A 230686-nucleotide genomic window follows, 5' to 3' on the forward strand; every position below is an offset into this window, starting at 1 on the left:
GATTTCATTTTTCAATGTTCATTATGCATTTTCTCTAATTTTTTCTAAAACTATGGGAGGGTTTTGTCTATTTTTTGTCGAATAAGATGTCCGCCACCTGGAAAACCCCGTATTTTGTGCTGATTACAGTACATGGCCATTGCTCTGTCCTGGTCAGTATATCGATCTTTCCCTCCATCAGATATGTAGTCTCCTCGCACTTCGTGCCCTGTATCGTGGGGTTCCACGCATAAGCCTGTCCTTCCTTGATAACGCCTTCCGTAGACGGCGTAACCACGAATTCCCTGCATCCGTATCCCGTAGGGCCACCCTGATGGTGCATCTTCCACTCATCCGGATATCCTTCTTGCGCGTACAGGTTCTTTACTTCTTCAAAATATTCTTTATAAGACAAGCCTTCCCTCATCATATTCTGCATGGCAGCGAAAATACGCTGAGTCTTTCGCATTCTCTCCTGAATCTGATCTGGGATCTCCTGAAAATACACCATTCGCGTCATACTGATATTAAGCCCATATTTTTCTCCGCCCAGCACTACCATCAGGCTGTTCTCAATCTTCTTGTCCGTGGGAACAGGATGCCGATAATTCAGAATTCTTTCGTCGCTTCCAACCAGCACGCAGTCAGGACTGATCCCCTTTTCGACGCAGCGCGTTTTAAGAAGGGCCGCGACTTCCTTCTCCGTCTGCCCCGGCCTGGCTTCCATGGCAACCGACTCCACAATATGGGCGCACTCTTGTCCTATCTCATGGTAACGTGCCGCTTCCGCCTCATTCAGCATCATTCTTAAATTCACGAGTTCTCCCTGTACGCAGGATGTCCCCGGGATCGCCGTATCAGAAGCATAGCCTTTTCCATGACAGTACCATGCAAGGAATCCCTCCAGCGTCTCATACCATGGCACAAGAACGCAGTCCGCATGAAGCGCGTTCTGCTCTTCTTCCATGCGCGGGCAGTCGCTGCTGTCGGCGATCATCTCCACCTTCCCATTTCTTTGAATGATTAAAAATGCAATCCCGACTTCTGCATTCGTCACAACTGCATTTTCATTAAACTGCGTTACCCATTTAAAATTATCCCTTCGTCCAAGAACAACCCCTTCATAAGGGGTTGTCTTAAGCCACATTAATATTCTATTCAGATTGTCCATAAATTATTCCATCTCCATATTAACGCAAACCTTGCCTGTTTTTCCCGTTGCAAATACACGATACGCTTCTTCTGTCTCGCTAAGCGGATAGCGGTGGGTAATAATCTGGCTTGGATGGATTTTCTTGCGGTCCAGAAATTCCACCAGCTGCTCCATATTTCCTACTGATGTAACCCAGGATCCATGCAATGTCAGGTTCTTGTGCAGCAACAGCGGGCTTGGCTCAAACGTTACCGTTCCCTGCTCTCCAAGGAACACTACCTGCCCCCACATTCTGGCGGCTTCCAGACATCTGTGACGGCCAATGCTGCTACCCGAGCAGTCTACGGCAGCCTCTACGCCCTTTCCTCCGGTATAGTCCATTACGTTTTTAACCGCGTCATCGTCTCCCATGAATACCTGGTCAGCGCCGATCTTCTCCGCCATCTCCAGACGCTCTTCGGAAATATCAACGCCGATCGTCTCCGCGCCCATTGCCTTGGCCAGTATCAGAGCCGCCTGGCCTACCGGGCCAAGTCCCATCACGAGCACCCGGTCTCTTCCTGATACATTGGCTCTTAAGAGTCCCTGGTAAGCGGTTCCAAAACCGCATGCGATCATAGCCCCGTCTTCGTATGTAAGGAAATCCGGAAGATGAATGCATGTAGATACGTCCGCCACCATGTACTCAGCCAAAGCGCCGTCTCTCTGCCATCCATAGGCACGCCTCTCCGGCTGCTGGCAGTTGATATAGAATCCCTTCTTACACTCATCGCAGTATCCGCATCCCTGAATATGATATACGACAACCCGGTCTCCTTCTTTAAAGTCAAGCACGCCCTCGCCTACTGCTACAACCCGTCCGCTGGGCTCATGGCCTGCGATCACGTCATCATATCTGGCCCCGCCAGTCTTATCCGTGTGTTCAAAATAAATATACTTCAAATCACTGCCGCACAGGCTGGCTGCCTTCATCTTCAGCAGCACCTGTCCCGGACCGGGCTTTGGCACATCGCACTCCACCTTCTCAACTTTTGCTCCTCCCGGAAGCTTCATACCGATCATTTTCTCTGAAATCTTCTCGCTCATCGTCATATCCTCCTCTTTGCAATTGACTGATGCATGTAATATGCTGATGTTCTGTTCAACTCTTAATTGCAGTATAGCACTCTTTTGCGGCGGCTTGAATTTCATATGTTATCCTTTGATGGACTATATTACGCCTGGGGGGAGTTTGGATGGGATTGGCGACGCGTGGGATCTGGTAGGCGTTCGCCAATCCCATCAAAACCCACCCCTACTCGCAGTAGAAATAATCCCCATTCTTGTAATCTTTCGGCGACACGCCCACCACTTTCTTGAATATCCGGGAGAAGTAATACTGATCTTCGTACCCCAGCCTTGAACTTACTTCATAGATATACAGGTTGGTATTCTTCAGCAGCTTGCAGGCCTCCTGCATCTTCAGATGGATGAAGAACTCCACCGGAGAACGTCCGGTCTGGTTTTTGAATATGGTATTCAGATAACTGCGGGACAGCTGGACTTCTTCTGATATCTCTTCCAGAGTCAGGCTGCGGGTCAGATTCTCATACATGAAGCGTATGACCATGGTCACATGCCTGTCCTGAACGCTGCTTTCATCTACCTTCTCCCGGTAGTATACTTCCGAGAGGATCAGGGACAGCACCTGGGAGATATAGATGAAGTTCCCCAGGGTATAGTTGCGCCGCAGGACTCGGAACAGCAGATTAAAAAGCACCATCATGCGGTTGTCGCTGTGCCTGGAATTCATAGGTACGACGTGCGGCTCATCAATTGGAAAGTACGCCGTATTCTCCCCCTTGAAGTGCACCCACAAGATACTCCATGGGTCTTTGGCGTCTGCATAGTACCGGTGACCCTTTTTGCACGGAATGCAAAAGGCACCCGATTTCCTCATTTCAAATACTTCTCCCTCTACTTCTATGGTTCCTTTTCCTTCCGTACAATAGATCAGAATATACTGCTCGGCCCCTTCTTTTCTCTCCCGGTAATGATCACGGGCCTTCGGAAAGAAGCCCACATCCGTCGGATAGACCGTCCGCACCAGAGGATGCTCCGCATAATTCGCAAATGATTCTGTAGGAATAATAATATATTTTTCGTCTTTGAATCCATCTGCCTTGCCAATATTATTACTCATCCTTCCACCTGCCTGTCCCTTCTTATAATTTTGGGATAACTATAGCACCCATGTGGAATATTGTCCATCTTTTTATGGTATATGACATTTTAACACTACAGACCTTATGCTAATCTATACATACAGCAAATAACTGCAAAGAAACAGGAAATTCCATATTTGAAAGGAGACGAATGACTTATGTCAAACAAGGAAGTCCATGTATGGGAAGAAACCATAACCCTTCCTACTTATAAAGTATATCCCCCGGAAAAAAGTCCATTGTTCATAGAAAACCGGGCATATCAGGGAAGTTCCGGAAAGGTTTATCCCCTTCCTGTAACGGAAAAAATATCCGACGAGAAAGAAGACGTAGAGTACAAGTCTATTTACCTGGAAAATGATTATCTGCTTGTCATGGTCCTCCCGGAACTTGGTGGCCGTATCCAGCGTGCCTTTGACAAAACCAACAATTATGACTTCGTATATTATAATCACGTGATCAAGCCGGCGTTGGTAGGCCTTACCGGTCCATGGATCTCCGGCGGCATCGAGTTCAACTGGCCGCAGCATCACCGTCCATCCACTTATTCTCCGGTAGACTATCACTTCGAGGAGCATGAAGACGGCTCATCCACCGTATACGTCAGCGAGATTGATAAAATGTACGGCACCAAAGGAATGGCCTCCTTCACGCTCTATCCGAACAAGGCGTATATCGAAATCAAAGGCCGCCTTTACAACCGTACCGATACGCCGCAGACCTTCCTCTGGTGGGCGAATCCGGCCGTACCGGTCAATGAGCATACATATTCCGTATTCCCGCCGGACGTCCATGCAGTAATGGACCACGGAAAGCGCGCGGTATCCACCTTCCCCATCGCTACCGGCGAATATTACAAATATGACTATTCTGAAGGAATCGACATTTCCTGCTACCGCAACATCAAAGTGCCTACCTCCTATATGGCAGCCCACTCCGATTATGACTTTATCGGAAACTTTGATGAGAAGGCAGACGCCGGCCTGCTGCATGTGGCAGACCACCACATTTCCCCGGGCAAGAAGCAGTGGACATGGGGAAACAGCGACTTCGGCCAGGCATGGGACCGCAATCTGACAGAGACGGACGGCCCGTACATCGAGCTGATGACCGGCGTCTATGCCGACAATCAGCCGGACTTCACATGGCTGAAGCCTTATGAAGAGAAGACATTTACCCAGTACTTTATGCCTTATAAACATGTAGGAAGAGTAAAAAATGCCACCAAAGATGCCGCCATCGGAATGGAGCTTGCAAATGGCAAATGCATCATCAAGGCCTACACATCCGGCATCTTCGCTGGTTCAACAATCATCGTGAAGAACCAGGGCGGCACTATATTTACGGATCAGGCGGACCTTGTTCCGGAACAGTTCTATGAGGCTTCTTTTCATACGGAACTTGCAGACTTAAGCGGCGTAACCGCGACCATATATGACAGCGGCATGTTCCCGCTTGTAACCTACGAAGCAGTAACCGTGGAACTTGAGCCGATGCCGGATCCGGCAGATCCGCTGCTTTCGCCGCAGGAACTTAAGACCACCGAGGAGTTGTATCTGGGCGCCCAGCATCTGGAACAGTACCGTCATGCCACCCTCAACCCGGAGGACTATTATCTGGAAGGACTCAGACGCGACCCATCCGACATCCGCCTGAATAACGGCTACGGTCTTCTTCTGTACAGACGTGGAAACTTTAAAGAAAGCATCAGGCATTTCAACAAAGCCATCGAGAAGCAGACCTGGAAGAATCCGAACCCTTACTACGGCGAAAGTTACTTCAATCTCGGCCTAGCCCTCGTCATGACAGGGGATGACAAAGGCGCTTACGATGCCTTCTACAAGTCCACCTGGAGTTATGAGACGCAAGGCGCAGGCTACTACTGGCTGGCATGCCTATCCGTAAGGCGCGGTGATTACAGGGATGCCCTGGAATTCATCGACAATGCCCTGATCCGGGGATGGCACAACATGAAAGCCCGCACCTTAAAGGCGGCCATCCTTCGTATGCTTCACATAGATTCCCAGGAACTGCTGGATGATAGCCTTAAGATCGACCCGCTGGATATGGGCATCCGCTATGAAGGGGCTTTAAGATTAGGCAGTCTGGACGGCTGGAAGGACAAGATGCGCACGCCCGTGCATAATTACCTGGAACTTGCCCTGGATTATATCAAGGCGGGCTTATATGATGACGCGCTTAACATCCTGGCTTCCTGCACAGCGGACTCTCCGATGCTTGGCTATTACCAGGGTTACGTATATGAACGCAAGGGCGATGCTGCCAAGGCGGCTAAGATGTATCAGCAAGGCGAGGCCGCCTGCCCGGACTACTGCTTCCCGAACCGTGCGGAAGAAGTCGTTATATTAGAAAGTGCTGCCTCTCTGCTTGGCAAAGCGCCTTACGCCCACTATTATCTGGGCTGCCTGCTCTATGACAAGAAGCAGTATGAGAAAGCCGCCCTGCATTGGGAAAAAGCCGCCGAAGGCGCGCCGGACTTTGCCATGAACTGGCGCAATCTTGCCATCTACTATTACAATAAGAGAAAAGACATGGATCAGGCTCTGGAATGCATGAAGAAGGCCTTCGAACTGGATTCTGCCTACTCCCGCTTCCTGCTGGAATACGATCAGCTGCGCGCAAAGTCAGGCATCTCCGCAGAAGAACGCCTGGAACTGCTTTCCGCCCATCTGGATCTTGTGACTGGACGGGATGCGCTGTACGTAGAATACATCTCGCTTCTTAACTGCACCGGACAGTATGACAAGGCGCTGGAATGCCTGAATGGCCACCTGTTCCATCCATGGGAAGGCGGAGAAGGAAAAGTCAGCACCCAGTACCGCTATGCGCTGACGCAGAAAGCGCTGGGCCTTCTTGAAAGCGGCGGCTATGATGAAGCCATCAATCTTCTTGAGGCCACGAAGGTATATCCGAACAATCTGGGAGAGGGAAAACTTCCAAATGTCCAAGACAACATCGCCGACTATTATATCGGCAAGTCCTACCAGGCAAAGAATGACTCTGCCGCTGCCTCCGAGTACTTTGAAAAGGCCTCCACAGGACTGGAGGAGCCATCCGGCGTCCTCTACTACAACGACCAGCCCTCTGACATCATTTTCTATCAGGGTCTGGCCAATGAAGAACTGGGCAATACAGCTGCGGCGAAAAAATGCTATCATCAACTGCTGGCCTATGGAAAGAAACACATTTTCGACAAAGTGACCTATGACTATTTTGCCGTATCACTGCCGGAAATCGAAGTATTCCCTGACAACATCAAAGAGCGCAATGATATCTACTGCCGCTATTTGATGGCATTGGGCCACATCGGCCTGGGCGAAAAGGGCGAGGCAGACGCTCTGCTTAATAAGATCCTTCAGTTAAAAGCCGACTACCAGGGCGCGATCCGCCATCTTCCAATGGCTAAGTAAAGCAAGTCTTAGAACCTATATCAATCATCCAGGAAGGGGCACGGCGTATGATCGCCGTGCCCCTTCTTATTACCTACTCTTATGCTTTGTCTCTGCGGCTTACTTCCTGCCGCCTTTTTCGAATTCAAGTTCCAGCAGTTCCCCAAAAGATTGGATCGCAACATGCTCTTCTTCCACCTGTCCGAAGCCATATGCCGCGAATATCATAGGAATTCCCGCCTCTTTGCACGCATTGGCATCTCCCTGGGTATCGCCTACATAGACGGCTTCCTTAATCCCATTGCGCTCCATGATGATGCGGATATTCTCGCCTTTTAACTTTCCGGTGTCTCCCGGGCAGGTATAATCTGCAAAATACTGTCCAAGTCCGGTATTCTTAAGAAAGGCTTCAATATAGCCGGACTGGCAGTTGCTGACGATAAAGAGCTTATACTTTTTACTCAGTTCGCGAACCGTCTCTGCCATCTGGTCATAGACGATGCAGGGCGCCGTCTCCACCCATTTATTCTCATATTTGTAAAGATGGTCTGCCAGGCTCTCCTGCTCTATTTGTGCAAGTTCCGGGAACAGGTCGTCTATGATCTCCTCCAAAGGCTTGCCAAACTCACGCTTTAGCTGCTCAGCCGTCAGCGTCCTGTCCATATCCGTCTGTTCCTTGATTGCCTGGTTCCAGGAATATGCCACTTCTTCCGTGGGATCCCAGAGGGTTCCGTCTACGTCAAATATAATTCCTTCTATCATTGGGTCTGCTTTCTCCTCTATCTATTGTTTTCCCATATTATAATCTCTAACAAAAGATTCCGCAATATCTGAAGGACTTTTAGAAAACTACGATTCCCTTTTTCAGTACCTGCTTATTCATTGCCTTATCATAAGCCTCGATTACATCATCAAAAGAGAAGTAATCGGATATGTAGTCCTTCAGGTTGATCTTCCCTTCCCGAATCCACTGGATCACTTCGCTGTGCGCAGCTGCCTCCTCATCTTTGCGCGGAAACTGCTGAAAATTAAGCACCCAGTTATAGTCGGCCTTGCTGAAGTCAATGTGCATCTCTTCTTTTCTTGGGACTCCGTAACAGCAGATCTCTCCTCGGTCACAGATCAGGCCCATGGCGTCATTTACCACATCTTCAGAGCCCACCGCGTCGATCACGAAAGGCACTCCTTGCGGAATTTTGTAGTAGATGCCAATAAGGCGCTGGTACTTCCAGAAGAGATGTCCTGGGATCACGGCGCGATGATCGAGCCGCTGGCTGTCGCTGTCCACGCCGTACGCCGATATGCTGCTGACATGACAGGCAAAAAGGCTGTCGTGCTTGGCGGAGGACCGATCGGCAACCTTGTTGCACAGACCGCAAAAGCGTTGGGCGCAGAGGTCGTGCTTCTCTCGGAGCTCAGCGCCTATAGGCTTGATACCGCTAAAAAGTGTGGGATTGCCACGGTCAATCCATCCGAGAAAGATCTGCTTGAAGCCATCACCGAAGCCTGCGGGGAAGACCGGGCGGATGTCATCTTCGAATGTATTGGAATCAATCCAACCATGAAACAGGCGATCGCATATGCAAGAAAGGGAAGCCATATCGTAGTCGTAGGCGTATTCGCAGATCTGGCCACCGTAGATATGGCCGCCGTCCAGGATCATGAACTGACGCTTCTTGGAAGCGCAATGTACCGGGAAGAAGACTACATCAAGGCAATCGAACTGGTTGCCGCCGGAAAGATCGAATTCGAGACCTTGATCACCCACCGTTTTGGATTCCGGGAGTTCAAGAAAGGGTATGATACCATTGACCTGGAAAAGGACAAGGCTATGAAGGTCATGATCAACATGGAAGCATAATTCTAAGAATGCCGCGCGACAGGCTATGGAGCCTGCCACGCGGCATCTTTCGCCTATCACTTGGCATCTTTTACATATTCAAAGGATGCATGGTTATCTACGATATCAAATACCTGGTTTCCCTTCTCCCAAAGCTGGTATCTGATCCTGCATACAGGGCTTTCTCTTATGATCCTCGTCATGCTGCCCTGCCGCGGCGCGCTCAGCCCGTAAGACCGCTCTCCTAGCTTGGTCACCTTTAAGCAAAGTTTTCCTTGTCTTACCACCGCTTCGCTGGCGCTAAGCCTTCTTACTTTCGCCCCCAGATAGGTGGCAATCCGTAAGGTCCGCCCCGGAATCTCTATCTGGCAGATACATCCCCGGAAGCTCCACCTTCCAATCGGTACGTCTGCCACAGAAAGCATCAGGCTCCCTCTCTTCTTCTCCGTAAATATACATTGTGTCCAGAGATACTCCTTCGGGAAAGAACTTCCCCAGTCCGTCTCTATATACCCCAGCCCCTCGTTCAGATCCACTTCCCTTCCATTTACCATCAGCCCTCCTCTGGTTCTGTGCATCATGCTCAGAACGCCGTGATTGCATTCAAGAAATGGAACTCTTTTAAACGGCCCCATAATATCCTTTTTTAGCCTGGCAAACGGGCCATAAGAGATATTTCCATAGATGGATACGTCTTTGTTCTTCAGATTGACCCAGGTGCCTTTTTCCGTAAACAGGTTCTCCCCGATCATCACCCGGAAGCGTCTTCTCTCAATCGTGCACTGGGAGGCGGGATAGAAAAAGCACCAAGAGCCCTCTTCTGTTATCATTTGTATAGATGCCGTCCATTTTCCCTGCTCATCCGCGTGGATCGCGGGGATAAAGGCAATCATCCTGCCCTCTGCCTGGTGCTTCAGGTACCATCCTTCAAAATATGGATATTTTTTCTTTTTTCCATGGTAATATCTTGTCACCGTCTATCGCCTCCTTTACAGATTCCTTTTTGTGCAGGGCCAACCAGCAGATTTCCACGGGCGTCAAACCTTGAGCCATGGCAAGGGCAGTCATACGTCCCTTCTTCCGGATTCCAGGACAATTGGCATCCCATATGGGAGCAGCGGGTTGTCCTGATGTTTTCTTTTGCGTCTTCTGAAAGTTTTGACGTACCAGCAAGATTGGCCACCGCGTGGGCGCCTTCCAGGGCCATGTTTCCCATTCCCTTAAGGCCAGGCATTCTCAGGGGAGAGAAGACCTCTTCATAGGGGCTGATTCTTCCGCATATCTGCTCGGAAAGAACCATAGCAGCCACCATGGAGGAGGTCATTCCCCATTTCTTAAATCCAGTAGCCACGTACCAGTTTTTCCTGCCGCCGCTGTATCTCCCGATATATGGAATATCGTCCAGGGGCATGCAGTCTTGTGCTGACCATCGGTAGGCTTCTTTGCCTCCCGGCCAGTACTCGCCCGCCCTTTTTATAAGCTGCTCATACTGCCCGCCATTCGGATTCTCTCCGGTTCTGTGTCCTTCCCCGCCCACAAGCAGCAGGCCTCCTGCGCTTCGAACTGACAGGCTTCCCGGATCGATACCAAGATACACTCCTTCTGTCAAAGGCGCGTTCTCAAGGGCGATCACATAACTGCGTTCCTGATGCATCCGCATAAAATAATGTCCCGGGATAATCGGGAACGGATAGTGGCATGCAAACACGATATTGGAGGCCTTTACATTTCCGCGGTCTGTCTGCACCCCGTCAGGAGTAGCCTTTCGCACCTTCGTATGTTCAAATATAACCACATCCTCTGAGACGGCCTTTAAAAACTTAAGCGGATGGAACTTCCCCTGCCCGTCAAACCGGAGGGCTCCCTGAATCGGAAAAGGCAATTCTGTCTTTTCCGTCCATCTTGCCGCAATCCCAAGTCTTACAGCCGCCATGAATTCATTATGGAGCCTTTGCCCCTGTTCCTGTGTATACAGATACGAAGAGCAGTCCTCCCAGTCGCACTCGATATTCATCTTACGAATGACTGCTTTGTATTCCTCGATCGCTTTTTCATTTGCCTGCGCATATTGGCGAGCCTGCTTCTCTCCCTTGGTCCTGATCAGGTCCGCATAGATCAGATCATGCTGGGATGTAACTTTGGCCGTCGTGTTTCTGGTCTGTCCGCTTCCAATACGCCCAGCCTCCAGAACGATGCATTCCTTCCCTTTCTGCTTCAGGAAATATGCAGTCAGGATTCCCGCCATTCCTCCGCCAATGATCACCGTATCAATATTCATATCTCCCGGAAGGCAATGCCGTTCCCTGATCGCTGCCGTATCCTTCCAGTAGGACTTATTTGTCATAGTCTTCACCTCTCAGATAGGATGCGCAGCAGCTGGTAAATATATGCAGCCAAATAATATTTGATAGCAAAAGGGATGGCTTTGCCAATATCCTCGATCAGGAGGCATGTTCATGAAAAATCGCATTTTATTAAAAACACGGTAGTCCAATGGCATAAGGTCGTAGCGAGGGATACCTCGGGAGTTGAGCCGGCAATTCATCCTCACGGATTATGAATGGGCAAAGTAGAAAGCCAGAAAATGAGTATCCGCGAACTGCTTATTCAAGAATGTCCAGCGCCTTTTGATATTCCCGGGGCAACAGTACGCCCAAATTTGTACTTATTTTTCTGCACCTTGCTTTTAATTGCGAATCATCCCATGTCTCATCCATAGTCATCTTTAAGAACTCGTCTGCCTGAAAGGGAGGATAGATCGCCTTGATGGCTATTGCAATTGCATTAAGCGACTCATAATGATACTTTAGCCTCGGTTTTTCTTCTGCCAACGCACGGTATCTTTCAGCGTCTCGTACAGATCCCGGGGCTGGTATCCCAGATCCCTGACGGCCTTATCATGAGAAAATTTATCATTGCTTTTTAACGCATAGAGGGAGTAGTCTGTATAAAGCGGGCGTTCCTTCCTGCGCCTTGCGTGCCATTGCATCAGAGGGGCTGCAAGATGCGCCATCCAGAACGGGATGACCGGGATTCTTCTGCCTCCCGCAATTCTTCGCACCATCTTCAATACCTCCTGGATTTCATAATGGCGGTTTGATAGGATGTAGCATTCGCCGCTCTTCCCTTTTTCCGCGGCCATAAGGCAGCCATAAGCCACATCCCGGACATCGACTAGATCATATCCTCCCTTTACGCATACTGGAATCCTGCCGCTAAGATAATCGTTCACCAGCTGGACCAGATGGTTGCCCGAACGATCGTAAGGGCCAATAATCCCGGAAGGATGGACGATTACCGCATCCAGCCCGCCTTGTACCGCAGACAGCACTGCCTGCGTGGCTTCTGCCTTTGTTCTGGCGTATCCTCCCACTACTTTCTCTGGAGAAAATTCTTTGATCTCTTTTAGAACTGACATGCTGTCTGTATCCGGAATCGCATGGACGGAACTTACGTATACCAGCCGCCGTACGCCAAATTCCCGACACAGCGCAATTACGTTCTTGGTTCCATTTACATTCACCTCATAAAGAAGCGGCGAGACTTTTTCAGAAATGTCCACAATTCCCGCCGTATGGAAGACATATACTTCTTTCCCTTCCAGATCTTCAAATAGCGGCCGCAGAGACTCTATGTCGCGGACATCGCCTTCGACGTACCGGACCCGGCCATCGTTCTCTATCTCTTCTCCCGGCAAGATCAGGCCGCGGATATCTGCCTCCTGCTTTCTAAGCAGCCGGATCAAAGTATTTCCCAGATGTCCATTGGCCCCGGTAACAATATAGATTTTCTTCATATCAAACACTTCTTTCACTTTTTGAACACAGTATTGTTTATCCTCTATATCTGTATTATAATATTCCTAACAGTTGACTTCAATCGACAGTTTATATAGGGTTTGGATGACTTACCAAGATGCTGATCCGCCGGGAATTCTTGGAACTGCTGCGCACGAAGCCCATGCAGAGCATCTCCATCAAGGAACTATGCACCGCCGCGGGCATCAATAGGGGAACCTTCTATTCCCACTATACGGATATCTATACTTCATTTTCCATGCTTCGCACCCTTTCCTGTAGAACAATTTACCACTACGGGTAGGATGTTACCATAGATTTCTTCTATGTATCTTTCTTGGTGCCACCGCTCTTGTAAATCTCGGAAACACGAGATGCTCTATTCCCTGTGCTTCTGCTTTAGCCTTTGCCGTATAGCGATACCGAATCGGACCAAGCAGCATATAAGTAATCTTTTCCAGCCCGTCTCCGCGCATCGGCGTGGCAGTCACGCCATACACATAACGAGCATTTACCTGATTCAGGATATTCGCCATCGTATTAGAAGCCGCATGGTGACATTCATCCACCAGCACCATCCCATAATCATTCAACTTCTCATGGAACTCGCCTTTTTTGCAAAGCGATCCCACCATGGCAATATCAATAATTCCCGTCATGGAATCATGCGCTCCCTGGAGCTTTCCTATAATACTTTTTCTTCTTCTGATTCTTCCTGTTTTTGTCTGATACTCCGGCGTCTCTTCCTCTATTTTCAGGAAACTATTCAGTGCCTCTTCCCATTGTTCAATCAGTGACGAAGATTCCAACAGAATGAGTGTGTTTACTTTTCTCTCCGCGATCATAGCGCTGCACACAACCGTTTTTCCAAATGCTGTAGCGGCGTTTAGTATTCCGGTATCGTACCGCAGCATTTCTTCCAACGCCGGTTCCTGTTCCGGCCGGAGCCGCCCGGTAAATTCTGCTTTTATCCTTCTTCCCGGCTGCCTTTCGTCCGTAATCTCATACGTAATCCCGGCTTTCCTACACTGCTCGGTCAATTCGTCATACAATCCTCTCGGTATTTCTATATAACCGCTCAGATGTTCTTTCCCCATATAAATCCATCTTGCATTATCATAGTTTGAAAGCCCCATCGCCATATTTTTATAAAAAACCGGATTACTCACAGCGGCCATTCTCCGTATCTGATTCTGAACTGCCGGTTGTATATTCATCGTATCCACATAAATGCCGTCCGAAAGCGTAAGGCTTAGTTTCCCATCTACACCTGATTTCAAAAGCCTTGCTCTATTTTTCCATGGTTTTTCCCGTGTTTCTGCATCCTTCCCGCTGCTTTCAACATAAAAAATACTGGTTGAAGTCCACTCTTGAATTTTTGTCTCCATAAACTCAGCGGAAATCCCGGGCTTGCTCCACAGCACATTCCACTGATCCGGGTATGCATTCCAATCCTTATCCACAAAAGCGCTGTTTCCTGACAGCAATGCCCTCCCCTGAAGGGGCAATGCAATCAAATTTCCCAGACCGCCTCCCGGCAGGCTGTCCTGCGCCGGGAGCATACGGTCATAATATTGAAACGATTTCAGGTTTACTGTTTCCGCTCCTCTTTCTAATAAAGCATTCCCGAATTTTCTGGCTGTCGATGCGGAAACTGCTTTGTCGAAAAAAATCCATACATGGGCGCCTCTTCCCGAACGCGAACGTTCCACAAGAGGATCGATTCCGTTCAGTTCGCAGATTAGACGCATTGCTTCTACTTCTTCCATCCACGTCTCACCGTTATTCGCAAAATCATTTTTTTCTGCATCCTTCTCATGGTTATCAAAATCAAACGCCAAAAAACGACAGTTTCCGTTCGGAAGCAGTGGGTAAATGCCTATCACATCATTTCCGTAAGGATCTTTTCCTGCCAGATGGCTTTTAATCTGAGCGATCTTTAATTTTGTCCAGTCTCTGTCCGGACAGTCCGTACACCGTATCTTCTTTCCATACTTTCTTGGGCAGCATTCCTTCCAGAAATGATTACACTGCGGAAAATAGCCGACTTCTCCTGTGGATTTCTTTACGGTACGCTTACTGTACACATCCTGTCGTCCCCAGAACCTTCCGTAAAATTTATTCGCCATCTCATCCGTAATACAGGACGGATGAATAATTCTGCCGCCCTGATTTTCTTCCCACAGTCCTGTTTTCTCCTGATATTGATATTTTTTTAGTTCATTTATATAAGAAATTCCCGACCGCTCCAAAATTCCCTTTAATATCTGGTTTTCCAACTGAAGCTCATTCATACGCTTCTGCAATAAAGTAATATTCTCTAATGCGTCTCGCATAAATTTCACCTCCTCGCAGATAATTTATCACTGTGTTTTACCATAGAATACCATAAATCTGAGGCAAATGCACCCTTATTGTTTTTTGAGCTAAGGCACAAAAAAAGCAGCCTATTCCCATGGAATAAGCCACTTCACCTACATACAAAGCAATTACTTATCTTCAATCTCCATAATCATGTCTACCCTCGTCTGATGGCGTCCGCCCTCAAACTCTGCATCCAGCCATGCCTTCACAATATCCTTCGCCAGTTCCATCCCTACGATGCGGGCTCCAAACGCCAGGATATTCGTATTATTGTGCTGTCTGGAGAGCCTTGCCGTTGCCGGCTCGGAACATACAGCCGCACGGATGCCCTTCACCTTGTTGGCCGCCAGAGAGATCCCCACTCCGGTTCCGCAGATCAGGATGCCCAGATCTACTTCCTTCGACGCCACTGCCCTGGCAACCGCCTCACCGTATTCCGGATAGTTGCAGCTTTCCTTCTTATCCGTACCGTAATTTACAACTTCATAGCCCAGTTCCTTCAGATAATCTGCTATCTCAAACTTCATGTCCACCGCGGCATGGTCATTACCGATTCCTATCTTCATTGCTGTACCCTCTCTTCCATTTGTTATCTTTTTATATTATAATGTGAAAGTGTTAAATTAGCAACACGCCAACATCTAATTTGAAGGAGAATCTATATGATCAAATTAATCGCAAGCGATCTGGACGGTACCCTGCTTAAGAACGGGGCCCAGGAACTTCCCCCGGAAGTCTGCGGTCTGATTCTAAAGTTAAAGGAAAAGGGCATCCATTTTGCCGCCGCGAGCGGAAGGCAGCTTCACAGCATTAAGAATCTCTTTGCTCCCGTCAGGGATCAGATCTCTTATATCACCGAGAATGGGTCCTTATGCATATCCGAAGACGGAACCGTCCTTTCAAAAGGATTGATCCAAAGAGAACTGGGACTTGAGATTTTCCAGGCTGCGAAAGAATATGGCGACTGCCATTGTCTCCTGTCCTGCGAGTCCAAATGCTACACGGATTCTGCCGACAAGGCATTTCTTGATTATCTTATCAATGATATGCACAACGATATGGGAATCGTCGATGATCTAAGCAGTATAACGGAGCCCTTTTTGAAGGTTGCCGTCTGTGACTTCGAGGGCACCAAGAATCTTATGCCTTACTTCAAGGAACGGTTTGACGGAGAGATCAAGGTGGTCACTTCCGGCAATCTTTGGGTAGACTTTATCGCTCCTAACGCCAACAAAGGCACTGCCTTAAAAGATCTGGCAGAGTACATGCATATCAAGCCGGAGGAAATCATTGCTTTCGGCGATCAGTATAACGACACCGAGATGCTTCAGTTTGCAGGCATCAGTTATGCTATGTCCGGGGGCGCGCCGGGCATCTCCTACTACTCTACCTATGTGACGGACTCTGTGGAAGAGGTACTGGTTGATCTGGCTGCCTCGGTATAAATGGCTACCGGGCCACCGCTTCTCTTTTGGAGGCAGTTCCCGGAACTTGTTATGAGGCTCTTCCTGATACCAGTAGGGCTCCTCTTAAAATTATGGATTCACTTTATATTTACAGTCTCCTGTTGTCAGCACGTCAACCACGTTCTGCGCTGCCATCAGGCTCATCTTGCTGCTAGCTTCTTTCGTTGCCGCTCCTGCGTGGGGCGTAAGAATGCAGTTAGGAAGCGTCATAAGGGGACTGTCATATGGCGGCTCATCTACCGTCGCATCCAGTCCCGCTCCCCGGATGCTGCCGGACTTCAGCGCTTCGTACAATGCCTCTTCATTGATGATCCCGCCCCGGGCCGTATTGACGATCACCGCGTCATTCTTCATCATGTCAAATTCCCTGGCGCCGATCATATCTTTTGTCTCCGGCGTCAGTGGAGAATGGATGGTTATGAAATCGGATTCCCTAAGCAAGGTAGAAAGATCCACGTACTTGGCATTGCATTCTTTCTTAAATGCTTCATTCTCGTAGATATCATAACAGAGAATCTTCATATCGAATCCCTTGCACCTTCTGGCCACCCCTTGGCCAATCCTTCCGGTTCCGATCACGCCCAAGGTCTTCTGCCACATCTCGACTCCCTGGGGGCGCGCCTGGGCCCTGCCCTTCATAGCCGCGTCCATAGCCGCCACATTGCGGGCCGCGTCCAGCATCAAAGTCACCGCCAGGTCTGCCACAGAGTCTCCGTTGGCTCCCGGTGTAATGGTAACCAGGATCCCTTTCCTGTCTGCCGCCTCTACATCTACCTTGTCATATCCTACCCCGTAACGGGAGATGACCTTCAGTTTCCCGGCCAAGTCGATCAATTCCTTGGAATACTCATCCAGTCCCGCGATCACCGCATCTGCCGCCGCGATTTCTTCTTTTATCTGCTCGTCAAATGTGGCAACTCCTGCCACAAGCCTCACGACATCGCAGTCATGTTCCTCTAAAAGCCTCAACGCCTGATCGTCCGCCTTTGCGAACGACCTTGCTGTTACAATTACTTTATACTTGCCCATATTCTTCCTCCGCTATTACTTGCCTATTGTCTGCCAATCTGTATGGAAGTGCCCTTCCTTATCCTTCCGCATATACGTGTGGGCGCCGAAACAGTCCCGCAGCGCCTGGACGAATCTGACGGGCATATCCTTCCTACGGTAATAATCATAATAATGAAGCGCGGCCGCAAGCCCTGTCGGAGCCAATCCTGCGGCTTCCGCCTTCACCACTACATTTCGAAGCGATGGCTCCAGCTTCCGCAGGCTTTCAAATGCCTCAGATAAGATCAGAGGCGCGGCCGTTTCCTTTGCCGCTTCTTTGATATCTCCCAGCAGGCTGCTTCGGATGATGCACCCTGCCTTCCAAAGATCCGCGAGGGCGGCCAGATCGATTTCCCAGCCATTGTCATCGGATGCCTTGCGGATCAATTCCATCCCCTGGCTATATGACAGCGCTATGGCGAGAAGAAGCGCGTCTCCTAACGTCTCTTCTGCTTGATTAAGTTCCATCTTCCTGGCTGACGCATTCAGGATAGCCGCGCCGGCAAGGCGCTCTTCCTTCTTTGCCGAAAAACTGCGCGCAAGGACGGACTCATAGATGCCCGGCGTATATACGCCTCTTTCTATGGCCTCGCAAAGCGTCCACTTCCCGGTGCCTTTCTGTTCCGCTACATCCAGGATCCTGTCAATTAGCGGCACGCCGTCCTCTTCGTATTGTTCCATCACCTGAACGCTGATGTCGATCAGGTAAGACTCTAGCCGCGTCCGCTGCCAGCCTTTGAATACTGCAAGGACATCTTCGTGGGTCATGGAAAGCCCGCTTCGCATAAGCATGTAGGCCTCCGCAATCAGTTCCAGGATGGAGTACTCGATTCCGTTATGTACCATCTTCACATAATGGCCGCTTCCCCCCTGGCCGACATAGGCGCAGCAAGGCTTTCTATCGGCCTTTGCCGCGATTGCCGTCAGAATCTTCTCTCCTGACCGGTAGCCTTCATAACTTCCACCGGGCATAATGCTGGGGCCGTACAATGCGCCAAGCCTTCCTCCTGATATGCCGCATCCCACATAGCGAATCCCCTTCTCTTCCAAGGCGTGGCACCGTATGTCCGTGTCCTTATAATAGGAATTGCCTCCATCAAAGATCACATCCCCAGGCTCAAGCGCCGGAACCAGCGAAGAGAGCACGGCATCCACCGGGCCTCCGGCGGTGATCATCAGAAATATCTTTCTTGGCCGGGCAAGGGACTGAATCAGTTCCTCCTCCGTGTCGCATACCTTGCATGTTTCCACATAACCGTCCGTCTCGAACCTCTTGCGCTCTTCTTGGGACACGCTGTATACCGCGGTTTTGAATCCATGAACCAACATATTTTTCGCTATGCCAGCCCCCATGACGCCCAGCCCATATACGCCTATCTCACACTGCATTATCCTCTTCTCCTTATCTGACCAGGTATCCGCCGTCTACAGGAATGATGGCGCCATTCAAATAATCGGATGCCTCAGAAGCCAGGAATACGCATGGTCCTTTCATATCATCCCCGGTTCCCCATTTCTTAGCGGGAATTCGCTCTGTAATCGCTTGGTATCTTGGGTTGGCAGGATCCATCAGCGCCGTATTCATCTCGGTCGCCATATATCCCGGCGCCAGGGCATTGACGTTGATCCCTTTTTCCGCCCACTCGTTGCAGAATGCTTTCGTCAGCTGAGCCACAGCGCCCTTGGAAGCCGCATAGGCAGGCACTGTATAGCCGCCGAAGAAGGACAGCATGGACGCGATATTGATGATCTTTCCCTTGCTGTTCTGTGCCATGAACTGCTTAGCTGCCAGCTGGCACATGTAGAATACTGCGTTCAGGTTCACGTTCATTACAAAGTCCCAGTCCTCCTTGGGGAATTCCTCGCTCTTGTGCCTGCGCTGCACGCCCGCTCCGTTTACCAGGATATCCAGGCGGCCTCCCAGCATTTCTACAGCCTGACTGAATTTTACCTTCCTGTCCTCTTCCTCTGTGAGATTGGCAATCACCGCGTGGCAGGCATAGCCCTGGGCGCATTTCTCCTTTGCGACTTCTTCCGCCTTCGGATTGACGTCGATGATGCAGACCTTAGCTCCTGCCTCCATCAGCCCTTCTGCCATGCCAAGGCTTAAGCCCTGGGCCGCCCCTGTAACGATTGCCTTCTTGCCTGTCAGATCCGTATAATTCTTCATAATTGTTCTTCCTCTTTTCTGCTTATTTTACAAGTTTTACTGCCTCTTCGGTTAATTCCCTGATCTTGTCAAATTCCCCGGCATTGATGTAGGCGTCTTTTACCATCCAGCTGCCTCCGCATGCCACAATCTTGTCAAATCCAAGATACTCCTTAATATTGTCCGCATTGATTCCTCCGGTAGGCATAAAGCGCATGGACGGGAACGGCGCCGCAAGCGCTTTGATCGTGCCAAGGCCTCCATACCGCTTCGCCGGGAAGAACTTCACCACCGGAAGCTGGTATTCCATGGCCATCATGACTTCCGTCGGGGTGCAGGTACCGGGAAATACCGCAATGCCTTTCTCCAGGGCGTATTCGACCACCGTCCTGCTCATTCCGGGAGAGACTATGAACTGGGCTCCCGCCTCCACTGCGCGCGCAGCCTGGTCAAGATTCGTAACCGTCCCTGCCCCTACCAGCATCTCCGGGAATTCCTTCCTCATAATCCGGATGGATTCCTCGGCGGCGTCCGTCCTGAACGTAACTTCCGCTACCGGTAGCCCTCCGGCACACAGCGCCTCAGCCAGCGGCCTGGCATCCTCTGCCCGGTCCAGCTTCACAACAGGTACGATCTTTAATTCCTCTACTTTTTTCATTACATCCATGTTCATTCTCTCCTTCTTACTCTGTTACTCTATAAGTTACATAAACGCATTCGGTATCAGCATTGATATCGCCGGTATAAACGTGATCAGCATCAGGCAGATCAGCATGACTACCATGAATCTCATAATGCCGCTGGTAACCGTCTCAAGCGGCTCCCGCCCGACTCTGGCCGCCACGAACAGGTTGATTCCCAGAGGCGGCGTGATGAATCCGATCGCAAGGTTCACAACCATGATGACTCCGAAGTGGATCGGGTTCATTCCGATGCTAAGCGCGATCGGAAGCAGGATTGGCGACAGTACCATCATCGCCGGCGTGGTATCCATGAAGCAGCCCACAATCAGAAGCAGCAGGTTGATCAGCAGCAGGATCAGCACATAGTTGGTGGTCAGTCCGCTGATTCCCTTTGTGATCATGTCCGGAATCCGCTGGATGGTCAGAATCTTCGTAAATGCCGTGGCACATCCGATAATTACCATGGTCGTTCCGGTGGTAGAGCAGGATGCGGCGATCGGATCAAAGATATTCTTAATATTCAGTTCCCTATGGATGAATGTGCCGCATATAAACGCGTATACCGCCGCAACTGCCGCTGCCTCCGTGGGCGTGAAGATTCCTGCATAGATTCCTCCCAGGATGATGACCGGATTGATCAGCGCCCATTTGGCATCCCAGACTGCCGCCATTTTCTCCTTGACCGTATAGCGGCGGTCATCTCCCTTCCATCCTTGCTTCTTGCAGTAAAAGTAGCAGCAGATGATCAGGCCGATTCCTATCAGGATGCCCGGCAGGAAGCCTGCCATAAACATGCCGCTGATAGACGTGCTGGTAGACACGCCGTAGATGACCATCGGAATACTGGGCGGTATTACGACGCCAATGCTTCCCGCCGTTGCAATCAGCGCCAGCGTGAAACTCTTGCTGTATCCTTTTTCAAGCATCGTCGGCACTACCATGGAGCCTACCGCGGCTACGGTTGCCGGCCCGGAGCCGGACACCGCCGCAAAGAACATGCATACGATCACGGTTACGATGGCAAGGCCGCCCGTGATCCTTCCAAAGAACACATTGCAGACATTCAATATTCTCTTAGATACTCCTCCGGCGCTCATCAGCTCGCCTGCCAGAATAAACAGAGGAATTGCCATCAGCGGAAATGAATCTGCGCTGGTCACCAACTGCTGCACGATATAGGTGGAACTTAATCTTCCGTCTGCCAGCACCGCTGCCAGGGAAGATACTCCGATGGCAATTCCCACAGGGACATTCACCACCAGCGCAATGATTAACACGATAAAAAGTACTGCACATACCATCCTTACTCACCATCCTTTCCTAATTGCCCGACCCTGTAGAATATGGTCTGTATCTGCCTGATCGCCGCCAGGAAGAATCCTGCCACCGGTGCCGCGTTCACAAACTGAAGCGGCAGTCCAAGCGCGGGCGACGTCTTTCCAAGCTGCGCCTGGAACATGGTCAGCTCCCATCCGGTGATCACGATATACACGGCAAATGCCAGCACGCACAGATCCCCGAATATCACTACATATGGCCGCATCTTTTCCGGAAACAGTTTTAAGGCGGCATCAATTTTGATGTGCTTCATAATCTTGCATCCATAGCTGATCCCAAGATAGATCAGCCAGATAAAGCAGTATCTTGCAAATTCTTCCGACCAGGTCAGAGAATTATGGAAAACATATCGCATTACAACCTGCACGAATATTACAACCGTCATGACTGACATCAATGCCACGCACAGAGAAATCTCCAGGTATTCATCCAGCCAGTGAATTAATTTTTTCATTCTGCGTTCCCCCTATATTCTTCTAATTCTGTCTGCATCTCATCAAAGTACTCTGGATGAGTCATCTTGCTTTTCGCGAAATCAAATATCTCATTTTCTTCTACGATCTTCTGGAAAGCCTGCTTCTCCTCATCCGACAGCGTAATGATCTCGCAGCCGTATTCTTCCATATCCTTTAGCGCTTTCTCCTCGTCTTCCTGAGAGAGCTTGATCTGATACTCGGTGGCTTCTTTCATCGCTTTATCCACCGCCTTTTTCTGCTGGTCTGTCAGGGAATCATATTTCCTTGGGTTCATGACCACGCAGTACGGAGTATATACATGCTGCGTCAGGGAGATATATTTCTGTACTTCGTAGAACCGGTTGCTCTGGATAATACCGATCGGGTTCTCTTCTCCGTCTACGGTTCCCTGCTGCATTGCTGTAAACAGTTCAGAGAAGGCCATGGGCGTCGGATTGGCTCCGATCGCGGACCATGCCTTCAGATGGATGTCATTTTCCATGGTGCGGATCTTCTGCCCTTTTACATCTTCTGGCTTGCTTACGGGAATCTTGTCATTGGTATAATTGCGGAATCCATTCTCCCACATTGCCATTCCGCGCAGTCCTACGTCTTCCACGCCTTCCATGATCTTCTCTCCTGCCTCTCCTCCAAAGCCGATATCATAGACTTCGTCGGAATTCAGGAACAGGTATGGCGTATCAAACAGGTAATAATCCTTATACATTGTAGAAAGCGAACTGGTCGATGACACTGCAATATCAATGTCGCCTACCTGCACTCCTTCCACCGAGGTCTTGTCATCCCCCAACTGGTTATCCTGGAATACATCTACGGTTACCGTTCCGTCGGAATATTCCTCTACCAACTCTTTAAACTTCAGTCCCGCCTCTTTTGCGGAAGAGGATGTAACATTGGACAGGATAAGATTGACCTTTTCTTCCTGCTTGAATTTTCCCCCAACCGCAGTGAACGTCGCGCCCAATACTATTGCAGCCACAACCGCCGCCGAGGCGATGATTTTTTTCTTCTCCATTTTCTTCCTCCTATTCTTGCTCCATGCTTGTATACATCTGCAAATACCTCTCAAACTGCTTCCTATACCGTTCATTCCTTGCCATATCCGGCCTCACGGTAGCCTTTACGCTCGGCTCATAGTCGGAAATATCCTTAAGATCCCCTATGATTTCCCGTGCCAGTATGACCGCGCCCATCAGGGAACTTTGCTTGGATTGATCTATCTCCATCTCTTTTCCAAAGATATCGGCGCACATCTGCGTCCATACCCTGGAATGGAGAATCCCCCCTGATAGTTTTATCTTCTCAGGCTCCCCTGCCACTTCCGTAAGAAGCCTGTAGCAATGATAGAGATTAAATAAGATTCCCTGCTGTACGCCCCTGTACATATCCTTAATGTCATGGCCGGCCTTAAGTCCGGCAAATCCGCCGCCTCTTTTGTCATTCCATCCGGGACATCGCTCCCCAAAGAGGAACGGAAGGAATATGGGCGTATCCAGAATCTTGTCTTCCCCTTGCTCCAGCTGGCTATAGTCCGGCTTGCCAGCCGCCACGTGTTCCACAAACCAGTCAATACAGTTGCAGCACCCTGCCGTTGCGGCCCCGCTAAGCCAGCCCTTAGGCGACAGGTAGCACCAGGTGGATGGCGATTTGGGAATCATCGGCTTGGCGGTACTGTTCCGCATGGCTCCGCTGGTTCCCACGGAGAAGGTCATCACATTTTCCTTAATCGCGCCAACGCCGATCTGGTTCAGGCCTCCGTCAGAATTGGCCACAATCACCGGAATCCCCGGGCGTAGCCCCAGAATCCTCGCTCCTTCTTCGGATAATGGCTGCGTATGATTGCTTTCTGTAAGCCGGGACAGCTGGCTTCTGGCGATTCCCGCCATCTTAAGAATCTCATCATCGTATTCCCTGGTATGTATATTCATAAGCCCTGTCCCGGATATCATGCATCGAGAGGCCACCCGCTCTCCGGTCAGCCGGTAGGTGTTATAGGTTCCCTGCCCCATGATATAGTAGTCTTTCAGATCGTATCCTTGCTCCCTGAGAGAAAGAAGTTTGAAAAATGGATAGGTGGCATTCACCATGCAGCCTGTCTTCTGGTAATAGTCTTCTACAAAACCGGCATCTTCCCTAAGCCGGCCGCAAAGCGGGGCCGCACCGGTATAGGACCAGGGATAGACAGGTGTTGCCGGCCGCATCCTACGGTCGCAGAGCAGGACGCTGTGCCATGTCCCGCTTAATGAAATAATGGAAATCTCCCTGCCCCCGGCCAGCGCTCTTCCAATCTTCGCCATGCAGTCAAACACCTTGTCTGCATCGTGAAGCACTTCCTCATCATACATTTTCCCATATGCTTTTATCTTCTCTTCATACGTTCTGCTCTCCGTGTCGTAGAGCATGGCTTTCGCCGATGTCGTACTTGCCTCCAGGGCTAATATCCGCATAGCATTGTCTTCCTTCCGTCTTTCTATCTGTCCTGGCAGTCCACGATCACCTTGATCGTGCCGCACGCTCCATCCGCGATCATGTCGAATACCTTCTCGCTGTCTTTTAGCGGAACCACATGGGTTACTACCTGTTCCAGCTGTTCTTCCAGAAGCCCGGATAGTTCCACCGCCTCCTTGAATTCTTCTCTGGTGTAGACCCTGGTTCCTACAATATGCTGCTCCTTAAAGTTCACATCCCGAAGCATGACCTCATGAGGCGCCTTATGTACCGATACGATGCAGATATTACCGCTTACCCTTGTAATATCCGTCATCTGCATGGCAGCTGCGGCCGCGCCGCTGCATTCGAACAGGGTATCGCATCCTTCCCCGTCCGTGGCGTCTTTTACGACTTGTTCCAGGTCTTCCTTGACTGGGTTCACCGGAATCAGGCCGAACGCCCTTGCCTGATCCAGTCTTTTTGCAGCCACATCCGAGATAAATACCTTGGAAGCGCCTGCAAACTTCAGCACGATTCCCGTCAGCATGCCGATGGGACCCGCTCCGATCACGACGCAGGTGTCCATCGTCTTGAAGCCGGATTGGTGGATCGCTCTTACGATCACCGCTAAAGGCTCGATGACTGTCGCCGCCTTATCGCTTATCCCGTCTGGAACCTTGTACAGCACGTTCTCATCCACATAGATCCGTTCGCACACGCCGCCGTCCTTATCAATGCCGATCAGTCCCAGGGTATTGCATACATGCTCGTTCCCTGTCCTGCAGGCTCTGCATTGTCCGCAGGATAGCAGCGGAAACGGTACTACCCGGTCGCCTTTCTTGAACTTCTGTCCGTCTTCTGCCACAATCCCCAGAAACTCATGCCCGAAAACCAGCGGCGCCTTGGCTCTGGGATGCGTCCCAAGATAGATTCCAATGTCAGATCCGCATATTCCACAGTACTTTATATCCAGTTTTACCGTGCCTTCCCTCTTCTTCGGTTCTTCCACTTCCTCTAGCACGGCCTTTTTGGCGCCTTCATACACTAATGCTTTCATAATTCCCTCCGTAATCTTTAGATTTTTTTCTTTCTAAAAAAGATTTTTTCTGTATGTAATTATATATTTTATTGCCAATCGCGTCAATCTACCAATTTTCCTATAATTAGACAAGAAAATTTGTGCAATATTACAATAACTCTATCAAACAGCAGCAAAAAAACGGCGGAAAACGCAATTTGCTTCTTGCGTTTTCCGCCGGTTTTGTAATTTGCTATTACAGCATCTTATCAATCTTAATAATCATGCTGATCGCCTTTACCGCATTATTAATATGCTCTTTCAGGCATTCCCTGAGCCGCTCTTCATCCTCGTCAAAGATTGCCTGGATAATCTTCCTGTGTTCTTCTACTCCTGCAAAATCTTTCTCCTTAGACTGTTTCCGGAAAATATAATTGCTGTATATGAAAGGATTCACGCTATGGTATAATTCTACCAGTTTCCTGTTCCCCGAGCATTTCAGGTACAATTCATGGAATTTGGCATCATGGATATAATTCTCCATATATTTTTCTACCGTATTCTCATTCTCATACTTCTTCATGATCTCATAATGCTCATTCACATTATTCTCAAGCGCTTCCCTGAGCGTATTGTTCGTATGTACGGCCTCAATGATCTCCTTGGTATAATAAAGATCCATCATCAGCCTCAGGCTGAATATCTCCTTAGCCTCTTCCTCGTCTATCGACTTTATCTTCATTCCATGGCGGGGGAAATTCTCCACGATCTGCTCGGACAAAAGCCGGTTTAAGGCTATCTTTACCGGCGTCTCGCTGGTCCCATACCTGGCCGCCAGTTCTTTTACATTGATCTTCTGTCCTGGCCTTAACTCATGGGCAATAATATCCCTGCGTATATTTCGGCATATGGTATCAACCATGGTTTCTTTTGTCTCTTGCTCTTTCGACTTCTTCTCGCTCATAACACTCCTCCAGATCTTATGCCTCTTCCCTGTCATTCGTTAATTTTAATTTGTCAAGGATATAGAATACCAGGCTCAGCGCCATTCCTACCACACAGGCCAGCACCATGCCTGTCAGCTGAATATTTCCAAACTTTACCGAGATTCCAGACAGTCCGGTTACAAATACCACACTTGTCAGCGTCAGGTTCCTGGAACGTCCATAATCCACCTTGGAATCCACCAGGATACGGATGCCGGATGCGCCAATCATACCGTACAGGAGAAAGGATATGCCCCCGATGACTGGTCCCGGGATCGTCTGGATCAAAGTGGAAAGCTTCCCTACGAAGGAACAGATAATGGAAAGGACGGCAGCGCCTGCGATCACCCTTACGCTATATACCTTGGTGACAGCCATCACGCCAATGTTCTCGCCATAAGTCGTGGTCGGTACGGAGCCGATGCATCCGGATAGCATGGTAGAAAGGTTGTCCCCCAGTAAAGACCGGTGAAGCCCCGGGTTCTTCAAAAGATCACGCCCTACAATCTTGCTTGTTACTACCTGGTGTCCAATGTGTTCCGATGTAATCACCAGCAGTACCGGAAGGATGATCAGGATGGCCTCCATGCTGAACTTCGGCATCTGAAAATTCGGCATGGCAAAGATGGACGCCTTTGACACTTCCGTAAAATCAACGATGCCGCAGCAAAGCGCAGCCATATACCCTGCGATCACCGCAATCAATATCGGTACCACAGAAAGAAAGCCTCGGAAAAGGATGTTTCCGAAGATCGCCACTCCTAGCGTCACCACGAATACGATCACGTTCTTGGGGTCTACCGTCTTCTCCAGCAGTCCCGCATTGCCGGCTGCGCTCCCCGACAGTTCCAGCCCGATCAGCGCAACCACCGGTCCCATAGCGGCCGGAGGCAGCACCACATCAATCCAGTCTGACCCGAATTTATAGATGATCAGCGCAAGGACGCAGCCGCAGAATCCCACAGCGACGAATCCTCCCAGCGCATACGGATACCCCATCTCGCTGATAACGATTCCCGCCGGCGCAAGAAAGGCAAAACTGGAACCCAGATAAGCCGGCGCCCTTCCCTTGGTGATTAAGATAAACAGCAATGTCCCCACGCCATTCATGAACAGCACGATGGCAGGGCTGATTCCAAACAGGAACGGCACCAGCACGGATGCCCCGAACATGGCAAACATATGCTGGATGCTTAACGGAACCAGCAGCCGGAAAGGAACCTTGTCCTCTATCTGGATGATTTTTCGACTTTCCATTTTATTTCCTCCTCTTGTTCTTCACTCTCAAAACCTACATTCTTTTATATTTTATCATAAGGAAGTGGGGAATGGAATTAGGAATTTGGGGGAATTGAGGGAATTGGCGAACCGCCCGAGGGGAGGGGGCGTGGATTTCTCCGAGGCATTGGCGCCTCCATCTCCAAAATTCTCTTAATATAATTCCTTCACCGTAGGATATATCCTCCGGAACTTCTGATACCTTTCCTCGTATTTTGCCACCAGTTCCGAATCTGGTTCTACCGTATCTACTACTTTTACCAGTTTTTTGGCGATCGTCTCCACATCCGGGTAGGCTTTGCAGCCCACTGCCGCCAGCATGGCCGCGCCAAGCGCCGGTCCTTCCTCGCTCTCGATCACATCTACGTTCATGTTCATCACATTTGCGATGATCTTCTTCCACAGCGGGCTTTTGGCTCCGCCTCCGCAGATCTTCGTGCGCTCGATCTGGATGCCAATGCTTCTTGCCACTTCCAGGGAATCCCGAAGGCCGAATGTGACGCCTTCCAGCACGGCCTGGGTCATGTCCTCCCTTGTGGTATCCATGGACATTCCGATGAACATGGCGCGGGCATCCGGGTTATTATGCGGGGAACGCTCACCCATCAGGTACGGAAGATAAAATACATGATTCTCGCCAAGCCTGGTAATACCGGACTGCTCCGCGGCAAAGTCCTTGGACTTTAATATCTCCTCGCTCCACCATTTGTTGCAGGCGGCCGCGCTCAGCATACAGCCCATCAGATGATAATTGCCGTCCGCGTGGGCAAAGGAATGCAGGGCGTTATGCTCATCCACGCCGAACTTCTTGCTGGAAATGAAGATGGTTCCCGAGGTTCCAAGGGAAATATTGCATCTTCCCTCTCCTACCGTTCCGGTTCCGACTGCAGCCGCCGCATTGTCCCCCGCGCCTGCGATTACTTTTACCGACTTTGGCAGCCCCAATTCTTCGGCAATCCCGGGCCTTAGCGTGCCCACCACTTCGTAGCTTTCATGCAGCGCAGGCAGCTGCGCTTTTGTAATGCCGCAGATATCCAGCATTTCCTCTGACCAGCATCTGTTCTTTACATCCATCAGCAGCATCCCTGACGCGTCAGATACATCCGTGCAGAAAGAGCCGGACAGTTTGTAGGCCAGATAATCCTTGGGAAGCATGATTTTGCTGATTTTCCCAAAATTCTCCGGCTCATGCTTCTTCATCCAGAGAATCTTCGGCGCGGTAAATCCCGCAAATGCGATGTTCGCCGTATAAGCGGACAATCTTTCCTTGCCGATCACCCGATTCAGGTAATCCGTCTCTTCTCCTGTCCGTCCGTCATTCCACAGTATGGCCGGGCGGATAACATTGTCATCCTTATCCAGCGCCACCAGCCCATGCATCTGTCCGCCGAAGCTGATGCCTGCGACTTCTTCTTTGTCACACTCCTCGGTCAGTTCCCGGATGCCTTCCATGGACTGTTCGAACCAGTCCTGCGGCCTCTGCTCCGACCAGCCCGGGTGCGGAAAGAACAGGGGATATTCTTTGGAAACGATATTGCGTATTTTGCCTTCTTCATCCATCAGCAGCAGTTTTACCGCTGAAGTTCCCAGATCTACTCCTATATATAGCATCTTTTTTCCTCCTAGTATTCCATTTTAACTCTGTTCCTACTCATAATCTTGCACATACGACTTTCTATGCCTTTCCTTCCGTCTTATCGCCAGGGATTTTCCGTCGGATATCTGACGCCGGCAGGCTGATTATAGCCAATCTCTTCCACCGGCACGCCGATATACTTGAACACCTCGAACAAGGTCTTTCCGTGGTGGCCGAACGCAACAGCGCCATGGTGCGGATATCCGCCTTCGATCAATACATGGCGGTAGAACCTTCCCATCTCGGGAATCGCAAATACTCCAATGCCGCCAAAGGAGCGGGTTGCGACAGGCAGCACCTCTCCGTGGGCGATGTAGGCCCTCAGACGGCTATCCGCGGTACTTTGCAGCCGGAAGAAGGTAATGTCTCCCGGAATGATATCTCCTTCCAGAGTTCCCTGCGTCACCTCCTGGGGAAGCGCCCTTGCCATGATCTTCTGATACTTCATCTCACAGAATGCCAGTTTGGACGAGGCCGTATTGCCGCAGTGGAATCCCATGAACGTATCCTGTCTGGTATAATCGAATCTGCCCTTGATATCCTCTTCAAACATATCTTCGGGCACGGAATTGTTGATGTCAAGCAGGGTTACCGTATCGCCGCTCACTACAGTTCCGATGAATTCGCTCAGCGCCCCGTAGATATCCACCTCGCAGGATACCGGAATGCCCTGGGCAGTCAGGCGGCTGTTCACATAACAAGGCACGAAGCCAAACTGGGTCTGAAACGCTGGCCAGCACTTGCCAGCGATCGCTACGTATTTGCGGTATCCCTTATGTTCTTCCACCCAGTCTTTCAGCGTCAGCTCGTACTGTGCCAGTTTCGCAAGAATCTCCGGCTTCTTATTGCCCTCTCCCAGTTCCTCTTCCATCTCCCTGACAACGCCGGGAATCCGCTCATCCCCGTCATGCTTATGAAAGGCCTCGAACAGATCCAGTTCCGAATTCTCCTCGATCTCCACCCCCAGGTTATACAGCTGCTTGATGGGGGCATTGCAAGCAAGGAAATTCAGAGGCCTTGGCCCGAAGCTGATGATCTTCAGATTGCTCAATCCTATGATAGCCCGGGCAATGGGCAGAAATTCATGAATCATATCCGCGCATTCTCCTGCGTCCCCCACCGGATATTCCGGTATGTAAGCCTTTATGTTCCGCAGTTTCAGGTTATAGCTGGCATTGAGCATTCCGCAATAGGCATCTCCGCGGCCATCCAGCAAGCTGCCGCCCGTCTCCTCCGCTGCCGCCAGGAACATCTTTGGCCCGTCAAAATGCTTTGCAAGCAGGGTCTCCGCTATCTCCGGCCCGAAGTTGCCAAGATAAACCGCCAATGCATTGCACCCGGCTTTCCGTGTGTCCTCCAGTGCCTGCACCATATGGATCTCGCTCTCTACAATACAGATCGGACATTCATAGATTCCTTCCTCCCCGTATTTCTCTTGATAGGCCTTCATCAGATTCTCTCTTCTCGTCACGGACAGACTCTCCGGGAAGCAGTCGCGGCTGACAGCCACCACTGCAATCTTCACTTCTGGCATATTACTCATAATCATTGTACCTCCTTCTCCTATTTCGTCAAGTAATTATAGTGTAATATTTTCTCCTTTTAACCCGCAGAAAGCACCTTCGATCGCGGCCTCCTTATGGGCGATCAGCCATTTGTTCCTGGCCGCCAGAAGCCGATCCTCTCCATCCTTTCCAGGCTTAAAGTCCAGGTCTGTATTGGTTTCTTTCGGCAGTACGATGACGCATCTAAACCCATTTTCCTGTGCTGTACAAGGCGCATAGTGAAGCGTCGTCGCATATAGTTCCACCGCCGTCCCGGCCGGAACATAATATGCCTCTGCCCTTTCCGTATCATAGGTGTAATCCGCCTCTATATCCTGCTGCCGTCCCAGAAGCAGAATCAGATCGCTGGCCGCAATGTCTATCTCCGAGGAACGATGGTACTCCAGCGCATTCAGCTTATTATTATTGCCATTGCAATAGCCGATCTGGATGGGCAGGCCTCCATATGCCCGTTCTTTCAGTTTCGCCGCCACAGGCAGTCCTTCCAGTTCCTCCACGGACGCCACATAGATGACGCCGTCATCCGGTACCGGCGTGTGTCCCATCTCTTTCAGCAGCCGGTCAAAGCCATAACCTTTAAGCACCTTTCCGTATACGCCAAAAGACGGATCTGTTACCTTGCGAATCTCCATATTTTCTTCCTCCTTTTGCCTTCGTTTATTATAAGGTCATTATATCAACTTATTTTTTCTGTCACGACCAATTATTCACCCTGTTTATGGCAAATTCTTGTCTTTTTATTCAAAAGGGGACAGGGCAGATGCCAAGTGGTGACGTAACACTTTTGAAAAATGTTACGTCACCACTTGAGTCTCTGCCTGGCGCTTTCTATATTCGCTTGGCAGCATGCCATATTTTCTTTTGAATACCTTCGCAAAAGCCTTGCTGTTGGCAAATCCGTTATTACTGGCGATCTCGCCAATCGCATCCGATGTGTTCACCAAATCCTTGTATGCATATTCCAGCCTGATATGATCCAGATAGGTTTTATAATTGGTCCTGGCATACTTCTGAAACATCCTGGACAGATAGGTGGGCGAATAGCCGAAGATCTTCGCCAGGCTCTCCAGGGATAAGTCTTTGGTATAGTGATCCTCCATGTATGCCGTGATAGCGGAGAGCTTATTCAACTTCTTATTCTGGCGCACCAGATCCATGCTGACCTCCATCTCACGGTATTTGGTCACCAGAAGATACACCAGCAGGTAGAACTGGCCCAGAACTTTCAATTCATAGCCGCAGTCCCGGCGGGCATATGTTTCATACATATCTTCGATGAGGCGCATCACTTCCTCGTCCTGAAGTCTGGAACTATGGGAGAAATAGATGAAACGTTCCTCCGTATAGTAATTTTCGAACGTGACAAGCGGTATCTGAAGCACAATGGTCCGGTTGGCCTTTGGGGATTGGATGGAATGAATCTCATTGGAATTGACCAGCATGAATTCCCCGGGCTTAAGCGGGTATTCCTTCTCATTCAGGAAGAATCTTAATTCTCCCTCGAACAGCGCAAATATCTCTACCGACCGATGCCAGTGCTTCTCCCTGACGTAGTTGCCGTCCTTGCCTTCGAATACGAACATCTTAAATGGAATGTCGTCATTGGGCATGATGAACTCATGTGAATACTCCATGTCTGCTTATCCTCCATTTTCACAGGGTTTATCTGAAGCGCCAGCCTGTATCCACCCGGTCGCTCCCAATACCTGGACCGCCCTGGCCCCGCATGCATTTGCGTATTCGGCGCATTCCCGCAGCGTCCTGCCTTTCGATAATGCGTAGATAAACCCTGCGGCAAAACTGTCTCCGGCCCCGGTGGTATCGATGCATCTAACCCCCGGCTTTGCCAACACTCTGTAGCATTCCCTTCTGTTCCTTACCAGGCATCCTCTGGCCCCGCATTTGATGACGACATTCTTCACGCCTGCCTCAAGCAGGCGCTCTGCCGCTTCTTCGGCCGTGTCCTTCCCGGTCACCAGGCATGCCTCCTCCTCATTTGGCAGAATGTAATCTACACATTCCAGCGCCTCTTTGATATCCTCCACCGTCTCGCCGAGTTTCCTCTTGGTCATATCCGCGCACACCGTCATCCCCTGGCTCTTTGCCTGGGCAAATATCTTCTTAAGGCCCCTGCAGTCAATCTCAGGAAACACAAAGATGCTGGCAAAGCTAAGAATCTTTGCCCCTTCCGGGAATGGCATCCTGACATCTTCTATTTTAAGCCTTCTGAGGCTTCCATTGGCATTGGTGAGGAAACTGCGTTCCCCGTCTTCCTTGATCAGGACCACGTTGATTCCCGTAGGCATCTCAGGGCGTATCTGCCGGGGCTCTACCGCGATCCCCTCTTCTATGCACATCTCCCGGATCATCCGGCCTGCATGGTCATCCCCAAGTACCGTCTCCAGACGGACCTTTTTCCCCATTCTGGCCAAGATCACAGCCTCGTTCAATGCGTCTCCCCCGGTAGACATGCATATATCCTCCATGGGACTTGAGCCCGTACGAAACACTGCTTCGTCCGCCGGCCTCGCAAGCACGTCCATAATTGCCGCTCCTATCACCACTATTTCAGGCATCCCTGTCCCAACTGCTTTCTTGTTCTCCATCTGGCATCCCTTTCCACTCTTCATTATATCCCGGGTATTCCGCTATACTCCCTATTAGTGTACTACGCCGGGCCGATAACCGCAATTGGAATATAGCCATGTCACTTCGCCTTTCCATAGCACTGGGTAATGGTCACGGAACTGGTATCCTCATCTTTAATTTCAGCTTCGGCATACGTCCGTCCATCGACAGGATGCAGGATCGACTGGATCGCCAGGTCTTCCGGAACCAGTTTCCCTCGCCACGCTTCCAGGTCCTCTTCCTCCTGGTAGAACCTGATGCCTGTATTCCCGGTTCTCTTCCCGGTGCCGGATGGCATATTCTTAACCTTCAACCCTACGATCTTATAATCTTCTATCTGTTTCCCCACGTCTGCCCCATGCTCCTTTAGAAAATTACAGGTCCGGCCAAAGAATGGATAGATGGCGGCCCTCATATCTTTAGCGCTGACTTCTGATTCCAATTCTATGTAGCCGGCCGGAAGCGACTCCTTTAGTTCCGCAAGTTTCAGGCTATCAACATCCGCCTTATACGCAGCCAGAAAGTCTTTTTTCTCCTGGGCGGTCAGCCGAAGCGTCTGTTCAAGCACTCCGTCCGACCAGACCAGTCTTTCCTGATCCGCCTCCTTAATCTCAGTCAGCGGGTAGGCCTTCTCTTTGTATTCACCGCACTCATACACGCCGGCAAAGGCATCCAGGCTCTCTTCATCCACCGGGTAGGCCCGGTATTTCATTGCCCCGCTTTTCATCTCATAGCATACGGTAGCCGTCGTAACTCTGCCGGAGCCTTTTCCCTGTCGGCAAACCGTTCTTAGCCAGGCAAGCCCCTCCTCCATTCCGTTATCGTGCAAAGAATACTGCGCAAGCCTGCTGTCTATCAGATAATGATCCCTTCCCGCTTCAATCTCTTCATATTGGGCCTGGTCAATATCCACCCCATTCATGAAGATGGAAAGTCCCTTTATCTGGTCCGGCCGCGGGTAGAAGCCATCGAAGGAATCCCGGCCTTCGAGAAAGGCAAGCGCCGCCACGCATACGGCAATGCATTCCGCCGCCAACTGTCCCTTCCTGCGTGCTATCTTTCTTAGAGGAACCCTTACCAGCCCCTCCACCAGAAGATGGACTGCCAGCGTGCCGACAACTCCGGCTAGCGTCAGGCACAGCACGCCCTTTAAACCTCCTTCCTCCATTGTATGGAAGATCTTCAGGATCAGGGTACAGGCGCATAGGCCCGCAAGCACAGATAGCAGGAACTCTGTCACGCGTTCCGCCAGCCGGCTGGCAAAGTCCCTTCCTGTCATCTCCGTCTTTCTTCTTCCCAATACCAGCAGAATTGCTACACCCAGAAGCAATATCCATGCGAGTGCGGCGCATATCTGCCCTCCTTTTGGGAAGTACTCCAGTACCTCCCGCTTCTCATACAGGAACGTTCCTGCCAAAGTATCCGCAAGCCTTGCAGGTACCAGCAATCTGCCGGCCTCTTCCAAGAGCGGGATGCGGTAAAACGTATGAAAGATCTCTTGGGACATTCCAAGCAGGACGTACTGAGCCAGTATCTCGAAGTAAAACAGCAGAACGGCCAGCACCGCCACCGCAAAAGCCACTCTGCCCGATACAGCAGCCGCCATCAGCCCCATATGGTAGAACAGCAGAAAGACCAGAAAAAAAACGATCACGCTGCGCACGGTATACACACTGGCATAAGGAGCGAACAAGGTATCGTGGCCTGCCTGATACACGGCGCATACCGCCTGGGTGATAAGAAACGGAAAGGCAAAATGCAGCAGCCCATGGAAATAACGCGTCCAGAATATCGTGTTTCTCTTTACCGGAAGACTATAGTAGAAGTCCTGCTTCTTCGCCTGAAACAGGTAGCCGAATTCTGAAAACGCCAATAAAATACCAAGTCCCATACACAGATAAGAAAGTTCCGCGCTTCCAATTCCAAAAAATAAAAAGTCCGTATCTACAGAAAGCGACATGACTTTGAATATCAGATACAGCGCAAATCCTCCCCAGGCAAGAATCGCGCTGATATGCCCCCGCCCTGCTTCCTTCAGCCAATTACTGTAATACTTTGCGGATGTCATAACCATTTTCCTCCATCTCTGCCATAAATATCTCTTCCAGCAACATCGGCACCTCCCTGCAGAAGATGGGATTCCTCTGCCGGATATTCTCCAGGGCCTCCTCTTTCTTTCCTCTGACGATCACCGTAGTAAAGTAGCCGTCACGATGGCAGCGCACAATCGACGGATGCTCCGCCATCAGCGGCTCATCCTGCTCGAACACGCACTGAATCTTAGTCATCGTTCCTGCCTTCTCCCTCATATCCCCGGCCAGCAAAAGGCCTCCTTTGTGCAGGATTCCAATCTCATTGCAGAAGTCCTCCAGATCCTGTAATTTGTGGGCTGCCACCACAACAGTAAGAGCGCGCTCATGGATTTCTTTTCCAAACAGGTTCTTCATCGCCTCCGTCACCACCGGATCCAATCCGTCAAATACCTCGTCGCACAGCAGGTAGTCTGTATTGGCGCATAAGGCCATAATCAGAAACGCCTGCCTCTTCATTCCCTTGGAAAATGTACGGATCGGCCGCCGGATATCCAGTTCCAGCCGATCCGCCATATAACGCACGCCGTTTCGGTCCATGGCGGAATACTGCTTCTTATAGAATCTGGCCATATCCTCCATGGTGGCTGTAGGGAAGTAGTAAGGGTCGTCCGGCAGATAAAAGAATCGTTCTTTTGCCCCGGGATTTTCATAAGCGACCTCTCCATTGATCCTGACCGTCCCGGCGTCAGCCTTAAGAATTCCAGCCATTACTCTAAGAAGCGTGCTTTTTCCGGCCCCATTGGTTCCCAGCAGGCCAAATACTTTTCCTTCAGGTATTCGGAAGGAGACTTGGCTCAATGCAGCAGTGTCATCAAAATGCTTGCTTATGTTCTCAATCTCTATCATCTGACTCCTCTTTTCGCATAATACCTTTGTTTTATATGTTACAATTACTTAATAAATTGTAACATATCTGTAATATACTGGCAAGTTTTCAAGATTGCTGTACCTCTGCATACTTCTGCCATCCCGCTGACGTCCTTCACTCATTCCAAGAGAAAGACCCTCGGGAAATTTATTTCTATTCCCCGGGGGTCTTCTTTATTCAATATCTAATTCTGGCGGCACATCCAGTTCGTGCGGTACAGGCCTGCCGTTCTTCTTTCTCTGTCTTACACATTCCGTCAAGAGATATTCTATCTGACCGTTGACAGAACGGAAGTCGTCCTCTGCCCAGGCGGCGATTGCATCGTAGAGTTTGGCTGAGAGCCGAAGCGGAACCTGTTTTTTCCCTTTATCTGCCATATCAATAAAGTGTTCCTGAATTTACGATCGGCTGTGCATCATGATTTCCACAAAGCACTACCAGCAGATTGGATACCATTGCCGCCTTTCTCTCTTCATCCAATTCTACCACCTGATTCTCATTCAGCCGTTCCAAAGCCATCTCAACCATCCCCACTGCACCGTCTACGATCATTTTCCTGGCATCAATGATAGCAGATGCCTGCTGTCTCTGCAGCATGGCCGCTGCAATCTCAGGCGCATAAGCCAGATAGGTAATACGTGCCTCGACGATCTCAAGTCCTGCCTCTTCCACCTTTGTCTGGATCTCTTCCCGGATTCTGGAAGCCACCACCTCGCTGGAGCCTCTCAGGCTTCCGTCGTCAGCAATCCCATCTCCCGTGGTGTCCACGTTGGGAGCCACATCATAAGGATACAGTCGCACGATGTTCCTCAGAGCGCTGTCGCACTGTAGGGACAGATATTCCTTGTAGTTATCCACATTGAAAACTGCCTTTGCCGTGTCAACTACCCGCCATGTCACCGCAATTCCAATCTCAACGGGGTTGCCAAGACAGTCATTGATCTTCTGCCGGTTATTATTCAAAGTCATAATCTTTAAGGAGATCTTCTTATTTCCGGATTCCGCGCCTGCACTCTGGCCGGATTCCTTTCTCTTGCCTCCATCTACATCGCCGCTCTGGCTAAGTCTTGTCTTGGACGCCGGGTTGACGCTTGTGCAGAATGGATTCACATAATAGAACCCGTTATCTTTCAGCGTGCCGATATATTTGCCGAACAGCGTAAGCACCAGCGCCTCCTGCGGCCTTAAGACCTTCAGGCCCAGGAATGGGATCCAGCCGATACAAAGCCATATGCCTGCTATAATTCCTACTGCCACATGCTCCCCAGCCACTCCATAGATCAGGCCTGCTGTTGCCGCTCCATATAGGAGAAGAAGTACCAGAAGCATAGCCATGCCATACCGTTTGCCCTTAAAAACCTTTTCTTTCATAATTCATACCGCCCTTCTATCTTTTGATGTTTTAATGATATCATTTTGATATCAGTTTGTCAACAGTTACCTGCGCATGAATGTAAATTCTTTTTAGAATTATACGGAATATCCTGAAAAGCCAAAAAGGACCTTCCGATTTTTCGGAAAGTCCTTTTGAATTCAAATAATTCAATATTATTCGATGATTGTAGCATGGTTTTTGCAAGCACTTTTTGGAAAAAAATGCAAAATATTTTTGGAGAATGTTGCATCTCCAAATTGGAGAAAATTGCAAGGCCTCGGCTGGCAGCTATTCTGCCAGCTACATAGCCATTGCAGACCATATTTAGTTGTTATAGCGTGAGATATGGAAACGGAAGTTCCGAGTTTTCATCTTCATGTGCATGTTCCCTGAAATAGCGGAACTCCTCATCCAGCTCTTTATAATGGATAAAATCATTTAGATATCTCAGATCTTCTTCTGCGCATCGGTGATCTTCTATGAGATCAAGAAGATAATCATTCATCTCCTCATAGCGTTCCTGAAGATTTTGATATTTTTTCTGTTCTTTGATAACTTTTTTATTTTTAGCCATTGTTACCTGCCTCCTGACTGCTGATTCTTGAAAGAGTTGCATTGATGCTTGATTCACGTAACCGATTATTGATCCCCGGGAACAGAATCAGTTCCACATGGTGAGTGAGCCTGCCAATCAGTGCTGTTGTCATCCGTTGGTCATAAAGAACGTTCACCCACTGTGAGAATTCAAGATTCGTGTTTAAAATCACCGATTTCTGCTCGTGTATCTCAGAAAGATAATCAAACAGAAGCTGTGAACCGGTGCGGTCATACGGAACATATCCGAATTCATCCAGAATCAGTATCCGGGCACTGTTAAGCTTCTTTTTCAGTGCAGTAAGCTTTCCGCTGCTCTGACTCTCGGAAAAGAGATTGATAAGTCCGGCAGTGCGGTAGAATCTTACCGGAATTTCCTGATTACATGCAGACATTCCAATCAGAATGGAAAGCATTGTTTTACCGGTTCCTGTTCCTCCATACATGATGACATTTTTTCCTGTATGATAAAACTCCAGGTCTAACAGGCTTTGGAAGCTGACGTCTTCCGGGAAATCTATCTCATCTGCCCTGAATTCCTCCACACGGTATCTACGTGGGAAGTCGGTGGTATTGAGGAACTTGCTCTTCCTTCTTGCTGTACGGTATTCAATTTCGTTTGTCAGGAGGTTTAAAAGGTATTCCTGCGGTGTGTCTCCTTTCTGCTCGAAAGCCTGTCCTGCAAAGTTCGTGGGCAGCTTGAGCTGTTTGCAGCATGCTGCAATAGATTTTTCTATATCAGCCATTTGAGACACCTCCCTTCTTAAGGGCGGCATCCAGCATTTTCAGATCATTTCTGAACGGAATGACCTTCTGCTGTGGCAGTAAAACTTTGTTTTCAAGCGGAGGCAGAAGCGGTACATCTGCATAGGTTCGCCTGTAAAGGCTCTGCAGACTGTCCGGATCTGTGGCATTCAGCCGGACTGCTTCGTCAACTGTTCTGACAGCACTGGCAAATCCGGTTCTTTCCGTAAGTTCTGCAAGCACCTTCAGGACACGTCCGCGTTCCTTGCTTTCGCAGTTATCCATGTATATCTGCATGGTTTGTGGCATCATGTCATATATGCCGCTGTTTCGAAGAGAACGGGGTTTCCTGGCGATATATGTAAGGTATGGCAGCCAGTCCATTCTTTCATGTTCATTGCCGTAAAGGCGCTTATGACGCACCACTTCGTGCATATCTTTGTCCATGACAATCACATCAGAGGATGTAATCTTGAGATTTACAATGGACTCACAGAAAGCCGGTGAAGCAGAATAACGGTGCTTTCCTGCGTCAAGAGTAAACTTTCCATATTTATCCGTTGTTGCCGTTGTGTAAAGTGCCGTATCAAACGGAACGGAAGGAAGCGGCAGTAAACGAGCCTTATCTTCTTCAAACAGTTTACTGATAAAGCGGTCATCATCGTCATCATAGTGCTCACGCTGCATATCGATTTCACAACGATCCAGAAGATGCTTGTTTTCTTTCACAAGATCATCAAAGCGGGGTACCGGTACAAGTTCGTTGCGGCGCAGGTAGCCAACCTTGTTTTCCACGTTTCCTTTTTCCCATCCGGATTCAGGATTCATAAAAACCGGCTTAATGCGGTAGTGTTCACAAAAGCGTTGAAACCGCTCTGTTACATTACGCCCGCCACCTTTGATGATTTCGGTAACAATGGTTCTGGTATTGTCAAACCAGATTTCCGTGGGAACACCACCGATGTGCTCAAATATGGCAACCAGTCCTTTCAGAAGACATTCCATGTTTTCGCCATAATTAAGCTGGAGGAAACCTCCGTTACTGTAGGGAAAACTGAGCACAAGGTACTTAGCCTCGTGATGAAGCCTGTCATTTTCATAAAAATCGGCTGTTCCAAAGTCTGACTTAACTGCAGCCGAAACCATCTGCTTCATCCTTGAGGCGTTTAAATACTCTTTTGGCTGTATGCCGTTGCTTTCTTGGTGCAAGCTTGTCTGCCTGTAGCCATTCATCAATCAAAGGTTTGAATGGGTCAAGATTGGATTCGTGAACCTCTGATGATGCAGGTTTGGGAGACGGATTGTTAAAGTCCTCCATATCCACATATTTTTTGACCGTTTTCCAGTTAAGGCCGGTCTCAGATGCGATTTCAGAAATGTTCTTATCTTGCCGGTAGAACATATCTCTGATATGATGTATCTGATCCATTGTAGTTGACATTCTCCTTTCCTCCTTGTCTTTATTGTTTGGACTACAATAAAGATAAGGTTAATGGTTTTTGGATATACCTGCAATGGATCTTTTCATGGGAATGCTCATACTTGGTGGCTGCCACTCAAGCGCTACACCGTTCCTGAGAGTTTCTAGCGAATGCCTTGCAACTTTCTCCAATTTGGAGATGCAACATTCTCCAATTCCCGTTTGCAACTTTCGGTAATTCTATTTTACAATAAACAGTTTTGGAGAGTTTTGTTATCATAGTGTTATCACAACATTCATTACAAAACGCCATATGAAAACTATTCAGAAAAAAAGTAAAGGAAGAGAATAAATTACTATATTTCGTGACGACAAAGAGATTCCCCGCGAACCCTTTATCCACAAGGGTTGCGGGGATATTTTTTCTTTGCAAACTGTCAAAGACAAGAATATAATTGTGGAAATTTTTCAAATTCTTTTCTAAGTCTTACCTGCTGCTTATCATTACTTCTTAAATCAGATGGCAAGATCTCATTCTGTTTATTGTTATTATTAATAATTTCTTCTATTATCTTAGGAGCACTACACACAATAAATCATATCGGTACAAGAAAATCTTCTTTTAAACGTTCAACAACTCCGATAGTTCCTGTTAATTGTGTACCGTTAATAATAGTTATACCATGTACTTTTGTTATATTGTCATTGTCTATTTCATAATCATTTACTAGTGCCGTCAATCCATTGTTATATGCCCAGAATTTTTCCGGTTGTTCCTGTACCGTATCCATAATGCCTAAATTAATTTTATTTTTTCTTTTTCCTGCTCCCAAGTAATTTCTCGGATTGCCAGAAAAAAGATCATCTTTATACAACAAATAAAGCTTTCGTATCCAACTTCCTTTTCTGCCGTTACACAAGATTTCCACTTTACTCCCTTGACTTCAAAGGCTTTTCCATTTCCTTCCACATCGATCAACTTTTCGCTAGTAATTCTTTTACTAGAACTATTGTACCAACGCTCGATTGTATTATTTCCCACCTCTAGTGCAACTATTTTAACAGAATTATCACCGGCTAAATCATTTACTAATTTTTGTGCTGCAATTTGTACAGTGTTTAATTCCTCCTGAACTTCTGGATTGTTTTTTTCATTCATATTATGAACATACCAAAAATAAATTGTATTAATATCGCCTTCCTTGATCGCCTCTTACAACTCACTAACTGAATCTTTTATTCTATCTGGTATATCATTTATATCTCTTGCAAAAACCCACGATGCTGCTACGTTTAAATCACTTGCTTTATTTACTTTAGCTAAGTCTGTCTCCGTTGGATTTTTCTTCATATAAGCTTGAGCAACAACTGCAAATCCTGCATCTCTATCTATATAAATCAAATGGCACTTTTTATCGTCACTTCCATCTGTCAATGCTTCCTAAGCAACCGATAATATCTTCAATATCATATCTCAATTGTAGTGCATACAATAATAATGAATTGTCCCCGTATAAATCTACCAAATCAGTTCGTCCTTTATAATTTCTTACATAATTATACATCATCTACTCCTTATCTTATGCACGGTTACATTTTTTATACTTTTATTTACAATATCTTTACGCATCCATCGCTAAATACTTTAGGATAACTTAATGATATTATCTCATTTTGAAAAGCAACTACATATGCACGAATTGTACCTTCACCAAATCTTTCATGTAATATCGTCTTTCCATCAGCATATAAGCTAAGCTCATCTGAAATTCCGTTCAAATATGGGAATCTCTTACTCTTCGCTTTAGACTCTGGAAAACATACATCAATTGCAATTACTTGTCCTTCGCCGTATCCCGGATAATTTATCTTTGCCCCTGGTGGCACTATAGGCAACTCCTTATCCTTACTTGCCAGAATTCCTTTTTCCATTCTTTTTATTTCTTCATTAACTGCAATACATATATATGATTTCCATCCCGGTGCATTTAAAATATCTCTTCTCGTTTCACATAGCAAAATTAACTCACGTAATTTTTCTGGATTAGCGTGACCTGTTCTAAACATAGCCATAAAATATTCTCTGTACTGAGCCAATGTTAGTGGAACAATATCCAGCCTCTGTTTTAAATCTCCTTGTACATACCAAATTCCATGTCTAAATGTTTCTGCCGTATTCGTATCTATTTTCACTGCAATAAACATTCCGTATACTGGTTTGTCATATTTTAAAACTGCATCGGATACATGCCTTCTTACAGGTTCTCCCTCCATTGCTTCCTGACGTGATGATGTTGACATAGTAACTTCTGTTAAGATAGTAAAATCGTTAAATTCACAATATAAGTCACCTTTTCCACCGCCAGCTGCAGATACTGGAAGAAAATCAGAATCCAATTTAAATCCTCTCACCTCATAAGGTTTATTGACCATATGATCAATAGCTAAAGATGCTCTCCATAAAATCCATTCCAAATATGCAGGAGTTTCATCTTTTGGTACTTCAATAACATTATCATCATCGTATGTACGCTTTCCACCGCCCTTGATCAATAATTCCATATAGTCTGCTATTTCTTGCCATTGATTGCATTGCTCTTTTGCATACTGGATTTCATCCGTTTGAAATAATACATTTTCCAAACGTCGTCTGGCAATATTAATTTCTGTTGCTGTGTTCAACGGAAGATCATTAATATCAAATAAAATTTGTCTACTCTTCATCTGCTTTATCAAATCATTCAATAAAGCCTTAGCAGTATCCAAATTATCCGTTGGTAATTCTGCACCTTCACATAATCTCTTATATTGAACCGTTATTGGTTCTTCATTCGATGTAGACTTTGCCAACCTTTCAGCCAGAATATGTTTAGCCGGAACAATAACCATTCCTCTACCTTTTCGCTGTAACACTCCTGAAATACGTAAATATCGCATGTTCATATCACTATAGTCTAAAAAATTATCTGCTTTTTTATCATAGTGCTTTCCACGTTCTGCAACTTCTTTTTTATCAAAATTACGCTTTGATGGTGCTTGCTTTCTACGGATACGCAAATCCAAGATATTATTTACAACCTCTTCAATTGAATAACTCGGATTCGTCGTATGTCCCCACAACGCAAATTCTATCCTTGTAATTTCAGAACTTCCTGTCCGCTTCTCTAACTCCAACATAATTGCCAATATCCACCTCAATGGTGAAAAATAAGAATTCCCATCTGGCGTAGCAAATTGTTCAACACTCAATGCTCTTAAATAGCACTCTTGTACTGCTGGATATGTATCTGCTTTTAAGAAAGTTCGTCCAAATGGTGTTATATCGTCTAAATTTCCCAGTTCCTCTTGTTCTACATCTTTCTTCTTCACTTGTGGATAGATGAATCCATTTTTTGAAAACATCAAACGCCACTTCCGAGCATGACTACCAGATGTATCTTTACCAGCTTCATTTTGAATAATTCCTTGATCGTTAAGAAAATTCATGAAGCCAATTTCATTCTCTTTTCCACGAAGTTTTCCTACATACGGTGAATTTGCAAATACTTTAAAGCCTTCCTGTATTCTATTTGGATTTCGTAATCCAGTATTTCCCACCAACCAGATATCTATTTTTTCTTCCATACGTCTTCTCCATTAAATCCAACAAATAAATATTCCTGTACTTTATTTCGATTTGTCTTAGCATGTTTTTGATTTCCAAAAGAATATGTATAATCTATTGGCACTACTTCTACATGTTCTTTATACTTAGACATAAGCGCAACCATTTCATCTTGTGTTGGTTGACTATTTGAGGAATAAGATACAATCAAAATACTATCTGAAAACTTTTTGAACAGCTTATCAAATGCATCTGCAGCACCTTTTCTAGTTGAAAATGGTGTAGGATATGATTTAAATTTCTTTGTTACCGTATTTTCTTGTATTTCTACGCCTTTCCAATCTCGTGCCAAACCTTCAACAAAATGGTATCTACGCACATATTCATTGTCTGACAATGGAGAATAATACGGTGGATCAATGTACACCAAATCCGGATGCTTAATTTTTACTTCCATTGCATCTCCATGCTTAGATTTATTTTCGCATCCATTATCAAAAATTGCATTATTAATACTTTCTACTGCTTCCAGAAATTGTTGTTCTAAAGATTTCAGCAAATCATTTCGTCCGTCATTATAACGATCTCCAGTATATGTGAAAATTCCTCTTGGTCTTTTCTTTGTACAGGCTCTAATCAGAGCTGTCATTGCAATTGCTTTCTTGTATTGATCTCTAATTCCAGCGATGTTGGTTCGCAAAATATCTATCAACTTATTTTCTTCATCTTTATAATATAAGCCTTGAAATGTATTTTCTACAAAATGATCAGACTCTTTTTTCTCAATCAGTAATTTTTTTGCTTCCTCCAAAGGCAATATAACTCTATTATTTTCCACCATTGCTTTTGTAAAAGTTGCTGACATTGCCATATAATCATTACTAATCACAGTTTTTCCCTGAGCCTTAAACATATAACCAACAATTCCAGAACCAGAGAACAAATCCACTACTGCATCAAAATTAAACTGCGAAGCTACTGCCCAAATTTGTGGCAATAATTTACTTTTGGATCCCATGTATCTAGTTGCTGGGTATTTCATTACCTGCTCTGGCAAAGGTTTCGGTACTATTTTTAACATAGACTTCTGCTTAGGCAAGATATCAACAATAATATCTTCGCCTTTTCTTTTGTTCCCATTGCAAGAAATGTACCTTTTTGTTTGAATAACCTCAATCTTATAATCCGCATATAACTCATGAACCAGTGGATGATTAGAATTTGTCAATATTACATGACAACCTAATTCCTGCAATCTTTTGACTTCTTTAGCCAATTCCACATGATCCTCTTCATAAAATTGCTCCTTCGTATATCTCTTAAAATCTGAATATTCTGAAATTGGCAGATATGGGGGATCTAAAAAGATAAAATCTCCCGGTTCTACATATTCCTTCAATACTGATAAATAATCACCACATGTTATAGTCGCTTTTTTCAATACCTCTGAAGCAGCATATAAAGCCTCTTCATCGCAAAAATTCGGTGCTTTATACTTTCCAAATGGGACATTAAATTGCCCTTTCTTATTGACACGATACAAACCATTAAAACATGTTTTATTCAAATAAATAGTTCTTGCTGCTGCTTCTTCTTTTTTTAGTTTAAGCCAATCTAATGAACGTACTTCATAAAAATCTTCTTTAGTATTTTTATATTTTTTCAGATATGCTATAACATTCTCTACGTTATCAGCAACTTGTCGATACATATTAATCAACTCTGGATTACTGTCTGCAATTATTGCTTTATCCGGACTTAGTGCAAAAAATAATGCCCCTCCACCGATAAATGGCTCTATGTATTTTCCATATTTTTGAGGAATTTTAGGCATGATATCACCTAACATCTGAGTTTTTCCACCAGCCCATTTCATAATAGGCTTCGCCTGTATATGTTTTTCTTTCTTTAAAACTTGTTCCATCACGCCTTTTCCCCTTCAATCTCTATTATTTCCATGATATCGCTAATATCACATTTTAAAGCAGTGCAAATTTTCACCAAGACATCTGTAGTAACATTCTCGTTTTTTCCAAGTTTCGCCACTGAAGCATGACTAATGCCTGCAGCCACACATAAATCTTTCTTTTTCATATCTCTATCGATAAGCAATTTCCACAATTTTTTATAACTAACCGCCATATTTTACCCCCTAAACCATCTTTCATCTTTCATAGTAAATATTGCTATGTCGTTATTTTATCATGCAATTTCAGCAGTATCAACATTAATTTCAGCGATTGCAGACTTTTGCAAACACTTGTTCCCGATTATAAGACCTTACTTCACCTACTTCACATAACTACTTCACATAGAATTATAACAGTCCGTTTTTTCTAATATAAAGATATACTCATGTGCTAACATTAAAAATTTTCTTTCTCTTCCCTCCCAATAATAAGCTGATCGACAATTATGCTGTTCCTTTATAATGATTTCTTTAAGTTTAAATCCAGCCTCTACAAATTTCTGCATAGAGTTCATCCCCAAAGGCAACACATAACCTTTCCTTCGTATATCTCCAATCATAATTGCACATATTCCTTGCCTCTTTAATACCCTATATGATTCTCTTGCAACCTGTTCCAGTTCCTTCAAGAACTTCTCATATTTTAAATGCGAAATATCTCCCGGGATTTCCTTACTGTATCGTATAATATCTGCATATGGCGGATGCGTACAGATAAGATCTATACTTTCATCTTTTATAAATGATAAATTATTTGCATTTCCCTGTTTTGTGAATATTTTTGATCTTTCTTGACAAGTAAAATTTAGATTTGTGTTAGATAATTTGACAGCTTCAGAATTTATATCAACGCCGATTGCATTTCTTCCCAGCAACTTTGCCTCAATCAACGTTGTGCCACTGCCTAAGAATTGATCCAGTATCCAATCTTTTTTCTTTGAATATCGTAAAATAAGGTTTCTAGGAATGTATGGAGACCAGTTTCCTCTATATTTTCCTGAATGTGTAGCCCAGCTTCCTCTTTCCGGAAAAGACCATATTGTTGTATCTTCTAATTTAAATTTTTCTGGCGCTTCTCTTATAAAAATCTCCCCTTTCTTTTTCTGACCATTAAAATAGAAAAGTATTATGCCGAGTTCAGAAAGTAAAAACACAGATAAATCCTAAGTAAGAATACTGGACGTATCTCGGCATAACATCTGTCTCGGCATAATCCGCCCTGTGGTGTACCCACAATGGAATCCTCGTATTCATCATCAATCATGATTCCACTGACAAGATACTTTCTTATGATGGAAATAACAACTCCATCTTTGATTGTTCTACCAACAATGGTCATCAACTTATCATGGTTTACTGTGTCAAAGAATTGAAATATCGTTCCATTGGTGCGTTGTCATATGGACATCCAGCTTTGCTCATGCTTTGTGTTACGTGGACTGATTCACAATACTCAACGAATGCTTTCGATGTATACTGTGCCCCCTGATCACTATGAAGGAGTAATTCTCCTTTTCGCACCGGCTACGAATCCAATGCCTTCTGTAATGTCCGGATGGCAAGTTCTGAGTTGATATGACGGTCCGTAATATTCGCAATGATGCTGCGGTCATACGGATCAAGTATACTGCAGTTATAACGCACCTCTCCATTTTTCAGGAACAGATAGGTAAAATCTGTACACCATTTTTGATTCGTCCGCTCAGCAGTGAAGTCTTGGGCCAGCTTATTATCAAATACCTTATGTGGCTTCCCATGCATATACTCCGGCTTTTTCGGACGGACAATCGCATACAGCCCCATCTCTTTATTCATATACTTATGAATGGTCACAGGACTGTAACGAAACCCTTTGCGTGCCAGATAAACAGCCATGCTCCGGTATCCGTCCACGCCATTGTGCTTGTGGTAAATCTCACGGATCTGCGCCTGTACTTTAGATTTTTGAGTACAGAAATCAGCCTTCCGGTGTTTCGGGTAGTTATAGTAAGCATTGGGACAGATATTCAATGGCCGTAGCAGCCAGCGCAGCCCTAGATCTTTCTGATATTTTTCAATAAACCGATAAGCCTCTAATCGATTTCTTTTGCAAAGAATGCCGCCGCTTTTTTTAAGAAGAGGTTCTCCTTACGGAGTTCTTCATTCTCTTTGCGGAACTTAAGCATTTCTTTCATATAATCGTATTCTTCTTTTATTTCCGGGCTTGTCTGGCATTCTTCGCGTAATTGGCTGCACCACTTGGAGATACTGGCTTTTGAGACGCCATATTCAGATGTGATACTTTGGTAAGTGCGTCCTTCTTCTTCGTGGAGACGGACAATCTTCTTTTTAAACTCTGGTGTGTAATTCTGTGGCATGATAAGAACCTCTTTTCTCATCGTTTTTAGTATATCTTATTAGCCACCATCGTTACAACTTTATTATAGCACTTCAGTTAACACTTGTGCTATGGCTTGTTGTACATATCTGTCTGTTACTGTTGGTACTCCCAGGTTTCTGACACCGCCATCAGGCTTTGGTATCTCCACTCTCCGTACTGGTTGAGGTTTATTATACTTTCTTGACCTCAACTGCTCTTTGATAATTTTGCCGTTCTTTGCAAGATGGTGACTTCCTTCAGATTCCACCTCACGATGGACACCCTTGTCAATCGGCTATATACTTCCTCGTTGCCTAGGCGTATTTGGGACTTTCACCCTTTAGAGCGCGCCCATGGCGCGCAAACCAAACAGCCGTCATTATCATAGGATAATGACGGCTGTTATAAAAACCTGCTAAATATATGAACTTCTAACTGCACTTACAGTTTATGGCCTAAGCCCCATTCCGCCTTCCAGCGTAATAGTCTCACCACTCATGAACTTGAAGTCCGGAGATGCCAGCTGAACACAGACGCGTCCGATTTCCTTCTCCACATCTCCATAGTGGCCGGCCGGAGGCATCTTTACATTCGCTTTAAATGCATCTGGATATGCCTTCTCGAAATTCTCAAGCTGAACTGTCCATGCAAGAGGACACACAACATTAACGTTAATCCCGTCTTTGCCCCACTCCGTCGCAGCCACTCTTGTAAGACCGCGGATACCCTCTTTTGCTGCCGCGTAAGAACATTGTCCGTAATGCCCGAACAGCCCCGCGCCTGATGCAAAGTTAATAACGCTTCCCTTCGCCTCTGCCAGATACGGATAGCACGCCTGCATATAATAATAAGCCGCATACAGCCCGGAATAAATCGCCAGGTCAAACTGCTCTGTCGTGTGATCGGCAATTGAAACTCCTGAAGCAGATGCCTGTGCATTATTAATCAGCACGTCAATTCTTCCAAACTCCTCAACTGTCTGCTTAATAACCTGTTCGACAACCGCTTTATTATCAGCGCCTGCGCTTACGTCAGCCTGAACTGCAAGCACTTTAATCCCGTAGAGCCTCTCCAGTTCTTCTTTTGCATCTTCCAGTTTCTTCACATTACGTCCCGTCAAGGTCAGATTGGCCCCCTCTTTCGCGTATGCGGTCGCAATCCCATAGCCAATAGAACCACAGCTTCCGTCACTTAATGTCGCTCTTCCCCCGCCTGTGATAATGGCTGTCTTACCTGTTAAAAATCCCATATGAAATACCTCCCTTTTTATCTTTCCTGATCGTACTTCACGTACGCATCTACCTTTGGCTGAGAGGCACAGCCCGTCTCAAACTCATTTCCAAGGAACGCATCCACCAGAAGTTCCCTCACCTTATCCCCGGTCGTAAAAGCGCCCATACATGCAATATTCGCATCATTGCTCAATCTTGCGCGCTGGGCAGAGTATACGTCGGAAACCAGCGCCGCATAAGCGCCCTTGACTTTGTTTGCCGCGATAGAAACACCAATTCCAGTCCCACAGAGAAGAATCCCCCTGTCGTATTCTTTCGCTGCCACAGCCTCCGCTACTGCAAAAGCAGTATGCCCATAAATAGGATCCTCGCTTCCGAAATCCTTCACCTCGCCGTATCCCTTCGCTTCAATATACTTGATTAAAACTTCTTTGGCGGCCTGTGCATTTGGATCGCACCCAATTGCAATTTTCATTACCTTTTCCTCCTCACTTATTTCAATTTGTATTTTTATCTGACTTTATTTTTTCTCGATATCCATAATCATATTGACCCGCTCCTGGTGCCTTCCTCCCTCAAATTCCGCATTCAGCCATTCTTCAATAATCATCTTAGCCAATTCTATTCCAATAACTCCTGCGCCAAATGCGAGAATATTCGTATTATTATGTTGCCTCGAAAGCTTTGCAGAATATGGCTCGCTGCACACAACTGCCCGCACTCCCTTCACCTTATTGGCGGCAAGGGAGATTCCGACTCCGATCCCTATTTTCGTATTATATTCCTGCCTTTGCTAAAGCCTCCGCTTTCATTATAAATTCTCTGCATCAGAATAGCAAGGCATACTTTATAAATAATCAGACAATTATTTCTCCGAGGTGATTAATAATCCGGTCGGCCTGGGAAATATCCTGAGGGCCTGATGTCGGGTTCCTGTATCCGTAGCAGAATATCCCCGCCTGATGCGCCGATTCGACCCCGGCATGGGAATCTTCTACTGTCATGGCTTCCCCGGAAGACACTTCTGCCAGTTCCAGAACTTTTAGATAAATGTCAGGAGCAGGCTTCTTCTTTTCTGCCTCGTCACCAGAAACAGTATAGTCAAATAGATGTTCTATTTTCAGAAGTCTTAACGCGTCATTGACAAGCATACGGGTAGAAGACGATGCCAGCCCGATTTTCATTCCTTTGTCCCTGGCTTCCTGTATAATATCCAGAAGCCCTTCTGACGGCTGAACATGGTTCGTTTCAATCTGCTCTGCCACAAGCTGGTACTGCCTTGCCTCCAGCTCATACGGGGCTCCCTCCAGAGCGCAATTTTCAAGCACTTTTCTCCAGAATCCGCTTGACGATTTCCCGACAGGATCCGGCATTTTCTCACTCATATTAATCTTAAGTTCCCTAAACATTCTCTGCCGGGCATTCTCATGCAGCGGCTCACTGTCCAGAATCACGCCGTCCATGTCAAAAATTAATAATTTTCTTTCTTCCATTATCGAATCCTCGCAAGAGTTTTAAACTGTTCTCTCAAAGCCTGATAAGAGGCCAGGTAAACCTGATATAATTCTTCATACACGGGAACCCATTCTTTAACAGGCTCTATGTTTTTCTTAATCTTCAGCATCGCATCTGCGGCTTCTTCAGGAGTGTTATATTCTCCCATGTATGCGGCATTCATATAGGCCAGCCCTCCCGGGGCGCCTAAGTTTACTTCCGGTATTTTTATTTCTTTATTAATAACAGAAGCTTTTATGCTAAGCCAGATGTCACTTTTGCTGCAGCCTCCGCAGCAGATGATATCCTGGGCATGGATTCCCATGGCCGCCGCCTGATTCATATTATCCCGCAGCGCATAGCAGGCCCCCTCCATAATGCTTCTCATCATTTCCGCCCGGTTCGTATTAAGGTTCAGCCCTATAAACGTTCCCCTTGCGTCCGGATCCCAAATTGGCGCCCTCTCCCCTGCCATATAGGGAAGGAAAATAAGCCCGGTCGGCCCCTTAGCCAATCCTTCTATCTCTTCATTGATGCGGTCATAGGCGTCCTGTCGGGCAGTCTCGCCTCCGAAAAGAGCGTCCCGGAACCACCTTAGAGACCCTCCGGCAGTGTTCATAGCACCGTACAAAAGAGTGTTGTCTTTCTTCCTTCCCTTCAGATAAGAAAGTTTCTCTCCTGTAACAAGCCGGTCAAACCCGAACATAACTACCGAACTGGTCCCTGTCATCTCAGAAACGCGTCCTTCTGCATATACCCCCATTTCCAAAGCAGCCGCCACTGCATCCACGGTCCCGGCCAGGACTACTGTCCTTTCAGAAAGGGGCTATCGGGAAATAGATAGTTCCAAATAGGGGCAGATGTGACTCATACCAGGTCACATCTGCCCCTGAAATTTTTCCATAAAAGAGAAAAAGATGGCTAACGACAACCATCTCTTCTCCGTTACATGTTATAATGTAACTATGCTAAACAATAAGTATTATAACGAATTTTTTGAATTAGGGCAACAGAAAATTAACTTCAGTTTCTTCGAATTGTGTTTACCTGACGACGATCCAGTCTATACCCTGAAAAAAGTGATGGAGGAATTAGATTTTTCTGGCTTGTTGGCCAATTGTTCAGATAAGGGAAGAACCGGGTATAACCCAATTATGATGTATGCCGTAGTTACTTACGCAAACATGCGTGGGATTAGAGCTGTTGACCGTATTGTGGAATTATGCGAAAGAGACCTTGCATTTATCTGGCTTACCAAAGGTCAGAAACCAAAAAGGGATGCTTTTTATGAGTTCAAGAATAAAAGACTGACTGCAGATGTATTGGATGAGTTGAATTACCAGTTTCTCCGCCGCCTGCAAAAAGAAGGACTGATCACATTGAAATCCCTTTTTATTGATGGAACAAAAATAGAGGCCAATGCAAACCGCTATACATTTGTGTGGAGAGGGACGATCAATTATCATCTCGCAGGCTTACTCGATATGATTGATTCACTGTATCAGAAGTATAATGCATGGATAGATGAAAATGAGTATGGCATAAAATATGACATTCCCCATGCACATATGTTTGTGATCGAAGGAATGGATAAGGTAAGAGATGTCATTGAAAAGAACCGGAAGCGAAAACTGACAAAACATAAAAAGTTGTCCAATAATACGATCATCGAGATTGACAACTGTTCCCCATTGGAGATTTTGAAACTTCAGAAAAATCTGACTCAGATCGCAGAGAAGGAACAGATTGCGTTTGTTTACGGAAAAGGGAAGAGGAAATCGGAGCTCCAGCAGCTTTATGAGGAATTAGAAACCTGCGGCGAACGCCTTATGGGATACAAAGAATGTTTTGAGATCATGGGAAAGGACAGGAACAGCTATTCCAAAACAGATTTAGAAGCCACCTTTATGAGAATGAAAGAAGATCACATGCTGAACGGACAGTTAAAAGCCGCATATAATGTTCAGATCGCAGTAGAGAATTATTTCATTGTCCATGCTTATGTAAGCAATGACCGGACAGACTATAACACACTGATTCCGGTTTTAGAAAAGCATAAAAATGCATTTGGGGAGATTTTGGAAGAAGTAACCGCAGATAGCGGTTATTGTAGCGAGAAAAATCTTCTGTATTTAAAGAAAAATAAGATATCCAGTTACATCAAGCTGCAGGATCATGAAAAACGGAAAACACGCGCTTACAGAGAAGATATTGGAAAATATTACAACATGAAAACACAGATATTTGAGGATGAACGGTATTATGTTTGTCATGACGGAAGAGGATTGCATCATATCCGCACAGAGACCAAAAAACAGCCGGGTTATACCCAGACTTTTGAGGTATACGGATGTGCAGACTGTAGTGGTTGTGAACACAAAGCGAAATGCTTATATAAATATAACGCAGAAAAAGATGCTGAGAAAAACAAAGTTATGAAGATCAATGAACAATGGGAAACATTGAAAGAGGAATCCCATGCAAACATCCAAAGTGAGAAAGGGATTCTAAATCGTCAGATCCGTTCCATCCAGACAGAAGGACATTTTGGAGATATCAAGGAAAATGATAGTTTCCGAAGATTCAACTACCGAACGTCAGAGAAGGTGTATAAAGAATTCATGCTGTATGCCATTGGTCGGAACATGAATAAATATCATCGTTTTCTTCATGAAGAGATTAAAAAATTCGAAGGAAAAACCGAGGAAAAGACGGCTTAAAAAATGTGCATGTTCAAAAATGCAGTTATGGGTGTTTTGCGCCCTAAAATATATACAGAAAAAGAACAATAAGAATCTCCCAAAGAATATCAAGTATGAAAAACACTGATTTTTATGGGAGATTCTTATTTTAGGATTTAGAGTTTAAAAATCGGTATTAACCGACATCCCCTGTCTCTTTTGTTACATATCCTATAGGTTCCATACATTCATATATCTCGGGCATCAAATCGGTATCTGCGCCAATTGCCTCGAAGAGTTCCTCACTCCAGCACTCCTTGTGAACATCGTAAAGCTGGGTAAGAGAAACATGAGAATCATCAATCGTAAACTCCCCTGTCAGTTTATAATTAATATAACCATTGACCTGAAGCAGTTTATAGCACTTTTCCATTAACTCCGGCTTATTTCTTATAAACCACATTAATTCAGTCAGGGCGAAATAAGTGTCCAGCCTATTTCCTGTAATCTCGAATACTTTTTTTGCCCCTATCGTGCCTTTTATCATCTCGTATTCTTCTATACTTCTTCTATCCATCCAGATTAACGCATCATGAAGCAGGCCGCCATCTTTCGACATAGGAATCACTGCCGGAGCCTGGCTGCTGACAGAGATTACCTTGATGTCTTCGGGATTTACCCTACTCTTTGCAAGAATGGCTTGTATAGATTCCACTGCGCAGTTCCACCAGTCTTCAGGATTCTGCTGCGCCCATGAAGGCTTTGGAAGAAGTGTGCCATATTCCCTGCCTGCCTCTGCCACAACCTTTGCCCCTTCTCCGAAAAGAATGCATTTCACAGTTGTAGTTCCGATGTCAATCCCTATGGAATATTTCATACCTGACTCCCCTTTCTTCTTAAGCAAGCACTTCTGGGTTACATATAAATCTTGGCTTCCCGCCGTCTAGTATTCTCTTTACGTCAGCCAGCACGATATTTGTCTGATGTCCTACGATATCTCTAGCCGATCCTGCAAGATGAGGCGTCAGCACCACATTTCTAAGAGACAGGAATTTATTTCCTGCCGGAATTGGCTCAACCGGGTAGACATCTAAGCCTGCACCGGCAATTTTCTTCTCCGCCAATGCATCATACAGAGCATCATAATCCAGCACTTTTGCACGGGCCGTATTGACAAAATATGCCGTCGGCTTCATCAGAGCAATCTTCTCCCTGCTTACAAGCCCAACTGTCTCAGGGACTACATTACAGTTAACGCTAATAAAGTCAGACTCCTTCATAACCGTGTCTAAATCCACCTTCTTAGCGCCCAGATAGTCCATCTGTTCCTGAGATACATAAGGATCATAGACAAGCACATTCATATCCAGAGCATGTGCGCGCTTCGCAACTTCTTTTCCAATCATTCCAAAGCCAATCTGCCCGAATGTCTTTCCATACATCTCCGGGCCTCCCCCATACAGAGCAAAAGGAGCCGTGGGATCCATAGACCATTCCGACATAGTTTCAGCACGCTTTCCTCCTTCATCATCATACTGTACATTGGTCAGCTGATCCGTATATTTTAAAAGGTGATCCGTCAGGCTGATATTTTTAGAAACAGCCATAAGAAGTGCTATTGTATGCTCCGCTACGGCAATTGCATTTCTTCCTCCCGCCCTTAACACAGGGATATTCTTCTTTGTAGCGGCCTCTATGTCAATACTTGCAAACGCCTCATTCCTGCAGCATACGATAATCTTAAGTTTATCCGCCGCCTCAATGACCTCCTGGTTAATATCTTCAAATTCAGAAATAAGAAGTTCGATGCCCCGGATCTTTTCTTTCATTTCAGGAACCGGCATTTTCTCTCCGGTCACCCCATATCCGGCAAACTCGTAATCTTTTGTTATCGTCTCCAGCACATTTAGATAACTTTTGTCAAACCTTGCTGTAATCAGTGTTTTCATGCTCTGTCTCCCTTCCATTTCTGTCCGTATTTTGTCATGAAGAAATCGTGGAAAAATTCTACGTCCTCTCTTGATATTTCTGCCGGTCCTCCAATGCTCTGGGTATTAATGTAAATCAATGCTGTCTTTTCCAGAACCTGCGAGCCTGTAAATGCCTCTGCCAGATTACGCCCTATCGTAATTGCCCCATGGTTTGCGATTAATGCTCCTCCTCTGTCCTTTAAGGCCTTTACGACCTCATCCGCCATCTCTTTCGTTCCTGGCATCGTATATGCAGCAAGCCGCACATCCCCTCCCAGTATCTGAACCTGATCATCGCAGATTGGAGGAATGGGTTTTCTTGCTGTAGCCATAGTCAGCGCATATGTAGAATGGGTGTGTACGATTCCGTTCACTTCAGGCCTGCTCAGGTAAACAGCGGAGTGAACCGGAACTTCCACAGAAGGTTTCAGCCTTCCTTCATACTCAAATGTCTTCATATTTACCAAGACCATATCATCTGCACACAGTCTGTCATAATCCATTCCAGATGGCGTAATGACCATATACTCTTCGTCTACACGAGAGGAAATATTCCCCCATGTGCCTGCTACCAGGCCGCTGTGATACATCTTCTTCGCAGTCTCGCAAACCTCAATCTGTGCAATCTTCACCTTATCTCTGTTCATAGTTCTTCCTCCTTCGCCGTACTCATGCTTTTAATATTTGTACTGATATAATAAATGCTCTCCGTTTTGGAACCTCCTTATATCAGATACGATCTGCTTTGTGTGATTTACAAGAACGTCATCTGTAGCCCCTGCAATATGCGGCGTGATTACAACATTGTCCAGTTCCGTAATATACGGGTGGTTGCTTGCAATCGGCTCACTGGCGTAAACGTCAAATGCTGCTCCCGCAATCCGTTTCTCCCTAAGTGCATCAATCAGAGCCGCTTCATCTAAAATCGCTCCTCTGGAAGCATTGATAAAGTACGCGGTAGGCTTCATCATAGCAATTCTCTCTTTGCTTATAATACCGGAAGTTTCTGACGTCACCTTCATATGGCAAGTGATAAAATCCGATTCCCTCATCAGTTCTTCCACCGTATCCACCTTGCGGATACCAATCTCTTCAACATCTACTTCGCCCTGATATGGGTCGAAAATCAAAAGCTGCATTCCAAATGCCCTGGCAATCCTTCCCACTCTCTTCCCGATACTTCCGTATCCCAGTATTCCAAGGCTCTTCCCTTTCAGCTGTGTCCCCTTAAATACCATGTAGGGGGCATCCATTTTCATATCCCATATTACATCTGCCTTTAAGCCTTCTTTCGTCTCCTTATGCGCGTCGGGGCTGCCCGTATATGTCCCTTCCTTAAGCGCCTTATAAGCCATTGGGATTTTTCTGGCAACAGATAGCATCAGCCCGATTGTCATCTCCGCCGTAGAATCAGAATTTCTTCCCGGAGTAAAAAGCACAGGTATACCCCTTTCTTTCGCGGCCTCCATATCTACGTTCACGGGCGTTGCTCTTGTACATGCAATCAACTTCAGATTTGGCGCTGCCTCTATGACCTTTCTCGTGATATCATCATAACTTGTAATAATCATATCCGCATCTTTCACTTTCTCCGCCAATTCTTCTTCCGGGATCTTAGGTAGCCCTACCGCCCAGCCATCCAGCACTACTTCGCCCATATCGTACAATGGCTTCAGTTCCTCTTCATTATATTCTGCCGTAAAAAAAATCTTCATGTTCTAATCCTCCTTGATTGCCTGAATCTTTTTATTCATTTGGTGGCGGTAATCCCATATCTGCTGATTGTGAAGCCTTACCTGTCGGAACAGTTCATAAAGCAGGTCGTACTTTTTCGTCCTCTGTAAGTTAGGCTCATATGTCTGCCGGAACGTACAGGCCTTCTTGACCGCCTCCTCGTAAGAACCGTACAGGCCAAACTTCACTCCTGCAATTATGGCAACTCCTTTTGCCCCCAGTTCCTTACCCTGGGGAATCATAACCCTCCTGCCCATTACGTCCGCAATCATCTGCGCCCACACTGGGCTTTTGGCTCCGCCTCCGGCCAGATAAATGGTAGCATCTTTATCTATATTCTGCAGGCAGTCCCTGATAGAAAGACTAATGCCTTCATATACCGCCCGAATAAGCTGGTTCCTTGTCGTAACCTGGCTGATACCAAAGAAACTGGCTCTGGCATATGGGTGATAGAAAGGAGCCCTCTCCCCCGCCACGCTGATATAGGGATGGTAGACAACTCCTCCGCAGCCCACCGGCACACTCTCTACAATCCGGTCAATCTCATTGAAATCCTTTGTCTGCGCCATGTTTTCCAGCATCCAGTCTATATTGGGCGTTCCATTCAAGGTCGGCTGGAGTTCCACATATAAGTCCTCAATCGGGTGCTTCTCATAGCGGGAGTTCTCAGCGCCAAACTTACAGTCCGTCTTTTTCATTACAATCTCACTGGCACATGTAGTCCCCAGTATTACACAGGCATCCTTCTCATGTATGGCTCCAAGCCCCACAGCCGTAGCCGATGTGTCAAGAGCCCCTGCAATAACTGGCGTCCCGGCAGCCAGCCCCGACCACGCCGCAAATTCCTCAGATATTGTCCCCACGACACTATCAGAACTTACTGATGCCGGAATATAGTCCCGATATTCATAAATATCCATGGCTTTCATTAATTCATCCGCCACATTCCCCGTCTGTGCGTCCAGAAGAGACGTAAAACTATCCGTAATCTCTGTCGCTATCACTCCGGTCATCTTATAGCGCACCCAATCTTTACAGAACATAATCCGACTTGCTTTATCAAGAACCTCTTTCCGGTTTGTCTTCATCCATCTGATTAGAATCATCTGGTTTCCCAAAAGCGGCGGGGTTCCTGTAGTTTTATGATACAGTTTACCAATTTCAGGGTACTCCTCTGTAATCCTCTTTACCTCTGCCACTGCACGCCCGTCACACCAGAGGATTGCATTCTGTACAGGATTTCCTTCTTCATCAATAAGCCAACAGCCTTCTCCTTGTCCGGTCACTCCGATCCCTTTGATTTCCTCGCTCTTTACCGCCCCGGAGTCTATCAGTTCCTTTATGCAGGACTTGACCTTATCCCACACAAGCAGCATATCCTGTTCTTCCCAGTTCCCTCCGTCATTAATTGTTTCACTTTCCCGGCTTGCCACTTGCACTTCTGTTCCATTTCCATCAAATAGAACCGCTTTTACATTGGATGTTCCTACATCAATTCCCAGAATGCACTCCATCAATGTCTCCTCCTTTTAATCTCGCCATGCACGATATACCTCCTTTTAAGAGCAGCATATCATGATGCGCTCGCAAATATTACATTTCTTGCTGTCGTCTCATCCGTAATCAAAGTGTCAATACTTTTAGTACGAAGCGCCGCTTGTATAGCCTCCACCTTCTCATCTCCGCATGCTACCAGAATTACATTGCCAATCCCTCTTAGGTTCTCTACGCTGGCGTTTAGAAGCCTGTCTGTCAGCGGACAGTTATCCCACGAGCCATCTTTTCGTATCGGGTTCATTGCTATGTCGCCTACGAATCCTTCTTTCCGCAATATTTTAATGTCTTCTTTTGTTATATGTCCTCTTGTGCACATTGTTGATTTCTCTGTAAGTTCTCCTACTCCCAGCACGGCGATGTTGCATTTTGTCATCAGTTCAAATGATACCTGTATGCTTCTTTCCTTCATCAGCATCTGCTTTGTGTTTTCATGCTCTACCACCACCGGAGCATAGAGCATATAACTTGGGCAATCCAGTTTGTTCGCCAGATTCCTCGCAATCTCATCTGACTTTTCTACCTTTTGCTCGATATTCTGCGCGCCCATAAGCTGAACAACCCTGCACTCATTCCTTTTGTGATATACCATCTGATTCACGACCTCGGCCAGAGTCCTTCCCCATGAAACCCCGATGATATCGCCCTGCTGAATTTTGTCATTCAAGTACTGCGCTGCCACATTTGCCACTTTATAAATGACCGTGTCACGTTCTCCGTAATCACTTGCGACAATCGCCTGCCTAAGCCCAAATTTATTTTCCAATGTACACTCCAGCTCTATATTGTCCCTTTCATATCCCTGAATACTAATATTCACAATTCCTAAATCAGCAAGAGAATTTATAATCTGATTTACTTTCTGTCTCGTAAAAGAAAGCCTCTTTGCGATTTCATCCTGCGTCATTCCAAGAATGTGGTACCAATACGCAATTTTAATATAAATATCCTCTTTCATAGAACCCTCCATATTACATTTGTATTTTTTTATTACATTTGTATTTATAGTATAACACTTTTCTACCGTTTGTCAAACATTTCTTTCCATAATTTATAATACCCATCCGGACATCAAAAGCTTTCATTTCACTTATCCATTGGCAAATTACATAAGTACTGACATGAATCGCTCCGTCGCACAGGAAATTCCAATGAGCCTCCGATTACAAAAATCGTATAGAAAAGGAACAGTTGCTTCATATTATAAAAGTCAGGGAAAGGCCATGCCCTCCCCCGACTTTTCCATCTTTAAAGCAGCTCGCTAATTCCGTCCGCCATCGCTGTTAAAATAATACAGCATGATGTTGCACCTGCGTCCAGCACGCCTCTGGACCGCTCGCCCAGCCTGCTGGAGCGGCCAAATTTTGCAACCATATCTTTGGTAGAATCTCTTCCTGCCGCTGCCGCCCTTTTCATCTCTTCCAGAGCCTCTTTAAAGTCCTGCCCTGTCTCTCCGGCCTTTTTCATCACATCAGCCGCAGGAGCCAACGTATCTACAAGAGTTTTATCCCCCACCTTAGCATCTACAATTCCATAGAGACCGTTTAAACCTGCCTCAAGCATAGCGCCAAAGTCCGCCGGGGAAATTTCATCTAAATCTTCCCCGGCCTCCGCCATATCCATGAAAATCGTTCCATAGATTGGGCCCATAGAGCCGCCGATTTCATTTAACAGAATCATTCCCAGTTCATCCAGGCCTTCCGCAAAAGAGAAATCTTCATCTTTAAAGCGCTCCTCAAATACACTAAAGCCTTTATTCATATTCATTCCGTGGTCGCCGTCCCCAATCAGTCCGTCCACTTCTCCAAGATACGCCTTATTTTCCTGGATTCCTTTTACCATACGCATCAGGACAGGCTTCCCGGCTTCATTTTTAAATGTACTCATACCTCTTGCCTCCTACACTTGCTTAAGCCCCATAGAATTTGCCGGCATATCAATCAGTTCCTTCAATTCATCATCAAGTTTCATGATTGTGAGAGTTGCCCCCATCATTTCTAAAGACGTAAAATAGTTTCCTACATAAGCCTTATGCGTCTTTATGCCTTTTTCCTGAAGGAGACGGTCAATCTCGTCATAAAGAACATACAGTTCCATGATTGGCGTAGCCCCAAGGCCTGAAACAAGCACTACCACTTCATCGCCTTCTACGAACGGATAATCTGAAACTACAACATCTACCATACGTTTTGCCATCTTATCGGCGCTCTCTAACTCGCACACTTCAATTCCCGGCTCGCCATGATGACCAATTCCAACTTCCATTGTTCCGTCCTTGATCTCGAAGTTCGGATGTCCTACTGCGGGAAGCGTACAAGGTGTCAGTCCTATTCCAACAGAACGCGTATTATCAATAGCCTTCTGCGCTGCAGCGATTACTTCATCTAAATCACCGCCCTTTGCTGCTTTTGCGCCTCCGACTTTCCACATCAGCACTTCTCCGGCAACTCCACGCCTCTTCTCTCTCTGATCCTTCGGAGCCGATGCAACATCATCATTAGCCACAACTGTTTTCACCGTGATTCCTGCCTTTTTCGCCATCTTCACAGCCATCTTTACATTCATGTTATCACCGGAATAATTCCCGTACAGGCACGCAACACCTTTTCCCTGATCCGCTACTTTACAGGCATCAAGAAACGCTGCCGCTGTGGGAGAAGAACAGATTTCCCCAACTGCTGCTGCATCACACATATTCTCGCCTACATATCCGATAAATGCAGGCTTATGCCCGGAGCCTCCTCCTGTCACTACACCTACTTTATTTTCAGGAATGTTCTTTGCCTTTACAACTCTTCCATTGTCCGTAGTTTCCACGATATCAGAATGAGCCTTTAAGAAGCCTTTAAGCATCTCATCTACAATATTGTCCGGGTTGTTCATTATACGTTGCATATAATTTCTCCTTCCTTCTTTTACACGGTTATTCTATAACGCTTCTATTAATCCTCCATGTCTGGCACGAGAATAACTTTCAATGCTCCGTTCTCACCTGTCTTGGCAATATGGAAACCTTCTTCCCATTTCTCCAGCGGGAACTTATGAGTTACAACACCCTCTGTCGGAAGCTTGCCGTTTCCAATCCATTCAATTACTGTATCGTAACAGAATGGGCTTAAGTGTACGCCCAGAAGGTCTAACTCTTTCCTGTCGGAGATGATGCTCCAGTCTACTGTTACTGGCTGGCCGAAAACAGAGAACTCTACGAACCTTCCCATCTTACGGATACAATCCAGTCCCTGCTGTACGCTGGACGGGTGTCCGCTTGCTTCAATATAGATATCGCAGCCGTAACCTCCTGTCAGTTCTTTAATTCTGGCTACTACGTCTTCTTTGCTTGGATTCATAACCATATCTGCGCCAAATTCTTTTGCTTTCTTAAGACGTGCATCATTTACATCTAATACAATAAGCAGTTTTGGATTCGCCTGTTTAAGAGCGCCTACCATTCCAAGGCCAAGCGTCCCTACTCCAGACTGTACGACTACGTCCGTCGTCTTTACCTGCGCACGGTCTACACAATGGAAAGAACATGCGTAAGGCTCAATGAGGGCTGCCTGCTCAACTGGCATATCTGCCGGAACAAAATATGGCAATGCTTCTTTTGTCAGTTTTACATACTCTGCCATTCCGCCATTTACATTGTTCTGGAATCCGAACAAGTCATGCTTCTCGCACATCCAGTGACGTCCCGTCTTACAGAACATACACTCTCCACACGGAACAATCTGCTCCGGGCAGATGCGGTCGCCAATTTTCCAGTCGCCCTTTACATTTGGTCCGATTTCCACAACTTTTCCTACAAACTCATGTCCCGGAATCATAGGTTCTTTTATGTATTTTGGCTGTCCGTCAAATCCCCAGAAACTTGCCGCTCCTGCAAATGCTTTTGTATCGCCTGCACAGATTCCACAAGCCTCTACCTTCAGGATCATCTCCCCTTCTCCGGCTCTCGGAGTATCTACCATCTCAAAACGGTAATCTCCCGGCGCATATGCCACAATCGCTTTCATTTTATCTGGTAAATTTCTCATATTTTTTCCCTCCTGTTTTTAATTTTTTTATATGTCATTTTATTTCTCACGAATACGGTTTCCTGTCTCCAGGTCAAATAAATGCGTCTTCTCGCCGCGCACTTCCAGTTTAATAATGTCCCCGGCTTTATATCTGGTCTCATCGTCTGTAATAAGCATCAGAAGCGTATCCCCCACATGGATCCCAATATGTCTCTCATCGCCAAGGTTCTCAAAAGTAGCAACCTTTTCCGAAGTACCTGCAGAATCCGGGCCTCCAATTAAAACATCCATAGGACGCACGCCCATCTTACATTTGAATCCGTTGCTCACTACATTATTATATCGCTTTGGAACTGCTATCTTAAGGCCGCTGCCTTCGAATGTGAAGAAGAATTTCTCTCCCTCTCCTACAATTGTCGTCTCCAGAATGTTCATTGGCGGCTCGCCGATAAAGGAAGCAACGAACTCATTTACCGGATCGTCATATACCTCCGCCGGCGTCCCGAACTGCTGAAGCACTCCGAAGTTGATAATCGCAATCTTATCTGCCAGCGACATAGCCTCTAACTGGTCATGAGTTACATAGATTGTGGTACATTTAATTTCATTAATTAGACGCTTAATCTCTGTACGCATTGCCTGCCGGGCTTTTCCGTCAAGGTGAGACAAAGGCTCATCCATCAGGAGAAGTTCGGGGCGGCGGATAATGGCACGTGCGATATTAACACGCTGCTTCTGCCCTCCTGAAAGCTTAACCGGCATTTTATCAAGAAGATCATCGCACTGCATCAGCGGGGCAATCTCCCTGACACGCTTATCAATCTCTGCCTTGTCTACGCCTTTTGCCTTCAGGTTGAAGGCAATATTGTCATACACCGTAAGAGGCGGGTACATCGCATAATCTTCAAATGCCAGGCCGATATGTCTGTCCTTAGGATGTAGATTATTCACCAGTGTGTCGCCGATGTAGATTTCTCCTTTTGTAATTGTCTCCAGGCCGGCAGTCATACGCAGAGTCGTCGTCTTGCCACAGCCGGAAGGCCCCAGAAGCGCGATAAACTCACCCTGCTCGCACTCGAGGTTCAGATCATTTACAGCGTAATCATTGAGTTTTGCGCCCTTTTTCTTCTTACCGTCATTATCGTAACGCTTATAAAGATGTTTTATCGTTAATCCCGCCATCCTCTTATCCCTCCTGTTCCGCTGCGAGGGCTTTCACCGCCGCCTCATTATATCTGCTGATGTATTGCTTCGTCTCTGCATGGAAGAACATAGAGCGATTCATCTCCAGGTCAACGTAAATGTCCTGGTCAATCTTCACCGACAGTCCATTAGGAGCAATCATCCGAAGCTGCAGAGCGCCGCACTCTGTAATAATAACCGACTTATTACCAATGCTTTCATAACTGTATACACTGCATTTTATGTAACCGTCTTTTGGCTCGAAGGAATATTTCACGTTCTGCGGACGGATTCCCACCTCAATATCAGTAAGCCCTGTCTCCTCTAATTTTGCAAAGAGATCCTTATCCTCCGGAAGCTCATATGTCTTTTCAATATCATTAAAAGTAAAGGAGTATCCTCCGGAAGTCTTCGCCAGTTTTCCTGCTATAATATTGATTTCCGGGTCTCCCATAAGCTGAGATACAAATTCATTGCAAGGCATATAATAAATCTCATCACTTGTTCCGACCTGCACAATCTTACCTTCATTCACAATGGCAATCCTGTCTCCAAGTGACATGGCTTCCATGAAGTCATGGGTTACATAGATACTTGTCGTTCCAAAATTAGCCTGAATATCTTTCAGTTCTGTACGCATCGCATTACGGAGCTTTGCGTCAAGATGCGCCAAAGGTTCATCCATCAGGTACACTCTCGGAGAACGCACAAGCGCACGTCCCATCGCCACACGCTGCTTCTGCCCATTGGAGAGCTGGCTCGGCAGACGATCCAGAAGATTCTCCATCTTCATCATTGCGGCTACTTCGTGTACTTTCTTTTTAATATATTCCTCATCTTTTTTGTAAAGCTTGCTCCTCAGGGGTGAGGCCATATTATCATACACCGTCATCTGCGGATACAGAGCATAGTTCTCAAATACCATCGCCGTATCTCTGTGGGCGGCGTCTACCAGGTTAACTGTCTTTCCATCAAACTTTATCATGCCTTCTTCCGGGAGTTGGATTCCTGCAATGCAATTCAGAATTGTAGTTTTTCCTGCTCCAGCAGGACCAAACAGCACGAAAAATTCTTTGTCCTTTATATCAAGAGATATTCCATCGAGAGCCGTAACTTTTCCAAATTTTTTCGTAATATTTTCTAATTGTATTCTTGCCATATTCTCACACCTATCCCTTCACTGCACCGAAACTTAAGCCTCGTACTAAGTGCTTCTGTATACAAAGTGCAAAAATAATCGCCGGCAGAGCGGAAATGGTCGCGGCAACAGCCAACTGTCCATAATGTGCACTGTCTGTTCCAAGGAACTTCGTGATTGCAACCGTAATCGGCTGAACATTTGTGCCTCCCAGCATCAGCGGGAATGTAAAACAATTCCAAGCGAAGATAAATGCCAGCAGGGCTGCAGATACAAGACCAGGCTTAATAAGGGGAACAAGATTCTTGAAGAAAATCTGATACCAACTATATCCATCCACCTGCGCGGCATATTCAATTTCCACAGAAATATCCTCGAAATATCCCCGTACCACCCAGATAAGAAGCGGCATAGAAATCAGCTGATACACCCAAATCAGCCCAAAGTAGGAATCATAAATCCCAAACATCTGATAAACCATAAACAAAGGAAGAACTACCAGAATCTCAGGCGCAAACTTAAAGGAAAGAATCTGGAAAGCAATATCCTCTTTTTTCTTAAAATTATATCTCGCAAGAGCATATGCCGCAGGAACCCCGGCTATAACTGATACGATAACAGCGCCTCCTGCCACGATCAAGCTGTCCAGCATATACTGCAGGTAATCCGACTCCAGCAATACCGCTTTATAATTGTCCAAAGTCGGGCTGAACAAAAATGTTGTCGTGTACATCTCAGCATCTGACTTAATGGACAGAATAAGCATCCACAGAAGCGGGAACAAAGCAAATATTGAATATATAATCAACAGTCCGTTTTGGACAATACGTCCCAATCTTTTTGAAGCTGTATCCATGCTTAACATCCTTTCTATTATTTATTTTTCTTTACTCAGGCAAAGCACCTCTACTCTTCCAAGCCAGCAGCCTGTTTTTGAGCGGCGCGCTGCCTCTTAACAATTTGTTTGGCCACAATATTAATAAATACCCACAGTACCAGAATATATGGAAGTGCATATCCGAATTTCTGGAACTGGAATCCGGTCTGATAAGCCGTCAGCGACAAGTTCATAAGCGTATCGCCAGGTCCGCCCTTAGTAAGCGCAAAGATAATTGCATACTCCTGAAGAGCCGCCATAAGACGGAATAAAAGTGCTATGTACAAACTCGGCTTTAACATCGGCAGAGTCAGGTTGCGGAAATTAAACATTATGCTTCCTCCGTCAATCTTCGCTGATTCAAACGGAGATTTCGGAAGTGACTGCAGGCCTGCCAGCACAAGCAGCATACAAAAAGAAGTATTTACCCACACATCAATCATAACTGCTGTCAGCATCGCAGTAGACGGGCTGGCTGCCCACGGGAAGTTATAAACTCCAAAAATATTCAGGAACTTCTCCAAAATACCAACTGAGTTGTTCAGCATCAGCTGCCATACGATTGTCGCCGTAACCGGTGCGACCATCAATGGGAAAATCAATGCCACTCTCATAATCTTAGAGAATTTGTTATTCAGATTATTTAATAAGATCGCAATTCCCATTCCAAGTCCCATCTCAATTACGGTACTGAAAAATGCATATCTCAAAGTTACCCATACTGCTTTCCAGAATTGGCTGGACTGCAGAATATCAATCCAGTTTCTTAATCCCACGAAACTATATGTAGGCATTCTGAAAGAATAGTTGGTCAAAGAATAATATATTGCCATTACGAACGGAACCATAATCCCAATCGTAATGATAAGCGCAGGCGCTACAATCAAATACGGAAGTACCCGTGTCTTAAACGGCAGCACGTTCAGCTCGTTCACGGCAGCACCGGCTTTTTTCTGTTCTTTCATCCCGATTCCTCCAATCATATTTTTTACCTAAATCCTTCAATCTTCAAGGAATTTTTCCCCTGTCATGATAAAGAGCCAAGGAGGGTCAGGTAACCCCTCCTCGACTCTAACCCTTTCAGAAAGAATAAATCCATATAGGTTGATATACTCTTTCTAATTATTATTCCTCTATTTCCAGATCGGCTACAATCTTATCCAGTTCTCCCTTAAGTGTCTTCATCGCTTCCTCTGTGGATGAATACTTGTCACTTGTTACAAGGTCCTGAAGTGTTTCAGCCCATTTTGTCGTACACTCGAAGAAGTACGGCTGAGGTGTAAACTGAATAGATGCATTCTCTGTAAGTTCTGCGATAGATTCAAGATAATTATCTGCGGAACCAACGATTGCCCTGTATTCATCGCTCTCCATTACAGAAGTGCGCGGAGTATCTGGGCTTGCTCCCTCTGTTCCTGAATACAGCATATATTCTGGGCTTGTGAAGTACTGAATGAAATACCATGCAGCATCTTTATTCTTAGAGTCAGCATTCATTGCCAATGACCAGATCCAGATATTTGCTTTCATATCATCTGCTGTCTTTCCTTCCGGAAGCGGAATTGTAGACCATGCAATATTGCCGGATTCCTGAGAAGCGCCTTCAAAGTTCTGGAAGTATCCTGCGCTTGTAGCGTCAAACAGCATTGCTGCCTTTCCTGCTCCAAGGTCTGCACTTGCCTCATACCATGTGTAATTTGTCCATTGCGGAGCGCCTGCTTCTTTAATCATGTTTACCCAGTAATCTGTCATAGCAATTGCCTCTTCGGAATCAAGCTTACATACGAGCTTGCCATCTTCGATAGCGAAGTCCTGCCCGCCCCATGTTGAGAACAGTGACATATATCCCGGATGAATTGTTGCCCACTCACGTGTACCGCGCACTGCAATGCCATAAGAACCTGAGCCATTAAACTCTTTCAATGCTTTTGCAGTCTCCAGCAGTTCATCTGTAGTTGTAGGAACTGTCATTCCTTTTTCCTCAAATACTGCTTTGTTGTAAGCAAGGTTGTTTAATTCCCAGCCCATAGGAAGCGCCCACTGTGATCCTTCTCCTACTTTATGTCCCGGAACAAGATCCCATTTCAGTCCGTCTACAACGGCCGGGATAAAATCGTCAAAATTGTAATCCGGCGCAGTCTTAGCCGGGTCATTGATGTAGTTCTCCAACGGCTCCATATATCCAGCCGGAGCATACTCCCATACCTGGTAAGCACCTGTCATGTAAACATCCGGCGTACCAGAACGGCTGCTTAAGGAAGTATTAAGTTTATCAAAATAGTTAGATTCCGGTGTGGAAGAGTACTTAACTTTAATTCCCGTAAGTTCTTCAAACTCTGGAATTTTCTCAATTACTGCCTTTGAATAGTTATGCTCATTAAACATAACATTCAATGTTGTGCCTTCATAATTCTTCCAGTCAAAATCCTCGGCATTCCCTGCCTCGTAGTCTTCTGATTCACCAGCGTTGTTGCTAACAGTCTTGCCGCCGCAGCCAACAAGCATTGATGCAACCATCGCCGTGCACAGAAGAACACTTACAATTCGTTTTTTCATACCTTTCTTTCCTCCCTTATTGTGAAGTTTGTTTTGCATAAAATGTATCACTTCAGTTTACCTGCCTGAATTATTTTATGCATTTTGCCTAAAATCATGGTATCATTTTGCGCGACTTCTGTCAAGTATCTTTACACTTGTCACATTTCACAAAATTTCATCTACTTTTTGCACTATTTTTTTCTTTGTTTTGGTTAATTTTTTGTTTGTTTTTTATTTAACAATTCTTTTTGGCCTTGCAGTTCAGGGGTTTTTAGTGTATGATTACTTTTAGTTGATTAATAAGAACAGAATCCGGGAGGACAGAAGATGAAAGTTTTTGAATATGACCATGGATTTATGAGATACGCAACTCTTTTAAGCCGCCTCACACTTCTAAACCTACTCTGGCTTGCGCTGTGCATTCCGCTTGTTACAGCCGGCGCCGCCACTGCGGCCCTTTATCATTCTGCCTTCTGCCTCATGAACGGAGATGTTCATATTGCACGTAATTTTAAAGACGGGCTGAAACTTTACTGGAAGAAGGGTACAATTGTATGGATTTTCATGGCGATACTGACATCTGCCTTTGTTCTTGCATATTATCTTCTCAACACCGCTAAAATCCCCAATAATCTGGCACTAACTGTCGTTGCCGGAATTGCTTTTCTTACACTATTGTTAGTTATGCTTTGGATCTTTCCTGTAATGGTTAATTTTTCCGGGAAGTTATCTGAACTTGTATTTAATGCTTTTGTCTTCGCATTCATGTACGCTCCCGTCACATTGATTGCAGCAGCATTTTATGGAATCGGAGGGTTCTTATTTATCCGCTTCCTCTCCACGCGTCTTCTCGTAATCCTGTTTGGCCCGGCATTAATTGTGTATTGCACGCTTGTACTGTTTGAAAAAGTATTTCAGAAATACAAAGCAAAAAAAGAATAAGGCAGAGTGTGCTTGGCACACCCTGCCCTGTTCTTTTTATAAGTTTATCTGCTAGTCGAATTTAAATGCAACTTTAAAATCTCCGTGATTTCCAGTCGCGTAATCGAATGCTTTCTCCCACTCTTCAATCTTGAACATGCTGGATGCTACCCCATCTGTCTTCAGGTTCCCTTTCATCATGTTCTCAATTACAAATGGATATGCATACGGGCTTAAATGCGCGCCCAGAATACCCAGTTCTTTACGGTCTCCGATAATAGACCAGTCAACAGATGTCTCTGACCCGAATACGCTGAATTCTACGAACCTCCCCAGTTTACGCGTAACTGCCAGTCCCTGGATAACACTGGATGGATGTCCTGTAACCTCGATGTATACATCACACCCATAATCATTTGTCAACGCCTTAATTTCTTTATCTATATCGCATTTTCCAGGGTTAAACACAAGATCTGCCCCGAATTCTTTCGTCTTCTCCAGACGTCCATCCTGCATATCAAGTACAATAAGAAGTTTCGGGTTCTTCATTCTTGCATATGTAATCATTCCAAGTCCAAGAGTCCCCGCGCCAGAAATAACAACCACATCTTCATTGGTGATGCTCCCTCTGTCTACCGCATGTTTGGAACAGCCATACGGCTCTATGAGAAGCGCCTGTTCTCATGGCCCGGAATAAATGGGGGTTTTACCCACGACGGCTGTACATCGTCTCCCCAGAACATTGCCGCGCCATGGCTGCACTTAAGATCGCCGGCACAGACTCCACATGCCTCTGTTTTGATAATAATGTCATCTGGCCCGCATGTCGGCGCCGGATACTCCGCCTCAAAGCGATAATCGTCCTTAGCATAAGCCACTAGTGCCTTCATTGTTTTCGGAGTACTTCCCTTGTTCGCCATAATTCATTCCACTTTCTTTCATTAAATTTATACCTCAAACTGTCCCCAGACAGTATCAAGGGCCTTGCTTACCGCACGGTATTTTTTATATTTTTTATCATAAATATCCTGCATATCCGGGTTAGGCTCTACCCTCCCTGATACATGTACCATACACTTTGCCGCCTCTTTATAATCCTTGTACACACCTGCCGCTATCGTAGCCGCCATGCCACAGCCTAATGCCCCCAGTTCCTTAGCATCTACCGTCTCAATCGGAAGCCCCAGGACATCCGCGAACATCTGAACCCATACTTTTGAGTTGGCCGCGCCGCCTGCCATTCGTATTGCTTCCGGCTTCTCTCTGGAAGAAAGAAGTTTCTCAATATGCGTTTTGTGAGAATATACTACTCCTTCATAAATGGCGCGCAACATATGCGCCTTATTATGATAGGTTGTAAGCCCGATAAACGCCCCCTTCCCTAGAGGATGAGTATTGGATCCATAGAGAAATGGAAGGAAATACACATCGCACTCCTCTGCTTTTACAGACGCAACTTTATCATTTACAATACTGTAAATACTCTGTCCTTCTGGAATCAGTTCATTTTCCATGCAATTTTCCAGATACCACTCCAGATTTCCTGAAGATGTAGCGCTGCACTCTTCTACAAGGTAATATCCCGGCATCGCAAACAATGAGTTCATAGCAATGCTGCCATCCATAACCGGCTTCTCGGATATATACTCATTAATGCTCCACGTTCCTGCTATTGTGCACATCTTATCTGGCGAAGTCACATCTACCGCTACCGCACAGGCATCAATGTCAAACATTCCTCCCGCCACTGCCGTCCCTTCGGGAAGCCCGGTCAGTACAGATGCCTCCTCAGATATCGTACCGCACAGGTCATAAGAGTAACGGATTGGCGGAAGCATGTCATACGCTTCCCCGATTCCTAATTTTTCAAGAATATCCCTGTCAAATCTTGCATTTTTCACGTCCATAAGACCAGACCCAGAAATATCCGTAGCCTCACTATAAGCTTCACCGGTTAATCTGAAGCGCACATAATCTTTAACCGAGAACGCATATTGAATATTGTCATACACTTCTCTGTAATGATCCTTAAACCATGCAAGCAGGGACACTTGCTGACAGGCCATAAATTCCTGGCACAGTTGGCCGTGCACCTCATCGTACACACCTGTCTCATACCATTTCTCCGGGTACTTCCATGCCCGGCTGTCTGTAGAAATAATCCCGTTATACGCAGGTTTTCCATCTTTGCCCCACGGATAGAGGCCTTTACCGTGTCCGCACACTGCAATTCCCAGAACATCTTTCCCATCAATGCCTGCTTTCTTAATTGCCCCCTTAATGCAGTCACAGTTAGCAAGCCACAGTTCTTCCATATCTCGTTCTGTATAGCCTGACTTCGGAGTTATGACCTTTGTCTGCTTCCCCAAAGTCGCAATTTCCTTTCCCTGAAGGTCAAAAATCGCCGCTTTCGTTGATGTCCCCCCGTTATCAAGCCCGATTACATACTGTCCCATATTTCAAAGATTCCCTCCTTATCTACAGTCTTTTACAGCAAGGCTTCTGCCATTTTAAATTGCTCATCCAGAAATCTGCGGTTATACGCCACAATCTCTTTCCAGTTTTCTTCGCCGCAATACCAGAACTCTGCCACATATCTTCTTACTCCCTGACGATACAGCTGGGCAATCGCCGGAGGAAAATCCACCTGCCCGGTCCCATAAGGTATCTCCCTAAACTTTCCGGGCGCTGTCTCTTTCAAGTGCGCCGCCGCAATGTACCCTTTTCCTGTTTTTATATCTCCTACAACATCCTTCGTTGCATTAGATATATTGCCTACGTCCGGGTATACCTGAAGATATGGCGAATCCACTCTTTTCACGCTGTACATCGCCTTTTCTATCGTATTCATAAAATCATTTTCCATCGTCTCCATAGCAAGCGTCACGCCGTGGGATGCCGCAAACATCGTCCCTTCTTCCAGGTTCCGGTAAAACCTCTCTTTTGTAGTCTCATCGCTTGTCTCTTCATAATAGCAGTCATATCCCTGTGTCTGGATAATGCGGATTCCCATCTTCTTAGCAAACAAAACCCCTTTCTGAAGAAGTTCCTTCGCCTCATTCTCCCATTTCTTACTGCCAAGCGGATACTTTCTCTGCGCGCTGAAGCAAATTGTCTCTATTGGCACTCCGGTCTCCACCTGTATCTGCCTCAACTCTGAAATCTGCTCGTTGCTCCAGTCCAGCCGGGACATTCTCTCGGCAGTCTCATCTACGCTCATTTCCACGTAGTCGAACCCTGCTTCCTTCGCAGCCAGAAGCCGCTCCTTCCAATTAAGTTCCGGCGGAAGCGCCTTTTCATATATTCCAAGCCGATAATCGCATTCTGCCTTCATTTTCTCCTCCTTTCAATTTATAAGTCATCATCTTGAATGTAATTATATAATTTTTGTCAGCCAAAGGCAATGACATTTTTCCCTTTTTCAGACTTTTGTATTTAGTATTTTTAGCGGAGCAAAACGTTTTTCACAGAACATTTTTCCAATAAATGAAAGAACAAAGTTTCCTGCCATAGAATAAAGAATGTGCCTCGGCACATTCTCGCGCCGAGCGCGGTCGCTTACGACAAACTTCACCTTCGCGCGAGTGCGCTTCCTCGCGGAGCGTTTTTATATAATAGGAAATGAAGTTTCCTAATTATATAAAAAAAACGCCTCCGGCATGAACCGGAAGCGCTTTCCCTCTTATTTCCTGTTATTTGATTATCCTACAGCAAGCGCTTTCTTGTAGTGTACATTCTCGCTGTCTTTGGCTGCCTCCATATCGGATACGTCCATTCCTGATGTAAGTGCCTCTGCAATATTGTATAAATCTCTCAAAAGTGTAACACATCCTGCCATTATAATAATCATTGACGCAACTGTTGCTAAAATCGTCATTGTAATAACCTCCTCATGGATTGTTAAATTTATATCTTGCTTCTGGAGGTATCATACCATTTAGGAATATTTGTGTAAATACTCAAAATTACCAATCTTTGCCACCGTTCAGAATGTTTTATTGTTACTTTTTTGTCAGTCTTGCTTCCGTATCGTTTTTTTCACAAAATGACTTTTCTATAAGCAGTTTTTCCGTCAAAACGCATAATCTTATTTCTTCTGCTCTTATTTTTTGTTTGCCGGATGTTTTCCAGGCAGTCCGAACTGTCTTCTAATCTCATAGAGGCGCTCTACCTGCTCATCTGAAAATTCTTTCGCTCCTCCGAGCATTCTTGCCTGATACAATAACCGTGCATAAAATTCCACCGACTCCATCTTATGATAAGCATCAAGAAGCGTCCCTGCATAAGAAAGCGCCCCATGGTTAGCCAGAAGAACGGAATCATAATCCTGCAGATACGGGGAAATTGCATCCGGTATCTCCATTGTGCTTGGGGTTCCATACGGTGTCAGCGGAACCTCTCCCAACGAAATTACAGCTTCTGGCATAATCTTAGCCGTCAGCCCCATACCCGCGATTGCAAAACTTGTGGCATACATAGGGTGTGCATGTACGACTGCATTTACGTCCGGCCTTTCTTGAAACACGCGGATATGCATCTTAATCTCAGAAGATGGGCGAAAGCCCTCATTAGCCTCCAGCACTTCCCCTTTCGCATTCACTTTACAGATATATTCCGGCGTCATAAATCCTTTGCTGACACCATTTGGCGTACAGAGAAACTCATCGTCATTTATTTTTACAGAAAAGTTCCCATCATTGGCCGCAACCATGCCTCTGTCATAAACACGCCTCTTTTTGTAAATCTTACCTTTCATATACAATAAACCGCTTAAGTATAGGCCTTTGTCGGAAAAGACATACGTACTGCTGCCCTTGCTTTTTCCAGGCTTTCGTATTCTCCTCCGTATATCATCTGAACCATGATATTTCCTATTGCCGTAGCCTCTGCCGGCCCTGCGATTACTTTCTTGCCTGTATACCTGGCAGTCAGTTCATTGAGGTACCCTGCATTAGAGCCCCCGCCTATTACATGAATAACCGGGTAGTTCTTCCCTGTCAGTTTCTCAATCTCCTCTGCCGCCTGCTTATAAGAAGAAGCCAGGCTGTTATAGATAACAGATGCAATCTGGCCAATACCTTCTGGAACCTGCTGCCCGCTGTCACGGCAATATTGCCTCACCGCTTCCGTCATACTGTCCGGCTCCATAAATCTCTCATCATTGCAGTCTACAATAGAATCAATGCTTTCCTCCGAGGCCAGCCCGCATATCTCTCCAAAAGACATGTCCTGTGCAATCTCTCTTTTTACCGACTGTATCATCCACAATCCCATAATATTTTTCAGGTAACGGAAACGGTATTCATATCCTCCTTCATTGGTAAAATTGAAATGCATACTCTCCGGCCGGCAATCTGCCTCATCTCTCTCCGTTCCTATTAAGGACCATGTTCCAGAACTGATATACAGGATTTCCTCCTCCTTCGCAGGAACCGCCAGAACCGCAGAACCCGTATCATGAGTAGCCGGAAGAAGCACTTTACAGGAAAATCCTACTTCTTCTTGAACTTCCTCTGTAAATTCTCCCACTTCCTCCCCTGGAAGATATAAAGTTCCGAATATATCTTTTGGTATGCCCAGCATATCCATCAATTCGCCGTCCCATGATTTCGATACCGCATCAACAAGCTGAGTTGTCGTAGCATTGGTATACTCATTCTTCATAATGCCGGTCAGCCTGTAATTCAGATACTCCGGCATCATAAGGAAGCGTTTTGCCTCTTTAAGCATCTCAGGGCTATCCTCCTTTAGTGCCATCAGCTGATAAAGGGTGTTGAAATCCTGTTTCTGAATCCCTGTCCTTTCATACAACTTCTCTCTGGAGATAATCTTGTCTACCTTTTCAGCCATTCCCTTTGTCCTGGAATCGCGGTACCCTACACACTGCCCCAGGATTTCTCCCTCCTGATTAAGCAATACGAAATCCACTCCCCATGTGTCAATCCCCATATAAGCAGGTACTTTCCTCAGACGGGCACACTCCTTAAGCCCTGCTTTAATTTCTGACAGCAGTTTTTCCATATCCCAGTAGAGGCGGTCTCCTTCCTGTCTCATTCCATTCTGGAATCTGTACACCTCTTCCAGCATTAATTTACCGGCCTCTTTCCATGCAATTATCAGCCTTCCGCTGGATGCCCCGATATCTACTGCCAGGTAATATGTACTCATACAGATGTTCCTCCTGTTCCGCAAGGCTGCTCTATAATTTTGAAATTGCTTCCTGCTCAACGGACAGCCCTTTCTTAAATGTTTCTATAAATTTTTCGAAGCCTTCTATGTCTTTTGCATCTGGCTCCATTTTCATGCCTTCTTTACCGGCAAATACTTTATAATCCAGATAAGACTCCAAAGACTCATTGCCTGCCTTCTTTACCGCATAGGCCGCAAGAACAGCAATCCCCCATGCACCGCCTTCTCCAGCCGTCTCCATAACGGACACCGGGGCCTGCATAGCTGCTGCCATAATTCTCTGTCCGACCCCCGGTGTCTTAAACAAGCCGCCGTGTCCTAATATCTTGTCAATCTGAATCTTTTCTTCCTTCACAAGAATGTCCATGCCAATCTTCAGCGCCCCGAGTGCTGCATACAGATGAGTCCTCATAAAATTAGAAAGGTTAAACCTGCTGTCAGGAGTACGGACGAACAGTGGCCTTCCTTCGTCAATCGGTATAATATTCTCCCCGGAATAATATCCATAGGAAAGAAGTCCTCCACAGTCTGCATCGCCTTCTAGCGCTTTATTATACAGAACAGAGAATATCTGATTCATATCAGCCTTAATTCCCATCGCCTCAGAATATTCCCGGAACAGCGATACCCATGCATTCAAATCGGACGTGCAGTTATTGGCATGAGCCATCGCCACCAGGCTACCGTTCGGCGTAGTCACCATATCTATTTCTGTATGTACTCTCGACAGTTCCTTTTCCAATACAATCATTGCAAAAACAGAAGTTCCCGCCGACACATTTCCCGTGCGCTCCGCGACACTATTAGTGGCTATCATTCCAGTCCCCGCATCTCCTTCTGGCGGGCATACCGTAATTCCTGCCTCAAGCTCACCGGACGGGTCAAGAAGTTTTGCCCCTTCTTCCGTCAGAACTCCGGCATCCTCTCCCGCAGTCAGCACCTCAGGCATAATCTGGCGCAATTTCCACGGATATCCTTTCTCTTTAACCAATTCATCAAATTTCTGAACCATTCCCTCGTCAAAATCTTTTGCTCCGATATTAATCGGGAACATTCCAGAAGCATCACCGATTCCCAGAACTTTCCGGCCTGTCAGCTGCCAGTGGATATATCCTGACAAGGTAGTAAAATATCTTACGTCTTTCACATGGCTTTCCCCGTTTAAAATCGCCTGGTACAGATGTGCAATGCTCCATCTCTGCGGAACATTATATTGGAACAATTCTGTTAATTCACCTGCCGCCTGTCCGGTAATCGTATTCCTCCATGTACGGAATGGCACAAGAAGGCTGCCTGTCTCATCAAATGCCATATATCCATGCATCATGGCGCTAAAGCCTATTCCTCCTAATTTCCTAATTCCCGTTCCATATTTTTCCTTCACGCCGCGCGCCATATCCTGGTAACTTCCTTTAAGCCCTTCCCAGATATCTTCTAATGAATAAGTCCAGATATGGTTTTCCAACTTGTTCTCCCAGTCATAACTTCCCGTGGCAACCGGGACATAATTGTCATCAATAAGGACCGTCTTAATTCTCGTAGAGCCAAGTTCAATCCCGACAACTGCCCTGCCTTCTTCAATCACTTTCTTAACTCTTTCAGCATCTACGCCCACCTGTCATTCCTCCTTTTCTACAGCAATACTGCAATTAATTATTCTGCCCATAATAAGCATTCGCGCCGTGCTTCCGGTAATAATGCTTGTCCTGCAATTCCTGCGGGGCAGGCTTATTCTGCGGATTAATCATCTCACAGCGGGCGGCCATCTTTGCAACCTCTTCCAATACGACTGCATTGTGCACAGCCTCATGGGCGTTCTTCCCCCAGGTAAACGGGCCATGGTTCTTACACAAAACTGCCGGAGTGGCTACATAGTCCATGCCTCGTTTTTCGTATTCGTCAGCAATTAAGATTCCTGTATTCTTCTCGTATACCTCATCAATCTCCTCTTTTGTCAGATTTCTCACGCACGGAACGGAGCCGTACAGATAATCTGCATGGGTAGTTCCATAGCACGGAATATCCCTTCCTGCCTGTGCCCAGCTTGTAGCCCAGGACGAATGGGTATGTACAACTCCTCCGATGTTTGGAAAACGGTTATATAAAACTGCATGAGTGTCTGTATCGGAAGAAGGGTTATACTCCCCTTCCACTTTCTTTCCGTCCAGGTCTACCACTACCATAGTTTCCGGCGTAAGCTTATTATAATCCACTCCGCTTGGCTTAATGACAAACAACCCTTTCTCCCGGTCTATCCCGCTTACATTTCCCCATGTAAATGTCACAAGGCCATATTTGGGAAGAAGCATGTTCGCTTCATACACTTCCTTTTTCAGTTCTTCTAACATTACAAATGTCTCTCCTTTCATCTTTTTTCTTCTATCATACCAGAAACTGTCAAAAAGGAGTATCCCCTTTATCTATTTATATGATGATGTTGGAGTCAAATAGCATTCAGAAGCGCCTCCGGCCAGAAGTTGATTATCAATATTATAAACATTTATAAATATTTTTGATACTTTTCTTCCCTCTGCCGAAAGAAATAGAAGGGCTGAATATGAGCATTGAAGAAATCAGAACATATATGGACAATCCTAACCCAACAGATTTTATTAAAATTATTGATACGAAATCTGCTGAGATCAATCAGCAGATAAGAACACTGAAACAAACTCAAAGACTGCCTTCTGACAAGAAAAAACAAATTCAGTCATGCGAGCAAGAAAAGGACGGGCAATTTCGTATTATTGAATGCGAAGCAGTTAATCTCCCATATCAAAGACACATGGGGAATGAAGCAATGCTGTGCCGGAATAGGCAGTTATATTTCTGTCCATAAAGTTTTAAATCATGATTTCAGCCAATACGACGGCATTTTTACACCTTTATTAAATACAAAAAAGTCAAAAGACGTATTTATAAAGCCAAATGGACAATATCTCTGCGCTTATTTCAAAGACCCCTGGGATAAACTCCCTGATATATACATTTATTTCTCCGGGCAGGAACCCAAATTCACAGTTCCCTTACATTTCACGGGAACAGATTTCCAAAATAAAGTGTAGGAAATCCTCTGTACAATCCCATATGGAAAGACATCACTTATGGCAAAATAGCAAAACTGGCGGCTGACAGGAGGAGCCTTTCGCATATATCAGCACAAGCCATAGGAGGCGCTGTCGGGTATAACGGAATATCTGTTATCGTACCATGCCACCGTGTTGTAGGTGCAGACGGCAGCCTGACAGGCTATGCCGACGGAATTGATAAGAAAAGGAAACTACTGGCTTTAGAAAAGGCAGATATATTTTACCTCTTCGAAAATTTCCTTTATTTTCTGAATCTCCTTTATAGAAATAATCATAGGGATCATGATAGAAATATTTCCAAACGAACTGGCTCTAAGAAGAGCACGGAACTGGGTTTTAAAAATCCCCGGCCTGGTCAGGCAGATTCGGATGGCATGGTAGCCAAGCGCCGGATTTTCTTCCTCATCCAGTTCAAAATAGCCCGCCTGCTTATCCGCCCCAAGATCCAGCCGTTTTGCTTCTTTAACCTGTTCTTCATCGGGATTGATTATTCGTTCACCTTTATATCCGTCCATAATAACCATCTTCCCATGCCACTCCTTCTGAATAGGAACGGCAATAATTGCAGGAATGCCCATAGTCCTGGCAAGAATGTCGATCTCAGCAAACATGGAAGAGAAACTATTTCCCGTCACAGCCACTGCATATTCTGCATTCACCTGCTGCTGCGTTATCATATTCTCAACAGAACTACAGTAATCCTCGTCCTCCATCATCATCTGATGTACTTCAAAAATCGCGGCTCCCGACTCGCCTACTTCTTTAAGCGCCGTCTCATACAGTTCCTGCAGCTGCCCTTCTGCCTTTTCCCTGGCTTTTATTCTGCAAATTTTTAGAATCAAAATGGAATCACAGCCGCATTTTCCAGTTCTGTATCCTCTACAATAATTTCAATGTACGCTATCCCATTTTAGGCAAAAAGAAACCGCAACCCCTGATTTCTCAAGGATTGCGGAATATAATTAGATTTATATGATTCTAAATTATAAATTACTCAATGATTGTAGCAACTCTTCCTGATCCTACAGTACGTCCGCCCTCACGGATAGCGAAACGAAGTCCCTGCTCCATAGCAACTGGGTGAATCAGTTCGATTGTCATCTCTACGTTATCTCCAGGCATGCACATCTCAACGCCTTCTGGCAGGTTGCAGACACCTGTAACGTCGGTTGTTCTGAAGTAGAACTGTGGACGGTAGTTGTTGAAGAATGGAGTATGACGTCCACCTTCATCTTTGGTCAGAACGTAAACCTGAGCTGTAAACTTGCTGTGGCATGTTACAGAACCTGGTTTAACAAGAACCTGTCCTCTTTCGATCTCTGTTCTCTGAACACCACGAAGCAGAGCTCCGATGTTGTCTCCAGCCTGACCTTCGTCAAGAAGCTTACGGAACATCTCGATACCTGTTACAACAGTCTTTCTTGTCTCTTCTTTGATACCAACGATTTCAACTTCATCGTTTACATGAAGAACACCTCGCTCTACTCTACCTGTAGCAACTGTACCACGTCCTGTGATCGTGAATACGTCCTCTACTGGCATCAGGAATGGCTGGTCTGTAGCACGCTGTGGATCTGGAATGTAAGAATCTACTGCATCCATCAGTTCCATGATCTTGTCGCCCCATTCTCCTGAAGGATCTTCAAGAGCCTTAAGAGCAGAACCCTGGATAATCGGCGTATCATCGCCTGGGAACTCGTATTCATCAAGCAGTTCACGAATTTCCATCTCTACTAATTCAAGAAGTTCCTCATCGTCTACCATATCGCATTTGTTCATGAATACAACGATGTAAGGAACGCCTACCTGACGAGAAAGCAGGATATGCTCTCTTGTCTGAGCCATAACACCATCGGTAGCAGCTACAACAAGGATAGCGCCGTCCATCTGAGCAGCACCAGTGATCATGTTCTTAACGTAGTCAGCATGTCCTGGGCAGTCAACGTGTGCATAGTGACGCTTCTCTGTCTCATACTCAACGTGAGCTGTAGAGATTGTGATACCACGCTCCCTCTCTTCTGGAGCCTTGTCAATGTTTTCGAAATCTACAGCAGCGTTACCTGCAACTCTTTCGGAAAGAGTCTTTGTGATAGCAGCTGTTAAAGTTGTCTTGCCGTGGTCAACGTGACCGATTGTACCAATATTACAATGTGGTTTTGTTCTTTCAAATTTAGCTTTTGCCATTTTGAATATCCTCCTTAAATATAGCGCCTTTTCGGCATTTATAATTTTTTACGTTTGCTCGGCTATCTCTGATTATATTTCAAATCTATTTGTTTTTCAAGCCCTTTTACCATTTAATTAATCATTTTTAATGGATAATACTTTTTCCTGTACAGATTTCGGAACTGGCTCGTATTTCTCGAAGAACATGGAGTAATTTCCACGTCCCTGTGTTCTGGAGCGCAGGTCTGTAGAGTATCCGAACATCTCTGACAGCGGCACGTAAGCACGTACAATCTTTCCGCCGCCCAGGTCATCCATACCTTCCACGCGACCACGGCGAGAGTTGATATCGCCGATAACATCGCCCATATATTCTTCCGGCATCGTTACCTCAACCTTCATGATAGGCTCGAGAAGTACTGGAGCGGACTTCTTCATCGCATCCTTGAACGCTAATGATCCGGCAATGTGGAATGCCATTTCACTGGAATCGACTTCATGGTAAGAACCATCGTATACGTTAGCCTTAAGTCCAACTACCGGGAATCCTCCCAGGATACCGGACTTCATAGCCTCTTCGATACCTTCGCCTACTGCCGGGATGTATTCCTTCGGAATAGCTCCGCCGACAACAGTAGATTCAAACTTGTATGTCTCTTCTCCGTTAACGTCCATTGGCTCGAACTTAACTTTACAGTGTCCGTACTGTCCACGTCCACCTGACTGTTTTGCGTACTTGCTGTCCACGTCAACAGGCTTAGTGAATGCTTCTTTGTATGCAACCTGAGGAGCTCCAACGTTAGCCTCTACCTTGAATTCACGCAGAAGTCTGTCTACGATGATCTCCAGGTGAAGTTCTCCCATACCGGCGATGATAGTCTGTCCTGTCTCATGATCTGTATGAGCACGGAATGTCGGGTCTTCTTCTGCAAGTTTTGCAAGAGATTCTCCAAGTTTTCCCTGGGATGCCTTTGTCTTTGGCTCGATAGCCAGCTCGATAACAGGCTCCGGGAATTCCATGGACTCTAAGATAACCGGATGTCTCTCATCACAGATGGTATCTCCTGTAGTCGTAAACTTGAATCCGATCGCTGCGGCAATATCGCCAGAGTATACCTTCTCAAGTTCTTCCCTCTTGTTCGCATGCATCTGAAGGATACGTCCAACACGTTCCTTCTTGCCTTTTGTCGCATTCAGCACGTAAGATCCTGAATTGATGGATCCTGAATAAACTCTGAAATATGCCAGTTTTCCTACGAATGGGTCTGTCATAATCTTGAATGCCAGAGCAGAGAATGGCTCTTCGTCAGAAGAATGTCTCACTACTTCATTGCCATCCTCATCCACGCCAGTGATGGCAGGGATGTCTGTAGGTGCAGGCATGTATTCAACGACTGCATCCAGAAGTTTCTGAACGCCTTTATTTCTATATGCGGTTCCGCAGCATACCGGAACTGCCGTACACTCGCAAGTTGCTTTTCTGAGTACTTTCTTCAAGTCGTCAACAGATGGCTCGTTTCCTTCCAGATATTCCATCATAAGATCATCATCAAGATCGCAGATCTTCTCTACCAGTTCTGTGTGGTAAAGTTCTGCGTCATCCTGCATGTCTTCCGGAATATCTACAACGGAGATGTCCTCGCCCTTCTCATCATTGTAGATGTAGGCTTTCATCTCCATCAGGTCGATGATTCCCTTAAAATCATCTTCCTTGCCGATTGGCAGCTGAAGGCAGATCGCATTCTTTCCAAGTCTTGTCTTAATCTGTTCTACAGCATTGTAGAAATCTGCACCCAGAATGTCCATCTTGTTGATGAATGCCATTCTTGGTACATTGTATGTGTCAGCCTGACGCCATACGTTTTCTGACTGCGGCTCAACGCCGCCCTTAGCACAGAATACGCCTACAGCGCCATCCAATACACGAAGTGAACGCTCAACCTCTACAGTGAAGTCAACGTGTCCCGGGGTATCAATAATATTGATACGGTGCTCAAGAGCGCCTTTTTTCGGCTTTGTCTGCTCTTCCAGCGTCCAGTGGCATGTCGTAGCTGCAGAAGTGATCGTGATACCTCTTTCCTGTTCCTGCTCCATCCAGTCCATAGTAGCAGTACCCTCATGAGTATCACCAATCTTATAATTAACACCGGTATAATATAAGATACGTTCTGTCAATGTAGTCTTACCGGCATCAATATGAGCCATAATACCGATATTTCTTGTTCTCTCTAATGGATATTCTCTTCCAGCCAAGATTTTTTCCTCCTATATTATACGCAATTAGAAACGGTAGTGGGCAAATGCCTTGTTTGCCTCTGCCATCTTGTGCATATCTTCTTTCTTCTTTACAGATGCGCCTGTGTTGTTGGCTGCATCAAGAATCTCATTGGCCAATCTTTCTTCCATCGTCTTCTCTCCTCTTTTACGAGAATAGGATGTAAGCCAGCGAAGCGCTAAAGCCTGTCTTCTGTCTGCTCTAACCTCGATTGGTACCTGGTAGGTTGCTCCACCGATACGTCTTGCCTTTACCTCAAGTACTGGCATGATGTTGTTCATAGCCTCTTCGAATACTTCGATTGCCGGCTTGTCGGATTTTGCTGCAACCCTGTCAAATGCTCCGTATACAATCTTCTGGGCTACGCCCTTCTTGCCATCCAGCATGATGTTGTTGACAAGCTTGGTAACCACTTTGTTATTGTATAACGGATCCGCTAATACGTCTCTTTTTTGAGTATGTCCTTTACGTGGCACGGTTCTTCCCTCCTTAAACATGTTTGTGTAATTGTAAATGTTACACTGATTAATTCATCGGTACTCACATGTGTCTTTCTAATGATACTGTGTAGTGCACAGGACATTGATCTATATCCTTGCAACTTACTTAATCATAGTTCTGTTTGTGACTACATTTTCTTAACTAATGAACTTATTTCTTAGCGTCTTTTGGTCTCTTAGCACCGTATTTAGAACGTGCCTGCCTTCTCTTGGCAACACCTGCTGTGTCAAGCGTACCTCTAACGATATGGTATCTTGTACCTGGAAGGTCTTTTACTCTTCCTCCACGGATAAGAACAACGCTATGCTCCTGAAGGTTGTGTCCCTCTCCTGGAATGTAGCTTGTTACCTCGATACCGTTAGACAGACGTACTCTGGCGATCTTTCTAAGAGCTGAGTTCGGCTTCCTCGGCGTTGCAGTCTTAACTGCTGTACATACGCCTCTCTTCTGAGGAGCGGATTCATTCGTACTTCTCTTTCTTAAAGAGTTGTACCCTTTCTGAAGCGCTGAAGCGGTAGACTTCTTTACGGATGTCTGACGTCCTTTTTTTACTAACTGGTTAAATGTTGGCATTCTCTTTCACCTCCTACGATTATAATAAGTTGCTCATTCATTTTACCATGAATATGGGTGCACAAAAATACGATGCATCTTCATGCACGCTAAATTAGTGTATTACTATTCTTTACGGTTGTCAAGTGGTTTCTTGGCAATTTCCTTCTATTTTCCGCGGTTTTCTGCATTGGAAGGCCTTTATGGCCAGACATGCCAGGATAATTCCTGCCGCAACCCCCGCGCTGTCTATCATCACATCCCTGATCTGCCCGCTGCGCCCCGGCACGAACAACTGATGGAATTCATCGCTGGCTGCATAAACCGCTCCTATTAAAAAGCAGGCCGGCAGCTGGCGCTTCCATGGTTTCCTAATATCCAGGATGGCGCCTGTAAGCAGGATTCCGAGGATGGCATACTCCGAGGCATGGGCTGCCTTGCGGACAGGATAGTCGATCTTTGCCGCAAACGCCGCCTGCCTTTTTCCCGGCCACTCCTTATATTCTTTTATGACTGCCTTGCCAATCAGCATTCCCACAGATCTGCTCATCTCCTCCGAGTCTTCCGACACCTTGGCTGAAAATGAGAATATGACGATCATCCACAGGACTGCTGCCGCTGCAAATATTTTTCTTCGCATAGCTACCTTCTTATTATAATCCTAATACGTCCGCAATCGCTCCCATCTCTTCCAGCGCCACGTCAATCAAGTCGTCCAGGCTTAAGCCAGTAAACTCGATCGCTTCCATATAATCCCTGTTTGCTCCCGCCGCGAATCTTAGTTCATTAAAACGTTTCATCACGGACTTGTGCTTCACGCTGGCAATCTTCTTATCCGGATAGATCTGCGCTACCGCTTTGACGAACCCGCTCATGGGGTCTGCCGCCAACACCGCGTACTGAAGGGTGGTCTTCGCCTTCATGCCGCTCTTTGGGTTGTGGGAGCAGATGGCGTCAAAGAGAATCTTGTCGTCAATTCCTTCTTTCTTAAGTATCTCCACGGATGTGGGGCCGTGGACGCTCATGTCATGCTGCCAGTCGCACTGTTCCTCATCCAGGTCGTGCAGGAGCCCTACGATTCCCCAATACTCCACATCATCCGGAGCAAGCCTTTTGGCGAGGCCTCTCATAATCGCCTCAACCGCGTAGGAATGGGTGATGTAGTTCTCGCCCTTCATGTATTTCATCAATATCTCATGTGCCTGTTCTCTGTTCATCCTAACTTCCTCCTTTAAACATTCTTTCATATGTATGTTATTGTAGCACACATAATTTTGAATGTGAAGTTACAGAAAATGCAGAATTTGGCATTGCTTTTCCCCGCTTCCTTCCGTATAATCTTTAGAGGAATTACTGAAACTATACCTTTACATGAGAGGAACCTATTATGGAACTAACAATACATACCTTTATCATCGTATGCCCGCTTGTCTTCCTGGCTGGCATGGTAGACGCCATCGCAGGAGGAGGCGGGCTGATTTCCCTTCCCGCCTATCTGATCGCCGGATTGCCGTCCCATGCGGCTGTTGCCACCAATAAGATGTCGTCCCCATTTGGCACCGCGCTTGCCACCTACCGCTTCGCCCACAATCATCTGATCAATGTAAGACTAGCCGTCCCTTCCGTAATGGCGGCAATCATCGGCTCCTTCATCGGCTCCCATGTCTCTTTGATGGTGCCGGAAAAGGTCATGGCCTATGTGCTGGTGGCGGTTCTTCCCTTGTCCGCGTTCCTGGTATTAAATAAGAAGCTTTTCAATGACAAAGGATCCAACGAGGTTACCCTTAACAAACGCACCTATCTGACCGCGTCCATAGCCGCCTTCGTCATCGGCTGCTACGACGGCTTCTACGGCCCCGGTACCGGCACCTTCCTGATCATCGCGTTTACCGTATTCGCCAGGCTAAGCATCAAGACTGCCAACGCGCAGGCAAAGGCGATCAATCTCACGACGAATATTACCTCCCTGCTCATCTTCCTGCTCAATGGGCAGGTGATTATCTCTCTCGGCCTTGCCGCCGCGGCCTGCAACATGCTGGGAGGCTATATCGGAGCAGGCCTGGTCATGAAGAACGGCGCCCGGATCGCCAAGCCCAGCATTCTGTTCGTGCTGGTTCTTTTAGGCTTCAAAGTGGCTGGATTCTATTAGGATGATTCTCCGCCTTTCCTTTCAAGCAGCGAAAAACGGCAGTAAGAATACCGCCGATTTCCACTGATTCATTATTCTATTCTGCCTATAATCGGCAAATGTTATTCCATTTCCCGGTTATTTTATATCATCAATCGTCTTGGTATGGCAGCTGTGCACGCAACCGCTGCAGCCACAGCTGCATCCGCAGGCCCCCCCTGCCTTTTTCTTCTTCCACATGCTTCGTAGGACGAATACTACGATTGCAAGAATGATTCCTCCCAGGATAGTTGTTGATAATATACCGCTGATTGCTGCTAATGCCATATCATTCTCCCTCTTTCTATTATGCCTTCGCCTTTTTGGCGCGCACGCTTGATATATTTACATTTAGAGTGGCGCTTTCCTTATAGGGCCGCAGGAGCAGATACATAAATCCCGCCAATATAAGAATCGCTGCCACAGTGCCAATCGTGAAACCGCCGCCTGTAAGGAGGCTGCCGAACTGGAATACGCATAAGGACACCGCATAAGCCAGAAGCGTCTGATATCCGATCGCGAACCAGAACCACTTTGCATTGTTCATCTCCCGCTTGATCGCACCCATGGCTGCAAAGCAAGGCGCGCACAGAAGGTTGAACACGAGGAACGAGTACGCCGCTACAGCCGTCATGCTTGAAGCGAGAGTTCCCCATACTTCAGCCCCATCTTCCGCGACTTCCGCGAATCCATAGAGGATGCCAAAGGTTCCCACCACGTTCTCTTTTGCCACCAGCCCGGTGATAGCTGCCACTGCCGATTTCCAATCTCCCCAGCCAAGCGGCGCAAAGATCCACGCAATGCCTCTTCCGATCATCGCAAGGAAGCCGTCGCTTAAGTCTTCCACCATGCCGAAGCGTCCATCTGCCAGGCCAAAGTTGGAGGTAAACCAGATGAAGATGGTGGACAGTAGGATGATGGTCCCTGCCTTCTTAATGAAGGACCAGCCCCGCTCCCACATGCTTCTTAGCACGTTTCCCACAGTTGGCATATGGTAGGCCGGAAGTTCCATGACAAAAGGCGCCGGCTCTCCCGCGAACATCCTGGTCTTCTTCAGGATAATTCCCGAGCAGATGATTGCCGCGATCCCCACAAAGTATGCGCTAGGGGCAACCCAGGAGGCTCCGCCGAACAGCGCGCCCGCAATAAGGGCAATGATCGGAAGCTTGGCGCCGCACGGGATGAACGTGGTAGTCATGATGGTCATCTTGCGGTCCCGATCGTTCTCAATCGTTCTGGATGCCATGATCCCCGGCACGCCGCACCCTGTCCCGATCAGCATCGGGATGAATGACTTGCCGGACAGGCCGAACTTGCGGAAGATCCGGTCCATAATGAAAGCGACTCTTGCCATATAGCCGCACGCTTCCAGAAATGCCAGGAAGATAAACAGCACCAGCATCTGCGGAACGAATCCAAGCACCGCGCCCACGCCTGCTACAATTCCGTCAAGTATCAGGCTCTGAAGCCATCCCGCGCAGTTGACGGCGTCAAGGGCGTTGCCAATGATAACGGGAATTCCCAGAACATCCATTCCAAACAGGCGGAACCCATCTCCGAACAGCCCGTCATTGGCCCAGTCTGTCGCCCAGGCGCCTACCGTTGAGACAGACACGTAATATACGATCCACATCACAGCCGCGAATATCGGAAGCGCAAGCCACCGGTTTGTAACAATTCTATCAATCTTATCAGATGTCGTCAACTTTTCTTTCCGCGACTTTACAAGGCTGTCCCGGATTACAGATGTTATGTAGTTGTAACGCTCGTTCGTAATGATGCTCTCTGCGTCGTCATCATACTCCTTTTCCACGGCGGCAATGATATCTTCTACTTCTGGAACGTGTTTAAGCTGCTCCTCAATCTTGTCGTCCCGTTCAAACAATTTGATCGCGTAAAACCGCTTCTGTTCCTCCGGGACTTCTGTCAGCATCGTCTCAATCTCATCCAGGGCTGCCTCCACCTCAGGGGCGAATTCATGTACCGGCGACGCCGCGTCGTTCATCCTGGCAAGCCGCGCCGCTTTGGACGAGGCCTCTTTGATGCCTTCTCCTTTAAGAGCGGATATGGATACCACTTCGCAGCCTAATCTTTCAGACAGTATCTTCGTGTTGATCTGGTCGCCGTTTTTTTTCACCACGTCCATCATGTTGATCGCCATGACTACCGGTATGCCAAGTTCCATCAGCTGGGTACTCAGATACAGATTGCGTTCCAGATTGGTTCCGTCCACGATATTCAATATCGCGTCGGGACGCTGGCTGATTAAATAGTTTCTCGCAACCACTTCTTCTAATGTATATGGCGACAGGGAATAGATGCCCGGCAGATCTGTCACTGTGACATCCTTGTCGTCTTTTAGTCTTCCTTCCTTTTTCTCCACCGTTACCCCCGGCCAGTTTCCGACAAACTGATTGGATCCGGTGAGCGCGTTGAATAACGTAGTCTTTCCACTGTTCGGGTTACCGGCAAGCGCTATCTTCACTCCCATTTTCATTCCTCCTGTAATCTCTTTACTGTACTTCGATCATCAGAGCATCCGCTTTCCTTAAAGAAAGTTCATACCCCCGCACCGTCACCTCTACCGGGTCTCCCAGAGGCGCTACCTTTCTGACGAATACCTGGGTTCCCTTAGTAATGCCCATATCCATGATTCTGCGTTTTACCGCTCCTTCGCCGTGCAGTTTTACGACTGATACGCTCTGGTTGCATTTAATGTCTTTCAATGTCCGCATCCTTACCGCTTCCTCCTATATCATGATCTTATTCGCAATCCCTTTGCTGACTGCGACTCTGGAGTCTTTCACCTGGACAATGATGTTCCCCTCATTGCTTGATACGACTCTCACTTCCTCGCCTGTTACAAACCCCAGATTCTCAAGGAACCGCTTTACATCATCCCGTCCCTTGATCCGCTTGATTTCAGCCGTCTCTCCAGAATTCAGCATTGTCAGTGGCATCATGATCACTCCTCATCTATATTGATTTTGATTATCATTTACATTGGTATTATATGTCAATTGAGAGCCGTTGTCAATAGTGCATTTTATAATCTTGTTGGAATATTCACGGAAAAGCAAGGGGAAGAAGCATAAAAACGCTTCTTCCCCTTGCTTTTGAGGTAAATATATTACGAAATAAATTTTAAGAAATTGTCATGATAAATCTTCTTAAGGATCTCCGCCGACAGGCCCAGCCCATGCATCAGGCGTTCTTTGCCTTCCGTAAAATAATAGCCGTCGGGATAAAGGATATAGTCCCCTTTCTCTTCCAGAAAGCGGGTTGTCAACTCAAGCCTTGACCGGCTTTCTTCTATTGATAAGGGAATCGGCTCCTCGTAGATCAAAGACCTTGCGCCGATGTCCGTTCCAAAGCAGATCCGATTCTGGTACTTTGCGAAAAAGGCCTTCGCTTCCTTTTCCTGGTCGGAAAGGTTGAAGTATAACTCTATTCCAGGCGTTACATCCGTATGTACATTCGGATACTGGTCTAACATAGCGGCCAGCCTTCCTAAGTCTTTTGACAGGAAGAAGAAATGCGGAAACAGGATGCGAAGCCGTGGATGCCTCTTCAACACTTCCTGCATCTGCCTGTACTGCTCCTGATTATTTACATAGGTTTCGTCGTAAAACCATCCGGCTTTCCTGGCATATTCGGACACTTTGCTCTCATCCCAGAATTCTTCCGGGTCGTTCACATGCATGTATACCGGAATCTGTCGCTTCTCCAACACGTCCCAATATTCCTCCCAGATCTCGTCGTCAAAATCCGGAACAGGGTATTCCTTGCGTACGTTGGGCTTTCCCTCCAGCATCTTGATGCCATCGCAGCCCATTGTCATGAGACGGTCGATCTCGCCGGGAAGCGCTTCCGCCATCCGCCCCGGGGACAGGGAGAATATCCTTCTGTCCAGCCCTCCGAATATGTATACCGGCACGCTGCTTTGTCGCTTGAATGAGAAAGCATCCTCTTCCACCGGAATCTTTCCGCCTTTTGGAATGCACTGAAGCGCCACGCCGCTTAAGCCGTAAGCCTCAATTATGTACTGGAGCCTCTCAGCCTCCAAACTTTCTGCATAGTGAATGTGTCCATCAATCATCTTAGTATTCCACCTCTACTGGAAGGCCTGTATCTGCGGATTCGTGGATAGCAATGATCGCCAGCGCCGTCTTTCTCGCGTCTTCCAGCGTCACCCGGAACTCCCTGCCGTCTACCAGACGGTCCACGAAATCACGGATGCTTTCATAAGACAGTCCCTTGCAGCGGTCGAATACCATATTGGATACAAGTATATCCGGCACGCTTGCCTTCTCTTCTGTCACCTCTTCAATCAGATTGTGGCTGGAAAGATCCAGGCTGATCATGCCTTCCGTGCACATGACGCTGCAGCGGAAATCATTAATATTGCGGTTGCCGTTGGGCGTCACCCACCCGTTTTCCATATGGGCCACTCCGCCCTTCTCAAATTCAATGGTCGTCAGATAGATGTCCGGGGTATCCACGCCTAATTCCTTTAATATGCCTTCTTTTTTCACAGAATACACCCTTTTAACCTCGTCGTCAAACAGCCATCTGAGGGAATCCAGGCTGTGGCTTCCTAAGAACCACAGGATAGAAGATTTGGAGGCCCATGACAGCATGTCTGTGGCCACCCACTTTACGTCGCTGTGACGGATATAGGCAGTATATGGCGTCCCCAGCTTGCCGGAGGAGATTTCCTGCTTTGCCGTATTAAACGGGGGATTCCAGCGGTTGTGCAGATCCACCATGCAGCGCACCTGGTTTCTGTTGACCGCCTCGCAGATCCTTGCGATATCTTCCTTCGTGGTTGCCAGCGGCTTCTCGATCAGTATATTCTTTTTTGCGTCTGCCATGGCCACCGCGATATCCGCATGGGCAAAGTCAGGGGTAACGATCGCAACCGCGTCCACTTCCTCATCCGCCGCCAGGTCATGGTAGTCCGTATATACTTTGCGGATGCCATATTTGTCGGCTATGGCCCGCGCTCTTTCTTCATTCATGTCGCAGATGGCCACCGGATCCGCAAACAGATGCTCCGCATAGATGGAGGCATGTGTCTCGCCCCAGGTTCCGGCACCTACGATGCCCATTCTAATCTGTTTCATTTCCATGATTATTCATCCTCTTTTCTTTCCATTATTGTTTCACTGCTCCGGCAGTCATTCCGCCCACCAGATGCTTCTGAAGCGCCAGGAACAATATGACTACAGGTATCGTGATCAGAACCGCCCCGGCCATAAGCGTTCCCCAGTTGGTAGCGTACTGCCCCTGGAAACTGGCAATTCCGATTGGCAGCGTCCAGTTCTCATAACTCTTCATAAATGTGCTTGCAAACAGGTACTCATTCCATCCAGTGATGAAAGAGAACAGCCCCGTGGCTACCAGCCCCGGAATGGTAAGGGGCATGACCACGGTAGCGAAGCACCGGAATCTTCCGGCACCGTCTACCTTTGCCGCCTCCTCAAGGGATACCGGTATGGAATCGAAGAACCCCTTCATCATCCAGGTACAGAATGGTACAGAGAATGTAGCGTAAGCCATGACCAGTCCCATCCTGGTATCCAGAAGCTGCATGTTGCCCATGATAATATAAAGCGGTATGATCAGCAGCGATCCCGGAAGCACCTGGGTTGTCAGTATGATGTAGGAAAGCGCGTTCCTGCCCCGGAACCGGAATCTTGAGATTCCGTAGCCTCCCAAAGCAGCGATTACCATGGAAAACAGCGTGGTAAGCAACGATACGATGACACTGTTCACCGTCCACTGCATGAAGTCGAATGTGGTGGACTTGGTGGTGAGCATCTCTTTATAGCCGTTAGCCGTCGGATTCTTCGGTATGAAGCTTGGCGTGCTGCTGTACACTTCCTGCGCCGGCTTGAAGGAGGTGGATATCATCCATATAAATGGAAATAGCGCAAATATGCATACGAGGATCACCAGGATTACCGTTATTATTTTTCTGCCGTTTTTCTTTTTCATGCCTCATCCTCCCCTCGATTCACAACCTTGAAATAGAAGAATGTAAATACCAGCGATACCAGCAGCATGAGCATTCCTGCGGCAGCGGCCTTACCAAAGTCAAAGTACTTAAATCCGGTCTGCTGCACATAGATCGTCAACAATTCCGTCGCCCTTGACGGCCCGCCCTTGGTCAATACATAGGCGATCGCATAGTCCTTGATCGTCCAGATGATCAGCAGCAGGAATACGATGGTAGATACTGACTTGATGGATGGAACCGTAATGTAGCGTATCTTCTGGAACGTGGTCGCCCCGTCAATATCTGCCGCCTCATACAGGTCTGAAGAGACGCTTTGCATGCCCGCCAGGAGCATGATCGCCACGAAGGGGAATCCCTTCCATATGTTGACAACCATTGCTGCTGGCAAGGCAACCGAGACATCCTGCAGATATGCGATGTTCTTCGACAGGATTCCCGCATTGTTCAGCAGGAAATTAATGATTCCATAGTCCTGGTCGTACATCAGAATCCAGACCAGGCATGCTACGACTTCCGGAACGGCCCATGGGATGATGATCAGCGCCCTGGCAAGTCCTCTTCCAAGAAATTTGGTATTCAAAAGCAATGCCGTTATGAATCCCAGTACATATCTTCCCAGCACGGTCACCACGATATAGATCAGCGTTACCTTTACGGAATTGAAGAAATAATCATCCCCCAGCACTGCATGATAGTTCTTTAGGCCCACAAAATAATTTCCGGCTGAGGACGGTTTCGCTATGTAATAATACTGGAAGCTCATGATCGCCGCCTTTACGATGGGAACGATGAGAAATACCAGGATGATCAGAAGCAGCGGTACCAGAAAGGCATAGGGCTCCATTTTCTTTTTCATTTTTCTCTTTTTACTTATGTTCATCTATGGACCACTCCCTGTGTAGTTTTCTTATTCCTGCCTGCTCATTACTTCCTCGATCTGCTTCTGCGCATTATCCATCTCGGTCTGTACGTCTGCCGCCTGCTCTGAGAACATCTTCTGCGCCGCATCCAGCATTACCTGGGAGATCTCTCCTAACTGGGCAATGTTCGGGTCTGCGATCAGTTCTGCATAATTATTCTGCATGAAGCCTACGATGGCATATTCCAGCTCGTGATTCTTGATGTACTCGTCGCTGGTAGAGTAATCGGTGTTGCTTGGGATCATTCCACAGTCCGCGATCAGCGCCTGAGCCTCGTCCGTAGTCATCCACTCCAGGAATGCGTATGCTTCATCCGGATGCTCGCAGTTCTTGCTGATCATGGTTACCAGCGGATAGTTGGTCGGATTTGGCTTATAGGTTTCTCCCTCATATGCCACATCAAATTGTGGAATGATTCCGATATCATCCATCAGGGACTCATCTCTTTCCTTGGACATTCCCACGAACCATGGGCCATCCATGTTGAACGGAACTTCGCCGTTCCAGAACATCTCTCTGGAATCCTTCTTATCGGTTACCAGCTTCGCAGCCTTGTCCTTCAGTATGAAGTCCTGCCACCACTGGGCTGCCCATACGTTTTCAGGCGCATTGACATTGACATTATCCGCCGTATATGGCTCTGACTCTCCGTTCGGGAAGTACAGTCCGCCGGATACCGGCCTTGCGATCAGACGGCTCCACTCGCTTACGGTAAACGCGTGAGTTCCGGACACGACGCCCATGGCGTACTTGCCGTCTTTCGTGAACTTTGCGCATGCCTTACGGAAATCTTCCTGTGTCTTGATGGACTCTGGATCGATTCCTGCATCCTCAAGCATGGATTTGCGGTAGAAGATGCCTGTGGTTCCCCATGCATAACTGGAGATCGCCAGCGTTTCTCCATTCACGTCGCACATATCTTGTCCTACCAGCTTTCCCTTCAATTCATCGCTCATGTAGTCTGACAGATCGATGAATGTGCCATCCTCCCTGATGGCATGATAGGTGGAGATGTTCTCCGGATATACCTGGATCATGTCGCTTTCGTTGTTCGCCAGGATCTCTGTCGTGATATTGTCCCAATATCCGTCATATCCTGCGCCTAAGATCTCGATCTCAACGTCCGGGTTTTTCTTGTTGTAAGCCTCCAGCAATGCATCGATCGCCTTCTGGTGTGGCTCCTCTACATACACGGATGTGGAAAATGTAAGTTTGATCTTCCCGTCGTTCTTGGCCTCCCCTTTATCTTCCTTTTTGCTGCCGCATGCAGATAATCCTGCAACCATAGCAACGCACAGCAGCACCGAGAGTAACCGCATTCTTTTTTTCATAACCTTTCCTCCTCTTTTCTAATAGGTTTCCTCTGATTAAAATTATATAAATTTCTACTTTTATATAAAATGTAAATTCCTCAGTTTAAGTGTGTTATTTTATGAGTTTTTTACATTTTATCTGATAAATGCATTTTCCCAGCCTCATCGTTTGATATTTTCTTAACATTTCCGCATATCTATTGCAAATCTCCCTCAATCATGTATACTTAGACATGCGTAAGCACGCCCGCCTCGTAGAGGCATGCATTACGGAAAGGAGGAGTTTTAGTGTACAAAGTAATTATAATCGATGATGAGCCTTGGACAATTGTAGATATTGAGCAGACATTTGCACTAGATGATATGGGATTTGAGATTATTGACTCCTTCCGTACGCCGCAAAAAGCGCTGCCCGCAATCGTGGCAAAGAAGCCGGATCTTGTCATTACCGACATCCGGATGCCGGGCATGACGGGGCTGGAACTGATGCAGAAGGTCAGGCAGCAGCATATCAGCTGCGAATTCATCGTCGTCAGCGGATACAGCGATTTCTCCTACGCCAAGGAAGCGATTGCCTATGGAGTCGCCGGATATTGCCTGAAGCCTCTGAACCCCGACGAGACGGCCCTGTGCCTGAAAAGAGTCCGGGAATCCCTGGATAAGCGCGGCGCTGTCCCGGGACTTCCTACCTACATTGACAATAATTTCGAGAAAATATTGAACTATATGAACACTCATTTTTCGGAAAAAATAACCTTGAAATCTTTGGCCGCGGAGTTTGATATGAATCCCAATTACTGCTGCTCCCTATTCGCCAAATACTTGGACAAGACCTTCTCCCAGCATTTGACGCAGCTGCGGATAAACGAGGCCCAGTCTCTCCTTAGGAACAGTTCCTATTCCCTGGAGCAGGTAGCCTCCCTGGTTGGCTATAGCGACTACTTCTACTTCAGCAAAGTCTTTAAAAAGCAGTGCACCTACTCCCCCAAGGAATACCGCAAACTATTCTCAGCCACAAAGGAGAGCAGCCAATGAAAAAATCCTTATCAAGCCAGTTTGTCGCCATTCTTCTGATCCCGCTCATCCTGATGCTGGCAACCAATTACTATATTATCACAGAGATCCGAAGGGATCAGAGCCAGAGCCTGAAACGCTATTGCAGCACTACTCTCGACAACATCGAGATCAATATTGCCTCTATGGCAACCAGCATGAAGAAGACCTCCACCATGTTCTCTTCCAAGCAGGAGACCCAGTCCTATCTTCAAAGCGCCTCCAGGGACACCCATCAGCTGCAGCGTCAGTCTTTCTCTGACTTGATCGGCATGTCCCAATCCTACACGCCGGATCTTGTGGACATCATCGTATGGGATAAGAATTCGCCAACCAGCATGATCAGCTATATTCCCGCCGACATGGAGAACTTTACCGTAGAGCGTTTTCGCAACTCTGCCATGAACAAGCAGAGTTACTTTGAGTTCTATATACAGCCTGCCACCCGCGAGCCTTTCCTGATGTATTTCAGCCCCGTTTTTATGACCACATTTTCGGAGGATTTTGGAAAATATATCGGGAACATCGCGATCATCTGCAAGACGGAGACCCTGAGCAAGCTGGTGAACTCTACCTTCGACATGCAGCTGCAGATCAAGGATGAGACAAGCAAGAGAATCTTATATTCCAATAATTATTCCCTGCCAGCGCCGGAAGCATCCAATCCAAAGATTTACGAAGAGACGCTTCGCATTCCCAATAGCAATTTGTCTGTGGACGGCACGGTATACCAAAGCCAGGTCAGCCTCCTCAATGACAGCAGGTCTGGCCCCCTTATACTGTTCGCGCTGCTGTCTCTATTCTACCTGGCCTATATTGCCTTTGCCGTGCACCACATTATAATCAGGCCTATCCATAAACTGAATCAGGAAATTGAATCCATTGACTATGAGCATGACAAGCCGCAGATACGCACTTCGCTCAAGAATGAGATCGGCTCCATCGCCTCCCATGTAAATGCGCTGCTAGAGAGGGTTTTCTCTCTCAACCAGCACAATATAGCCTCCCAGGCAAGGCTGTATGAGATGGAGCTGAGCAAAAAGCAGACGCAGCTCTATGCCTATCAGAGCCAGATTAATCCACATTTCCTCTACAACATGCTCCAGTGTATGAGAGGTATCTCCCTGATGCACGGAATCCAGGAGGTCGCCCAGATCTGCACCAACATGGCAGACCTGTTCCGCTATTCTATTAAGGGGGCATTTCTGGTATACCTGGAAGACGAGCTGAGTATTGTAGACAAATATCTCTATATGATCCGGGTGCGTTTTCAGGATAAGATCACTTACAGCCTGGAGATTGCCGAGGATACGAAAAAGTGCAAGATACCCAAGATGATTCTGCAGCCATTGGTGGAGAACTCCATCTTCCATGGCCTGGAATCCATCGAAGATAATGGCTTCATTTATATACGGACCTTCCGGGAGGGAGACGGCCTGTTCATTACCATCCAGGATAATGGCATCGGGTTTGACGAAGCCACATTAAAGGAACTGGAAGAACTGCTGTCCCAGGATATTCCCAGCGACATCAATGCCACCTTCAACGAAGCCAAAGGCCTCGGCATCATCAATATCCACAATAAGATCCGCCTATATGAAGGGACAGAATATGGAATCAGCATTCTAAGCAGGCCGTCTGATACCCTGGTCACCATCCGCCTGAATGCCAGGCAGCCAGATGACTCCTGATATTACAAAAGCCTCCAGGCAGTTCCTTAATCCAACTGCCTGGAGGCATAATATTTCCCTATATAGCCCAGCGCCTTATCCTATCCATCGTTCTCAGTTTTATCTTAACGTACAGGTCTTAATTGTTACATCCAGGGCCTTCTATCGTCTTTATTCTTCTACTGTTTCGAGTTCTTCTTCTACTTCTACTTCCTCAATGTCCTCATCAAGAACGATGTCGTCATCCAGGGATAACTCCGTATCCAGCTTGATGTCACGGTATTTTCTCATGCCGGTACCAGCCGGTATATGCTTACCAATGATGACGTTCTCTTTCAGGCCAATCAGCGGGTCAACCTTGCCCTTGATCGCTGCTTCCGTAAGAACCTTGGTGGTCTCCTGGAAGGATGCGGCTGACAAGAAGGAGTTGGTTGCCAGAGATGCCTTAGTAATACCAAGCATGATCTGCTCTCCAGCTGCGGGCTCTTTCCCCTCTTTTTCAAGTTCATTATTTACATCTTCGAAGATCAGCCTGTCAACGTTCGTTCCCGGCAGGAACTCTGTATCTCCGGCTTCCTCGATGCGAACCTTCTTCAGCATCTGGCGCACGATAACCTCGATATGCTTATCATTGATCTCAACACCTTGCAGACGGTATACGCGCTGTACTTCCTGGATCATGTAATCCTGTACCGCACGCAGTCCCTTGATCTTAAGGATGTCATGCGGATTAACGCTACCTTCGGTCAACTCGTCGCCGGCTTCCAGTTCCGCGCCGTCCTGAACCTTGATCCTGGAACCATAAGGAATCAGATATGCCTTAGATTCGCCCGTCTCATGGTTGGTTACAATAATTTCGCGCTTCTTCTTCGTATCATTAATATTGGCCGTTCCCGCAAACTCTGTGATAATCGCAAGTCCCTTCGGCTTTCTTGCCTCAAACAACTCTTCGACACGAGGAAGACCCTGTGTGATGTCGTCACCGGCAACGCCTCCGGTATGGAACGTACGCATGGTCAGCTGGGTACCCGGCTCTCCGATAGACTGGGCAGCAATGATGCCGACAGCCTCTCCCACCTGTACCGGCTCTCCGGTCGCCATATTGGCTCCGTAGCACTTCGCGCAGACGCCGCTGTGGGATCTGCAGGTGAGGATGGTACGGATCTTGATCTTGGTCAATGGCTGGCCCTTTTCATCCACGCCCTTCTTCATAATGAGTTCCGCGCGCTTCGGCGTAACCATATGGTTTGCCTTCACCAGAACGTTTCCATCCTTATCAACGATATTCTCGCACAGGTAGCGTCCTGTAATACGCTCCTGCAGGCTTTCAATCTCTTCATTTCCATCCATGAACGCCTTTACATACATTCCAGGAATTTCGGCTCCCTTTTCTACGCAGTCTACTTCATGGATGATCAGTTCCTGGGATACGTCAACCAGACGCCTGGTCAGGTATCCGGAATCGGCTGTACGCAGGGCCGTATCTGACAGACCTTTACGGGCTCCGTGGGCAGACATAAAGTACTCCAATACGTCAAGTCCTTCACGGAAGTTAGACTTGATCGGCAATTCAATGGTACGTCCCGTTGTATCCGCCATGAGTCCACGCATTCCGGCAAGCTGCTTGATCTGCTTATCAGAGCCACGAGCTCCGGAATCGGCCATCATAAAGATGTTGTTATATTTATCAAGACCGGACAGCAGCGCCTCGGTAAGGGCATCGTCCGTCGCTTTCCAGGTCTCTACGACCTCCTTATAACGCTCTTCCTCCGTAATCAGGCCACGCTTAAAGTTCTTCGTAATCTTATCCACCGTATCCTGCGCCTGCTGGATCATCTCCGGCTTCTGCGGAGGCACGGTCATATCGGAAATAGATACGGTCATGGCTGCTCTTGTAGAATACTTGTATCCAATGGCCTTTACCGCATCCAGCACTTCTGCCGTCGCTGTAGAGCCATGGGTATTGATAACTTTTTCAAGGATCTGCTTTAACTGTTTCTTGCCTACATGGAAATCGACTTCCAGAAGAAGCTTGTTCTCTTCTACTTCACGGTCTACAAATCCAAGATCCTGCGGAATGATCTCATTAAAAATGAATCTTCCCAGCGTAGACTCGATGGTTCCTGACACTTCTTCTCCGTCCGGCATAACCTTTGATACGCGCACCTTAATGCGTGAATGCAGGGTGATCGCCTCGTTCTCATAAGCAAGGATTGCTTCATTCACACTCTTGAATGCTTTTCCTTCTCCCTTTGCGCCAGGCCTTTCCTGCGTCAGATAATAGATTCCAAGCACCATATCCTGTGAAGGAACGGCAACCGGTCCGCCGTCTGACGGCTTCAGAAGGTTGTTCGGTGACAGAAGCAAGAAGCGGCACTCTGCCTGAGCCTCTACGGAAAGCGGAAGATGGACCGCCATCTGGTCTCCGTCAAAGTCGGCATTGTAGGCCGTACATACCAATGGATGCAGCTTGATAGCCTTGCCTTCTACCAGGATCGGCTCAAATGCCTGGATTCCCAGCCTGTGGAGCGTAGGGGCACGGTTCAGCATAACCGGATGCTCCTTGATCACGTCTTCCAGAACATCCCATACTTCCGGCTGGAGTCTCTCTACCATCTTCTTGGCATTCTTAATATTGTGGGCGGTTCCATTCTGAACCAGTTCTTTCATAACGAATGGCTTAAACAGCTCGATCGCCATCTCTTTTGGAAGCCCGCACTGGTAGATCTTAAGTTCCGGCCCTACGACGATAACGGAACGTCCGGAATAGTCAACACGCTTTCCAAGCAGGTTCTGACGGAAACGTCCGGACTTCCCTTTCAGCATATCTGACAGTGACTTAAGCGCCCGGTTGCCAGGTCCGGTAACCGGACGGCCGCGGCGGCCGTTGTCGATCAGCGCGTCCACCGCCTCCTGCAGCATTCTCTTCTCGTTTCTTACGATAATGTCCGGAGCGCCTAATTCCAGCAGGCGTTTCAGACGATTGTTCCTGTTGATGATCCTTCTATACAGGTCATTCAAGTCAGACGTCGCGAAACGTCCGCCGTCAAGCTGTACCATTGGACGCAGATCCGGCGGAATTACCGGGATTGCCGTCATGATCATCCATTCAGGCTTGTTGCCTGACTCGCGGAAGGCTTCCACGACTTCCAGACGCTTCACGATTCTCGCGCGCTTCTGTCCGGTCGCTCCTTTAAGCCCTTCCTGCAATTCTGTATATTCTTTATCCAGGTCGATGGATTCCAGAAGTTCCTTAATGGACTCGGCACCCATTCCTACACGGAAAGAACTGCCCCATGCTTCTCTGGCCTCCTGGTATTCCTGCTCGGATAACACCTGCTTATACTGAAGGTCTGTCTTGCCCTTATCCAATACGATATAGGACGCGAAATACAATACCTTCTCCAAGGTTCTCGGAGAAAGATCCAGGATCAGTCCCATACGGCTTGGAATTCCCTTGAAGTACCAGATATGCGATACCGGAGCCGCAAGAGCAATATGCCCCATACGCTCACGTCTCACGCTTGCTTTTGTGACTTCAACGCCGCAGCGGTCGCAGACTACGCCTTTATAGCGTATCTTCTTATACTTTCCGCAATGGCACTCCCAGTCTTTGCTAGGCCCGAATATCTTCTCGCAGAATAATCCGTCCTTTTCCGGCTTCAGGGTTCTATAGTTAATCGTCTCAGGCTTCGTGACTTCTCCTCTGGACCACTCCAAAATCTTCTCAGGTGATGCCAAACCGATCTTGATCGCATCAAAAGTCATTGGCTGATATGATTGTTCCTTATTGTTTTCTGGCATACTGGCACCCCTTCCTATTCTTCATCTGACAAATCATCTAATTCAAAATTATCATCATCAGTTTCTTCAAACTCAATCTCGAAGTCGTCCTCTTCCGGCTCTTCTTCCACATCCACAAGTTCTTCCCCCTGGAATTCCTGTTCCGTGTAGCCTTTTGCCCCCAGGTCGTCTTCCTGATGATATTTTCTGTCTCCCTCTATCAGCGAGCGAAAATCTGTCTCTCCCATGTCGACAGTCTCCATGATCTCTACTTCCGTATTATCATCTCTGAGCACGCGCACATCCAGTCCCAATGACTGCAGTTCCTTCAACAGTACCTTGAAGGATTCCGGGATTCCCGGCTCCGGTATATTCTCGCCCTTGATGATAGCTTCATAAGTCTTTACACGTCCGATGACGTCGTCAGACTTCACAGTCAGGATCTCCTGCAGCGTGTAGGATGCTCCATACGCCTCCAGAGCCCAAACTTCCATCTCTCCGAAACGCTGTCCGCCAAACTGGGCCTTTCCTCCTAACGGCTGCTGCGTTACCAGAGAATATGGTCCTGTGGAACGCGCGTGAATCTTATCATCAACCAGATGATGCAGTTTCAGGTAGTGCATGTGTCCGATGGTAACCGGGCTGTCGAAATACTCGCCGGTACGTCCATCGCGCAGACGAACCTTGCCGTCTCTGGATATCGGAACGCCCTTCCACAGTTTTCTGTGCTCTCTATTGTCAGACAGATACTGAAGCACTTCCGGAAGCAGTTCTTCCTTATGTTTTGCCTCAAACTCTTCCCAGCTTAAGTTGACATAATCATTTGCAAGGTCAAGCGTATCCATAATATCATTCTCATCCGCCCCGTCAAATACAGGCGTGGCAATGTTAAATCCTAATGCTTTGGCAGCCAGTGACAGATGGATCTCCAATACCTGCCCGATATTCATACGGGAAGGCACGCCAAGAGGGTTCAGCACGATATCTAACGGACGTCCGTTCGGCAGGAACGGCATATCCTCAACCGGAAGCACACGGGATACTACACCCTTGTTACCGTGACGTCCTGCCATTTTATCGCCGACAGAGATCTTTCTCTTCTGGGCGATATAGATTCGTACTGCCTGGTTCACTCCCGGAGACAGTTCATCTCCATTATCTCTCGTAAATACCTTTGCATCTACGACAATACCATACTCTCCATGGGGCACCTTCAGGGATGTATCCCTTACTTCGCGCGCCTTCTCGCCGAAGATTGCGCGAAGCAGCCTCTCTTCTGCAGTCAGTTCGGTCTCTCCCTTAGGAGTTACCTTTCCTACCAGGATATCGCCGGCACGCACCTCTGCGCCGATACGGATGATTCCTCTCTCATCCAGGTTCTTAAGGGCATCATCGCCCACTCCCGGAATATCGCGGGTAATCTCTTCTGGTCCCAGCTTGGTATCACGGGCCTCTGCCTCATATTCCTCGATATGCACGGAAGTATAGACATCTTCCTGCACCAGTCTCTCGCTTAACAGGACGGCATCCTCATAATTGTAGCCCTCCCAAGTCATGAAGCCGATCAGCGGGTTCTTTCCAAGAGCCATCTCTCCATTGGAAGTAGACGGACCGTCTGCGATCACGTCCCCTGCCTCAACCCGGTCGCCTTTGAATACGATCGGCCTCTGGTTGTAGCAGTTGCTCTGGTTGCTTCGAAGGAACTTGATCAACTTATATCTCTTCAGATTGCCGTCATCCTGACGGATCGTAATCTCGGTGGACGTAGAGCGCTCTACTACGCCGCCAGTTTCCGCGATCACGCATACGCCGGAATCAACCGCAGACTTTTCTTCCATACCGGTCCCCACTACAGGAGCCTCCGTCATAAGAAGCGGCACTGCCTGACGCTGCATGTTGGATCCCATCAGCGCACGGTTGGCATCGTCATTTTCCAGGAAAGGAATCAGCGCCGTAGCCACTGAGAATACCATCTTCGGAGAAACGTCCATATAGTCGAACATTCTTCTCTCATATTCCTGGGTCTCATCACGGTAGCGGCCAGATACGTTCTTATGGATAAAATGTCCTTCCGCATCCAGAGGCTCGTTGGCCTGTGCCACGTGGTAATTGTCTTCCTCATCGGCAGTCATGTATACGACTTCTTCTGTAACTACAGGATTGGCCGGATCGTCATGGTTGATCTTGCGGTATGGCGCCTCGATAAAGCCATACTGGTTAATCCTTGCATAGGTGGCAAGGGAGTTGATAAGACCGATGTTCGGGCCTTCAGGCGTCTCGATCGGGCACATTCTTCCATAATGAGAATAATGTACGTCACGCACCTCGAATCCGGCCCGGTCTCTTGACAGACCGCCAGGACCCAGGGCAGACAGACGTCTCTTATGGGTCAACTCGCCAAGCGGGTTATTCTGATCCATGAACTGTGACAGCTGGGAAGAGCCGAAGAACTCTTTTACAGCAGCCGTCACAGGCTTGATGTTGATCAGCGACTGCGGAGAGATGCCTTCCAGATCCTGGGTCGTCATCCTCTCCCGTACCACTCTTTCCAGTCTGGAAAGACCGATTCTGTACTGATTCTGTAATAATTCTCCTACGGAGCGAATACGTCTGTTACCAAGGTGGTCGATATCGTCATCATTGCCAAGCCCATATTCCAGATGAATATTATAGTTAATGGACGCCAGGATATCCTCTTTCGTAATATGCTTAGGAATCAGGTCATGGATGTCTCTCTTGATCGCATCCTTTAATTCGTCAATATCGCCGGCAGTCTCTTCCAGGATGCCAGCAAGAACCGGGTAGTATACCAACTCGGTAACCCCTACTTCCTTCGGGTCAACGTCTACAATGGAGGTAATGTCAACCATCATATTGGAAAGGACTTTGATATTTCTCTCTTCATCCTCTCTTTCAATCCACACATATGGAACTGCCGCGTTCTGGATCTGGTCTGCCAGTTCCCTGGTCACCTTCGTGCCAGCCTCGGCAATCACCTCTCCTGTCAGAGGGCTTGCAACGTCTTGTGCAAGGATCTGGCCTGTAATACGGTTCTTAAGCGCCAGTTTCTTATTAAATTTATATCTTCCTACTTTCGCGAGGTCATAACGTCTAGGATCGAAGAACATGCTGGTAATCAGGCTCTCTGCACTGTCTACCGCCAAAGGCTCGCCCGGGCGGATCTTCTTATAGAGTTCCAGAAGACCTTCCTGATAATTGGTTGCGGCATCCTTCTCAAAACTTGCGATAATCTTCGGCTCTTCGCCAAAAAGTTCCACAATCTCCGGATTCGTGCCAAATCCCATAGCACGGATCAATACAGTAATCGGCACCTTCCTTGTTCTATCTACACGTACATAAAAAACGTCATTGGAATCCGTCTCATATTCCAGCCATGCTCCCCGGTTCGGAATCACAGTCGATGAATACAGTTTCTTACCTACCTTATCATGCGCGATCGCATAGTAAATGCCCGGCGAACGAACCAATTGGCTTACGATTACACGCTCTGCCCCGTTAATTACGAAAGTACCGGTGCTGGTCATCAGCGGCAGGTCGCCCATGAATATTTCATGCTCATTGATTTCGTCTGTTTCTTTGTTGTGAAGTCTTACTCTTACCTTAAGTGGCGCAGCGTAAGTCGCATCACGTTCTTTACACTCTTCAATCGTGTACTTCACGTCATCCTCGCACAAAGTAAAATCAACAAATTCCAGGCTTAAGTGACCACTGTAGTCAGCAATCGGGGAAATATCATCAAATACTTCTTTTAACCCCTCATCCAGAAACCACTGGTAAGAGTCCTTCTGGACCTCAATCAGGTTCGGCATCTGAAGAACTTCTTTTTGTCTGGAATAACTCATGCGTGAACTTTTTCCGCTTTTGATGGGACGAATTCTGTTTTTCTCCATATTGACGTTTCACTCCTCATATATTTTTTGGTTGGGCTACGAGATGCCCATAACAAATTGCCTAAATCACCGGAAACAGCCCCTAAGAGCCGATCCCCTGCGATATCATGGCATAAGTTTCCACAATAGCGCATTTTTTACTATATCACATAGAATTCGGGCTTGTCAACAGCTAATATAAATTTCCCTTCCTTTCATAAGAGTTTTGCCACGAACGCCTAAATTAAATCATTCCGTTATGGCCGCAACAATTATATTAATATGGAAGAAATAGACTTCAGATCCTTCGAATATCTATATTAATCTAGAAGCGAAATCCATTTAGACTTGGCACCGGCACGATCCCCTTCTTGCACGGCTCATGCGTTCCAAGAGATGCCTCTTCCTGCTCTCTTGCAAGTTCTGGATTGTCCGGCTCTCCTCTCTTCCTTTGCGGTGTCCCGGATATATCCAGCTGGCAGCCTTCTTCTTGCGCCGCTTCCTTCCCTTCCGCCTCCAGCAGTTGGGAATACCTCTCCGTACTCATTACCACCATAGAGCCGTATCCATTCTTCGTCAGATGGACCACTTCTCCTTTCTTCACCATCTTTTCAATCTCCGTAAATTTATTCCTCAAATCCGATATGGGCCTAATGTTGATCATAGAAATCCCTCCTTTGCTTTTTCTTATTTTATCATAATTATGATAAAATTTCCATAGCAATAAATCAACATCTATGCGATTGACTTACACGCTCCGCCTTTCGCTTGATTTTATCCGCCTTCTTTTTTCATGCCATGAATAATTTTTCCGACACTGTTTAGACTAATCTCGTCTATTTACTACTATTTTTGTAACTATTTGGTTGCATATTCAAATACGGCAGACTTCCTTCTAGTAACATATTTAGGAGGTGGATATCATCATGAAATTTCAACGGATAGAAGATTTGAGAATTGACCATGACCTGACCCAGAATGACATAGCTAAGATCCTGTCCTGCCAGCGCGAAGTATATCGCCGCTACGAGAAAGGGTCCCGCCAGATACCTGTTGATTACTTGATAAAACTGGCAAATTATTACGGATGCAGCACCGATTATATTCTCGGGCTGACAGACCGCAAGACACCATATCCTAAATAGAGGTAGGCTGCCATGCCTGCCGGTTTAGCACCAGCGGCACAGCAGCCTTTTTCAGCCTTCTGTCAATTCCTTATAATTGCAATAATTATGCTCTCTTTTTACGCTTTATTATAGCCAGTATCACGGCATCCGCCTCATCGAGGGCGGCTTTGTATCGCTTACGATTATGATATTGCTGGAAATCACCTTTTCGTCAGCACGGTGGATACCGCTGCCTTCCAGCCATTGTATTTCTTCTTGCGCGTTTCGCCGTCCATTCCAGGAGCGTACTTTACCCGGTTCAGCCTGCCAAAGATGGACTCATCCCACACGCCAAGAGCCAGGCCTGCGGCATAGGCAGGACCGATTCCGGATAATTCCTCGCTATCTGGCACCTGAACCGCCACGTCCGCGATGTCGCTTTGGAACTGCATCAGATATTCATTCTTCGTGGGGCCGCCATCCACGCGCAGTTCTCCCAGGCGCACCCCTGCATCCTCGCACATGGCTTTTACGATATCCGTGATCTGGTAGGCGATGCACTCCACGCCTGCCCGGACCACTTCCGCCTTCCCCGTAGTTCTGGTCATCCCCACGATGGCCGCCGTTGCCCGGCTGTCCCAGTAGGGGGCTCCAAGGCCCGAGAATGCCGGTATCAGATACAATTCGTCATCCTGGACCGCTTCTCTTGCCAAAGTTCCTGTCTCTCCCGGAGACCGGATCAGCTTCAGGTCATCCTTAAGCCAGGTGATAACCGCGCCCGTATAGTTCAGGTTGCCTTCCAGCACATAGTTCACTTTTCCGCCCATGCTCCACGCCAGGGAAGTTACCACTCCGTGGGTGCTGAGCACCGGCTTCTCTCCGATATTCATCATAATGGACGAGCCCGTCCCGTAGGTGGACTTCGTCATGCCCGGCTTAAGGCATCCCTGGCCAAACAAAGAACCATGGGAATCCCCTAGCACGCCGTGGATTGGCACCTTCTTCGGAAGCACACCTTCGAAGTCCGTCTTTCCAAACTCAGAATCCGAATCGCACACCTGAGCCATATTGGAAGGATCAATGCCGAACAAGGCACAGATTTCCTCGTCCCACTTCAGTTCGAATATGTTAAAAAGCTGGGTCCTGGACGCATTGGAATAATCCGTCTTATAAGACTTTCCGCCGGTCAGTTTGTAGACCAGCCAACTGTCAATCGTCCCGTGGCAGATTTCTCCCCGATCGGCTTTCTCTCTGGCGCCCTCCACGTTTTCCAGTAGCCAGGCGATCTTAGAGGCCGGAAAATACGGAGACAGATTCATGCCCGTCTTCCTGCGGATGTTCTCCGCCTCCCCCTGCTTCTCCACGCGCTCGCAGATATTCGCTGCCCTGGCGCACTGCCATACGATGGCCTCCGCCAGGGGTTCTCCCGTAATCCGGTCCCAGGCAAGGGACGTCTCCCTCTGGTTGCTGATGCCAACGCCTGCGACCTTAGATCTGTCAATATCTTCCGTCAGTCGGGATACCACATCGATTACATTCTCATAGATCTCGGCCGGGTTATGGGACACCCAGCCTTTTTCATTGACGATCTGCTCGTGAGGCTTATCCGTCCTCTTAATCAGGCTTCCGCCCTCATCGAACAGCAGCGCCTTCGTACCCTGGGTACTCTGGTCGATGCTGATCATATATTTCTCTGCCATACTCTCACTCCCTCTTTATTAAGAAGCAGCCTACAACCGGACATTTAGCACCTCATCCCTTAGCGGAATGGAGGCAGTCGCCCCCTGGCGGGACACCGCGATCGCAGATGCCTTTGCCGCCAGAGCCAGGCCATCCTGTACCGGCATTTTGTCGATCACCGACGAAATAAAGTATCCGGTAAATGTATCCCCTGCCGCAGTCGTATCTACTGCCTTTACTTTATAGATTCCCTGGCGGTATTGCTCCTCTTTATACTGATAAACAGAGCCTTCGCCGCCAAGGGTCAAAACCACTTTTGCCTCCGGATAGATCTCCTTTAATCTTTCCAGGATCCTATCCGTCTGCGTCTCTCCCGTGACCTGCCCGCCTTCGATTTCGTTCAGCAGGAACATGGATATCTTCCCAAAGTCGCAAGCCTCCAGAGCGTCGTCATAAGGTGATGGATTCAGAATGATCATCATTCCTTTTTCATATGCGCAGTCTATGATATAGTCCAGCATATTAATCTCATTCTGGAGAAGCAGGATATCTCCTTTCTCAAAATGAGCCAGTACCTCATCCACATACTCTTTCGTAATGCTTCGGTTCGCTCCGCCATATAGGAGAATGCAATTCTGCCCATTCTTATCCACCTGGATGATCGTGTGGCCGGATTTGCCCGGTATGCTCTTAATAAAGTCTGCATTGACTCCGCCTTCCTTACAGGCCTTAAGCAGGATGCCTCCTTCTTCCCCTATCATTCCGGCGTGATAGACGTCAACTCCGGCCTTTGCAAGGGCAATGGACTGGTTCAGTCCCTTGCCTCCGCAGAAGATGTTCATTCCCGAAGACGCCAGCGTCTCTCCTGGCGCCACCATATGGTCAACCGAATACACATAATCCAGATTCAATGATCCAAAATTCAATACTTTCATACCGTAATTCCTCCTGAATTCCCCGTCCGGGCACACTTTTCTCTCGTCTTACTGTACCTATGCCGGGAAAGCAACGCCGGCCCTTAAGATAATATTTGGATAAGGCGTGAATTCTCCAGTACGGATTGCGAACTTGAGATTCTTAGACCTGTCCTTTAATTCCAAGTGGCTGATCATCTCCGACTCCACGCCCGGCAGTTTCTCTTTTATATAAGCAAGAAGTTCCGGATTCTTCTCCGTGATCTCCTCCGCCAGCGTATAGAATTCCACCTCCGTCTCGTCTAGCACCGCATCCATTACCTGCCCAAAGGACGGAACTCCTCCGCACAGAGCCAGATCCACAATCTCGACCCCTTTCGGGATTGGCATGCCCCCGTCCGCGATCATAAATGTATCCTTATGGCCCAGCCCTGCAATAAGTCCGGAAAGCTGCGCATTGATGATACCTCTTTTCTTCATACGATCCACCTGCCTTTTTATAGAAGGACAGGTCTTTTGACCTGCCCTAATTCTTTTTGCTTCTATTATTTGCGGCCTTTCTGGCCGATTATTTATTTTCATTGCGTGCCTGGAGAGCCATCTTAGCTTGCAGGTTTCTCTGTACCTGATCAATGATTACGGCAATGATGATCACAAGGCCCCTGATGATCTTCTGCCAGAACTCGGTTACGCCGCACATGGTCATGCCATCGTTGATGACGCCGATTACGAATGCGCCGACGATCGTTCCGCCAATGGTTCCCACGCCGCCTGCCATGGAAGTCCCGCCAAGGACAGATGCCGCGATGGCATTCATTTCCCATGACTCTCCTGTCTTAGGCGTAGCGGACACCAACTGGGAGGTGGCGATAATGCCTACAATGGCGGAGCAGAAACCAGAGAATGCATAGACCCATATCTTCACCTTGTCTACCTTGATACCCGACAATTTAGACGCCCTCTCGTTACCGCCGATGGACAGTACATGCCAGCCAAACGGAGTCTTCTTCAAGATAAGTCCGGCAATCACCGCAATAATCGCAAGAATCAGCACGCCGCATGGAATCGAAGTTCCTCCAAGGTTACGGCCGAAGATCTCGAATCCTGTATTGCCCAGCCCCTCAGAGCCGGACAGTTCAGAAAACGTCGCACCGTTGGAACGGATATTGGCGAATCCTCTCCAGATATACATGGTGCCCAGGGTGGCAATGAACGGCGCTACGTTGAACTTTGTAATAACGATGCCATTGATCATGCCCATCAGCGCTCCCAGAAGAACGGTGATCAGGACGATCATCGGAACACTGAAGTATAAAGTCACGCCGAACATCTTAAGCGTAAGTCCCTGCTGGATGAGGCCGCCTGCGATCATGCCTGCGAGGCCTGCCACAGAGCCTACGGAAAGATCGATGCCTCCGGTAATGATGACATAGGTCATGCCGATCGCAAGGATGCCATACAGTGCCACGTGCTTGGCCACAGTAAGCAGCGCGCCCGCACTTAAGAAATTATCTGCCGTAATGCTAAAGAAAATAAGCAGAACAATTAATACGATAAATGTACGACCTTTCAAGAGGGTCATCGCTAATTTATTATTTCCTGATTTTTGTTTCGCTGCCATAATCTAACTCTCCTTTTCCTCTATATGATGGCCCTTGTAAGAAGCCAGTACCAATGTATCCTGCTGAATCTCGTTGCCGAAGAATTCGCCCGTCTTGATACCATTTGACAATACGATAACCCGGTCTGCGATGGATACGATTTCCTGCAATTCGGAAGAAATCACAATGATTGACAATCCTTCTTCCGCATATTTATTGATGATATCAAACACCTCGGTCTTAGCGCCGATATCGATACCGCGGCTTGGCTCATCCATTAGCAGAATCTTAGGCTCCGTCAGGATTCCCTTTCCGATGACTACTTTCTGCTGGTTACCACCTGACAAGGAAAGAATCGGCAGTTTCTTGTCTGCCACTTTGATCTGTATATCCTTAATTTCCTGATCTACTTTCTCGGCCTCTTTCTTGCTGTCAAGGAAGGGCCCCTTCTTGTATCTCTTAAGCGCGGACAGCGCGCAGTTCTTCTCAATATCCAGAGTCTGTACCAGCCCCTGCATCTGCCTGTCTTCCGGGATCAGCGCGAAGCCGCTGTCAATCTGCTGGGAGATGGACTTGATATGAAGTTCTGTCCCTTCCATGATGATCTGTCCGGTATGCTCCGGGTGCAGGCCCATCAGGCATTCGAACACTTCGCTTCGCCCGGCTCCCATAAGTCCATAGATTCCAAGCACTTCGCCTTTCTTCAGTTCGAAGTTCAGGTGATCCACCAGGTAGCCGCCGCCCGCCTTTGGAAGGCATAAATCTTTCACTTCCAGGACATTTTCCACCTTGCTCCAGTCTACTTCCCGATCCCGCTTCGGATAAGACTTGGCTCCGCCGGTCATCTGATGCACGATCCATGGCACGTCAATATCCTTGACATCCGCGTCAGCCACATACTTGCCATCCCGAAGGATCGTCACGTGATCGCCGATCTCCATGATCTCTTCGAGCCTGTGGGAAATATATACGATGGAGATTCCGGCTGCGGTAAGCTCTCTCATAATCTTGAAGAGGACCTTGACTTCCTGCTGGCTCAGAGACGAGGTCGGCTCATCCATGATCAGCACCTTCAGGTCATCCTCCACCAGATTTCTGGCAATCTCGATCATCTGCTGCTGTCCGACTCTAAGTTCTCCCACCTTCGCATTCAGGTCAAGCGGATGCTCCAGCCTCTCAAGGACCTTGCTGGCTCCATCCATATGTACCTTGTTATCCAGGACAACCTTGCCCTTGGTTTTCTCTTTGTTCATATAGATGTTCTGGTATACATTCAGGTTTGGGAACAGGCTCAGTTCCTGGTGGATGATGCCGATTCCGTTCTTCCTTGCCTCTGTCGTATTCTTGAAGAATACTTCCTTATCCCCGATATACATCTTGCCTTCATTCGGCTGTTCGATTCCGGCAATCATCTTCATCAGGGTGGATTTGCCGGCGCCATTCTCTCCGATCAGCACGTTAACCTTCCCTCTTAGCAGGTCAAAAGATACTTCGTCAAGAGCCTTTGTACCTGGATAGATCTTGCTTATCTTTTCTGCATGGAGAAATACATCATCCCTGCATTTATATGTTTCGCCCATAGTCTATATCTCCTTCTTTGCTTGGCAATCCGTTACTTTGCTTCCAGTACCACAGGCGTAATCAGCACATCCGAACTTCCGCTGGATACCGTAAATGCTCCTACAAATGAAATCGTCTTTCCCTGCAGGGATTCCGGCTTCGCCGGCCCAACAACATCCTTGGCTACGATCTCGTTAATACTCTGGGATACCGCTGCCCACTGTTCCTGATTCTTGTAATCTCCAAATTTGATAAAGCCAAGCGTGTCCCGGATGGATGATCCTTTGTATACCGGTCCGATCTGGATCTTGACGGATTCCGTCCCGTTATATCCCTCCAGTTTGACGGACATGTATCCTGCCTGGGACTGAGTATTGACTTCTTCCACGGTTCCGGTGCCTTTTACCGCATAACTGAGTTCTCCGGACTTGCCCATGGAATAACTTCCGTATTCTTCTGCCAGAGCGGTCAGATCTCCATTGGACTGTTCCAGGAATTCTTTTAAGTCTACAGCCTTTGCATTGAGTTCCGGCAGCGCCGATTCTTCCCATATGGCTGCAACGTCGTCCCCAGCGTTAAATTCGACATCTCCGGTATATTTTCCTTCTTCTCCGATCTTGATTACCTTTACGATTCCGCATCCGGTAAGGAGTGTGGATGCTGCAAGTGTAAATGCAAGTGCGAGTGCTAACATACGCTTTTTCATAGCGTCCTCCTTCATATTCTTTATTCGAGAAACATCCCATCCGGGATGTCTATGTTCATCTTCATTTAATACTTTTACATAAAAGAGTCGTTTTTTTATACAGGGAAGCGTTTTTTGCGCCTCCCTGCTCCCTGCATTGTGTCATTGCAAATTATTCCGTGTAAACAAATCCTGCTAACTTGTCTACGTTCTCTGACGTAATCGCGATACAGTCAACCAGCTGTTTTTCATCTACGCCAGTAGATCCTTCTTTGAGGTACTGGTCAGCCTGCTCTACTGCCATCTCAGCGATGACCGCGAACTGCTGAAGCGCTGTTCCGGTAGCATCTCCGGATTTGATCAGGGCTGCTGCCTCGTCGGAACCATCAACGCCGATAACCGGAAGTTTCTTGCCTGCTGCCTGAAGTGCCGCGCACACGCCCTCTAACATGGTGTCATTGCCGCAGATAACGCCTTCGATGTCCGGGTTAGCCTGAAGCATAGCTTCCATCTTGTCATAAGCTTCCGTCTTTTCCCAGTTTGCCGTCTGCTGCGCAACCATTTCCATATCCGGATACTGGTCGATCACCTCATGGAAAGCAGAAGAACGTACGCCTGCGTTGGTATCAGACTCTTTTCCTAACAGTTCTACATATTTTCCTTTTTCACCCATAGCTTCTACGAACTTCTCAGCGATAGCCTTTGCTCCCTGGTAGTTATTTGCTACGATCTGGGAAATAGCAACGCCTTCTTCATTGATCTCACGGTCAATCAGGAATGTCGGGATCCCTGCTTCCCTTGCCTTCTTAACCGCCTCTACCGTAGCATCCGCGCCTGCATTGTCACAGATGATGGCTGCTGCCTTGTCGGCAATCGCGCTGTCGAACAACTCGGTCTGCTTGGTCGGGTCATCATCGTGGGATACTGCTTTTACTTCATATCCAAATTCTTCTGCTTTCGCGGAAGCGGTATCAACCTCTGCCTTGAAAGCCGGATTAGATACGGAAGGAGTGATGATGTACATGATGTTAGAGCCGCCGCCCTTTAACGCTTCGTCATTCTTCTTGTCCTCTGCCTTATCCTCTGTCTTCTTGTCCTCTGCCTTTTTGTCATCTCCTTTGGAGCCGCATCCGACTGCCATCGCTCCAACCATTGCTACTGTAAGCAACACGGCCAATACTTTTTTGAAACCTTTCATTTTTCCGTTCCTCCTTATGTTTTTAAAAGTATTAAATTTCTATATTAACAGGTAGGCCCTGCCAATATCATTTATTTCAATGCTTCGGCCGCCCTCTGGGCAATCCCTTCGGCATTTAGCCCGTAATAGTCAAATACTTCTCTGGATGAGCCGGTAATCACCGGTTCGTCCGGAAGAGACATGTTGATTACCTTCCTTGGGCATTCGCTTCCTACCACCTGGCTTACCATGGAGCCCAGGCCGCCGAACGGCGCATGCTCTTCTACGGTGACCACTGCCTTTGCCCCGGATGCCGTCTCGACGATGGTCTCTTTGTCCAGAGGCTTGATGCAGTACATATCTACAACCGCCGCGCTGATCCCCTGTTCCTTAAGAAGTGCCGCCGCTTCCACCGCAGGCTTTACCATCTCTCCGCAGGCAATGATGGCTACGTCCGTTCCTTCCGTCACTACCGTTGCCTTATCCATTGTAAACGGAACGCTGCCTTCCTCATAGATGTCATCCACGGCGTTTCTTCCAACCCGGATATATGCCGGCTTATCATCTCCAAGCAATTTCTTGACCAGGCACTCCGTCTGGAGTCTGTCGCTTGGAAGATACACTCTCATATTCGGCACTGCCGCCATTGCCGCGATATCCTGGGCGGAATGGTGGCTCATTCCCAGCGCCCCATAGCTTACGCCGCCGCTGATCCCGATCAGCTTTACATTCGTATTGGAATAGGCTACATCAACTTTGCACTGCTCGTAACTTCTGGTTGACAGGAAGCATGCCGGAGATACCGCATAAGACTTCTTGCCGCATTTGGCCAGGCCAGCGGAGATGCTCACCAGATTCTGCTCTGCGATTCCCGTCTCCACGAACTGCTTTGGATACGCACTGGCAAACGGGGCGAAGGATGCGCTTCCTCTTGAGTCGCTGCAAAGCGCTACAATGTCCTGATCCGTTTTCGCCGCCTCCATCAACACTTCACATATTACCTGTTTATTTGCTATCCTACCCACGAAGCGCCGCCTCCTTTCTATCCGCGAGATCTTTTCTGATCTGCGCCAGTTCCTCTCCACTTGGAACTTTGTGGTGCCAGTTTGCTTTGTCCTCCATTACGGAAGAACCCTTCCCTTTCACCGTATTGGCAATGAGCACGGAAGGCCTGCCCTTTACCGTCTTTGCCGTATTGAACGCTTCCTTTAGCTGGTCTATGTCATTGCCATCTTCTACATCGATGACATTCCAGCCAAATGCCTTGAATCTCTCATGAAGGTCATCATGGGCCATCACGTCCTCAGTCCGTCCGGATATCTGCAAGCGGTTTCTATCGACTACCGCGCACAGGTTGTCAAGCTTGTAGTGGCTTGCCGCCATGGCGCCTTCCCATACGGAGCCTTCAGCCAGCTCGCCGTCGCCCATTACCGTGTAGACTCTGTAGTCCCTGTCATCCATCTTTCCGGCAAGCGCCATTCCCACGCTGACCGGAAGGCCATGTCCCAGGGAGCCGGAGTTCATCTCAATTCCCGGAAGCTTATTGTTGGGATGTCCGATGAACTTGGAGCCGAATTTGCTGAACTTGGCGATCACATCCTTGATATCAAAGAATCCCTTTGCTGCCAGCACTGCATAATACGCTTCCACGGAATGCCCCTTGCTCATGATGAACTTGTCGCGGTCCGGGTCATCTGCGTTCAGCGGGCTTATATTCATCTGGTCAAAATAAATCTCTGTCAGTATCTCCATGACGCTCATGTCTCCGCCGATATGTCCGGCCTTCCCTTCCACAATCATGTCGATTACATTTTCTCTTAATTCGTAAGCGAGTGCTTTCAAATTCTCCATAATCATTCTCCTCTTAGATATGCTTTTACATCTTCTTCAATCGGGTCATACAGGTCCGGCTTTACGCCGATATATTTGCATGCCTCATACAGGACAGGAACCACGTCCTTGTGGATTCCCACGCAGTGATGAATGTATGGGCCTTCCACGATCTTGGACTCCAGGCGCTTGATATTGTCAACTTCCACCCAGAGATAGGTTCCCATTCCTTTCGGTCCGTCTACCCCTCTGGCATTGCCAAGGAGCAGAGAGTATTCCCCGTTGTCCCCATCGAATCTGCACAGGGTCACGTCTCCGTGCTTCGCCTCTGCCGTAAGGCTGCCCGGATGGTCGAAAGCCAGCGGATAGGTAAGTTTCGGCTTTTCTAGTGCAACGGATAACGGCCATGGGCCGCAGTGCTGCAGCAGTTCTCCATTCTCGATATCCGGATGGCGGATAGTCCAGTCTGCGAAGAAGCCTCTCTTCTCACCCATTCCTGCCGCCTCTACCAGTAGCGCGGTAATGGCTCCATGAATATCCGTCTCGCATACGACCGGGATTCCCTTCTCATTGAGGATCGCGTTAGCCGCGCAAGGCATGATGCCAAGTTCCGTCTGGAGAGCATTCCAGCACTGGATCGCTCCCGCCTTGCAGCCATACCTGTCGATCAACTGTTCCATGGCAACCGCAAGGGCAGCCACATTCTCCACTTCGTTGTCCTTGATCTTTACTTCCATGTTCTCACGGATGTACGCGATCATTTCCGCGACTTTATCGCCCTCTTCCTTGACCGCCTTGACTTCCTCCGTAAGTTCCGTCATCGGAATCGGGGAAAGCTGGATATTGAACTTCTCCAGAAGCTCGCCTTCATTACACATCGTGGTCCAGAAGTCAAACGGCCTGGTCGAGATCTGAAGGATTCGGATATTGCGGAATGTCTTCACCACGTTGCACACCGCCTGGAAATCTCTTACCCCTCTTTCAAATACCGGGTCATTTAACCTGCAGTTTGTCATATATGTAAATGGTATCTGGAATCTCCTTAATACTTTCCCGGTTGCAAACAGTCCGCACTGCGTGTCTCTGAGCCTCGCACCGTTCTCATCCGGCCTCTCGTCCAGCGGCCCCCACAGAAGAACCGGCACATTCAGTTCTTTCGCAAGCCTTGCGCAGACATATTCCGTACCAAAATTGCAGTGTGCAAGGAACAGTCCGTCAATGCCCGCCTCTTTGAACTTCGCCGCAATCTTCTTGACGTCATTGTCGTCATAAAGAAGTCCTTCTTCATTGATATCATCAATATCAACAAAGTCAATTCCAAGCTCTCTCAGCCTGTCTGCCGTCAATCCTCTGTACTTGATCGCGTCCGGCGCGCTGAAGATGCTTCTCCTTGTGGGTGCATACCCTAATTTGATAGTTGCCATTTTACTTCCTCCATCCTTTCTTGCCCCTTGGCTTCCTCTATATCTAAGTTCCTGACACTTCCTCTTACAAGAAAATCTGTGCCAACCTGTATCTTCATCTTTACTTGCCTTCTGGAATACCGGATATGGTCCAGAGCCCTTCTTACCGCCACCTCTCCCATCTCCTGCTTGTGTACATGGATCGTTGTAAGCCCCGGGGTGGAGACGGAGCCAAAACGGATATCGTCGAATCCTACGATGGACACCTGATTCGGTATCTTGATTCCTTTTTCTTCCAGGGCTCTCATAGCCCCAAGCGCGATCACGTCATTATCCGCGAAGTACGCTGTCGGCAATGCCGGCGCTTCTTCCAGGTAGGCTTTCATGCCTTCGTATGCCGTCTCCAGCGTCGTCCCCAGCGTGACCACGTATTCCGGTGCCTCTGCCAGGCCATGCCTTCCAAGCGTGCGGTAATATCCATATTCCCTGTACTGGAAAGCCTTGATCCGGTAATCCCCCCGCAGATATCCAATTCTGCGATGTCCATTTTCTATCAGATATTCCACCGCGTTGCAGGCTGCATCCGTATTGTTGATCAGCACTCCGTCAAAAGCCATCTCTTCGCACCATCCATCCAGCACGATCATATATCCTTTGTAGTCCATAAAGGGCTGATAGTCTTCTTCCATCATCTCCGTACCCAGGAGTATCATCAGCGAATTGGTGTCTTCAAGCACTTCCTTAAGCCTCTCCTGAAACGCGTCATCTTCATAATTCAGATGGCTGAAGGCCGTCTCATAACCCAGTTCCTTCGCCTGCCGCTCAACACCTTCTATCATGGCAGGAAATATCAGGCTGTCATCTATGATGCGTCCATTCTTCCTGTAGGTCACGAATTTAATCTTTGTTATTGTCTTTTCCGTCTGGTATCCCAGTTCCTCTGCTACTTTGAATATTTTCCTTGAAGTTTCTTCGTTCACACCCTTCTTGCGATTCAAAGCATTGGAGACAGTCGCCGGAGAAAAGCCCGTCATCTGGCTTATCTGTTTTATACTGACCTTCACTTTTTCACCGCCCCTAACTCTTTATGCCCTTATTATAAATATTTATATAAATATTTCAATAGTTTTATAATAAATAATTTTGTTTCATTTACATTTTGTTTAATTACAATAGTTTTACACCGTGTTTTTTGGTTATTATTTACATCTAATACGCTCTACATTTACAATTTGTTCACATTTATTCATTATTTTAGTTAAATGTTTATGTAAATATTTATATAAACATTTAACTAAATAAGTATAAAAAGGCGCAAAAAAAGAAGCGCCCTTTCTTTTGGCGCTTCCAACTCGTCCCGCACAAGGCCAGACCGTTCAATATTATATTTTTCTTACGCTTCCTCTTTCCACAAAATCCGTACAGACTTGTATCTTCATCCTCACTTTCTTGGGATCCTCGATCGCCAGTACCAATTCCCTCACGGCGGTCTCTCCCATCTCCCGCTTATAGACGTTGATCGTCGTAAGCGGCGGGTCCGAGATAGCCCCGAAGGAAATATTGTCAAACCCTATGATAGACACGTCCTCAGGTATTCCGTATCCATACTCCTTAATCGCCCGCATCGCGCCTATAGCTATCGTATCATTATCCGCAAAATATGCCGTCGGTATCACCGGCGTCTCATCCAGATACCGCTTCATTCCTTCATAGGCAGTCTCAATCCGGGTACCCACCGTCGCAATATATTCCGGCCTTACGGGAAGCCCATACCTTTCCATAACCCTTTTGAATCCAATCTCTCTGTACCGGAATGCCTGGATCCGGAAGTCCCCCTGGATATATCCAATGTCCTTATGCCCCTTGCCAGCCAGATATTCCACCGCCTTTGCAGCCGAATCCGTGTTGCTTATCAGCACGCTGTCAAAAAAGTACCGGTCGCTCCACCCGTCCAGCAGGATAATTTTATTCTTGGCTTGAGTAAACGGTTCGAAATCTTCCTCCAGCATCTCCGTTCCCAGAAGAACCACGGCGCTCTCCGTATCCGAGAGAATCTCATTGATCTGCATCTGGTACTGGGCGTCATTGATATCCACATGGCAGAACACCGTCTCGTATCCCATGCTCTTCGCCTGATGCTCTACGCCTTCGATCACTGCCGGATGGAAGGGGCTGTCATCAATAATCAGCCCGCTCCTCCGAAAAATGACGAACCGGATCTTCTTAATCTTCTCCTCCATCCGGTACCCCAGTTCTTCCGCTACCCTGAATATTTTCTCCGACGTCTCCGCATTCACCCCCCGCTTACGGTTCAGCGCATTGGAGACCGTCGCGGGAGAAAATCCTGTGATTTCACTTATTTTCCGTATACTAACCTTCATAATAACCGACCTTCCATTTACTCTGCCTATAATATATCACATATGATTTTAAAAATGAAGGCAACTTTTTGCGCAATCATATTTCCGCGACTTTTTTTGCAAGAAACGTTAAAAGAAGAGGCGCCCCTGCGGGAACCCCTCTTCTTCATGCATTCTTAAGATATTCAATCTTAAATTATTTAAGGTTAACTTCTGCGCCTTCGCCCTCAAGCTTAGCTTTGATTTCCTCAGCCTCAGCCTTAGATGCAGCCTCTTTGATTACCTTCGGAGCGCTGTCAACTAATTCTTTTGCTTCTTTCAGTCCAAGGCCTGTTACTTCACGAACAACCTTGATAACCTTAACCTTAGAAGAGCCTGCGGATACTAATTCTACATCGAACTCATCCTTCTCTTCCGCTGCTGCGCCTGCATCTGCGCCTGCTGCCGCAACTACTACGCCTGCTGCTGCAGATACACCAAATTCTTCTTCACATGCTTTTACTAAGTCATTTAATTCTAATACTGATAATTCTTTGATTGCATCAATAAATTCAGCTGTTGTTAATTTTGCCATTTTATTATCCTCCATTTAATATTATTTTAATTGCAGCGGGTTATTCTACTCCGCCGGTGTTTCTTCTGTTGCCGCTTCTTCTGCAGAGGCTGCTTCTTCTACCGCCGCCTCTTCTGCAGGGGCTGCCGCTTCGCAGTTCCCTGCTCCGCCCTGCTCTGCGATCTGGTTAAGTACACGAGCAAGATTGGTAATTGGTGACTGCATGCTTCCAAGCAATTTGGCCAGCAATTCTTCTCTTGACGGAATCTTTGACAGTTCTGTCAGGCCGTCAACATCGTATACCGCGCCTTCAATCACGCCTGCTTTTAACTCAAGGGCTTTTGCATCTTTTGCGAACTTGCAAAGGATTCTTGCCGGAGCTGTAGCATCGTCTTTAGAGATCGCAATAGCGCTTGGTCCTTCCAAGTGTTCTTCTAAAGCTGCTAATTCAGTTCCTTCAAAAGCTCTCTTCATCATTGTGTTTTTACAAACTTTGTAGACGATTCCTGCATCCCTCAACTGTTTACGCAGTTCTGTATCCTGAGCAACAGTAAGTCCGCGATAGTCAACTAATACAACGCTTGCTGCATCTTTGACATCTTCTGCAATAGCCTGTACGATTGGTTGTTTCAATTCAACTTTTGCCACGAATGGTGCACCTCCTTATAGTATTTGTCCGACTGCGTAAGGAAATAAGTGCTATACGCTAAAAAGCCTCTATATCCAAAGACATAGAGGCATTGTAATTCATAATAACAGAATCCAACTTTCCTCGGCAGGCGTTTGTCTACTTACGCTTACGCACCTGCTGTCTTCGGCAGTCATCGTGAAATATTATATCATCACGCAGATTCCTTGTCAATACTTTTATATATTCTTGCTATTCTATTTCGCCCAGAACCGCATATGAGGGATCATTTTTATCATCGCGGCTGGTATTATACATTTCAAGATCTTTATAACGGGAAATGATGCGGGTGTTATCTCCTGCAACCGTCCTCTTTACGATCAGCCACTTGCCATCACGGCATTCCCAGTTATCAATATCCCGACACCTGGCTTCTACGGTAAATGTCTTGCCTTCCTTGCCCGGCATCTTGCAGGCAGCGTACATATAAGTCTCGCTGACTGCTTTATCCCCGTCCACCTTGATCAGGATGTTCGTCATCATATGATGGGTACAGATCATATGTCTGTGCTGCTCCAGCATATTATCAATAAATCCTCTTCCCGTTCCTCTGTAAGTGGGGCCATAGTCTACCTGGCTGTCCTCTGCAAACACAGAATGCCCCAGTTCATTGTCAATACGGTCAAGCGCGCGGCAGTAAACGTAGATCTGATCCCTTATAGCCTCTTTTGCCAGCAGTGTCTTAATCTCATCCATTTCTTTCAACTCCTTTATTTTTTTGCGTTTCACTAATATCTGTCCTCAGTATACAATCCCGGCGCATTTATCCAAAGCCATATCCGCCTTGCTTTCACGCAGCGACAAGGACAAAAATGCGTCAATTTATTACCGGACAGTCCGTTCTTATATGTCTTTTAAGGATTTCCACCTGGATTCTATCAGCCCTACCGCCTACTGCCAGAATCCCGTGATTAATACGACCGTCTCCTGAAGCCTCCATCCGTCTCAACGCCACAGACAACGGAAAAGAGACAGCATAGCAAGATTTGCTATACTGCCTCTTATTATTCATCTAATATGCAATTACATAACCTTAATCGGGTTAATCTTAACGCCAGGTCCCATTGTAGAAGTAAGCGTCACGCTCTTTAAGAACTGACCCTTTACAGCGGATGGCCTTGCCTTGTTGATTGCATCAATAAGCGTCTGGAAGTTGTCCGTAAGCTGTTCTTCGGTAAATGAAGCCTTACCTACTGGCACATGGATAATGTTTGTCTTATCAAGTCTGTACTCAATCTTACCGGCTTTGATGTCCTGGATTGCCTTTGTCACGTCCATAGTTACCGTTCCGGCCTTCGGGTTCGGCATTAATCCCTTAGGTCCGAGAACACGTCCAAGACGTCCTACAACACCCATCATATCCGGAGTGGCTACTACTACATCGAATTCAAACCAGTTCTCGTTCTGGATCTTTGGAATCAGTTCTTCTCCGCCTACGTAATCTGCTCCTGCCGCTTTTGCTTCATCAGCCTTTGCGTCCTTTGCAAATACTAAGATACGGACTTTCTTACCTGTTCCGTGCGGAAGTACGACCGCGCCACGGATCTGCTGGTCAGCGTGACGCCCGTCACATCCGGTTCTGATATGAGCCTCGATTGTCTCATCAAATTTTGCTACTGCAGTCTTTTTAACTAATGACACTGCTTCCGCAACATCGTAGAGCGTTCCTCTGTCAATTGCCTTTGCAGCCTCAACATATTTCTTTCCTCTTTTCATTCTAAAAAACCTCCTTGTGGTAATGTCGGGATAACCCTCCCACTTTCTATCGTTTACAATTTACTCTAGTCTTCAACCTTTACGCCCATGCTGCGGCATGTTCCGGCGATCATGCTGATTGCTGATTCAATGTTGGCCGCATTCAGGTCTGGCATCTTTAATTCAGCGATCTCCTGAAGCTGAGCCTTTGTGATGGTGGCAACCTTTGTCTTGTTTGGAACGCCTGAACCAGACTTGATATTGCAGGCCTTCTTAATCAGGACTGCTGCCGGCGGCGTCTTTGTGATGAAGCTGAAACTTCTGTCATTGTAAACCGTGATTACAACAGGAATAATCATGTCTCCCTGATCTGCAGTCTTAGCGTTGAACTGCTTTGTAAATTCAACGATGTTTACACCGTGCTGACCAAGCGCAGGTCCAACCGGTGGTGCCGGTGTTGCTTTTCCTGCAGGGATCTGTAACTTAATATAACCTTCTACTTTTTTTGCCATTTCAATTACCTCCTTGTGGTGCCTTCGGGAACGTCTTCGTCCCTCCCACTACCTGTTACATTTTCTTGACTTCTGCGAAACCAATTTCAACCGGCGTTTCGCGGCCGAATAGTTCAACATTGATGGTTAGGCTCTGCTTCTGTATATTCATAGACTGGATAACGCCAACCGTATCTGCCCATGCACCGGCAATAACCTGAACCGTGTCGCCTTCCTGAAAGTCAACGACAATGTTCTCCTGCCTGATCCCAAGCGGCGCCATCTCTGCATCCGTCAGCGGAACCGGCTTGGAGCCTGGTCCTACGAATCCCGTTACGCCTCTTGTGTTACGGACAACATACCACGTATCGTCATTCATAATCATATGAATCAGCACATAGCCTGGAAACATCTTCTTCTGTGTCGCCTTCTGAACGCCGTTCTTCATCTCTACGACATCTTGCATCGGAACGCGGACTTCCAGAATCTGATCTTCCAAATGTCTGTTTTCAATTGTCTTATCAATGTTGGCTTTTACTTTGTTTTCATACCCGGAATAGGTATGAACTACGTACCATTTTGCCTCTGACATAAACTCACCTTTCTTGCCCGCAGTTTATCAGTTCTATTTTACTAATAAATCCACTCCATACTGGGCAATAAAATCAACGATCGCTATGATTATTCCCAGAACTACGGACACGGAAACAACTGCCGTCGTCTGTTTTGCAAGTGTCATCTTATCTGGCCAAATGATTTTCTTAAATTCTCTGTTAAGACCTTTGAACCAGCTTTTCTTCTGAGTCTTATCGCTCATGACATCCACTCCTTTACGGCGACTATTTTGTCTCTTTGTGCAATGTGTGTGACTTGCAGAACTTACAGTACTTCTTAGTCTCCATGCGCTCAGGATGTGTTTTCTTATCCTTCGTCATGTTGTAGTTACGCTGCTTGCATTCTGTACATTCCAATGTGATTCTTGTACGCACAACTTCCACCTCGCTTCATGTTTCTTGTGTTAACATTGTTACTGGTAGCTTGCGAGGCTACCCAAATTTTAGGCATAAAAAAAAGACCTACTTCCATTCGCTAGAATAGTGTATCACAGAAAGCCGGAAAATGCAAGTCCTCTTTTCTTCATATTGTCCGAGACTTGTCCGAGTGTCCGAGGAATTCTTATTTGGATCGAAACAATATGGCTTTTGGCCTTTGAATTCCTCGGATAATTGAAAATCTCGGATAAGGCGCGCTTATTTACTTTTAAGACAGCATAAAAAAGGATTTCGTCCTATTTTTCCGCTTTTTTTCTTATGCCAACATATATCATAACGATGACAACTGCGCTGATACCAATCAAACTCAGATAGTACATAGCATTGGATTCATCGCCTGTTTTTGGCCGCTCCTGCGGAACAGGCTCTATTTCATAGACATTTTCAAATGATACTCCTGCAAGCTTATCCAACTCCCCTTCCGGATAAAGCACTGCTGTCACTTCCATTCCGTCGCCATCTTCCGCATTAGTAACATAAACAGTTAATTCATACTTTGTCGTATCATAAGTGCATTTTGGATTTGTTCCAGGCTTCTGAGTAATGGTATATGTGTAAATACCCAGATTATCATATCTTATCTCCGGGAATTTCTTGCTCTCTGCTCCAGTCAGCGTCATTGTGCAGATACCGTCCTTTGAACCTTCCGGCATCGGATATGTCACATCGTCGGCAGCCATTTCTACCACAAATTCTTCTGCCTTCTCAGGAAGCGTTCCTTCAAGCGATATCTCTACCGGTATAGAAACACTTAAGTCTCCGGCAGCAAAAGCCATCTGCATCGGCAGCATAGCGCAAAGTACCGTCATACAAAGCGCTCTAACTATCTTGGTTATTCTCGTTCTCATCTTAACCCCTCCTACTCTCACTGTTTAACAAGGCTCCATCGCAGCCAGAATAATGGTTCGCGCATCTGTAAATTCAGACGAACAAGTCGATAACGCAAGAACCTGCAAATTGGAATCCTTCCTCAGTTCATTCACGGTATCTTGATGCAGGTGTAATGCATTCTTCTCTGCATAAGATATCAATCCATCTATGTCATTCTGCCACTGATTCGGCTCAAAGATATAATCATCCCCGGCCTCTATCAGAAGGCAGGCAAAGATTTCAAGTTTATAGCTCCTGTCAGGCAGGATCAGCATTCCTGTCGTATTTTTCGTAAAAAATGCCTCATCTTTATAAAGGTCCAGATCTCCGAACATACTCCCGTTCTTCATATGATGACCATAGAGAAGTGAATATCTGTCGGAGAATGTTCTGTCATTGCGGGAATCCAGAAAGATACTCCCGGCAAGGGCAAAATCACCATATACGTCCTGATTCAGATAGATCATATTATTTGCTCCCTGTAAAACAGGATAGTCCACCTTCGTATTATCAAGACTTACCCAGGCACATACGTCCGGGTTGATTGCAAGCAGTTCCTCGAAAGACGCTTTGTCCTGATCTGCATCAGGTTTTAATTTTTTCATATCCGCCTGCACATCTTCGGCAGCGGCATAGATCCGGTTGTTGTCCCACAATGCATAAACTGCATATAGCCCTGCAGCACATAGCGATAAGACAACAATGAAGTTGATAATAGTATTTGCGGCTTTTAAAAGGATTTTCGATACTTTCATAACTACCGGCCCGTCAGGCAGCCGCACTCCTTTCCATATCTGTTGTTCCAGTTTCACAGAGGGCCGCCTCTGGCCCTCTGTACCGGATAGTTTTCACTAATTCTTGATTATTATCTTACGCGTGCGAAACGTCTCTTAGCAAAGAATACTACGATTCCTACGAAAGCAGCTGCAAGAAGCAACAGATATGGCAGATTGTCCATACCAATTCCTGTATCAACAGTTGTACCTTTTTCGTTGTTAACAGTTGCTGCACCTGTTGTATCTGCCGCAATAGTACCTTTTTCACCTGTATATGTAACAGTGTATCCCTTAGAAGGATCACTTCCATTTGTATCTGTTCCAGCATGTTTACTCTGCTCTACTACTTCATAAGTAACGCCAGCTGGAATGTTGTTGAAAGTAACTAAGGCATCCTTGTGTGCAAGTGAAAGAGTCTTTGTTACTGTCCAAACATCGCCTGTCTTTACCCACTCATTCACTGCGATATCTGCTGCACCTGAAATTGCACTCTTAACCTCTTTAGTAGATGTAAATTTTACATCGATATCAAACTTCTGTGTCTTGCTTGCCAGGTTACCGGAAACATTCTTTTTAACTGATAAGTTTCCAAGATCATACTTATTAACAATTTCGTCAATTTTTCCTTCTTTTCCATCAGTTGTTGTAAATGCTGTTGTTGCAACCAAATTGTCATTTTCATCATAAGCTACAAGAACCTGAACTCCGAAAGAATTTGGTGCATAAGTAACACCCTGTGTAGTTCCTGCAACTTCTGAAACTGTATAGTTCCATTTTCCTACTTTAGAGTAAGTCGGAACAGTAACTACAACACTACCAGGGTTTGATGCAACTGTATGATCTGCAATTGTAATCATAGTTCCATCCGGGTTCCCTTCATCGGCAGTTACGCTAAATTTCAACGTTTCGGTTGGGAATGTAGCCGGAGTCTCACCTGCTGAAGTCTCATACCGTTTTTCGAATGTAAAAGTCTTTGCCTCTGAAGATGTACCGTCTGCTGCAAATGCAACATTACTCATGCCCAAAACTAGCGTAAGCGCAAGCATGATCGAAGCTAATTTTTTCATATGATTTTCCTCCTCATATCTTGTGAATTTGTAATCTATGCTGATTCTGCCTTCCTGACAGAATGAAGCAACTAATATATTTACTTACAGTCCCTGTCTGCGAAGGATGGTAATTGCCTTTCCCTTCACATCTTTCATGGGAACCGTTCCAAAATCCCGGCTATCTTTCGCCCGGGTGCGATAATCTCCCAACAGGAATATTTCACCTTCCGGTATCTCTAACGGATATTTCAATCCGTCTTTGGCGTAAGTTGGATACAGGATTTCCCCACCCTGTGTGGTTCCATTTACCTGAAGTTCTCCACTTTCATCCATCATTACCCTGTCACTACCCCTGGCCGCAATACGCCCAATGTGCGTGTTTCCGTCTACCATGCAGACGACCACATCGTCCTTGACGTAATCCTTCTGCAGGCGAAATCCGATAACCAGATCCCCATCTTTAATCGCTGGAAACATATCATTTCCTTTAGCCTGTGTAATAAAGAATACCTTAGAAAACAGGAACCATCCTAACAGAGCAAGGAACAAGATTCGAAATAAAAGACGAATCCATTCCTTTCTCTCCAGCACACTGTTTCTGCGCCGCCTGATTACCTGCTCCGGCGTCTCAGATTGATTTTTCTGTTGCATTACCTGTTTTCTCCTGTCTCGGTTCACTCTTTCTCCGTCGTTGTACTGGTTTTTCCCCCGGCTTAGTCGAATGGGATATCTGTTCTTCTAAAAGAGCATCATATCTTGCCCGTTCCGCCGAAAGCGCTGATTCATACATAGAGTTGAGTTCCTCGATTTTCTTCCATACATCCGCTTCTTCTACACCACCGAAAAAAGCCTTCTTAAATCGAACTTCCTGAAGCCATTTACTAATACGCTGCTGTTCATGATTGAGCGGACGTGAACGAGTTTTCTTCATAAATGCCACCCGGCTTAGTTTCCGTTATGGCGTCTGCGTTTTCTTATGAATGCCACTACACCTGCAGCCACTACTGCAAGAATGAGAATATATGGCAGAGAATCAAGTGCGACACCTGTGTCAATAGTACCCTCTCTGTGATTCTCTACAATGATCTGGACAGGTCCTGTTGCTCCAACTGGAATAGTATAACTATGATCTGCTCCCAGTGTTATGTTGCCGACCTTAATTGTCATCTTATAATCCGTAGCGCCACTCTCTGAAATAGTCAGTGTTGAACCAATTCTGACACCATTCAGCATTACCTTATCTTCATGACCAAGAGCAAATGTTGCAGTCTTCTTATCAGCAGAAAGCGTGTAGCCTTCTCCTGCCTCCATCGCTTCTGTACAGTTTACAGTAAAGCCGAACTCTTCATTTCTGTCTCCTATATTTCCTGTGATAAGCTTCTGAATCTCTACAGAAGTGGTTGTCGGGGTATAGGTGTTAGTGATGCTGATATCCGGATTGCTGGCTGCCGAAATACTGTAATTAAGCGTTGCAACATGGCTCCAGTTACTTGTGTTTGCAAGAATTACTTCCTCTGTATCCGGATTATACCTCAAACTTTTCCCTTGCACGGTATATGGTCCGTTTCCGTTTGTAGAAATACTATAAAAATTAACCGGTGTTTTCCAGTTACCTCCGATACCAGTTACCGCTGCCGTTACTGTTGCTCTCTGAGATGCGGTAAGTGGAGTCTTGGATATTACAACACACCCATCCTTTCCTGTCAGAGCCGCTGCGAATAAAACATTCTGATCTCCATCAATTTTTACAGGCCAGTTTGTATGACTGCACTCGGTGTATACATCCGATGTCACTTTAAAGTCTGCTGCTTTGACTTCAACATCCGCTCCTGTACCGCTTGTTGCCAGGCTATATCCTGGAACCTCCGCTCCGGACTCTGTTACAGAATAAACTCCGACTGCTGCATTGTCTATTCTCCATTGCCATGTGAGTCCATCTGCACCTCTACTTATTACATTACTACTATCCAACGTATAAGGTGTTCCGCTTTGATTAGTCACCTGTATCTGAAATTCTGCCGGAATCTGATTCACTGTAATTCCCCGGAAAGTCTTTCCCACAAGGATATAATTCGCATCCGGATTTATATCTGCATAGGTTGCGATACCCTGATTTGCTAGTTCCGCCCCCATATCCGCATGCTGCTCGTCATCTGTTACAGGCTCTGTTAACGCTTGTATCTCTGCTTCATTTTCTGCTGTGTTTTCCTCCGGCGCCGCCAGTACGCTGATATTCATTGCCATAACCATCACTAATACCAACATTGCAGACAACCACCGCTTACGTTTTCCTGATTTCATTGTTACACTCCTTCCTCTCTTCCTTATCTATATGTCGACGCTATTTTCTATCCGTCTCATAAGTCACACGATTCTTCTTTTGCCCGCTCACTCCATCTTTAGTAATGGCACAGGCATCCACTGCTCCGATAATTGCCATGTACCAGTCCACTTTCTGATACACCGATCTCATTTCCACGAATTACATTTTGCGGGTATAACGCTCCCTCCTTACTTTCCTGTACGCTTACGTTTCACACCTAGTTCTTACCCGGCATACAGGTTCTTCCTAACCACTACAGCCATCTCTTCTGTGGATTCATGCACGAAAAATCAGACTTTTTCGTTCGGAAGTGTTATAGTATATAAACGTATAGGATAGTGCCCGTCTACACCGTGTAAATGGTGTTGCCGGATATAAACTATACCAAAACCATATGGATATGTAGTAAAATAGTGTTTTGTTTACTGACTTCTTTTGTCTGAAAAAGGGAACGGAAAAGTCTACCTTTTCTATCAAATATTTCCAGTTTCTCTATTTGTTTCCCTCGCCCACCGGAGAAATGTATCTTGTGCAATACCGAGTTTCTGTGCCGCCTGCCTGGAACTTATCTCCCCCTCTTTCCATGCTCTGCATAGCATCGGAAATTCCGGTGGTTTCGGAATTTTGGGTCTTCCGAAACTTACTCCTCTTTGCTTCGCCGCCACAATTCCTTCTCTTTGCCTCTGCCGTATATTTTCTCTCTCGGTTTGTGCCACATAGGAAAGAATCTGAAGTACCATATCTGCTACAAAGGTACCTGTCAGATCTTTACCTGTCTGACACGTATCCAGAAGCGGCATATCCAGAACAACAATATCGGCCTTCTTCTCCTTTGTAATTATCCGCCATTGTTCCAGAATCTCTTCGTAATTTCTTCCCAAACGGTCAATGGATTTGATAACCAGACAGTCGCCGGCACGAAGTTTTTTGGTCAGTTTGCGATACCCGGGGCGTTCGAAATTCTTTCCACTCAGTTTATCCATGTAAATATTTTTCTCCTTCACCGGAAACGCTTTCAACGCGATAATCTGTCTGTCCTCATTCTGCTCTTTTGTCGATACACGCACATATCCGTATACTTGTTTTTCCATTTCAAAAACCTCCGTTCTTCAGTATTTTCCTATTATCCCTCTTTTCTTTCATTTTAATTAATCCTGAATCCATGAAGTTCAAACTCTCTTAATTGCAGTTTCGCCTGTTGGGTGACGTGATTTTCTGCTATAATCTTCTCAGTCAATCTCGTTTCACGAGGAGACTAAGCCATGATAGACATTAAAATTAAAATAAGCGATCCAGCCGGATGAATGTTACGCCCAACCGTTCACATAAATTTTTATAACAAACTTGACATCACAAAATCTATTTGTTATATTACACATAGAACAATCAGGCAGCGTTGAATGATGAATGCCTTATCATACACATTGTCCGATCACTTGCCTAAGCCAGTCAGGATTTTCGACCTATTAGCGCGGTCAGATTTAAAGGAGGTGGTCTTTAATGGGAACAAAAAGAGATTATTATGAGATATTGGGAATAGAAAAGAATGCAGATGCGGGAAAGATCAAGTCCGCATACCGAAAACTGGCAAAGAAATATCACCCCGACACGAATTCCGGGGATGCTGTGGCAGAGCAGAAGTTTAAAGAGGTCACGGAAGCATATAATATTCTTAGCGATCCGGAAAAAAAGAAACTGTACGACCAGTTCGGCCATGCCGGCCCAGATGGCGGTCCGGCCGATTCCGGCTTCTATCAAAGCGGGGATATAGATGACCTCTTCGGCGATATCTTTGGCGACCTCTTCAGAGGCCGGCAGTCAGGCAGTTTCCGCCAGGGAGGATTCCGCCAGGAGTCATTCCGGCAAAAAGGCGGCAATCTCCATGCCGATATATCCGTTACCTTCGAAGAGGCAGCCTTCGGCTGCGATAAGGTTATCACCCTTTCAAGCCCGGAGAAAGGCCAGCCGCCCCAGACTCTCAAAGTCCGCATCCCTGCCGGGATAGACAGCGGAAAGAGCATACGGCTTCGTGGCAAGGGAATGCCGGGAAGCAGCGGCGGCGAGCCCGGCGATCTGCTTCTAAAAGTATCCGTTTTAAAGAAATCCGGCTTTGAGCGTAAGGGATTAGATATCTACACCACCGCGGACATTCCTTTTACGGTCGCCGCGCTTGGCGGAGAGGCTTATGTACAGACCCTTGCGGGAATCGTTCTGTGCAAGATCCAGCCAGGCACCCAGTCAGGCACTAAGATCCGACTCAGAGGCAAAGGCATCGTGTCCATGAAGGACTCTTCCGTTCACGGCGATCAATATGTCACCGTACGGATTCAGGTTCCAAGGAATCTAAGTCCGGAGGCGAGAAAGAAACTGCTGGAATTCGACGCGGTCTATAAAGGCACATCCTCCGACAGCGGCCGGCATGCTACAAGTTCCAGCTAATACATGAACAAATGGCATGATATCCCAGGCAAGACGATAAATGTGATCGTCCGCCTAAGAGCATCATGCCATGATCATTCTGTCTCCCTTTGAACCGAGAACGCCAAGTGGGGCATATACTTATTGTAATAGTTCTTCACGCACTTCCCCGCTACCGTCATTTTGTTTCGCTTTGCGACATTCTGGGACGCAATATTGTTGTCTCGAATAATCGAATACACTTCTTTTGCCCCCAAAATGTCAAACGCATATTTCTTACATGCAATTGCAGCCTCAGTCGCGTAGCCCTTATGCCAGAAATCCTTCGCCAGAAGATATCCTACCTCAAGCACCTGCTCCCCATTCAGGTCCTGCATCGTCAATCCGCATTGGCCGATCACCTCTCCGGTTTCTTCCAGCACTACCGCCCACAGGCCAAATCCATCATTTTCATACCGATTTAACTGCAATTCCAGCCACTCCCGAGCCTCCTTGTCATCAAATGCATGCTCATACGCATACATGACCTCTTCATCCTTTAGCATCCTGCACAGCGCCTCGTAGTCCTCCCGGCGTATCTCGCGCAGATAGAGCCTATCTGTTTTCAATATGGCCTCAATCGGAGTAAAGATTGCATCGCACTGGTTTAAAAAGGCCCAGTAGCAATCACCGTAGGACCAATGCCACCATTCCGTAGGATAATTTGCAAATCCGGCCTTTTCCATAATGTCGATCAATATCTTCCGGTTTCTTCGGGCCTCTTCGCTAATATAGTCTGAATATAAATAGGTACGGTTCTCCGGCTCAAGCGGAACCGCGTTGTATACCGTCCCCATATCCTGTTCCTCTCCATCCTTTAGAAGCGTTAGATCGATGGCCCCGCCGGTGGGGTGTCCGGCAACCTTCACCGGCGCCACAAACTGGCAAGTCATCTTATATATCTCCTCATCGCTTCTGGCGGGATACATCTTCTTATAGTCCTGATATGCCGTTTCAAAACTCTTCTTCTGCTGGGACAGCGGCCTGTAGGCTTCTTTTATCAGTATCTGATAGCCCGGCGGCAGATATCCGGCGGCCTCCTTTAACATCTCTGCCACAGAACGCCTTGCATGGCAGAAAAAGTCTGACTGGTTCTTGATCTGGCTTCTGCTTTCATCAACCAATATGTCTTTGTGGATGCCCTTAAGAGATGCTAGTTCTTCCTGGTTCTCTCCGACTGCTATGTTAGAAATTCGTTCATCATCTAATAGTACCACTTCTCTTCCCTCCATTCTCCTTCGTTTCATCCATTATAAACTATATTCGGCAATAGGGGAGAAAATCAAAAGATTGTGTTTTTTATTCTCTATTATAAACTTTTCGACTTCCTGTACGCTGCCATTCTTATCCGCGTACATCATCTGACACGCGCTTTTATTATCCGGCGCCTCATGCTTCCCCCTCTCCGTCGCCTGGCTGCTGCAAGCGCCAAACAAGAGAAATATTACCAGGATCATGCAAATATTCTTAATCATTCTCTCCACTCCTCCTTAGTTCTCATATCCGTCTGCATTTTACAAACAATATAACATCTTTTAAGCCAGTTGTCAATTTATACCATCATTTTGATAATGCAATATCATTAAGATTATTTTACCATAATATATATAAAAAGGAGCATTCAATGATGATTGCAGATAAGATCAAACAATTGAGAACATCACGGGATATGACCCAGAGCGATCTGGCCAAAAAACTGAATATAACCAGAAGCAGCGTCAATGCATGGGAAATGGGACTGTCTACCCCTTCCACCGCTTATCTGGTGGAACTTTCACAGCTGTTCCACGTCTCAACCGATTACTTATTAGGGCTTTCCGGCAATGCTACCTTGGATATCTCGAACCTATCGGAAAAAGAAGTTCAGATTGTCTACGACCTGGTACAGTACTTCCGAGACAAGAAATAAAGGGTTGTCGGTTAATACCGATTTTTAGTTCCTAAATTTCAAAATAAGAATCCCCCATAGAATTCAGTGTTTCTCAGCACTTGATATTCTGCGGGAGATTCTTTCAGAAAACACTTCTCTATGATCACTTTGAGAATCTTCTCTTTGCATACTCAGACTTTTTTAGAACCACGGGAGCGCCTGCATAACAACAGTCACCACAATCGTACAAACATCGTGCTGCTTCCATAACAGATATCAAATCCGGCAAATGTGGAATGTTTCAGTGCGAGAATCCTGCCACAAATCCTCCAAGAATAATTCCCACACTGGCAAATATACTCGCATAAAACTGTGCTTCTGTGAAGTTCATGAAAAACCATGCAATCTGTTTTGGCACAGAATCTAATATTCCACTAACCAAGTTTTTATAATCAAACGTCTGATTGAGCCCGCTCAATGCAGTTAAGCCAAAATGGAATCCAAGGCCTATCACGATACTGATTGCGAATCCTGCAAGAGATCCTGTCATCCTGTTCTTCCCCTGTAATTTTACTGTCTCACCCATTTTTGCCTCCTATAAATAACATTCTTCCATGTAGTTACTGTAAAGCGTCGCATGTAATCTCTGCCGGACGCCCGGAACGCTGGATATCAAAAAGAGCTGCGTCAACACCACCTTGCTTATATTTAGAGATGCACAGACGTACTGTTGCTGACTGCAAGTTTCTCAGCAATTTCAATAAAGGTCATACCATCTGTTGTCTTCCTCTGACAGGGCAAGATATGTTCTCTTCATAGTATTCATCCTTTCTTAGATAACACTATTTTGCCACACATTATCCAAAAAAGATATATAGCGACTATTTAATTTATGATGTACTAGTTACAGTATTTCGAACTATTTTTAAACCTGATCACAGTCAGGCTGACAGAAAAAATACTCCGGCTGCTTTTCAGTAACCGGAGTATTTATTTGGAAAGAATAATCTGTAAGGACTCTGAAAATAAGGGGTGCTTTAATGATTCTCGCTATTTTTCGCAGCAAGTTTTTTCCAGTTGTAATATCCGTACATGGAGTTGAATAAATAAGCAACCCACATCACAACCATTGTGACTGCAGAAGAGTCTTTTCCAATCAGGAGAATCCACATAATGACGGATACGACATTTACAATGATCCATAACAGCCACTGTTCTGCGTAACGTGCAACCTGCATTATCAAGGCAATGACAGAGAAGACGGTTGACATGGCATCAATCAAAGCAAGCTGTCCGCCGAGATGAGTCAGAATCTGCCAGTAGATGATAACGATCACAGCTGTGGCAATCAAAAGAATTACGATTTGTTTTGGCGTCAGAGCTTTCCCTTCCACTTCACCGCTTTCTTCATCTTTATGTCTCGACCAAAGGTAGAAACCAACAAAGTTCATTGGAATGTAGTAAAAGGCATTTAACATGAATTCACCATATAAATGGTTATTAAATGTCAGATAAGCGTAAATAGCGACATTGATCGTTGCAAAGAAATAAGTGCTTACTTTTCCTTTTGCGGCGAGAACAACTCCCAGAATTCCAGTGATTCCACTGATCAGAGCCAGTGTATTATCTCCCCAGATGACACTCAGTACAATCATAATAACAGTCGATAAAACCAGCCAGCATATTTCGAATTTACTCCAGCCTTTAAAAAAGTCTTTTACTTTACTCATGATTTGTTTCCTTTCTCTAAATGTTTTTTTCAAATTTTAATCTTGTTTTGCATCTTCAAATTCTTCCGTTGTAATGACAGGTCCTTTGACACTGACTACTTTCGCGGAAATCCGATTTGCCATGGCAATTGCTTCCGGAAATGAGTTCCCCATCGTTCGCATTGCAATGACAGCACCGATATGGGAATCACCAGCACCAATCGTATCGACAACAGTTGCCTGTTTTGAAGGGACTAAGGTGTGAATTCCTTTTTCGAAAAGGTGTACCCCTTGTTTTCCCAATGTGATTAAAACTGTATTTCCGGTTGATTTAGAAAGCATTTCTGCAGCCTGAGTGATATCGTCTGTATTTGTGGAAGTTACAGCTTCCAATTCATTCAGATGCATGACTGGATGAAGTGCATACATACGTTTCGATTTTTCCGGATCAATATAAGTGATTCTTGGGCCGGGGGCATAATAAACGGTCAATTCTTGATTGGACTCCAGGAAATTTAAAATGGCATCACCGCCTTCTCCTTCTAATTCATATCCACTCACATAAACAGAGTCATAAGAATCTACAGGAAGGGCAGAAAACCATTCCTCTTGAAAATGACATTCGATTCCGGGGACGGTTAAGAATGTCCGTTCTCCGTCTGCTTCTACCATGCAGAGACAGTATCCGTTATCAGAATCTTCGCAGTGGACAGGACTTTCGTGCCCGGCTTTTTTTAGTTCTTTGCGAATGAAATCCGCATACATTCCGGTTCCGATTGGCGCGAACAATGTGTAGTTTACACCGAAATGTTTTAAAATGTCTGCTACATTATACGCACAGCCTCCAACCATCATGGATTGTCCCTTGGCATAGACATCTGTTCCGGATTTTGGGATCTGGTCAATTTCCATAACGATATCGAGCATAGCTGCACCAATTACGATACATCCTTTTCCCATTTGATCTGCCCCCTTTTTTCTACGATTGCATCTGCATATTTTGTAAAATCAATCTTGTTTGCCTTTTGGATCAAAGCAATATCTTTTTCAGGAATTTCGGATATTCCCTGAGCTGCTCCACAAATGGCAGCAGCCATTGCCCCGATCGTATCGGTATCACCACCTAAGTTTGCACAGAGTAACGCACATTTTCTAACATCAAAGCTGTAATAAGCAATTGCCAGAGCAGCAGGAACAGATTCAGAAGTATTTACACCTGCTCCGACAACATTGTATAAATTTTCTAAAAATGCAGTTTCATCATCTGCGTAAGCTTGTGCCAGACGGACACCAAGCTTTGTTCTTGCTCCCAAAGACGGACTGGGAGTAGAAGCGCCAAGATTCATTGCGTATTTTTCTACGGAAAGCGCATCTTCGATCATTTTTTCGCGATCATTGTGTTCCAGCGCAGAGGCAACTGCCATCGCGATCATAGAAGCACCGGCAATCGTAATATCACTTGTATGTGTCACGCTGGATACTGCTGCAACGTAGCGACATAACTCTTCTTTTTGTGTTGTGGAAAATAATGTCCCGATCGGTGCAATCCGCATTGCAGCACCGTTGGATACGGATTCATCCGAGAATTCCTTGGCACTTTTTCCTTCCTGGAAAAGTTTCAAAGCAACTTTTGATGTTGGACCTAAAATATTATTTTCAAAAGCATGTACCTTTTCGGCCCAGTCTAAAATGTGTGTGGCAATACTTTGACTATTCGGAACAAAATCTGTTTCTATTAAGCTGTCCAAGATAGTCAATGCCTGGCTTGTGTCATCGGTAAACTGACCTGCTTTGTACTGATAGGAAATGATATTTTCCGGGCAGCCATCTAAAAAGTCTGTGATTTTACCGTAATATTCCAGGCAACGTTTCCGACTCCACAATTCTGGCGGCATTCCCATCGCATCGCCGATTGCCATTCCATATAAGGTACCTAATACGTGGTTCTTCATGTTATTACATCCCCTTTCCACTTGTTATAATAAGTTAAAGTCTGGGAAAATACAATTCATAAAATCCACAAAAAATCAAGAGAAAATTTGTTGACTTGTTATAATAAGCGGTTTGAAATGATATCTTTTTTGGAGTATAATGATATATACAGGGCAGGAGGAATTTGTATGAAAAAAACACCAAAGTACGCACAGATAGAAGCGGAACTGATCGCACAGATAGAATCAGGAAAACTTGCTCCGGGAGCAGAGCTTCCAAGTGAATCCGATTTGATCGAATGTTATGATGTAAGTCGTGTAACAGTCCGTCGTGCAATTGATGAGTTGTATCATCAAGGATATGTTGAAAAAATGCAGGGAAAAAGAGCGTGTGTCAAAGAAAAAGTAAAACTTCAGGAATTGACTTCGGTTTCCAGTTATACAGAAGAAATCATCCGCCAAGGGATGACACCCTCTCGTGAATTATTGTCATCCGGACTTCGTGTCTGCACGAAGGAAGAGGCAGAACAGCTCGGGTTAAAAAAAGCGGATCCGGTTTTTTTTATGGAGCGAATTTATTTTGCGGATGGATCTCCATTGTGTTTTACAAGTACAGTGCTGCCTTATCAATTATTCAGAGAGATTGAAACCTATGATTTTGAACAAAATTCCCTGTACCAGATTTTGGAGGAACGGTATCATATCCAGATTACCACGACTTCTTTAAAATTAAAAGCTGTCTCTGCATACGGAAATATCTCCAAATCTTTGAATGTAGAAGAGGATACGCCGCTGTTATATTCTGACGGTATTACATATGGGATTCAGAAAGATCAGGAAGTACCGATTGAGCTGTTTCAAAACTATTATTTGACCAGCCGGTTCGAATATTCGCTGATTCAACGTCGATAACAATGTCGGTTTATAGATGTAAAGATATTGCTCCTGTACAAATTGGAAAAATGGAGTTAAAATTTGGTGAAAGCATTAGAAGGAGGTCGTAATATGCAAAATTTTGATTTTTATTCACCTACATACTTTGCGTTTGGAAAAGGCAAAGAGAACGAAGTGGGAACACTTGTAAAACGATTCGGCGGGACAAAAGTACTGCTAATGGAGCTTATGACAGTGTTGTAAGATCATTGAATAACGCCGGAATTCCATTTGTAGAATTGGGTGGGGTAAAACCGAACCCAAGAAGCGGACTTGTATATGAAGGGATTGATCTTTACCGCAGAGAAGGAGTTGACTTTATTCTTGCAGTTGGAGGCGGAAGTTCGATAGACTCTGCAAAAGCAATTGCACTGGGGGTGCCTTATGCTGGAGATTTCTGGGATTTCTATGAGACAGATCGTATCGTCACAGAAGCGCTTCCGGTTGGAACCGTTTTAACAATTGCAGCAGCAGGCAGTGAAGGTTCAAGTGGTTCCGTGATCACAAACGAAGAGAGTCTTTTGAAATGGTCTGTAGGCGGTGACGCGACCGTCCGAAATTCTCTGTATTGAATCCAGAGTATACATGTACACTGGGGGCATATCAGACAGCCAGTGGTATTACAGACATTTTAGTTCATGTTATAGAGCGTTATTTTACAAACACAAGACATGTTGAGACAACAGACCGTGTGTGTGAAGCTATTATGACCAGTGTGATCACAGAGGCTTCGAAGGTGATGGCAAATCTTCAGGATTATGAGACCCGTGCCAATATTATGTAGGCTGGAATGATCGCGCATAATAACATAGCAGGTGTAGGAAGAGAAAAGGATTGGGCAACACATGATATTGAACATACAGGGAACGTTCTATCTGAATTTGCAGCATAAGAGGGGGATGTTAAAACCCCCCCAAAAAGAAAAATCGCTGAGGTCGTGAAACTTCAGCGATTTTTTGGTATAATTAATTATGTTACTAACTAAAAATACCAATACTAATTATACCCTACGGCAGTTGAAATTGTCATTGGAAATCGAAAAATTAATTGACATTTCTGATCCAGTGTACACTTTCTGCGAGGTTATGGATCGCATCGACCTATCAAGATATTTTGCAGAGAAAGAAAACAAAACAGGCCGTCCAGAATGTGATAAGCACAAACTCCTCAAAGCGATACTCTTTGCTTTCATGGAACACGGATCTGTTTTCTGCTGGAAACGGAAAGGCTCTGCAGAAACGATATCCGATATCTGTATCTTCTTGATGGCATGAAGGCTCCCTCCTTTGCTACTTTATAACTTCTCGGAATCTTCAGCCCTGATTTTATAAGGCTTTTTGACTCCATCTCAAAAAAATCACCCACTTCTTTTGCAAAAACACTTGACAAATCGCTCAAAATTTGCGGCGAAGCCGATTGATTATATTTTAATTTCAATCGACTGGAGGCGATTTCTTTGTTATCTTGTAATCCTGGCGGCCATACCGCCTATCAGGATACTTTCGTATCTGATTTTCTGAAATTTTATCCTGATCCCTTTGCGCTTCCTAATAGCACCTGGGATTATATCGTGCAGTTCTGGTATCTGGATCTTTCCCCGACGGATTCCATTTTGCAGGACTGTTACTCTGTCTTCGGACCGGAGCCAAGGCTCCCTTCCTGTATGCTGCGTTCTTACCTGCTTGCTTTAAAGCTGAAAGTGACTTCCATTACCGTCTGGTGCCGTATGCTACGGGAAACAAGAAAGGGGAAAAGACACCCTGCGACTCTTCCAGTACTGCTTCTAAGCTTCTTCCCCTAATGGAGCGCTGGCAGTTGAAACCGGAACATCCTTTTTTTCTGGTCTTCCGTCTTTATCAACAGCAATTCCTAGACCGCTCCATCCAGAAAGGTCTGATCAATCCGGAGCACTTGGCTCTTGCCGGCAACGGCACGCCCGTGCGCACTGCCGCACAGCAGCGTAAAAAACGCACCTGCAAATGTAAGGAAAATGGCTGTGCTTCCTGTCACTGCAAACGCCATTTTTCCCAGCCGGACTGTAACTGGGGATGGGACTCCCACCGGGAATGCCATTTCTTCGGCTGCCACCTCTACATGTATGTGGCTTCTGATTCCTGCAGCGATCTCCCTGTATTTCCGCTTTTGGAACGGGCTTCCCGGCATGACATGCTTTCATTTCTCCATTCCTTTTTCACCATGAAGGCAAACCTTCCGGAATTCCGCATTGAAAAACTCCTTCTGGATTCCGCCCATGATGCTTACGCTGTCTATGAATACTGCAGGCGAAAAAACATCACGCCTTTTATCGACCTCAATCCCGGTCATACCGGACATTTTACTTATAATGATGATTTTCACCATTGATGACGATGGTGTCCCGATCTGTAAGATGGGCTTACGTATGCACAAAGATGGATATGAGGCTGCCAAGCACCGGGCAAAATACCGGTGTCCAAAAGCAAATCGGAAGTACGGCTGCTTCTGTGAGCATCCCTGTTCACCGGCGAAATACGGCAGGACCGTACATATCTTTACCGACGACAATCCAAGGTTATTTAACATACCGCCAAGGGACAGTAAAGCATGGAAAAAGGAATATGACGGAAGGACTTCCGTAGAACGTTCTAACAAGCGTGAGAAAGAGGACTATAAATTAGAATACGGCAGGCACCGCTCTACGAAGATGTGGTACTGCCGCCTCTATGGCATCATGATGCTGCAACATCTTGATGCCTGGGAAACATTTCAAAAATCATTAGGGTGAGCCGCCTAACAAGAATATCTTAAACGGCTTTATATGATGACCAGCAGGACATTTCAGAACGCAGGTGCCTTCTTCATTCAGTAGGAAGTCTGCATATATTTCAGGAACTTCTATTCCTGTTATGGCTGTTGTAACAAGGTTTATGTTTTGCTTCTGTGCCAGACGGCTGTTTTCTTCACCGAAGTATGCGCCATCTGTGACAACCACAGATTCTTCCTCAGGGCTACCATTCCTCTCAAGACTGTCTTTCAGAAATTGACTGTCAGAATAGTTGTTCTGTTCAAACTGATAATCCAGTACGATAGAACCATTCTCACCGACTGCTTCATCAACATTTGCCACATATCCTCTATGTTGCTTTCCTGCTTTTTGGCGGAACGTGGCATCAGGATCGGAGGGGTTCTGCAGAACAGAAGAATCCCTTCCGCCATCCTCTTTTGTTTTGAGACGGCGAATGGCATCTTCCACAACAGTCTGCTCTGAAAGGCATCTTACAAGAAACTGGTACTCTGTGACATCATCGAACTCCTGACCGCATGACATAAGCAGTTTATCTGCATCTTCCAATATCACTTTTATCCGATCTGCTGTTTCGTTGCTGTTGCTGTAATAAAATGTCCGATTGAAGTCATTGAGATCATAATAATGTTCCAGTCCTGCCAAAAGAGAATCTCGCTTATTCTTGTGCAGATATATGACGAACTTGGATACGCAGGTGTACAGATTATTCATCTATAAACGATTTTTAATCATTACTGCGACAGCCCCGTTCGCCTATAATGGGTGGCACATGATATATGTGGAATAAGGTCTGTGAACCTTATTTTGAACTGTAAAATTTGAGAAATTCATCTTCTTTTTCAAAGTGACGATATAGTTTTCTTAAGAATTGCAGAGAATGAATACTCAAGGATTCTCCTTTTCTTGTACAGCAAAGAAGCTTTGTTTTTCTTGGTAAATCTACCGGGATAAAATGCAGTGAAGGATTCGTCATACAGTTTTTTGTCCATTCGGACACAAACATTACAGAATCTGTTTTCAACAGCATCTCTTCACAAAGATGGATTGAATTGAAGAACATGATTCGGTTGGTATTAAAGCCATGATCGGCGATTTCAAAATATAAATTCTCTTTTGCCTGAGCTTCTACGTCAAGGCAGATAGTAAGTGCATTACGTGCATCCTCGATGGTCAGTCGCTCTTTGTTATAGTAAGCGGAGTTCGGACCGACACAGACGATGACTTCTCCTTCTGTAAGGGGACACATATCTAAAAGAGCTGCATCTCTCATCCACATCTGTTTTTTCTCATGTTCTCCATAACTTACAATGAGTCCGATATCAGAACGTCTATTTAATACACGAAGAATGACTTCACCACGATCCACCTCCAGGATATTATAGTGTACATGGTTATCCGTATTTTCAACATAAAGTTCATGAAGGATATCGGCAAGAAAGTCGAATTCTTGACTGGCAAGGAAAAGTCTGGAACAATCGGCATGATTATTCCGGAAAGCATTATTCAGGCCATTCGTTGCAGTGAGAATTTGCTTTGCATAAAAGACAAAGTTAATGCCCTCTTCTGTCAACTCAATTCCTTTTGATGTACGGGTCAGAATCTTGATACCGTATTCCGATTCCAGTTGGGCGATATTCTTCGTCAGACTGGGCTGACTGATATATAGTTTCCTGGCCGCTTTTGATATAGAGCCACATTCCAGGACTTTCAGTAGTTGTTCTAATTGTTCAGTTTTCAAGTTAACCCCTCCCCCCTAATAAAATTTTAATGAATAAAAAATAGACAGTCAACGAATATGGAAGCATTGGCCATTCCAAATAGTTATACCCCTTCCATCATCTTTTGGTATTTTTTAAGGGATTTTCCGTTGTGCTATAATACTATTATATCAAAAAAATAGTGATTGTAATTCGTCACAATCACCAATGAAATATGCAGGAGGAGGTAATCACTTATGGCTAAAGTATGTATCAATGATGTGCGTAAGCTGATCGAGAAATCCGGTCAGATTCGTGAAAAACTATGTTTAGGAACACATCGTATAGGAAATGTACATATCGGAGGTCCGATGTCAGCATGTGATGTGGCTACAGCATTGTATTACAAGTATATGGAGTTTGATCCGGAGAATCTGGATGATCCGGAAAGAAATATTTTCGTTCTTTCCAAGGGTCACAACGGAATCCTGTTATTCACCATTTTCTGCGACATGGGAATGTATGACTGGGATCTTCTACTAGATACCTACAATACGATTGATCATCCCTTTGGAGCACATCCCAATCATAAGCGCGTAAAGGGTATTGAAGTATCAACAGGTTCTCTTGGCCACGGACTTTCCTGGTGCTGTGGTATGGCACACGGTAATCGTGACAAGGGTATCAAATCCAGAATCTATACTCTGCTGGGTGACGGCGAGATGGAAGAAGGATCCAACTGGGAAGCAATTCTTTATGCAGCATCCCGAAAACTGGACAATGTGGTTGCAATCGTAGATTTCAATCATGCATCTGCAGCATTTGAGACCGGAGAGAACCTGGTATGGGGTGAAAAGGGAGGTCCTGAAGGTATGGCAGACTGCTTCCGCGCATTTGGATGGAATGCAGTGGTCATTGACGGAACCAACATGCAGGAAATCGACGAAGCACTTGGTTCTCTTCCTCCTGTTACACTGGACGGAAAACCCAATGCCATCATCTGTTCCACAAAGAAAGGACAGGGTGTCGGCTTTATGATGGAACGTCCCTGTGCATGGCATGTTGGCGGATTCGGCAAAGAGACACTAGATGAAGCAGTAGCAGATATTCAGGAATACACAAAACAGAAACTGGCGAAGGTGAAGTAATATGGCAAATATGGGCGGTTTCACTTTCTGTTGTGGCGATTTTGGCCCGGCAATGGAAGCAAAAGGTACAGTTACAAATGAAATTCTGGAAATGATTGATGATGATCCTCGTGTTTGTTACGTCGTTTCTGACGGAACAGCAAGAGGCGGCCGTACACAGACAAAGGCATTGTCCTGTCCCGATCGAATCATTGACGTAGGTATTCAGGAGATGAATATGGTTACGGTTGCTGCAGGACTTGCACATAGAGGCTATATTCCTTTCGTTCAGACATTCGGTCCTTTCCTTTGCGTCAGAGCACTGGATCAGATTCACAATGATGTAGCTTACAATGATTATCCCGTAAGACTGATCGGTACTCATGCTGGTATTTCTTCAGGTTATGGTCCTACTCATAACACAATTATCGAGTTTGGTGTTATGAATGCACTTCCCAATATGACCATGGTTGCTCCTTGTGATGCAGAGCAGTGTAAGAAAGTACTTCGTGCAAGCCTGGATTATGCAGGTCCTATGTATATTCGTATTCCGAGAGGTGAGGAGCCCCTTGTTTATGAGCAGGGATATGACTATCACTTTGAAATCGGTAAAGCTAATGTAATCAAAGAAGGTAAAGATTTGAACATTATTGCCACCGGTATGGGTGTTTATGGAGCGGTAAAAGCTGCAAGATCTCTGGAAGAGCAGGGATATGATGTGGGCGTTATTGATATGCACACCATCAAACCCATTGATAAAGATGCAATCATCTCTGCAGCAAAAGCATCCGGCAATTTGATCACTGTTGAAGATCACAATATCCTCGGGGGACTTGGTTCCATCGTTGCAGACGTACTGATGGAAGCTGGTGTATATGCCAGTCTTCGTAAGATTGGTGTTCCTGATACCTTCGTAGAGTTTGGTTATCCGGAAGAACTGTATCCTTACTATAAGATGGATGCAACAGGTATCGAAGAAGTTGCACTGGAGCAGTTAAAGAAATAGAAACTTAATTCCCGGTCCGCGAATGACGGGCCGGGATTGTTAGATATCAGAAAGGAATAAAAAATGAGACAATTATTTGTTACTTCCATTCGTGATTTCGAGAAAAACACGATGGGTACTGTTGATATGATGGAAGCTCCTATGCCGGAACCGAAGGATGAAGAAATCCGTATCAAGGTAGTTTATGCGTCCATTTGTGGTTCCGATACACATATTCTTACCGGAAATCTGGGTGAAATGGAATCAACTACCCGTTCCATGCTTCCTATGAGCTTCGGACACGAGCTTTCCGGTGTGATCGATAAAGTAGGTTCTACAGCAGAAAAGATGGGATTCAAGGTTGGACAGAAGGTTGTTGCAAACTATGCAAAATACTGTGGATGCTGCGAAAACTGCCGCGAAGGAAAAGTAAACCTCTGCTCCAATATGGGATATCGGATGAATGGATTTTCCGAGTATGCAGTTTATCACATGAGTCAGATTTTCCCGATTCCCGATGATGCAGATCTGAAAGATTATGCACTGGTAGAGCCCCTTACCGTAGCTCTTTCTTCCGCAGAGCAGGCCAAAATCTCCTACGGAAAATCGGTAGCAATCATGGGTGCAGGTGGTCTTGGAATGATGCTGGTACAGCTGGCTCGTCTTGCAGGAGCAAGCACCATTACAGTATTCGATATTGTTCCGGAAAAACTGGAGCTGGCACTTGAAAACGGTGCAGATTATGCACTGAATTCAGCAGAAGAAGGGGTCGCTGAAAGAGCTATCGAACTGGCAGGCGGACGTTATGACTGTGTTCTGGAAGGAACCGGAGCAACTGCTGCAGCAAAACTGGGACTTCAGCTTCTGGCTCGTGACGGAGATGCAGTTTACTTCGCAATGTACGGAAAGGATCCCATCCTTCCGGTAAATCTTCAGAGTGATCTGTACTGGGATCAGAAACATATTCACGGAATGATTCAGGGTGCATGGCAGTTTCCGAAATCCATCCGCATGATTCCTCGTATGGACTTTTCCAAGATTATTCAGAAAGAACATACACTGACCAATTATAAACAGGCTTTTGAAGATCTTTATTCAAAGAAATATGCAAAGATCGTAATTAAGATGGACGAATAGGTAAGAAAGGGGGAGAACCTATGAGTAATGTAGCGAACAATGGGGCTTCCGGTGAGAAGACTTTATATCATGGAAAAGAAGCGGTATTTCGTAAACTGGCCTTTGGTTCAGGTGAAATCGTTCACAATGTACCTTGGATGCTGGTAAGCGCATATCTTGCGTTTTATATGACTGATATTGCAATGATTCCGGCAGCAGCAGTTTCTATTCTGTTCCTTGTGTGCAGATGCTGGGATGCAATCAATGATCCACTGATTGGTTCCCTGGCAGACAATACCAATACAAAGATGGGACGATATCGTCCTTGGATGCTGGGAACTTCTATTGTATATATTCCTCTGGTAGTTATGCTTTTCTGGGCACATCCTGATTGGGGCGTAACCGCACGTACTGCATGGGGATGTGGTTTCTACTTCCTGGCAGTTGTTGCAGCAACATCTTGGAATATTCCATTCTGTGCACTGAATGGTGTTATTACTCCGTATCCCGGTGAGCGTGCATCCTTTGCAAGTTATCGAATCGGAATCTCTTCTCTGGCATGTGCGATTCCGACAGCAATCTTCCTTCCACTGGTTGCAAAATATAGCAATAACTACGCAAATGCACCCCGAGGATTTGTTCTTGCAACTATTACGGTATGTATGATTGCAGTTCCTTTCATTTTCCTCTGTATCGGCGGAACAAAGGAAGCAATCAAACCGCCCAAAGCACAAAAATTCACTCCCAGGCAGATGTTCGAGACGGTCGGAAAGAATACGCCACTCCTTATTATCTGCGTCGGATTCTTTGTATACGGCCTTCTTGCTTACGGAAGAACTTCTGCAGCAATGTACTATTTCAATTATTACTGGGGCAATGCAGATGCATTTACCATCTATGCAACAGCTCGTGGACTTATCTGCGGTGTAGCAGCATTCTTTGGAGCTGCTCTGGTTAAAAAGCTGGGCAGTAAGCGTAATGCATTGATGTTCGGAAACCTGATTTGTGCAGTGATTAACTTTATTGCATTCTTCCTGAATCCCAGCATCATCTCTGTTAAGGGCTGTGTTGCAATCCTCCTGATCGATGGTATTGGTATGGGTATCCAGACATCCCTTCTGTACTCCATGATTCCCGATACTGTTGAGTATGGTCAGTGGAAATCAGGACTTCGTGCAGATGGTCTTTGTTCCTCAACCACCAGCTTTATGATGAAACTCGGTGGTGCGTTATCACCCACAATCATGTTGGCAATGCTTGCAGGTTCCGGTTATGTGGCAAATGCAACTACACAGACTCCGCAGGCTCTGTCTTCTATCAATATCGTTATGAACTTAGCTCCGGCTGTTCTGGCTGTAGTTAGCATTATCATCTTCTCCTTCTATAAATTGGATGGTAAAATGCATGCACAGATTCTGGAAGATCTGAAAGCTCGCGGACAGTTTGAAGCTTATGAAGACTAAACTCCTAGTCAGAAAAACTCAAAACCTCTGAAAAGGGGCTGTTGCAAAATGATATGCTCCCTTCTAGGTAGACAAGTGAAATAATAAAAACTTGTCACTTAGGAGGGAGCATATTTTATGTCTAAAAAGAAGATATCTATTGAAGATAAAATGTATGCTGTAAATCTCTATCTAGATGGTAAAGAAAGTCAGCACCGTATTGCCTCTATGTGGAGGCTTAAGAGAAATGAAGGCAATCGAGTAGGAGGCTAACCATTAGTTGATTAGCCGACCTCTCACACCACCGCCATGACGGTAGAAGAAGCGTCCCAGTATTTTTCGGTCGGTCAAAACAAGATAAGACAGCTTGCCCAGCAGGACAGGTTCGGCAACTGGTATATGATGAACGGAAACCGTCTGCTCATCAAGAAAAAGCAGTTTGAAAAAATGCTGGATAAATTGGACACAATCTAATGAAAAAGAGCCTTGTATGTGATATTATTTTCATAAGTCAGATCGAGGCTCTTTCTTATGAAAGGAGCAGATAACAATGTCAGAAAAAAGACGGGACAATAAAGGTCGCCTGTTAAAGACGGGAGAGAGCCAGCGAACAGACGGAAGATGCTTATATAAATATGTGGACGCACAGGGAGAAACAAGATATGTCTATTCATGGAAACTTGCACCCACAGACCCCGTAACCAAAGGAAAGAGGAACGGGAAATCTCTAAGGGAACTGGAAGCAGAGATACAAAGGGACTTGCAAGACGGTATCGACACCACAGGCGGAAAAATGACGCTTTGCCAGCTTTACGCCAAACAGAACGCACAGAGGGCAAACGTGAAGAAAAGCACACAGAGCCAACGAAAACAGCTCATGTGGATATTAGAGGGAGATATGCTGGGAGCAAGGAGCATTGACGCATATGTCTTTCAGACGCTAAGGAATGGGCGTTACGCATGAAAGAAAAAGGCTATGGCTATCAGACCATAAGCAATTATAAACGCTCGTTGAATGCGTCATTCCGCATTGCCATAGCGGACGACCTTGTGAGAAAGAATCCTTTCGACTTCAAACTAAACGAAGTCATAGAGGACGACAGAAAAAAGCGACAGGCACTGACAGAGGAACAGGAAGAAAAGCTGTTGTCCTTTGTCCGTAAAGACAGAGTGTATAAAAAGCATTATGACGCAATCGTGATACTGTTAAAAACAGGACTTCGTATCTCGGAGCTATGCGGACTGACAAGACAGGACATCGACTTGGAAAACAGGGTTATCCATGTGAACCACCAACTGCTTTACAGCAAGGAAACAGGCTACTACATAGAAACGCCAAAATCCAATCTGACGAAGAAGTATAACAAGTACCATGAGGACAGCCTGCCAAAGATAACGCCACATATTTTGCGTCATACGTTCTGCTCAAGACTTGTATATTTTCATTAACTTTCAATTTTCTCCGTTCTGTAAACTGGGATTTTGGAAAGCTGATATTATTTCAAATTGTTTATTTCTGACTGCATTAGCGCCAAAAATCTTCCAGCATGTGCGCCATCCATCTGTGTATGATGGAATTGAAATGAAATTGACAGATAATAGCGAAAGAATTTCTTTTTGTATCTACCCCAAATTATAAATGGGTTGTTAAAAATACCGCTATTCATGCCCACTGCACCATCAATTTCAGTATCTATAATTGCAGATGTACCAATTACCATACAGTTTTCTGAAAGGTCTCTATCCTTACAATTTTCTGCAACTTGCTTCGTATATTTCAGATAATCACTGTTGAATTTTTCTAGTTCGCTCGTAAACAGAACGTCGCAGGAACTTACTTCTCCCTCTTTATTTTTTACAATGGTATTCACAGCGATAGTATCATACTGAATCAATTTATCTCCAACTGGAAGTAAGTAAAATTCATCTACAGCCTTTGCCGCTTTACCAATACAATAGTCCATCAACATATTAAACTTCAAATGCTTCTTATTACTTACCTTGACAAGATTTGTGACATCCATTGTCTTAAAAAAAGTTACCATTGGATTAGATGCTTTCATCCAAAGCTCAAATGCCACAGCTCGTTTCGACTTTCGTGGGTCAATCTCTTTTGCCATATTTACCTCCGTCAATTACAATTTTATTAAGATAGCAATTTGCGGATTTCTTGCGTAGTTTTTTCTATTTCTTCGTTCAAATTGTTTTTATCAATCGGAAAGTCTGGTGTTTCATAAAATCTTATCATAAACTCATATTTCAACAGAAGCCATGAATTTGCGTTTGGTTTATCATTCCTCTCCTTTGCAAATCGAATATTATCATCATATAAATCCAGACATTTCTTTTGGTTCATATATAAACTCGGTTTAAAAGTTGACGAAATCGACCTCATTAATTCATTGCTTTTTTCTGGGTTCCCCAGTTCTCTATGAATTCTTACCGCTATCAGACGAGCGTTTACGACATTGGCCCATATCGTATAATTTCCAGTAAATACCATATCCTCAATCAAATCACACACTTTGAGGGCTTCCTCATACATTCCAAAAGCATATAACAGCGTTGTTAACTCAGCGACTATTCCTATATCTTTCGACGATTTTTTGCTAAAGTGTTTCAGAAGTTTTTTGCAATCTCGTTGTATGTATTTAACTGTTACCTTTTGCATAATCAATTCTATTATCTCTAGGTTTTCCATTTCCCCACTCCTCTGCAAACTTCCAATTCGTCTTTCTCTCTATTATTTCAAGAATGGGCAATCCCGCTTGGAACTGCCCATCATCTCTATTAAATATGCGATTTTTCCACCTTTGCACACATTCCTGCACCAAATGATGTAAATGTGTACTTTTTGGGTAATTTCCAACAATAAAGTACGTCCCGTTTACAAGGCAAAGCGGTACATCTTTACATCATTTTAGTAGAGTTTCGCTCCCGCCGGAATATGCGCATCTACCATCAAAAGATTCAGTCCTTCGTGACCATCTTCCTCATGTACAGCACTAATCAGCATACCCTCGGAATCAATGCCCATCATCTTCCTCGGCGGCAGGTTTACGATGGCGATACAGGTCTTTCCAACCAGTTCTTCCGGCTCGTAATACTCGTGAATACCGCTTAAAATCACACGGTCTTGGCGCTCTCCGTCGTCCAGTGTAAACTTCAGCAGCTTCTTGGACTTCGGCACTGCTTCGCAGGCAAGCACCTTTACCGCACGGAAATCGGACTTGCTGAATGTCTCAAAGTCCACCGTTTCCTCAAAGATTGGCTCAATCTTCACATTGGAAAAATCAATCTTCTCCGGTGCTGCTTCTACATTTTTTTCAAGTGCTTCGGAAGCTGATTTTTTTACATCATTTTTCTTATTTACACCATCTAAGGACTTCATGGTCGGGAAAGATTTCACGTTTTCTTCATGATTCTTCGGGATGCGTCACTGTACTATATTTTCTAAATTTATAAACCTTATAATTACTTCACTATTCGTCATTATTAAATTTTCTTTGTTGTCAATTTGCTGTAAACCAAACAAATTGTTGTCATCCGTTATACTAAGCACTTCTCAAAAAATATCTAATTTTGCTGCTAAATTCTCGAATGACTCTTGTTTCTTTTCTTCTGTTGCTTCCGCATAAATGTCCATCGTTGTTTCAATGTTTCTATGTCCCATAATGGATTGAATAACTTTTAAATTTGTTTCATTTTCGCAAAGTCGTGTACAAAAAGTATGTCTCAGATGATGGCAAGAAAAATTAGGTAGTATAATAGGATCTCTTCGTTCTTTTTTAGCTCGCACCACTTCGTCTGCATTATAACTATTTGCTATACGCTTAATCGTATGATTGACTGTTTGTGGATTTGGAACCATTCCAAAACGATTACAAAAAATAAATCCTGACATTCCATCAATTTCTGATTCATTAAAACCATTTTCCAGTTGTTCTTCATAAAGCATTTCAAAAGCATCTTTCACAATATCTAACATTGGAATTGTACGAATTCCCGCTTCTGTTTTGGGTTTGGAGATTCTCAATACACTTTTGTTGCTCTCTGGTTTTTGATAATAACTCAGACTGTGATTTATACTGATTGTTCTTTTGTCATAATCCAGATCTTGCCATCGAAGCCCTAATGCCTCACCAATTCTACATCCCGTTCCAAGCAACACCGTAAACATAGGCCACCAATGATAATATATCGGATGGTTCGCAATATATTCCATAAATGCTCTTTGCTGCTCTACTGTCAATGCATGTCTGATTCCTCTGTTCTTCCCGGATTCTCTGCTGATTTCTTTCATTACTCCATCTGTAGGATTATTTCGTATAATCTCATCCCGCACTGCCAACTGAAATGTTGGATGAAGCAAACAATGAACAGTATCTAATGTTCCTAATGAAATTTTTACTTCATTAAGAAGATAATAATAAAACTGCAATACATCAGAATACTTTATATCTGCAATCCGCTTCTTTCCAAAAGTATCACGTACATAATGATCGTACGTATATAAATATGAACTTTTTGTAGATTCACGCAAATTATACTTCGTGGACATATAACGATCAAACGTATCATTCACACTCGCCTTGCCAGCAACATAGAGATCCAATCCGTCCAACTGATCCTTCATCAGTTTAGCTTCTTTCTCTCTTAGTTCTGCCAGATCGTTAGCATATATAAATTTACGTCTGCCCATCGGATCTGTATAGGTGTACATGTATCTTTTATCTGATGATCTTTGTACTTCTCCTTTGCGTAAAGATCTTCCTCGCAAATCTTTTCTGACTTTCGCCATAATAGTTTCCTCCTCTTAAGAGAGAAGCACTCACTATTTTTTCTGCTCGGATAAAAGTATCTCTACCCCTTTTAGGACAATGTCCGTTGTAGTCATTTTATGTTGTTCGGCGTATGCAAGCATCTGGGAATATAGCTGATCAGGAACACGAATGCTTAATACTTTCTTCTTTGCATTGTCTGATTTTGGTCTTCCCATCTTTTTCATTTCAGCTCTTATACCTCCTATACAAACATTATACTTTTTGTATGACACAAAGTCAATTAAAAATACAGAAATTTATAGAAGTTCTTCTCTCTTATTTTCTCTCTTTAAAATTTAAAACTCTCGGAATGTTTCCAAATATTTTTCAAATATCTCACAATTAACTAAAGCTACTTTATCAATTTTATAAACTGCTTTTGCCTCTTTTGCTAATGCCTGAAATTTTGTCAATCCCAAACTATATTTCTCCGCACCTTCCGGATATCTCACAAATTTCTTTTCCATTTTCTTAGTAGCTTCCACATCTTTTCTTGCAAAACCCATTTTTCAAAACTCCTTTCCTTTTATAAATAAGAAGAAATCAAATTTGTCTTCTCACATAACGAAAGGAAATCAATGGATTTTACAGGGTGATTATGAAAAAAAGTCAAAAAAAATAGTTGCCAAAGTATTTTCTTCAGCAACTATCATGTCAAATTACCACTATTCGTATCGCATTTTTTCATTTTTCACGTTTTGTCACATAATCCATTCCTATAAATATCATTTATAATAGCCTGGGCCTGTTCCATTTCTTTTTTCTTTATCTTTTATATCAATTTTTTAACTTTTTTTCTATCTCACCCTGTATTTTGCCCTCCGAGCATTTCGTTATATGAGAGGGTTAATCTTTCAAGAGCAAGATCCACCCATGTTTAACGTTATAGCATTTCTGCTTCCGTTAACCTTACGGGTTTTCATCTTGCTGGGGATTTCGTTTCCCCATACCCTCGAAGATTTAGACGTTTTTTACGTCTATTGGCATCCATCAAAAGGTGTACGCATCACTAATTTCTATATCGGAAGGGACAGCCGATATCTTAATTAGTGGCATCACTACATGATGGAAAAATCAAGGGAAAGGAGGAACATGAAAAAACGAAAGCAGACCGAATTATCACATCCTAATTTTGTTGCTGTGCGGCTAACAGATACGGAGATAACCATATTGGATCAGGCTTGTGCTTCTTTAGGTACAACTCGTTCCGAATATTTGCGAAGACTTCTAACTGAAAAGAGAATTTACAACAATGTAGAAATTGTTGCAGACATCAAATTGCTTCGGAAGCTGGTCGGAGAATACGGCAAGATTGGTTCTAATCTAAATCAGATTGCTAAATATTTTAATACTGGCGGAACACATTCCCAGGCAATGGAAAATGAAATCCATCAATGTATCTCTGACCTCTTCCTTTTAAGAAAAAAGGTGTTAGAAATGGCAGGTGATTTTCATGGCGATACTAAAACACATTAAAAGCAGAAATGCAAACTATTCGGATGCCATTGATTATCTGCTTTTCCAACATGATGAGAGTACTGGAAAAAAGATAAAAGATGAGATGGGGCGAAGTATTTTAAGAGATGAATTCTATATGGATGGTGTCAACTGCGATCCGATGTCTTTTGACAAGGAATGTAGTTTGACAAATGCAAAATTTCATAAAAACAAAAAATCATCTGAAATCAAAAGCCACCATTATATCATCAGTTTCGATCCGGATGATACATCAGAATGTGGACTGACCGGGAAAAAAGCTCAGGAGCTATGTATAGAACTTACCAAAAAAATATTTCCCGGATATCAGGCTCTTATCGTTACGCATACCGATGGCCACAATGGCTCCGGCAATATTCATACGCATATTGTAATCAACAGCGTCCGTAAGGAAACTGTCAAAAGACAAAGCTACATGGATAAGCCCCATGAAGAAGTTGCCGGATACAAGCACCGATCCACAAATAAATTCCTGAATTATTTCAAAAAGGAACTTATGGAAATGTGCATCCAAGAGGGACTTCATCAAATCGATCTTCTCTCTCCGGCTGAAACTAAAGTGACACAGGCAGAATATATGGCTCAAAAATCCGGACAGAAAAAATTAGAAGAGATAAATAAAAAAATCATTGCTGATGGATTAAAACCAACTTCCACCACATTTCAAACGCAGAAACAAGAACTTAGAAATGCTATCGAAGAATGCAGCTTGTATTCCAAAAACTTTCAGGAATTCCAATCACTGCTTTTTGAAAAATATCAGGTTTCTGTCATTGAAGAAAGAGGAAGATATCGCTATCTCCATCCGGATCGAAACAAACGGATAACAGAAAAAGCTCTAGGAACTCAATATGGAAAAGAACATTTGGAGCAGCTCTTCTTACGAAAAGATCCGATAACCATTCTTTATGTCAGATCGCATTTACGGTTAGTAGTAGATCTGCAGAAAAATGTAAAAGCAATGCAAAGCCCTGGATATGCGCATCGAGTAAAGATATCCAACCTTCAGGGAATGGCAAATACCATTATCTATGTTCAGGAACATGGATACAATACCCAAACCGAGTTAAAAGATGCCTTTTCCAAAAATCAAAAACAGTTAGATCAAGCAACTGATCAGCTTATGAAAATGAACGAAGATTTGAAAAATATCAACCGTCAGATCCATTACACCGGACAATATTTTGCGCACAAAGCAATCTATACTGAATTTCTAAAGGCAAAAAACAAAGGCAGATTCCACAAGGAACACCCCGCCGAAATTCAGGCATATGAAGAAGCCCGTGACTGGCTGAAATCTTTTTATCCAGATGGAAAAATGCTCTCTATCAAATCATTAAAAGAACAAAAAGCCAGCTTACAGGAACAGATCAACCAGCAAAAATCATCCATTCGATCTTTAAAAGATCTGACACAAGATTTAAAAACCGTAAACCAAAATGTGGAAGCAATTCTCCACAATCAGGTTCAGAAAAAGCAAAAGACACAGGAACCCGAATTATAAATTATTTTACGAAGGAGGAATTACAATATGACACAAAATGAATTTAATGTTGTCCTTGAACAACAGTATCGAAAATGTGCCGATGTTCTGGCACACAAGAAGAAAGAATACACAGGAGACCGTATCGACCGCCTGAGTGCATTCAAAATCGCTGCTTCCTTGCAGGGATGTACACCAAAGGCTGCTCTTGCCGGAATGATGTCGAAACATGTCGTATCTCTGTATGATATGTGTTACTCTTCTCTGCTCCAATTTGACTTAGAACAATGGGATGAGAAGATCACAGACTGCATCAACTATCTCATTTTACTGAAAGCATTGATAAAGGAGGAACAGGCCTATGGATCACATTGAGACAAAAGTTTTAAATAGTTATACCATCCAGGAAGCAGCTCAAAATATGGTATTTGCCGCAAGGCTTACCCAACAGGGGCATTGCATTCAAAACATGGATGATCTTATGGCACTCTATCAGAAATCTTTTACGGACAAAACTGTAGACCGGATCGCCAGTCTTCCCCATCCAACCGTACAGAAATTTACGGTGATCACCGTTGCGATTGTCGGGGCAAGCAGACGCTTTCTCGCACAGATCACTCGTCATCAAAATGAAGTAAAATTCATGAGTGCCTCTCTGCAGTATAGCAACTATTCAGAGAAAGCCGCATTTGCGGTTCCCTATGAAATTCTTTTCTCCGAACAGAGATACATTGATCTCTATCTGAAAAGTTGTTTATCGGATCTCAGATGTTATCAGGAATTGTGTTCCGTGGGATTTCATCATGACTCTGCCGGTTATGCTCTTCCCCATGCTTTGAGAAATATCCTGATCATCTGTGCTACACCTTATGAGTGGAAACATATGATCGGGCAGCGTATCTGTAGGAGGAATACCGACGAAACAAGAATTGTAATGTTGGATATCTGGCAGAAACTATATGAATTTGATCCGGTGTTATTTTCACCGAAACTGACTGGTCCATTCTGTCAGAAAGGATGTTGTGAAGAAGGTTCTATGCCCTGTGGAATTCCTATTCCAAAAGACTGGACCCCATTAGAAATAATGAGAGAGGATTATCCTCTGCTCATAGAAGGGAGAAAAGCTCGTTTATGAAAATTAAACTGATCAACTTTGGACTGGAAAAAAATCATTATCCTTTCCGGCCTCATGAAAATGATGCCGGAGCCGATGTATATATGCCTTATGACTGCACGTTAAAGCCTGGCGAAATTGCAAGAATCCCATTAGGATTTGGACTCATACTTCCGGATGGGTATGCCGGTTATGTTTTTCCAAGAAGCAGTATGGCCACAAAAGGATTAGTCTGTGAACTTCCGCCTATTGATTCAGGCTATCGTGGCGAAATTCATGCCATTATCAGCAATATTAGTTCAGAATGCCAAACACTCCATAAAAATACCCGTGTAGGACAACTGGTTATCACTCCTGTTCTAATTGCTGACTTTGTTCTGGATCTCGGAGAAGAAAGAAATACCGGAGTTTTTGGAAGTACCGGGGAATAAAGCTCATAAAACCAGAGGTGCCGAATAATTTATGATTCGACACCTCACACAATCAAAATAACGAATGCCATACCAACAGCTTCCCTTATTATAATAAAATAAGTGCAGATGTCAGAGTTAATTACTCTCTAACAACTACACTTTTATGGTACTAAAAATGAGCCGGCAGATATGTGTCCTGCCGACTTATTTTTATATATGTATGATCATTTCTCTGGCAATAAACCGCTCATGCTTCTCAGACTAATCGCAAGCGTAAATGTATTGTGCAGCAAAGCCGATGTTGTTGGCTGGATCAGACCTGCCACGCCCAGAGCTATCAGTGCTCCGTTAATGCTTACAATACCTTTGTAATTCCCCTGAATCCGACGCATCATGGCATCAGACAATCGTTTCAGCATTACGATTCCACGCAGATCTTCTGTAGCAATGGTAATATCTGCGATCTCGCGGGCAAGCTCCGCTCCATCACTGATCGCAATTCCTGCATCTGCAGCTGAAAGTGCGGGTGAATCATTGATCCCGTCTCCAATCATCACGACTTTTCTCCCCGCAGCTTTCTCTTTTTCAATAAATCCTGCTTTATCTTCTGGAAGTACCTCGGCATAATACTCATCCACACCAACACGTTCCGCAATCGAAGCAGCGGTACGTTCACTGTCTCCAGTCATCATGACAATTTTAGAGATTCCTTCTGTCCTCAGCATCTGCACCATATCTTTTGCTTCTTCCCTAAGCGGATCTTCAATACAGATTACCGCAGTCAGTTCTCCATCAATGGCAAGATACAGATGGGAATATTCCTCCGGAAGCGTATCAAACTTCTCCTGGTATATCCCTCGAATTTTACATTTTTCATCTTCAAAAACAAAATGACTGCTTCCGATCACAGCTTTCTTTCCGTCAATATAAGAGGAGATCCCATGTGCTACGATATATTCCACTTTGGAGTGCATTTCCTCATGATACAGTTTTCTTCTTCTGGCGGCATCTACAACAGCCTTCGCCATGGAATGGGGAAAATGTTCTTCCAGACAGGCAGCAATACGGAGAGCTTCCGGTTCCGGATAGTCGCCAAATACAACAATCTCCTTTACCGTTGGTCTCGCTTTAGTCAGTGTTCCGGTCTTATCAAATACAATCGTATCTGCTTCAGCCACTGCTTCCAGATATTTTCCGCCTTTCACAGTAATCCCAAGCTGTCCGGCCTGCCGGATGGCGGAAAGAACGGCAATCGGCATGGCCAGTTTCAATGCACAGGAAAAATCTACCATAAGAACTGAGAGTGCTTTTGTTACATTACGGGTCAGCGCTCCTACAATGCCAGTACCAAGGAGGGTATAGGGAACCAGTCGGTCTGCCAGATGTTCTGCTTTGCTTTCCAGTGCGGACTTCAATTTTTCCGAGTCTTCAATCATAGTCACGATTTTCTCATATCTTGTAGAACCCGATACAGCTCTGACTGTAATTTCCAATTCGCCTTCTTCCATGACCGTTCCGGCAAACACAGACTGTCCTTTCGTTCTTCGTACCGGAAGGGATTCGCCTGTTAAGGAAGCCTGATTGACCATTCCCTCTCCTGTGGATACCTCACCATCAAAAGGAATCACATTTCCCATATGTATCACAACGGTATCTCCCGGCATAATATCTGAAGACGGAACTAGGATTTCCTGCTCTTCTCTTTTCAGCCATACTTTCTGCACATTCAATGACATACTGCGGGCAAGATCCCCAACAGATTTCTTGTGTGTCCACTCCTCCAGAAGTTCTCCGATTCCCAGAAGAAACATGACCGAACCTGCAGTATTAAAGTCCCTGCGCAGAACGGATACTCCGATTGCCGTGGCATCTAATACCGAAACTTCGATCTTCCTTCTGGCCAGACACAGTATTCCCTTTCCAATATATTTGACAGCCTTAAAAGTAAGCCATATTTTTCTTATTGGATTTGGCAGAATCAGTTTTCCTCCGTAATGAAGGAGTACTTTTGCGATCAGCTTTTCTCTGTATACAGAATTTAAAGCACGCCCTGAGCTTGATATTACATTTTCCGGCACATCTTCTTTCTCAAAACGAAACTTTCTTAATCTGCCAATCAGTTCTTCCCGGTCCCCTGTATAATAGATCACAGCGTCAGCGGTGCGCTCATATACTTTGACACTGGTAATATCTTTCTGTTTTTCAAGAGTCCAGCAAAGAATATCCGCCTCCGCACATGTCATCCTGTTTCGGATAACATGAATGCGGAGACGGCCTTTCACTTCATGTTTAATAATAAACTTCATTCTTATTCCTGTTCGTTCTCTTCCTGCTCTGCCGCACCATCTTCCTGAAGAGCATCCTCTTTTACTCTCTCTGCTTCTTCTGCCGCACGCTTTTCATTAATCTGCTGCGCCTCAGCAAGAATATCTTCTGCATTCTCCTGTATGACAGTAGCTGTCTTCATTACACAGTCCTTTGCCCGCAATGCTGCTGCTGTACAATTTGTGTACACTTTCTTTGCATCTTTACTAGAAAGAACTTTTACACCTGCCGTTCCAAACAGAACTCCTCCTATAAAACATCCAATTTTCTTTAATGCAGAATCACTTAACATAATACATTCCTCCTGATTATTTGTGTTTGTAGCCTGTATAGAATAACATCAAAAAGCAAAAGACACATGCCCACGCCCAAAATTTGTGTTGTTTCATGATTGTATCCCTTCCTTCTATAAGACTTTTTATTAAAATAACAAGTTTGATTTCAGATAGTCAATGCTAACTGTTCTTATTGAGAAATTTAGTCATTTTCTCCTTTTACTTGTACACAATTTGCCTGCTGAGTACCCCAATCTTCTCCAGTTCCTTTACCAGACGGTAAACCGTTGCCATCCCAATGCTATGATCTAGCTTTGATGCCTGAACATAGATTTCTTTGCAGCTGGAACACCTGTTTTCCAGGATAATATCTAAGATCATCTTCCGCTGTTTCGTTATCCTGCAGCCATTTTCTTTTAATTTTATTATTATTTTTTCTTTTTCGCCGTTCATCCCAAACTTCTCCATGCGTCCATATTCGCTGGTTTAACAGATTTCTAAAATACCTGGTTCTGAACAGAGTCAACGGAAAATCCTTCTTTTTCCACTGCAGCAGTCAAAACATCGTCTTCTACTTTACGATCAAGAGAGACTTCTGCCCATCCTTTTGCAAGATCTACTTTGGCAGAGACCCCATCAATCTGATTCAGACTGTCTGTCACACTTTGAACACAATGTCCACAGTGCATTCCTGAAATAACCATAGTTTTTTTCGCAATAATGGGGCCTGACAGCTTTTTTCTTTTCCTTTTTCGTTGGTTAGAACAGTTTCCTCCTGCCGGACATCCCACGCATTTCACTCCATTTCTTTTTGCCCTGATCAGATACACTGCTGCTCCCCCGATCAAAACAACCAGGATAATTACCGCGATCACATCTGCCATGGTCGAATCACATCCTTTCTTTAATCAAAACGGCGGACAAAGCTACTCTCCTCTGCCCACCGTCTGCTTACGATTATTTTTCTCTTATGATCTGACAGAATGCAAACTGTATTCTGAAGCAAATTCTTTATCAGACTTGCGGATTCTCCAAAGAATGATTAATACAAAAGTGATGACTGCGATCAATCCCGGTACAAATGCAGTGCCAAGAGATCCCGTAGTGATCAATGTACCAATCTGGTATACAGCAAAAGCTATGGTATAACCTGTTGCCAGCTGAAGACAGATGCCTCCAAACAGCCATTTTCCACTCTTCATTTCCGAATTCATCGCTCCAAGAGCCGCAAAACAAGGAGGTGTATAAAGATTAAACATCAGATACGCCAGTGCTGCTGCCTTTGTAAGTCCCATAACAGCAGCAACTTCACTTCCGCTGCCAACCAATGCCAGTTCATCCGTATCAATTAGGTTTGTAACACCGTAAACGACTGCCAGAGTTCCTACTACATTTTCTTTTGCAATGAATCCAGTCACTGCTGCCGCTGCAAGCTGCCATACTCCAAATCCCAACGGGATAAACAGGATAGCAAACGGATGAGCAATGGATGCCAGAATAGATGTTCCCTCTGCTCCTTCTTCCACAAGCTGGAACTGCCAGTTGAAGCTCTGCATAATCTGTACTATTGTATTACATACCAGAATGATCGTTCCTGCTTTCACAATGTATGCCTTCCCACGCTCCAGCATAGATCCGCAGGCTCTTTTTAAGCTTGGAAGTTTGTATTCCGGAAGTTCAATGATAAAGAAAGATTTTCTGTATTTCTGTCCTGTAATCTTTTTGACAAGTAAAGCTCCAAGTAAAACTAACAGAATGCCTACCAGGTACATAGTTGCCGAAACCCACCATGCGTCTGCAAAGAAGGCCCCTGCGAATAAAGCAATTACTGGAATTTTTGCTCCACATGGCATAAATGGTGTCAGCATTGCTGTTGTGCGACGTTCTCTTTCATTTCGGATTGTACGGGATGCCATAACACCTGGAATCGCACAACCAGTTCCAATAACCATGGGAATCACTGATTTTCCGGAAAGTCCTACTCTCTTAAAGATCGGATCCAGTACTACAGTAGCTCTTGCCATATATCCGCAATCTTCCAGCAGTGCAATCAGGAAATACATAACCATAACAAGCGGGAGGAAGCCAACAACCGCACCAACTCCACCGATGATACCATCTACAAGAAGCGCATACAACAGCGGATTTGCGTTTTCCATCAGTCCGCCGACCCAGCCCTGGAATGTCTCGATCCATGCCACCAGCCAGTCTGCGATCCAGGTACCCAGAGTTGTCTGTGATATGTAAAATACAAGAAAGATAACGACAGCAAAAATCGGAATCCCGATAATCTTATGCGTGATGATACTGTCAATCTTATCCTGTACATTTTTATCTTTTGTAAAAATCTTTCTTTTTTCTACTTGTTTCACAATACCATTTACAAATTCAAAACGCTTCCTGTCAGCAGCCTCTACCGCTGCTTTATCTTTCAGGTCAATATCCGCCTGTGTGTAAGGTGCTTTCTGTCCTTTCCCTTTTAATTCAGCCGCAGCATGAACAGCTTCTCTGAGTCCTTCATGTCCGGAAGATGTAGAAACTGTTTTTATGACCGGACAGCCCAACTTCTCGGACAGACGTTTTTCATCAATCTGCGTCTGTTTCTTATTGACAATGTCACTTTTGTTAAGTGCAACAACTACCGGTATTCCAAGTTCCAGAAGCTGTGTGGTAAAGAACAGACTCCTGCTGAGATTTGTAGCATCTACGATATTAATGATCACATCCGGATTCTCATTTTTAACATACCCACTGGTAATGCTTTCTTCTGATGTAAAAGGTGACATAGAATATGCACCCGGCAAATCCACCGCGATCAATTCTTCTGTTCCCTCATAATACCCTTTCCTTATCGGACTTTCCTTTCTTTCGACCGTAACTCCCGCCCAGTTCCCGACACGTTCATTCCTGCCGGTCAGTGCATTGTACATGGTCGTTTTCCCACTGTTTGGATTTCCTGCAAAAGCAATTCTCATATTTCTCCTCCTTCTTGTTCTTGTCATTCACGATTATGCGCATCTAATCTTAATTAGTATATACTAACGTATGTGCAAAAAAATAGTGATTCCACTATTTTTATATTGAAATAGCTTTTGCCAAATCAGTATCCATATTATAACGTCCATCCTTGATAGAGACTACGCAGCCACCTTTCAAATGAGAGATCACTGTAATTGGCTCACCACTATAACAACCCAAAGAAAACAAAAAAGCATTCAATTCTTCATCATCCGTCAAAATTTCCTTAACGATATATTCCTTCCCTTCTTCGGCTTCCAGTAAATTCATTTCTTATCACTCCTTGTGACGATTATTATGAGTGCACCTGATACCACCATATCTATTTGATATCTTTTCTCATCTGCATGTAGTTAGTATATTCTCATCATTGTAAGTTGTCAATAACTTTATTACACTAACCCGCCAAACTTTTTATAAATACATCTGGCTGAATCCTGCAAATCATGATACAATAAATTTACAGTTTTTGTAAAAAAATAATTAACATCTAAGAGAAGAGGTAATACTATGCATATAAATCCGTCCGGTGAAAACTATCTGGAAACCATCCTGATTCTGAGCAAAAAACTCCCAGTTGTACGTTCTGTGGATATCGCTACAGAATTAGATTTTAAAAAACCCAGTGTAAGTGTAGCTATGAAAAAATTACGTACAAGCGGACATATTATAGTATCTCCAGAAGGGTATATCCAGTTAACCGAATCCGGGAAAAAAATTGCAAACCAGATTTATGAACGACATCTTCTCTTTTCTTCCTGGTTGGAACGTCTGGGAGTTGACCCCAAAGTTGCAGCACAGGACGCATGCCGGATCGAACATGTTATCAGTTCCGAAAGCTTTGAAGCCATTAAAAAACACATCAAAAACCATATTGATTAATATTAAAAAATATGCATATTAAAACCGGGAGTTGTCAAATAAGACAGCTCCCGGTTTCATTGCATACAAGCACTCTCAAGTATTTCCTGCAGTGCATTTTTACTGCTGGTGTGGCACCTTACCACATCGGCATTACATCGCTCTGCTTCATCTACTGCACATCGGACCATTTTATGAGAAACAGTATTTGTAAAGAGCACGATCAGATCTGGATTGCCAATCTGCTTGCTGAAATTTGCAGACATCTGTGTAAATACTTTTGCCTTGCAATTAAAGCTCTTGCAGATTTGCTTGTACTGACACACCATCCTGTCATGACCACCTATGATAACAACGCTCATATTAAACCTCCCAATTCACGAAACGTTAATTATCAGAAAGCTGCTATCCACTCTCACAGTCTCACACGTTAGACAGCAGCTTTCCTTATAATCTAACCAGCCAGCATCTCTCCCAATGTTCTACAAGACTGTATTCCCTCGTCATCGGGCATTTCATTACAGATCACACTTTCACAAGCTAATACAGCACCCGCTTGTTTACAATTCGTCTCCCATTCTCTCATCCACTCTCCGTCTCCCCATCCATAGGATCCAAACAAGGCAATCTTTTTCCCGGAAAGCTTCGATTCACAGGAAGAAAACATAGGCTCAAATTCGCTTTCTTCAAGCACTTCATCTCCCATAGCCGGGCAGCCAAATGCAACCGCATCATAAGCATCCATCATCGAAACATCAAATTCTGCAGAAGTAAACAAAACAGCATCAGCCCCCTTGCCTTTTGCTCCTTCCAGAACTGCATTTGCCATAGTCTCCGTATTTCCTGTTCCACTCCAATAAACTACTGCAATTTTACCCATTGCTGCTACCATCCTTTCTTTGTAGATAAATATTTAACTATTCACGGCAAGCCGTTCAATAGTCATTCCTTTTTTCCATTGTGCGTAATATGTACCTGCACATTTCTGATATTTTTCAAAAAGCTTTAACGCTTCCTGTTCATTCCCATATACTTTCCAACACCCGGAGCATTTAGAGCAGTCAGCCTTATTTTCTATAAAACTCTTGACATCCTCCAGAGGATACCCCAGAAATAATCCAATCTCGTGCGGAAAATCCGGTTCTTCACGAAGTTTCATAATCAATCTGTTGATACAGCATACAAAATTATCACATTGATACCCTCTAGTTTCCAAAAAAGTCCGAACCGTTTTGTCCGACAAATCTCTTTTAAGTCTTTCCGGACGATATACATAAATCAGAACTCTACGTTTTGACATATGGATGGGCAGAACCCTGATCCCTTTTGGCACTAATTTTTGATTTATGCTCCTTATCTCATGAATTACCGTTTGTTTGGAACTGTATAAACAGGAAAACAGATTTGCTGTTTTTATATTTGCCAAAGTAGGAGAACAATACCGTACAATCATTTCATCTGACATCTTTTCTCCTCTCCTTGTTACATTATTAGAATATTATCGAAATATTATTAGTTGCGACTAACTATTATTCAAAAAATTTTTGTTTTCCCATTTTCTCAAAAACTTACGACATAACGACTTAACCAAAACACACAGCCCGAATATCGCTGCCGAAACCAATACTGCATAGACAACATGTACCAATAATAGAATCGCATCATTCCTCATATACACCTCCTCCAAAATTTCTAAAAATCGTTTTTAGTTAGTTATTACTAACCAAATTTTACTTTATGACTTTAGTTTTGTCAAGAGAAAAATATTCTTGTTTCTCTATCCATTAAAACTTTCATTACTGATCACATGTTCCATCCGGCAGGCATCGACCTCTGCAGTTTTGGGATCAACGCCTGCTGCGATAAGCTGTTCTGTAAAGAAGCAATCACGTTCATAAATCTTTTCGGCAACCTCACGGTCTATATCGGTCAGGTACAGAAAATAGCCTTCGTCTATCGTGAGAAAGCCGCCGTCTTTCAGGGTGTTGACCGCCACACAAACACTCGGTTTTGACACTCCCATGTGCCGGGAAACATCTACGGAGCGCACCATACCCATTTTCTTATGGATAACAAGGATGGTTTCCAGATAGTCCTCCCCGGACGCATGAAGTTTCATAGAACCCCCTTTTTAGAGCTATATCGCCCAACCAAGGCTTTCCTGCTGAATATGATATAGTTTTTCGTACAGCCCTTTCTTTTTCATCAATTCCTCATGTGGCCCCAGCTCGGCCAGTTTGCCATCTTCCAAAACGATGATCTGATCGGCATCCACAACAGTACGGAGCCGGTGAGCGATCATAATGACCGTCTTGCCCTCCACCAGTTTTGCAATGGCCCGCTGGATTAAAACCTCGTTCTCCGGGTCAAGAGATGCTGTTGCCTCGTCCAGAAGAATGATAGGGGCATCTTTCAGCAGAGCGCGAGCAATGGAAATCCGCTGACGCTCACCGCCGGAAAGAGTGCTGCCGTTTTCACCAAGGACAGTCTGATAACCGTCCGGCAATCGCTGGATAAATTCGTCACAGTACGCCGCCTTTGCCGCTGCCATGACCTGCTCCTTGGTAGCGTTCATGTTGCCTACGCGGATATTATTAAAAACAGTATCGTTGAACAATGTCACATCCTGAAATACAAAAGACATACAGCGCATTAGGTGTTCCGGTTCAATGGTTCTGACATCTATACCACCAATGGTAATCTGGCCTTTTCTTACATCCCAAAAGCGGGCAATCAGTTTGGAAATCGTACTCTTTCCACTGCCGGAAGGTCCTACCAGGGCTGTTATGCTGCCAGCGGGAATAGAGAAAGACACATCCTTGATAACATCGTCACGGTTATATCCGAAAGTGACATTTTTCAGTTCAATGTCATACTTGGATACATCCTTATCTTCGCCCTCCATAGCGGGCGTGGTCAGCAGAGTACGCATACGGTTGGTGACAGTTCCTAAGTGGAACAGAGAAGTCAACTGCGAAAGAATGGCAAGGATCGGGCCGTAAATCTGCGTGGAGAACATGAGCAGAACCAATAGAGGAAGCAACTCAATCTCGCCGCCGGTTATCAGCACCGTTCCAATAAAAATGGTGATGCCAAGCCCCGCTTGCAGGATCAGGCTGGCTCCCTGAACCAGAATGCCGGAGGCCAGTTCCACCTTGATGGCAATTTTTCGCATGGCCTGGAGTGCTTTATCCAGCGTGGAGAAACGGGAACCGCCAAGGCCGCAGGATTTGATGATTTTGATACCTTCCAGATATTCCTGAATCTGGCTGGACGCCTCCAATTTCACATCCACTTGTTTATCAAACAGACGAAGTTGTAGCTTGCGTCCGCACCAGATGATGAGGAATGTAACCGGCATCGTGCAGAAAATCGCAAGGGCCATTCTCCAGTCAAAAAACGCCAGACAAATACAGGTTAGGGTGACGGAGATAATATTTGCAATCAGCGGTGGAATAGTACTGCTGAGCATGGATTCCATGCTGCTGCAATCCGCCATCATGTTTGTGGTAATGTCGGACAAATCCTTCGTGTTAAAGAAACTCATGGGGAGCTTACGAAGATGCTCCGCGATCCGAAGTCTGGTCGTGCTGGCCTCCTTGTATGAAGCAATATAGGTTTTCCTATAATCATTTTTTGCAGCCAGAAATACCAGAATAGCAGCTACTACTCCCAGACCCAGCAGTTTCCACAGTGAGCCCCACGAAATTGCTTCTCCGGTAAACGGCTTCAGTAGCTCCCAAAAGAGCAGGCAGGCTACCATTGAAGGAAGTAGCAGCGCAATATTGGTTATCGTGCAGGCTGTAATTGCTTTTTTTAGGTCGGAGTAGCCTTTCTCCGACAGCATTAACTTAACTTTCAGCTTACTCATAGATCACACCGCCTTTCCTGTGCTAATTTTCCAGTTGATTGACTCCGTATAGCTGCTCCACATCTGCGCGTATTTTCCGCCCTTCTTCAGCAACTCGTCATGGGTGCCGGATTCAATCAGGCATCCTTTTTCCATAACAAGAATCTGGTCAGCGTTACGAATCGTAGACAGACGATGGGCAATCATTACAACCGTTTTATTCTGAATTAGCTTTTCAAAGGCTTTTTGAATCAGGTACTCATTTTCCGGGTCGCTGAATGCAGTTGCCTCGTCCAGTACAATGATGGGGGCATCCTTTACGATAGCCCTTGCAATAGCAATCCGCTGGCGCTCACCTCCAGAGAGATGGACGCCGGTGCTTCCAATCACAGTCTGATAACCATTTGGAAGCTGATCAATAAATTCGTGGCATCTTGCCGCCTTTGCCGCCGCAATCACCTGTTCCTCCGTAGCATCTGGATTTCCCATGCGGATGTTGTCCAGGATGCTCTGCTTAAAGAGGAATGTATCCTGAAATACAAAGCTGACCTTATCCATCAGCGCATCCAGCGGAATGTCCCGAATGTCAACGCCGCCGATTTGAATACTTCCATCCGTCACATCATAAAATCGGGAGATCAGGTTGGCTATGGTACTCTTACCGCCACCGGAAGGACCAACAACGGCTGTTACCTTGCCCTGAGGCGCAAGGAAAGAGACATGAGACAGGGCCTTGATCTGGGAATCAGCTTCATAAGAAAAACTGACATCCTGAAAAGTAATATCATAGTTTTGGATTTCAGTCGTCGTATTCTTTTCCGGCAAGACCGGGATACGCAAGATTTCATCCATGCGCTCTACACTGCCATCAATCTGCGTAAAGGACTCCGAGATAAACATGATCTTATTCAGGATGCCGGAAATTGCATGGACAATAATCAGGTAGAAAATGAATGTCAACGAATACTCTCTGAAATTCGTAGTGTGCATCCCGATCAGAACACCCACCGGGATTAAAAACAGATAAATATTGTTGATGATTGTGGTAAATGCAGGCATACAATTTTGCCAGCCCAATGCGTACTCCAGCACGAAAGAGGTATAGTCCGTAATGGATTTGCTCAACCTCTTAAAAGAATCTGCGGTCTGATTAAATGCTTTGATCTCCGGCATACCGCGCACATATTCCACAGAGGCGCTGTTCATGTTCTCCTGGGCGGTCTGAAAGCGGTGCATTTTTTCCTTTGCTTCGCCATTGAAGCCCGCAAACTGAACGATGAAAGCCAGAATAATACCGACCATACAAACCACACCATACCGCCAGTCAATCCCAAGAAGAATAATGACCAGAACAAGCGGCGCAACCAAAGAGGCGACAAAATCCGGGAGCTGGTGAGCAATAAATTTCTCAACGCTTTCAATGTTTTCGTCCATGATTTTTCTCAGCTTGCCGCTGCCCAAGGTCAAATGATACCCAAGGGGAATGTGCATGATGTGATCGGCAAAGGCCACCTTCAATTCATAAAGCGTTCCAAACGCTGCAATGTGGGAACATAATAGGGCAAAAAAGTAAAATACGATGTTCCCCAAAATACCAGCAAGGGCAAGCCAGCCCCAGGTTGAGATTGTAGAAACATTCAAGAGCGACATATCCGGGTAAATAAACAGGATTTCCCGAATGATATAATAAATTGATAAATAAGGTACAAAAGAACAAATTGCAGCCATTGCAGCCAAAAAACCTGATAGAAACACAAGTCCTTTATGACCTGAAGCCAATTCCAGGCAGCGTGCCAGCCCGGTTTTAGCCTTCGGCTGCTTCTTATTTTGCTGTGCCATTTCTAACCCTCCTTTTGGTTATACCCAATTTTTTCTAAAAGAAGATCTGCTCCTCTGATTTGAAAATCATCGGTAATGCAGCCGTTTTCAAGGCGTATAGCCCGCTCACAGCAGGCAAGCGCACACTCCGCGTCATGGGTAATGACGATAATGGTGCGCCCCATCTTCGCCAGTTTGCGGATCATCCGGCTGACATTTCGCATATTTGTACCGTCCAGCCCACTTGTAGGTTCGTCAAGTATGATAATAGGCGCTTCGTGCATTAGGGCTACGCCAAGAGCCAGCCGCTGCTTTTGCCCTCCTGACAGCGTAGAGGGATGCTGTTTGATGAACGGTTTCAGTTCCAGTGCGTCCAAAATTTCTTCTGCCGCCTGCTTCCGATCTGGGCTTACCTCTGCGCCGGTAGTCAGTTCATCCAGCAAATCTTCACCAAAAAGCTGGCTGTCTAAATCCTGGGGAATGTACCAGACCTTTCCCAAGCGGCCTTTGGGTCTGCAATGCTTTCCGAATAAAACGACTTCGCCGGATTTTTCTTTCAAAAGCCCTGCCAAGATTCGCCCTATGGTGCTTTTGCCCGTTCCGTTGGGGCCAATCAGGGCAATCACTTCTCCCTGATGACATTGAAAGTCAATATCCTCAGCTACAATCGTTTCACCAAAAGAGTGGTTCAGTTTTTTTACTTCCAAGACTACCTCGTTGGTTGCCACAGACGGGATTTCCGTCTGCTCAATCTGATGCAGATCAGGAGTGCGAAGCCCCAATGTCTGGATTTCCTGATTAGTCAGAGCCTTCATCTGCGGTGCGGTAAATTCCCGCACAATTTTTCCTTTCTGCACACACAGGAAACGGTCTGCCAGATCCATCAGATAATAAAGCCGGTGCTCCGCAATGATAATGGTTTTTCCCTGCTGTTTCAGATTGCGGATAATGTCTGCAAAGCGATAAGTAGATGCAATATCCAGATTGGCGGATGGTTCATCCATGACATAGATTTCCGGGTCGATCGCCTCTGCCGATGCAATCGCAACCTTCTGGCGCATCCCATAAGACAGACTGTGCAGACTATGATCCAGGATATCCTGAATCTTGATGTCCGCCGCCGCTCGGTGAACATGGTTCTGAATTTCCTCATGGGAATAACCGTAGTTCTCACAGCCAAAAGCAACCTCACCGGCGACCTCATTGGCAAAAAACTGGCTCCTGGGGTCTTGAAATACATTCCCTACGATTTTGCCACGCTCCCAGGACGGAATTTTTTTCAGCGGTTTCCCATTCACAAAAACCTCACCGCTTAATTCCCCCTCGTAAAAGTAGGGGATCAGCCCATTAATCACCCTCGTCAAAGAGCTTTTTCCACTTCCTGATGGGCCGGTTATAACAATGATCTCTCCGGCGGCAATATCTAATGATATATGTTCCAGTTGATTTCCGTTCCCGCCATAGGAAAAGGTCAGGTCACGGATCATAATTTCTTTTCCCATTCCATTCCTCCTACAAAAGATAGCAAAACACAGCAACTCCCACGCTTACAACAATCAAAAAGCAATCCAGCGTAGCAATCCGACTGACATAGTAGCTTTCTTTCTTGTAGGGGCTTTCAATTCCCCTGACTATGGCAGAAGCGGCTAACTCGTCCGCGATCTTTAAGGAGCGGAACACCATCGGAACAATGGCATATTCCAATGTGTCCATTGGATGCCTCAAAACATTGCCAACCGATTTTAAGAAGCCACGAATTTTCATGGCTTCTTTGACTTCTCCAAATTCATGCAGCACAGTCGGAGCAAAACGGAGCATGACAATTAATACAAGCATGATACGGGTAGGGATCGGCATTTTCCGCAGGCTGGCTGTCAACTTCCCGGACGGGATTTTAGCCAGAAGATAGGCTGGCATAGCGGGGAGTAACAGCTTGTAAATCATGCTGAGTAGTAGCGGAGAGGGAATGCTGAACTGATACTTTGTTTCGATCATCAGCCAGACAATCGCCACTAAATAGACCGCAAAACATCCCAAAGCCTGTTTATATAAGCCGAACCAGCAAAGGATCAAAAAAATCCAAAAGGTAAAAATCCCATGCCCTAAAAAACTTGTTGCAAGAAAGGTCATGATGCAGGCGCACAGCGTCAGGAAAAGAACCGTACGCCCGTCGATCTGATCAGTCCGTCTTTGCTTTTTTTCTTTGACCATCATCCTACAATGCCTGCTTTTTGGAAATGCTTTCTGAGCAACCGCTGGCCGAACAATGTACCGAGAATGGCAAGAACCGCAGTAATGACAACCCCCAGAAGCATCAGTGCCGGAGAAGTCACCATAGAGAGCTGCATGTTCAGAGTATTTGCATCAAAACCGCTGCTTGCTGCCATTTCCTGATAACTGTCCCAAGACCACCATAACGGTACAGCACAGCCTACAAAATTTCCGATTGAGTTGACCATCCAGCCAATCCGGTTGCGAACTGCGCTTCGGTATGTATTCTTGCCAACCATGCATAGCTCAGCAATGAGGGCTACAATCAAGAAATAGGGAACCAAGAACATATAACCCATAACGCCTTGGATTAGTCCATAAACCGTAGCCCATGCAAACAACAATCCGTGTTTGTTGATGCGATTTGCCGCAACCAAATAAAAGGTTGCTCCGATAAATGCATCAATTCCAGCAGAACCGTACAAATATACTACTGGGAAAGGCAATGTAACCATACCAATCACCATTGCAATCGCAAAATTGATGACCATCATTGCGGCAATCGTCATAATATCTCGAATGCCAATTTTTTTCTTTACCGTTTGTTCCATTCCAGAACCCTCCTAAAATAAAATAGTGGTGTGATTAGCAATAACTAACCGCACCACTATTTTACAAAAGTTCGCATCCGCTAACTACTCCAAAGGAAAAGATGAGCCCTGAAAACAGCCCAAAAGTTAATTCGATTTTTTTGCTTTACGATAATCCTTTGGAAGCAGTCCAAACACTTCTTGAAAAGCTCTCGCAAACTTACTAATATTTGAATATCCAAGTTCACCAGCTATTTGCGTGATGGATTGATCTGTTTCCTGCAAATAAACAGCCGCAAGATTCATTTTGTAATTTTTGATATGCGCATAGGGGGTGTCGCCATAAATCTGTTTGAAAATAGCCTGAAATGTGACTTTGCTCATTGGCTCTCTTTGCAAGAGTTCTTCTATGGATATTTTTTTGTCGAGGTTTTCTATAAGTTGTTGCCGGATACGCTTGATGATTTCAATTTGTTCCTTGGCATAATATGTTGCTTCATACTGATCTTCAATCCGCAGTTGTTTGATATGGTAAAACAATTCCAATAATTTAATACGGAAGTAATCTCTCCCTTCAATACCTTTTGCAGCGTACAATTCATCGAAGATATGCAACAATCGCTGTGGTGTTCGACATAAAAACCAATTTTTTTCTAATTCCAATTCTCGCCCAAGTTCTAGAACATCAATGTTGTAGTAAGAAAAAATTTGTTTTGTTTTCGCATCCACAGAATCTTTATCAATCACACAGCTCAATCCAACACTATATCCAAAGGGAAAAGAATATGCCGCAGGAATATTTGCAAGAGCATTGATGCAAAATTCTCCTTCTTTCATGTGGAAAACTTTGTTATTTCTTAGCTCAAACTCAACACGTCCTTTTTGGTAATGACGGATTTCAATGATATTCTTATTAGGAATAGGCTCATGGAAAATATCTGAACAATTAAAATCCATAAAAATCAAGTCAATACCAGGGAAAAGGGCATAGTCATATAGGCTTCCTGTTCCATTGCATTTATACTCTACTTGAACATAATCATTATACTTATTTTTAATTACAGCATATTCCCCATACCATTCTGGTTTATGGAGTTCACTCATGCTCACTTCCACCCCCCTATCAGTTGATATAAACTAATTATATAATAGTTTTTTGGGTAGTTTAGTTATCAATTAGAAAGAATCACCCCGTGCTTAATTTTTATTTGAGTAATACATCCTCGCTCTAATTCATTGGAAAGCAAATCATTGTAGAGTTGATTGAGGTAACAATTATTACATGTTATAACAAGATTTCACCTCTTTTCTTTTCCACGCAAAAGTATCTATAATTTCAACTGTATCATCTTCACCATGCAGAACCGATCAGAAACCGCCATACTAACCTTTGTGGACAGCTTTAAGCCGTTTTTAGGGATGTAACGATAGTATGGTTCCTCACTAACTACCTTCACATTACCTCCGATCTTTGCTGCCAGCTCTTCCGCCGAATCTACATAAAAGAACATCTGCGCCTCGGCATGGCCGACCTGTTTCATATATTTTTTCTTCATCATGGTCATGCCTCTCTTGTTTACCGTATCAAAAACAACTTCCATATTTCCAAATTGCCCAATCATACGCAGAAGGGCAATGACCTTATTTTCCTCAAAATAATGAAACAACCCGCCTGCAGTAACGAGAACAGGAGCATCAAGTACATCATTGCGAACTTTTATGATCCAGTCCTTCACAAAGGCATCCCCGGAAATATAAAATTCCCGCTCCGGTTCGGAAAGAAGTCCTCGCCGGTATTCGATCACATGAGGCAGATCCACGGCATACCAGTGTGTCTTTCCGTTATCACATCGGTGATAGGTTGTCTCCAGGCCACAGCCCAGCTGGACAATCACACCGTCCGGTCTGCGTTCCAGAAAAGACCGAATAAACCGATCCATATTGGCAGACCGGGAAGCAGAGGCCAAGAGGGTATACTGATTCTGCATATTCTGTTCGATCAAGTCTGAAGGCAGCTTTTTTTTCAATTCCAATGCTTTTTTATCATATAAAACTTGCGGACAATGCTCACTGGCGTAGATTCTTCCCAGCATAGGGATAAACAGGGTATCCTCCACAACGCCTAATTTTTGCATAACCAGTCCTCCTTTTTGCCTATTTACGAAAGTTTCCAATTCTGGCTTTCTGTCTGCAGTTTTACCATATGGGCATACACACCATTTTTCTCTGCCAGATCCTTTGGTGATCCTTCTTCTGCCACGGTGCCATCAGAAAGGACAACGATCTTATCTGCTCCGGCTACAGTACGCATCCTGTGGGCGATAACCAGAACGGTTTTATCTTCAATCAGACGGGAAAGGGCTGTCTGTATCAGAGTTTCATTCTCCACATCCAGGGAAGCAGTAGCTTCATCTAAAAGAATGATCGGCGCATTTTTCAGAAATGCACGGGCAATAGAGATACGCTGGCGCTCTCCGCCGGAAAGTTCACAGCCATTTTCCCCGATATTAGTATGCCATCCATCCGGCAGTTTTTCCGCAAATTCATCCACATTGGCAAGTTTCGCAGCAGCAATGACCTGTTCATCTGTGGCGTCTTTGTTTCCGATTCGGATATTTTCCAGAATCGTATTGTCAAACAGCGTAACATCCTGGAATACGATGGAATACAGAGAAAGCAGTGTTTCCGGGTCTATTCGGGATACATCCATCCCTCCCACGGTAATCTTTCCTCTGTTAATATCCCAGAACCTTGCAGCCAGCCTGGATACGGTTGTTTTTCCGCCGCCGGATGGGCCGACCAAAGCCGTAACCTCTCCCTGCTTTGCCGTAAAGAAAACATCTTTCAATACAGTTTCTCCGGTATTGTAGGCAAACCCAACATGGTCAAAGACAATATCATACCCCTGATTAGAAAGCCTGTCACTGCCTTGCTGGATCGGATGATCGAGAATCTCATTCATACGGGCAATATTGGTTCGTGTACTGATGACTGCCGCAAGATTCTGGAGTGCGCCCTGCAGAGGGTCATATAAACGGGATACTACCAGAAGGAACATAAAGAATGTAAGCACGGAGAGGCTTCCTTGCATGAGCAGAACAGCTCCTACCAGCGCAACCGTTGCAATACCAAGCTTCAGCACCAGTGATGCGGAAACCACAAAAGCAGCAAGACCAAATTCATTGAGGATGGAACGATGCTCCACGGCACGGATCTTCTTTTCCAGCCCTTTTAAATATGCCTGCTCCGCATTATTTGCTTTCAGGTCACGAACCGTTTCAATACACTCCTGTATCCCGTCTGCGCAGGCCATCTTCACATCCATCGCTTTCTGATTCAGATTTTCCTGAATCTTTGCGGAAAATCCCACAATCGCAAAGGCAACCGGCAGAACCCATAAAGCAGCCAGTGCCATTCTCCAGTCCGTAAAGAGCAGACCGATGGAAATCAGAACCGTAGAAATGATTGAACCCGCAAGCTCAGGGATAAAATGCGAAAAACTCTGTTCCAGGAAGGTACAGTCCGCCATAATCGTACTGGTAAGATCGGCTAAATCCTTTTTTCCGAAAAAGGAAAGAGGGATTTTGCGCAGATGCTCTGCCAGAGTAATGCGGCGGATACCGCTTTCTTTGTAGGTGGCAAAGTAGGTCGCATTGTATTGAAAGAAAGTTGTCAGCAGAATCAGGCCAATACACACCACGCAGCCTGCCACATAAAATGGAATTTTCTCACTGGGAACACCTCCGTTCATCAAATCGCCAACCATGTAATATAAAAGTCCTACCGGGAACATAAAAGACAGATTTTGAAGAACACAGGCCAGGCAGCCTTTGATCAGGTCTTTTGCTCCCTGTTCAGACAGGGCATATTTTTTCTGCAGTTTTTTGATCATATCACTGCACCTCCTTTGTTACCTTCCATTGCACGGAAGTCTGGTAATTTTTCCACATACGGCTGAAAATGCCGTCTTTTGCAAGCAATTCGCGGCTGTTTCCGCACTCGGCAACCCGTCCGTCCTGAATGACAAAAATCTGATCCACATTTGTTACGGTAGAAAGCCTATGGGCAATCATAATCACCGTCTTTCCCTCGGAAAGTTTTGAGAAAGCAGCCTGTACGCGGCTTTCGTTATCCGGGTCAGCAAAGGCAGTGGCTTCATCCAGAATGATGATCGGTGCATTTTTCAGCATCACACGGGCAATGGCAATCCGCTGCTGCTCGCCGCCGGAAAGATAGACACCCTTTGTACCGATGACCGTATCCGCACCCTGTGGGAGTTTTTCCAGAATATCATCGCATTGTGCGTGATGAAGGGCAGTCAGAACTTCCTCACGGGTAGCTTCCGGTTTCCCCATACGCACATTTTCCAGAATGGACGCCTTGATCAGACGGCTGTTCTGAAATACGAAAGACACCGTATTCATAAGTTCCTCTTTCGGGATGTCTTTCACATTGACACCACCGATTTTTACCATTCCGCTCTGGGGATCAAAGAAGCGGGAAACCAGGTTGGCAAGGGTTGTTTTACCACCGCCGGACAGGCCTACAAAAGCTACGGTTCGTCCTTCAGGAATGGTGAGTGAAATATCTTTTAATACTTCTTTTTCTCCATCATAGCTGAAACAAACCGATTTCAGTTCCACGGAAGCATTTTGCGGGTGCATTGGGTGTTTGGTTTCCTCCAGAGGCTTCAAATTCAAAACGCTGTCAATTCTCTGTAAAGCATCGTCTACGATCATGGCATTTTCACTTTGGAACATGATGCGTGTCAGTGTAACAGAAATAACCGGCGTAATAATGATATAGAAAATGAGATCCAGTAAGAAACCGGAAGTCACACCGTCTTGTGTAAGCAACAGTCCTCCGGCAATCAGTGTGGCAAAAACTCCGTTGATCGCAGCTGTATAGAACATCATCGGTATCCGAAGCTGCCTGGTATAGGCGATTACCCATACTTTATAGCGGTCAATGGAGTCTTTAAACTTCTTAAAGGAAAAGATAGTCTGGCCAAAGGTTTTTACTACCGGAATACCGCGGACATACTCTACCGCTTCATTGGACATATCATCCAGCGCATTCTGATATTCTTTCATCCTTTCCTGCATCTGCTTTCCGGTCATTGTCATCATGATCAGAAAACCCAGCACAACCGGAACAAGGCTCAATAACCCCAGTCTCCAGTCAAATGCAAACAACAGCACCAAAAGACCGCATGGAGTTGCGATGGCATTGGCTCTGTCAGGAAGCTGGTGAGCAAGATAGGTTTCAGTAGCTGCGCTGGATTCGTTGACGATTTTGCGCAGTTTTCCGCTGCCAAAACTCTCGGCAAACCCAAGGGGCAGCTTAACAATATGCTCCATGGTCTGGATGCGTAAGTTTGTGGCAATCCGAAATGCACCTTTATGGGAGCACATAAGCCCGGCTATGTAGACAAGTACCCCAATGACTGCAAACAGCACTGCCATCCAACCGTTTTGGGGAAGTTCTTGCGCCTGGCTGAAATTCGGTGTCACCTCCAGTACTTCCTTGATCATTTTCCAGATGTAATAGAACGGCACCAGGGCAATCAGGGCACTGATGGCAGAAAGCACCCAGGAAGCATAGGTCAGGTACTTATGGCTGCCTGCAATTTCCAGCAGGCGTGATAAATTGGATTGTTTTTTCAAAAAAATTCCTCCTTTTCTTTGTGTTTATGATAAAGAGAACATCGTTGTGTTCTTACAATATCCAAATTCATGTTAGTTGTGGCTAACTATCAGGTAAAAATTATAAGGCATTACTGCCCCATAATTTTCATCCATCCCGCCGTATAAAAGGCGCGCATTTCTCTGACATAGTTTTCGGCATCTTTGAGCGGCATTTCGTGGATGATCAATTCAAAAAAAGTATGAAACATTCCGGTGATCAGAATATGCTCCAAGGAAAGATCGATATGCGGAGAGGGCCTTCCAAGCTTCCTTAAAACCTCCTGATAGGCATGAGTCCCTTCCACTTCAATCTCCACCATTTCATCAATTAGCCCGTCAAATTTTGTTCCTTCCGAACAGACAAGGATCAGTTTACATTCCTCTAAATGCTCATACGCATAATGGAGAATATCATCCATGCAAAGCCCCGAAATTTCACTCATGACTTCCGGCTGCCTGGCAGCTGGTAGTTCGGCAAACTCCTGCTGTGCCTTTATAAAACGGTTGAGAATATATTCGTAATGCTCACCAACGATGGCTTCAAAAAGTTCTTCTTTACTTTTATAATATCCGTAAAAGGCTCCGGTAGTCATTCCCACGGATTTCACAATATTCCGCAGGGAAGCGTCTTTATATCCTTTTTCTAAAAATTCCGCTTTCGCTGCCCGGTGGATATTTTCTAAAGTCGTTCCATTTCCGTTTATTTTGCACACCTCCTATATAACAGCGCTATATAACGCTGTTATAATTTTAATCTCTAAAAAAGATTTTGTCAAGAGCAACAGGAAATAGTTGCATAAAAACAGCAATCCAAACATCATTCTGCACTTTATTACTGATAAAATTTTTAAATACTGGTTTTGACAACAGTTTTATTTTTTCTAATAAATGATAAGCAGGGCGGAGTTTGTTCACACACCCTGCTTTATGATTATCATAGATTATTCAAAGATCTTTTTCACTTTTCTTTCAGCCTGTCCATGCGCCTGCAAACCGCCTTTTCGGTAATCTTCAGATACCTGGCTATTTCATGAGTGCTATACCCCTGGATCTTCATCAGAACGATCTGAGGGTAAGCCTGTCCACTGTGATCAGCACATGATACAATTCCTGATTTTCAATATGAGCCAGGAAATCCTGTACTGTTTTCGGTTCTGCCTGATCGGTGGACGCTGCTACGGTATCCAGATATGTACCTGTTTCCTGCACACGCTCGTAATAGCGTCTGTCTCAATTAAATGCCTGACGGTCATAAAGACGGCATACACTGAGTTGACCGTAGGATAAGTTGCTCAAACAGTAGGATATTCCACTTCAAGCCGATTTGCGGAATTATTCCGCAAAAGCACTGGACTGTTGCCATTAGAGTACAGAAAAACCGCATAGCGAAAGTAAATTGAGCGCCTGGGAAAATCGAATTTCATTGACAAAGCCATCAAGCCGGTTATACCGAAAGTCAGATTATCCCGAATACTTCAAAGGAAGCCAGCAATAGAGGCATTTCTTAGAGAAATATTCGGGATAACTTTTTTGATATTTACACTATTGGTTTCCGGGGATTTTCGGTTTAGACAAAACAATTCGGGATAATTTTTCTTTGTATCACAAACTGTAAAATCTCCTTAATGTTTCCTCGTTCCGATATAAGCAGCCGTATATCAAGTATATGGCAAAAATATACTTCTAAAAAACAGAAATCCCATACTACCATTTTAATATAATAGTCTGGGGTTTCTATTTTTACTTCTTATTTAATAACTTTACCCGTAATATAGGTGGGACTATTTTCATCATTTTTTTCAAAAGCAATCTGTGTTGTTGCACCACATTCTTCACAATGTAGATATAGTTTTTGAACTATTCCATCTTCATCTGAATCATCGCCAGAAATGCTTAGTTTTTTACTTTGGCATTCCGAACAATGGTATTGTGAGAGAGGGTCGAAAACTTTCTGGAGAATATTTTCATAGACGCCAACAAGAGAGATACACAGTGTGGTGCAAGTTGATACTTCGTAGTATGTAGCACTCCGTGAATGCGTTATTTTGTTAGCATAGTCCCATGTGGCTTCCGTTAGCTTTTTGATGATGTTGCGGTAGTCTGAATTTTCTGATCCTCTTAAATAAAATTTAATGAACAGTTCACACTTACGCTTAAAATTCGATGCCTGAGGTTGATCCTCATTGCCAGCCATCATAGGATTATAAAGGTGATTGCCAAGTTCAATCAGTGTTTCCCTGCACTGAACGCCTATCGATTGAAAATCTTCGATTTCTTTAGCTGTGTCAATCAATGCGGCGATATTTTTTAGTTTCCGAAAAAGCTGTGGAGCAATCTCTGCACCGAGAGTAACACCATTTATAAAATCCTCTGGATTATAATCTTCTTGGCTTCTACTCATTCTTTGCATTAACCCCATGTGGAAAGAATATGCTTCATCAGCTCCAAAGTAGTATGCGCTTTGAGGGTATAGGTTCATTGGTACATTATCACCTTCTACCACCCACCAATCTCCATCTGTATCGGTTTTAACATTCCAAACATATACATCAACACCTAAGTCATTAAAATGTTGCTCTGTCTTTGCACTCAATACCGTACATTTTCCTTGAGATTGCCACTCGACATATTTTTTAACATCTTCAAATGTTCGCGTTTCCATTTGTTTTCCCCCTAATGATGCTTTTTGTAACATATAGTATTTAATTTGTATTGTACCACTTGACGCTTAATTATAAAAGCAGAATTCAGGGCGATAAAAAACAGAGTCGATAAATGAAGTTACTTATCCAAAGGTGCTATAAATTCTGTAAACAAAACTTATTCAGTCGATTGATTGCTGATTTTATCCATTAGTGATAATATAAACATTTTTTTAATTTGGCACAATTTTATAGCCTCCATAGAGCCTTTTGCTGATAATGGTATCAGCAGGGATTTCCCTGACTATACCAAAGGAGGCATTTGCCATGAGTGAGAACAAAGTAACCATCAATGAAATGATTGCCCGGATGGTTGCAGAAGCCAGAAGGCTCGGCTACAGCGAATCCAGTATATGGACAAACATCCAGCCGGGGCTGAGGGCGTTTGCAATCTACTACGGTAAAAAGGGAATCTCTTTCTACGATCCCGAAATCACAAATGAATATGTGGGATTCCAGAAAGAGAGAGTGTCCAGAAACGAAATCTCGGACTATCATTACAGAAATATCCGATCTGCCGCAAACCGCCTGAATGAGTTTTATCTGACGGGGACGATCCATCTTAAGATGCCGAAGCACGGAACGAAATATCTGATCAAGGCAGAAAATGAACGGCTGATTGACCGTTTTCTGGATTATAAGAACTATGGTCCGAATACGCGTGATGATGTGGTATGGGTGGTCCGCAGATACCTTTTTCATTTTGAAAAGCTCGGACATGAAACGCTGGAACATGTCTCTGTCGATGAGGTAAGGAAATTTATCTTAAAGACTGCGGCGGAGGTCAAAACATCCAGTCTGCACAATATCCTTCTCTATCTTAAACATTTCCATATCTTTCTGAAAGAGACAGGAATACCGGCACCGGACTGTACCGGTCTGTTTTCCTATAAAGTTTACCGGGATATGCCGATACAGGGTTATGTGACGGATGAAGAACTGGAGCGCATCCTTGCAGTAATCGATACTGAAAGCGATATGGGCAAAAGGGACCGTGCTATTATCCTCATGGCTGCGACAACCGGCCTTCGTGCCTGTGACCTTATCCGTCTGAAACTTTCCGACATTGACTGGAGAAAAGGCGAGATCAGGCTGTGTCAGAAAAAGACGGGGAGAACCGTCTATGTTCCTCTAGTAAATCAGGTCGGATCGGCCCTGCAGGATTATATACTAAATGCGCGTCCTGTTTCCGACTGCCCGGAAGTATTCCTGAGGGCTGTTGCCCCAAAAACAGCTATTGCCAATGCAGTCTGTATCGGGAGTATGTTCCAGCAATACCAGAAGAAAGCGGGCATTGCCAGACATGCATTTGACGGGAAAGGGTTCCACGGTCTCCGCAGGCGTCTCGCCAAGAAACTGCTCGTTACAGGCACATCCCTCACAACGATTGCACAGATACTCGGACATGACGACCTGAAATCTTTGCGTCAGTACCTTTCGCTCGATACAAGGAACTTGAAAGAGTGTGCACTTGATTTCAGGGACATCCCGTTGGAAAGGAGGAATCTGCTATGAACCGTGGATTTACCAGTATGTTTGCGGATGACCTGAATCATCTGATTGACCTGAAAATATCCCTCGGTTATTCCGAAAACACTTATTTGGGGAGGACACGTCAGTTTGACCGGTATTGTGCCACAAAATACGCAGGAACCGGAGATCTGACAGAAGGGATTGTCCTGAGCTGGCTGAAACCTGATCCGGGGGAATCCAACCATGTGATCCACAGCCGGGCCGCTTTCATCCGGGGATTCGGTATTTACCTGAAATCCATTGGAAAGAACGCTTATATCCTGCCAGATAAGTTCACCGCTGGTGGGACGGTTTTTGTCCCGTACCTGTTTGGGGACAATGAACTAGCGAAGCTTTTCCGGGAGGTTGATACATACAAATATCCAAAAGAGCCTTTCCGCCCGCTCTTGCTCAGCACTTACTTCCGTATGACTTATACCTGTGGGTTGCGCCCGAATGAGGGCAGGAAACTTAAGAGAAATGAAGTAGACCTGAACACAGGGGAACTGCGTATCATTGAAACGAAGAAGCATAAAAGCCGCAACATCGTCATGTCAGATGAAATGAATTCCCTGGCAAAATCCTATGCGACTGTCCGTGACGCGGCGTTTCCTGAAAGCGAATTTTTCTTTCCCTCGCCATCCGGCGAGCCCTACTCCGCCGGATGGATGCAGGGAAAGTTTAAGAGATTTTTTGCCTTGTCGAAACAGGATGTTCCCAAAGACCTTCTTCCCTCAGTAAGAGTATACGACCTTCGTCATCGATTTGCTACTGCGGTTTTGAACCGGTGGCTTGACGAAAAGAAAGACCTCAGTTCCCGTCTGCCTTACTTACAGACATACATGGGGCACAAAAGCCTAGAAGCGACGGCTTATTACATCCATCTTCTCCCGGAAAATCTGATAAAATCGGCAGGGATTGACTGGGAAAGCATGAATCATCTGATTCCACGGGTGGAATTATGGGAAAAGTAAAAGATGAGCAATTATTCACGCTTTTGCGGGATTTCCTGCTGGTTTACCTGCCGAACCAGAGGAAAGCAAGCGGCAATACCGTAAAGGCTTACAGGACAGCACTGAATCAGTTCCTCAAATATACAGCCGGACGAAAAAACATCTCCGTACTATCCGTTACATTTGGGATGGTCACATATAAAACAGTGAACGCGTATCTTGACTGGCTTTCCGTGGAAAAGAACGCCACGCCTGCTACGCGCAACAACAGGCTGGCAGCTCTCCGAGCATTTGTTTCCTATGCCGCAGCCTGCCGCCCGGAATATATCAGCGTAGCAAGCGAACTGACAACTATCGGAATCCAGAAAAATGAACGGTTTGCGAAAGTGGATTATATGTCGGAAGAAGCTGTAAAAGCGCTTCTTGCAGAGCCGGACACCAAAACAGAGATAGGCGTGCGGGATCAGTTCCTGATGATTTTTCTGTATGATACCGGGGCGCGTATCCAGGAAGTTCTTGATGTGAAAATCTGCGACATTAAGGTTGACAGGACGCCAACCGTAACACTCCACGGAAAAGGAAAGAAAACCAGGAGCGTTCCGCTAATGAAAGATACCGTAAAACATTTGCAGAATTACATGAAAGTATTCCATCCGGGTGAAACATGGCTGTCATCTGAATGGCTCTTTTATGTAGAACGCAAAGGAAACCGTAATGCCATGTGCGATGATACAGTGAGACTTAGAATTCAGAAATATGCTGCGTCTGCAAGAGAGAAATGCCCGGATGTTCCCCTGAATGTCCATCCCCATTTGTGGAGACATACGAGAGCCATGCACCTATACCAGCACGGCATGGATTTAACTTTAATCTCCCAATGGCTCGGACACAAGCAACTTGAAACAACGCTGATTTACGCACACGCAGATACTGAGGCCAAAAGAAAAGCAATCACGGAGGCAATGGCTTCTGATCCTTTCCTTGAAGCGGAGCCTGTCAATTACACCGTCAGCGATGATGAAATCCTCAAACGTCTTTATGGTCTATGATGCGCCCAAGATTATCCCGAATTATTTTCCTTAAGCTGAAGATTCGACAAAGCTGACCGTGTAAATATCAAAAAAGTTATCCCGAATATTTCTCTAAGAAATGCCTCTATTGCTGGCTTCCTTTGAAGTATTCGGGATAATCTGACTTTCGGTATAACCAATTTTATCCCGAATTCGGGATAAAATTGGCAAGCAATGCAATCTTACGTAAGATTGCGTATTTAGCAGAAATCCCGTTCCCGGAATTCCTGCTAAATGCTTGTTGGTGACATATCCCCAAACCCCTGAGATTATTGCCGGTGGCAATGGCTGCGCGTTCCATTGGAAAGCTGAAAAACTCATATTTGCTATTTTGAAAAGAAAAAATGCCATACAATCAGCGAACCTTTTGCATAGCACTTTTTGTTTTTCCCGTTTACCTGGTGTAAGTCATAAGTTTTATGATATTTCCTTATGGGCTACGGCCATTTTCACAAGACTCATTCAATATCATCTGCAATCGATATTTTTCATTTTAGTTTTCACATTCTTCTATGCAATTATAACTTGGCAGGCGGACACAAAAGGTTGTTCTATCGTCTTTGCTATCTACTAACACCTACGATTGGCTTATATCCAAGCTCATAATAATCCATAGCTTGTTTATAACTTATAAATTCATGTTGCATAAATTCTATATCTTCATCATCAATAAGATTAGAAAACATCCATACCTTTCCATGCATCTCAAGTAAATTCCTTTCTCCGATTTTGTCATCTTATTTTTCATGAAATCGTTCAAGATATTCATCAAAGATATCTCTGTTTATCAAAACGATTCCATCCATTCTGTAAATCGCACCCGCATCATTCGCAAGTTCCATCAACTTTTTATGTGACAGGCTATATACGATTTCTGCTTGTTGATAACGAAGAAATTTTCTTCTAAGTCGACGTGCTTCTTCTTTTACCTCTGAGCGCTTCTGTTGGTTATAGTACATATTTTCTGTTTTCAAATCTGTTTCCCCTTTCACCTTTTAATTCGACCACAACGAACATTGTTAATGAATAAAAAAGGGCGCTCTCTGAAAGATTTTTCTTTCAAAAAGTGCCCTCAACAATCCATATTGTTGGAGTAGTATTACTGACAACTAATCACCATTCTTCATGATGATTCATGTTGGAATACAAATTTGTTGTCAAATTGTTGTCAAAGAAAATTTTTGTTGTCAAATTACGAAGTTTTTTACTCACTTAGTACAGTTTTGCTCCTGCCGGAATCTTGTCATCCAAGATCAGAACATTCAGTCCTTCTTTTCCTTCTACAAGGTGTGTAGCGGAGATGATCATACCGCAAGAATCAATTCCCATCATCTTACGTGGTGGAAGGTTTGTGATTGCAAGCAATGTCTTTCCTACTAAGAATTCTGGCTCGTAATAATCGTGAATTCCGCTTAAAATCACACGATCTTCGCCACTTCCGTCGTCTAATACGAACTTCAGAAGCTTCTTAGATTTTGGAACTGCTTCACATTCTTTTACCTTTACAGCACGGAAATCTGACTTGCTGAATGTGTCAAAATCAACCATATCTTTGAATAATGGTTCCACTTCTACATTAGAGAAATCGTATGTTTCTTTCACTTCAGCGATTGCTTTCTCCACTGTTTTTTCAACCGGAGCAGACTGTGCAGCATTGTTAGCTTCATTCTTTGCAGTGCCCATGCTCTTCATTGTCGGGAATAGCAGCACGTCTCTGATGGCCGCTGAATCTGTCATCAGCATGCACATTCTGTCAATGCCGAATCCTATGCCGCCTGTAGGTGGCATACCGATCTCCAGTGCATTCAGGAAGTCTTCGTCCGTCGTGTTGGCCTCTTCATCGCCTTGCGCCAGCAGTTCTTCCTGCGCCTTGAAACGTTCTCTCTGATCGATCGGGTCATTAAGTTCTGAGTAAGCATTTGCCATCTCCCAGCCATTCATGAAGAATTCGAAACGCTCTACATAGTTCGGATCTTCCGGCTTTTTCTTGGTGAGCGGGGAGATCTCGATTGGGTGATCCATAACGAATGTCGGCTGGATCAGGTGTTCCTCTGCGAACTCTTCAAAGAAGAGGCTTAAGATGTCGCCCTTCTTATGCCTGTCCTCATACTCCACATGATGCTTGTCTGCCAGCGCTCTTGCTTCTTCCAATGTGCTGACTTCATTCCAGTCAACGCCTGCATATTTCTTAACCGCATCTATCATCGTAATTCTCTCGAATGGCTTTCCGAGATCCATCTCTACGCCATTGTAGGTGATGATGGTGGTTCCTAAGACCTCCTGCGCCACATGGCGGTACAGGTTCTCTGTCAGATCCATCATTCCATTATAATCGGTATATGCCTGGTACAGTTCCATCAATGTAAATTCCGGATTATGCCTGGTATCCAATCCCTCGTTACGGAACACGCGGCCAATCTCATACACTCTCTCAAGTCCGCCTACGATCAGCCTCTTCAGGTATAACTCTAAAGAAATGCGAAGTTTGAAGTCCTCATCCAGTGCATTGAAGTGCGTTTCAAACGGCCTTGCAGCGGCGCCGCCCGCATTGCTTACCAGCATCGGGGTCTCTACTTCCAGGAAGCCTTGTCCATCCAGATATCTGCGGATCGCGCTTACGATTCTGGAACGCTTGATAAACGTATCTCTTGATTCCGTGTTCATAATCAAGTCTACATATCTCTGACGATAGCGCATATCCGTATTCGTCAGGCCATGATATTTCTCCGGAAGAATCTGAAGGCTCTTGGACAACAGGTTTACAGCAGACGCGTGAATAGAGATCTCTCCAGTCTTCGTCTTGAACACTTCTCCTTCAATTCCTACGATATCTCCGATATCCAATTTCTTGAAGTCTTTATATGAATCCTCCCCAACGCTGTCTCTTGCAACATAAGACTGGATATTTCCGCTCTGGTCAAGGATATTGCAGAAAGAAGCCTTGCCCATCACGCGCTTCTGCATGATACGTCCGGCTACGGATACCTGCTTTCCTTCCATCGTTTCGTAGTTATCTTTGATCTCTGCTGCGTGAGCGGTCACGTCATACTTTGTAATCAGGAATGGATCTTTTCCATTTGCCTGAAGATCTGCCAGTTTCTCGCGACGGACCTTTCTTAACTGGTTTAAATCTGGTTCCTGTACTTTCTTCTCCTGTTCAGCCACGTTACCTTCTCCTTCCATCTGTATCTATTATAAGGAACGGCTAATGTTTAATACTTCATATTCCATTATGCCGGCCTGGGTCTCTACTTCCACGGTATCTCCAACTTTGCAGCCAATCAGCGCCTGACCTACCGGAGACTCATTGGATATCTTGCCTTCCAGGCTGTTTGCCTCTGTGGAGCCCACAATCTTAAATTCCATCTCTTCGTCAAATGTCTTGTCAAACACTTTGACCGTGCATCCAACATTAATTTTATTGTAATCTACTTCATCTTCTACAACTACTTCTGCATTCTTAAGGATGCCTTCCAGTTCCTCGATGCGCGCCTCGATATCACGCTGCTCGTCTTTTGCAGCATCATACTCCGCGTTCTCAGACAAGTCGCCCTGTTCCCTGGCTTCCTTAATCTTCTGGGCAACTTCCTTACGCTTTACTACCTTTAAGTTTTCCAGTTCGTCTTCCAGCGCCTTTAGGCCTGCATAAGTAAGTAATCTTTTCTTTGCTTCCATGTGTCTCGTTTCCTTTCTTTCTTATACTTTCTTCCGTTACCATTTATAAAAATACGTTCTGAAATGTAAAATCCCTTGCTCCGTCTATCCGTAAAATAAAGACACTTTCACAATTCCATTATTATACATAAAGCCGGCGGTCATGTCAACATTTTTCACTGCGGGATTCTGCATTGGTTAAGTATATGTAGGACAGGTCTTTTTTATTATCCAAATCCTATCGGATTCTGGCATTTAAAAGTTCTACCAATTCCTCATATGACTCTACCTTATTAATCTCATCCCTCAGTTTTGCCGAGCCTTCCATTCCTTTTGTATACCATGCTACATGTTTTCTCATCTCGCGGATTCCCAGATAGTCCCCTTTGAACTCGATCTGCAGCCTTGCATGGCGGAGCATGGTGTCCTTAATCTCCTGCTTTGAAGGCCTGGGAGGAAGTGCGCCTGTTCTTTCATATTCCACAAGTTCCCGAAATATCCACGGATTGCCCTGCGCGCCTCTTCCGATCATCACGCCGTCGCATCCTGTCTGTTCCCGCATTGCCAGAGCCTTTTCTCCGGAAGTCACATCCCCGTTGCCGATCACCGGGATGGAGACGGCTTCCTTCACCTGTCGGATGATCTTCCAGTCAGCCTTCCCGGAATAATACTCCTCCCTGGTCCTCCCATGGACTGCCACCGCCGCGCCGCCTGCCTCCTCGATGACGCGGGCGATCTCCACCGCGTTAATGCAGGCATCATCAAATCCCTTCCTGATCTTTGCCGTGACCGGCTTGCGGATGGCCTTTGCTGTCCGGGAGACGATGTCATATATCAATCTCGGATTCTTCATAAGTGCGGATCCTTCCCCGTTCTTTACCACCTTTGGAACCGGGCACCCCATATTGATATCCAGTATCTGAAAGGGAAGTTCCTCAATCCGCTTCGCCATCTCGCTGATAATATACGGATCAGACCCGAAGAGCTGAAGAGATACGGGATGCTCCTTCGGGTGAATGGATAGCAGCGTCTTTGTATTCTTGTTCTTATACTGCAGCGCCTTAGCGCTGATCATCTCCATACATAGAAGCCCGGCTCCTTGTTCCTGGCACAGCAGGCGAAACGGCAGGTCGGTCACCCCCGCCATGGGAGCCAGAATATATGGATTTTCTAGTTTCACGTTACCTATGTCCAATTTTGCACACCCCTTGAGTCAATTTTACACACCAGTTTTGCAAGTTGACACGTAACATTTTTGCGATGAGCACGTAACACTTTTCAAAAGTGTTACGTGCTCATCGCAAAAATGTTACGTGTCAACTTACTTACCGTCGGTTCTTTTCATAAATAATCCGCAGGCCTTTCAGCGTCAACTGGGAGTCATACACATCAATCACATTCGTCTCCGGCGCTATGATCTTGCCAAGACCTCCGGTGGCAACCACCTTTGCCTCCGGGTAGCCGGATTCTTTCTTCATGCGGTTAATGATGTACTCTGTCTGTCCGATCTGCCCGTAGACCAGCCCGGCCTGCATGCTGGAGATGGTCTCTTTGGCAAGGATGGACTCTGGCTTCCTAATCTCGATCGCCGGGAGCATGGCTGCCTGTCCCCACATCGCCTGGGCGGAGGTCCGGATGCCCGGCGCCGTAACAGCGGCTTCGAAGGTTCCATCCTGCCCCACGAGATCGTATGTAGTGGCAGTTCCGAAGTCTACCACGATAACCGGTCCGCCGTGAAGGGTATATGCCGCGACTGCATCCACGATCCGATCCGATCCGACTTGTCTTGGATTCTCTGTCACGATGCGGATGCCCGTCTTGATTCCTGCCGATACCACGATAGGCTTGACACCGAAATATTTGATAATCGCGCTGCCCAGCGAATGCATCACATCCGGCACTACCGATGCGATAATGACCGCATTGATATCCATACTCGACACCCTCTGGTGCTCCACCAGTTCTTTTAGCGTAATTCCGTATTCATCGGATGTCCTTGGCTGCTTTGTCGTCATACGGTATGTTCCAAGAAGTTCATCTCCCCGGAAAGCGCCAAGCGTAATATTCGTATTCCCTACATCTATTACTAACAGCATGTCTTGTCCTCCTATACCTCTTCCCCAAGGAAGAATACTTTGTAATAAACCTGCAGAGCCTGAAGCAATTCCTGCTTCTCCTTCTGCAGTTCCTTTATCTTAAGCCGGCTCCCGATCTCGTCGAACATAGGATCACCTTCTTCGGAAGTAACCTCGAAGCAAAGTTCGCCGTCTTCTTCATAGACCAATGTCAAAATGCCACCCACGTCATGAACGTAGAGAACGCACATAATCTTAAGTTCATTTTTCACCGTATCCGGCAGCTGCTCAAAATCCGGGTTCAGATAATATTTCTCTTCATAAGAATTGGCGCCGCACAGCACTACTTTTCCATCATACATATCCATATACTCCTCTGACCGATACTTCTCCTGCAAATATATTCTTCTCCTGCCCATCAGCCGTCTTTACGATCAACTCTCCCGTCTCGTTGATTCCCATGGCAAAGGCCTCGTATTCATGGCCCGGCTCCAAAACCTTGACTTCCCTTCCTCTGTTTACCAGAAGAGAATTATACTCCTCCATTAGCCCGGATAAGTCCTCGGTCTCCATAAACTTATCATAGCATTTTTCGAAACTTTCCATAATCGCCGCTATCAACTGCGACCGCTGTACCTTATGCCCCAATTCCAGGCAAAGGGAGGTCGCCCGCTCCTTGATCTCCTGCGAAAATAATTCCTGATTCACATTGACGCCGATCCCAATGACTACATAGTTAATATAGTCAATCTCCGCACTCATCTCCGTCAGGATGCCGCAGAGTTTCTTTCCGGTCAGGCTCACAATATCATTGGGCCACTTAATCCCAGCCTCAAGTCCCGTCACCCTGCGTATGCCTTGCGTGGCTGCAATGGCCATCAGAAGCGTCATCTGCGGCGCCTTTACCGGCATTATACCCGGGCGGAGCAAAATGGTCATATATATGCTGGTTCCTTGCGGCGACTCCCAAGATCGGCCTCTGCGCCCCTTGCCGGCATTCTGTTTGTCGGCAATGACCAGAGTCCCGTGTTCTGCCCCTCTTTCCCCCTGCTCTTTGGCACGGGTATTGGTAGAATCCGTCTCGCCATAGTAGACCACATGCCTTCCTGCCCATTTTGTGCTGATCAGGCTCTCAATCTCCGCCTTTGACATCACATCCGGACTATCTACAAGGCGGTACCCTTTATTACGTACCGCCTCAATCTGATATCCCTCTTTTTTCAGTTGTTCCATAACCTTCCACACAGCGGTGCGCGATACCTGGAACTGTTCGCATATCTGCTGCCCGGACAAGTAAGTATCGCTTGACTTAAGTAAGCGCAATATCTCTGACTTCATATGAATCTATCTTTCTCCTAATGTCGCAACCATGACTGCCTTGATGGTATGCATCCGGTTTTCTGCCTCATCGAATACTTTGGACTGGGCAGATTCAAACACTTCATCCGTCACTTCCATATCGCTGATGCCATACTTTTCTTCAATTTCCTTGCCAATCCTTGTCTTAAGGTCATGGAATGCCGGCAGGCAGTGCAGGAAGATCGCGTCTTCCCCTGCATTCTCCATCACCTTCTTCGTCACCTTATAAGGGGACAGTTCCCGGATTCTCTCTTCCCATACCTCGTCCGGCTCTCCCATGGATACCCACACGTCCGTGTAGATTACGTCAGCATTCTTGGTCCCCTCATCAACATCTTCAGTAAGAGTGACCGTGCCGCCGCTTTCCCTCGCATACCCTTTGCAAGTCTCTACTAACTCTTCATTTGGAAAATATGCCTTTGTCGTGCATGCAACGAAGTGCATTCCCATCTTGGCGCAGGCAATCATCAGGGAATTACCCATGTTGTATCTCGCATCTCCCATATATACCAGTTTGATTCCCTCTAATCTTCCAAAATGCTCACGGATTGTCAGAAGGTCAGCCAGCATCTGCGTAGGATGATACTCGTTGGTAAGCCCGTTCCATACCGGAACGCCTGCATATTTGGCAAGAGCCTCCACAATCCCCTGGCCGTATCCACGGTACTCTATGCCATCGAACATTCTTCCCAGCACGCGGGCCGTATCCTCGATGCTCTCCTTCTTTCCGATCTGGGAACCGCTGGGATCCAGATAGGTAGTCCCCATTCCCATGTCATGGGCTGCTATTTCGAAAGAGCAGCGTGTTCTGGTACTGGTCTTTTCGAAGATCAGCGCAACATTCATGCCTCTATAATGGTCAACTAATACTCCGTTCTTCTTCTTTTCCTTAAGGTCCGCAGCCAGATCAAGAAGATATGTAATCTCTTCCGGCGTAAAATCCTTCAGCGTCAAAAAGTTTCTTCCTTTTAAGTCCATTTTCCGTCCCTCTCTTACTCCTATTAATACATGCACGAACCTGGGAAGGTTCATCTGATCTCGTAAAGTTTCGTATTTCTTATATACAATATCATATAATTGGTCCACTGTGTATATCTGATATTTGGGAATATGCAATATTTTTGCAGCAGCCTCCAGCATTCCCATAAAAAGTTCCTTATCTGAGAAGCCCAAAGACAGTTTCAGCACAAATCCGATCTCCGCTTTTTCGATCTCCCTGATGCCTCTGAGCAGTTCCTCGTAGTATTCATCTTCATGGGTCTGCTCCAGATAATAGATAAATCCTTCCAGCCCATACAGCATCCTTTTGGCATCAAAATATCCGATTCGAAGATTCTGGCGGCTTCGTTTTCCAGAAAATTCTATGATGCTGCCAAGCTTGACACGGGGAGTGATTTCGTATTTTACCCCATTCTCAGGCATCTTGACCCGTGGCTCCCTTCCGGGCCCGTAGATCCGAATCTCAATGACATTTTCGTATCCCCTGCCCACGAGGGAACTTAAGGGTACATTATTAATAACGCCTCCATCGATATATTTCTTTCCGTGGAGACGTTCATTTTTAAATCCGATGAGATATGCGCTGGCCAGCAGGAAATCCTCCAGAAGCCCCTCTGGAATATCCTCCACGCTCAAGTCCAGTTCCCTGAAATCAGACAATGAGAATGTCAGCAGGCAGAATTCCTTGCCGCTCTTCCTTATGGCATCTTCGTCAATCACTTCGTGGATCAGGTTCCGAAGCGGGGTAATATCGATCCCGCCGTCTTTCATTTTTTTCCAGCCTTCGTTCAGAAACTCCTTGATCGTAGTCTGCTTGTGAAACAGGCGCTCCATCCATTCATCATCCACATCCATGACCGTGGAAAATGTCATCTTACTCCAGATATCTTCTGCCTTATCTACGTCTCCCATGCAAACGAGGGCGCCATTTAATGCGCCCACGCTGGTTCCTGCCACTGCATTGATCTTTACTCCGGCTTCCACAAGCGCTTTCCACGCGCCTATCTGGTAAGCGCCCCTGGCTCCCCCGCCGTCAAATACAAGGCCATATTCTTTTGACATGTCAATGATGGGCTTCATAAGTCCCACACCCTTTCATGCTAGTTCGGATTGTCGTCTTTTGCTCCAACTTCCGTCAAGGATTTTACCAGTCCCGCCATTCCCTGTATCTCTGATGGAATGATGATCTTAGTAGCCTTTCCGTCAGCTGCTTTCTCAAATGCTTCCAGGCTCTTGATGGTAAGGACTGCCTGATCCGCTCCCGCATCCTTCAGGAATCGGATACCATCCGCATTCGCCTGCTGTACCTTCATGATTGCCTCAGCCTCGCCTTCCGCCTCGCGGATCATAGCTTCTTTCTTCGCTTCCGCGCGAAGGATGGCTGCCTGCTTCTCAGCCTCTGCATCCAGGATCGCGGACTCTTTGTGTCCTTCCGCCACAAGGATGGTAGACTTCTTCTCGCCTTCAGCGCGCAAGATTGCCTCACGACGCTCACGCTCAGCCTTCATCTGCTTCTCCATCGCATCCTGGATGGCTGCCGGCGGGATGATGTTCTTAAGTTCTACACGGTTTACCTTGATGCCCCATGGATCTGTGGCAACATCAAGGGATGCCCTCATCTTCGTGTTGATCGTCTCTCTGGATGTCAGCGTCTGATCCAGTTCCAGGTCGCCGATGATATTACGCAGGGTAGTTGCCGTCAGGTTCTCAATTGCCATGATCGGATTGGCAACTCCATAGCAGAACATCTTCGGGTCTGTGATCTGGTAGAATACTACCGTGTCAATTCTCATAGTTACATTATCCTTCGTAATAACCGGCTGCGGCGCAAAGTCCACGACCTGCTCCTTTAAATCAACCTTCCTTGCCACACGGTCAAAGATCGGCAGTTTAAAATGAAGCCCTGTCCCCCAAGTTGCCTGGTAAGCTCCAAGCCTCTCAATAACCAGCGCCTGCGCCTGTCTGACGATCCTGATACAAGAGATCAGTACCAAAATAACAATGATCAATACAACAATTCCAATTACTCCTAATCCTAACATCCCTTCTCCTCTCTGGCTCTCACTATTAGTTTTACGCCTTGAATCCCTTCAATAACTACAACTGTATTCTTTGCAATCTTGCCGTCCAGGTCATCCGTCTTTGCCGACCATTCCTGACCGTTGACTTCAACCCGTCCTTTTGATTGAAGCGTATCTATATCTTCCAATACCAACGCCTGCTGCCCGATCAGGCTTTCCGCATTCGTCTTCTGCCTCTCCTGGTTAAAAAACTTCACTGCAATCGGCCTTGTGGCAATCAGCAGCACCAGTGACACTACAATAAAGACAATTACCTGTACCACCATGCCAAACCCCAGGATGCCTGTGATAAATGCCACCAGGGCTCCGCCTGCAAACCAGATGGTTGTAAGCCCCATTGTAAAGATCTCTATCACCAGCAGTATTACAAATAATATCAACCAATATACTGTCTGCATAAGCCTTCCTCTCTTTTCTTAATTAGTATAGTATTCCTTTTCTACCATATTACTATACTTTAAGTTATAAAGCAATTACATATGTCTTCTTTGCCGTGCCGCTTCAAACATCAGAACCGACGAGGCGATGGCCGCATTCAGAGACTCTACCCGGCCTTTCATCGGAATCTTTATATAGGTATCCGCCTGCTGCGCGATTTCCTCATCCAGCCCGTTTCCTTCATTGCCTATCAAGAACGCGCAAGGCTTCGTATAATCAGCCTCGTCATAATCCTGCCTGCCATTTAGATGCGCGGCGTAGATGCAGATCCCTTTATCCTTCAGACGTCCGATATCCTTCTTCAAATCCTGCGAATAATAGAAAGGCATCCGGTAAATGGATCCCATGGTAGAGCGGATGGTCTTCGGATTGTAGATATCCACGCATTCCTGATCCAGCAGGATTCCCGTCACGCCTGCGCCCTCCGCCGTGCGCAGTATGGTTCCCAGATTCCCTGGATCCTGCAGCCGGTTCAGCACAATCAAATGCGCCGCCCTGCCTGCCGCCGCTTCTTCCAGTCTATAGTCCAGCTGCTTGACCACGCACAGGATTCCCTGAGGAGTCTTCGTATCCGACACATAGCCAAAAACCGTATCCGACAGGATCTCCAGATACGCGCCGCTGCCTTTTAGTGCCTCATCCGTCATGCGCCTCTCCTTTTTATAGAATGATTCCGAAGCATAAACTTCTTTTAGCAGCATTTTCGGTGTTTCACGAAACATCCGAATTCCCTCCACAAGAAATACGCCTTCTTCATCCCTTAATTTTCTCTTTCTTTTCAGGTTTGCCAAATGCTTGACTTTGGCGTTCGCGGTACTGGTAATCATTGCTGCCCTTCCTTTCTATAACTGTTCCAGCGCGTCGTTGGAGCCAACCAGGATCAGAACCATTCCTGCTTCCAGAGGTTTTAATGGATCCGGGTTCACTTCCACGTCCTCATCCACTTTGATCCCCACTACATTCACGTCATGGGATCGCCTGACATCCAGTTCCTGCAAGGACTTCCCTACCCAGTCTTTTGGTACGGCAATCTCCATGATGCTGTATTCAGACGACAAGGCAATCCAGTCCACAAAATTTGCCGACACCAGATTCTTAGCCGTTCGTATCCCCATCTCCTTTTCCGGGAAAATGACTGCGTCCGCGCCAATCCTTTCCAATATGGTGGCATGCAGCTTATTCTTTGCCTTTGCCATCACATAGGGCACTCCCATCTCCTTGGACACCAGGGTAGCCATAACGCTGGCTTCCATATCATCCGCCACCGCCACGATGACGCCGTCCAGATTCCTGGCGCCCATAGTGCGGATGACATCCGGGTCTCCAATATCTGCTTTCATAGCATAGGATACCGAGTCGGAAATCTCCTGAACCCTCTCCATATGATTATCTACTGCCACGACTTCGCATCCCAGCCGCTGCAGAGTCACTGCTATACTTTCTCCAAAGCTTCCAAGGCCAAATACCGCATATTGCTTCTTCATTCAATCTTCCTCCATTATCCAACCATAATCCGTTCATCCGGCAATTCTCTAATCTTGTCTCTGTAATTCGGCTTCCCCGCGAATACCAGGGCCAGCGTCAGCGGGCCAATTCTTCCTACATACATAAGCGCCATAATGACCGCCTGGCTTCCCCGGGCCAGGCTAGGCGTCAGGTCTGCCGTAAGCCCCACCGTACCTATGGCCGACGCCGTCTCATACATCACATTGATCAGCGGCACGCTGGCGGGCTCTATGATCAAGACAGTCACCGTGCCGGTAATAAATACCAGGAACGCCAGCATGGCCACCGCGAATCCCGTCCGGAAGTTTTCCATGGTGATCTTCCTTCCGAAGCACTCCGTATCCTTGCCGCCCCGCACGAATGTAATGCAAGCCATTACCAGCATGGCGATCGTCGTCGTCTTGACCCCTCCGGCCGTACCGCCGGGGGAGCCTCCTATGAACATCAGGATGCAGTCAAGCAGCTTGCTCTCCTGCGTCAGCCCTGACTGGGATACCGTGAAGAATCCCGCCGTCCTAGTAGTCACCGACTGGAACATGGATGCCATAACCTTCTTTCCGAAACTAAAGTCTCCCATAGTCTCTGGATTATGGTACTCCAGCAGAAATGTCGCAATCGTCCCAATTGCAAGAAGAATCAGGGTAGTCACGATTGCCAGTTTTGAGTGAAGCCTGAGTCTGGTAAACCACCACTTTTTCGGTACCTCATGCCTGGATATCCGTTTTCCATTGGTGATCACGTCATGCCACACTGAGAAGCCGATGCCGCTTAGAATAATCAGCAACATTGTCGTAATATTGATCAGCGGATTTCCGGCATAGTCTGCAAGACTGTTGGCGCCCAATATATCAATTCCCGCATTACAGAAAGCGGACACGGCATGGAAGATTGAATAGCAAATTCCCCGTACCAGCCCGAATTCCGGCACGAACTGAAACGCATATAGAAAGGCTCCGGCCCCTTCCACCAGGAACGTGCCGGTAATCACCCGCTTCACCATGCCCACCATGCCTCCGAGGGAGTCCATGTTGTAGGTCTCCTGTATCACCACCCGTTCCCTTACGGTAATCTGCCTGCGAAGAATCAGAAAAAATACGGTGGCGCACGCAATTACGCCCAGTCCGCCTATCTGGATCAGAAATAGTAATATAACCTTGCCAAATACGGTAAACTGTGCCGCCGGCGTTATGGTGACAAGGCCCGTCACGCAGACTGCGGAAGTCGCCGTAAATAGCGAATCCATAAAAGCAATGGGCTGCTGGTTGGATATCGGAAGCCATAGGAGTACTGCGCCAACAAATATGACTCCCAGGAATCCAAATACCAATATCCGCATCGTATTCCATCTGATATTCTGCTTTTTCTGCTGCATAACCTTATCTCCTTTGGCGCCGATTCGCCTGATTCCTTAGACTTTGCGTACTATGATAGCACATTCATATGGTTATTTCTAGTGGTCCTTATCCAGTTTCCTGCCGCCCCAGGAAACAGGCACAGGAACAGCACTGCAAAAGGCACAGGCCGAAACGACCCGTGCCTTCCATATACAATCTGTCGGAATATCCGAAATATATGTTCCGTCCTATACCTTGAACCTGTATCCAACTCCCCATATCGTCTCAATATACTGAGGGTTGGAGGTATCCATCTCAACCTTCTCCCGAATCTTCTTGATGTGTACTGTAACCGTGGCGATATCCCCGATAGACTCCATGTCCCATATCTCCCGGAACAGTTCTTCCTTTGTATACACATGGTTCGGATGGCTGGCAAGAAAGGTAAGCAGATCGAATTCCTTCGTGGTAAATGTCCTTTCTTCTTCATTCACCCACACCCTCCTGGCTGTGGTATCAATCTTAAGGCCGCGGATCTCAATCACCTTGTTGGCCTCCACCGCGCTTCCTGTCAGGCGGTCATACCGTGCCAGATGGGCCTTCACCCGGGCCACCAGCTCGCTGGGGCTGAATGGCTTGGTCATATAGTCGTCCGCCCCAAGCCCAAGGCCACGGATCTTGTCAATGTCATCCTTCTTGGCAGACACCATGATAATGGGCGTATTCTTTTTATCCCTGATCTGCCTGCAGATCTCGAATCCATCAATCCCGGGAAGCATAAGATCCAGGATGAACATGTCAAACTCCTCGCCCAGCGCCTTCTTAAGGCCCGTCTCGCCGTCATTGGCAACCTCCACCTTGAATCCGCTCAGTTCCAGATAATCTTTTTCCAGATCTGCAATCGCCTCTTCGTCCTCAACTATCAATATCTTACTCATGAAATCGGCACCTCCTGATATTTTCTTAAGACAAAATACATGGTCGTTCCAGTTTCCTCCCTGCTGGTTGCCCATATCTTGCCGCCATGCTCTTCTATAATCTTCTTGACGATGGAAAGCCCTATGCCGCTTCCTCCTTTGGAAGAATTCCGTGAAGCATCCGTCCGGTAGAACCTGTCAAATATATTGGGCAGGTCCTTGGCCGCGATCCCTTTTCCATTGTCCTCCAGTTCCACCTGTATGAAGTCTCCTACGTCCTTCACCCGGAGATTAATCTTCCCTTTCGGCTTATCCATATACTTCAGGGAATTATTTACAATATTGTGGATGACCCTCTTAATCTGCTCCGCATCTGCGATTACCTTGACGCTGCCTTCCACGTAATTGAAGTACCCAAACTCCACATTCTTTGACTCCAGCTCTATGGAAAGATCTTCCACGCAGTCATCGAAATAGGCATTTACCGACAACGTATTAAAGTTATAAGGAATCCTGTTGGTGTCAATCTTAGTGTAAAGAGTCAACTCATTGATCAGCGTATCCATCTCATTGGCTTTATTATAAATGGTACGGATATATCTTTCCATCTTTTCCGGCGTATCCGCCACCCCGTCCATGATTCCCTCCGCATAGCCTTTGATTGCCGTCACCGGTGTCTTCAGGTCATGGGAGATGTTGCTGATCAGTTCCTTATTCTCCCGGTCGAATTTGATTTTTTCTTCTGCATTATCCTTCAGCCTGCAGCGCATCTGTTCCAGATCCCGGCACAGGCTTCCCAACTCGTCTTCGGATTCTGCCTCCAGTTCAAAGTCCAGATTCCCGTCCCGGATATTCTTAGCCGCTACCTGCATCTTCCCCAGCGGCCGCATGATCGCCCGGTAAATCCAGAATATCAGCAAAGCCGCCGTAAGAATCAGCACAATGATGATTCCAAATACCATATCCACAAAGAATTCCTCCACTTCCGGAATCATGTTGCTCACATCCGTGACAATAAAGGCACTCCCCTCCTGCCCATCCGAATAGTGGAAATCTACCTGTTTAATCAGCGCCTGGGCTTCTCCCCCCAGATAGATCCCGTTTTCCGAGGTATTCTCCGATTCCCCATAGTCTGGGAGCTGTCCGATCACATGGTTTGCCTCATCCATATCCGTTCCCACATAGATAATGGTGCCTTCCTTGCGAACCAGCAAGTATGCCTTCTTCTCCTCCAGCTTCTGGTTGAATTCCTCCAGGCAGGTGGCGTCCTCCATCTTGCGCGGATTCTTCTTTGCCATCTTGGCCAGTTCATGGTATGGCTTCTCCGTAAGCCTTGACATTACAAGGACAGAATTGGAGAAACTCTTTACCGTGGTTCCCGAGATCTCATACGTCTTTTCTATAGCACTGATCTGATACCGTCCCAGCAAGCAAACCATCGTGACGGTCAGAACTATTGGAATTAAAATAAGCGTCAAAAAAGCGATGCTTAATCTTGTCTTTAACTTCATTCGTTCATGCCCTCCAGGAAAAGTATAGCATGAAAAAGGGCGCTTCACATCAAAGCGCCCATAAACTTTTCTAAAATTTTTATAAATACTTCTTCAGTACTTCCACCTTGTCAAGCTTCTCCCACGGAAGGTCGATGTCCGTGCGGCCGAAATGGCCATAGGCCGCCGTCTGCTTATACAGCGGACGTCTCAGATCCAGCATCTTGATGATGCCTGCCGGACGCAGGTCAAAGTTCTCGCGGATGATCTCTACCAGTTTCTCATCGTCAATTCTGCCGGTTCCAAAGGTGTCTACCATGATAGAGGTCGGATGTGCCACGCCAATGGCATAGGACAGCTGGATCTCGCATTTCTTGGCAATCCCTGCCGCTACGATATTCTTAGCAACATACCGGGCCGCATAGGCTGCGGAACGGTCTACCTTCGTGCAGTCTTTGCCGGAGAATGCTCCGCCTCCATGGCGGGCCATTCCGCCATAGGTGTCTACGATGATCTTGCGGCCTGTAAGGCCGCTGTCGCCATGAGGCCCGCCGATCACAAATCGGCCTGTGGGATTGATGAAGAACTTCGTATCCCCGTCAATCATCCCCCGTGGAATAACCGCTTCGAAAACATGTTTCTTAATGTCTTCATGAATCTGCTCCTGACTGATATCCGGGTCATGCTGGGTTGACAGCACCACCGCATCCAGGCGTCTTGGAACGCCTGCCTCGTCGTATTCCACCGTCACCTGGGTCTTGCCGTCTGGCCTTAAATAGGGAAGCGTTCCGTTCTTCCTGACTTCCGTAAGTTTTCTGGCCAGCTTGTGAGCCAGGGCAATCGGGTATGGCATCAGTTCCGGGGTTTCATCCGTGGCGTAGCCGAACATCATTCCCTGATCTCCTGCGCCGATTGCCTCGATCTCTTGTTCAGACATTTTATTTTCCTTTGCTTCCAACGCCCTGTCAACGCCCATGGCAATATCCGAGGACTGCTCGTCGATTGCCGTGATCACGCCGCAGGTATCTGCGTCAAATCCAAACTTCCCTCTTGTGTAGCCAATCTCCCTTACCGTATCCCTGACGATCTTCTGGATATCTACGTAAGCGTTGGTGGTAATCTCTCCCATAACAAGTACAAGGCCCGTGGTGGTGCATGTCTCGCATGCCACGCGGCTCATGGGATCCTGCTCCATAAGCGCATCCAGGATCGCATCGGATATCTGGTCGCACATCTTGTCCGGGTGGCCTTCTGTTACTGATTCTGACGTAAATAAAAGTTTTTCCATAACATTCTCTCCTTTTCTACTAAAAGGGACTTGCCCTTTCGCACACTTTCTCCCTGGATGGATTTATTCCAGGCTTGCGGCGCTCAAGAGACATGCGACGCAAGGCCTACTCCAAAAAACAGCCCGCATAAAGCGGACTGTTTATATCATCATAAACCAATCCTCTTATTGTTCGATTACTCGCTCAGGTTGGCACCTTCCACGCGCCGGGGGTTGCCGCAGCTTCATAGATCCTTTGTATCTCCACTGCTCTGAATAAGAGAAAGTTTGCAATATTTAATTAATGGTTCTATGTACGAATAAGACTTTACACTCTTTTCCCCTAATTGTCAACATACACCTTATGGAATTTGTATCATGTCTTGTTAAAAGTACCTGGTTCCCCACAATCCTGCCGCACATGCGATCCCCGCGATGAGAAATGAAGTATTAAGCCCTGCAATGTCCAGCAGATACGGACACAGGATGGATGCCAGCCCATAGCCCAGCATGACTGCCCCAAAGTTCATGCCCTGATACTTCATGCCAAAATGCTCCGATACCAGCACCGGAAATACGCTGACCACGCCTCCATACACCAGGCATACTATGGAAATCAACAGGATGAACAAGCCGCCTCTGGCGGCAATAAGCCCCACCATGGATACCATAGCCAGCACATACATGACCCGGATCACCGCCTTGCGCCCGGTCTGATCCGACAGCCAGGGCATAGCAAACCTCCCAATGATATTGGCAAAGGATGCGATCATGACGCCCGCCAGCGCCTGTGCGCTGGTAAGCCCTCTCTTCATTCCCAGGGACTTCATCAGAGGATTGACCAGTACGTATGCTGGAACCGCCAGAGCCATGGTGATGGCAATGGCATAGAACGCCTTGGTATGCATCATTTCCCGGGTCGTAAACTGCCTCTGGATTGCCGCCTCTATGCTTTCATCCGGCTTTGCGCTTCCATCTGTCCTTATCACTCCCTCTGGCTTTGTGCTCCCATCTGTCAGCACGCCGCCCTGGCTTGCCAGTTCTTCCGGAGCTTCCTCGATGAAGAAGGCGCCCAGGCAGAGAACCGCATAGACTGCCGTCACCACCAGCATGGCAGTCCGGTACCCATATCCCGCCAGTATGGAATCGCACAATGGATTCATCAGTACCCCTGAGATTCCTATGACTCCTACCGTAATTCCTGTGACCAGCCCCCGCTTGTCCGGAAACCAGCCCTGGGGCACCGCCACCAGCATGCTGAACGCGCAGCCTGATCCCAGGCCTCCTAAGGCGCCATATCCCAGCGATATAACCCAAGGCATATGACTAGGCGCCACCGCGGCCAGAAAAAATCCTAGGCACATGACAAGGCTTCCTGCAAGTATCGTCTTTTTCGCCCCTACCTTATGCTGCAAGAACCCTCCCAGCATGTTTCCCAGAGCAAATATACCGATAATGATCGTGAACGGCTGGCTGGAAGCGGCCAGGGAAAGACCATATTCTTTCCTCACATAGGGCTGGAATACCGTCCATATGTAAGGATTGCCATGCACAAAGTTCACGATGGAAGCAATCGCCAGTATTGCGTACCTGTTCTTAATCTTCTTCATCCTCGCACCTCTCCCTTTCCCCGGCATAAAACATCGTAATATAAAACTAGGATGGAATTTTTCAACTCCATCCTGCCTGACTAGCTAACTTTTAATTTGAACTTCTGGATATCTTTCTCCGTCTCCACCTTCTCGATGATTCCTCCGATACCCCTAAGCTTATCTTCAAATCTTTCATATCCTCTCTGGATATATACGATATCATCTACGATCGTGATTCCATCCGTGGCAAGGCCAGCAATGCAGAGCGCAGCTCCTGCCCTCAAGTCCGGCGCGCTCACTCTTGCTCCCGTGAACTTCTTCACGCCTTCAATCGTTGCCGAGTTGCCCTCGATCTTGACGTTGGCTCCCATTCTAGCCAGCTCATCCAGATACTTGAACCGGTTCTCGAAGATGCTCTCCGTGATCGTACTTGTCCCCTGGCACAGAGCCAGCGTCACCCCGATCTGGGGCTGCATGTCTGTCGGGAATCCCGGATAAGGCAGCGTCTTCACATGCGTGCTGGTCAAGTCTCCTTTGGAAACCACGCGGACAGCATCATCGAACTCTTCCACTTCGCATCCGATCTCCACCAGTTTTGCAATGGTCGCCTCCAGATGCTTCGGAATTACATTTAAGACGGTTACATCTCCCTTTGTGGCCGCTGCCGCGAACATGAATGTCCCGGCCTCGATCTGGTCCGGAATTACGGAATACTCCGTACTGTGCAGGCGCTGCACGCCGCGAATCTTGATCACGTCTGTCCCGGCGCCCCTGATATTGGCTCCCATGCTGTTCAGGAAGTTGGCAACATCTACTACATGCGGCTCTTTTGCCACATTTTCCATGATGGTCAGTCCATCTGCCATCGTTGCAGCCATCATGACATTGATGGTAGCTCCAACGCTTACCACGTCAAAATATATATGCTTGCCCACCAGACGGTCTGCTTCGGCCATAATCTTTCCATACTCAATGTCCACATCCGCGCCCAGAGCACGGAACCCCTTGATATGCTGATCTATAGGCCTGCTGCCAATATTGCATCCGCCCGGAAGCGCAACTTCCGCCCTCTTATACTTTCCAAGCAGGGCGCCCAGGAGATAATAGGATGCGCGGATCTTCTTGATATAGTCGTATTCTATGTTAACATCGTTAATGCCTTTACCATTAATCTTTACGGTATGACGGTCAACCCGGTGTACATTCGCGCCGATGCCTGATATGGCATCCAGCAGTACATTGATATCGTTAACGTCCGGAAGGTTATCAACCAGTACTGTCTCATCTGTCATAATTGCTGCGGCAAGAATCGCCAGTGCGGCATTCTTTGCTCCGCCTATTTCTACTTCTCCTACCAGCGGATGGCCGCCTTTTATAATATACTGTTCCATACTGCACCTCAAATTTACTATCTATTCACTCTCATCTATCCATTTTTTTCTATTCGCATTCTTCGATATTATACCATAGAATTTGAATTTGTAAAACATTTTTTACAATTATGTAATTTATCCGTAATATTTTCCAGGATTTTACTATTGACCGAGAGTCTCCAGAACCTTCTGGATCGTATCTTCCAACCTTAATCCGTCTTCACAGACGGTAATATCCGCATATTTCTCAAAAAGGCGCACTCTTTCATCATACAGCCCCTTCAAAGACTGGCCTTCTTTCAGCACGACGCCTCTGTTTTTTGCATTCTTCAACCTTTTATTTATTGTGTCAAAAGATGCCTGCAAATATACTATTTTACCAATCTCTTTATAATGTTTCATGGCATTTTCGCAATATACTACGCTGCCTCCCGGCGATATTACCGTATGCCACGTATCTACCTTCGCATTTACACGGTCTTCCACTTCCAGAAAACCATCGATTCCCTTTTCCGCAATAATATCTTTCAGCAGTTTTCCTTCTTCTTCCTGAATCAGAATATCTGTATCCACAAACTGGTATCCCAGGCGTTTTGCGATTACGACGCCTATCGTGCTTTTACCCGCTGCTGGCATGCCAATCAATATGATATTATCCATATCCGGCTGTCCTCCCCTAGTGTCTTTGGTGAGTATTTTAACACACAAGAACCTTTTTTGTCTACCCTCCTGCAAATCCAAAAGGAGTCAGACCCTTTTATCCCAAGGTCTGGCCCCTTTCTTTCATTAGTAAAATTTTCTTTTGAAATTCCTGTATTCGCTTCGCCTGTTGCATAATTCCTGATATGCCATCACCTGAATCAGATCCTTCAGCCATTCGCCCGGATTCTCCTCCTCTTGTGCCACTTGGTCATAAATTCTTCTGCACATCAGCCGAAGCTGCAGCTGATCCGGATATTCGTCATACATCATGCTTCCTTCATATTCCAGCCGGTCGCATTCTTCTTCGATATATGGGATCAGACGTTTTGCCGCTGCAGGATAGAGGCTTTTCATGTAATCCAGGTCCCTTCTGGCAATCCTGTCGTCATCATAGAGTAAAGGCATCGGGTAAGCCATGTAGTAAGGCAGTCGATCGTCCATGTACGCACGCTCCTAAGATAAGTATCTATCTTATCATATGCGTTAGGATTCACAATGTTACTTGCCCTACTTTCCTTGCATTCTATTCTTCTTATAATCATATTGGAATTTTTAATTGCTTTTCCTCAGAACTAAAAATCCGGAACCAGGCGAAAATATAAAACAACAAGCATACAGGCGGATGACATACGCCATCCGCCTGTATCTGCCTTTCTTATATCAGGCTCTCTCACTGTAATGATGCGCTTCTTCAAGCATCATATCTTTTACTTTCATCAGACGAATCTGGGAACTTCTCTCGTTCTCATCCAACTTCATCGTAATATACTTGATGTTTTTCTGTGCTTCCGGAATAATAACGTGTTCCAACGCATTTACACGGCGTCTCGTCTTCTCGATTTCAACCGCCATAAGCTGGCACGCTTTTTCCGTCTCCGCAAGTTTCAGCATATCCGGCAGTATATCTGCCAGTGACTTTACGGCACCATCCAGATCGCTGGAAGTAAATGCGAAGCCGTAAGAGTAGATGTCATTGGCGTCCGCCGTCCTGGTCTTCGTCTCAAAGACCGGGATATTGACACTCATGACATTCTTCTTACCTACCTCGAGGTTTACCTCCTGCTTTGGCGCCATTAGCGCTGTATTAAGCGTAGCTTCGTCCATTCCGGCCTTGGCTATGACAAAATTCTTATTTGCAGAGCGGATTCCGGCTTCTACTTTCAGACGCAGTTCCATGTTCTCACGAACCAGATCCAGGAACTGGCGCATCAGTTCGTCACGCTTATCTTTCAAAAGCTTATGGCCTTTGACGGCAGTGACTAATTTTCTTTTTGTCTTGGTCAACTCCATACGGGTAGGAGTCACCTGCGTAGATGCCATCTATCATCCACCTCCTTATTCGCTACATCTCGCTGCGGGCTTGCGCCCTATGCACCTTTACAGAAATCCCCTTTCTCAAGCACGCTTGCTCGGGGATTTCTCTTTCTCCGCTGTCGGACGCCGTGCCAGCTCGATTCCGCTTCGCTACATCTCGCTGCGGGCTCGCGCCCTATGCACCTTTACAGAAATCCCCTTTCTCAAGCAAGCTTGCTCGGGGATTTCTCTTTCTCCGCTGCCGGACGCCGTGCCAGCTCGATTCCGCTTCGCTTCTTCTCGCTGCGGGCTCGCGCCCTATGCACCTTTACAGAAATCCCCTTTCTCAAGCAAGCTTGCACGGGGATTTCTCTTTCTCCGCTGTCGGACGCCGTGCCAGCTCGATTCCGCTTCGCTTCTTCTCGCTGCGGGCTCGCGCCCTATGCACCTTTACAGAAATCCCCTTTCTCAAGCAAGCTTGCACGGGGATTTCTGTAAATCTGCGCACGGCTTACTGCTTACCATAATATAAATCTAAGAATTTGTCGTCGATTCGTTTTAATTCGGCTCTTGGCAGCATGGAGAGGAGCTTCCAGCCGATTTCCAGCGTCTCTTCGATGGAGCGATCGGTGTTGTAGCCTTGCGATACATACTCCTTCTCGAATGCATCGGCAAACTTCGCATAGAGAAGGTCAATCTCTGTCAAGGCGGCCTCGCCTAAGATGGTCATAAGTTCTTTCGCGTCCTTGCCTCGCGCATATGCGGCGAAGAGCTGGTTGAGCGTATTGGAGTGGTCAGCCCTTGTCTTACCTTCGCCGATACCTTTATCTTTCAGACGGGAAAGGGAAGGCAGTACGTCGATCGGCGGCTGAACGCCTTTTCTGTACAGGTCACGGCTTAAGATGATCTGTCCCTCTGTAATGTATCCCGTCAGGTCAGGGATCGGATGAGTCTTGTCATCCTCAGGCATGGTAAGGATCGGGATCATGGTAATACTTCCCTTCTTGCCTTTCTGACGTCCCGCTCTCTCATAGAGGGACGCAAGATCCGTGTACATATATCCAGGATAGCCACGACGTCCGGGAACTTCTTTACGCGCGGCAGATACTTCACGGAGGGCATCTGCATAGTTGGTGATATCAGTCAGAATAACCAATACATGCATATCCTTCTCGAATGCCAGATATTCTGCTGCCGTCAGCGCCATACGAGGCGTGGAAATACGCTCGATAGCCGGGTCATTTGCCAGGTTGATAAATAATACGGTCCTGTCAATAGCTCCTGTTTCTTTAAATGATTCAACGAAGAAGTTGGATTCCTCGAAGGTAATACCCATAGCCGCGAATACAACGGCGAAGTTCTCGTCTGTTCCGCGAACCTTGGCCTGTCTCGCAATCTGCGCTGCCAGATTGGCATGCGGAAGACCGGACGCGGAGAAGATCGGAAGTTTCTGTCCACGTACCAGCGTATTTAGTCCGTCGATAGCGGATACGCCTGTCTGGATGAACTCCTCAGGGTAACTTCTGGCTGCCGGGTTCATAGGCAGTCCATTAATATCTCTTCTTTCCTCAGGCAGAATCTCCGGGCCGTCATCGATCGGGCGGCCCAGGCCGTCGAATACACGGCCCAGCATGTCGCCGGATACTCCCAGTTCCATGCTTCGTCCAAGGAAACGCACTTTACTGTTGCTTAAGTTGATACCGGTAGCACTCTCGAATAACTGAACCAGAGCATCACTTCCGTTGATCTCCAGAACCTTGCAGCGGCGTCTCTCTCCGCTGGCAAGCTCGATCTCTCCTAATTCATCATAAGATACGTTTTCTACTCCGCGCACCAGCATCAGAGGGCCGGCAACTTCTTGTATGGTTCTATATTCTTTTGGCATAATTAGAAGTCCTCCTTCCCGAATGCACCTGCGATCTCGGTATGCAGTTCATTTAATATCTTTTCATACTCTGTCTCAATATCAGCATCCAGCGTATATTTGTAACGCCCGATTCTCTCTCTTACCTCCATGTTGATCAGGATCTGCATAGAAGCGCCTTTTGTCAGCGCCTCGGAAGCCTCCTCATAGAACGCGAGAACCAGTTTCATCATCAGGTATTGCTTCCTCAGAGAGGTATAAGTGTCAATCTCATGGAAAGAGTTCTGGTGCAGGAAGTCCTCACGGATGGATCTTGCCGCTTCCATCTTAAGGCGGTCTGTCGGCGACAGCGCATCCATACCTACCATCTTAACGATCTCGTCAAGTTCTGCCTCTTCCTGCAGAAGGCTCATCATCTTCTGGCGGTCTTCCATCCAGTCCCCAGCAACCTCGCTGTTGAACCAGTCTGCCATATTATCGACATACAGAGAATAACTGGTCAGCCAGTTGATCGCCGGGAAGTGACGCTTGTAAGCCAGAGCCGAATCCAGTCCCCAGAATACCTTGACAATACGCAGGGTCGCCTGGGATACAGGCTCGGAAATATCGCCGCCCGGAGGGGATACGGCTCCGATTACGGACAGCGCTCCTTCTCTCTGGTCTTTGCCTAGTGAAATCACATGTCCGGCTCTTTCATAGAACTGCGCCAGACGGCTTCCAAGATATGCAGGGTATCCTTCCTCGCCAGGCATCTCTTCCAGACGTCCTGACATCTCTCGAAGGGCCTCTGCCCACCGGGATGTGGAATCTGCCATCAGGGCTACGGAATATCCCATATCGCGGAAGTATTCCGCAATCGTAATGCCTGTATAGATGGATGCCTCACGGGCAGCAACCGGCATATCTGACGTATTGGCGATCAGAACAGTCCTTTGCATCAGTGACTGGCCTGTCTTCGGGTCTTTCAGTTCCGGGAACTCGTTCAGAACGTCCGTCATCTCATTTCCACGCTCGCCGCAGCCGATATATACTACAATATCTGCCTCAGCCCATTTTGCCAGCTGATGCTGGATTACGGTCTTGCCGCTTCCGAAAGGTCCGGGAACGGCGGCAACGCCGCCTTTGGCAATTGGGAAGAACGTATCGACAACGCGCTGTCCGGTTACCAATGGCTTCTCCGGCGGAAGTTTCTTTACATAGGGACGTCCTTTACGAACCGGCCATCTCTGGAGCATCGTAAGTTCTTTGTCTCCATCTTCCGTTGCAACTACTGCCACCACGTCTTCTACTGTAAATTCGCCTGATTTGATCTCTTTTACCGTACCCTTGATTCCATAAGGAACCATAATCTTCTGCTGAACAACGATGGTCTCCTGCACGGTGCCTAATATATCGCCTGCTTCTACCTCGTCCCCAACATTTGCAACCGGGACAAATTCCCATTTCTTGTCTCTCTTCAGGGAAGCAACCTCAACGCCACGCTGCAGGCTGTTTCCTGAAACCTTCATAATATCGTCAAGCGGACGCTGGATACCATCGTAAATGCTTGCGATAAGACCAGGCCCAAGTTCAACAGACATCGGAACCTCCATAGATTCTACCGGCTCTCCCGGTCCTAAGCCTGATGTCTCCTCATATACCTGAATTGATGCCTCATCCCCGTGCATCTCGATGATTTCTCCAATCAGTCGCTGGTTACTAACACGTACAACGTCGAACATGTTGGCATCCCGCATTCCTTCTGCGATAACCAGCGGTCCTGCTACTTTTTTAATCGTACCTGTACTCATTTGGACGAATCACCCACCTTTCCTTCTTTATTCGTTTCCAAAGATAATATCAGATCCTACTGCCTGTTCTACGGACTTCTTGACGCCTTCTACGCCGGCTCCGGTATTGCCGGATATTCCTGGTATCTGGATAATCGCCGGAACGGCCAGTTCCTGATATTTCTCTATCTCATGTTTTAATTCTTCAGCCAGAGCCTCGGTAACATAGACAATCCCATAGTCCCCAAGGGTGAGCTGATGCAGTTTTTCTCCGGCTTCCTCACGGGTGCTTACTGGAAATGTATCAAGACCCAATGTAGCGAAACCGTAAATACTGTCATAATCGCCTAGTACTGCAATCTTATACATACATCTCCCTTACCCTTTCTCGGATTGAATCATCCGGTAAGTCATTAAGTTTGCCGGAAAGAATGATTCGTACCGTCTTTATTTCGTTCTGTCTCGCAATTACATAGGCAATCACCGGCCCTATGGTAAATGCATTATATTTCTGTGGACTGATAGTCTGAATAATCCGGTTATCGCACCAGCGCTCGAATGCTGACGGCGAGTCGGCTAACGCCTCCGCGCCTTGTGCATAAGCCGTTCCCAGCAGGTATTCGCGGATCGCGTCCATTCCCGCCAGGGCTGCCTTTGAAAGCTGGTCTACATTGATACTGTCACATTCAGCCATTGCCCGCTTCATAAAATCTATCGATTTCGCGGTTTTCTGTGAACGCACGGCAATCTTGATATCTGCAACTCCTACCGTGGATTCCGCATAGTCGCGGATGATATCCGCCTTTGCTTCCTTCCCGGCCGCATAGATTGCCTCAAGCGCTGCCTTATCGATAATGACATCGCACAACTGTCCGTCTCTGGTGTGAAGAAGCGATTCATATGCTTCTTCCGCCGCGTGCTGCATATTCGAAGGAAGTCTTCCGAAATCCTTCTCTTTTATGATCTCCATCATGGCACTTCCCGGAATCGGCACATCTTCATAGAATATATGCCTGTTCTTTTCCTCCGTGCACACTTCCTTAATTGCGGCCTTCAGATTATGGAAAAGTTTTGGATAGGTAAGCACGTCAAAATGTTCCATCCCTATGGACAGTTCCTTAACGACTTCCCATATCTTTTCTTCTTCTCTGGTCAGCATAGCCTCTGCATTACCGGATGTCTCAGAGTCTCCCCAGCCTTTCTCTTCCAGGAACTGAATACACTGCTCATAGTTCTGGCATGCAATCAGCTGGTCAATGGTGCTGTTGGAAAATAAAGAGACTTCCAGGGCACGTATCCGCGCAACCGCGTAGGTATATTGTTCACTCATGCTGCTCCTCCAATCTACTACGCTTTATAAGAATAATAAGTGATGAACCTTATCGGACAACTCATCTCTTTTTGCATCAAACATTGCCTGTAATGTGCAGTTCTCTTCTATACCGCCATAAGCAAGAATGAATCCATTCTCTATATTCCTGCCTTCTTCAGATACCGTCAGGCTTCCATTCTTTGATTCGGCAGCCTTTTTCACCTCATCCTGGAATCCTGCAGGCATTCTCTTTAAATCCCTGGCTGAAAAGAATATCTCTCCATCCTGCGGCAGCGCATACTTGCCAAGCATCTTAAGCAGCATGGCAAAGTAAGCATCCGCCTCCATGCCAGTCAGCGACTCATACGCCTCATTCAGGACTTCCTTTATTACATCCTGCTTTGCAGCAAGGACCTTGGTCCTTCTCTGCAAATCGATCGAAGACGCTACCCGCTCTTTGTAGTTTGCTATTTCCGCTTCGGATTTCTGGGAGATGCTGGCCTGTTTCTTTTCCGCTTCAGCCTTTGCCTGGCTCATAATCTCTTCGGCCTGGGCCTTTGCTTCTGCAATCTTGCTGTCAGCTACTGCTTTCGCTTCATCCAGGATCTGACTTTTCATTTTTTCTAATCCGGTCATCGCCCTTGCACTCCTTTTCTTAATTTCCTAGTTTTTACCGTGTATCAGATATCCTATACCTGAATTGCCGTTACTGATAAGATGGAAATAAGAAGTGCCAGGATTGCATATGTCTCAACCATTGCCGGGAACAGCATGGCTTTACCAAACTGGTCCGGCTTCTTTGCAATGATCCCGATTGCCGCTGCTGCGGTCTGTCCCTGGGCTCTTCCGGAAATCAATCCAACGATGCCGATCGGAAGACATGCTGCCAGAATCAGGAGTCCTGTCTGCACGCTGATTTCTGCTGCACCTCCTCCAAGGAGCCCTATCTTGGACAAAGTGATGAATCCAACCAGCAGTCCATAGATTCCCTGCGTACCAGGAAGCAGCTGCAGAATCAATACCTTCGCGAATTTGCTTGGGTCCTCTGTTACAACTCCTGATGCTGCCTGTCCGGCGATACCTACTCCAAATGCTGATCCTGCTCCTGCCAGGAAAACTGCTACTGCTGCGCCAAGTAATGCGTATACAAGTCCTAAATTACTCCAAATACTCATGATAAAGTTTCCTCCTTAATATCTACATATTTTGTATCTGATTGAAATGGTTCGAAAGGTCTTCCTCCGCCTTCGTAGAATTTGCCAAAAAACTCTACAAACTGCAGACGATTCGTGTGCACATACGCGCCCAGCAGGTTGATTGCCAGATTCAGCGTGTGTCCAACTATAAAGACGACAACAAATAGGATTGCTCCCACGATGCCTTTTCCAAACATGCTTCCCATCTGGTTTACCACGGAAGCGATAACTCCTGTGGCAAGGCCAAGCGCCAGCAGACGCGAATAAGACAGTACATCGCTGAGCCAGCCGGTGATGTTATAGATATCATATGCTCCAAGCGCGATCCTGAGCGCCGGATTCTTGTTGGCCCTTCCGGACATCAGAAGAAGTCCCAGTGCTCCTACGATCGCCAGGCCTTTTGCCAGCATGCTGACGGCCGGCGGGAAAACGATCTGCGTCTGTGCGATTGATGCAAATATATCCGTAGGAAGCAGCATCAGTATCAGGCCGATCAAAAATGCGTACCAGAGCACCACATCACAGAAAAAGTCTAAAATCTTTCCGTCTTTTACCAGCATATATCCCTTGATGCCCAGTCCTACGAACAGATGGATCAGTCCAAATGCCATAGAATAGATCAAAAGCCTCATCGGATCATTCAGCGGTGCAAACCACAATGGCTTGATGGTAACTGTCCTTCCAAAGAATGTCCGGGACACCACATCCACCACGTCTCCAAAATATCCTCCAAACAGAACGCCCCAGACTATCGTCGAGATGCCGCAGAACATAAACATCTTGATTGACTTATGCATACCCTTGCTCATCCGGGGGAATTTCTTCAGAACCACGAAACAGGCAATTGCGATAATCGCGCCATATGCGGCATCAGATAACATCATTCCAAAGAAAAATACATAGAAAAATGACATGATCGTCGTTGGGTCGAATTCACCCTTATGGGGCAGTCCGTATGATTCCAGGACGCCTTCCACGCTGGATGAAAATGCGTTATTCTTCAGGATAATCGGCGGTTCTTCATCTTCTTTCAAGTCCTCTACATCCAGGACACAGTCATAGCGTTCCCCAATGGCTTTTTCAATTGCCGGCACCGCCTTTGCCGCTACATAGCCGCTCATGACAAATGTCCTCTGCGACTGTGGAAGAGTTCCCAGCACTTCATACTTCTGTGCTCTCATGCGGAAGTAGTCTCCTACCAGTTTCAAATCCTCCCTGCTATCTGCATAGCTTCTGATCTCTTCCTCAGTTTTTTCAATCTCATTATTCAGTTTTTGAATCTCTGCGATAAGATCCGCCTTCTTCTTGGCAGGCGCCTTGTCCGTAACCTGCGAAGGCCTTGCGAATCCTCCTGCCCTCAAAGCCTCTTCTACCGCAGCCGCTTCTGCCCTAAGACAAAAAACAGCCAGGTAAGCCGCATCCCTGTCACTGGAGATAATCTTCACATCCATTGCCTCAATGTCAGGATTATTCACGGCAATCTGCTCGTAGACAGATTCCAGGGTCGTCTCCGCCGGCATAGTTCCAAGCAGCATCGACACCTTCCCCGTACCTTCGAAATTCATTGGAACATCCAAAGAAATCCAAGGTTCAAGCGACTCAATCTGGTTTTCCAGTTTCAGAATACCGGCTTTGCTCTCCGCTATCTCTTTATTTTTCGATATCAGCAGATTAGCTTTTGAGACAATGGCCTCTTTTTCTGCAACCGCTTTATCAAATTGCTCCTGTTCGACTAGTTTCTTGCCCTCCAGGCCTGATAGCATTGAATGCTTCTCCGGAGCGTAAGTTTCAAGAACTGCCAGCGCCTGATCCGAAAGCTGCGCCTTCTTCTCAAACCTCTGTCTGGCATTCAAGGTATCCATCTTCTCGAAGCCTTCCTCGTCTTCGGCAATCTGGTTCATTTCCATGACTCCCATTGACTGTATCTTCTCCAAAATGGCCTTACGGTCTTTCTTTAGCGCGCAGATACTAATTCTTTGCATCTGCAATACTGACATAGCCGCATCCCTCCTTTACTCTTATTCTTTTTGCCCAAATATGCAAGTATCAGACGAGTTCTGCAATTACGGCAGACACCGTCTCTTCTTCCTTCGCCAGCGCAGCCTCCCTAAGAGATGCAATTTCCTTCTCCACATCGGCCAAAGCCTCCATCGTCGACTTTTCCCCACTTTCCTTCGCTGCCTTTAGACTGTCTTCTGCCTTTGCCTTTGCATCTGCTTCAGCCTGTTCTTTGATCTCCTTGGCTTTTGCAGAGGCTTCTTCAAGGATTCCGGTACATTCGGCGTCTGCTTTTCTTACGATTTCCTCCGCCTCATTTTCCGTCTCCTTGATGGTTTTAATGGTTTCTTCTACCATCTGTTCACCACCTCTCTTGTTGTTGTAACTCTCCTGTAGTTACGATTATAATATGATTCCAAATAAAAGTCTAGAAATTTATTGTTTTTTCATAGTTCCCAGACCGTACTGAACATACAATTAAACGAATAATCATACAATTGCCTTTTTTACCATTCCAGCCTGTGCAGATGGCCTTCCAGATCCATCCCCGCAAACGCATTCTGCCTGAGCGCCTCATATAAAACGATTGCCACCGAGTTCCCAAGATTCAGGGAACGGATATCCGGAACCATCGGAATCCTAATACAGTCATCTTTATGTTTTACCAGAATCTCTTCTGGTATTCCCGCGCTTTCTTTCCCAAACATAATATAGCAGTCTGGCTCATACTCGACATCCGTGTAGGCTTTCGTCGCTTTGGTAGTGGCCATATAGATCTTCGCGTTCGGATTCCTCCTGATGAAATCATCATAATCAATATAAGTAGTCACATCCAGCTTATCCCAATAATCCATTCCAGCCCTCTTCAGATTCTTCTCATTCAGTCTGAATCCTAATGGTTCGATCAGGTGAAGCCTTGTGTTCGCAGCCACGCAGGTGCGTCCGATATTTCCTGTATTTGCAGGTATCTCCGGCTCATGCAATACAATATTCAACATGCTGCATCCTCCTTTATGTAATATTTTAAAGAAAACAGATAGGCCCGTCAATATACACTTTTGGTAATGCTGTATTCATATTTTCCTAATTTCATATATTTTTAACTATTTTGCCCAAAGCCTGCCTGTTCTTGAGGTCACCTGATGTTCCTGAGCCGCCCCACGAAGTCTCCCAGCCGTCCGATCGCCTCCTTCAAGTCTTCCAGGGAATAAGCGTAAGATACTCTCAGGAATCCTTCCCCGCACTCTCCGAATGCGCTCCCCGGAACTACCGCCACCTTCTCTTCTTCGAGGAACCTGGTGGCAAACGCTTCTGAACTCATGCCAAACTCCTTAATATTTGGGAATATGTAGAACGCGCCAAATGGCTCAAAGCAGTCCAGTTTCATCCGTCTGAATTCATGAACCAGATAACGCCTTCTCTGATTGTAGGCCACCCGCATCCTTTCGACTTCGCTTTCGCAGTTCTTCAGCGCCTCAACCGCGGCATACTGGCTATTGGTGGGCGCGCACATGATAGCGTACTGATGAATCTTCACCATCTGCTCTGCGATTGCCCTGGGCCCGCAGATATAGCCCAGCCTCCATCCGGTCATCGCAAATCCTTTCGAGAATCCGTTGATTACCAGCGTTCGCTCTTTCATTCCAGGAAGAGAGGCTATCGATGCATGGGCGGTTCCATAAGTCAGTTCCGAATAGATTTCATCCGACAACACGAAGATGTCATGTTCCTTCACCACTTTCGCGACAGGCTCCAGATCTTCTTTTGTCATGATTGCCCCCGTGGGATTATTGGGGTAGGGAAGAACCAGTATCTTTGTTCTTGGCGTAATGGACTCTTCCAGTTCCTCTGCCGTCAGCTTAAATTCATTTTCCTGCTTAAGGGGTATTACGATGGGCTTTCCGTCCGCCAGTACTGTACAGGGAAGATAGGATACATAACTGGGCTGTGGGATCAGCACTTCATCTCCCGGATCCAGCATAGCCCTCAAGGCTATGTCGATCCCTTCGCTGCCTCCCACCGTCACCACGATTTCCGATGCCGGATCATAGTCTACATTTATCTTTCTCCGTAAATATCTGCCTATCTCTTCTTTCAATTCCTTCAAGCCTGCATTAGAAGTATAGAACGTCTTTCCCTGTTCCAGCGCATAGATTCCCTCTTCCCTGATCCGCCAGGGCGTGTCAAAATCCGGCTCACCGACGCCAAGAGATATGGCCTCTGGCATCTCGCTTACCAAGTCGAAAAATTTACGGATGCCCGACGGCGCCAGGCCTGTTACTTTTTTGGATAATGGATCTCTCATCATGGCGTCACCGGCATCCTTTCTGTCTTATTCTTTGTCCGCATCAATGTCCCGTGTTCTTTATATTTCTTCATTATAAAATGTGTCGTCGTGCTTATGACATCCTCAATCGGAGACAGCCTGCCAGATACGAATCTGGCGACTTCCTGAAGCGTCTTTCCTTCCAGCGTAACCAGAAGATCATATCCTCCGGATATCAGATAGACGGCCGTCACCTCCGGAAAATTGCATATCCTTTCCGCCGTCTTATCAAATCCTTTCTCTCTTTGGGGCGTCACGCGGACTTCTATCAATGCGTTAACCCGTTCTTCTCCTGTCTTGTCCCAGTCGATCAGCGTGTGATACCCGCAGATGATCCCCTCCTTTTCCATGCGGGCAATCTCGTTTGCCACATCCGCTTCATCAGTCCCCAGAATGACTGCCAGTTCGCCCAGATCCACTCTGCTGTTCGTCTCCATATACATCAGTATCTGTTTCCTCATCTCTTTCATCTTGCCTGCCTCCGTTGAATAGTTTAAGGATCTCATCCGGTGCGGGACGGTCAATATAGCGCACCTCTTCTCCATTATGTATAATCTTATCATTATTATCCGTCAGCCGCCCGATAACGGATGCCTTGACCTGCCTGCTGTTAAGCGCTTCTGCCAGTGCTTCCCCATCATCTGCTATGATCAGGAGGCTCCCTGCGGAAGCCAGCTGGTAGGGATTGAGCCGGTAGTGCTCGCAAACCTCTATAGTCTCCTGAAGGATGGATATCTGCTTCATATCCACGGATATCCCGGCCGAGGCTTCTTTCGCCAGATTCCACAAGGCTGCCAGAATGCCGCCATCCCCGATCTGACAGATGGCGGACGCGCCACAGGCCCTTGCTATGCCTATCTCCTGCCGTGCGAATATCTCCTGTCGGTAAGACAATATCTGGTTAAGGAATGCCGGTGCGAACCGCTCTCTTAATTCCCGTTCCTTCTCCATTGTGATCTGGAGCATGCCATCCATACCCACCCACTTGGTAAGGACGATCTCTCCCTTCGCCGGAACCGGACCCTTGCACCATGGGTCATTCTTCGGGACTTTAGCAATCCCGCTCACGGCCACCATGGGGAAATTAACCGCCGAATTCCTTTCGCTCTTTATCTCCAGCAGTTCAATTTCCTGCTCGCGGCAGGCGCTCTTTATGTTTTTTTCAATTGTATGTATCTTGGATTTGTATGCGTAAGGTGGAAGCGCGATCCGCACGCCTACGCCAGGATGCGATGCACCTGCCGCCGCCATAGAGTTGGCGACGGCAGCAAGTGCATGAATTCCAATATATTTGGACTGCCCATATACGGTAGCCGTCTCATTTATCAAGTATCCAGTCTGCGTTTCTAGTCTCATCTTTGATTCCTCTGCTTATTAATCCATTACTGTGCCGGCTGTACCTGCCCTGTCGATTCCTGGGATGATTGTTCCTGCCCGCCCGTGCCTTGGGATGGCTGAGCCTGCAAGGATCGAGCCTGGCTGATGGCTGCGTCGATCTTGCCTTTGTCCTGGGTGGCAATAGCATTCTGTACCAGAACCTTGGCCTGGGCGTTATCAGTTTTGGTCCCTATCTCAATAATCTGGTCAGACTTCTCATAAGTGCTGTTATTGATCACATCCCTGCTCACCTGTTTTCCATCCTGATAAACGATCTTCCAAAGTTGGGCCGTCTTGCCTGTATGCGGGCTTCCGGCATAATTCAAGCTTCCGAGCGCCGCATCCGAGTTCTCTTTATAGGTGACCCCATAATCTTCCGTGGTCAACGTCTCGCTCTCAAACTCCACGGTCCGCCCCGGCGTCCTGGTCTCCTTGCCATAGATGGTGAAACGCAGCTGGTTGGCAGCGTCGATCTCTCCGGCAATAAAGATCGGAGTATCATAACTATTCTTAAACACGAAGTCCAGATAGTCGCCGGCAATGGCTGCATCCCTGGACGGGTCTACATATGCTACAAGCATGGAGTGAGGATATCGTTCCACCACTTCCAGTTCTGCATAAAGCACGGCATTATATAGAGTGGTAGACACCTGGCAGATGCCTCCTCCGAAAGAATCCACTACCTGCCCATTCTCATAAGATCCGGCCGGCACGTATCCGTGCTCTTCATCATAAGGCGCGGTCCTGTCATGGACGGATAACTGCTCTCCCGGCATCAGCACGGAGCCATTAAGAAGATCCACGCCCGTCTTAAGATTCTGCCAGCGGTCTCCTCCGCCTGCATCCGTGAAAAATGTCCCCAGTTCATCTTTTATCGTGCTCAAGTCCTTCTTCGTCACGGAAGGAGATTCTTTTATCAGGGTCATCTTTATGGTAATGCCTTTATGCTTCCATTTTTCATTCAGATATTTTTCCAATTTCGCTGTCGATGCTTTGATATCTACGGTCTGTCCGTCCTTTTCCTTGGTAATCTTAAATCCGTCGCCGTCTTTTTTAATCTTGGCATCCACCGCATGGCTGGCAAGCGGAACCACCCTATCCTCTATGATAGCCTTTGACTTTTTATGGTCCAGGACAAACTCCTCGCCCAGCACCATTTTTTCCTTAGATAGTTTCCTCAACTGCCGGTAGCGCACCCATAGCCTCCCCTTTTTCCCATAGGAGACAGCCTTTTTGGTCACCTTGTCGATGTCATTATAGTGAAGTCCCAGTTCTTCCAGCGTCGCTGCAGCCTTTTTGTCGTCCACTTTCATGGTCACATTCTCTTTGCGGTCATCCTCCAGATGCTTTTTCAAAGCCTCCTTGGCCTCTTTGTCTGTCATTCCTGACACATTTACGCTTCCGATATAGATATTGTCGCAGATCTTATCCGCCGGAAACTTTGATACATAACGGTAAAGCACTCCATAAGATATGGCAAAGATGATACATACGCATACGAAAACAAGACCAAAAAGGACTTGCCTCCTTCTTCGTCTCATCCTCGACATCCGTTTGCTTTTTTTATTTCCCTTTCTCTGACTTCCTGCAGCCATCTTATTCTCCCATACCCCTTTGCTTTACACCATAAGATATGGCACTACCATAGTTGCGATCATAGCAATAATCACTACCATGATTACGATTGCAATGATTCTTCTTGTCTTTTTATTGTTAAAATTCATCCGACTACCTTCTTTTCATATATTTCTCTACATTTTATACTCTTTACAATATTTTTGCAAGAAACATTCCTCACATCTTGGACTGCGTGCCGTGCATATCGTACGTCCAAACGTAATGATCTGTATATTGTACAGGATCCAATGGTCTTTAGGCAGCTCCTTCATCAGATCCTGCTCTATCTTTTCCGGGTCCTGATTCTTTGTCAGCCCAAGCCGGTTCGATATCCTTTTTACATGAGTATCCACCACTACGCTGGGCTCATGATAGATATTCCCCCTTATGACATTGGCCGTCTTTCTTCCCACTCCTGCAAGGGACGTCAGTTCCTCAAGGCTCTTTGGAACTTCGCCGTCATATTTATCCACAATATCCTTCATGCATGAGATGATATTCTTTGCTTTATTATGGTAAAATCCGGTAGGCTTGATATCCTGTTCCAGTTCTTTTAAGTCTGCGCTGGCAAATGCTGAAGCAGACGGATACTTCTTAAACAGGCTTTCGGTAACGATATTCACCCGCGCGTCCGTGCACTGGGCACTCAGCATAGTGGCTATCAGCAGCTGCCAAGGCGTCTCATAGTTGAGATAGCATCTATATTCCGTTCCATACTGTTCATCCAGTATGTCCAGTATCTGGCGTGTTCTTTTCTTCATCTTATCTCCTCGTTGCTTCTAAGAAATTCTAGTTCTATCATACAGGTTCTTGCTTCCTGGTTCAATGGATTTCTTTCTTTATAGTCAAAGAGGATGTATTTCCCGGTAATGGAAAAGTACTCCATATGGGTCATCTTGCGCATCTGATTCCTGTCATATGATCCATAAGACGGAAGGTACTGCCTGTTTCTTTCTTCTGCCCCGTAGAAATGCCTCAATATTTCCTTAGACACTTTATATTCTCCCGCAAATTCTGGGCGGGTCTTGGCATTTTCCCTCAGATAATAATCATAAGTCAGCAGTTCTCTATAATAGTCTTCCCTATCCGGGTAGTTTTTAACAATAAATTCCAGCAAAATAGCATACCTGGCGCTTCTTTTATGCTGGACGCCTCCCAGTCCTTTCTCATCATAGAACTCCTTCAGCTTATCATACAACTCAAACGCAGAATCGTACGCCTCCTCCAGCGCATCCAAGGTGTGGGTAAACTGCCTGCTGTTATAATAGACTTCCACCATCTCCTCGATGCCTTTCAGGCGGATCACATCCTCATAGGAAAGCCATCTGGTGCAAAGCACTTCGTAAGGAGGCCTGCTTTTGTGCAGCAGACCGTAAGATTCCTTCTGTTCCTCCATATAAGAGCCCTTCAGCACCTTTAAGAATCCCAACTGCAGCTGTTCCGGCTTAAGGGCATACACCTCATCAAAGGAGCGGGCAAAACGATGGATGTCTTCATAAGGCAGCCCCGCGATCAGATCCAGGTGCTGATGGATATTCCCATTCTTCTGAATCCTGTCAACAACGCATTTTACATTTTCGAAATTCATCGTCCTGCGGATTGCCCGTATGGTCTCCGGATTGGTTGATTGAATGCCTATTTCCAGCTGCACCAGCCCCGGCCGCATATGTTCCAGTATCTCTAACTCTTCTTCGTTCAGCAAATCTGCCGCTATCTCAAAATGGAAATTCGTAATCCCCCTGTCGTGCTTTGCAATATATTTCCATATGCGGATGGCATGGTCATGCCTGCAGTTAAAGGTACGGTCCACAAACTTTACCTGGGGCACCCCCTGGTCGATAAAAAACTGCAGTTCCCTCTCCACCAGCCCGGCATCCCTGAACCGCAGACGCTTGTCCACGGAAGACAGGCAATAGCTGCACGAAAATGGGCACCCCCTGCTGCTCTCATAGTAGACGATCTTATGCTCGAATTCTTCCAAGTGGCGGTAGACAAAGGGGATCTTGCTAAGATCCATCGCCTGGCGCCATGGATTCTCGACAATCCTTCCGTCTTCTTTCCGGAAGGTAATTCCCTCCGTCCGTTCAAGTCCCTTGTCGCCTTCCTGATCCTTCCAGATTCTAAACAACTGGGCAAATGTCTCTTCCCCCTCGCCCTTCATGACTCCCTTTACCTGATGAAGCCGCCTAAGCACGTCCACGGAATCATAAGACACCTCCGGCCCGCCAAGCCAGATAGGCATATCCGGCCTGATCTTCCCCAGTTCCTCTACCAGTTCTTCCACATAATCCAGATTCCATATATAGCAGGAAAAGCATGCAATATCCGGCCTGCGCCTGTAGATATCCATCAGGATGTCATCTTTTTGCTGGTTGATCGTATATTCCGCCAACTCGATCTCCCCTCGCTTTGGCTTATGCAAAATCCAATCCATTGACTTGGCTTCCGTATAAGCCTTCAGGCTGTATATTGCCAGATTCGAGTGAATATACTTGGCATTGACTGCTGCTAATAATATCTTCATCTTCTATTCTCCATTTATCCCGTCGACTTTTTCCGACCTTTCTTACTGGTCCTTCGTCTCCCCGTCCTTCTGCCTTTTCGCTTCATCAATGGCTTCTGCCCTCTCTGCCTTCTTATCGTCTTCCAACGATACCCGGCCCAGCACTTCGCCGTCGATCAGTCTCTGGCCTTCCGGAACCTGCCAGGCCAGAATTGCCACTATTATTACATTATAGCACACCATCCGCACATAATCTCATGGGGATTGACAATTTCCCCAAAATAGGTTAAACTTAAGACTCGTGCAGCCGGGGTGTTAGCGGTACCTTGTACCTGCAATCCGCTATAGCAGGGGTGATATTGCGCGGAGGGCACAGTTCTGTAGAGCTGCCCTTGAAAAGTGGCGTTGATGCCTGGGTCTTACGCGACGGAAATTCATGAACCGTGTCAGGTCGGGAACGAAGCAGCACTAAGTGGAACCTTCCGGGTGCCGTGAGGGTGCCTGGGCTGAGTTAACTGTCGAGGTAACGTCTATGGGGCCGGGTTCGAAGCGCAATGCACGAAAAATAACGCAAATACAAAAGGAGTCATCGCTTTCTCTGCGATTACTCCTTTTTTGTTCTGCGGCTCCGTAATTCTTTAAAGAAGTCCTTCATCATCTGGCTGCATTCTTCTTCCAGCACGCCGGTTGTCAATTCTGCCTGATGGTTGAATTCCGTCATCTGCAGCAGATTCAGGATGGATCCGGCACATCCTGCCTTGGGATTCATGCATCCAACTACCACTCTGCTCATCCTGGACTGCACGATAGCGCCGGAGCACATCTGGCATGGTTCCAGCGTTACATACATCGTGCATTCTTCCAGTCGCCAGTCACCCATCTTCCTACTGGCTTTTCTGATGGCGATCAGTTCCGCATGAGACAGCGTATTCTTATCGGCCATCCTCCGGTTGTATCCCCTTCCAATTATCTTATCCTTATAAACAATCACACAGCCTATGGGAACCTCCCCTATGGCATAAGCCTTTCTAGCCTGCCTGATTGCTTCTTTCATGTATTTCTCATCAATACTGTGCATGCTTCTCTCTCCGTCTTTCTGCAATTATCATCGACCGCCAGGTGTCGCTGGTCTTTTCACGTACCGGCACCAATAGCCGAATTGCTCCTGACCATTCTTTTCATCGTCGGCCAGCCCGATATCCAGATCATCGCTGGGGATGAATTCCGGGAATCCGCATGCTGCCGCAGCTTTGGCTTCCTGAGGATGATAAATTCCGGGAACGCCAAGCCTCAGTCTCTCTCCGTCATCAATCAGCGCCAGATGGTGATAGTTATAGTATCCATGGAGCAGGAAATTATTGTTGGAAAGCTTCCACTCGCATCTTGGAAGCCTGGCCAGTTCGTTTCTTTGAATCTTCGTACACTGGAACTGCGAGGCCGGCATCTCCCGACCATCCCGGGGCATATCTGTCTGCAATTCCCCCATCCCACCCGGCCGTGTTCCGGCTGGCTCTCCCCGGGTTCCTGCCTCTTGCTCCATATTCGGCCAAACCCTTCCTGCCCGTGATTCCTCTTGCGGCATTGCCTCTTCTGCCTGTGGCTCCTCTTGCGGCATTGCCTCTTCTGCCTGCGGCTCCGCTTGCGGCATTGCCTCTTCTGCTTGTGGCTCCTCTTGCGGCATTACCTCTTCTGCCTGTAATTCCTCCTGCACTGACTGCACCTCTTCTTCCGGCGCTTCCTCCGCCCGCAGTTCCTCTTCTTGCTCCGCCTGTGCTTCTTCTGCCTGTACCGCCTCATCGTGAAGTTCTTCTTGCTCATTGCCAGAATCTTCGCTCGCTGCCTGGCCCTGCTTAACCTCTTTAGGGGACCATACCCTCATATTGTTTACATTCACCGGCATGTCATCCCACACCACGGCATATTTATGACCGGATTCATTCTCCAGGATGACTCCGTTGATGCGCCGGAAGTTCTCCGGAACTCCGGTATCTTCTTTCGTGTAGTACAGTTGATAATTAATAGCAGGGTTCACATTGTCCACTGTGCCCTGCCAGATTCCTACACATCCGTCTCCTTCTTCGTAGAACAGATACAATTGCAGCCTTTTTTCTCCTTTCATATGCAATCCTTTGCCGTGAATATGTATCACGCAATCTTCGTCTCCCTGCTCTACTTTGACAAATCCTACGTTGCGTAGTCTCCTTCCCTGTTCATATTCGTATAAGTAACGAATAAAACGCTTCAATCTTCCACTTCCAATCCTGGTTATTTATCACAATCTATTCCCCAGGATTCCAAAATATGATAGTTATATAATTGCTTTTAACTCATGATAAAGCCTTTTTGCATAACTGTCCGTCATACCGCATATATAATCCGTCACCAGAAGGAGCCTCAGATACAGTTTTTCTACCTCAGACTTCCCTTCGGCGTGGTAATGGTATGCCTTTTTATAGTTGCTGGATATAAAAGATACCATACGCTCCCCGATAGAGTCCAGCTTGCGCGTCTCATCATCATAATAGACAATGGCTTTCATAAACTTGTCCATCAGGAAGTCAATCATAGCAGCCTCCGCCACTTCCATCCGATAGATAGTCTCAGTCAGGAACACTTCTTCAAAAGCCATGCTTCCCAGAAGATCCATTAACTTTTCCGCAAACGTCCCTTGAAACAAGTCATGCCTATACTCTCCCTCCATAATTTCGTTGTAATGACAGGTAAATCCATAAGTCGCACAGTTGATCAGGAATCCCTGAACTTTGATAATCCAGTTCTTGATGGCATACTCTTCCGGCTTTTGCATCTGCATTTCCCTGCCTCTGGCATATAGCTGCTCCAGTTTGTCAGCCGGGCGGAAACTTCCCATCTCCTCATCCGGATATCTTTCCTGCAGCGCGGTCAGTTCTTCCAGCAGTTTATGGTAACTGATGAATCCTTTGATAAATGCGTCCTCGATATCCGCCGTCTTATACGCAATATCATCCGCGGCCTCAAGAATAAATGTAAGAGGATGGCGTCTGCCATTCGTCCCCGTCTCTGCCGCTATCTCTTCAAATATCTCCTCATCGGCAAAATAGTATCCCATCTTCTTGTCCTTAATATCTCCGGACTTCTCATCGATGCCGGTAGATGGCACCGGGTATTTTACAATCGTATTTAAAAGCGCATACGTCAGATTCATTCCATTCTCATCTACAAGAAAATGAAGTTTGGTCACCAGCCTAAGCGCCTGGGCATTTCCTTCAAAATGATAGAAGTCTTCCCGCATCTGCGGGGTCAGCGCCTTGTCAATCGTCACGCCATGGAACTCCATTCTTGGCAGGTTTCTCTCAAACCATTCTCGAATAGCGCTCTCCCCAAAGTGGCCGAACGGCGGATTCCCGATATCATGAATCAGCCCCGCGCACTGAAGTATGCTGCATATATCTTCTTTCATCCTGGGCGTGAAACTCGGGTCTTTCTTATATACCAATATATTTTCCCCGATGTTCTGGCCCAATGACTTCGCAAACGAGGATACCTCCAGCGAGTGGGTCAGCCGCGTCCTGATAAAATCGCTTTTGTCCAACGGAAAGACCTGCGTCTTGTCTTGCAGCCTCCGAAATGAGGCGCTGCCTATTATACGGTGGTAATCCTTCTCGAATTCGCTCCGTAAGTCCGTATTCTTTCCATATCGATTCTTGCCGGAACTTCCCCGGCTTCTCTTTGTCGATAATAACTGTTCCCAATTCACCTGTCTTCACTCTTTTCTATTATACCGGCTAATCCAGATAGATCGGCGGTTCATAATCTTTCCCAAGCAAGGCTTTCTTACGCTCCTGATAGCCCAGGAACGCCCACTCCGTCATATCCGTCCATTTGTGGTCGCTCCTGTCATATACCTGGACGTATCCGATGCGGTTCGGGTGCATGCGCACGCTGTTGGATTCATATTCCCGGCCGGTATACGGATTAACATCTCCCCGGATGCAGTCTTCTTCCTCTTCCGGTGCCCGGGCCTCTTCTATCTCCTCCTGCGCCCCGGCATATTCGTCCTCATATTCCTGCGCATACTCTTCCTGGTATTCGTAAGCACCCTCTTCCACATATTCCTCGCCATTCTCCAGTGTTCCTTCTGTCAAGTCTCCGGCATCATCCTCTTTTGCCAGATTCTCTTCCTCATCGTTCTTTTTCTTTCTTCTCAAGAGATAGGATTTCCAGCCATGGCTCTTCTTCTCCCGTTCTTCCCTTTCTTCCCGGGTCTCTCTTTTGTCTGCCTTATTCTCTTCTTCAATCGCAGCCATCTCTTCCAGAAGTTCTTCCACCGGAGCCTCCAGAGGCGGCAGTTCTCCGGTCTCCTGCTCTATCATGGCATCCAGTTTCTCATGGATATCCACCAGTTCGCCGATGGTAATATCCCTTTCCGTAGCCGCGCCTTCCGAAGCGGGCGCCTCCTGTGCAGGAACCTCCCGTTTCTCTTCTTTTTGCACGACTTTAGAGTCATCTGCCTTGTCAGATACTTCTGTGGTCCTGTCTGGCTCTATATTATTTGATCTTTCTGCTGAAGCGCCGTCATCAAGAATATTCAAATGGAACGGGCAGCCAAGGATCTCGGCAATCATGCGCATATCCTGTTCCTGGAAATTATCCCGGCCCAGCCTCTGCGTCAGATTCTGGCGGGACATCTTCTTCCCGGTATGTGCTTCTATGGTCTCTGCCAGTTCCTTAATCGTCATGCCCTTACGGCTTAAGATAATTTTGACCTGCTCCCCAAATGTTAAATCCAGCATAACTTGTCCTCCTTATTCAATTAATCTAATATACTCACCCGATTGGTCTCATCTTTCGTAAAGTAAACTCTTTTATTTCTTGATAAACCTAAGTTTTTCCCTTTTATTATTCTAACAAATACTTAAAAACACGTCAACCTTGTTATATCCGCAGTAAATGGCAGATAGCCTCCAAGGCGCTTCTTTACTAGTGTCCCATTTACATAGACTTCCGCGCATTGGGCTTGCTTACAATTCTATTGCCTGAAGTTCCCCTATGTCCGAATCCGTGGTACAGACTGCAATTGCGGCATTGACCCCCTGCATCCGATATTCCCTGCAGTAATATGCATCCGCATATTCCTCAGGCTTCCCGGCAATCACAGGCCTCCCCTCCTGATCCCATCCAATCTCATAGGAACGCATATCGATAGCCATGCCCTTTCTCGTGGCTTTCATGAAACTTTCCTTCAATACCCAGTAGCGGTAAAACAGCCAGGTCTTACATTCCGGATCTTTCGTCTCTGCTATATGGCGATATTCCCCTTCGCCAAAGAACCGTCTTGCCACTGATAGCCGTAGCTCTTTTACCTCTTCCAGATCGCAGCCTACTTGGGCCTTTGCCGCATCGCTATAGGCGCACAGCACATAATCCCCGGAATGGGAAAGGTTGAATACAGCCTCTTGCGGCACTTGGCCGGCCTTCTGTATCTTCTCCCACAGAATCCATGCTCCCACGCTCCTTGCCTTATCTTCCTTAAACCGCAGTTTATCCGCCTTTTCCTGCCTCCAGGCAGGAATCTTACGGTAGTATGCTCCATAGTTTTTTTCTATTAACAATGGTGTAATCTTTGCTATATATACTCTCACCATATCCCTAACCATTCCTTGCTGTTTGAATTTCTTCTATTATAAGAGTGTATGGAATAATTTACAAGGTATGGCTCCCACCTATTTTTCGGATAAAAATAATTTTTTATAAAAAGAGGTTGACAACTAAATGCACATGCGTTAGTATATCCTTAGTTTCACGCTTTAAACAACTAAAGTTTTACAGTGCGAATATTTTACAGTATGAATATTATTCAGCACTGGTAATACATATGGAGGATGTTAACGATGATTATTGTATTGAAACCACGCACAACAAAAGAAGATATTACCCGGGTCGAGCAGATGATCAAAAGGAGGGGCCTGGACACCCACATCGTAGAAGGCCAGGAAGTGACCATCATTGGATGTATCGGGGATACGACCAAGATCGACTCTAAACCATTCGAAGTAGACTCTTCTGTAGATAAGGTCATGCATGTGCAGGAGCCGTATAAACTCGCAAACCGCGCATTCCACCCCGAGGACTCCATCATTGACGTCTCCGGAGTAAAGGTGGGCGGAGGAAATCTGGCATTGATTGCCGGCCCGTGTTCGGTAGAGTCCTATGACCAGGTGCTTGAGATTGCCAAGGCAGCTAAGGCATCCGGAGCCAACCTTTTAAGAGGCGGCGCGTTCAAGCCAAGAACCAGCCCCTATTCTTTCCAGGGACTTGGGCTGGAGGGCCTGAATATCCTCTGCGAGGTAAAGAAAGCAGTAGGGCTTCCCATCGTAACGGAACTGATGTCTCCGGAGCATCTGGACGTCTTCAACGAAAAAGTGGATCTGATCCAGATCGGCGCACGCAACATGCAGAACTTTGATCTTCTCAAGCAGCTGGGCCAGGTAGATCGGCCTATTCTCTTAAAGAGAGGCCTCAACGCCACTTACGAAGAGTGGATGATGTCCGCTGAATATATCATGGCTTCCGGAAATGAGAATGTAATTCTCTGCGAGCGGGGAATCCGCACCTTTGAAACCTACACCCGCAATACGCTGGATCTGCAAAGTATTCCGGTTCTGCGCAAGCTGACCCATCTTCCGGTGATTGTAGACCCAAGCCATGCCGGAGGCAAGTGGTGGCTGGTTGAATCTATGGCGAAAGCCTCCATCGCTGCAGGAGCAGACGGACTTATGGTGGAGGTACACAATGCCCCGGAAAATGCGCTGTGCGACGGCGCCCAGTCATTAAAGCCCCGGAAATACGACGAACTAATCAAGGAAGTCTCCCAGATTGCCCAGGTAATCGGGAAAAGCATATAATAGGAGAGATCTATGAAACTTATGGTAAACCTGGGAAAGGACAGCTATCCCCTCTATATCAAAAATAACATATTGTCTCAGGCTGCCTCTTATATCAGCGAAGTGTTTTCCGGAAGACGGATTATCATTATATCCGATGATCATGTATACCCGCTTTACGGCAGTTCGCTCATGAAAAACCTTTCCGAGCAGTATGAGTGCCACCAGCTGGTACTCCCTCACGGCGAGGCGACCAAGAGCTTCAAGTCCCTGCCTGCCATATACACTGCCATGCTGAATGCCAAGATTACCAGAAGCGACCTGGTAATCGCATTAGGCGGAGGCGTCATTGGAGACCTGGCCGGATTTGCCGCTTCCAGTTTTCTACGCGGGGTAAGTCTGGTTCAGATTCCCACCTCCCTTCTTGCACAGGTAGACTCTTCCATCGGCGGAAAAGTCGCCGTAGACCTGCCACAGGGCAAGAACCTGGTAGGCGCGTTCTATCAGCCTTCAATGGTTCTGATCGATCCGATGGTACTGGATACGCTGAATGAACGATTTATCACCGATGGCATGGGAGAGGTAATCAAGTACGGATGCATCAAAGATGCCGATCTGTTCCATACCTTGGAATCACACGGTTCTTTCGAAAAACTGAAGGAAGAGCTGCCTGCCATCATCTTGCGCTGTGTAGACATCAAACGGATGGTTGTAGAGAATGACCAATATGACACAGGAGAGCGTATGCTTCTGAATTTTGGGCATACCCTTGGACACACAATTGAACAGCATTTCAACTACCAGAGGGAAAGTCACGGGGAGGCTGTTGCTATTGGCATGTTTCAGATTACCAAGCTTGCTCAGGAACAATACCTGACTGCTCCCGGGACCGCCAAGCGTATTCTGGATGTATTGCAGACTTACGGGCTGCCTTATGAATGCGGTCTTTCACTCCAGGAACTGACAGACGCCATAGCCTTGGATAAAAAGAATCTCAATAATCTGCTGAATGTTGTCCTGCTGCGTGAAATAGGCTCCAGTTATATTCATCCTACGACTCTGGACTTTTTCAAAAAAAGTATAAGAAATATATAATTATGGAGGAATATATCATGAAATTAGAAGGAAAAATTGCAATCGTAACAGGCGCGGGAAAAGGAATCGGGCGCGAGGCAGCGCTGGCAATCGCTGAAGAAGGCGCAACCGTTGTCGCTGTAGCGAGAACACAGGCTGACCTGGATGAGACGGTAAAAATGATCGAAGAAAAAGGCGGCAAGGCCGTCTCACTCTCCAGGGACCTAACGGACGGACAGCAGGTACAGTCCATGGTGGATGCGGTAGTCGGGAAATATGGCCGCATTGATATCCTGGTTAACAACGCAGGCGGCTATCCATCCGAGATCTATGACAAGGTAAAAAAGCAGGCCATCAAGATCTGGGAATGGTCCGAGGCCCAGTGGGATCAGATCATCAAGACCAATTTAAGAATTCCGTTCCTTTGCATCAACAAGGTAGTTCCGGTAATGATCAAGCAAGGAGGCGGGAATATCGTCAGCGTATCTTCCAGAATGGGAAGAATCGCTTCACAGATGGGAGCATATGCAGTGGCGAAAGGCGGCATTATCACATTGACCAAGACGACTGCCATCCAGACGCAGGAGTATGGCATCAAAGTCAATGCTGTCTCCCCCGGAATTGTAGATACGCCAGGACAGCGCGTATATAACCACAACGTAGGACAGGATGATATCAAGATGGGAAGCGCCCAGGATGTGGCTAAGGCCATCCTATATCTTCTGTGCGATTCTCCGGCGGTAATGACCGGACAGTCCATCGACCTGTTCACCACGGTATAGTCCTAGATACGAAGGCATGAAATGTCAGTTTAACATAAACCTACCATATATTCAGCACATGCTGCATGCCAAGGCTTACCAGGGTGATTCCGATCCAGCAGGCCATGCCCATAAGAATCGGCTTTCCTCCTGTCTTAACCAGCTTGATGATGTTTGTGTGCAGTCCTATGGCTGCCATTGCCATGATAATGAAGAACTTGGACAATTCCTTCAGCGGAGCGAACACTTCCATAGGCACGCCTACAGCCGCTGCAATCGTCGTGATGATGGATGCGCCGATAAAGAACAGGATGAAGAAAGGGAATACCTGCTTGATGGATACCTGTCCGCCACCCTCTTCTTCCGCTTTGTAAGTCCGGAATACGGCAAGCGCTAAAGTGATGGGGATAATTGCCAGCGTCCTGGTAAGCTTTACCGTAACCGCCTTGTCAAGCGTGGCATTTCCCAGCGCATAC

The 230686-nt window shown here is 46.2% G+C and carries 229 protein-coding genes, 1 other RNA gene, 11 pseudogenes, 1 riboswitch and 1 other annotated feature (1 of these 243 running past the window's edge); of the genes and pseudogenes, 43 read left to right on the forward strand and 198 right to left on the reverse strand.

Annotated elements, in window-relative coordinates:
• Positions 1 to 67 precede the first annotated feature (67 nt).
• From HDCHBGLK_RS03450 to HDCHBGLK_RS03460, 3 genes are all read right to left on the reverse strand, one after another.
• Positions 68 to 1150 carry a M24 family metallopeptidase gene (locus HDCHBGLK_RS03450; protein ID WP_004607483.1) on the reverse strand — a complete coding sequence of 361 codons (1083 nt, stop codon included), beginning with the start codon at positions 1148 to 1150 and terminating at the stop codon, positions 68 to 70.
• A 3-nt stretch (positions 1151 to 1153) separates the two neighbouring features.
• Complete coding sequence (locus HDCHBGLK_RS03455; RefSeq protein ID WP_039909787.1) at positions 1154 to 2218, reverse strand: zinc-dependent alcohol dehydrogenase family protein; 1065 nt, start codon at positions 2216 to 2218, stop codon at positions 1154 to 1156.
• Between the two features lie 208 nt (positions 2219 to 2426).
• Complete coding sequence (locus HDCHBGLK_RS03460) at positions 2427 to 3314, reverse strand: AraC family transcriptional regulator (RefSeq protein WP_004607481.1); 888 nt, start codon at positions 3312 to 3314, stop codon at positions 2427 to 2429.
• Between the two features lie 180 nt (positions 3315 to 3494).
• On the opposite strand from HDCHBGLK_RS03460, the gene HDCHBGLK_RS03465 reads away from it, so the two are divergent.
• Complete coding sequence (locus HDCHBGLK_RS03465) at positions 3495 to 6767, forward strand: DUF5107 domain-containing protein (RefSeq protein WP_004607480.1); 3273 nt, start codon at positions 3495 to 3497, stop codon at positions 6765 to 6767.
• 99 nt (positions 6768 to 6866) lie between these two features.
• Here the strand turns inward: HDCHBGLK_RS03465 and HDCHBGLK_RS03470 are convergent, their stop codons facing one another.
• Together HDCHBGLK_RS03470 and HDCHBGLK_RS03475 are read right to left on the reverse strand one after the other, a co-directional pair.
• Positions 6867 to 7508: an HAD family hydrolase gene (locus HDCHBGLK_RS03470; RefSeq protein ID WP_004607479.1), complete on the reverse strand. Its 642-nt coding sequence runs from the start codon at positions 7506 to 7508 to the stop codon at positions 6867 to 6869.
• Positions 7509 to 7587: 79 nt separating this feature from the next.
• Positions 7588 to 7920: a hypothetical protein gene (locus tag HDCHBGLK_RS03475; RefSeq protein ID WP_039909786.1), complete on the reverse strand. Its 333-nt coding sequence runs from the start codon at positions 7918 to 7920 to the stop codon at positions 7588 to 7590.
• 12 nt (positions 7921 to 7932) lie between these two features.
• Between HDCHBGLK_RS03475 and HDCHBGLK_RS03480 the strand changes: the two genes are divergently transcribed.
• Entirely contained in the window at positions 7933 to 8607 is a 675-nt protein-coding gene (locus HDCHBGLK_RS03480) for a zinc-dependent alcohol dehydrogenase (protein ID WP_233440732.1), read from the forward strand.
• A gap of 56 nt (positions 8608 to 8663) precedes the next feature.
• Here the strand turns inward: HDCHBGLK_RS03480 and HDCHBGLK_RS03485 are convergent, their stop codons facing one another.
• The 4 genes from HDCHBGLK_RS03485 to HDCHBGLK_RS03500 all read right to left on the reverse strand — a co-directional run bounded on the left by HDCHBGLK_RS03485 (position 8664) and on the right by HDCHBGLK_RS03500 (position 12382).
• The gene (locus HDCHBGLK_RS03485; RefSeq protein WP_004607476.1) at positions 8664 to 9560 is read right to left on the reverse strand and encodes a tocopherol cyclase family protein; all 897 of its coding nucleotides are present in this window, start codon (positions 9558 to 9560) and stop codon (positions 8664 to 8666) included.
• On the reverse strand, positions 9557 to 10930 hold the full coding sequence (locus HDCHBGLK_RS03490; RefSeq protein WP_004607475.1) for an FAD-dependent oxidoreductase: 1374 nt from the start codon (positions 10928 to 10930) through the stop codon (positions 9557 to 9559). The genes HDCHBGLK_RS03485 and HDCHBGLK_RS03490 overlap by 4 nt, the downstream gene beginning before the upstream one ends.
• Before the next feature lie 259 nt (positions 10931 to 11189).
• On the reverse strand, positions 11190 to 11417 hold the full coding sequence (locus HDCHBGLK_RS03495; RefSeq protein WP_004607474.1) for a hypothetical protein: 228 nt from the start codon (positions 11415 to 11417) through the stop codon (positions 11190 to 11192).
• Entirely contained in the window at positions 11393 to 12382 is a 990-nt protein-coding gene (locus HDCHBGLK_RS03500) for an NAD-dependent epimerase/dehydratase family protein (protein ID WP_039909785.1), read from the reverse strand. The genes HDCHBGLK_RS03495 and HDCHBGLK_RS03500 overlap by 25 nt, the downstream gene beginning before the upstream one ends.
• A gap of 119 nt (positions 12383 to 12501) precedes the next feature.
• Between HDCHBGLK_RS03500 and HDCHBGLK_RS03505 the strand changes: the two genes are divergently transcribed.
• Positions 12502 to 12687: a TetR/AcrR family transcriptional regulator gene (locus HDCHBGLK_RS03505; protein WP_004607472.1), complete on the forward strand. Its 186-nt coding sequence runs from the start codon at positions 12502 to 12504 to the stop codon at positions 12685 to 12687.
• A gap of 4 nt (positions 12688 to 12691) precedes the next feature.
• On the opposite strand, the gene HDCHBGLK_RS19115 is transcribed toward HDCHBGLK_RS03505, so the two are convergent.
• Complete coding sequence (locus tag HDCHBGLK_RS19115; RefSeq protein WP_004607471.1) at positions 12692 to 14719, reverse strand: TOTE conflict system archaeo-eukaryotic primase domain-containing protein; 2028 nt, start codon at positions 14717 to 14719, stop codon at positions 12692 to 12694.
• 153 nt (positions 14720 to 14872) lie between these two features.
• Positions 14873 to 15313 (reverse strand): ribose 5-phosphate isomerase B, encoded by a 441-nt coding sequence (rpiB, locus tag HDCHBGLK_RS03515; protein ID WP_004607470.1) that lies wholly within the window; start codon positions 15311 to 15313, stop codon positions 14873 to 14875.
• A gap of 96 nt (positions 15314 to 15409) precedes the next feature.
• Between rpiB and HDCHBGLK_RS03520 the strand changes: the two genes are divergently transcribed.
• Complete coding sequence (locus HDCHBGLK_RS03520; protein ID WP_004607469.1) at positions 15410 to 16192, forward strand: Cof-type HAD-IIB family hydrolase; 783 nt, start codon at positions 15410 to 15412, stop codon at positions 16190 to 16192.
• 90 nt (positions 16193 to 16282) lie between these two features.
• On the opposite strand, the gene HDCHBGLK_RS03525 is transcribed toward HDCHBGLK_RS03520, so the two are convergent.
• The 38 genes and pseudogenes from HDCHBGLK_RS03525 to HDCHBGLK_RS03725 form a co-directional block, all read right to left on the reverse strand.
• Positions 16283 to 17242 (reverse strand): phosphoglycerate dehydrogenase, encoded by a 960-nt coding sequence (locus tag HDCHBGLK_RS03525; protein ID WP_004607468.1) that lies wholly within the window; start codon positions 17240 to 17242, stop codon positions 16283 to 16285.
• A 15-nt stretch (positions 17243 to 17257) separates the two neighbouring features.
• On the reverse strand, positions 17258 to 18652 hold the full coding sequence (gene gndA, locus HDCHBGLK_RS03530) for an NADP-dependent phosphogluconate dehydrogenase (protein WP_004607467.1): 1395 nt from the start codon (positions 18650 to 18652) through the stop codon (positions 17258 to 17260).
• Positions 18653 to 18665: 13 nt separating this feature from the next.
• Positions 18666 to 19433: an SDR family oxidoreductase gene (locus HDCHBGLK_RS03535; protein ID WP_004607466.1), complete on the reverse strand. Its 768-nt coding sequence runs from the start codon at positions 19431 to 19433 to the stop codon at positions 18666 to 18668.
• A 22-nt stretch (positions 19434 to 19455) separates the two neighbouring features.
• On the reverse strand, positions 19456 to 20079 hold the full coding sequence (locus HDCHBGLK_RS03540; RefSeq protein WP_039909784.1) for a bifunctional 4-hydroxy-2-oxoglutarate aldolase/2-dehydro-3-deoxy-phosphogluconate aldolase: 624 nt from the start codon (positions 20077 to 20079) through the stop codon (positions 19456 to 19458).
• Positions 20080 to 20115: 36 nt separating this feature from the next.
• Positions 20116 to 21396 (reverse strand): TRAP transporter large permease, encoded by a 1281-nt coding sequence (locus tag HDCHBGLK_RS03545; RefSeq protein WP_004607464.1) that lies wholly within the window; start codon positions 21394 to 21396, stop codon positions 20116 to 20118.
• A gap of 2 nt (positions 21397 to 21398) precedes the next feature.
• Positions 21399 to 21887, reverse strand: a complete 489-nt coding sequence (locus HDCHBGLK_RS03550; RefSeq protein ID WP_004607463.1) for a TRAP transporter small permease — start codon at positions 21885 to 21887, stop codon at positions 21399 to 21401.
• On the reverse strand, positions 21884 to 22924 hold the full coding sequence (locus tag HDCHBGLK_RS03555) for a DctP family TRAP transporter solute-binding subunit (RefSeq protein WP_004607462.1): 1041 nt from the start codon (positions 22922 to 22924) through the stop codon (positions 21884 to 21886). Before HDCHBGLK_RS03555 ends, HDCHBGLK_RS03550 begins: the two co-directional genes overlap by 4 nt.
• Positions 22925 to 22934: 10 nt before the next feature.
• Entirely contained in the window at positions 22935 to 24356 is a 1422-nt protein-coding gene (locus HDCHBGLK_RS03560) for a gluconokinase (protein WP_004607461.1), read from the reverse strand.
• A gap of 23 nt (positions 24357 to 24379) precedes the next feature.
• Positions 24380 to 25396 carry a zinc-dependent alcohol dehydrogenase gene (locus HDCHBGLK_RS03565; protein WP_004607460.1) on the reverse strand — a complete coding sequence of 339 codons (1017 nt, stop codon included), beginning with the start codon at positions 25394 to 25396 and terminating at the stop codon, positions 24380 to 24382.
• Positions 25397 to 25613: 217 nt separating this feature from the next.
• The gene (locus tag HDCHBGLK_RS03570) at positions 25614 to 26321 is read right to left on the reverse strand and encodes a GntR family transcriptional regulator (protein ID WP_009249748.1); all 708 of its coding nucleotides are present in this window, start codon (positions 26319 to 26321) and stop codon (positions 25614 to 25616) included.
• Positions 26322 to 26337: 16 nt separating this feature from the next.
• On the reverse strand, positions 26338 to 27600 hold the full coding sequence (uraA, locus tag HDCHBGLK_RS03575; protein ID WP_004607457.1) for a uracil permease: 1263 nt from the start codon (positions 27598 to 27600) through the stop codon (positions 26338 to 26340).
• Between the two features lie 174 nt (positions 27601 to 27774).
• Complete coding sequence (gene xylB / locus HDCHBGLK_RS03580; RefSeq protein WP_004607456.1) at positions 27775 to 29232, reverse strand: xylulokinase; 1458 nt, start codon at positions 29230 to 29232, stop codon at positions 27775 to 27777.
• Between the two features lie 83 nt (positions 29233 to 29315).
• Entirely contained in the window at positions 29316 to 30800 is a 1485-nt protein-coding gene (locus HDCHBGLK_RS03585) for an L-fucose/L-arabinose isomerase family protein (RefSeq protein WP_039909782.1), read from the reverse strand.
• 36 nt (positions 30801 to 30836) lie between these two features.
• Positions 30837 to 31454, reverse strand: a complete 618-nt coding sequence (locus tag HDCHBGLK_RS03590) for a DUF4867 family protein (protein WP_004607454.1) — start codon at positions 31452 to 31454, stop codon at positions 30837 to 30839.
• Between the two features lie 162 nt (positions 31455 to 31616).
• Complete coding sequence (locus tag HDCHBGLK_RS03595; protein ID WP_004607453.1) at positions 31617 to 32456, reverse strand: AraC family transcriptional regulator; 840 nt, start codon at positions 32454 to 32456, stop codon at positions 31617 to 31619.
• A 6-nt stretch (positions 32457 to 32462) separates the two neighbouring features.
• Positions 32463 to 33428 carry a carbohydrate kinase family protein gene (locus tag HDCHBGLK_RS03600; protein WP_009249753.1) on the reverse strand — a complete coding sequence of 322 codons (966 nt, stop codon included), beginning with the start codon at positions 33426 to 33428 and terminating at the stop codon, positions 32463 to 32465.
• 101 nt (positions 33429 to 33529) lie between these two features.
• Positions 33530 to 35518 (reverse strand): DUF6449 domain-containing protein, encoded by a 1989-nt coding sequence (locus HDCHBGLK_RS03605; RefSeq protein WP_233440733.1) that lies wholly within the window; start codon positions 35516 to 35518, stop codon positions 33530 to 33532.
• Positions 35493 to 36389 carry an ABC transporter ATP-binding protein gene (locus HDCHBGLK_RS03610; protein WP_004607450.1) on the reverse strand — a complete coding sequence of 299 codons (897 nt, stop codon included), beginning with the start codon at positions 36387 to 36389 and terminating at the stop codon, positions 35493 to 35495. The genes HDCHBGLK_RS03605 and HDCHBGLK_RS03610 overlap by 26 nt, the downstream gene beginning before the upstream one ends.
• A gap of 195 nt (positions 36390 to 36584) precedes the next feature.
• Complete coding sequence (locus HDCHBGLK_RS03615; protein WP_004607449.1) at positions 36585 to 36788, reverse strand: hypothetical protein; 204 nt, start codon at positions 36786 to 36788, stop codon at positions 36585 to 36587.
• A 1-nt stretch (position 36789) separates the two neighbouring features.
• Positions 36790 to 37782: an SPFH domain-containing protein gene (locus tag HDCHBGLK_RS03620; protein WP_004607448.1), complete on the reverse strand. Its 993-nt coding sequence runs from the start codon at positions 37780 to 37782 to the stop codon at positions 36790 to 36792.
• Positions 37783 to 38117: 335 nt separating this feature from the next.
• A complete protein-coding gene (locus tag HDCHBGLK_RS03625) occupies positions 38118 to 38360 on the reverse strand; it encodes a hypothetical protein (protein ID WP_004604852.1) in 243 nt (80 codons plus the stop codon).
• Entirely contained in the window at positions 38353 to 39126 is a 774-nt protein-coding gene (locus HDCHBGLK_RS03630) for an ATP-binding protein (protein ID WP_004607446.1), read from the reverse strand. The genes HDCHBGLK_RS03625 and HDCHBGLK_RS03630 overlap by 8 nt, the downstream gene beginning before the upstream one ends.
• Positions 39119 to 40553: pseudogene (locus tag HDCHBGLK_RS03635) on the reverse strand (IS21/IS408/IS1162 family transposase). The gene HDCHBGLK_RS03630 and the pseudogene HDCHBGLK_RS03635 overlap by 8 nt, the downstream one beginning before the upstream one ends.
• Before the next feature lie 587 nt (positions 40554 to 41140).
• Positions 41141 to 41377, reverse strand: coding sequence for an AIPR family protein (locus HDCHBGLK_RS03645; RefSeq protein WP_233440734.1), 237 nt, complete (start codon positions 41375 to 41377; stop codon positions 41141 to 41143).
• Positions 41341 to 41703 (reverse strand): hypothetical protein, encoded by a 363-nt coding sequence (locus HDCHBGLK_RS03650; RefSeq protein ID WP_004607441.1) that lies wholly within the window; start codon positions 41701 to 41703, stop codon positions 41341 to 41343. Before HDCHBGLK_RS03650 ends, HDCHBGLK_RS03645 begins: the two co-directional genes overlap by 37 nt.
• A gap of 54 nt (positions 41704 to 41757) precedes the next feature.
• A complete protein-coding gene (locus tag HDCHBGLK_RS03655) occupies positions 41758 to 41979 on the reverse strand; it encodes a hypothetical protein (protein ID WP_004607440.1) in 222 nt (73 codons plus the stop codon).
• A gap of 176 nt (positions 41980 to 42155) precedes the next feature.
• Positions 42156 to 44168 (reverse strand): AlwI family type II restriction endonuclease, encoded by a 2013-nt coding sequence (locus tag HDCHBGLK_RS03660; protein ID WP_004607438.1) that lies wholly within the window; start codon positions 44166 to 44168, stop codon positions 42156 to 42158.
• Positions 44153 to 46072, reverse strand: coding sequence for a Dam family site-specific DNA-(adenine-N6)-methyltransferase (locus tag HDCHBGLK_RS03665; RefSeq protein ID WP_004607437.1), 1920 nt, complete (start codon positions 46070 to 46072; stop codon positions 44153 to 44155). Before HDCHBGLK_RS03665 ends, HDCHBGLK_RS03660 begins: the two co-directional genes overlap by 16 nt.
• Positions 46072 to 46290: a helix-turn-helix domain-containing protein gene (locus HDCHBGLK_RS03670; RefSeq protein ID WP_004607436.1), complete on the reverse strand. Its 219-nt coding sequence runs from the start codon at positions 46288 to 46290 to the stop codon at positions 46072 to 46074. Before HDCHBGLK_RS03670 ends, HDCHBGLK_RS03665 begins: the two co-directional genes overlap by 1 nt.
• 165 nt (positions 46291 to 46455) lie before the next feature.
• Positions 46456 to 47271, reverse strand: a complete 816-nt coding sequence (locus HDCHBGLK_RS03675; protein ID WP_004607435.1) for a TRM11 family SAM-dependent methyltransferase — start codon at positions 47269 to 47271, stop codon at positions 46456 to 46458.
• Positions 47272 to 47330: 59 nt separating this feature from the next.
• Positions 47331 to 47489, reverse strand: a pseudogene (locus HDCHBGLK_RS19920) (group II intron reverse transcriptase/maturase); the annotation flags it as partial.
• A pseudogene (locus HDCHBGLK_RS19210) lies at positions 47480 to 48495 on the reverse strand (IS3 family transposase); the annotation flags it as partial. The pseudogenes HDCHBGLK_RS19920 and HDCHBGLK_RS19210, both read right to left, overlap by 10 nt.
• Positions 48496 to 48543: 48 nt before the next feature.
• A pseudogene (locus HDCHBGLK_RS19925) lies at positions 48544 to 48702 on the reverse strand (maturase); the annotation flags it as partial.
• 222 nt (positions 48703 to 48924) lie between these two features.
• The gene (locus HDCHBGLK_RS03705) at positions 48925 to 49725 is read right to left on the reverse strand and encodes an SDR family NAD(P)-dependent oxidoreductase (protein ID WP_004607430.1); all 801 of its coding nucleotides are present in this window, start codon (positions 49723 to 49725) and stop codon (positions 48925 to 48927) included.
• Positions 49726 to 49742: 17 nt separating this feature from the next.
• The gene (locus HDCHBGLK_RS03710; protein WP_004607429.1) at positions 49743 to 50183 is read right to left on the reverse strand and encodes an RpiB/LacA/LacB family sugar-phosphate isomerase; all 441 of its coding nucleotides are present in this window, start codon (positions 50181 to 50183) and stop codon (positions 49743 to 49745) included.
• A 45-nt stretch (positions 50184 to 50228) separates the two neighbouring features.
• Positions 50229 to 50474: pseudogene (locus HDCHBGLK_RS03715) on the reverse strand (RpiB/LacA/LacB family sugar-phosphate isomerase); the annotation flags it as partial.
• Between the two features lie 91 nt (positions 50475 to 50565).
• On the reverse strand, positions 50566 to 51201 hold the full coding sequence (locus HDCHBGLK_RS03720; RefSeq protein ID WP_004607427.1) for an HAD family hydrolase: 636 nt from the start codon (positions 51199 to 51201) through the stop codon (positions 50566 to 50568).
• Positions 51201 to 51965, reverse strand: a complete 765-nt coding sequence (locus tag HDCHBGLK_RS03725; RefSeq protein ID WP_233440735.1) for a xylulokinase — start codon at positions 51963 to 51965, stop codon at positions 51201 to 51203. Before HDCHBGLK_RS03725 ends, HDCHBGLK_RS03720 begins: the two co-directional genes overlap by 1 nt.
• Positions 51966 to 52167: 202 nt before the next feature.
• Between HDCHBGLK_RS03725 and HDCHBGLK_RS03730 the strand changes: the two genes are divergently transcribed.
• Positions 52168 to 53922 (forward strand): IS1182 family transposase, encoded by a 1755-nt coding sequence (locus HDCHBGLK_RS03730; protein WP_330578474.1) that lies wholly within the window; start codon positions 52168 to 52170, stop codon positions 53920 to 53922.
• 157 nt (positions 53923 to 54079) lie between these two features.
• On the opposite strand, the gene HDCHBGLK_RS03735 is transcribed toward HDCHBGLK_RS03730, so the two are convergent.
• The 14 genes from HDCHBGLK_RS03735 to HDCHBGLK_RS03800 all read right to left on the reverse strand — a co-directional run bounded on the left by HDCHBGLK_RS03735 (position 54080) and on the right by HDCHBGLK_RS03800 (position 68910).
• Positions 54080 to 54760, reverse strand: coding sequence for an FGGY family carbohydrate kinase (locus HDCHBGLK_RS03735; protein WP_130574556.1), 681 nt, complete (start codon positions 54758 to 54760; stop codon positions 54080 to 54082).
• A 19-nt stretch (positions 54761 to 54779) separates the two neighbouring features.
• Positions 54780 to 55832 (reverse strand): 2-hydroxyacid dehydrogenase, encoded by a 1053-nt coding sequence (locus HDCHBGLK_RS03740; RefSeq protein WP_004606349.1) that lies wholly within the window; start codon positions 55830 to 55832, stop codon positions 54780 to 54782.
• A complete protein-coding gene (locus HDCHBGLK_RS03745) occupies positions 55829 to 56500 on the reverse strand; it encodes a class II aldolase/adducin family protein (protein ID WP_004606350.1) in 672 nt (223 codons plus the stop codon). Before HDCHBGLK_RS03745 ends, HDCHBGLK_RS03740 begins: the two co-directional genes overlap by 4 nt.
• Before the next feature lie 30 nt (positions 56501 to 56530).
• On the reverse strand, positions 56531 to 57568 hold the full coding sequence (locus HDCHBGLK_RS03750; protein ID WP_004606351.1) for a 2-hydroxyacid dehydrogenase: 1038 nt from the start codon (positions 57566 to 57568) through the stop codon (positions 56531 to 56533).
• Between the two features lie 3 nt (positions 57569 to 57571).
• A complete protein-coding gene (locus HDCHBGLK_RS03755) occupies positions 57572 to 59101 on the reverse strand; it encodes an FGGY-family carbohydrate kinase (protein WP_004606352.1) in 1530 nt (509 codons plus the stop codon).
• A gap of 59 nt (positions 59102 to 59160) precedes the next feature.
• Positions 59161 to 60099 (reverse strand): sugar-binding transcriptional regulator, encoded by a 939-nt coding sequence (locus tag HDCHBGLK_RS03760; RefSeq protein WP_009249588.1) that lies wholly within the window; start codon positions 60097 to 60099, stop codon positions 59161 to 59163.
• A gap of 290 nt (positions 60100 to 60389) precedes the next feature.
• On the reverse strand, positions 60390 to 61028 hold the full coding sequence (dhaL, locus tag HDCHBGLK_RS03765; protein ID WP_004606354.1) for a dihydroxyacetone kinase subunit DhaL: 639 nt from the start codon (positions 61026 to 61028) through the stop codon (positions 60390 to 60392).
• A 12-nt stretch (positions 61029 to 61040) separates the two neighbouring features.
• Entirely contained in the window at positions 61041 to 62036 is a 996-nt protein-coding gene (locus HDCHBGLK_RS03770) for a dihydroxyacetone kinase subunit DhaK (RefSeq protein WP_004606355.1), read from the reverse strand.
• 47 nt (positions 62037 to 62083) lie between these two features.
• A complete protein-coding gene (locus HDCHBGLK_RS03775) occupies positions 62084 to 63175 on the reverse strand; it encodes an erythritol/L-threitol dehydrogenase (RefSeq protein WP_004606356.1) in 1092 nt (363 codons plus the stop codon).
• A 39-nt stretch (positions 63176 to 63214) separates the two neighbouring features.
• On the reverse strand, positions 63215 to 64339 hold the full coding sequence (locus HDCHBGLK_RS03780) for an ABC transporter ATP-binding protein (RefSeq protein WP_004606357.1): 1125 nt from the start codon (positions 64337 to 64339) through the stop codon (positions 63215 to 63217).
• A 4-nt stretch (positions 64340 to 64343) separates the two neighbouring features.
• A complete protein-coding gene (locus HDCHBGLK_RS03785; RefSeq protein ID WP_004606358.1) occupies positions 64344 to 65498 on the reverse strand; it encodes an ABC transporter ATP-binding protein in 1155 nt (384 codons plus the stop codon).
• Positions 65499 to 65508: 10 nt separating this feature from the next.
• Positions 65509 to 66333 carry a carbohydrate ABC transporter permease gene (locus HDCHBGLK_RS03790; RefSeq protein ID WP_009249590.1) on the reverse strand — a complete coding sequence of 275 codons (825 nt, stop codon included), beginning with the start codon at positions 66331 to 66333 and terminating at the stop codon, positions 65509 to 65511.
• Positions 66334 to 66383: 50 nt separating this feature from the next.
• Positions 66384 to 67319: a carbohydrate ABC transporter permease gene (locus HDCHBGLK_RS03795; protein ID WP_009249591.1), complete on the reverse strand. Its 936-nt coding sequence runs from the start codon at positions 67317 to 67319 to the stop codon at positions 66384 to 66386.
• Between the two features lie 160 nt (positions 67320 to 67479).
• Positions 67480 to 68910: an ABC transporter substrate-binding protein gene (locus HDCHBGLK_RS03800; RefSeq protein ID WP_009249592.1), complete on the reverse strand. Its 1431-nt coding sequence runs from the start codon at positions 68908 to 68910 to the stop codon at positions 67480 to 67482.
• Positions 68911 to 69219: 309 nt separating this feature from the next.
• Between HDCHBGLK_RS03800 and HDCHBGLK_RS03805 the strand changes: the two genes are divergently transcribed.
• Positions 69220 to 69834, forward strand: a complete 615-nt coding sequence (locus tag HDCHBGLK_RS03805) for a DUF624 domain-containing protein (protein ID WP_004606362.1) — start codon at positions 69220 to 69222, stop codon at positions 69832 to 69834.
• A 51-nt stretch (positions 69835 to 69885) separates the two neighbouring features.
• On the opposite strand, the gene HDCHBGLK_RS19625 is transcribed toward HDCHBGLK_RS03805, so the two are convergent.
• From HDCHBGLK_RS19625 to HDCHBGLK_RS03845, 9 genes are all read right to left on the reverse strand, one after another.
• On the reverse strand, positions 69886 to 70419 hold the full coding sequence (locus HDCHBGLK_RS19625; protein WP_004606363.1) for a zinc-binding dehydrogenase: 534 nt from the start codon (positions 70417 to 70419) through the stop codon (positions 69886 to 69888).
• Positions 70420 to 70475: 56 nt separating this feature from the next.
• Positions 70476 to 70733, reverse strand: coding sequence for an alcohol dehydrogenase catalytic domain-containing protein (locus HDCHBGLK_RS19630; protein ID WP_004606364.1), 258 nt, complete (start codon positions 70731 to 70733; stop codon positions 70476 to 70478).
• A 27-nt stretch (positions 70734 to 70760) separates the two neighbouring features.
• Positions 70761 to 72269, reverse strand: a complete 1509-nt coding sequence (locus tag HDCHBGLK_RS03820) for an FGGY-family carbohydrate kinase (protein WP_004606365.1) — start codon at positions 72267 to 72269, stop codon at positions 70761 to 70763.
• A gap of 32 nt (positions 72270 to 72301) precedes the next feature.
• A complete protein-coding gene (locus HDCHBGLK_RS03825) occupies positions 72302 to 73147 on the reverse strand; it encodes an L-ribulose-5-phosphate 3-epimerase (RefSeq protein ID WP_004606366.1) in 846 nt (281 codons plus the stop codon).
• Positions 73148 to 73513: 366 nt separating this feature from the next.
• Positions 73514 to 73690 (reverse strand): hypothetical protein, encoded by a 177-nt coding sequence (locus HDCHBGLK_RS18895; RefSeq protein ID WP_004606367.1) that lies wholly within the window; start codon positions 73688 to 73690, stop codon positions 73514 to 73516.
• 225 nt (positions 73691 to 73915) lie between these two features.
• Positions 73916 to 74569 carry a class II aldolase/adducin family protein gene (locus tag HDCHBGLK_RS03830; RefSeq protein ID WP_004606368.1) on the reverse strand — a complete coding sequence of 218 codons (654 nt, stop codon included), beginning with the start codon at positions 74567 to 74569 and terminating at the stop codon, positions 73916 to 73918.
• Between the two features lie 14 nt (positions 74570 to 74583).
• Positions 74584 to 75981, reverse strand: coding sequence for a rhamnulokinase (gene rhaB / locus HDCHBGLK_RS03835; RefSeq protein ID WP_004606369.1), 1398 nt, complete (start codon positions 75979 to 75981; stop codon positions 74584 to 74586).
• Between the two features lie 31 nt (positions 75982 to 76012).
• A complete protein-coding gene (locus HDCHBGLK_RS03840; RefSeq protein ID WP_004606370.1) occupies positions 76013 to 77617 on the reverse strand; it encodes a xylulokinase in 1605 nt (534 codons plus the stop codon).
• Between the two features lie 34 nt (positions 77618 to 77651).
• Positions 77652 to 78350: an L-ribulose-5-phosphate 4-epimerase gene (locus HDCHBGLK_RS03845; protein ID WP_039909599.1), complete on the reverse strand. Its 699-nt coding sequence runs from the start codon at positions 78348 to 78350 to the stop codon at positions 77652 to 77654.
• A gap of 209 nt (positions 78351 to 78559) precedes the next feature.
• On the opposite strand from HDCHBGLK_RS03845, the gene HDCHBGLK_RS03850 reads away from it, so the two are divergent.
• Positions 78560 to 78841 (forward strand): MerR family transcriptional regulator, encoded by a 282-nt coding sequence (locus tag HDCHBGLK_RS03850; RefSeq protein ID WP_009249602.1) that lies wholly within the window; start codon positions 78560 to 78562, stop codon positions 78839 to 78841.
• A gap of 312 nt (positions 78842 to 79153) precedes the next feature.
• Positions 79154 to 79240 (forward strand): annotated as a pseudogene (locus HDCHBGLK_RS19930) (MGMT family protein); the annotation flags it as partial.
• 69 nt (positions 79241 to 79309) lie between these two features.
• Here the strand turns inward: HDCHBGLK_RS19930 and HDCHBGLK_RS19225 are convergent.
• The 7 genes and pseudogenes from HDCHBGLK_RS19225 to HDCHBGLK_RS03885 all read right to left on the reverse strand — a co-directional run.
• A pseudogene (locus tag HDCHBGLK_RS19225) lies at positions 79310 to 79888 on the reverse strand (putative PEP-binding protein); the annotation flags it as partial.
• Between the two features lie 193 nt (positions 79889 to 80081).
• A complete protein-coding gene (gene tuf / locus HDCHBGLK_RS03860; RefSeq protein ID WP_004606376.1) occupies positions 80082 to 81275 on the reverse strand; it encodes an elongation factor Tu in 1194 nt (397 codons plus the stop codon).
• 117 nt (positions 81276 to 81392) lie between these two features.
• Positions 81393 to 83510: an elongation factor G gene (gene fusA, locus HDCHBGLK_RS03865; protein ID WP_009249604.1), complete on the reverse strand. Its 2118-nt coding sequence runs from the start codon at positions 83508 to 83510 to the stop codon at positions 81393 to 81395.
• 27 nt (positions 83511 to 83537) lie between these two features.
• Positions 83538 to 84008, reverse strand: coding sequence for a 30S ribosomal protein S7 (gene rpsG / locus HDCHBGLK_RS03870; RefSeq protein ID WP_025641766.1), 471 nt, complete (start codon positions 84006 to 84008; stop codon positions 83538 to 83540).
• Positions 84009 to 84183: 175 nt separating this feature from the next.
• Positions 84184 to 84606, reverse strand: coding sequence for a 30S ribosomal protein S12 (rpsL, locus tag HDCHBGLK_RS03875; RefSeq protein ID WP_004606379.1), 423 nt, complete (start codon positions 84604 to 84606; stop codon positions 84184 to 84186).
• A 121-nt stretch (positions 84607 to 84727) separates the two neighbouring features.
• Positions 84728 to 85225, reverse strand: a complete 498-nt coding sequence (locus HDCHBGLK_RS03880; RefSeq protein WP_004606380.1) for a VanZ family protein — start codon at positions 85223 to 85225, stop codon at positions 84728 to 84730.
• Positions 85226 to 85238: 13 nt separating this feature from the next.
• Positions 85239 to 85802 carry an HD domain-containing protein gene (locus tag HDCHBGLK_RS03885; protein ID WP_009249609.1) on the reverse strand — a complete coding sequence of 188 codons (564 nt, stop codon included), beginning with the start codon at positions 85800 to 85802 and terminating at the stop codon, positions 85239 to 85241.
• Positions 85803 to 85972: 170 nt separating this feature from the next.
• Here HDCHBGLK_RS03885 and HDCHBGLK_RS03890 point away from each other — a divergent pair, with 170 nt between their 5' ends.
• Positions 85973 to 86734, forward strand: coding sequence for a sulfite exporter TauE/SafE family protein (locus HDCHBGLK_RS03890; protein WP_004606383.1), 762 nt, complete (start codon positions 85973 to 85975; stop codon positions 86732 to 86734).
• A 117-nt stretch (positions 86735 to 86851) separates the two neighbouring features.
• Here the strand turns inward: HDCHBGLK_RS03890 and HDCHBGLK_RS03895 are convergent, their stop codons facing one another.
• The 9 genes from HDCHBGLK_RS03895 to HDCHBGLK_RS03935 all read right to left on the reverse strand — a co-directional run bounded on the left by HDCHBGLK_RS03895 (position 86852) and on the right by HDCHBGLK_RS03935 (position 95025).
• Positions 86852 to 87040, reverse strand: a complete 189-nt coding sequence (locus HDCHBGLK_RS03895) for a FeoB-associated Cys-rich membrane protein (RefSeq protein ID WP_004606384.1) — start codon at positions 87038 to 87040, stop codon at positions 86852 to 86854.
• A 19-nt stretch (positions 87041 to 87059) separates the two neighbouring features.
• Positions 87060 to 89243, reverse strand: coding sequence for a ferrous iron transport protein B (feoB, locus tag HDCHBGLK_RS03900; RefSeq protein WP_039909601.1), 2184 nt, complete (start codon positions 89241 to 89243; stop codon positions 87060 to 87062).
• Between the two features lie 22 nt (positions 89244 to 89265).
• Positions 89266 to 89487 (reverse strand): FeoA family protein, encoded by a 222-nt coding sequence (locus HDCHBGLK_RS03905; RefSeq protein ID WP_004606386.1) that lies wholly within the window; start codon positions 89485 to 89487, stop codon positions 89266 to 89268.
• 15 nt (positions 89488 to 89502) lie between these two features.
• The gene (locus tag HDCHBGLK_RS03910) at positions 89503 to 89715 is read right to left on the reverse strand and encodes a FeoA family protein (protein WP_004606387.1); all 213 of its coding nucleotides are present in this window, start codon (positions 89713 to 89715) and stop codon (positions 89503 to 89505) included.
• 167 nt (positions 89716 to 89882) lie between these two features.
• Positions 89883 to 90851 carry an amidohydrolase family protein gene (locus HDCHBGLK_RS03915; protein ID WP_004606388.1) on the reverse strand — a complete coding sequence of 323 codons (969 nt, stop codon included), beginning with the start codon at positions 90849 to 90851 and terminating at the stop codon, positions 89883 to 89885.
• Between the two features lies 1 nt (position 90852).
• A complete protein-coding gene (locus tag HDCHBGLK_RS03920) occupies positions 90853 to 91884 on the reverse strand; it encodes a Gfo/Idh/MocA family protein (protein WP_004606389.1) in 1032 nt (343 codons plus the stop codon).
• A gap of 25 nt (positions 91885 to 91909) precedes the next feature.
• Positions 91910 to 92752: a carbohydrate ABC transporter permease gene (locus HDCHBGLK_RS03925; RefSeq protein ID WP_004606390.1), complete on the reverse strand. Its 843-nt coding sequence runs from the start codon at positions 92750 to 92752 to the stop codon at positions 91910 to 91912.
• Positions 92749 to 93654, reverse strand: a complete 906-nt coding sequence (locus HDCHBGLK_RS03930; RefSeq protein WP_004606391.1) for a carbohydrate ABC transporter permease — start codon at positions 93652 to 93654, stop codon at positions 92749 to 92751. Before HDCHBGLK_RS03930 ends, HDCHBGLK_RS03925 begins: the two co-directional genes overlap by 4 nt.
• Before the next feature lie 27 nt (positions 93655 to 93681).
• A complete protein-coding gene (locus HDCHBGLK_RS03935; RefSeq protein ID WP_004606392.1) occupies positions 93682 to 95025 on the reverse strand; it encodes an ABC transporter substrate-binding protein in 1344 nt (447 codons plus the stop codon).
• Between the two features lie 270 nt (positions 95026 to 95295).
• Between HDCHBGLK_RS03935 and HDCHBGLK_RS03940 the strand changes: the two genes are divergently transcribed.
• Together HDCHBGLK_RS03940 and HDCHBGLK_RS03945 are read left to right on the forward strand one after the other, a co-directional pair.
• Entirely contained in the window at positions 95296 to 96042 is a 747-nt protein-coding gene (locus tag HDCHBGLK_RS03940; protein ID WP_004606393.1) for a response regulator transcription factor, read from the forward strand.
• A complete protein-coding gene (locus HDCHBGLK_RS03945) occupies positions 96039 to 97751 on the forward strand; it encodes a sensor histidine kinase (RefSeq protein WP_004606394.1) in 1713 nt (570 codons plus the stop codon). The genes HDCHBGLK_RS03940 and HDCHBGLK_RS03945 overlap by 4 nt, the downstream gene beginning before the upstream one ends.
• Positions 97752 to 97901: 150 nt before the next feature.
• On the opposite strand, the gene rpoC is transcribed toward HDCHBGLK_RS03945, so the two are convergent.
• The 3 genes from rpoC to HDCHBGLK_RS20170 form a co-directional block, all read right to left on the reverse strand.
• Positions 97902 to 101534, reverse strand: a complete 3633-nt coding sequence (gene rpoC, locus HDCHBGLK_RS03950) for a DNA-directed RNA polymerase subunit beta' (protein ID WP_004606395.1) — start codon at positions 101532 to 101534, stop codon at positions 97902 to 97904.
• A 14-nt stretch (positions 101535 to 101548) separates the two neighbouring features.
• The gene (gene rpoB / locus HDCHBGLK_RS03955) at positions 101549 to 105424 is read right to left on the reverse strand and encodes a DNA-directed RNA polymerase subunit beta (protein ID WP_004606396.1); all 3876 of its coding nucleotides are present in this window, start codon (positions 105422 to 105424) and stop codon (positions 101549 to 101551) included.
• A 304-nt stretch (positions 105425 to 105728) separates the two neighbouring features.
• On the reverse strand, positions 105729 to 106067 hold the full coding sequence (locus tag HDCHBGLK_RS20170; protein ID WP_004606397.1) for a type II toxin-antitoxin system prevent-host-death family antitoxin: 339 nt from the start codon (positions 106065 to 106067) through the stop codon (positions 105729 to 105731).
• Between the two features lie 262 nt (positions 106068 to 106329).
• On the opposite strand from HDCHBGLK_RS20170, the gene HDCHBGLK_RS03965 reads away from it, so the two are divergent.
• Positions 106330 to 106548, forward strand: coding sequence for a helix-turn-helix domain-containing protein (locus HDCHBGLK_RS03965; RefSeq protein WP_004606398.1), 219 nt, complete (start codon positions 106330 to 106332; stop codon positions 106546 to 106548).
• Between the two features lie 182 nt (positions 106549 to 106730).
• On the opposite strand, the gene HDCHBGLK_RS03970 is transcribed toward HDCHBGLK_RS03965, so the two are convergent.
• The 28 genes from HDCHBGLK_RS03970 to HDCHBGLK_RS04100 form a co-directional block, all read right to left on the reverse strand.
• Positions 106731 to 108209, reverse strand: a complete 1479-nt coding sequence (locus HDCHBGLK_RS03970; RefSeq protein ID WP_004606399.1) for an FGGY-family carbohydrate kinase — start codon at positions 108207 to 108209, stop codon at positions 106731 to 106733.
• Positions 108210 to 108239: 30 nt separating this feature from the next.
• Complete coding sequence (locus HDCHBGLK_RS03975; RefSeq protein ID WP_004606400.1) at positions 108240 to 109124, reverse strand: ribokinase; 885 nt, start codon at positions 109122 to 109124, stop codon at positions 108240 to 108242.
• A 57-nt stretch (positions 109125 to 109181) separates the two neighbouring features.
• Positions 109182 to 109583: a D-ribose pyranase gene (gene rbsD / locus HDCHBGLK_RS03980; protein WP_009249510.1), complete on the reverse strand. Its 402-nt coding sequence runs from the start codon at positions 109581 to 109583 to the stop codon at positions 109182 to 109184.
• Positions 109584 to 109671: 88 nt separating this feature from the next.
• Positions 109672 to 110724 carry an ABC transporter permease gene (locus HDCHBGLK_RS03985; protein ID WP_004606402.1) on the reverse strand — a complete coding sequence of 351 codons (1053 nt, stop codon included), beginning with the start codon at positions 110722 to 110724 and terminating at the stop codon, positions 109672 to 109674.
• Between the two features lie 3 nt (positions 110725 to 110727).
• Positions 110728 to 112284, reverse strand: a complete 1557-nt coding sequence (locus tag HDCHBGLK_RS03990) for a sugar ABC transporter ATP-binding protein (RefSeq protein WP_004606403.1) — start codon at positions 112282 to 112284, stop codon at positions 110728 to 110730.
• Between the two features lie 32 nt (positions 112285 to 112316).
• A complete protein-coding gene (locus tag HDCHBGLK_RS03995) occupies positions 112317 to 112970 on the reverse strand; it encodes a DUF2291 domain-containing protein (RefSeq protein WP_039909603.1) in 654 nt (217 codons plus the stop codon).
• Positions 112971 to 113121: 151 nt separating this feature from the next.
• Positions 113122 to 114147, reverse strand: a complete 1026-nt coding sequence (locus HDCHBGLK_RS04000; RefSeq protein WP_004606405.1) for a D-ribose ABC transporter substrate-binding protein — start codon at positions 114145 to 114147, stop codon at positions 113122 to 113124.
• Between the two features lie 71 nt (positions 114148 to 114218).
• Complete coding sequence (locus HDCHBGLK_RS04005; protein WP_004606406.1) at positions 114219 to 115151, reverse strand: transketolase family protein; 933 nt, start codon at positions 115149 to 115151, stop codon at positions 114219 to 114221.
• The gene (locus tag HDCHBGLK_RS04010) at positions 115144 to 115977 is read right to left on the reverse strand and encodes a transketolase (RefSeq protein WP_009249512.1); all 834 of its coding nucleotides are present in this window, start codon (positions 115975 to 115977) and stop codon (positions 115144 to 115146) included. The genes HDCHBGLK_RS04005 and HDCHBGLK_RS04010 overlap by 8 nt, the downstream gene beginning before the upstream one ends.
• A 2-nt stretch (positions 115978 to 115979) precedes the next feature.
• Positions 115980 to 117380 (reverse strand): L-fucose/L-arabinose isomerase family protein, encoded by a 1401-nt coding sequence (locus HDCHBGLK_RS04015; RefSeq protein WP_004606408.1) that lies wholly within the window; start codon positions 117378 to 117380, stop codon positions 115980 to 115982.
• Positions 117362 to 118423 carry a LacI family DNA-binding transcriptional regulator gene (locus HDCHBGLK_RS04020; protein ID WP_004606409.1) on the reverse strand — a complete coding sequence of 354 codons (1062 nt, stop codon included), beginning with the start codon at positions 118421 to 118423 and terminating at the stop codon, positions 117362 to 117364. Before HDCHBGLK_RS04020 ends, HDCHBGLK_RS04015 begins: the two co-directional genes overlap by 19 nt.
• 318 nt (positions 118424 to 118741) lie before the next feature.
• On the reverse strand, positions 118742 to 119740 hold the full coding sequence (locus HDCHBGLK_RS04025; RefSeq protein WP_004606410.1) for a LacI family DNA-binding transcriptional regulator: 999 nt from the start codon (positions 119738 to 119740) through the stop codon (positions 118742 to 118744).
• Positions 119741 to 119915: 175 nt separating this feature from the next.
• Positions 119916 to 120293 (reverse strand): 50S ribosomal protein L7/L12, encoded by a 378-nt coding sequence (gene rplL, locus HDCHBGLK_RS04030; protein WP_009249515.1) that lies wholly within the window; start codon positions 120291 to 120293, stop codon positions 119916 to 119918.
• A gap of 45 nt (positions 120294 to 120338) precedes the next feature.
• Complete coding sequence (gene rplJ, locus HDCHBGLK_RS04035) at positions 120339 to 120920, reverse strand: 50S ribosomal protein L10 (RefSeq protein ID WP_004606412.1); 582 nt, start codon at positions 120918 to 120920, stop codon at positions 120339 to 120341.
• Positions 120921 to 120971: 51 nt separating this feature from the next.
• Positions 120972 to 121108, reverse strand: a sequence feature (ribosomal protein L10 leader region).
• A 44-nt stretch (positions 121109 to 121152) separates the two neighbouring features.
• Positions 121153 to 121656, reverse strand: a complete 504-nt coding sequence (locus HDCHBGLK_RS04040; RefSeq protein ID WP_039909604.1) for a nuclear transport factor 2 family protein — start codon at positions 121654 to 121656, stop codon at positions 121153 to 121155.
• Positions 121657 to 121983: 327 nt separating this feature from the next.
• Positions 121984 to 122676 carry a 50S ribosomal protein L1 gene (gene rplA / locus HDCHBGLK_RS04045; protein ID WP_004606415.1) on the reverse strand — a complete coding sequence of 231 codons (693 nt, stop codon included), beginning with the start codon at positions 122674 to 122676 and terminating at the stop codon, positions 121984 to 121986.
• Positions 122677 to 122741: 65 nt separating this feature from the next.
• Entirely contained in the window at positions 122742 to 123167 is a 426-nt protein-coding gene (gene rplK / locus HDCHBGLK_RS04050) for a 50S ribosomal protein L11 (RefSeq protein WP_004606416.1), read from the reverse strand.
• 55 nt (positions 123168 to 123222) lie between these two features.
• Complete coding sequence (gene nusG, locus HDCHBGLK_RS04055) at positions 123223 to 123738, reverse strand: transcription termination/antitermination protein NusG (protein ID WP_004606417.1); 516 nt, start codon at positions 123736 to 123738, stop codon at positions 123223 to 123225.
• A 33-nt stretch (positions 123739 to 123771) separates the two neighbouring features.
• Positions 123772 to 123963, reverse strand: coding sequence for a preprotein translocase subunit SecE (gene secE, locus HDCHBGLK_RS04060; RefSeq protein WP_004606418.1), 192 nt, complete (start codon positions 123961 to 123963; stop codon positions 123772 to 123774).
• Between the two features lie 22 nt (positions 123964 to 123985).
• Complete coding sequence (rpmG, locus tag HDCHBGLK_RS04065; protein WP_005332089.1) at positions 123986 to 124135, reverse strand: 50S ribosomal protein L33; 150 nt, start codon at positions 124133 to 124135, stop codon at positions 123986 to 123988.
• A gap of 299 nt (positions 124136 to 124434) precedes the next feature.
• Positions 124435 to 125046 carry a Spy0128 family protein gene (locus HDCHBGLK_RS04070; protein WP_039909606.1) on the reverse strand — a complete coding sequence of 204 codons (612 nt, stop codon included), beginning with the start codon at positions 125044 to 125046 and terminating at the stop codon, positions 124435 to 124437.
• A 24-nt stretch (positions 125047 to 125070) separates the two neighbouring features.
• Positions 125071 to 125880 (reverse strand): class B sortase, encoded by an 810-nt coding sequence (gene srtB, locus HDCHBGLK_RS04075; RefSeq protein WP_004606421.1) that lies wholly within the window; start codon positions 125878 to 125880, stop codon positions 125071 to 125073.
• Positions 125881 to 125933: 53 nt separating this feature from the next.
• Positions 125934 to 126911: a DUF7601 domain-containing protein gene (locus HDCHBGLK_RS04080; RefSeq protein ID WP_004606422.1), complete on the reverse strand. Its 978-nt coding sequence runs from the start codon at positions 126909 to 126911 to the stop codon at positions 125934 to 125936.
• A gap of 84 nt (positions 126912 to 126995) precedes the next feature.
• Positions 126996 to 127544, reverse strand: a complete 549-nt coding sequence (lepB, locus tag HDCHBGLK_RS04085; RefSeq protein WP_004606423.1) for a signal peptidase I — start codon at positions 127542 to 127544, stop codon at positions 126996 to 126998.
• Entirely contained in the window at positions 127522 to 127824 is a 303-nt protein-coding gene (locus HDCHBGLK_RS04090) for a hypothetical protein (RefSeq protein WP_004606424.1), read from the reverse strand. The genes lepB and HDCHBGLK_RS04090 overlap by 23 nt, the downstream gene beginning before the upstream one ends.
• A 14-nt stretch (positions 127825 to 127838) precedes the next feature.
• The gene (locus tag HDCHBGLK_RS04095; RefSeq protein WP_004606425.1) at positions 127839 to 129194 is read right to left on the reverse strand and encodes a DUF7601 domain-containing protein; all 1356 of its coding nucleotides are present in this window, start codon (positions 129192 to 129194) and stop codon (positions 127839 to 127841) included.
• 40 nt (positions 129195 to 129234) lie between these two features.
• Positions 129235 to 129357, reverse strand: a complete 123-nt coding sequence (locus tag HDCHBGLK_RS19535; protein WP_267899452.1) for a hypothetical protein — start codon at positions 129355 to 129357, stop codon at positions 129235 to 129237.
• A 332-nt stretch (positions 129358 to 129689) separates the two neighbouring features.
• Positions 129690 to 130307, reverse strand: a complete 618-nt coding sequence (locus HDCHBGLK_RS04100; RefSeq protein WP_130574557.1) for a recombinase family protein — start codon at positions 130305 to 130307, stop codon at positions 129690 to 129692.
• A gap of 409 nt (positions 130308 to 130716) precedes the next feature.
• Here HDCHBGLK_RS04100 and HDCHBGLK_RS04105 point away from each other — a divergent pair, with 409 nt between their 5' ends.
• Positions 130717 to 131655: a DnaJ C-terminal domain-containing protein gene (locus tag HDCHBGLK_RS04105; RefSeq protein ID WP_004606428.1), complete on the forward strand. Its 939-nt coding sequence runs from the start codon at positions 130717 to 130719 to the stop codon at positions 131653 to 131655.
• A gap of 74 nt (positions 131656 to 131729) precedes the next feature.
• On the opposite strand, the gene HDCHBGLK_RS04110 is transcribed toward HDCHBGLK_RS04105, so the two are convergent.
• Together HDCHBGLK_RS04110 and HDCHBGLK_RS04115 are read right to left on the reverse strand one after the other, a co-directional pair.
• Complete coding sequence (locus tag HDCHBGLK_RS04110; protein WP_130574646.1) at positions 131730 to 132890, reverse strand: GNAT family N-acetyltransferase; 1161 nt, start codon at positions 132888 to 132890, stop codon at positions 131730 to 131732.
• Between the two features lie 33 nt (positions 132891 to 132923).
• On the reverse strand, positions 132924 to 133148 hold the full coding sequence (locus HDCHBGLK_RS04115) for a hypothetical protein (protein ID WP_004606430.1): 225 nt from the start codon (positions 133146 to 133148) through the stop codon (positions 132924 to 132926).
• A 149-nt stretch (positions 133149 to 133297) separates the two neighbouring features.
• Here HDCHBGLK_RS04115 and HDCHBGLK_RS04120 point away from each other — a divergent pair, with 149 nt between their 5' ends.
• Positions 133298 to 133582: a helix-turn-helix transcriptional regulator gene (locus HDCHBGLK_RS04120; RefSeq protein WP_004606431.1), complete on the forward strand. Its 285-nt coding sequence runs from the start codon at positions 133298 to 133300 to the stop codon at positions 133580 to 133582.
• Between the two features lie 262 nt (positions 133583 to 133844).
• On the opposite strand, the gene HDCHBGLK_RS04125 is transcribed toward HDCHBGLK_RS04120, so the two are convergent.
• The 4 genes from HDCHBGLK_RS04125 to HDCHBGLK_RS04145 all read right to left on the reverse strand — a co-directional run bounded on the left by HDCHBGLK_RS04125 (position 133845) and on the right by HDCHBGLK_RS04145 (position 137204).
• The gene (locus tag HDCHBGLK_RS04125) at positions 133845 to 134129 is read right to left on the reverse strand and encodes a hypothetical protein (RefSeq protein WP_004606432.1); all 285 of its coding nucleotides are present in this window, start codon (positions 134127 to 134129) and stop codon (positions 133845 to 133847) included.
• 451 nt (positions 134130 to 134580) lie between these two features.
• Positions 134581 to 135273 carry a nicotinamide riboside transporter PnuC gene (gene pnuC / locus HDCHBGLK_RS04135; RefSeq protein WP_004606434.1) on the reverse strand — a complete coding sequence of 231 codons (693 nt, stop codon included), beginning with the start codon at positions 135271 to 135273 and terminating at the stop codon, positions 134581 to 134583.
• A 36-nt stretch (positions 135274 to 135309) separates the two neighbouring features.
• Complete coding sequence (locus tag HDCHBGLK_RS04140; protein WP_004606435.1) at positions 135310 to 136212, reverse strand: PfkB family carbohydrate kinase; 903 nt, start codon at positions 136210 to 136212, stop codon at positions 135310 to 135312.
• Positions 136191 to 137204: an ADP-ribosylglycohydrolase family protein gene (locus HDCHBGLK_RS04145; RefSeq protein ID WP_004606436.1), complete on the reverse strand. Its 1014-nt coding sequence runs from the start codon at positions 137202 to 137204 to the stop codon at positions 136191 to 136193. Before HDCHBGLK_RS04145 ends, HDCHBGLK_RS04140 begins: the two co-directional genes overlap by 22 nt.
• A 168-nt stretch (positions 137205 to 137372) precedes the next feature.
• On the opposite strand from HDCHBGLK_RS04145, the gene HDCHBGLK_RS04150 reads away from it, so the two are divergent.
• The 8 genes and pseudogenes from HDCHBGLK_RS04150 to HDCHBGLK_RS04175 all read left to right on the forward strand — a co-directional run bounded on the left by HDCHBGLK_RS04150 (position 137373) and on the right by HDCHBGLK_RS04175 (position 140880).
• Positions 137373 to 138095 (forward strand): GntR family transcriptional regulator, encoded by a 723-nt coding sequence (locus tag HDCHBGLK_RS04150; RefSeq protein WP_039909610.1) that lies wholly within the window; start codon positions 137373 to 137375, stop codon positions 138093 to 138095.
• A 66-nt stretch (positions 138096 to 138161) separates the two neighbouring features.
• Complete coding sequence (locus HDCHBGLK_RS19640) at positions 138162 to 138320, forward strand: hypothetical protein (RefSeq protein WP_004606438.1); 159 nt, start codon at positions 138162 to 138164, stop codon at positions 138318 to 138320.
• Between the two features lie 5 nt (positions 138321 to 138325).
• Positions 138326 to 138688, forward strand: coding sequence for an iron-containing alcohol dehydrogenase (locus tag HDCHBGLK_RS19645; protein ID WP_004606439.1), 363 nt, complete (start codon positions 138326 to 138328; stop codon positions 138686 to 138688).
• On the forward strand, positions 138685 to 138900 hold the full coding sequence (locus tag HDCHBGLK_RS19940; protein ID WP_004606440.1) for an iron-containing alcohol dehydrogenase: 216 nt from the start codon (positions 138685 to 138687) through the stop codon (positions 138898 to 138900). Before HDCHBGLK_RS19645 ends, HDCHBGLK_RS19940 begins: the two co-directional genes overlap by 4 nt.
• Positions 138901 to 139087: 187 nt before the next feature.
• Positions 139088 to 139410, forward strand: a pseudogene (locus tag HDCHBGLK_RS20245) (transposase); the annotation flags it as partial.
• Positions 139411 to 139572: 162 nt separating this feature from the next.
• Positions 139573 to 139917, forward strand: a complete 345-nt coding sequence (locus HDCHBGLK_RS04165) for a hypothetical protein (protein ID WP_004606443.1) — start codon at positions 139573 to 139575, stop codon at positions 139915 to 139917.
• Between the two features lie 14 nt (positions 139918 to 139931).
• On the forward strand, positions 139932 to 140480 hold the full coding sequence (locus HDCHBGLK_RS19235) for a hypothetical protein (RefSeq protein ID WP_004606444.1): 549 nt from the start codon (positions 139932 to 139934) through the stop codon (positions 140478 to 140480).
• 37 nt (positions 140481 to 140517) lie between these two features.
• Positions 140518 to 140880 (forward strand): hypothetical protein, encoded by a 363-nt coding sequence (locus HDCHBGLK_RS04175; RefSeq protein ID WP_233440736.1) that lies wholly within the window; start codon positions 140518 to 140520, stop codon positions 140878 to 140880.
• Here the strand turns inward: HDCHBGLK_RS04175 and HDCHBGLK_RS04180 are convergent.
• The gene (locus HDCHBGLK_RS04180; RefSeq protein WP_004606446.1) at positions 140872 to 141612 is read right to left on the reverse strand and encodes a transposase; all 741 of its coding nucleotides are present in this window, start codon (positions 141610 to 141612) and stop codon (positions 140872 to 140874) included. The two genes, HDCHBGLK_RS04175 and HDCHBGLK_RS04180, sit on opposite strands and share 9 nt — an antisense overlap.
• A gap of 88 nt (positions 141613 to 141700) precedes the next feature.
• Positions 141701 to 142639, reverse strand: coding sequence for a LysR family transcriptional regulator (locus HDCHBGLK_RS04185; RefSeq protein ID WP_004606447.1), 939 nt, complete (start codon positions 142637 to 142639; stop codon positions 141701 to 141703).
• A gap of 216 nt (positions 142640 to 142855) precedes the next feature.
• Here HDCHBGLK_RS04185 and HDCHBGLK_RS04190 point away from each other — a divergent pair, with 216 nt between their 5' ends.
• From HDCHBGLK_RS04190 to HDCHBGLK_RS19240, 7 genes and pseudogenes are all read left to right on the forward strand, one after another.
• Positions 142856 to 143746 carry a transketolase gene (locus HDCHBGLK_RS04190; RefSeq protein WP_004606448.1) on the forward strand — a complete coding sequence of 297 codons (891 nt, stop codon included), beginning with the start codon at positions 142856 to 142858 and terminating at the stop codon, positions 143744 to 143746.
• 1 nt (position 143747) lies between these two features.
• On the forward strand, positions 143748 to 144731 hold the full coding sequence (locus tag HDCHBGLK_RS04195; RefSeq protein WP_004606449.1) for a transketolase family protein: 984 nt from the start codon (positions 143748 to 143750) through the stop codon (positions 144729 to 144731).
• A gap of 63 nt (positions 144732 to 144794) precedes the next feature.
• A complete protein-coding gene (locus tag HDCHBGLK_RS04200) occupies positions 144795 to 145847 on the forward strand; it encodes a zinc-dependent alcohol dehydrogenase (RefSeq protein WP_004606450.1) in 1053 nt (350 codons plus the stop codon).
• A 20-nt stretch (positions 145848 to 145867) separates the two neighbouring features.
• Complete coding sequence (locus HDCHBGLK_RS04205) at positions 145868 to 147289, forward strand: MFS transporter (RefSeq protein ID WP_004606451.1); 1422 nt, start codon at positions 145868 to 145870, stop codon at positions 147287 to 147289.
• A gap of 117 nt (positions 147290 to 147406) precedes the next feature.
• Complete coding sequence (locus tag HDCHBGLK_RS19540; protein WP_004606452.1) at positions 147407 to 147541, forward strand: hypothetical protein; 135 nt, start codon at positions 147407 to 147409, stop codon at positions 147539 to 147541.
• Between the two features lie 36 nt (positions 147542 to 147577).
• Entirely contained in the window at positions 147578 to 147742 is a 165-nt protein-coding gene (locus HDCHBGLK_RS04210; protein WP_004606453.1) for an excisionase, read from the forward strand.
• A 76-nt stretch (positions 147743 to 147818) separates the two neighbouring features.
• A pseudogene (locus tag HDCHBGLK_RS19240) lies at positions 147819 to 148702 on the forward strand (integrase DNA-binding domain-containing protein); the annotation flags it as partial.
• A 62-nt stretch (positions 148703 to 148764) separates the two neighbouring features.
• On the opposite strand, the gene HDCHBGLK_RS04225 reads toward HDCHBGLK_RS19240, so the two are convergent.
• The 6 genes and pseudogenes from HDCHBGLK_RS04225 to HDCHBGLK_RS04245 all read right to left on the reverse strand — a co-directional run bounded on the left by HDCHBGLK_RS04225 (position 148765) and on the right by HDCHBGLK_RS04245 (position 152597).
• On the reverse strand, positions 148765 to 149388 hold the full coding sequence (locus HDCHBGLK_RS04225) for a CatA-like O-acetyltransferase, family 2 (RefSeq protein WP_004606456.1): 624 nt from the start codon (positions 149386 to 149388) through the stop codon (positions 148765 to 148767).
• A gap of 26 nt (positions 149389 to 149414) precedes the next feature.
• A complete protein-coding gene (locus HDCHBGLK_RS04230) occupies positions 149415 to 149969 on the reverse strand; it encodes a DUF6707 family protein (protein WP_004606457.1) in 555 nt (184 codons plus the stop codon).
• A 219-nt stretch (positions 149970 to 150188) separates the two neighbouring features.
• Positions 150189 to 150680, reverse strand: a pseudogene (gene metG / locus HDCHBGLK_RS04235) (methionine--tRNA ligase subunit beta); the annotation flags it as partial.
• 153 nt (positions 150681 to 150833) lie between these two features.
• A complete protein-coding gene (locus HDCHBGLK_RS04240; RefSeq protein ID WP_004606460.1) occupies positions 150834 to 152069 on the reverse strand; it encodes a site-specific integrase in 1236 nt (411 codons plus the stop codon).
• Positions 152070 to 152102: 33 nt separating this feature from the next.
• Entirely contained in the window at positions 152103 to 152276 is a 174-nt protein-coding gene (locus tag HDCHBGLK_RS18905; RefSeq protein WP_004606461.1) for a hypothetical protein, read from the reverse strand.
• 111 nt (positions 152277 to 152387) lie between these two features.
• The gene (locus HDCHBGLK_RS04245) at positions 152388 to 152597 is read right to left on the reverse strand and encodes a DUF6462 family protein (RefSeq protein ID WP_004606462.1); all 210 of its coding nucleotides are present in this window, start codon (positions 152595 to 152597) and stop codon (positions 152388 to 152390) included.
• Positions 152598 to 153183: 586 nt separating this feature from the next.
• Here HDCHBGLK_RS04245 and HDCHBGLK_RS04250 point away from each other — a divergent pair.
• The 5 genes from HDCHBGLK_RS04250 to HDCHBGLK_RS04270 are packed head-to-tail and all read left to right on the forward strand — an operon-like array spanning position 153184 to position 156616.
• Positions 153184 to 153567 carry a plasmid mobilization protein gene (locus HDCHBGLK_RS04250; protein WP_039909618.1) on the forward strand — a complete coding sequence of 128 codons (384 nt, stop codon included), beginning with the start codon at positions 153184 to 153186 and terminating at the stop codon, positions 153565 to 153567.
• Positions 153545 to 155092 (forward strand): relaxase/mobilization nuclease domain-containing protein, encoded by a 1548-nt coding sequence (locus HDCHBGLK_RS04255; RefSeq protein WP_004606465.1) that lies wholly within the window; start codon positions 153545 to 153547, stop codon positions 155090 to 155092. The genes HDCHBGLK_RS04250 and HDCHBGLK_RS04255 overlap by 23 nt, the downstream gene beginning before the upstream one ends.
• 27 nt (positions 155093 to 155119) lie before the next feature.
• Positions 155120 to 155446, forward strand: coding sequence for a hypothetical protein (locus HDCHBGLK_RS04260; protein WP_004606466.1), 327 nt, complete (start codon positions 155120 to 155122; stop codon positions 155444 to 155446).
• Complete coding sequence (locus HDCHBGLK_RS04265; RefSeq protein ID WP_004606467.1) at positions 155433 to 156206, forward strand: FAD-dependent thymidylate synthase; 774 nt, start codon at positions 155433 to 155435, stop codon at positions 156204 to 156206. Before HDCHBGLK_RS04260 ends, HDCHBGLK_RS04265 begins: the two co-directional genes overlap by 14 nt.
• Positions 156203 to 156616, forward strand: a complete 414-nt coding sequence (locus HDCHBGLK_RS04270) for a dUTP diphosphatase (protein WP_004606468.1) — start codon at positions 156203 to 156205, stop codon at positions 156614 to 156616. The genes HDCHBGLK_RS04265 and HDCHBGLK_RS04270 overlap by 4 nt, the downstream gene beginning before the upstream one ends.
• 206 nt (positions 156617 to 156822) lie before the next feature.
• Here HDCHBGLK_RS04270 and HDCHBGLK_RS04275 read toward each other — a convergent pair whose 3' ends face one another.
• The 6 genes from HDCHBGLK_RS04275 to HDCHBGLK_RS04300 form a co-directional block, all read right to left on the reverse strand.
• Complete coding sequence (locus tag HDCHBGLK_RS04275; RefSeq protein ID WP_004606469.1) at positions 156823 to 158904, reverse strand: heavy metal translocating P-type ATPase; 2082 nt, start codon at positions 158902 to 158904, stop codon at positions 156823 to 156825.
• A gap of 2 nt (positions 158905 to 158906) precedes the next feature.
• The gene (locus HDCHBGLK_RS04280) at positions 158907 to 159215 is read right to left on the reverse strand and encodes a DUF6110 family protein (protein ID WP_004606470.1); all 309 of its coding nucleotides are present in this window, start codon (positions 159213 to 159215) and stop codon (positions 158907 to 158909) included.
• Between the two features lie 202 nt (positions 159216 to 159417).
• Positions 159418 to 159651 (reverse strand): transcriptional repressor, encoded by a 234-nt coding sequence (locus HDCHBGLK_RS04285; RefSeq protein WP_039909619.1) that lies wholly within the window; start codon positions 159649 to 159651, stop codon positions 159418 to 159420.
• Positions 159652 to 159695: 44 nt separating this feature from the next.
• A complete protein-coding gene (locus tag HDCHBGLK_RS04290) occupies positions 159696 to 160082 on the reverse strand; it encodes a heavy-metal-associated domain-containing protein (RefSeq protein ID WP_004606472.1) in 387 nt (128 codons plus the stop codon).
• An 84-nt stretch (positions 160083 to 160166) separates the two neighbouring features.
• Positions 160167 to 162173, reverse strand: coding sequence for a ferrous iron transport protein B (gene feoB / locus HDCHBGLK_RS04295; RefSeq protein WP_004606473.1), 2007 nt, complete (start codon positions 162171 to 162173; stop codon positions 160167 to 160169).
• Between the two features lie 100 nt (positions 162174 to 162273).
• Positions 162274 to 162486 carry a FeoA family protein gene (locus HDCHBGLK_RS04300; protein ID WP_004606474.1) on the reverse strand — a complete coding sequence of 71 codons (213 nt, stop codon included), beginning with the start codon at positions 162484 to 162486 and terminating at the stop codon, positions 162274 to 162276.
• A gap of 240 nt (positions 162487 to 162726) precedes the next feature.
• On the opposite strand from HDCHBGLK_RS04300, the gene HDCHBGLK_RS04305 reads away from it, so the two are divergent.
• Complete coding sequence (locus HDCHBGLK_RS04305) at positions 162727 to 163098, forward strand: metal-dependent transcriptional regulator (RefSeq protein WP_004606475.1); 372 nt, start codon at positions 162727 to 162729, stop codon at positions 163096 to 163098.
• A gap of 56 nt (positions 163099 to 163154) precedes the next feature.
• Here the strand turns inward: HDCHBGLK_RS04305 and HDCHBGLK_RS04310 are convergent, their stop codons facing one another.
• From HDCHBGLK_RS04310 to HDCHBGLK_RS04375, 14 genes are all read right to left on the reverse strand, one after another.
• Positions 163155 to 163439: a DUF2325 domain-containing protein gene (locus HDCHBGLK_RS04310; protein ID WP_004606476.1), complete on the reverse strand. Its 285-nt coding sequence runs from the start codon at positions 163437 to 163439 to the stop codon at positions 163155 to 163157.
• 92 nt (positions 163440 to 163531) lie between these two features.
• The gene (locus HDCHBGLK_RS04315; protein ID WP_039909620.1) at positions 163532 to 163957 is read right to left on the reverse strand and encodes a flavodoxin; all 426 of its coding nucleotides are present in this window, start codon (positions 163955 to 163957) and stop codon (positions 163532 to 163534) included.
• A 33-nt stretch (positions 163958 to 163990) separates the two neighbouring features.
• Complete coding sequence (locus HDCHBGLK_RS04320; RefSeq protein ID WP_004606478.1) at positions 163991 to 164542, reverse strand: DUF3793 family protein; 552 nt, start codon at positions 164540 to 164542, stop codon at positions 163991 to 163993.
• Between the two features lie 312 nt (positions 164543 to 164854).
• Positions 164855 to 165196 carry a metal-dependent transcriptional regulator gene (locus tag HDCHBGLK_RS04325; RefSeq protein WP_004606479.1) on the reverse strand — a complete coding sequence of 114 codons (342 nt, stop codon included), beginning with the start codon at positions 165194 to 165196 and terminating at the stop codon, positions 164855 to 164857.
• An 18-nt stretch (positions 165197 to 165214) separates the two neighbouring features.
• Positions 165215 to 166948: an ABC transporter ATP-binding protein gene (locus HDCHBGLK_RS04330; protein ID WP_004606480.1), complete on the reverse strand. Its 1734-nt coding sequence runs from the start codon at positions 166946 to 166948 to the stop codon at positions 165215 to 165217.
• 3 nt (positions 166949 to 166951) lie between these two features.
• Positions 166952 to 168766 carry an ABC transporter ATP-binding protein gene (locus HDCHBGLK_RS04335; protein ID WP_004606481.1) on the reverse strand — a complete coding sequence of 605 codons (1815 nt, stop codon included), beginning with the start codon at positions 168764 to 168766 and terminating at the stop codon, positions 166952 to 166954.
• A gap of 2 nt (positions 168767 to 168768) precedes the next feature.
• Entirely contained in the window at positions 168769 to 170247 is a 1479-nt protein-coding gene (locus HDCHBGLK_RS04340; protein WP_004606482.1) for an ABC transporter ATP-binding protein, read from the reverse strand.
• 10 nt (positions 170248 to 170257) lie between these two features.
• Complete coding sequence (locus HDCHBGLK_RS04345; protein ID WP_004606483.1) at positions 170258 to 170959, reverse strand: energy-coupling factor transporter transmembrane component T; 702 nt, start codon at positions 170957 to 170959, stop codon at positions 170258 to 170260.
• Positions 170956 to 171567 carry an MptD family putative ECF transporter S component gene (locus HDCHBGLK_RS04350; protein WP_004606484.1) on the reverse strand — a complete coding sequence of 204 codons (612 nt, stop codon included), beginning with the start codon at positions 171565 to 171567 and terminating at the stop codon, positions 170956 to 170958. The genes HDCHBGLK_RS04345 and HDCHBGLK_RS04350 overlap by 4 nt, the downstream gene beginning before the upstream one ends.
• Positions 171568 to 171693: 126 nt before the next feature.
• Complete coding sequence (locus HDCHBGLK_RS04355; RefSeq protein ID WP_004606485.1) at positions 171694 to 172650, reverse strand: helix-turn-helix domain-containing protein; 957 nt, start codon at positions 172648 to 172650, stop codon at positions 171694 to 171696.
• A 224-nt stretch (positions 172651 to 172874) separates the two neighbouring features.
• Positions 172875 to 173681 (reverse strand): class I SAM-dependent methyltransferase, encoded by an 807-nt coding sequence (locus HDCHBGLK_RS04360; RefSeq protein ID WP_039909621.1) that lies wholly within the window; start codon positions 173679 to 173681, stop codon positions 172875 to 172877.
• Positions 173682 to 173704: 23 nt separating this feature from the next.
• The gene (locus HDCHBGLK_RS04365; RefSeq protein ID WP_004606487.1) at positions 173705 to 175438 is read right to left on the reverse strand and encodes an ABC transporter ATP-binding protein; all 1734 of its coding nucleotides are present in this window, start codon (positions 175436 to 175438) and stop codon (positions 173705 to 173707) included.
• A gap of 1 nt (position 175439) precedes the next feature.
• A complete protein-coding gene (locus tag HDCHBGLK_RS04370; RefSeq protein WP_004606488.1) occupies positions 175440 to 177212 on the reverse strand; it encodes an ABC transporter ATP-binding protein in 1773 nt (590 codons plus the stop codon).
• A gap of 110 nt (positions 177213 to 177322) precedes the next feature.
• Positions 177323 to 177946: a TetR/AcrR family transcriptional regulator gene (locus tag HDCHBGLK_RS04375; protein ID WP_004606489.1), complete on the reverse strand. Its 624-nt coding sequence runs from the start codon at positions 177944 to 177946 to the stop codon at positions 177323 to 177325.
• A gap of 547 nt (positions 177947 to 178493) precedes the next feature.
• Between HDCHBGLK_RS04375 and HDCHBGLK_RS19950 the strand changes: the two are divergent.
• Positions 178494 to 178619, forward strand: a pseudogene (locus tag HDCHBGLK_RS19950) (helix-turn-helix domain-containing protein); the annotation flags it as partial.
• Between the two features lie 361 nt (positions 178620 to 178980).
• On the opposite strand, the gene HDCHBGLK_RS04390 reads toward HDCHBGLK_RS19950, so the two are convergent.
• Positions 178981 to 179895 carry a hypothetical protein gene (locus tag HDCHBGLK_RS04390; protein ID WP_039909622.1) on the reverse strand — a complete coding sequence of 305 codons (915 nt, stop codon included), beginning with the start codon at positions 179893 to 179895 and terminating at the stop codon, positions 178981 to 178983.
• A 307-nt stretch (positions 179896 to 180202) separates the two neighbouring features.
• On the opposite strand from HDCHBGLK_RS04390, the gene HDCHBGLK_RS04395 reads away from it, so the two are divergent.
• Genes HDCHBGLK_RS04395 through HDCHBGLK_RS04405 form a run of 3 tightly spaced genes read left to right on the forward strand, consistent with a single transcriptional unit; the run spans position 180203 to position 183449 of the window.
• A complete protein-coding gene (locus tag HDCHBGLK_RS04395; protein ID WP_039909623.1) occupies positions 180203 to 181450 on the forward strand; it encodes a site-specific integrase in 1248 nt (415 codons plus the stop codon).
• Positions 181447 to 182421, forward strand: a complete 975-nt coding sequence (locus HDCHBGLK_RS04400) for a tyrosine-type recombinase/integrase (protein ID WP_004606494.1) — start codon at positions 181447 to 181449, stop codon at positions 182419 to 182421. The genes HDCHBGLK_RS04395 and HDCHBGLK_RS04400 overlap by 4 nt, the downstream gene beginning before the upstream one ends.
• Positions 182409 to 183449 (forward strand): tyrosine-type recombinase/integrase, encoded by a 1041-nt coding sequence (locus HDCHBGLK_RS04405; protein ID WP_004606495.1) that lies wholly within the window; start codon positions 182409 to 182411, stop codon positions 183447 to 183449. The genes HDCHBGLK_RS04400 and HDCHBGLK_RS04405 overlap by 13 nt, the downstream gene beginning before the upstream one ends.
• Before the next feature lie 584 nt (positions 183450 to 184033).
• Here the strand turns inward: HDCHBGLK_RS04405 and HDCHBGLK_RS04410 are convergent.
• From HDCHBGLK_RS04410 to HDCHBGLK_RS04595, 38 genes are all read right to left on the reverse strand, one after another.
• The gene (locus tag HDCHBGLK_RS04410) at positions 184034 to 184174 is read right to left on the reverse strand and encodes a hypothetical protein (protein ID WP_004606499.1); all 141 of its coding nucleotides are present in this window, start codon (positions 184172 to 184174) and stop codon (positions 184034 to 184036) included.
• Positions 184175 to 184207: 33 nt separating this feature from the next.
• Positions 184208 to 184444, reverse strand: coding sequence for a DUF6462 family protein (locus HDCHBGLK_RS04415; RefSeq protein WP_039909624.1), 237 nt, complete (start codon positions 184442 to 184444; stop codon positions 184208 to 184210).
• Positions 184445 to 184682: 238 nt separating this feature from the next.
• Positions 184683 to 186653, reverse strand: a complete 1971-nt coding sequence (lysS, locus tag HDCHBGLK_RS04420) for a lysine--tRNA ligase (protein ID WP_004606501.1) — start codon at positions 186651 to 186653, stop codon at positions 184683 to 184685.
• Between the two features lie 9 nt (positions 186654 to 186662).
• Positions 186663 to 187145, reverse strand: coding sequence for a transcription elongation factor GreA (greA, locus tag HDCHBGLK_RS04425; protein WP_004606502.1), 483 nt, complete (start codon positions 187143 to 187145; stop codon positions 186663 to 186665).
• Between the two features lie 217 nt (positions 187146 to 187362).
• Entirely contained in the window at positions 187363 to 188271 is a 909-nt protein-coding gene (gene dusB, locus HDCHBGLK_RS04430; protein WP_230104889.1) for a tRNA dihydrouridine synthase DusB, read from the reverse strand.
• A 178-nt stretch (positions 188272 to 188449) separates the two neighbouring features.
• Positions 188450 to 189220 (reverse strand): type III pantothenate kinase, encoded by a 771-nt coding sequence (locus HDCHBGLK_RS04435; RefSeq protein WP_004606504.1) that lies wholly within the window; start codon positions 189218 to 189220, stop codon positions 188450 to 188452.
• 11 nt (positions 189221 to 189231) lie between these two features.
• Complete coding sequence (locus tag HDCHBGLK_RS04440) at positions 189232 to 189561, reverse strand: DUF6145 family protein (RefSeq protein ID WP_009248303.1); 330 nt, start codon at positions 189559 to 189561, stop codon at positions 189232 to 189234.
• Positions 189554 to 190537, reverse strand: coding sequence for a biotin--[acetyl-CoA-carboxylase] ligase (locus tag HDCHBGLK_RS04445; RefSeq protein ID WP_004606506.1), 984 nt, complete (start codon positions 190535 to 190537; stop codon positions 189554 to 189556). Before HDCHBGLK_RS04445 ends, HDCHBGLK_RS04440 begins: the two co-directional genes overlap by 8 nt.
• Before the next feature lie 6 nt (positions 190538 to 190543).
• A complete protein-coding gene (argF, locus tag HDCHBGLK_RS19955; RefSeq protein ID WP_004606507.1) occupies positions 190544 to 192637 on the reverse strand; it encodes an ornithine carbamoyltransferase in 2094 nt (697 codons plus the stop codon).
• Between the two features lie 20 nt (positions 192638 to 192657).
• Positions 192658 to 193599 carry an SPFH domain-containing protein gene (locus HDCHBGLK_RS04455; protein WP_004606508.1) on the reverse strand — a complete coding sequence of 314 codons (942 nt, stop codon included), beginning with the start codon at positions 193597 to 193599 and terminating at the stop codon, positions 192658 to 192660.
• Positions 193593 to 194036, reverse strand: a complete 444-nt coding sequence (locus HDCHBGLK_RS04460; protein ID WP_004606509.1) for an NfeD family protein — start codon at positions 194034 to 194036, stop codon at positions 193593 to 193595. Before HDCHBGLK_RS04460 ends, HDCHBGLK_RS04455 begins: the two co-directional genes overlap by 7 nt.
• 75 nt (positions 194037 to 194111) lie before the next feature.
• Positions 194112 to 194903 (reverse strand): TrmH family RNA methyltransferase, encoded by a 792-nt coding sequence (locus tag HDCHBGLK_RS04465; RefSeq protein WP_004606510.1) that lies wholly within the window; start codon positions 194901 to 194903, stop codon positions 194112 to 194114.
• 15 nt (positions 194904 to 194918) lie between these two features.
• A complete protein-coding gene (locus tag HDCHBGLK_RS04470; RefSeq protein WP_004606511.1) occupies positions 194919 to 195560 on the reverse strand; it encodes a potassium channel family protein in 642 nt (213 codons plus the stop codon).
• A gap of 14 nt (positions 195561 to 195574) precedes the next feature.
• Positions 195575 to 196954 (reverse strand): TrkH family potassium uptake protein, encoded by a 1380-nt coding sequence (locus HDCHBGLK_RS04475; RefSeq protein WP_004606512.1) that lies wholly within the window; start codon positions 196952 to 196954, stop codon positions 195575 to 195577.
• 210 nt (positions 196955 to 197164) lie between these two features.
• On the reverse strand, positions 197165 to 197854 hold the full coding sequence (locus tag HDCHBGLK_RS04480; protein WP_004606513.1) for a response regulator transcription factor: 690 nt from the start codon (positions 197852 to 197854) through the stop codon (positions 197165 to 197167).
• Complete coding sequence (locus HDCHBGLK_RS04485) at positions 197851 to 199344, reverse strand: HAMP domain-containing sensor histidine kinase (RefSeq protein WP_004606514.1); 1494 nt, start codon at positions 199342 to 199344, stop codon at positions 197851 to 197853. The genes HDCHBGLK_RS04480 and HDCHBGLK_RS04485 overlap by 4 nt, the downstream gene beginning before the upstream one ends.
• Before the next feature lie 79 nt (positions 199345 to 199423).
• The gene (metK, locus tag HDCHBGLK_RS04490) at positions 199424 to 200611 is read right to left on the reverse strand and encodes a methionine adenosyltransferase (protein WP_004606515.1); all 1188 of its coding nucleotides are present in this window, start codon (positions 200609 to 200611) and stop codon (positions 199424 to 199426) included.
• 162 nt (positions 200612 to 200773) lie between these two features.
• A riboswitch (SAM riboswitch) is annotated at positions 200774 to 200873 on the reverse strand.
• A gap of 103 nt (positions 200874 to 200976) precedes the next feature.
• A complete protein-coding gene (locus HDCHBGLK_RS04495; protein ID WP_009248305.1) occupies positions 200977 to 202200 on the reverse strand; it encodes an MFS transporter in 1224 nt (407 codons plus the stop codon).
• A gap of 80 nt (positions 202201 to 202280) precedes the next feature.
• Entirely contained in the window at positions 202281 to 203573 is a 1293-nt protein-coding gene (locus HDCHBGLK_RS04500) for a UDP-N-acetylglucosamine 1-carboxyvinyltransferase (RefSeq protein ID WP_004606517.1), read from the reverse strand.
• A 144-nt stretch (positions 203574 to 203717) separates the two neighbouring features.
• Positions 203718 to 204215: a shikimate kinase gene (locus tag HDCHBGLK_RS04505; protein WP_009248306.1), complete on the reverse strand. Its 498-nt coding sequence runs from the start codon at positions 204213 to 204215 to the stop codon at positions 203718 to 203720.
• A gap of 126 nt (positions 204216 to 204341) precedes the next feature.
• Positions 204342 to 204698 (reverse strand): hypothetical protein, encoded by a 357-nt coding sequence (locus HDCHBGLK_RS04510; protein ID WP_004606519.1) that lies wholly within the window; start codon positions 204696 to 204698, stop codon positions 204342 to 204344.
• 219 nt (positions 204699 to 204917) lie between these two features.
• Positions 204918 to 205577: a V-type ATP synthase subunit D gene (locus HDCHBGLK_RS04515; protein ID WP_004606521.1), complete on the reverse strand. Its 660-nt coding sequence runs from the start codon at positions 205575 to 205577 to the stop codon at positions 204918 to 204920.
• 484 nt (positions 205578 to 206061) lie between these two features.
• On the reverse strand, positions 206062 to 207435 hold the full coding sequence (locus HDCHBGLK_RS04520) for a V-type ATP synthase subunit B (RefSeq protein ID WP_004606523.1): 1374 nt from the start codon (positions 207433 to 207435) through the stop codon (positions 206062 to 206064).
• 2 nt (positions 207436 to 207437) lie between these two features.
• Complete coding sequence (locus HDCHBGLK_RS04525; protein ID WP_004606524.1) at positions 207438 to 209204, reverse strand: V-type ATP synthase subunit A; 1767 nt, start codon at positions 209202 to 209204, stop codon at positions 207438 to 207440.
• 27 nt (positions 209205 to 209231) lie between these two features.
• Positions 209232 to 209552, reverse strand: a complete 321-nt coding sequence (locus tag HDCHBGLK_RS04530) for a V-type ATP synthase subunit F (protein WP_004606525.1) — start codon at positions 209550 to 209552, stop codon at positions 209232 to 209234.
• Complete coding sequence (locus HDCHBGLK_RS04535) at positions 209545 to 210513, reverse strand: V0D/AC39 family V-type ATPase subunit (protein WP_004606526.1); 969 nt, start codon at positions 210511 to 210513, stop codon at positions 209545 to 209547. The genes HDCHBGLK_RS04530 and HDCHBGLK_RS04535 overlap by 8 nt, the downstream gene beginning before the upstream one ends.
• Before the next feature lie 24 nt (positions 210514 to 210537).
• Positions 210538 to 211131: a V-type ATP synthase subunit E gene (locus HDCHBGLK_RS04540; protein WP_004606527.1), complete on the reverse strand. Its 594-nt coding sequence runs from the start codon at positions 211129 to 211131 to the stop codon at positions 210538 to 210540.
• A 53-nt stretch (positions 211132 to 211184) separates the two neighbouring features.
• On the reverse strand, positions 211185 to 211670 hold the full coding sequence (locus HDCHBGLK_RS04545) for a V-type ATP synthase subunit K (protein ID WP_004606528.1): 486 nt from the start codon (positions 211668 to 211670) through the stop codon (positions 211185 to 211187).
• The gene (locus tag HDCHBGLK_RS04550) at positions 211667 to 213688 is read right to left on the reverse strand and encodes a V-type ATP synthase subunit I (protein WP_004606529.1); all 2022 of its coding nucleotides are present in this window, start codon (positions 213686 to 213688) and stop codon (positions 211667 to 211669) included. Before HDCHBGLK_RS04550 ends, HDCHBGLK_RS04545 begins: the two co-directional genes overlap by 4 nt.
• A 49-nt stretch (positions 213689 to 213737) precedes the next feature.
• Entirely contained in the window at positions 213738 to 214046 is a 309-nt protein-coding gene (locus HDCHBGLK_RS04555; protein ID WP_004606530.1) for an ATP synthase subunit B family protein, read from the reverse strand.
• Between the two features lie 149 nt (positions 214047 to 214195).
• Positions 214196 to 214687 carry a tRNA (cytidine(34)-2'-O)-methyltransferase gene (locus HDCHBGLK_RS04560; RefSeq protein WP_004606531.1) on the reverse strand — a complete coding sequence of 164 codons (492 nt, stop codon included), beginning with the start codon at positions 214685 to 214687 and terminating at the stop codon, positions 214196 to 214198.
• A gap of 137 nt (positions 214688 to 214824) precedes the next feature.
• Complete coding sequence (locus HDCHBGLK_RS04565) at positions 214825 to 215994, reverse strand: aminotransferase class I/II-fold pyridoxal phosphate-dependent enzyme (RefSeq protein WP_039909643.1); 1170 nt, start codon at positions 215992 to 215994, stop codon at positions 214825 to 214827.
• The gene (locus HDCHBGLK_RS04570; protein WP_039909628.1) at positions 215994 to 216485 is read right to left on the reverse strand and encodes an Lrp/AsnC family transcriptional regulator; all 492 of its coding nucleotides are present in this window, start codon (positions 216483 to 216485) and stop codon (positions 215994 to 215996) included. Before HDCHBGLK_RS04570 ends, HDCHBGLK_RS04565 begins: the two co-directional genes overlap by 1 nt.
• Positions 216397 to 217371: an AIR synthase-related protein gene (locus HDCHBGLK_RS04575; RefSeq protein WP_004606534.1), complete on the reverse strand. Its 975-nt coding sequence runs from the start codon at positions 217369 to 217371 to the stop codon at positions 216397 to 216399. The genes HDCHBGLK_RS04570 and HDCHBGLK_RS04575 overlap by 89 nt, the downstream gene beginning before the upstream one ends.
• 26 nt (positions 217372 to 217397) lie before the next feature.
• Entirely contained in the window at positions 217398 to 218987 is a 1590-nt protein-coding gene (locus tag HDCHBGLK_RS04580) for a VanW family protein (RefSeq protein ID WP_004606535.1), read from the reverse strand.
• Positions 218988 to 219143: 156 nt separating this feature from the next.
• Positions 219144 to 219770 carry an endonuclease III gene (gene nth, locus HDCHBGLK_RS04585; RefSeq protein ID WP_004606536.1) on the reverse strand — a complete coding sequence of 209 codons (627 nt, stop codon included), beginning with the start codon at positions 219768 to 219770 and terminating at the stop codon, positions 219144 to 219146.
• Positions 219767 to 221533: a B12-binding domain-containing radical SAM protein gene (locus HDCHBGLK_RS04590; RefSeq protein WP_004606537.1), complete on the reverse strand. Its 1767-nt coding sequence runs from the start codon at positions 221531 to 221533 to the stop codon at positions 219767 to 219769. The genes nth and HDCHBGLK_RS04590 overlap by 4 nt, the downstream gene beginning before the upstream one ends.
• 42 nt (positions 221534 to 221575) lie before the next feature.
• Positions 221576 to 221755: a hypothetical protein gene (locus HDCHBGLK_RS04595; protein ID WP_004606538.1), complete on the reverse strand. Its 180-nt coding sequence runs from the start codon at positions 221753 to 221755 to the stop codon at positions 221576 to 221578.
• A 56-nt stretch (positions 221756 to 221811) separates the two neighbouring features.
• Here HDCHBGLK_RS04595 and ffs point away from each other — a divergent pair.
• An RNA gene (gene ffs, locus HDCHBGLK_RS04600) (signal recognition particle sRNA large type) lies at positions 221812 to 222074 on the forward strand.
• A gap of 42 nt (positions 222075 to 222116) precedes the next feature.
• On the opposite strand, the gene tadA is transcribed toward ffs, so the two are convergent.
• From tadA to HDCHBGLK_RS04625, 5 genes are all read right to left on the reverse strand, one after another.
• Positions 222117 to 222590 (reverse strand): tRNA adenosine(34) deaminase TadA, encoded by a 474-nt coding sequence (gene tadA / locus HDCHBGLK_RS04605; RefSeq protein WP_004606539.1) that lies wholly within the window; start codon positions 222588 to 222590, stop codon positions 222117 to 222119.
• Between the two features lie 27 nt (positions 222591 to 222617).
• Positions 222618 to 223757 carry a hypothetical protein gene (locus HDCHBGLK_RS04610; RefSeq protein WP_004606540.1) on the reverse strand — a complete coding sequence of 380 codons (1140 nt, stop codon included), beginning with the start codon at positions 223755 to 223757 and terminating at the stop codon, positions 222618 to 222620.
• Between the two features lie 63 nt (positions 223758 to 223820).
• Positions 223821 to 225248: a deoxyguanosinetriphosphate triphosphohydrolase gene (locus HDCHBGLK_RS04615; RefSeq protein ID WP_039909630.1), complete on the reverse strand. Its 1428-nt coding sequence runs from the start codon at positions 225246 to 225248 to the stop codon at positions 223821 to 223823.
• Between the two features lie 28 nt (positions 225249 to 225276).
• Positions 225277 to 226284 carry a hypothetical protein gene (locus HDCHBGLK_RS04620; RefSeq protein WP_004606543.1) on the reverse strand — a complete coding sequence of 336 codons (1008 nt, stop codon included), beginning with the start codon at positions 226282 to 226284 and terminating at the stop codon, positions 225277 to 225279.
• A gap of 228 nt (positions 226285 to 226512) precedes the next feature.
• Positions 226513 to 227136 (reverse strand): 4'-phosphopantetheinyl transferase family protein, encoded by a 624-nt coding sequence (locus HDCHBGLK_RS04625; RefSeq protein WP_009248321.1) that lies wholly within the window; start codon positions 227134 to 227136, stop codon positions 226513 to 226515.
• A gap of 246 nt (positions 227137 to 227382) precedes the next feature.
• Between HDCHBGLK_RS04625 and aroF the strand changes: the two genes are divergently transcribed.
• From aroF to HDCHBGLK_RS04640, 3 genes are read left to right on the forward strand one after another with little or no spacing between them, the layout of a single operon-like run.
• The gene (gene aroF, locus HDCHBGLK_RS04630) at positions 227383 to 228396 is read left to right on the forward strand and encodes a 3-deoxy-7-phosphoheptulonate synthase (RefSeq protein WP_009248322.1); all 1014 of its coding nucleotides are present in this window, start codon (positions 227383 to 227385) and stop codon (positions 228394 to 228396) included.
• A gap of 12 nt (positions 228397 to 228408) precedes the next feature.
• Positions 228409 to 229470 carry a 3-dehydroquinate synthase gene (gene aroB / locus HDCHBGLK_RS04635; protein WP_004606546.1) on the forward strand — a complete coding sequence of 354 codons (1062 nt, stop codon included), beginning with the start codon at positions 228409 to 228411 and terminating at the stop codon, positions 229468 to 229470.
• A 17-nt stretch (positions 229471 to 229487) separates the two neighbouring features.
• Positions 229488 to 230231: an SDR family NAD(P)-dependent oxidoreductase gene (locus HDCHBGLK_RS04640; RefSeq protein ID WP_044941783.1), complete on the forward strand. Its 744-nt coding sequence runs from the start codon at positions 229488 to 229490 to the stop codon at positions 230229 to 230231.
• Positions 230232 to 230271: 40 nt separating this feature from the next.
• On the opposite strand, the gene HDCHBGLK_RS04645 is transcribed toward HDCHBGLK_RS04640, so the two are convergent.
• A protein-coding gene (locus HDCHBGLK_RS04645) for a YeiH family protein (RefSeq protein WP_004606548.1) crosses the window boundary here: on the reverse strand, positions 230272 to 230686 show its end. Its footprint extends 617 nt past the window's final position; the window shows 415 of its 1032 coding nt (coding positions 618-1032); the start codon falls outside the window, past its right edge; it ends in the stop codon at positions 230272 to 230274.

This window comes from [Clostridium] scindens ATCC 35704 (assembly GCF_004295125.1).
In the GTDB taxonomy this organism is placed as follows: Bacteria; Bacillota; Clostridia; order Lachnospirales; family Lachnospiraceae; genus Clostridium_AP; species Clostridium_AP scindens.

Coding starts and splice junctions, on each gene's coding strand:
- HDCHBGLK_RS03450 (WP_004607483.1), bottom strand. CDS start 1,150: ATGGACAATCTGAATAGAATATTAATGTGGCTTAAGACAACCCCTTAT.
- HDCHBGLK_RS03455 (WP_039909787.1), bottom strand. CDS start 2,218: ATGAGCGAGAAGATTTCAGAGAAAATGATCGGTATGAAGCTTCCGGGA.
- HDCHBGLK_RS03460 (WP_004607481.1), bottom strand. CDS start 3,314: ATGAGTAATAATATTGGCAAGGCAGATGGATTCAAAGACGAAAAATAT.
- HDCHBGLK_RS03465 (WP_004607480.1), top strand. CDS start 3,495: ATGTCAAACAAGGAAGTCCATGTATGGGAAGAAACCATAACCCTTCCT.
- HDCHBGLK_RS03470 (WP_004607479.1), bottom strand. CDS start 7,508: ATGATAGAAGGAATTATATTTGACGTAGACGGAACCCTCTGGGATCCC.
- HDCHBGLK_RS03490 (WP_004607475.1), bottom strand. CDS start 10,930: ATGACAAATAAGTCCTACTGGAAGGATACGGCAGCGATCAGGGAACGG.
- HDCHBGLK_RS03500 (WP_039909785.1), bottom strand. CDS start 12,382: ATGAAGAAAATCTATATTGTTACCGGGGCCAATGGACATCTGGGAAAT.
- HDCHBGLK_RS03505 (WP_004607472.1), top strand. CDS start 12,502: ATGCTGATCCGCCGGGAATTCTTGGAACTGCTGCGCACGAAGCCCATG.
- HDCHBGLK_RS19115 (WP_004607471.1), bottom strand. CDS start 14,719: ATGCGAGACGCATTAGAGAATATTACTTTATTGCAGAAGCGTATGAAT.
- rpiB (WP_004607470.1), bottom strand. CDS start 15,313: ATGAAGATAGGAATCGGTAATGACCATGCCGCGGTGGACATGAAGTTT.
- HDCHBGLK_RS03520 (WP_004607469.1), top strand. CDS start 15,410: ATGATCAAATTAATCGCAAGCGATCTGGACGGTACCCTGCTTAAGAAC.
- HDCHBGLK_RS03525 (WP_004607468.1), bottom strand. CDS start 17,242: ATGGGCAAGTATAAAGTAATTGTAACAGCAAGGTCGTTCGCAAAGGCG.
- gndA (WP_004607467.1), bottom strand. CDS start 18,652: ATGCAGTGTGAGATAGGCGTATATGGGCTGGGCGTCATGGGGGCTGGC.
- HDCHBGLK_RS03535 (WP_004607466.1), bottom strand. CDS start 19,433: ATGAAGAATTATACGGATCTGACAGGCAAGAAGGCAATCGTTACAGGG.
- HDCHBGLK_RS03540 (WP_039909784.1), bottom strand. CDS start 20,079: ATGGATGTAATGAAAAAAGTAGAGGAATTAAAGATCGTACCTGTTGTG.
- HDCHBGLK_RS03545 (WP_004607464.1), bottom strand. CDS start 21,396: ATGGTATGTGCAGTACTTTTTATCGTGTTAATCATTGCGCTGGTGGTG.
- HDCHBGLK_RS03550 (WP_004607463.1), bottom strand. CDS start 21,887: ATGAAAAAATTAATTCACTGGCTGGATGAATACCTGGAGATTTCTCTG.
- HDCHBGLK_RS03555 (WP_004607462.1), bottom strand. CDS start 22,924: ATGGAGAAGAAAAAAATCATCGCCTCGGCGGCGGTTGTGGCTGCAATA.
- HDCHBGLK_RS03560 (WP_004607461.1), bottom strand. CDS start 24,356: ATGCGGATATTAGCCCTGGAGGCAAGTACGACATCGGCGAAAGCCATG.
- HDCHBGLK_RS03565 (WP_004607460.1), bottom strand. CDS start 25,396: ATGAAAGCATTAGTGTATGAAGGCGCCAAAAAGGCCGTGCTAGAGGAA.
- HDCHBGLK_RS03570 (WP_009249748.1), bottom strand. CDS start 26,321: ATGAGCGAGAAGAAGTCGAAAGAGCAAGAGACAAAAGAAACCATGGTT.
- uraA (WP_004607457.1), bottom strand. CDS start 27,600: ATGGAAAGTCGAAAAATCATCCAGATAGAGGACAAGGTTCCTTTCCGG.
- xylB (WP_004607456.1), bottom strand. CDS start 29,232: ATGCTATATATAGGAGTAGATCTGGGAACTTCAGCGGTAAAACTGCTG.
- HDCHBGLK_RS03585 (WP_039909782.1), bottom strand. CDS start 30,800: ATGAGTAATATGCCAGAAGTGAAGATTGCAGTGGTGGCTGTCAGCCGC.
- HDCHBGLK_RS03590 (WP_004607454.1), bottom strand. CDS start 31,454: ATGGAGATTCGCAAGGTAACAGATCCGTCTTTTGGCGTATACGGAAAG.
- HDCHBGLK_RS03595 (WP_004607453.1), bottom strand. CDS start 32,456: ATGGAGTATTCACATGAGTTCATCATGCCCAATGACGACATTCCATTT.
- HDCHBGLK_RS03600 (WP_009249753.1), bottom strand. CDS start 33,428: ATGGAGAACAAGAAAGCAGTTGGGACAGGGATGCCTGAAATAGTGGTG.
- HDCHBGLK_RS03605 (WP_233440733.1), bottom strand. CDS start 35,518: ATGACATCCGCAAAGTATTACAGTAATTGGCTGAAGGAAGCAGGGCGG.
- HDCHBGLK_RS03610 (WP_004607450.1), bottom strand. CDS start 36,389: ATGATAGAGATTGAGAACATAAGCAAGCATTTTGATGACACTGCTGCA.
- HDCHBGLK_RS03615 (WP_004607449.1), bottom strand. CDS start 36,788: ATGGCAGATAAAGGGAAAAAACAGGTTCCGCTTCGGCTCTCAGCCAAA.
- HDCHBGLK_RS03620 (WP_004607448.1), bottom strand. CDS start 37,782: ATGAAAGAAAAGGTTTTTAAGGGCAAACGGTATGGCATGGCTATGCTT.
- HDCHBGLK_RS03625 (WP_004604852.1), bottom strand. CDS start 38,360: ATGGCTAAAAATAAAAAAGTTATCAAAGAACAGAAAAAATATCAAAAT.
- HDCHBGLK_RS03630 (WP_004607446.1), bottom strand. CDS start 39,126: ATGGCTGATATAGAAAAATCTATTGCAGCATGCTGCAAACAGCTCAAG.
- HDCHBGLK_RS03650 (WP_004607441.1), bottom strand. CDS start 41,703: ATGAATGAAAAAAACAATCCAGAAGTTCAGGAGGAATTAAACACTGTA.
- HDCHBGLK_RS03660 (WP_004607438.1), bottom strand. CDS start 44,168: ATGGAAGAAAAAATAGATATCTGGTTGGTGGGAAATACTGGATTACGA.
- HDCHBGLK_RS03665 (WP_004607437.1), bottom strand. CDS start 46,072: ATGGAACAAGTTTTAAAGAAAGAAAAACATATACAGGCGAAGCCTATT.
- HDCHBGLK_RS03670 (WP_004607436.1), bottom strand. CDS start 46,290: ATGGCGGTTAGTTATAAAAAATTGTGGAAATTGCTTATCGATAGAGAT.
- HDCHBGLK_RS03705 (WP_004607430.1), bottom strand. CDS start 49,725: ATGGGATTTTTAACAGGTAAGACAGCCATTATCACAGGCGGGGGAAGA.
- HDCHBGLK_RS03710 (WP_004607429.1), bottom strand. CDS start 50,183: ATGAAAATTGCAATTGGGTGCGATCCAAATGCACAGGCCGCCAAAGAA.
- HDCHBGLK_RS03720 (WP_004607427.1), bottom strand. CDS start 51,201: ATGGAAGAAAGAAAATTATTAATTTTTGACATGGACGGCGTGATTCTG.
- HDCHBGLK_RS03725 (WP_233440735.1), bottom strand. CDS start 51,965: ATGGGGGTATATGCAGAAGGACGCGTTTCTGAGATGACAGGGACCAGT.
- HDCHBGLK_RS03730 (WP_330578474.1), top strand. CDS start 52,168: ATGCTAAACAATAAGTATTATAACGAATTTTTTGAATTAGGGCAACAG.
- HDCHBGLK_RS03735 (WP_130574556.1), bottom strand. CDS start 54,760: ATGAAATATTCCATAGGGATTGACATCGGAACTACAACTGTGAAATGC.
- HDCHBGLK_RS03740 (WP_004606349.1), bottom strand. CDS start 55,832: ATGAAAACACTGATTACAGCAAGGTTTGACAAAAGTTATCTAAATGTG.
- HDCHBGLK_RS03745 (WP_004606350.1), bottom strand. CDS start 56,500: ATGAACAGAGATAAGGTGAAGATTGCACAGATTGAGGTTTGCGAGACT.
- HDCHBGLK_RS03750 (WP_004606351.1), bottom strand. CDS start 57,568: ATGAAGATTTTTTTTACGGCAGAATATAATGAAGAGGAACTGAAGCCA.
- HDCHBGLK_RS03755 (WP_004606352.1), bottom strand. CDS start 59,101: ATGGAGTGCATTCTGGGAATTGATGTAGGAACATCCAATGTAAAAGCG.
- HDCHBGLK_RS03760 (WP_009249588.1), bottom strand. CDS start 60,099: ATGAAAGAGGATATTTATATTAAAATTGCGTATTGGTACCACATTCTT.
- dhaL (WP_004606354.1), bottom strand. CDS start 61,028: ATGAGTACATTTAAAAATGAAGCCGGGAAGCCTGTCCTGATGCGTATG.
- HDCHBGLK_RS03770 (WP_004606355.1), bottom strand. CDS start 62,036: ATGCAACGTATAATGAACAACCCGGACAATATTGTAGATGAGATGCTT.
- HDCHBGLK_RS03775 (WP_004606356.1), bottom strand. CDS start 63,175: ATGAGAAATTTACCAGATAAAATGAAAGCGATTGTGGCATATGCGCCG.
- HDCHBGLK_RS03780 (WP_004606357.1), bottom strand. CDS start 64,339: ATGGCGGGATTAACGATAAAACATCTTTATAAGCGTTACGATAATGAC.
- HDCHBGLK_RS03785 (WP_004606358.1), bottom strand. CDS start 65,498: ATGGCAAGAATACAATTAGAAAATATTACGAAAAAATTTGGAAAAGTT.
- HDCHBGLK_RS03790 (WP_009249590.1), bottom strand. CDS start 66,333: ATGGATACAGCTTCAAAAAGATTGGGACGTATTGTCCAAAACGGACTG.
- HDCHBGLK_RS03795 (WP_009249591.1), bottom strand. CDS start 67,319: ATGAAAGAACAGAAAAAAGCCGGTGCTGCCGTGAACGAGCTGAACGTG.
- HDCHBGLK_RS03800 (WP_009249592.1), bottom strand. CDS start 68,910: ATGAAAAAACGAATTGTAAGTGTTCTTCTGTGCACGGCGATGGTTGCA.
- HDCHBGLK_RS03805 (WP_004606362.1), top strand. CDS start 69,220: ATGAAAGTTTTTGAATATGACCATGGATTTATGAGATACGCAACTCTT.
- HDCHBGLK_RS19630 (WP_004606364.1), bottom strand. CDS start 70,733: ATGGCGAACAAGGGAAGTACTCCGAAAACAATGAAGGCACTAGTGGCT.
- HDCHBGLK_RS03820 (WP_004606365.1), bottom strand. CDS start 72,269: ATGGGACAGTATGTAATCGGGCTTGATAACGGGGGGACATCAACGAAA.
- HDCHBGLK_RS03825 (WP_004606366.1), bottom strand. CDS start 73,147: ATGAAGGCAGAATGCGATTATCGGCTTGGAATATATGAAAAGGCGCTT.
- HDCHBGLK_RS18895 (WP_004606367.1), bottom strand. CDS start 73,690: ATGACGATTTTAGCAACAGTTGCGTCAATGATTATTATAATGGCAGGA.
- HDCHBGLK_RS03830 (WP_004606368.1), bottom strand. CDS start 74,569: ATGAAAGGTAAGATTTACAAAAAGAGGCGTGTTTATGACAGAGGCATG.
- rhaB (WP_004606369.1), bottom strand. CDS start 75,981: ATGAGTACATATTACCTGGCAGTAGATATCGGGGCATCCAGCGGAAGG.
- HDCHBGLK_RS03845 (WP_039909599.1), bottom strand. CDS start 78,350: ATGTTAGAAGAACTGAAAAAGGAAGTGTATGAAGCGAACATGCTTCTT.
- HDCHBGLK_RS03850 (WP_009249602.1), top strand. CDS start 78,560: ATGAGCATTGAAGAAATCAGAACATATATGGACAATCCTAACCCAACA.
- tuf (WP_004606376.1), bottom strand. CDS start 81,275: ATGGCAAAAGCTAAATTTGAAAGAACAAAACCACATTGTAATATTGGT.
- rpsL (WP_004606379.1), bottom strand. CDS start 84,606: ATGCCAACATTTAACCAGTTAGTAAAAAAAGGACGTCAGACATCCGTA.
- HDCHBGLK_RS03880 (WP_004606380.1), bottom strand. CDS start 85,225: ATGCGAAGAAAAATATTTGCAGCGGCAGCAGTCCTGTGGATGATCGTC.
- HDCHBGLK_RS03885 (WP_009249609.1), bottom strand. CDS start 85,802: ATGAACAGAGAACAGGCACATGAGATATTGATGAAATACATGAAGGGC.
- HDCHBGLK_RS03890 (WP_004606383.1), top strand. CDS start 85,973: ATGGAACTAACAATACATACCTTTATCATCGTATGCCCGCTTGTCTTC.
- HDCHBGLK_RS03895 (WP_004606384.1), bottom strand. CDS start 87,040: ATGGCATTAGCAGCAATCAGCGGTATATTATCAACAACTATCCTGGGA.
- feoB (WP_039909601.1), bottom strand. CDS start 89,243: ATGGGAGTGAAGATAGCGCTTGCCGGTAACCCGAACAGTGGAAAGACT.
- HDCHBGLK_RS03905 (WP_004606386.1), bottom strand. CDS start 89,487: ATGCGGACATTGAAAGACATTAAATGCAACCAGAGCGTATCAGTCGTA.
- HDCHBGLK_RS03910 (WP_004606387.1), bottom strand. CDS start 89,715: ATGATGCCACTGACAATGCTGAATTCTGGAGAGACGGCTGAAATCAAG.
- HDCHBGLK_RS03915 (WP_004606388.1), bottom strand. CDS start 90,851: ATGATTGATGGACACATTCACTATGCAGAAAGTTTGGAGGCTGAGAGG.
- HDCHBGLK_RS03920 (WP_004606389.1), bottom strand. CDS start 91,884: ATGGAAATGAAACAGATTAGAATGGGCATCGTAGGTGCCGGAACCTGG.
- HDCHBGLK_RS03925 (WP_004606390.1), bottom strand. CDS start 92,752: ATGAAAAAGAAAAACGGCAGAAAAATAATAACGGTAATCCTGGTGATC.
- HDCHBGLK_RS03930 (WP_004606391.1), bottom strand. CDS start 93,654: ATGAACATAAGTAAAAAGAGAAAAATGAAAAAGAAAATGGAGCCCTAT.
- HDCHBGLK_RS03935 (WP_004606392.1), bottom strand. CDS start 95,025: ATGAAAAAAAGAATGCGGTTACTCTCGGTGCTGCTGTGCGTTGCTATG.
- HDCHBGLK_RS03945 (WP_004606394.1), top strand. CDS start 96,039: ATGAAAAAATCCTTATCAAGCCAGTTTGTCGCCATTCTTCTGATCCCG.
- rpoC (WP_004606395.1), bottom strand. CDS start 101,534: ATGCCAGAAAACAATAAGGAACAATCATATCAGCCAATGACTTTTGAT.
- rpoB (WP_004606396.1), bottom strand. CDS start 105,424: ATGGAGAAAAACAGAATTCGTCCCATCAAAAGCGGAAAAAGTTCACGC.
- HDCHBGLK_RS20170 (WP_004606397.1), bottom strand. CDS start 106,067: ATGATCAACATTAGGCCCATATCGGATTTGAGGAATAAATTTACGGAG.
- HDCHBGLK_RS03965 (WP_004606398.1), top strand. CDS start 106,330: ATGAAATTTCAACGGATAGAAGATTTGAGAATTGACCATGACCTGACC.
- HDCHBGLK_RS03970 (WP_004606399.1), bottom strand. CDS start 108,209: ATGGCAGAGAAATATATGATCAGCATCGACCAGAGTACCCAGGGTACG.
- HDCHBGLK_RS03975 (WP_004606400.1), bottom strand. CDS start 109,124: ATGAAAGTATTGAATTTTGGATCATTGAATCTGGATTATGTGTATTCG.
- rbsD (WP_009249510.1), bottom strand. CDS start 109,583: ATGAAGAAAAGAGGTATCATCAATGCGCAGCTTTCCGGACTTATTGCA.
- HDCHBGLK_RS03985 (WP_004606402.1), bottom strand. CDS start 110,724: ATGGCAGCGAAACAAAAATCAGGAAATAATAAATTAGCGATGACCCTC.
- HDCHBGLK_RS03990 (WP_004606403.1), bottom strand. CDS start 112,284: ATGGGCGAAACATATAAATGCAGGGATGATGTATTTCTCCATGCAGAA.
- HDCHBGLK_RS03995 (WP_039909603.1), bottom strand. CDS start 112,970: ATGAAAAAGCGTATGTTAGCACTCGCACTTGCATTTACACTTGCAGCA.
- HDCHBGLK_RS04000 (WP_004606405.1), bottom strand. CDS start 114,147: ATGAAAGGTTTCAAAAAAGTATTGGCCGTGTTGCTTACAGTAGCAATG.
- HDCHBGLK_RS04010 (WP_009249512.1), bottom strand. CDS start 115,977: ATGGAGAATTTGAAAGCACTCGCTTACGAATTAAGAGAAAATGTAATC.
- HDCHBGLK_RS04015 (WP_004606408.1), bottom strand. CDS start 117,380: ATGGCAACTATCAAATTAGGGTATGCACCCACAAGGAGAAGCATCTTC.
- HDCHBGLK_RS04025 (WP_004606410.1), bottom strand. CDS start 119,740: ATGAAGGTTAGTATACGGAAAATAAGTGAAATCACAGGATTTTCTCCC.
- rplL (WP_009249515.1), bottom strand. CDS start 120,293: ATGGCAAAATTAACAACAGCTGAATTTATTGATGCAATCAAAGAATTA.
- HDCHBGLK_RS04040 (WP_039909604.1), bottom strand. CDS start 121,656: ATGGATGAGATTAAGACACTGCTGGCAAAAGAGGCTATAAGGGATCAG.
- rplA (WP_004606415.1), bottom strand. CDS start 122,676: ATGAAAAGAGGAAAGAAATATGTTGAGGCTGCAAAGGCAATTGACAGA.
- rplK (WP_004606416.1), bottom strand. CDS start 123,167: ATGGCAAAAAAAGTAGAAGGTTATATTAAGTTACAGATCCCTGCAGGA.
- nusG (WP_004606417.1), bottom strand. CDS start 123,738: ATGTCAGAGGCAAAATGGTACGTAGTTCATACCTATTCCGGGTATGAA.
- secE (WP_004606418.1), bottom strand. CDS start 123,963: ATGAGCGATAAGACTCAGAAGAAAAGCTGGTTCAAAGGTCTTAACAGA.
- HDCHBGLK_RS04070 (WP_039909606.1), bottom strand. CDS start 125,046: ATGAGAACGAGAATAACCAAGATAGTTAGAGCGCTTTGTATGACGGTA.
- HDCHBGLK_RS04080 (WP_004606422.1), bottom strand. CDS start 126,911: ATGAAAAAATTAGCTTCGATCATGCTTGCGCTTACGCTAGTTTTGGGC.
- lepB (WP_004606423.1), bottom strand. CDS start 127,544: ATGCAACAGAAAAATCAATCTGAGACGCCGGAGCAGGTAATCAGGCGG.
- HDCHBGLK_RS04090 (WP_004606424.1), bottom strand. CDS start 127,824: ATGAAGAAAACTCGTTCACGTCCGCTCAATCATGAACAGCAGCGTATT.
- HDCHBGLK_RS04095 (WP_004606425.1), bottom strand. CDS start 129,194: ATGAAATCAGGAAAACGTAAGCGGTGGTTGTCTGCAATGTTGGTATTA.
- HDCHBGLK_RS04100 (WP_130574557.1), bottom strand. CDS start 130,307: ATGGAAAAACAAGTATACGGATATGTGCGTGTATCGACAAAAGAGCAG.
- HDCHBGLK_RS04105 (WP_004606428.1), top strand. CDS start 130,717: ATGGGAACAAAAAGAGATTATTATGAGATATTGGGAATAGAAAAGAAT.
- HDCHBGLK_RS04115 (WP_004606430.1), bottom strand. CDS start 133,148: ATGATTAAGAATATTTGCATGATCCTGGTAATATTTCTCTTGTTTGGC.
- HDCHBGLK_RS04120 (WP_004606431.1), top strand. CDS start 133,298: ATGATGATTGCAGATAAGATCAAACAATTGAGAACATCACGGGATATG.
- HDCHBGLK_RS04125 (WP_004606432.1), bottom strand. CDS start 134,129: ATGGGTGAGACAGTAAAATTACAGGGGAAGAACAGGATGACAGGATCT.
- pnuC (WP_004606434.1), bottom strand. CDS start 135,273: ATGAGTAAAGTAAAAGACTTTTTTAAAGGCTGGAGTAAATTCGAAATA.
- HDCHBGLK_RS04140 (WP_004606435.1), bottom strand. CDS start 136,212: ATGGGAAAAGGATGTATCGTAATTGGTGCAGCTATGCTCGATATCGTT.
- HDCHBGLK_RS04145 (WP_004606436.1), bottom strand. CDS start 137,204: ATGAAGAACCACGTATTAGGTACCTTATATGGAATGGCAATCGGCGAT.
- HDCHBGLK_RS04150 (WP_039909610.1), top strand. CDS start 137,373: ATGAAAAAAACACCAAAGTACGCACAGATAGAAGCGGAACTGATCGCA.
- HDCHBGLK_RS04175 (WP_233440736.1), top strand. CDS start 140,518: ATGCACAAAGATGGATATGAGGCTGCCAAGCACCGGGCAAAATACCGG.
- HDCHBGLK_RS04180 (WP_004606446.1), bottom strand. CDS start 141,612: ATGAATAATCTGTACACCTGCGTATCCAAGTTCGTCATATATCTGCAC.
- HDCHBGLK_RS04190 (WP_004606448.1), top strand. CDS start 142,856: ATGGCTAAAGTATGTATCAATGATGTGCGTAAGCTGATCGAGAAATCC.
- HDCHBGLK_RS04195 (WP_004606449.1), top strand. CDS start 143,748: ATGGCAAATATGGGCGGTTTCACTTTCTGTTGTGGCGATTTTGGCCCG.
- HDCHBGLK_RS04200 (WP_004606450.1), top strand. CDS start 144,795: ATGAGACAATTATTTGTTACTTCCATTCGTGATTTCGAGAAAAACACG.
- HDCHBGLK_RS04205 (WP_004606451.1), top strand. CDS start 145,868: ATGAGTAATGTAGCGAACAATGGGGCTTCCGGTGAGAAGACTTTATAT.
- HDCHBGLK_RS19540 (WP_004606452.1), top strand. CDS start 147,407: ATGTCTAAAAAGAAGATATCTATTGAAGATAAAATGTATGCTGTAAAT.
- HDCHBGLK_RS04210 (WP_004606453.1), top strand. CDS start 147,578: ATGACGGTAGAAGAAGCGTCCCAGTATTTTTCGGTCGGTCAAAACAAG.
- HDCHBGLK_RS04225 (WP_004606456.1), bottom strand. CDS start 149,388: ATGGCAAAAGAGATTGACCCACGAAAGTCGAAACGAGCTGTGGCATTT.
- HDCHBGLK_RS04230 (WP_004606457.1), bottom strand. CDS start 149,969: ATGGAAAACCTAGAGATAATAGAATTGATTATGCAAAAGGTAACAGTT.
- HDCHBGLK_RS04240 (WP_004606460.1), bottom strand. CDS start 152,069: ATGGCGAAAGTCAGAAAAGATTTGCGAGGAAGATCTTTACGCAAAGGA.
- HDCHBGLK_RS18905 (WP_004606461.1), bottom strand. CDS start 152,276: ATGAAAAAGATGGGAAGACCAAAATCAGACAATGCAAAGAAGAAAGTA.
- HDCHBGLK_RS04245 (WP_004606462.1), bottom strand. CDS start 152,597: ATGGGTTTTGCAAGAAAAGATGTGGAAGCTACTAAGAAAATGGAAAAG.
- HDCHBGLK_RS04250 (WP_039909618.1), top strand. CDS start 153,184: ATGAAAAAACGAAAGCAGACCGAATTATCACATCCTAATTTTGTTGCT.
- HDCHBGLK_RS04255 (WP_004606465.1), top strand. CDS start 153,545: ATGGCGATACTAAAACACATTAAAAGCAGAAATGCAAACTATTCGGAT.
- HDCHBGLK_RS04260 (WP_004606466.1), top strand. CDS start 155,120: ATGACACAAAATGAATTTAATGTTGTCCTTGAACAACAGTATCGAAAA.
- HDCHBGLK_RS04265 (WP_004606467.1), top strand. CDS start 155,433: ATGGATCACATTGAGACAAAAGTTTTAAATAGTTATACCATCCAGGAA.
- HDCHBGLK_RS04270 (WP_004606468.1), top strand. CDS start 156,203: ATGAAAATTAAACTGATCAACTTTGGACTGGAAAAAAATCATTATCCT.
- HDCHBGLK_RS04275 (WP_004606469.1), bottom strand. CDS start 158,904: ATGAAGTTTATTATTAAACATGAAGTGAAAGGCCGTCTCCGCATTCAT.
- HDCHBGLK_RS04280 (WP_004606470.1), bottom strand. CDS start 159,215: ATGTTAAGTGATTCTGCATTAAAGAAAATTGGATGTTTTATAGGAGGA.
- HDCHBGLK_RS04285 (WP_039909619.1), bottom strand. CDS start 159,651: ATGAACGGCGAAAAAGAAAAAATAATAATAAAATTAAAAGAAAATGGC.
- HDCHBGLK_RS04290 (WP_004606472.1), bottom strand. CDS start 160,082: ATGGCAGATGTGATCGCGGTAATTATCCTGGTTGTTTTGATCGGGGGA.
- feoB (WP_004606473.1), bottom strand. CDS start 162,173: ATGAGAATTGCTTTTGCAGGAAATCCAAACAGTGGGAAAACGACCATG.
- HDCHBGLK_RS04300 (WP_004606474.1), bottom strand. CDS start 162,486: ATGAATTTACTGGAAGCCGAAGAAGGGAAGGAATATATCGTTAAGGAA.
- HDCHBGLK_RS04305 (WP_004606475.1), top strand. CDS start 162,727: ATGCATATAAATCCGTCCGGTGAAAACTATCTGGAAACCATCCTGATT.
- HDCHBGLK_RS04310 (WP_004606476.1), bottom strand. CDS start 163,439: ATGAGCGTTGTTATCATAGGTGGTCATGACAGGATGGTGTGTCAGTAC.
- HDCHBGLK_RS04315 (WP_039909620.1), bottom strand. CDS start 163,957: ATGGGTAAAATTGCAGTAGTTTATTGGAGTGGAACAGGAAATACGGAG.
- HDCHBGLK_RS04320 (WP_004606478.1), bottom strand. CDS start 164,542: ATGTCAGATGAAATGATTGTACGGTATTGTTCTCCTACTTTGGCAAAT.
- HDCHBGLK_RS04325 (WP_004606479.1), bottom strand. CDS start 165,196: ATGAAACTTCATGCGTCCGGGGAGGACTATCTGGAAACCATCCTTGTT.
- HDCHBGLK_RS04330 (WP_004606480.1), bottom strand. CDS start 166,948: ATGAGTAAGCTGAAAGTTAAGTTAATGCTGTCGGAGAAAGGCTACTCC.
- HDCHBGLK_RS04335 (WP_004606481.1), bottom strand. CDS start 168,766: ATGGCACAGCAAAATAAGAAGCAGCCGAAGGCTAAAACCGGGCTGGCA.
- HDCHBGLK_RS04340 (WP_004606482.1), bottom strand. CDS start 170,247: ATGGGAAAAGAAATTATGATCCGTGACCTGACCTTTTCCTATGGCGGG.
- HDCHBGLK_RS04345 (WP_004606483.1), bottom strand. CDS start 170,959: ATGATGGTCAAAGAAAAAAAGCAAAGACGGACTGATCAGATCGACGGG.
- HDCHBGLK_RS04350 (WP_004606484.1), bottom strand. CDS start 171,567: ATGGAACAAACGGTAAAGAAAAAAATTGGCATTCGAGATATTATGACG.
- HDCHBGLK_RS04355 (WP_004606485.1), bottom strand. CDS start 172,650: ATGAGTGAACTCCATAAACCAGAATGGTATGGGGAATATGCTGTAATT.
- HDCHBGLK_RS04360 (WP_039909621.1), bottom strand. CDS start 173,681: ATGCAAAAATTAGGCGTTGTGGAGGATACCCTGTTTATCCCTATGCTG.
- HDCHBGLK_RS04365 (WP_004606487.1), bottom strand. CDS start 175,438: ATGATCAAAAAACTGCAGAAAAAATATGCCCTGTCTGAACAGGGAGCA.
- HDCHBGLK_RS04390 (WP_039909622.1), bottom strand. CDS start 179,895: ATGGAAACGCGAACATTTGAAGATGTTAAAAAATATGTCGAGTGGCAA.
- HDCHBGLK_RS04395 (WP_039909623.1), top strand. CDS start 180,203: ATGAGTGAGAACAAAGTAACCATCAATGAAATGATTGCCCGGATGGTT.
- HDCHBGLK_RS04400 (WP_004606494.1), top strand. CDS start 181,447: ATGAACCGTGGATTTACCAGTATGTTTGCGGATGACCTGAATCATCTG.
- HDCHBGLK_RS04405 (WP_004606495.1), top strand. CDS start 182,409: ATGGGAAAAGTAAAAGATGAGCAATTATTCACGCTTTTGCGGGATTTC.
- HDCHBGLK_RS04410 (WP_004606499.1), bottom strand. CDS start 184,174: ATGCATGGAAAGGTATGGATGTTTTCTAATCTTATTGATGATGAAGAT.
- lysS (WP_004606501.1), bottom strand. CDS start 186,653: ATGGAAGGAGAAGGTAACGTGGCTGAACAGGAGAAGAAAGTACAGGAA.
- greA (WP_004606502.1), bottom strand. CDS start 187,145: ATGGAAGCAAAGAAAAGATTACTTACTTATGCAGGCCTAAAGGCGCTG.
- dusB (WP_230104889.1), bottom strand. CDS start 188,271: ATGGCGGGGGTGACCGACCTGCCGTTTCGCCTGCTGTGCCAGGAACAA.
- HDCHBGLK_RS04435 (WP_004606504.1), bottom strand. CDS start 189,220: ATGCTGTTAGTAATAGATGTAGGGAATACGAATATTACGCTTGGCGCT.
- HDCHBGLK_RS04440 (WP_009248303.1), bottom strand. CDS start 189,561: ATGTATGATGGAAAAGTAGTGCTGTGCGGCGCCAATTCTTATGAAGAG.
- HDCHBGLK_RS04445 (WP_004606506.1), bottom strand. CDS start 190,537: ATGAAGTCAGAGATATTGCGCTTACTTAAGTCAAGCGATACTTACTTG.
- argF (WP_004606507.1), bottom strand. CDS start 192,637: ATGAAGCCCATCATTGACATGTCAAAAGAATATGGCCTTGTATTTGAC.
- HDCHBGLK_RS04455 (WP_004606508.1), bottom strand. CDS start 193,599: ATGTTAGGATTAGGAGTAATTGGAATTGTTGTATTGATCATTGTTATT.
- HDCHBGLK_RS04460 (WP_004606509.1), bottom strand. CDS start 194,036: ATGCAGACAGTATATTGGTTGATATTATTTGTAATACTGCTGGTGATA.
- HDCHBGLK_RS04465 (WP_004606510.1), bottom strand. CDS start 194,903: ATGATTACCAGTACCGCGAACGCCAAAGTCAAGCATTTGGCAAACCTG.
- HDCHBGLK_RS04470 (WP_004606511.1), bottom strand. CDS start 195,560: ATGAAGAAGCAATATGCGGTATTTGGCCTTGGAAGCTTTGGAGAAAGT.
- HDCHBGLK_RS04475 (WP_004606512.1), bottom strand. CDS start 196,954: ATGCAGCAGAAAAAGCAGAATATCAGATGGAATACGATGCGGATATTG.
- HDCHBGLK_RS04480 (WP_004606513.1), bottom strand. CDS start 197,854: ATGAGTAAGATATTGATAGTTGAGGACGAAGAGGCGATTGCAGATCTG.
- HDCHBGLK_RS04485 (WP_004606514.1), bottom strand. CDS start 199,344: ATGAAGTTAAAGACAAGATTAAGCATCGCTTTTTTGACGCTTATTTTA.
- metK (WP_004606515.1), bottom strand. CDS start 200,611: ATGGAAAAACTTTTATTTACGTCAGAATCAGTAACAGAAGGCCACCCG.
- HDCHBGLK_RS04495 (WP_009248305.1), bottom strand. CDS start 202,200: ATGAAGAAGATTAAGAACAGGTACGCAATACTGGCGATTGCTTCCATC.
- HDCHBGLK_RS04500 (WP_004606517.1), bottom strand. CDS start 203,573: ATGGAACAGTATATTATAAAAGGCGGCCATCCGCTGGTAGGAGAAGTA.
- HDCHBGLK_RS04505 (WP_009248306.1), bottom strand. CDS start 204,215: ATGGATAATATCATATTGATTGGCATGCCAGCAGCGGGTAAAAGCACG.
- HDCHBGLK_RS04510 (WP_004606519.1), bottom strand. CDS start 204,698: ATGGACGATCGACTGCCTTACTACATGGCTTACCCGATGCCTTTACTC.
- HDCHBGLK_RS04515 (WP_004606521.1), bottom strand. CDS start 205,577: ATGGCATCTACGCAGGTGACTCCTACCCGTATGGAGTTGACCAAGACA.
- HDCHBGLK_RS04520 (WP_004606523.1), bottom strand. CDS start 207,435: ATGCCAAAAGAATATAGAACCATACAAGAAGTTGCCGGCCCTCTGATG.
- HDCHBGLK_RS04525 (WP_004606524.1), bottom strand. CDS start 209,204: ATGAGTACAGGTACGATTAAAAAAGTAGCAGGACCGCTGGTTATCGCA.
- HDCHBGLK_RS04530 (WP_004606525.1), bottom strand. CDS start 209,552: ATGTATAAGATTGCAGTACTAGGCGATTATGACAGTATTTACGGTTTC.
- HDCHBGLK_RS04535 (WP_004606526.1), bottom strand. CDS start 210,513: ATGAGTGAACAATATACCTACGCGGTTGCGCGGATACGTGCCCTGGAA.
- HDCHBGLK_RS04540 (WP_004606527.1), bottom strand. CDS start 211,131: ATGACCGGATTAGAAAAAATGAAAAGTCAGATCCTGGATGAAGCGAAA.
- HDCHBGLK_RS04545 (WP_004606528.1), bottom strand. CDS start 211,670: ATGAGTATTTGGAGTAATTTAGGACTTGTATACGCATTACTTGGCGCA.
- HDCHBGLK_RS04550 (WP_004606529.1), bottom strand. CDS start 213,688: ATGTCAGTATTGCAGATGCAAAGAATTAGTATCTGCGCGCTAAAGAAA.
- HDCHBGLK_RS04555 (WP_004606530.1), bottom strand. CDS start 214,046: ATGGTAGAAGAAACCATTAAAACCATCAAGGAGACGGAAAATGAGGCG.
- HDCHBGLK_RS04560 (WP_004606531.1), bottom strand. CDS start 214,687: ATGTTGAATATTGTATTGCATGAGCCGGAGATACCTGCAAATACAGGA.
- HDCHBGLK_RS04565 (WP_039909643.1), bottom strand. CDS start 215,994: ATGAGAGATCCATTATCCAAAAAAGTAACAGGCCTGGCGCCGTCGGGC.
- HDCHBGLK_RS04570 (WP_039909628.1), bottom strand. CDS start 216,485: ATGAAAGAGATGAGGAAACAGATACTGATGTATATGGAGACGAACAGC.
- HDCHBGLK_RS04575 (WP_004606534.1), bottom strand. CDS start 217,371: ATGAGACTAGAAACGCAGACTGGATACTTGATAAATGAGACGGCTACC.
- HDCHBGLK_RS04580 (WP_004606535.1), bottom strand. CDS start 218,987: ATGGCTGCAGGAAGTCAGAGAAAGGGAAATAAAAAAAGCAAACGGATG.
- nth (WP_004606536.1), bottom strand. CDS start 219,770: ATGAAGAAAAGAACACGCCAGATACTGGACATACTGGATGAACAGTAT.
- HDCHBGLK_RS04590 (WP_004606537.1), bottom strand. CDS start 221,533: ATGAAGATATTATTAGCAGCAGTCAATGCCAAGTATATTCACTCGAAT.
- HDCHBGLK_RS04595 (WP_004606538.1), bottom strand. CDS start 221,755: ATGGTGTGCTATAATGTAATAATAGTGGCAATTCTGGCCTGGCAGGTT.
- tadA (WP_004606539.1), bottom strand. CDS start 222,590: ATGCACAGTATTGATGAGAAATACATGAAAGAAGCAATCAGGCAGGCT.
- HDCHBGLK_RS04620 (WP_004606543.1), bottom strand. CDS start 226,284: ATGCTGGATTTAACATTTGGGGAGCAGGTCAAAATTATCTTAAGCCGT.
- HDCHBGLK_RS04625 (WP_009248321.1), bottom strand. CDS start 227,136: ATGGTGAGAGTATATATAGCAAAGATTACACCATTGTTAATAGAAAAA.
- aroF (WP_009248322.1), top strand. CDS start 227,383: ATGATTATTGTATTGAAACCACGCACAACAAAAGAAGATATTACCCGG.
- aroB (WP_004606546.1), top strand. CDS start 228,409: ATGAAACTTATGGTAAACCTGGGAAAGGACAGCTATCCCCTCTATATC.
- HDCHBGLK_RS04640 (WP_044941783.1), top strand. CDS start 229,488: ATGAAATTAGAAGGAAAAATTGCAATCGTAACAGGCGCGGGAAAAGGA.